At 35.4% G+C, this 230,686-nt stretch carries 219 protein-coding genes and 7 pseudogenes (1 of these 226 cut by a window edge); 167 read left to right on the top strand and 59 right to left on the bottom strand.

Annotated features, from left to right (window positions below; all coding sequences use genetic code 11):
• From NSQ08_RS16690 to NSQ08_RS16665, 6 genes are all read left to right on the top strand, one after another.
• Positions 1-437, top strand: partial view of a lasso peptide biosynthesis B2 protein gene (locus tag NSQ08_RS16690; RefSeq protein WP_061689952.1) — the 3' portion only. 37 nt of this gene lie to the left of the window's left edge; the window shows 437 of its 474 coding nt (coding positions 38-474); its start codon lies off the left edge, out of view; the stop codon is at positions 435-437.
• Position 438: 1 nt separating this feature from the next.
• The gene (locus NSQ08_RS16685) at positions 439-1,626 is read left to right on the top strand and encodes a nucleotidyltransferase domain-containing protein (RefSeq protein ID WP_340777075.1); all 1,188 of its coding nucleotides are present in this window, start codon (positions 439-441) and stop codon (positions 1,624-1,626) included.
• 11 nt (positions 1,627-1,637) lie between these two features.
• On the top strand, positions 1,638-3,437 hold the full coding sequence (locus NSQ08_RS16680; protein ID WP_012261436.1) for an ABC transporter ATP-binding protein: 1,800 nt from the start codon (positions 1,638-1,640) through the stop codon (positions 3,435-3,437).
• Positions 3,438-3,664: 227 nt separating this feature from the next.
• Complete coding sequence (locus NSQ08_RS16675; RefSeq protein ID WP_002185126.1) at positions 3,665-3,988, top strand: PadR family transcriptional regulator; 324 nt, start codon at positions 3,665-3,667, stop codon at positions 3,986-3,988.
• A complete protein-coding gene (locus NSQ08_RS16670) occupies positions 3,981-4,523 on the top strand; it encodes a DUF1700 domain-containing protein (RefSeq protein ID WP_012261435.1) in 543 nt (180 codons plus the stop codon). Before NSQ08_RS16675 ends, NSQ08_RS16670 begins: the two co-directional genes overlap by 8 nt.
• On the top strand, positions 4,524-5,327 hold the full coding sequence (locus NSQ08_RS16665) for a DUF4097 family beta strand repeat-containing protein (protein ID WP_002014437.1): 804 nt from the start codon (positions 4,524-4,526) through the stop codon (positions 5,325-5,327).
• Positions 5,328-5,430: 103 nt separating this feature from the next.
• Here the strand turns inward: NSQ08_RS16665 and lexA are convergent, their stop codons facing one another.
• Positions 5,431-6,045, bottom strand: a complete 615-nt coding sequence (gene lexA / locus NSQ08_RS16660; RefSeq protein ID WP_340777064.1) for a transcriptional repressor LexA — start codon at positions 6,043-6,045, stop codon at positions 5,431-5,433.
• A 141-nt stretch (positions 6,046-6,186) separates the two neighbouring features.
• Here lexA and NSQ08_RS16655 point away from each other — a divergent pair, with 141 nt between their 5' ends.
• Entirely contained in the window at positions 6,187-6,843 is a 657-nt protein-coding gene (locus NSQ08_RS16655; RefSeq protein WP_340777061.1) for a YneB family resolvase-like protein, read from the top strand.
• A gap of 45 nt (positions 6,844-6,888) precedes the next feature.
• A complete protein-coding gene (locus NSQ08_RS16650; RefSeq protein WP_002014431.1) occupies positions 6,889-7,128 on the top strand; it encodes a DUF896 domain-containing protein in 240 nt (79 codons plus the stop codon).
• A gap of 40 nt (positions 7,129-7,168) precedes the next feature.
• Here NSQ08_RS16650 and NSQ08_RS16645 read toward each other — a convergent pair whose 3' ends face one another.
• Entirely contained in the window at positions 7,169-8,752 is a 1,584-nt protein-coding gene (locus NSQ08_RS16645) for a bifunctional metallophosphatase/5'-nucleotidase (RefSeq protein ID WP_012261434.1), read from the bottom strand.
• Between the two features lie 185 nt (positions 8,753-8,937).
• On the opposite strand from NSQ08_RS16645, the gene NSQ08_RS16640 reads away from it, so the two are divergent.
• The 15 genes from NSQ08_RS16640 (at position 8,938) to NSQ08_RS16570 (ending at position 25,356) form a co-directional block, all read left to right on the top strand.
• Complete coding sequence (locus tag NSQ08_RS16640) at positions 8,938-9,876, top strand: phosphate/phosphite/phosphonate ABC transporter substrate-binding protein (protein WP_340777054.1); 939 nt, start codon at positions 8,938-8,940, stop codon at positions 9,874-9,876.
• A gap of 95 nt (positions 9,877-9,971) precedes the next feature.
• Complete coding sequence (gene phnC, locus NSQ08_RS16635) at positions 9,972-10,745, top strand: phosphonate ABC transporter ATP-binding protein (protein ID WP_002033479.1); 774 nt, start codon at positions 9,972-9,974, stop codon at positions 10,743-10,745.
• Complete coding sequence (phnE, locus tag NSQ08_RS16630) at positions 10,742-11,536, top strand: phosphonate ABC transporter, permease protein PhnE (protein ID WP_002087885.1); 795 nt, start codon at positions 10,742-10,744, stop codon at positions 11,534-11,536. The genes phnC and phnE (NSQ08_RS16630) overlap by 4 nt, the downstream gene beginning before the upstream one ends.
• On the top strand, positions 11,536-12,339 hold the full coding sequence (phnE, locus tag NSQ08_RS16625) for a phosphonate ABC transporter, permease protein PhnE (RefSeq protein ID WP_002066554.1): 804 nt from the start codon (positions 11,536-11,538) through the stop codon (positions 12,337-12,339). Before phnE (NSQ08_RS16630) ends, phnE (NSQ08_RS16625) begins: the two co-directional genes overlap by 1 nt.
• 301 nt (positions 12,340-12,640) lie before the next feature.
• Entirely contained in the window at positions 12,641-14,641 is a 2,001-nt protein-coding gene (gene tkt, locus NSQ08_RS16620) for a transketolase (protein WP_002033482.1), read from the top strand.
• 156 nt (positions 14,642-14,797) lie between these two features.
• Complete coding sequence (gene sirA, locus NSQ08_RS16615) at positions 14,798-15,238, top strand: sporulation inhibitor of replication protein SirA (RefSeq protein WP_002014415.1); 441 nt, start codon at positions 14,798-14,800, stop codon at positions 15,236-15,238.
• A gap of 78 nt (positions 15,239-15,316) precedes the next feature.
• Entirely contained in the window at positions 15,317-15,538 is a 222-nt protein-coding gene (locus tag NSQ08_RS16610) for a YneF family protein (RefSeq protein ID WP_001132292.1), read from the top strand.
• 124 nt (positions 15,539-15,662) lie between these two features.
• The gene (locus NSQ08_RS16605) at positions 15,663-17,414 is read left to right on the top strand and encodes an ABC transporter transmembrane domain-containing protein (protein WP_002033485.1); all 1,752 of its coding nucleotides are present in this window, start codon (positions 15,663-15,665) and stop codon (positions 17,412-17,414) included.
• Complete coding sequence (locus tag NSQ08_RS16600) at positions 17,414-19,177, top strand: ABC transporter ATP-binding protein (RefSeq protein ID WP_340777026.1); 1,764 nt, start codon at positions 17,414-17,416, stop codon at positions 19,175-19,177. The genes NSQ08_RS16605 and NSQ08_RS16600 overlap by 1 nt, the downstream gene beginning before the upstream one ends.
• A 139-nt stretch (positions 19,178-19,316) precedes the next feature.
• Positions 19,317-20,363: a GH25 family lysozyme gene (locus NSQ08_RS16595; protein ID WP_061674201.1), complete on the top strand. Its 1,047-nt coding sequence runs from the start codon at positions 19,317-19,319 to the stop codon at positions 20,361-20,363.
• A 139-nt stretch (positions 20,364-20,502) separates the two neighbouring features.
• Positions 20,503-21,537 carry a nuclease-related domain-containing protein gene (locus NSQ08_RS16590; protein ID WP_340777021.1) on the top strand — a complete coding sequence of 345 codons (1,035 nt, stop codon included), beginning with the start codon at positions 20,503-20,505 and terminating at the stop codon, positions 21,535-21,537.
• A gap of 124 nt (positions 21,538-21,661) precedes the next feature.
• Entirely contained in the window at positions 21,662-22,231 is a 570-nt protein-coding gene (locus NSQ08_RS16585) for a hypothetical protein (RefSeq protein WP_113769570.1), read from the top strand.
• 220 nt (positions 22,232-22,451) lie between these two features.
• The gene (locus tag NSQ08_RS16580) at positions 22,452-24,179 is read left to right on the top strand and encodes an S-layer homology domain-containing protein (protein WP_340777018.1); all 1,728 of its coding nucleotides are present in this window, start codon (positions 22,452-22,454) and stop codon (positions 24,177-24,179) included.
• Between the two features lie 166 nt (positions 24,180-24,345).
• The gene (locus NSQ08_RS16575) at positions 24,346-24,492 is read left to right on the top strand and encodes a BC1881 family protein (RefSeq protein WP_002014405.1); all 147 of its coding nucleotides are present in this window, start codon (positions 24,346-24,348) and stop codon (positions 24,490-24,492) included.
• A gap of 108 nt (positions 24,493-24,600) precedes the next feature.
• Complete coding sequence (locus tag NSQ08_RS16570; protein ID WP_340777013.1) at positions 24,601-25,356, top strand: sulfite exporter TauE/SafE family protein; 756 nt, start codon at positions 24,601-24,603, stop codon at positions 25,354-25,356.
• A 320-nt stretch (positions 25,357-25,676) separates the two neighbouring features.
• On the opposite strand, the gene NSQ08_RS16565 is transcribed toward NSQ08_RS16570, so the two are convergent.
• Positions 25,677-25,877, bottom strand: coding sequence for a DUF3903 domain-containing protein (locus NSQ08_RS16565; protein ID WP_002137765.1), 201 nt, complete (start codon positions 25,875-25,877; stop codon positions 25,677-25,679).
• A 142-nt stretch (positions 25,878-26,019) separates the two neighbouring features.
• Between NSQ08_RS16565 and NSQ08_RS16560 the strand changes: the two genes are divergently transcribed.
• On the top strand, positions 26,020-26,433 hold the full coding sequence (locus NSQ08_RS16560; protein ID WP_002137764.1) for an NUDIX hydrolase: 414 nt from the start codon (positions 26,020-26,022) through the stop codon (positions 26,431-26,433).
• Between the two features lie 11 nt (positions 26,434-26,444).
• On the opposite strand, the gene NSQ08_RS16555 is transcribed toward NSQ08_RS16560, so the two are convergent.
• Positions 26,445-27,122 (bottom strand): LrgB family protein, encoded by a 678-nt coding sequence (locus tag NSQ08_RS16555; RefSeq protein WP_340777008.1) that lies wholly within the window; start codon positions 27,120-27,122, stop codon positions 26,445-26,447.
• The gene (locus NSQ08_RS16550; protein WP_000872360.1) at positions 27,119-27,484 is read right to left on the bottom strand and encodes a CidA/LrgA family holin-like protein; all 366 of its coding nucleotides are present in this window, start codon (positions 27,482-27,484) and stop codon (positions 27,119-27,121) included. Before NSQ08_RS16550 ends, NSQ08_RS16555 begins: the two co-directional genes overlap by 4 nt.
• A gap of 151 nt (positions 27,485-27,635) precedes the next feature.
• Between NSQ08_RS16550 and alsR the strand changes: the two genes are divergently transcribed.
• The 4 genes from alsR to NSQ08_RS16530 all read left to right on the top strand — a co-directional run bounded on the left by alsR (position 27,636) and on the right by NSQ08_RS16530 (position 31,320).
• Positions 27,636-28,544 carry an acetoin biosynthesis transcriptional regulator AlsR gene (gene alsR / locus NSQ08_RS16545; protein WP_002014396.1) on the top strand — a complete coding sequence of 303 codons (909 nt, stop codon included), beginning with the start codon at positions 27,636-27,638 and terminating at the stop codon, positions 28,542-28,544.
• Positions 28,545-28,798: 254 nt separating this feature from the next.
• Positions 28,799-29,374: an FtsX-like permease family protein gene (locus NSQ08_RS16540; RefSeq protein ID WP_340777002.1), complete on the top strand. Its 576-nt coding sequence runs from the start codon at positions 28,799-28,801 to the stop codon at positions 29,372-29,374.
• A 94-nt stretch (positions 29,375-29,468) separates the two neighbouring features.
• The gene (locus NSQ08_RS16535; RefSeq protein ID WP_002014392.1) at positions 29,469-30,380 is read left to right on the top strand and encodes an ABC transporter ATP-binding protein; all 912 of its coding nucleotides are present in this window, start codon (positions 29,469-29,471) and stop codon (positions 30,378-30,380) included.
• On the top strand, positions 30,373-31,320 hold the full coding sequence (locus tag NSQ08_RS16530; RefSeq protein ID WP_002128553.1) for an ABC transporter permease: 948 nt from the start codon (positions 30,373-30,375) through the stop codon (positions 31,318-31,320). Before NSQ08_RS16535 ends, NSQ08_RS16530 begins: the two co-directional genes overlap by 8 nt.
• Positions 31,321-31,341: 21 nt before the next feature.
• Here NSQ08_RS16530 and NSQ08_RS16525 read toward each other — a convergent pair whose 3' ends face one another.
• Together NSQ08_RS16525 and NSQ08_RS16520 are read right to left on the bottom strand one after the other, a co-directional pair.
• A complete protein-coding gene (locus tag NSQ08_RS16525) occupies positions 31,342-32,502 on the bottom strand; it encodes a M20 peptidase aminoacylase family protein (RefSeq protein WP_340776994.1) in 1,161 nt (386 codons plus the stop codon).
• 88 nt (positions 32,503-32,590) lie between these two features.
• Positions 32,591-33,499 (bottom strand): EamA family transporter, encoded by a 909-nt coding sequence (locus NSQ08_RS16520; protein ID WP_002137757.1) that lies wholly within the window; start codon positions 33,497-33,499, stop codon positions 32,591-32,593.
• Positions 33,500-33,986: 487 nt separating this feature from the next.
• Between NSQ08_RS16520 and ccdA the strand changes: the two genes are divergently transcribed.
• Together ccdA and NSQ08_RS16510 are read left to right on the top strand one after the other, a co-directional pair.
• Positions 33,987-34,694, top strand: a complete 708-nt coding sequence (gene ccdA, locus NSQ08_RS16515) for a cytochrome c-type biogenesis protein CcdA (protein WP_001152684.1) — start codon at positions 33,987-33,989, stop codon at positions 34,692-34,694.
• A 90-nt stretch (positions 34,695-34,784) separates the two neighbouring features.
• Entirely contained in the window at positions 34,785-35,291 is a 507-nt protein-coding gene (locus tag NSQ08_RS16510) for a CcdC family protein (RefSeq protein WP_002014224.1), read from the top strand.
• 134 nt (positions 35,292-35,425) lie between these two features.
• Here the strand turns inward: NSQ08_RS16510 and NSQ08_RS16505 are convergent, their stop codons facing one another.
• Positions 35,426-35,857 carry a DUF2621 domain-containing protein gene (locus tag NSQ08_RS16505; protein ID WP_016100821.1) on the bottom strand — a complete coding sequence of 144 codons (432 nt, stop codon included), beginning with the start codon at positions 35,855-35,857 and terminating at the stop codon, positions 35,426-35,428.
• Between the two features lie 109 nt (positions 35,858-35,966).
• A complete protein-coding gene (locus tag NSQ08_RS16500; RefSeq protein ID WP_002033506.1) occupies positions 35,967-36,263 on the bottom strand; it encodes a hypothetical protein in 297 nt (98 codons plus the stop codon).
• Positions 36,264-36,516: 253 nt separating this feature from the next.
• Between NSQ08_RS16500 and NSQ08_RS16495 the strand changes: the two genes are divergently transcribed.
• On the top strand, positions 36,517-37,095 hold the full coding sequence (locus tag NSQ08_RS16495; protein WP_002128548.1) for an AAA family ATPase: 579 nt from the start codon (positions 36,517-36,519) through the stop codon (positions 37,093-37,095).
• A 4-nt stretch (positions 37,096-37,099) separates the two neighbouring features.
• On the top strand, positions 37,100-37,663 hold the full coding sequence (locus tag NSQ08_RS16490) for a DJ-1/PfpI family protein (protein WP_033715015.1): 564 nt from the start codon (positions 37,100-37,102) through the stop codon (positions 37,661-37,663).
• A gap of 13 nt (positions 37,664-37,676) precedes the next feature.
• Here NSQ08_RS16490 and NSQ08_RS16485 read toward each other — a convergent pair whose 3' ends face one another.
• Positions 37,677-38,645 (bottom strand): class I SAM-dependent methyltransferase, encoded by a 969-nt coding sequence (locus tag NSQ08_RS16485; protein ID WP_085960791.1) that lies wholly within the window; start codon positions 38,643-38,645, stop codon positions 37,677-37,679.
• Positions 38,646-38,826: 181 nt separating this feature from the next.
• On the opposite strand from NSQ08_RS16485, the gene hutP reads away from it, so the two are divergent.
• The 6 genes from hutP (at position 38,827) to NSQ08_RS16455 (ending at position 45,556) form a co-directional block, all read left to right on the top strand.
• The gene (gene hutP, locus NSQ08_RS16480; RefSeq protein ID WP_000926519.1) at positions 38,827-39,267 is read left to right on the top strand and encodes a hut operon transcriptional regulator HutP; all 441 of its coding nucleotides are present in this window, start codon (positions 38,827-38,829) and stop codon (positions 39,265-39,267) included.
• A gap of 102 nt (positions 39,268-39,369) precedes the next feature.
• Positions 39,370-40,887, top strand: coding sequence for a histidine ammonia-lyase (hutH, locus tag NSQ08_RS16475; protein ID WP_340776976.1), 1,518 nt, complete (start codon positions 39,370-39,372; stop codon positions 40,885-40,887).
• A gap of 23 nt (positions 40,888-40,910) precedes the next feature.
• On the top strand, positions 40,911-42,569 hold the full coding sequence (gene hutU, locus NSQ08_RS16470; RefSeq protein ID WP_061689961.1) for a urocanate hydratase: 1,659 nt from the start codon (positions 40,911-40,913) through the stop codon (positions 42,567-42,569).
• Positions 42,570-42,581: 12 nt separating this feature from the next.
• Positions 42,582-43,853, top strand: coding sequence for an imidazolonepropionase (gene hutI / locus NSQ08_RS16465; protein WP_016100824.1), 1,272 nt, complete (start codon positions 42,582-42,584; stop codon positions 43,851-43,853).
• Positions 43,832-44,803, top strand: coding sequence for a formimidoylglutamase (gene hutG, locus NSQ08_RS16460; RefSeq protein WP_033709347.1), 972 nt, complete (start codon positions 43,832-43,834; stop codon positions 44,801-44,803). The genes hutI and hutG overlap by 22 nt, the downstream gene beginning before the upstream one ends.
• 291 nt (positions 44,804-45,094) lie before the next feature.
• Entirely contained in the window at positions 45,095-45,556 is a 462-nt protein-coding gene (locus tag NSQ08_RS16455; protein WP_170935206.1) for a CarD family transcriptional regulator, read from the top strand.
• A gap of 538 nt (positions 45,557-46,094) precedes the next feature.
• Here the strand turns inward: NSQ08_RS16455 and NSQ08_RS16450 are convergent.
• Positions 46,095-47,189, bottom strand: coding sequence for an NAD(P)-dependent alcohol dehydrogenase (locus NSQ08_RS16450; protein WP_016100826.1), 1,095 nt, complete (start codon positions 47,187-47,189; stop codon positions 46,095-46,097).
• 432 nt (positions 47,190-47,621) lie between these two features.
• Here NSQ08_RS16450 and NSQ08_RS16445 point away from each other — a divergent pair, with 432 nt between their 5' ends.
• The 6 genes from NSQ08_RS16445 to NSQ08_RS16420 all read left to right on the top strand — a co-directional run bounded on the left by NSQ08_RS16445 (position 47,622) and on the right by NSQ08_RS16420 (position 55,049).
• The gene (locus tag NSQ08_RS16445; protein WP_340776963.1) at positions 47,622-48,749 is read left to right on the top strand and encodes an alkene reductase; all 1,128 of its coding nucleotides are present in this window, start codon (positions 47,622-47,624) and stop codon (positions 48,747-48,749) included.
• Positions 48,750-48,816: 67 nt separating this feature from the next.
• Complete coding sequence (locus NSQ08_RS16440; RefSeq protein ID WP_340776961.1) at positions 48,817-50,385, top strand: FMN-binding glutamate synthase family protein; 1,569 nt, start codon at positions 48,817-48,819, stop codon at positions 50,383-50,385.
• Positions 50,386-50,710: 325 nt separating this feature from the next.
• Complete coding sequence (gene putP, locus NSQ08_RS16435; RefSeq protein WP_140152287.1) at positions 50,711-52,189, top strand: sodium/proline symporter PutP; 1,479 nt, start codon at positions 50,711-50,713, stop codon at positions 52,187-52,189.
• Between the two features lie 341 nt (positions 52,190-52,530).
• Positions 52,531-53,469 (top strand): ring-cleaving dioxygenase, encoded by a 939-nt coding sequence (locus tag NSQ08_RS16430; RefSeq protein WP_088031073.1) that lies wholly within the window; start codon positions 52,531-52,533, stop codon positions 53,467-53,469.
• Positions 53,470-53,496: 27 nt separating this feature from the next.
• Positions 53,497-54,111 carry an alpha/beta hydrolase gene (locus NSQ08_RS16425; protein ID WP_002087830.1) on the top strand — a complete coding sequence of 205 codons (615 nt, stop codon included), beginning with the start codon at positions 53,497-53,499 and terminating at the stop codon, positions 54,109-54,111.
• 137 nt (positions 54,112-54,248) lie between these two features.
• Positions 54,249-55,049, top strand: a complete 801-nt coding sequence (locus NSQ08_RS16420) for a phosphotransferase (RefSeq protein WP_340776950.1) — start codon at positions 54,249-54,251, stop codon at positions 55,047-55,049.
• Between the two features lie 136 nt (positions 55,050-55,185).
• On the opposite strand, the gene NSQ08_RS16415 is transcribed toward NSQ08_RS16420, so the two are convergent.
• Complete coding sequence (locus NSQ08_RS16415) at positions 55,186-56,718, bottom strand: BA3702 family sensor histidine kinase (RefSeq protein WP_340776947.1); 1,533 nt, start codon at positions 56,716-56,718, stop codon at positions 55,186-55,188.
• A gap of 236 nt (positions 56,719-56,954) precedes the next feature.
• On the opposite strand from NSQ08_RS16415, the gene NSQ08_RS16410 reads away from it, so the two are divergent.
• Positions 56,955-57,326 (top strand): VOC family protein, encoded by a 372-nt coding sequence (locus NSQ08_RS16410; protein WP_002033526.1) that lies wholly within the window; start codon positions 56,955-56,957, stop codon positions 57,324-57,326.
• Between the two features lie 20 nt (positions 57,327-57,346).
• Here NSQ08_RS16410 and NSQ08_RS16405 read toward each other — a convergent pair whose 3' ends face one another.
• On the bottom strand, positions 57,347-58,156 hold the full coding sequence (locus NSQ08_RS16405; protein WP_000251329.1) for a YitT family protein: 810 nt from the start codon (positions 58,154-58,156) through the stop codon (positions 57,347-57,349).
• Positions 58,157-58,299: 143 nt separating this feature from the next.
• On the opposite strand from NSQ08_RS16405, the gene NSQ08_RS16400 reads away from it, so the two are divergent.
• The 3 genes from NSQ08_RS16400 to NSQ08_RS16390 are packed head-to-tail and all read left to right on the top strand — an operon-like array spanning position 58,300 to position 59,840.
• Positions 58,300-59,103 carry a protein phosphatase 2C domain-containing protein gene (locus tag NSQ08_RS16400; RefSeq protein WP_340776942.1) on the top strand — a complete coding sequence of 268 codons (804 nt, stop codon included), beginning with the start codon at positions 58,300-58,302 and terminating at the stop codon, positions 59,101-59,103.
• Positions 59,104-59,118: 15 nt separating this feature from the next.
• A complete protein-coding gene (locus tag NSQ08_RS16395) occupies positions 59,119-59,571 on the top strand; it encodes a peptidoglycan recognition protein family protein (RefSeq protein WP_002033528.1) in 453 nt (150 codons plus the stop codon).
• A 17-nt stretch (positions 59,572-59,588) separates the two neighbouring features.
• A complete protein-coding gene (locus tag NSQ08_RS16390; protein ID WP_002087817.1) occupies positions 59,589-59,840 on the top strand; it encodes a DUF2164 domain-containing protein in 252 nt (83 codons plus the stop codon).
• 22 nt (positions 59,841-59,862) lie between these two features.
• Here the strand turns inward: NSQ08_RS16390 and NSQ08_RS16385 are convergent, their stop codons facing one another.
• Together NSQ08_RS16385 and NSQ08_RS16380 are read right to left on the bottom strand one after the other, a co-directional pair.
• A complete protein-coding gene (locus NSQ08_RS16385; protein ID WP_000160409.1) occupies positions 59,863-60,075 on the bottom strand; it encodes a CsbD family protein in 213 nt (70 codons plus the stop codon).
• 171 nt (positions 60,076-60,246) lie between these two features.
• Entirely contained in the window at positions 60,247-61,059 is an 813-nt protein-coding gene (locus tag NSQ08_RS16380) for a GNAT family N-acetyltransferase (protein WP_340776934.1), read from the bottom strand.
• Between the two features lie 152 nt (positions 61,060-61,211).
• Between NSQ08_RS16380 and NSQ08_RS16375 the strand changes: the two genes are divergently transcribed.
• The 6 genes from NSQ08_RS16375 (at position 61,212) to NSQ08_RS16350 (ending at position 67,762) form a co-directional block, all read left to right on the top strand.
• On the top strand, positions 61,212-61,415 hold the full coding sequence (locus NSQ08_RS16375) for a hypothetical protein (protein ID WP_012261408.1): 204 nt from the start codon (positions 61,212-61,214) through the stop codon (positions 61,413-61,415).
• A 456-nt stretch (positions 61,416-61,871) separates the two neighbouring features.
• Positions 61,872-62,660 (top strand): helix-turn-helix domain-containing protein, encoded by a 789-nt coding sequence (locus NSQ08_RS16370; protein ID WP_033709350.1) that lies wholly within the window; start codon positions 61,872-61,874, stop codon positions 62,658-62,660.
• 170 nt (positions 62,661-62,830) lie between these two features.
• On the top strand, positions 62,831-64,444 hold the full coding sequence (locus NSQ08_RS16365) for a long-chain fatty acid--CoA ligase (RefSeq protein WP_340776929.1): 1,614 nt from the start codon (positions 62,831-62,833) through the stop codon (positions 64,442-64,444).
• A 123-nt stretch (positions 64,445-64,567) separates the two neighbouring features.
• Entirely contained in the window at positions 64,568-65,143 is a 576-nt protein-coding gene (locus tag NSQ08_RS16360) for a biotin transporter BioY (RefSeq protein WP_002014265.1), read from the top strand.
• A gap of 65 nt (positions 65,144-65,208) precedes the next feature.
• Positions 65,209-66,672, top strand: coding sequence for an acyl-CoA synthetase (locus NSQ08_RS16355; RefSeq protein WP_340776926.1), 1,464 nt, complete (start codon positions 65,209-65,211; stop codon positions 66,670-66,672).
• Positions 66,665-67,762, top strand: a complete 1,098-nt coding sequence (locus NSQ08_RS16350) for an acetyl-CoA C-acyltransferase (RefSeq protein WP_340776923.1) — start codon at positions 66,665-66,667, stop codon at positions 67,760-67,762. The genes NSQ08_RS16355 and NSQ08_RS16350 overlap by 8 nt, the downstream gene beginning before the upstream one ends.
• Before the next feature lie 8 nt (positions 67,763-67,770).
• Here NSQ08_RS16350 and NSQ08_RS16345 read toward each other — a convergent pair whose 3' ends face one another.
• Positions 67,771-68,352, bottom strand: a complete 582-nt coding sequence (locus NSQ08_RS16345; RefSeq protein WP_340776921.1) for a DUF6434 domain-containing protein — start codon at positions 68,350-68,352, stop codon at positions 67,771-67,773.
• Positions 68,353-68,456: 104 nt separating this feature from the next.
• Here NSQ08_RS16345 and NSQ08_RS16340 point away from each other — a divergent pair, with 104 nt between their 5' ends.
• Positions 68,457-68,900 (top strand): NUDIX hydrolase, encoded by a 444-nt coding sequence (locus NSQ08_RS16340; RefSeq protein ID WP_340776918.1) that lies wholly within the window; start codon positions 68,457-68,459, stop codon positions 68,898-68,900.
• Positions 68,901-69,093: 193 nt separating this feature from the next.
• On the opposite strand, the gene NSQ08_RS16335 is transcribed toward NSQ08_RS16340, so the two are convergent.
• On the bottom strand, positions 69,094-70,296 hold the full coding sequence (locus NSQ08_RS16335) for an alanyl-tRNA editing protein (protein ID WP_340776915.1): 1,203 nt from the start codon (positions 70,294-70,296) through the stop codon (positions 69,094-69,096).
• A 133-nt stretch (positions 70,297-70,429) separates the two neighbouring features.
• Between NSQ08_RS16335 and NSQ08_RS16330 the strand changes: the two genes are divergently transcribed.
• Positions 70,430-70,822 carry a hypothetical protein gene (locus NSQ08_RS16330; protein WP_002137716.1) on the top strand — a complete coding sequence of 131 codons (393 nt, stop codon included), beginning with the start codon at positions 70,430-70,432 and terminating at the stop codon, positions 70,820-70,822.
• 84 nt (positions 70,823-70,906) lie between these two features.
• Positions 70,907-72,145, top strand: coding sequence for an MDR family MFS transporter (locus NSQ08_RS16325; protein ID WP_061676016.1), 1,239 nt, complete (start codon positions 70,907-70,909; stop codon positions 72,143-72,145).
• A 45-nt stretch (positions 72,146-72,190) separates the two neighbouring features.
• Here NSQ08_RS16325 and NSQ08_RS16320 read toward each other — a convergent pair whose 3' ends face one another.
• Complete coding sequence (locus NSQ08_RS16320) at positions 72,191-72,577, bottom strand: Hsp20/alpha crystallin family protein (RefSeq protein WP_002033545.1); 387 nt, start codon at positions 72,575-72,577, stop codon at positions 72,191-72,193.
• Between the two features lie 125 nt (positions 72,578-72,702).
• Entirely contained in the window at positions 72,703-72,846 is a 144-nt protein-coding gene (locus NSQ08_RS16315) for a small acid-soluble spore protein P (protein WP_002014281.1), read from the bottom strand.
• 121 nt (positions 72,847-72,967) lie between these two features.
• On the opposite strand from NSQ08_RS16315, the gene NSQ08_RS16310 reads away from it, so the two are divergent.
• Complete coding sequence (locus NSQ08_RS16310) at positions 72,968-73,231, top strand: hypothetical protein (RefSeq protein ID WP_002014282.1); 264 nt, start codon at positions 72,968-72,970, stop codon at positions 73,229-73,231.
• Positions 73,232-73,277: 46 nt separating this feature from the next.
• On the top strand, positions 73,278-74,003 hold the full coding sequence (gene pdaB / locus NSQ08_RS16305; RefSeq protein ID WP_012261402.1) for a polysaccharide deacetylase family sporulation protein PdaB: 726 nt from the start codon (positions 73,278-73,280) through the stop codon (positions 74,001-74,003).
• 37 nt (positions 74,004-74,040) lie between these two features.
• On the opposite strand, the gene sspO is transcribed toward pdaB, so the two are convergent.
• Positions 74,041-74,190, bottom strand: coding sequence for a small acid-soluble spore protein O (gene sspO / locus NSQ08_RS16300; protein WP_002033549.1), 150 nt, complete (start codon positions 74,188-74,190; stop codon positions 74,041-74,043).
• A 288-nt stretch (positions 74,191-74,478) separates the two neighbouring features.
• Here sspO and acnA point away from each other — a divergent pair, with 288 nt between their 5' ends.
• Together acnA and NSQ08_RS16290 are read left to right on the top strand one after the other, a co-directional pair.
• Positions 74,479-77,202, top strand: coding sequence for an aconitate hydratase AcnA (gene acnA / locus NSQ08_RS16295; protein ID WP_340776903.1), 2,724 nt, complete (start codon positions 74,479-74,481; stop codon positions 77,200-77,202).
• A 69-nt stretch (positions 77,203-77,271) separates the two neighbouring features.
• On the top strand, positions 77,272-78,987 hold the full coding sequence (locus NSQ08_RS16290; RefSeq protein WP_340776900.1) for an ABC transporter ATP-binding protein: 1,716 nt from the start codon (positions 77,272-77,274) through the stop codon (positions 78,985-78,987).
• Between the two features lie 22 nt (positions 78,988-79,009).
• On the opposite strand, the gene NSQ08_RS16285 is transcribed toward NSQ08_RS16290, so the two are convergent.
• Both NSQ08_RS16285 and NSQ08_RS16280 read right to left on the bottom strand, forming a co-directional pair.
• Positions 79,010-79,342 carry a YmzC family protein gene (locus NSQ08_RS16285; RefSeq protein ID WP_340776897.1) on the bottom strand — a complete coding sequence of 111 codons (333 nt, stop codon included), beginning with the start codon at positions 79,340-79,342 and terminating at the stop codon, positions 79,010-79,012.
• Between the two features lie 11 nt (positions 79,343-79,353).
• Complete coding sequence (locus NSQ08_RS16280; RefSeq protein WP_002033553.1) at positions 79,354-79,566, bottom strand: hypothetical protein; 213 nt, start codon at positions 79,564-79,566, stop codon at positions 79,354-79,356.
• Positions 79,567-80,047: 481 nt separating this feature from the next.
• Between NSQ08_RS16280 and NSQ08_RS16275 the strand changes: the two genes are divergently transcribed.
• The 4 genes from NSQ08_RS16275 to sspN all read left to right on the top strand — a co-directional run bounded on the left by NSQ08_RS16275 (position 80,048) and on the right by sspN (position 82,139).
• On the top strand, positions 80,048-80,623 hold the full coding sequence (locus NSQ08_RS16275; protein WP_002128499.1) for a TlpA family protein disulfide reductase: 576 nt from the start codon (positions 80,048-80,050) through the stop codon (positions 80,621-80,623).
• Between the two features lie 115 nt (positions 80,624-80,738).
• The gene (locus NSQ08_RS16270; RefSeq protein ID WP_340776889.1) at positions 80,739-81,686 is read left to right on the top strand and encodes a 3'-5' exonuclease; all 948 of its coding nucleotides are present in this window, start codon (positions 80,739-80,741) and stop codon (positions 81,684-81,686) included.
• 131 nt (positions 81,687-81,817) lie between these two features.
• Positions 81,818-81,961 carry an FbpB family small basic protein gene (locus tag NSQ08_RS16265; protein ID WP_002014298.1) on the top strand — a complete coding sequence of 48 codons (144 nt, stop codon included), beginning with the start codon at positions 81,818-81,820 and terminating at the stop codon, positions 81,959-81,961.
• A gap of 43 nt (positions 81,962-82,004) precedes the next feature.
• On the top strand, positions 82,005-82,139 hold the full coding sequence (sspN, locus tag NSQ08_RS16260) for an acid-soluble spore protein SspN (RefSeq protein WP_000527988.1): 135 nt from the start codon (positions 82,005-82,007) through the stop codon (positions 82,137-82,139).
• A 76-nt stretch (positions 82,140-82,215) separates the two neighbouring features.
• Here sspN and NSQ08_RS16255 read toward each other — a convergent pair whose 3' ends face one another.
• Positions 82,216-83,508, bottom strand: a complete 1,293-nt coding sequence (locus NSQ08_RS16255) for a glycosyl hydrolase family 18 protein (protein ID WP_002066644.1) — start codon at positions 83,506-83,508, stop codon at positions 82,216-82,218.
• Between the two features lie 109 nt (positions 83,509-83,617).
• Here NSQ08_RS16255 and NSQ08_RS16250 point away from each other — a divergent pair, with 109 nt between their 5' ends.
• Complete coding sequence (locus NSQ08_RS16250) at positions 83,618-84,037, top strand: acyl-CoA thioesterase (protein WP_002142699.1); 420 nt, start codon at positions 83,618-83,620, stop codon at positions 84,035-84,037.
• A gap of 77 nt (positions 84,038-84,114) precedes the next feature.
• On the opposite strand, the gene NSQ08_RS16245 is transcribed toward NSQ08_RS16250, so the two are convergent.
• Together NSQ08_RS16245 and plsY are read right to left on the bottom strand one after the other, a co-directional pair.
• Complete coding sequence (locus NSQ08_RS16245; RefSeq protein WP_002033558.1) at positions 84,115-84,405, bottom strand: HesB/YadR/YfhF family protein; 291 nt, start codon at positions 84,403-84,405, stop codon at positions 84,115-84,117.
• A 109-nt stretch (positions 84,406-84,514) separates the two neighbouring features.
• Positions 84,515-85,111, bottom strand: a complete 597-nt coding sequence (plsY, locus tag NSQ08_RS16240) for a glycerol-3-phosphate 1-O-acyltransferase PlsY (RefSeq protein ID WP_002014306.1) — start codon at positions 85,109-85,111, stop codon at positions 84,515-84,517.
• Positions 85,112-85,336: 225 nt separating this feature from the next.
• Here plsY and NSQ08_RS16235 point away from each other — a divergent pair, with 225 nt between their 5' ends.
• From NSQ08_RS16235 to NSQ08_RS16200, 8 genes are all read left to right on the top strand, one after another.
• Complete coding sequence (locus tag NSQ08_RS16235) at positions 85,337-87,193, top strand: anaerobic ribonucleoside triphosphate reductase (RefSeq protein ID WP_340776879.1); 1,857 nt, start codon at positions 85,337-85,339, stop codon at positions 87,191-87,193.
• Positions 87,190-87,642: an anaerobic ribonucleoside-triphosphate reductase activating protein gene (gene nrdG / locus NSQ08_RS16230; protein WP_002137702.1), complete on the top strand. Its 453-nt coding sequence runs from the start codon at positions 87,190-87,192 to the stop codon at positions 87,640-87,642. The genes NSQ08_RS16235 and nrdG overlap by 4 nt, the downstream gene beginning before the upstream one ends.
• Before the next feature lie 18 nt (positions 87,643-87,660).
• Positions 87,661-88,338 (top strand): response regulator transcription factor, encoded by a 678-nt coding sequence (locus NSQ08_RS16225; protein WP_012261396.1) that lies wholly within the window; start codon positions 87,661-87,663, stop codon positions 88,336-88,338.
• A 203-nt stretch (positions 88,339-88,541) separates the two neighbouring features.
• Complete coding sequence (locus tag NSQ08_RS16220) at positions 88,542-89,783, top strand: S1C family serine protease (RefSeq protein ID WP_012261395.1); 1,242 nt, start codon at positions 88,542-88,544, stop codon at positions 89,781-89,783.
• A 79-nt stretch (positions 89,784-89,862) separates the two neighbouring features.
• Positions 89,863-90,276 carry a CoA-binding protein gene (locus NSQ08_RS16215; protein ID WP_002014313.1) on the top strand — a complete coding sequence of 138 codons (414 nt, stop codon included), beginning with the start codon at positions 89,863-89,865 and terminating at the stop codon, positions 90,274-90,276.
• A gap of 378 nt (positions 90,277-90,654) precedes the next feature.
• Positions 90,655-92,619 carry a DNA topoisomerase IV subunit B gene (parE, locus tag NSQ08_RS16210; RefSeq protein ID WP_002087772.1) on the top strand — a complete coding sequence of 655 codons (1,965 nt, stop codon included), beginning with the start codon at positions 90,655-90,657 and terminating at the stop codon, positions 92,617-92,619.
• A 1-nt stretch (position 92,620) separates the two neighbouring features.
• Entirely contained in the window at positions 92,621-95,044 is a 2,424-nt protein-coding gene (gene parC / locus NSQ08_RS16205; RefSeq protein ID WP_340776869.1) for a DNA topoisomerase IV subunit A, read from the top strand.
• Positions 95,045-95,468: 424 nt separating this feature from the next.
• Complete coding sequence (locus NSQ08_RS16200) at positions 95,469-96,500, top strand: oxidoreductase (protein ID WP_340776867.1); 1,032 nt, start codon at positions 95,469-95,471, stop codon at positions 96,498-96,500.
• A gap of 58 nt (positions 96,501-96,558) precedes the next feature.
• On the opposite strand, the gene NSQ08_RS16195 is transcribed toward NSQ08_RS16200, so the two are convergent.
• On the bottom strand, positions 96,559-97,002 hold the full coding sequence (locus NSQ08_RS16195) for a VOC family protein (RefSeq protein WP_002014318.1): 444 nt from the start codon (positions 97,000-97,002) through the stop codon (positions 96,559-96,561).
• A 59-nt stretch (positions 97,003-97,061) separates the two neighbouring features.
• Here NSQ08_RS16195 and NSQ08_RS16190 point away from each other — a divergent pair, with 59 nt between their 5' ends.
• Positions 97,062-98,030 (top strand): helix-turn-helix transcriptional regulator, encoded by a 969-nt coding sequence (locus NSQ08_RS16190; protein WP_002014319.1) that lies wholly within the window; start codon positions 97,062-97,064, stop codon positions 98,028-98,030.
• A gap of 95 nt (positions 98,031-98,125) precedes the next feature.
• Here the strand turns inward: NSQ08_RS16190 and NSQ08_RS16185 are convergent, their stop codons facing one another.
• Entirely contained in the window at positions 98,126-98,746 is a 621-nt protein-coding gene (locus NSQ08_RS16185; RefSeq protein WP_080118282.1) for a TetR/AcrR family transcriptional regulator, read from the bottom strand.
• 137 nt (positions 98,747-98,883) lie between these two features.
• Here NSQ08_RS16185 and NSQ08_RS16180 point away from each other — a divergent pair, with 137 nt between their 5' ends.
• From NSQ08_RS16180 to NSQ08_RS16155, 6 genes are all read left to right on the top strand, one after another.
• Positions 98,884-99,777, top strand: coding sequence for an ABC transporter ATP-binding protein (locus NSQ08_RS16180; protein WP_340776857.1), 894 nt, complete (start codon positions 98,884-98,886; stop codon positions 99,775-99,777).
• Positions 99,770-100,576 (top strand): ABC transporter permease subunit, encoded by an 807-nt coding sequence (locus tag NSQ08_RS16175; RefSeq protein WP_002142696.1) that lies wholly within the window; start codon positions 99,770-99,772, stop codon positions 100,574-100,576. Before NSQ08_RS16180 ends, NSQ08_RS16175 begins: the two co-directional genes overlap by 8 nt.
• Before the next feature lie 356 nt (positions 100,577-100,932).
• Positions 100,933-102,636, top strand: a complete 1,704-nt coding sequence (locus tag NSQ08_RS16170; RefSeq protein ID WP_002142690.1) for a peptide ABC transporter substrate-binding protein — start codon at positions 100,933-100,935, stop codon at positions 102,634-102,636.
• A 281-nt stretch (positions 102,637-102,917) separates the two neighbouring features.
• Positions 102,918-104,633 carry a peptide ABC transporter substrate-binding protein gene (locus NSQ08_RS16165; protein WP_012261386.1) on the top strand — a complete coding sequence of 572 codons (1,716 nt, stop codon included), beginning with the start codon at positions 102,918-102,920 and terminating at the stop codon, positions 104,631-104,633.
• Positions 104,634-105,033: 400 nt separating this feature from the next.
• Positions 105,034-106,737 carry a peptide ABC transporter substrate-binding protein gene (locus NSQ08_RS16160; protein WP_002192731.1) on the top strand — a complete coding sequence of 568 codons (1,704 nt, stop codon included), beginning with the start codon at positions 105,034-105,036 and terminating at the stop codon, positions 106,735-106,737.
• A 111-nt stretch (positions 106,738-106,848) separates the two neighbouring features.
• The gene (locus tag NSQ08_RS16155; RefSeq protein ID WP_240380900.1) at positions 106,849-107,568 is read left to right on the top strand and encodes a class I SAM-dependent methyltransferase; all 720 of its coding nucleotides are present in this window, start codon (positions 106,849-106,851) and stop codon (positions 107,566-107,568) included.
• Between the two features lie 38 nt (positions 107,569-107,606).
• On the opposite strand, the gene NSQ08_RS16150 is transcribed toward NSQ08_RS16155, so the two are convergent.
• Positions 107,607-108,005, bottom strand: coding sequence for a hypothetical protein (locus NSQ08_RS16150; RefSeq protein WP_340776843.1), 399 nt, complete (start codon positions 108,003-108,005; stop codon positions 107,607-107,609).
• A 137-nt stretch (positions 108,006-108,142) separates the two neighbouring features.
• Here NSQ08_RS16150 and NSQ08_RS16145 point away from each other — a divergent pair, with 137 nt between their 5' ends.
• The 8 genes from NSQ08_RS16145 to NSQ08_RS16110 all read left to right on the top strand — a co-directional run bounded on the left by NSQ08_RS16145 (position 108,143) and on the right by NSQ08_RS16110 (position 118,318).
• A complete protein-coding gene (locus NSQ08_RS16145) occupies positions 108,143-108,478 on the top strand; it encodes a hypothetical protein (protein ID WP_002033583.1) in 336 nt (111 codons plus the stop codon).
• Positions 108,479-108,752: 274 nt separating this feature from the next.
• Positions 108,753-110,849 carry a vWA domain-containing protein gene (locus NSQ08_RS16140; protein ID WP_340776840.1) on the top strand — a complete coding sequence of 699 codons (2,097 nt, stop codon included), beginning with the start codon at positions 108,753-108,755 and terminating at the stop codon, positions 110,847-110,849.
• Positions 110,850-110,932: 83 nt separating this feature from the next.
• Positions 110,933-114,295 (top strand): tubulin-like doman-containing protein, encoded by a 3,363-nt coding sequence (locus NSQ08_RS16135; RefSeq protein WP_016120612.1) that lies wholly within the window; start codon positions 110,933-110,935, stop codon positions 114,293-114,295.
• A 57-nt stretch (positions 114,296-114,352) separates the two neighbouring features.
• Positions 114,353-114,487, top strand: coding sequence for a hypothetical protein (locus NSQ08_RS16130; protein ID WP_002014348.1), 135 nt, complete (start codon positions 114,353-114,355; stop codon positions 114,485-114,487).
• A 73-nt stretch (positions 114,488-114,560) separates the two neighbouring features.
• Positions 114,561-114,809: a DUF1294 domain-containing protein gene (locus NSQ08_RS16125; RefSeq protein WP_016092058.1), complete on the top strand. Its 249-nt coding sequence runs from the start codon at positions 114,561-114,563 to the stop codon at positions 114,807-114,809.
• Between the two features lie 105 nt (positions 114,810-114,914).
• Positions 114,915-115,856 (top strand): EamA family transporter RarD, encoded by a 942-nt coding sequence (gene rarD, locus NSQ08_RS16120; protein WP_002014350.1) that lies wholly within the window; start codon positions 114,915-114,917, stop codon positions 115,854-115,856.
• 80 nt (positions 115,857-115,936) lie between these two features.
• The gene (locus NSQ08_RS16115; protein ID WP_000447809.1) at positions 115,937-116,362 is read left to right on the top strand and encodes a divergent PAP2 family protein; all 426 of its coding nucleotides are present in this window, start codon (positions 115,937-115,939) and stop codon (positions 116,360-116,362) included.
• A 102-nt stretch (positions 116,363-116,464) separates the two neighbouring features.
• Positions 116,465-118,318, top strand: a complete 1,854-nt coding sequence (locus NSQ08_RS16110; protein ID WP_340776832.1) for a terpene cyclase/mutase family protein — start codon at positions 116,465-116,467, stop codon at positions 118,316-118,318.
• Positions 118,319-118,392: 74 nt separating this feature from the next.
• Here NSQ08_RS16110 and NSQ08_RS16105 read toward each other — a convergent pair whose 3' ends face one another.
• Entirely contained in the window at positions 118,393-118,542 is a 150-nt protein-coding gene (locus NSQ08_RS16105; protein ID WP_002066466.1) for a YfhD family protein, read from the bottom strand.
• A gap of 133 nt (positions 118,543-118,675) precedes the next feature.
• Here NSQ08_RS16105 and fabG point away from each other — a divergent pair, with 133 nt between their 5' ends.
• Positions 118,676-119,416 carry a 3-oxoacyl-ACP reductase FabG gene (fabG, locus tag NSQ08_RS16100; protein ID WP_002014354.1) on the top strand — a complete coding sequence of 247 codons (741 nt, stop codon included), beginning with the start codon at positions 118,676-118,678 and terminating at the stop codon, positions 119,414-119,416.
• A gap of 50 nt (positions 119,417-119,466) precedes the next feature.
• On the opposite strand, the gene dhaS is transcribed toward fabG, so the two are convergent.
• The gene (gene dhaS, locus NSQ08_RS16095) at positions 119,467-120,951 is read right to left on the bottom strand and encodes an aldehyde dehydrogenase DhaS (RefSeq protein ID WP_002087742.1); all 1,485 of its coding nucleotides are present in this window, start codon (positions 120,949-120,951) and stop codon (positions 119,467-119,469) included.
• Between the two features lie 272 nt (positions 120,952-121,223).
• Here dhaS and NSQ08_RS16090 point away from each other — a divergent pair, with 272 nt between their 5' ends.
• From NSQ08_RS16090 to NSQ08_RS16065, 6 genes are all read left to right on the top strand, one after another.
• Entirely contained in the window at positions 121,224-121,502 is a 279-nt protein-coding gene (locus tag NSQ08_RS16090; protein WP_002014357.1) for a YhdT family protein, read from the top strand.
• Positions 121,503-121,505: 3 nt separating this feature from the next.
• On the top strand, positions 121,506-122,939 hold the full coding sequence (gene panF, locus NSQ08_RS16085; protein ID WP_002087740.1) for a sodium/pantothenate symporter: 1,434 nt from the start codon (positions 121,506-121,508) through the stop codon (positions 122,937-122,939).
• A gap of 134 nt (positions 122,940-123,073) precedes the next feature.
• Complete coding sequence (locus NSQ08_RS16080) at positions 123,074-124,006, top strand: nucleoside hydrolase (protein ID WP_002033591.1); 933 nt, start codon at positions 123,074-123,076, stop codon at positions 124,004-124,006.
• Between the two features lie 117 nt (positions 124,007-124,123).
• Positions 124,124-125,233, top strand: a complete 1,110-nt coding sequence (locus tag NSQ08_RS16075; RefSeq protein WP_340776821.1) for a serine hydrolase — start codon at positions 124,124-124,126, stop codon at positions 125,231-125,233.
• Positions 125,234-125,334: 101 nt separating this feature from the next.
• Positions 125,335-126,864, top strand: a complete 1,530-nt coding sequence (gene argH / locus NSQ08_RS16070) for an argininosuccinate lyase (protein ID WP_340776818.1) — start codon at positions 125,335-125,337, stop codon at positions 126,862-126,864.
• A gap of 45 nt (positions 126,865-126,909) precedes the next feature.
• Entirely contained in the window at positions 126,910-127,743 is an 834-nt protein-coding gene (locus NSQ08_RS16065; protein ID WP_002014365.1) for a GNAT family N-acetyltransferase, read from the top strand.
• 35 nt (positions 127,744-127,778) lie between these two features.
• On the opposite strand, the gene NSQ08_RS16060 is transcribed toward NSQ08_RS16065, so the two are convergent.
• The gene (locus NSQ08_RS16060) at positions 127,779-128,528 is read right to left on the bottom strand and encodes a (S)-benzoin forming benzil reductase (RefSeq protein WP_002033594.1); all 750 of its coding nucleotides are present in this window, start codon (positions 128,526-128,528) and stop codon (positions 127,779-127,781) included.
• Between the two features lie 117 nt (positions 128,529-128,645).
• Between NSQ08_RS16060 and NSQ08_RS16055 the strand changes: the two genes are divergently transcribed.
• Positions 128,646-136,118, top strand: coding sequence for a DUF7507 domain-containing protein (locus NSQ08_RS16055; protein WP_340776813.1), 7,473 nt, complete (start codon positions 128,646-128,648; stop codon positions 136,116-136,118).
• 47 nt (positions 136,119-136,165) lie between these two features.
• Here the strand turns inward: NSQ08_RS16055 and NSQ08_RS16050 are convergent, their stop codons facing one another.
• Positions 136,166-136,723, bottom strand: a complete 558-nt coding sequence (locus NSQ08_RS16050; RefSeq protein ID WP_340776810.1) for a CatB-related O-acetyltransferase — start codon at positions 136,721-136,723, stop codon at positions 136,166-136,168.
• Between the two features lie 139 nt (positions 136,724-136,862).
• On the opposite strand from NSQ08_RS16050, the gene NSQ08_RS16045 reads away from it, so the two are divergent.
• The 8 genes from NSQ08_RS16045 to NSQ08_RS16010 all read left to right on the top strand — a co-directional run bounded on the left by NSQ08_RS16045 (position 136,863) and on the right by NSQ08_RS16010 (position 141,947).
• Positions 136,863-137,204 carry an ASCH domain-containing protein gene (locus NSQ08_RS16045; protein ID WP_012261378.1) on the top strand — a complete coding sequence of 114 codons (342 nt, stop codon included), beginning with the start codon at positions 136,863-136,865 and terminating at the stop codon, positions 137,202-137,204.
• Entirely contained in the window at positions 137,201-137,596 is a 396-nt protein-coding gene (locus NSQ08_RS16040; protein WP_340776806.1) for an NUDIX hydrolase, read from the top strand. The genes NSQ08_RS16045 and NSQ08_RS16040 overlap by 4 nt, the downstream gene beginning before the upstream one ends.
• Before the next feature lie 86 nt (positions 137,597-137,682).
• Positions 137,683-138,303 carry an acetate uptake transporter gene (locus NSQ08_RS16035; RefSeq protein ID WP_000070943.1) on the top strand — a complete coding sequence of 207 codons (621 nt, stop codon included), beginning with the start codon at positions 137,683-137,685 and terminating at the stop codon, positions 138,301-138,303.
• A gap of 142 nt (positions 138,304-138,445) precedes the next feature.
• The gene (locus tag NSQ08_RS16030; protein ID WP_340776803.1) at positions 138,446-138,889 is read left to right on the top strand and encodes a flavodoxin; all 444 of its coding nucleotides are present in this window, start codon (positions 138,446-138,448) and stop codon (positions 138,887-138,889) included.
• Between the two features lie 16 nt (positions 138,890-138,905).
• Positions 138,906-139,805 (top strand): WD40/YVTN/BNR-like repeat-containing protein, encoded by a 900-nt coding sequence (locus NSQ08_RS16025; protein ID WP_002087724.1) that lies wholly within the window; start codon positions 138,906-138,908, stop codon positions 139,803-139,805.
• Between the two features lie 218 nt (positions 139,806-140,023).
• Positions 140,024-140,224 (top strand): cold shock-like protein CspB, encoded by a 201-nt coding sequence (gene cspB / locus NSQ08_RS16020; protein WP_001179147.1) that lies wholly within the window; start codon positions 140,024-140,026, stop codon positions 140,222-140,224.
• A gap of 189 nt (positions 140,225-140,413) precedes the next feature.
• Entirely contained in the window at positions 140,414-141,259 is an 846-nt protein-coding gene (locus NSQ08_RS16015; RefSeq protein ID WP_340776798.1) for an exonuclease, read from the top strand.
• 340 nt (positions 141,260-141,599) lie between these two features.
• Positions 141,600-141,947, top strand: coding sequence for a hypothetical protein (locus NSQ08_RS16010; protein ID WP_340776794.1), 348 nt, complete (start codon positions 141,600-141,602; stop codon positions 141,945-141,947).
• 313 nt (positions 141,948-142,260) lie between these two features.
• Here the strand turns inward: NSQ08_RS16010 and NSQ08_RS16005 are convergent, their stop codons facing one another.
• Complete coding sequence (locus tag NSQ08_RS16005) at positions 142,261-143,352, bottom strand: DUF3900 domain-containing protein (RefSeq protein ID WP_002014380.1); 1,092 nt, start codon at positions 143,350-143,352, stop codon at positions 142,261-142,263.
• A gap of 115 nt (positions 143,353-143,467) precedes the next feature.
• Positions 143,468-143,794, bottom strand: coding sequence for a hypothetical protein (locus tag NSQ08_RS16000; RefSeq protein WP_002087720.1), 327 nt, complete (start codon positions 143,792-143,794; stop codon positions 143,468-143,470).
• A 464-nt stretch (positions 143,795-144,258) separates the two neighbouring features.
• Here NSQ08_RS16000 and NSQ08_RS15995 point away from each other — a divergent pair, with 464 nt between their 5' ends.
• Together NSQ08_RS15995 and NSQ08_RS15990 are read left to right on the top strand one after the other, a co-directional pair.
• Complete coding sequence (locus tag NSQ08_RS15995) at positions 144,259-145,170, top strand: VanW family protein (protein ID WP_061676035.1); 912 nt, start codon at positions 144,259-144,261, stop codon at positions 145,168-145,170.
• Between the two features lie 222 nt (positions 145,171-145,392).
• On the top strand, positions 145,393-146,301 hold the full coding sequence (locus tag NSQ08_RS15990) for a VOC family protein (RefSeq protein WP_098636326.1): 909 nt from the start codon (positions 145,393-145,395) through the stop codon (positions 146,299-146,301).
• A gap of 54 nt (positions 146,302-146,355) precedes the next feature.
• Here NSQ08_RS15990 and NSQ08_RS15985 read toward each other — a convergent pair whose 3' ends face one another.
• Positions 146,356-146,874, bottom strand: coding sequence for a GNAT family N-acetyltransferase (locus NSQ08_RS15985; RefSeq protein WP_012261369.1), 519 nt, complete (start codon positions 146,872-146,874; stop codon positions 146,356-146,358).
• Positions 146,875-147,186: 312 nt separating this feature from the next.
• Here NSQ08_RS15985 and NSQ08_RS15980 point away from each other — a divergent pair, with 312 nt between their 5' ends.
• Together NSQ08_RS15980 and colA are read left to right on the top strand one after the other, a co-directional pair.
• A complete protein-coding gene (locus tag NSQ08_RS15980) occupies positions 147,187-147,864 on the top strand; it encodes an MgtC/SapB family protein (protein WP_002066498.1) in 678 nt (225 codons plus the stop codon).
• Between the two features lie 204 nt (positions 147,865-148,068).
• The gene (gene colA, locus NSQ08_RS15975; protein WP_340776776.1) at positions 148,069-150,984 is read left to right on the top strand and encodes a collagenase ColA; all 2,916 of its coding nucleotides are present in this window, start codon (positions 148,069-148,071) and stop codon (positions 150,982-150,984) included.
• 35 nt (positions 150,985-151,019) lie between these two features.
• On the opposite strand, the gene NSQ08_RS15970 is transcribed toward colA, so the two are convergent.
• Positions 151,020-151,523 (bottom strand): GNAT family N-acetyltransferase, encoded by a 504-nt coding sequence (locus NSQ08_RS15970; RefSeq protein WP_002033615.1) that lies wholly within the window; start codon positions 151,521-151,523, stop codon positions 151,020-151,022.
• Between the two features lie 254 nt (positions 151,524-151,777).
• On the opposite strand from NSQ08_RS15970, the gene NSQ08_RS15965 reads away from it, so the two are divergent.
• The 5 genes from NSQ08_RS15965 (at position 151,778) to NSQ08_RS15945 (ending at position 155,411) form a co-directional block, all read left to right on the top strand.
• Positions 151,778-152,176, top strand: coding sequence for a DUF2871 family protein (locus NSQ08_RS15965; RefSeq protein WP_002033617.1), 399 nt, complete (start codon positions 151,778-151,780; stop codon positions 152,174-152,176).
• A gap of 135 nt (positions 152,177-152,311) precedes the next feature.
• Entirely contained in the window at positions 152,312-153,703 is a 1,392-nt protein-coding gene (locus NSQ08_RS15960; protein ID WP_002033622.1) for an FAD-binding oxidoreductase, read from the top strand.
• Positions 153,704-153,709: 6 nt separating this feature from the next.
• Positions 153,710-154,057, top strand: a complete 348-nt coding sequence (locus NSQ08_RS15955; RefSeq protein ID WP_012261366.1) for a DUF4260 domain-containing protein — start codon at positions 153,710-153,712, stop codon at positions 154,055-154,057.
• A gap of 24 nt (positions 154,058-154,081) precedes the next feature.
• The gene (locus tag NSQ08_RS15950; RefSeq protein WP_240380487.1) at positions 154,082-154,618 is read left to right on the top strand and encodes a GrpB family protein; all 537 of its coding nucleotides are present in this window, start codon (positions 154,082-154,084) and stop codon (positions 154,616-154,618) included.
• 187 nt (positions 154,619-154,805) lie between these two features.
• A complete protein-coding gene (locus tag NSQ08_RS15945) occupies positions 154,806-155,411 on the top strand; it encodes an FMN-binding negative transcriptional regulator (RefSeq protein WP_340776766.1) in 606 nt (201 codons plus the stop codon).
• A gap of 442 nt (positions 155,412-155,853) precedes the next feature.
• On the opposite strand, the gene NSQ08_RS15940 is transcribed toward NSQ08_RS15945, so the two are convergent.
• The 5 genes from NSQ08_RS15940 to NSQ08_RS15920 all read right to left on the bottom strand — a co-directional run bounded on the left by NSQ08_RS15940 (position 155,854) and on the right by NSQ08_RS15920 (position 160,414).
• The gene (locus NSQ08_RS15940; RefSeq protein WP_016091949.1) at positions 155,854-156,042 is read right to left on the bottom strand and encodes a Phr family secreted Rap phosphatase inhibitor; all 189 of its coding nucleotides are present in this window, start codon (positions 156,040-156,042) and stop codon (positions 155,854-155,856) included.
• The gene (locus NSQ08_RS15935; RefSeq protein ID WP_001102705.1) at positions 156,039-157,133 is read right to left on the bottom strand and encodes a response regulator aspartate phosphatase; all 1,095 of its coding nucleotides are present in this window, start codon (positions 157,131-157,133) and stop codon (positions 156,039-156,041) included. Before NSQ08_RS15935 ends, NSQ08_RS15940 begins: the two co-directional genes overlap by 4 nt.
• Before the next feature lie 275 nt (positions 157,134-157,408).
• Positions 157,409-158,875: a protein adenylyltransferase SelO gene (locus NSQ08_RS15930; protein WP_340776757.1), complete on the bottom strand. Its 1,467-nt coding sequence runs from the start codon at positions 158,873-158,875 to the stop codon at positions 157,409-157,411.
• Positions 158,876-159,052: 177 nt separating this feature from the next.
• Complete coding sequence (locus NSQ08_RS15925; RefSeq protein WP_340776755.1) at positions 159,053-160,051, bottom strand: NADP-dependent oxidoreductase; 999 nt, start codon at positions 160,049-160,051, stop codon at positions 159,053-159,055.
• Between the two features lie 18 nt (positions 160,052-160,069).
• A complete protein-coding gene (locus NSQ08_RS15920) occupies positions 160,070-160,414 on the bottom strand; it encodes an ArsR/SmtB family transcription factor (RefSeq protein WP_340776753.1) in 345 nt (114 codons plus the stop codon).
• Between the two features lie 527 nt (positions 160,415-160,941).
• Here NSQ08_RS15920 and NSQ08_RS15915 point away from each other — a divergent pair.
• From NSQ08_RS15915 to NSQ08_RS15880, 8 genes and pseudogenes are all read left to right on the top strand, one after another.
• The gene (locus NSQ08_RS15915) at positions 160,942-162,561 is read left to right on the top strand and encodes an FAD-dependent oxidoreductase (protein ID WP_340776750.1); all 1,620 of its coding nucleotides are present in this window, start codon (positions 160,942-160,944) and stop codon (positions 162,559-162,561) included.
• Between the two features lie 245 nt (positions 162,562-162,806).
• On the top strand, positions 162,807-163,610 hold the full coding sequence (locus tag NSQ08_RS15910; RefSeq protein WP_215590028.1) for a hypothetical protein: 804 nt from the start codon (positions 162,807-162,809) through the stop codon (positions 163,608-163,610).
• Positions 163,607-164,602 carry a WXG100 family type VII secretion target gene (locus NSQ08_RS15905; RefSeq protein ID WP_340776744.1) on the top strand — a complete coding sequence of 332 codons (996 nt, stop codon included), beginning with the start codon at positions 163,607-163,609 and terminating at the stop codon, positions 164,600-164,602. Before NSQ08_RS15910 ends, NSQ08_RS15905 begins: the two co-directional genes overlap by 4 nt.
• A 16-nt stretch (positions 164,603-164,618) precedes the next feature.
• Positions 164,619-165,269, top strand: a complete 651-nt coding sequence (locus tag NSQ08_RS15900; protein WP_215590026.1) for a hypothetical protein — start codon at positions 164,619-164,621, stop codon at positions 165,267-165,269.
• A gap of 31 nt (positions 165,270-165,300) precedes the next feature.
• Positions 165,301-165,564 (top strand): DUF4176 domain-containing protein, encoded by a 264-nt coding sequence (locus tag NSQ08_RS15895; RefSeq protein ID WP_001088077.1) that lies wholly within the window; start codon positions 165,301-165,303, stop codon positions 165,562-165,564.
• Positions 165,565-165,684: 120 nt separating this feature from the next.
• Positions 165,685-165,804: pseudogene (locus tag NSQ08_RS15890) on the top strand (type VII secretion protein); the annotation flags it as partial.
• Between the two features lie 18 nt (positions 165,805-165,822).
• The gene (locus NSQ08_RS15885; protein WP_340776737.1) at positions 165,823-166,599 is read left to right on the top strand and encodes a hypothetical protein; all 777 of its coding nucleotides are present in this window, start codon (positions 165,823-165,825) and stop codon (positions 166,597-166,599) included.
• A complete protein-coding gene (locus NSQ08_RS15880; RefSeq protein ID WP_001088077.1) occupies positions 166,596-166,859 on the top strand; it encodes a DUF4176 domain-containing protein in 264 nt (87 codons plus the stop codon). Before NSQ08_RS15885 ends, NSQ08_RS15880 begins: the two co-directional genes overlap by 4 nt.
• A 57-nt stretch (positions 166,860-166,916) precedes the next feature.
• Here NSQ08_RS15880 and NSQ08_RS15875 read toward each other — a convergent pair.
• From NSQ08_RS15875 to NSQ08_RS15865, 3 genes and pseudogenes are all read right to left on the bottom strand, one after another.
• Positions 166,917-167,156: pseudogene (locus tag NSQ08_RS15875) on the bottom strand (hypothetical protein); the annotation flags it as partial.
• Between the two features lie 93 nt (positions 167,157-167,249).
• Positions 167,250-167,762, bottom strand: a complete 513-nt coding sequence (locus NSQ08_RS15870) for a DUF3916 domain-containing protein (protein ID WP_002142635.1) — start codon at positions 167,760-167,762, stop codon at positions 167,250-167,252.
• Positions 167,755-168,606, bottom strand: coding sequence for a LysR family transcriptional regulator (locus NSQ08_RS15865; protein WP_002033425.1), 852 nt, complete (start codon positions 168,604-168,606; stop codon positions 167,755-167,757). Before NSQ08_RS15865 ends, NSQ08_RS15870 begins: the two co-directional genes overlap by 8 nt.
• Before the next feature lie 112 nt (positions 168,607-168,718).
• Between NSQ08_RS15865 and NSQ08_RS15860 the strand changes: the two genes are divergently transcribed.
• On the top strand, positions 168,719-169,945 hold the full coding sequence (locus tag NSQ08_RS15860; protein ID WP_340776732.1) for an MFS transporter: 1,227 nt from the start codon (positions 168,719-168,721) through the stop codon (positions 169,943-169,945).
• Positions 169,946-170,039: 94 nt separating this feature from the next.
• Here the strand turns inward: NSQ08_RS15860 and NSQ08_RS15855 are convergent.
• Positions 170,040-170,267 (bottom strand): annotated as a pseudogene (locus NSQ08_RS15855) (hypothetical protein).
• 261 nt (positions 170,268-170,528) lie between these two features.
• Here NSQ08_RS15855 and NSQ08_RS15850 point away from each other — a divergent pair.
• The 8 genes and pseudogenes from NSQ08_RS15850 to NSQ08_RS15815 all read left to right on the top strand — a co-directional run bounded on the left by NSQ08_RS15850 (position 170,529) and on the right by NSQ08_RS15815 (position 179,852).
• A complete protein-coding gene (locus NSQ08_RS15850; RefSeq protein ID WP_002014186.1) occupies positions 170,529-171,656 on the top strand; it encodes a serine hydrolase domain-containing protein in 1,128 nt (375 codons plus the stop codon).
• Positions 171,657-171,941: 285 nt separating this feature from the next.
• Positions 171,942-173,105 carry an agmatine deiminase family protein gene (locus NSQ08_RS15845; protein WP_002033430.1) on the top strand — a complete coding sequence of 388 codons (1,164 nt, stop codon included), beginning with the start codon at positions 171,942-171,944 and terminating at the stop codon, positions 173,103-173,105.
• A gap of 176 nt (positions 173,106-173,281) precedes the next feature.
• Positions 173,282-173,701 (top strand): annotated as a pseudogene (gene psiE / locus NSQ08_RS15840) (phosphate-starvation-inducible protein PsiE).
• A gap of 178 nt (positions 173,702-173,879) precedes the next feature.
• Positions 173,880-174,812: a bestrophin family protein gene (locus tag NSQ08_RS15835; RefSeq protein WP_002033432.1), complete on the top strand. Its 933-nt coding sequence runs from the start codon at positions 173,880-173,882 to the stop codon at positions 174,810-174,812.
• Positions 174,813-175,041: 229 nt separating this feature from the next.
• Positions 175,042-176,019, top strand: coding sequence for an agmatine deiminase family protein (locus NSQ08_RS15830; RefSeq protein WP_016100897.1), 978 nt, complete (start codon positions 175,042-175,044; stop codon positions 176,017-176,019).
• Positions 176,020-176,063: 44 nt separating this feature from the next.
• Entirely contained in the window at positions 176,064-176,885 is an 822-nt protein-coding gene (locus NSQ08_RS15825; protein ID WP_033709334.1) for a MerR family transcriptional regulator, read from the top strand.
• Between the two features lie 81 nt (positions 176,886-176,966).
• Entirely contained in the window at positions 176,967-178,709 is a 1,743-nt protein-coding gene (locus NSQ08_RS15820; protein WP_256491645.1) for an amidohydrolase, read from the top strand.
• A gap of 96 nt (positions 178,710-178,805) precedes the next feature.
• Entirely contained in the window at positions 178,806-179,852 is a 1,047-nt protein-coding gene (locus NSQ08_RS15815) for an agmatine deiminase family protein (protein ID WP_340776722.1), read from the top strand.
• 51 nt (positions 179,853-179,903) lie between these two features.
• Here the strand turns inward: NSQ08_RS15815 and pepF are convergent, their stop codons facing one another.
• Both pepF and NSQ08_RS15805 read right to left on the bottom strand, forming a co-directional pair.
• On the bottom strand, positions 179,904-181,691 hold the full coding sequence (pepF, locus tag NSQ08_RS15810) for an oligoendopeptidase F (RefSeq protein ID WP_012261345.1): 1,788 nt from the start codon (positions 181,689-181,691) through the stop codon (positions 179,904-179,906).
• Positions 181,692-181,809: 118 nt separating this feature from the next.
• Positions 181,810-182,601, bottom strand: coding sequence for an arylamine N-acetyltransferase family protein (locus tag NSQ08_RS15805; protein ID WP_340776717.1), 792 nt, complete (start codon positions 182,599-182,601; stop codon positions 181,810-181,812).
• 216 nt (positions 182,602-182,817) lie between these two features.
• Between NSQ08_RS15805 and amyS the strand changes: the two genes are divergently transcribed.
• Positions 182,818-184,359 carry an alpha-amylase gene (gene amyS / locus NSQ08_RS15800; RefSeq protein WP_012261344.1) on the top strand — a complete coding sequence of 514 codons (1,542 nt, stop codon included), beginning with the start codon at positions 182,818-182,820 and terminating at the stop codon, positions 184,357-184,359.
• 92 nt (positions 184,360-184,451) lie between these two features.
• Here amyS and NSQ08_RS15795 read toward each other — a convergent pair.
• Positions 184,452-185,155 (bottom strand): annotated as a pseudogene (locus NSQ08_RS15795) (exosporium leader peptide-containing protein).
• 449 nt (positions 185,156-185,604) lie between these two features.
• Between NSQ08_RS15795 and NSQ08_RS15790 the strand changes: the two are divergent.
• From NSQ08_RS15790 to NSQ08_RS15775, 4 genes are all read left to right on the top strand, one after another.
• On the top strand, positions 185,605-186,321 hold the full coding sequence (locus NSQ08_RS15790; protein ID WP_002142611.1) for a hypothetical protein: 717 nt from the start codon (positions 185,605-185,607) through the stop codon (positions 186,319-186,321).
• Positions 186,322-186,826: 505 nt separating this feature from the next.
• A complete protein-coding gene (locus NSQ08_RS15785) occupies positions 186,827-188,728 on the top strand; it encodes an endonuclease MutS2 (RefSeq protein ID WP_002033444.1) in 1,902 nt (633 codons plus the stop codon).
• A gap of 6 nt (positions 188,729-188,734) precedes the next feature.
• Positions 188,735-189,259 carry a GNAT family N-acetyltransferase gene (locus NSQ08_RS15780; RefSeq protein WP_002142610.1) on the top strand — a complete coding sequence of 175 codons (525 nt, stop codon included), beginning with the start codon at positions 188,735-188,737 and terminating at the stop codon, positions 189,257-189,259.
• Between the two features lie 160 nt (positions 189,260-189,419).
• Complete coding sequence (locus NSQ08_RS15775; RefSeq protein ID WP_340776707.1) at positions 189,420-190,130, top strand: histidine phosphatase family protein; 711 nt, start codon at positions 189,420-189,422, stop codon at positions 190,128-190,130.
• 66 nt (positions 190,131-190,196) lie between these two features.
• On the opposite strand, the gene NSQ08_RS15770 is transcribed toward NSQ08_RS15775, so the two are convergent.
• Positions 190,197-191,162, bottom strand: a complete 966-nt coding sequence (locus NSQ08_RS15770; RefSeq protein ID WP_002142609.1) for a quinone oxidoreductase family protein — start codon at positions 191,160-191,162, stop codon at positions 190,197-190,199.
• A gap of 123 nt (positions 191,163-191,285) precedes the next feature.
• Here NSQ08_RS15770 and NSQ08_RS15765 point away from each other — a divergent pair, with 123 nt between their 5' ends.
• Positions 191,286-192,173 carry a LysR family transcriptional regulator gene (locus NSQ08_RS15765; RefSeq protein ID WP_002033449.1) on the top strand — a complete coding sequence of 296 codons (888 nt, stop codon included), beginning with the start codon at positions 191,286-191,288 and terminating at the stop codon, positions 192,171-192,173.
• A gap of 290 nt (positions 192,174-192,463) precedes the next feature.
• Here NSQ08_RS15765 and NSQ08_RS15760 read toward each other — a convergent pair whose 3' ends face one another.
• Entirely contained in the window at positions 192,464-192,952 is a 489-nt protein-coding gene (locus tag NSQ08_RS15760) for a DinB family protein (RefSeq protein WP_002142608.1), read from the bottom strand.
• Between the two features lie 204 nt (positions 192,953-193,156).
• Here NSQ08_RS15760 and NSQ08_RS15755 point away from each other — a divergent pair, with 204 nt between their 5' ends.
• Together NSQ08_RS15755 and NSQ08_RS15750 are read left to right on the top strand one after the other, a co-directional pair.
• Entirely contained in the window at positions 193,157-193,612 is a 456-nt protein-coding gene (locus tag NSQ08_RS15755; RefSeq protein ID WP_002033453.1) for a DinB family protein, read from the top strand.
• A 291-nt stretch (positions 193,613-193,903) separates the two neighbouring features.
• Positions 193,904-194,940, top strand: a pseudogene (locus NSQ08_RS15750) (DUF4003 domain-containing protein).
• A 122-nt stretch (positions 194,941-195,062) separates the two neighbouring features.
• On the opposite strand, the gene NSQ08_RS15745 reads toward NSQ08_RS15750, so the two are convergent.
• On the bottom strand, positions 195,063-195,827 hold the full coding sequence (locus tag NSQ08_RS15745; RefSeq protein ID WP_002142605.1) for a DUF817 domain-containing protein: 765 nt from the start codon (positions 195,825-195,827) through the stop codon (positions 195,063-195,065).
• A gap of 276 nt (positions 195,828-196,103) precedes the next feature.
• Here NSQ08_RS15745 and NSQ08_RS15740 point away from each other — a divergent pair, with 276 nt between their 5' ends.
• The 6 genes from NSQ08_RS15740 to NSQ08_RS15715 all read left to right on the top strand — a co-directional run bounded on the left by NSQ08_RS15740 (position 196,104) and on the right by NSQ08_RS15715 (position 200,916).
• The gene (locus tag NSQ08_RS15740; protein WP_002142603.1) at positions 196,104-197,138 is read left to right on the top strand and encodes a FecCD family ABC transporter permease; all 1,035 of its coding nucleotides are present in this window, start codon (positions 196,104-196,106) and stop codon (positions 197,136-197,138) included.
• On the top strand, positions 197,139-198,155 hold the full coding sequence (locus NSQ08_RS15735) for a FecCD family ABC transporter permease (RefSeq protein ID WP_002142602.1): 1,017 nt from the start codon (positions 197,139-197,141) through the stop codon (positions 198,153-198,155).
• 21 nt (positions 198,156-198,176) lie between these two features.
• On the top strand, positions 198,177-199,085 hold the full coding sequence (locus NSQ08_RS15730) for an iron-hydroxamate ABC transporter substrate-binding protein (protein ID WP_016120578.1): 909 nt from the start codon (positions 198,177-198,179) through the stop codon (positions 199,083-199,085).
• A 378-nt stretch (positions 199,086-199,463) separates the two neighbouring features.
• Positions 199,464-200,015 carry a GNAT family N-acetyltransferase gene (locus NSQ08_RS15725; RefSeq protein ID WP_340776694.1) on the top strand — a complete coding sequence of 184 codons (552 nt, stop codon included), beginning with the start codon at positions 199,464-199,466 and terminating at the stop codon, positions 200,013-200,015.
• A 79-nt stretch (positions 200,016-200,094) separates the two neighbouring features.
• The gene (locus tag NSQ08_RS15720; RefSeq protein ID WP_149190791.1) at positions 200,095-200,454 is read left to right on the top strand and encodes a nuclear transport factor 2 family protein; all 360 of its coding nucleotides are present in this window, start codon (positions 200,095-200,097) and stop codon (positions 200,452-200,454) included.
• Positions 200,455-200,688: 234 nt separating this feature from the next.
• Complete coding sequence (locus tag NSQ08_RS15715) at positions 200,689-200,916, top strand: hypothetical protein (protein ID WP_002111012.1); 228 nt, start codon at positions 200,689-200,691, stop codon at positions 200,914-200,916.
• A 71-nt stretch (positions 200,917-200,987) separates the two neighbouring features.
• Here the strand turns inward: NSQ08_RS15715 and NSQ08_RS15710 are convergent, their stop codons facing one another.
• Complete coding sequence (locus tag NSQ08_RS15710) at positions 200,988-202,313, bottom strand: ArsB/NhaD family transporter (RefSeq protein WP_002014220.1); 1,326 nt, start codon at positions 202,311-202,313, stop codon at positions 200,988-200,990.
• Between the two features lie 416 nt (positions 202,314-202,729).
• Between NSQ08_RS15710 and NSQ08_RS15705 the strand changes: the two genes are divergently transcribed.
• Both NSQ08_RS15705 and bshB2 read left to right on the top strand, forming a co-directional pair.
• Positions 202,730-203,080 carry a YojF family protein gene (locus NSQ08_RS15705; RefSeq protein WP_000407039.1) on the top strand — a complete coding sequence of 117 codons (351 nt, stop codon included), beginning with the start codon at positions 202,730-202,732 and terminating at the stop codon, positions 203,078-203,080.
• A 15-nt stretch (positions 203,081-203,095) separates the two neighbouring features.
• A complete protein-coding gene (bshB2, locus tag NSQ08_RS15700) occupies positions 203,096-203,758 on the top strand; it encodes a bacillithiol biosynthesis deacetylase BshB2 (protein WP_000439465.1) in 663 nt (220 codons plus the stop codon).
• A gap of 69 nt (positions 203,759-203,827) precedes the next feature.
• Here bshB2 and NSQ08_RS15695 read toward each other — a convergent pair whose 3' ends face one another.
• On the bottom strand, positions 203,828-205,060 hold the full coding sequence (locus tag NSQ08_RS15695; RefSeq protein WP_340776682.1) for a MerR family transcriptional regulator: 1,233 nt from the start codon (positions 205,058-205,060) through the stop codon (positions 203,828-203,830).
• 186 nt (positions 205,061-205,246) lie between these two features.
• Here NSQ08_RS15695 and NSQ08_RS15690 point away from each other — a divergent pair, with 186 nt between their 5' ends.
• The 10 genes from NSQ08_RS15690 to NSQ08_RS15645 all read left to right on the top strand — a co-directional run bounded on the left by NSQ08_RS15690 (position 205,247) and on the right by NSQ08_RS15645 (position 218,852).
• Complete coding sequence (locus tag NSQ08_RS15690; RefSeq protein WP_002033464.1) at positions 205,247-206,533, top strand: NAD(P)/FAD-dependent oxidoreductase; 1,287 nt, start codon at positions 205,247-205,249, stop codon at positions 206,531-206,533.
• 13 nt (positions 206,534-206,546) lie between these two features.
• The gene (locus NSQ08_RS15685; RefSeq protein ID WP_016100914.1) at positions 206,547-208,019 is read left to right on the top strand and encodes an aldehyde dehydrogenase family protein; all 1,473 of its coding nucleotides are present in this window, start codon (positions 206,547-206,549) and stop codon (positions 208,017-208,019) included.
• A gap of 45 nt (positions 208,020-208,064) precedes the next feature.
• Positions 208,065-209,483 (top strand): MATE family efflux transporter, encoded by a 1,419-nt coding sequence (locus tag NSQ08_RS15680; protein ID WP_002142589.1) that lies wholly within the window; start codon positions 208,065-208,067, stop codon positions 209,481-209,483.
• Positions 209,484-209,533: 50 nt separating this feature from the next.
• Positions 209,534-209,815 (top strand): cupin domain-containing protein, encoded by a 282-nt coding sequence (locus tag NSQ08_RS15675; protein ID WP_016100916.1) that lies wholly within the window; start codon positions 209,534-209,536, stop codon positions 209,813-209,815.
• A gap of 175 nt (positions 209,816-209,990) precedes the next feature.
• On the top strand, positions 209,991-211,451 hold the full coding sequence (locus NSQ08_RS15670) for a CoA-acylating methylmalonate-semialdehyde dehydrogenase (protein WP_060749118.1): 1,461 nt from the start codon (positions 209,991-209,993) through the stop codon (positions 211,449-211,451).
• 30 nt (positions 211,452-211,481) lie between these two features.
• A complete protein-coding gene (locus NSQ08_RS15665) occupies positions 211,482-212,846 on the top strand; it encodes an aspartate aminotransferase family protein (RefSeq protein ID WP_215588380.1) in 1,365 nt (454 codons plus the stop codon).
• A 254-nt stretch (positions 212,847-213,100) separates the two neighbouring features.
• Complete coding sequence (locus tag NSQ08_RS15660) at positions 213,101-214,720, top strand: amidohydrolase (protein ID WP_326997394.1); 1,620 nt, start codon at positions 213,101-213,103, stop codon at positions 214,718-214,720.
• Positions 214,721-215,039: 319 nt separating this feature from the next.
• Complete coding sequence (locus NSQ08_RS15655; RefSeq protein ID WP_002142585.1) at positions 215,040-216,239, top strand: multidrug effflux MFS transporter; 1,200 nt, start codon at positions 215,040-215,042, stop codon at positions 216,237-216,239.
• 137 nt (positions 216,240-216,376) lie between these two features.
• On the top strand, positions 216,377-216,925 hold the full coding sequence (locus NSQ08_RS15650; protein WP_340776654.1) for a hypothetical protein: 549 nt from the start codon (positions 216,377-216,379) through the stop codon (positions 216,923-216,925).
• A gap of 535 nt (positions 216,926-217,460) precedes the next feature.
• Positions 217,461-218,852 carry an amino acid permease gene (locus NSQ08_RS15645; RefSeq protein ID WP_340776651.1) on the top strand — a complete coding sequence of 464 codons (1,392 nt, stop codon included), beginning with the start codon at positions 217,461-217,463 and terminating at the stop codon, positions 218,850-218,852.
• 48 nt (positions 218,853-218,900) lie between these two features.
• Here NSQ08_RS15645 and NSQ08_RS15640 read toward each other — a convergent pair whose 3' ends face one another.
• Positions 218,901-219,920, bottom strand: a complete 1,020-nt coding sequence (locus NSQ08_RS15640) for a zinc-binding alcohol dehydrogenase family protein (protein WP_340776648.1) — start codon at positions 219,918-219,920, stop codon at positions 218,901-218,903.
• A gap of 166 nt (positions 219,921-220,086) precedes the next feature.
• Here NSQ08_RS15640 and NSQ08_RS15635 point away from each other — a divergent pair, with 166 nt between their 5' ends.
• Positions 220,087-220,293, top strand: coding sequence for a hypothetical protein (locus NSQ08_RS15635; RefSeq protein WP_002033407.1), 207 nt, complete (start codon positions 220,087-220,089; stop codon positions 220,291-220,293).
• 143 nt (positions 220,294-220,436) lie between these two features.
• Positions 220,437-221,189 carry a quorum-quenching N-acyl homoserine lactonase AiiA gene (gene aiiA, locus NSQ08_RS15630; RefSeq protein WP_002033406.1) on the top strand — a complete coding sequence of 251 codons (753 nt, stop codon included), beginning with the start codon at positions 220,437-220,439 and terminating at the stop codon, positions 221,187-221,189.
• A gap of 41 nt (positions 221,190-221,230) precedes the next feature.
• Here aiiA and NSQ08_RS15625 read toward each other — a convergent pair whose 3' ends face one another.
• The 3 genes from NSQ08_RS15625 to NSQ08_RS15615 form a co-directional block, all read right to left on the bottom strand.
• Positions 221,231-221,710 (bottom strand): hypothetical protein, encoded by a 480-nt coding sequence (locus NSQ08_RS15625; RefSeq protein ID WP_002033404.1) that lies wholly within the window; start codon positions 221,708-221,710, stop codon positions 221,231-221,233.
• 104 nt (positions 221,711-221,814) lie between these two features.
• The gene (locus NSQ08_RS15620; RefSeq protein ID WP_012261337.1) at positions 221,815-222,279 is read right to left on the bottom strand and encodes a DMT family transporter; all 465 of its coding nucleotides are present in this window, start codon (positions 222,277-222,279) and stop codon (positions 221,815-221,817) included.
• A gap of 13 nt (positions 222,280-222,292) precedes the next feature.
• Positions 222,293-222,715, bottom strand: a complete 423-nt coding sequence (locus NSQ08_RS15615) for a DMT family transporter (RefSeq protein WP_002033402.1) — start codon at positions 222,713-222,715, stop codon at positions 222,293-222,295.
• 134 nt (positions 222,716-222,849) lie between these two features.
• Here NSQ08_RS15615 and yeiL point away from each other — a divergent pair, with 134 nt between their 5' ends.
• The 5 genes and pseudogenes from yeiL (at position 222,850) to NSQ08_RS15590 (ending at position 225,840) form a co-directional block, all read left to right on the top strand.
• Positions 222,850-223,542 carry a transcriptional regulator YeiL gene (gene yeiL / locus NSQ08_RS15610; protein WP_012261335.1) on the top strand — a complete coding sequence of 231 codons (693 nt, stop codon included), beginning with the start codon at positions 222,850-222,852 and terminating at the stop codon, positions 223,540-223,542.
• A 13-nt stretch (positions 223,543-223,555) separates the two neighbouring features.
• Positions 223,556-223,909 (top strand): glyoxalase superfamily protein, encoded by a 354-nt coding sequence (locus NSQ08_RS15605; protein ID WP_002087610.1) that lies wholly within the window; start codon positions 223,556-223,558, stop codon positions 223,907-223,909.
• Positions 223,910-223,951: 42 nt separating this feature from the next.
• A pseudogene (locus tag NSQ08_RS15600) lies at positions 223,952-224,129 on the top strand (metallophosphoesterase family protein); the annotation flags it as partial.
• Between the two features lie 131 nt (positions 224,130-224,260).
• Positions 224,261-225,295: a flavin-containing monooxygenase gene (locus NSQ08_RS15595; protein ID WP_078176687.1), complete on the top strand. Its 1,035-nt coding sequence runs from the start codon at positions 224,261-224,263 to the stop codon at positions 225,293-225,295.
• A 296-nt stretch (positions 225,296-225,591) separates the two neighbouring features.
• Complete coding sequence (locus NSQ08_RS15590; protein ID WP_002087603.1) at positions 225,592-225,840, top strand: hypothetical protein; 249 nt, start codon at positions 225,592-225,594, stop codon at positions 225,838-225,840.
• A gap of 48 nt (positions 225,841-225,888) precedes the next feature.
• On the opposite strand, the gene NSQ08_RS15585 is transcribed toward NSQ08_RS15590, so the two are convergent.
• Together NSQ08_RS15585 and NSQ08_RS15580 are read right to left on the bottom strand one after the other, a co-directional pair.
• The gene (locus NSQ08_RS15585; protein ID WP_012261333.1) at positions 225,889-226,926 is read right to left on the bottom strand and encodes a serine hydrolase domain-containing protein; all 1,038 of its coding nucleotides are present in this window, start codon (positions 226,924-226,926) and stop codon (positions 225,889-225,891) included.
• The gene (locus NSQ08_RS15580; protein ID WP_002142579.1) at positions 226,910-227,089 is read right to left on the bottom strand and encodes a hypothetical protein; all 180 of its coding nucleotides are present in this window, start codon (positions 227,087-227,089) and stop codon (positions 226,910-226,912) included. Before NSQ08_RS15580 ends, NSQ08_RS15585 begins: the two co-directional genes overlap by 17 nt.
• A gap of 124 nt (positions 227,090-227,213) precedes the next feature.
• On the opposite strand from NSQ08_RS15580, the gene NSQ08_RS15575 reads away from it, so the two are divergent.
• From NSQ08_RS15575 to hcp, 3 genes are all read left to right on the top strand, one after another.
• Positions 227,214-227,495, top strand: a complete 282-nt coding sequence (locus NSQ08_RS15575) for a MazG nucleotide pyrophosphohydrolase domain-containing protein (protein WP_002142578.1) — start codon at positions 227,214-227,216, stop codon at positions 227,493-227,495.
• Between the two features lie 143 nt (positions 227,496-227,638).
• Complete coding sequence (gene bla2 / locus NSQ08_RS15570; protein ID WP_002142577.1) at positions 227,639-228,412, top strand: BcII family subclass B1 metallo-beta-lactamase; 774 nt, start codon at positions 227,639-227,641, stop codon at positions 228,410-228,412.
• A 691-nt stretch (positions 228,413-229,103) separates the two neighbouring features.
• Positions 229,104-230,390 carry a hydroxylamine reductase gene (gene hcp / locus NSQ08_RS15565; RefSeq protein ID WP_002137545.1) on the top strand — a complete coding sequence of 429 codons (1,287 nt, stop codon included), beginning with the start codon at positions 229,104-229,106 and terminating at the stop codon, positions 230,388-230,390.
• Positions 230,391-230,686 lie beyond the last annotated feature (296 nt).

The raw sequence follows: 230,686 nt of genomic DNA, 5'->3' as shown, positions 1-230,686 counted from the left end.
TGAACATGGAAACAAAGCTTTTATTTTTAGAGGCTTTTATTTTTTTAGGATGGGCGCGTGTACTGAAAAGTATTACCTTTTCCAAAGTTGCACCTTCTTTAGGGGATTACATGAACGAAACATCAGTTGCTCAAATTCAGCCACACGGGGATACACTAAAGAAGGTGTCTGAAGCTATTTCTATTATGAGTCGTTATACTTTTTGGGAAAGTCAATGCCTTGTTAAAGCTATAGCTGGGATGAAAATGCTCGAAAAACGTCACATTGAGAGTACTCTTTATTTAGGAACTGCTAAGGATAGTCATGGTGAATTAATTGCGCATGCATGGTTACGGAGCGGTTCTTTTTATGTTACTGGATCGGAAGGAATGGAGAAATTCACTGTCGTTGGGTCATTTGCAAAGAGGCTAAGTGAGAACACTATTAAAGGAGAGTAAAATGGAGAAAGATTTTGGTCTTAATGTAGAGTTCATGTCTAAGGAATTGAAACTTCTTTTTGCAATTTTGAAGTTACAAGATGACGAAACAATGCAAACTTACAGTAATGAATGGTTTTCGGATATTGATTGGGAAGTATTTCTTGAGCAAGCCGTGCATCATCGCGTTTATCCGGTGATATATCAAAAACTTAAACAGGTGGACAAGGAGCTGATTCCTTTACATATTGTACAAACCTTGACTAGAAAATATAAAAGAAATACATTTCAAATGCTTTATTTAAGTGCTGAAATGGAAAGAATAAATAAATTATGTAATGAAAATGAGATTCGTACGATTTTTCTAAAAGGGCCTGTACTATCTCAGGACTTATATGGAGATCTTTCTTTACGAACATCCTGTGATTTGGACGTTCTCATCCCTATTCAAAATTTAGAAAAAGCAGAAAAACTACTTTTAGAGCAAGGGTATGTGAAAGATGATTATATTCAAACGATATTAAGTGATTGGAAATGGAGGCATCACCATATAACATTTTTCCACCCAACAAGGCGGATCAAACTTGAAATTCATTGGAGATTAAATCCCGGACCGGGTAAGGAACCTGGGTTTGAAGAGCTTTGGAAGCGAAAGAGAAAAAGTGCACATACAAGTAATTCGGTATATATGTTAGGGAAGGAAGACTTATTTTTATTTCTTGTATCTCATGGTGCCAGACATGGTTGGTCCAGGCTACGTTGGTTAGTAGACATAAAAAAAATTGTCGATCAAGATCTTAATTGGAGTGAGATTCATAAATTAATGAGAAAATATCAAATGCTTCATTTAGGAGGACAAGCGTTAATTTTGGCATCTCAATTGCTAGGTGTACGACTAGATGAAAGAATGATGGAATTAGTAACTAAAAAACATTCAAAGCAGTTAGCGCAAGAAGCGCTGTTTTATTTCAAGCAAATGATAAACTTGCATACCGATCCTGTTCCTGAAGAAGTACTTGCTTATCATAGTAGGCATTTATTTTCACTGATGTCTAATCAGCAAAAAATTTTATTTATTATGAGCCAACTCTATCCTTATCCGATTGATGCAAAAACATTGCCGTTACCTAAATTCCTTCATTTTTTATATTTTCCTTTACGTCCGTTTCTATGTCTTTGGAGGAAAACAAAGAAGCTTGCTTTGTCATAGGGGGAACATCGATGAATCATATTATATATTTTATGAAGAAATTATATTCTTCTGCAGGGAAAATTCTGTATGTGAATTTGTTTGGTATGGTTTTAATAAGTTTACTTGAAGGGATAGGTATTATTTTATTAATTCCTATGATAAGTATGGCTGGAATAATTAATATAGGCGAGGAGGCTGCTTTTATTGCACCTGTTTATAGATTTTTGCAGGATTTCCCTAAAACAACAAGCCTAATTTCTATTTTAGGTATATATATACTAATAGTGTTAGGGCAAAATCTATTACAACGAAACATAACGCTAAGGGATGCGAGAACGCAACAAGCTTTTGTACGAGAATTAAGAATAGAAACATATAATATGATTCTAAAAGCGAAGTGGAGTTTTTTTTTAGAGAAAAGGAAAACAAATCTAATAAATATATTAACTACAGAATTAGCTCGCGTAAGTTATGGGGTTAATTTAATTTTACAATTGTTAGCTGTTATTCTGTTTACATTCATACAGGTGGGGCTTGCGTTTTTATTATCTCCCCAAATAACTATATTTGTTTTGGTCTTTGGCTTATTATTCTTAGTAGCTTCTCGTGCTTTTATAAAAAAAGCACGAATACTAGGCGGTAAGACCTCGAAATTAGCACAAGACTATCTTTCTGGTATAACAGATCATTTTAATGGAATTAAAGATATAAAGAGTAATACTTTGGAAGCATCACGTTTAGATTGGTTACAATCTATAACAGAAAAGATGAGTAATGAACAAATGGAGTATATGAGAATAAGGTCGAACTCTCAATTGTTTTATAAAGTTTCAATGGCTATTTTAATTGCATTTTTTATATTATTATCAGTAAGTATATTTAAAGCTCAACCTACCCAATTACTATTAATCATACTCATCTTTTCGAGACTATGGCCACGATTTATGACAATTCAGTCAAATTTAGAACAGCTTGCTGCAAGCATTCCTGCTTTTAAGTCATTATGGGACTTACAAGGGGAATGTAATGAAGCAATTGAAATGCAGGATATACATCAGCAAAAACATATAAAGCCGATTTGTATAGAGCAGGGTATTGAATGTAAGGGTATTTATTTTCGATATAATAAGAAGGAGCATTTGTATGCACTTCAAAATATTAATGTGAAAATACCAATCAATAGTATGACGGCTATTGTGGGACATTCGGGAGCTGGGAAGAGCACATTAATCGATGTTTTAATGGGATTGATTCAGCCAGAGAAAGGTCAAGTATTAATAGATGGAACTCCTCTTACAAGTGAAAATTTATTGTCATTGAGACGGGCTATTAGTTATGTGCCACAAGATCCTTTTTTATTTAATGCAAGCATAAGAGAAAATTTATTGATGATTGAGCCGAATGCGAGTGAAGAACAAATTTGGACTGCATTAGATTTTGCGGCGGCAGCTGAATTTGTACGAATGCTTCCAAAAGGGCTTGATACTCTCATTGGAGATCGTGGAGTGAGACTTTCAGGCGGTGAACGTCAACGACTTGTACTAGCTCGAGCTATTTTAAGACAACCATCCATTTTAGTATTAGATGAAGCTACGAGTGCATTAGATACTGAAAATGAAGTAAAAATTCAATCAGCAATAGAAAGGTTGAAAGGAACGATGACTATTGTTGTTATTGCGCATCGGTTATCTACGATCCGCAATGCAGATCAAGTTATTGTTTTAGGAAAAGGTGAGATTGTTCAAAAAGGTGAATTTAATCAATTGGCTAAAGAGAGAAAAGGTGTATTTCGAAATTTATTAGGGTCACAAATGGAAGTGGGTTCATAGAGGAGAAAGATTGAATGAAATCTTGTATTATTGTAATTCGAGTTGAATGATAGCCCGGATAATGGTCAGTTACAAAAGGTCTTATTCGGGCTTTTATATTTGTGTTTTCTAAATTTAGGGAATAAATATAATTCAGTACCTTGCAATAAACAATACTAAGTGGTATATTATGGATAAAACAGCTACCGTTTATTGAACAGTACTAAAATGAGAAAGGGGGATTGTCCTTGAACGTTCAGTTTAAAAAAGGTGTGTTAGAACTATGTGTTTTGGCACTAGTGAAACGTAAAGATAGTTACGGTTATGAACTTGTTCAGCAAATCTCTAATAAATTTTTAATATCGGAAGGTTCTGTATATCCGTTATTACGTCGTTTAACGAAAGAGGGATATTTTCAAACGTATTTAAAAGAATCGACGGAAGGACCGCCCCGTAAATATTATCAACTAACAGAGCAAGGGGAGATGCAACTTACGTTATTAGTAACAGAGTGGCGTGATTTTGCTAAAGGTGTTCAAGAAATTATTGAAGGGGTGGAATGGGATGAGTAAAGAGCAGTTTCTTAAAGAATTATCAAGTCATCTTAGAAAGTTACCAGAAGAAGAGAGACAAGATATTTTATTCGATTATGAAGAGCACTTTCAGTTTGGGGTAGAAGAAGGGAAAACTGAATCAGAAATAATAAAGGGTCTTGGCTCTCCGAAAGTAATTGCGAAAGACTTACTTGCGATGTATCGATTTGATGAAATGAAAAAAGATCCGTCGACTTCAAATGTGACAAGAGCTGTCATGGCAGCGGTTGGACTTAGTTTGTTTAATTTTATTATCGTGTTAGGCCCGTTAGTTGCAATTATAGCTTTTATATTTTCCTTTTGGGTCGGTGGTATTGCTAGTGTAGTGACACCATTTTTCGTTATTGTAAAAGTATTTATGGGCACTTTTATATGGTTGGATCTTTTCGTTAGTATAACGTTTGTCGGAGTAGGTTTGTTGTTATGTATTGTAGCTTATTATAGTACGAAGTGGTTTAAAAGATTATGTGTACGCTATGTAGTCTGGAACTTCAAAATGATAAAAGGGGAGTAGATGATGAAAAAGATATTATTAGTAGCTATCGCTTGTATCATTATTGGAGTAATAGGGATTTCACAAACATATGAAAAAGCAGTACAAACTGCAGAAAAAGGAGATAAAGAGGACGTAATTAAAAACGAAACGCTAAAAAATGTAGAAGTTAAGTTAGATGCTGGAGATATTGTTGTCCAAAAATCTCCTGATTCCTCTTTTTATGTAAAGCAAAAAGGAGACGTAAGTAAACAGGAGATTCGTATTGCTGAAGATGGTGATACATTAAAAATCATAGGGGAAATAGAAAAAGGTGTTTCATTTGATTTTTCATTTTACAATTTCGGATTTCAAACGCCTACATTGACTATATTAGTACCTGAACGTTCTTATCAAGAGATAAAAGTAAATTCATCCGCTGGACAAATAGAAATAAGTAATGTGAAAAGTGACCGCGTAAGTGTTGAAACACTCGCCGGAGAAGTGGATTTGAAACATGTAACAGCAAAGAGTGTGGAGGGGTCTACAAAAGCTGGTGAGGTGAATTTTAAAAAAGTAATAGGGAAAGTAACAGCAAAAACGGCTAGTGGGGATATAGATATTATTGATCATGATTCTAAATATGATTTAGAGGTAAGTTCAACTGCTGGAGATGTAGATATTACTTTATTGGAAAAACCACAAGATGCAGTTATAACTGGGCAAACTGCTGCTGGAGACGTGACAATTTTTAATGAAGACAATAAAAATATAACGATTGGTAATGGTAGTAAAAAGATTAGCGGTAAAACCGCTGCTGGAGATGTTACTATTGAAACGCGTTAATAATTAATGAAACGCATTCTTTTGAATGAACGGAAATCTATCAAAATATAAAAAGAAGATAATTACCTATATAAATAAGGGAATTATCTTCTTTTTATTATTTTTAATGTAAATCACGATATACGCCAATTACTTTTCCAATAACTGACACTTGTTTTAAAATAATAGGTTCTAGTGAAGAGTTTTCCGGTTGTAGACGGAAATGATCTTTTTCTTTATAGAAACGTTTAACAGTTGCTTCGTTATCTTCTGTTAAAGCAACTACAATTTCACCGTTGTATGCAGACTGTTGTTGGCGAACAACAACTAAATCACCATCAAAGATACCGGCTTCAATCATGCTATCTCCAGAAATGCGTAACATAAACACTTGATCTGCTCCAGAAACGATACTAGCTGGAAGTGGGAAGTGATCTTCTACACTTTCGACTGCTGTAATCGGTAAACCGGCAGTAACTTTTCCGATGATTGGAACTTGAATAACAGATTGTGTTTCCGTTCGGTTGTCACCTAAAATTTCAATTGCGCGTGGTTTTGTTGGATCGCGTCGAATATATCCCTTTTCTTCTAGTCGTGATAAATGTCCGTGCACTGTAGAACTAGAAGCAAGGCCGACTGCTTGACCGATTTCACGTACGGAAGGTGGATATCCTTTTTCTTGTACTTTTAGCTTAATAAAGTCGAGAATGTCTTGCTGGCGTTTCGTTAACTTTTCCATGTTTTCTAACACCTCGTTTTCTTTCATTTTTCTTATTATTAAGTATAACATGCGAAAAAACATTCTACAAACATAAGTTCGAACGAAAGGCAAATTTATGATACACTATAAGGAAAATATAGTGAGAAAGAAGGGTTCAAAATGAATGCAATTATTTATGCACGTGTGAGCACAACAAAAGAAGAACAGGAAACATCATTATTGCGTCAAAAAGATGAATTATTGCATTTAGCTGAGCGCTATCAAATGGATGTTACAATGGTAATTGAGGAGCAGGCTAGCGGTTATACAATTGAACGTGATGGCATATTGGAAGTGCTAGATACAATTCGAGATGAACAAGTTGATGTACTACTTATACAAGATGAAACGCGTCTTGGTAGAGGAAATGCAAAGATTGCATTAATGCATTGTTTACATAAAGAGGGGATAAAAGTTTATACGCACACGCATAGTGGTGAATTACAGCTTTCAGATTCTGATTCGATGGTGCTAAATATAATTGGGATCGTTGAAGAGTATCAAAGAAAGATCCACAATTTAAAAATTAAACGTGGCATGCAAAGAGCAGTGGAGAAAGGATTTCGTCCAGAAAATAATTTGAAAAATCGTCATTTAAGCGTAGGACGTGAGAAAAAAGAAGTGCCAATTGAGGAAATTGTACGTTTGCGCCGGAATGAATTAACTTTTGAAGAAATTGCAGCAACACTTCGTGGTTTTGGTCATGATGTTTCAAAAGCAACTGTACATCGAAGGTATGTAGAATATACAAAGCAATTGCTTGATAAAGAGGAATAACTATTGTATGATAATAATCAGTTTTGAGTAGAAGGGGGATTCGAGATGCCAAGTCAAGAACTCATTGAACGCATTAACTTCTTAGCGAAAAAAGCAAAAGCTGAAGGCTTAACTGAAGAAGAACAACGTGAGCGCCAATCGCTTCGTGAACAATATTTAAAAGGATTTCGTCAAAATATGTTAAACGAATTAAAAGGAATTAAAGTCGTTAACGAAGAAGGCACGGACGTTACACCGGCGAAATTAAAAGCTTTAAAAAAGCAGGATAATGCAAAATTAAATTAAAAGATGGGCATAGCCCATCTTTTTTTATTTGTTAAAATTGTTATTTAATAACTTTCCAGTTTTCATTTTTCGTTGCTTCTATCCTTTTATGCTTCAATATATAGTTAGCGATAAGTTCAGACATATCTGTTGGTATGTCTTTTACTACTGGTTTATTTTGAAACATAAAGAAGTTCCCGCCACCGCTTGCACGATAATTATTCATAACAACGTCATATTCTTCATTCATATTAAGGGGAGTGCCTTTATACTGCAAAGACTCTACTCTCTCTCCAATTGGTTTTGAAATGTTTAATACATACGAAATCCCTTCCCACATATCGTAATTATAGTGTTGTGGTTTTGGTTCTATATAGGTAGGGTTTACGATGATGGTTCCATCTGCTTTTAATGTGAAATAAGAAGCAGAGAGTTCGAGAGCATCTTTTATATCCGCTCCAGTTATTCTAATTACTTTTAATGTATTTGGATAAATATAATTAGAAACGATGTCACGCATTGTTACATGTTTCGGGAAACCTGGAGATGTATTATGAAACAAACTTGTACAAGAAATTGAAACATTAGCTATATCCATCTGTATTTTATTTATGAATTCAATAAAAGGATGGTCTTGCAAACGTGTTTGCATAGCATCGGAAATTTGCATATCCCCATAAATTATTCCAATAGGTTTATCAAGCCAATTTTGTGTTTTCTCTTCATAATTGGCAACCAAGGAAAGAACATCTTGGTCTGCCGCAATTCCTTGTACGGGCAATAACTCTGAATAACTCTCTTTTTTCACCCATTTTTGTTCTGCTTTTTCGAATGTTACTGTTACTTTTCCAACTGAGTGTCCATTGCATCCGGTCTGTAAAATTGTTACACCATTAATCACGGTGTGAGCGATTTCTCGGTGTTGGTGGCCTGTTAGTAAAATATCTATGCCTTCAATTTCATGGCACATTGCATATCCTTGGTTTTCACCTGTTAAAACTTCAGTCGGTACTCCGGTTTGTAAATCACGTTCAAATCCCCCATGATAGGCTACGACTAGTAAATCTGGTTTTTCATGTTTACGGATGTAAGAAACCCATTTTTTTGTTGTTTCAAATGCATCTTCAAATTGTAAATCTTTAATATGATGTGCTTGTTCCCAATGGGGGATGTAATGCGTTGTCACCCCTAAAATAGCAATTTTTATATTTGATTCAATATGTTTTATTATATATGGTTTCCCGAAATAAGGTTCTTTTCTGTTTTTATCTAAAATGTTTGCTGATAGATAAGGGGAATTTGCAGTAGCCACAGCATTATTTAATATATCCATTCCGTAATTAAATTCATGATTTCCGATAATTGCAATGTCATACTCTAAGTAGTTGGCTAATAAGGACATTGGGTTTTCCATATCTTTTTCGTATGTAGCGTAATGATAAGTAAATGGTGTTCCTTGAATGAAGTCCCCGTTATCAATCAGAAGAACGTTTGCATTTTGAGAACGTTCTTTTTTTATGAGAGTAGAAATTTTAGCTAAACCAATTTCTGCTTTGGAGTTATCTTGGTAGTGAATTGGATACACAGTACCATGTACATCGCTTGTTAATAAAATATTTAAAGTTACAATTTGATTTTGATTCAACGCCATTCACCTTTTCTATAGTTATCTTTCAATTAATCATATCAAATATATGAAAAGAATTTTAATGTGAATGTATAGAATGTGTAAAGATTCTGTAAATAAGCAATTATTTGTAAAAATATGTGATATATTTCTTCATGTTTATGGAAGGTTATTTTATAACAACGAAAAATGGAGGCATTAACATGTTGAAAAAAGTTTTTGCAATGAACACAACAGTTGTACTAGCAGCGGGATTATTAAGTGGATGTGGAACGAAGGAATCAAGTGCAAGTAAAAATGAAGATACGAAAAAAGGTTATGTACCGAAGACACTAAATGTTCAATTTGTTCCTTCTCAAAATGCAGATACGTTAGAGGCGAAGGCAAAACCATTGGAAAAGCTATTAAGTGATAAATTAAACATTCCGGTAAAAGTTAGTATTTCAACGAATTACAATACAATTGTAGAAGCGATGGCATCTAAGCAAGTAGATGTAGGCTTTTTACCTCCAACAGCGTATGTGTTAGCGCATGAGAAAAAGGCTGCAAACGTAATTTTACAGGCGCAACGTTTTGGGGTAGATGATGAAACTGGAGCTCCGACAAAGGATTTAGTAGATGTTTATAAATCAGAGTTTGTTGTTAAGAAAGATTCTAATATTAATAGTGTAAAAGATTTAAAAGGTAAAAAAATTGGCTATCAAGATGTAACATCATCAGCGGGTTATGTATGGCCTGCGGCTGTATTGTTAAAAGAGGGAATCGATCCGCTAAAGGATGTGAAACCTGTTACATTAAAAGGTCATGATCAGTCACTTATTGCTCTTTTAAATGGTGATGTAGATGCAGCTGTTGTATTCCAAGATGCTCGCAATATTGTAAAAAAAGATTATCCGAATATATTCGATCAAACGAAAATAGTAAAATTTACGGAGAAAATTCCAAACGATACGATTTCTGTACGTTCTGATTTAGATGCAGAGTGGAGCAAGAAATTACAGGATGCTTTCATTGAAATAGGAAAGAATGAGGAAGGGCACAAAATCATTAAAGAAGTATACTCACATGAAGGATACGTTAAATCTGATGATAGTAAATTTGATATCGTTCGTGAATATGGAAAGAAAGTGAAAACGCAATAATACATATGGAAATGGCGACTAACTGGAAAGTGTGTGATTTCAGTTAGTTTGCCGTTTTTCAGTTATTGATAATACATAGAAGGTAGGTAAGATGTGTGATAGAGTTTCGAAATGTTTCCAAAGTGTATCCGAATGGTACAAAAGGATTGAATAATATAAACTTGAAAATTCAAAAAGGTGAGTTTGTTGTAATGGTTGGGCTATCCGGGGCTGGAAAATCTACACTTCTCAGATCGGTAAATCGCCTTCATGAGATTACAGAAGGAGAAATCATTATTGAAGGGGAGTCTATTACTGCTGCAAAAGGAAAAGGATTACGACGCATGCGCCGAGATATTGGTATGATTTTTCAAAGCTTTAACCTTGTGAAGCGATCAACGGTACTGAAGAATGTATTAGCTGGGCGGGTTGGATATCATTCTACATTGCGTACAACGTTAGGTCTGTTTCCGAAAGAGGACGTGGAGCTTGCATTCCAGGCGCTGAATAGAGTGAATATCTCAGAAAAAGCATATGCACGAGCTGATGAATTATCAGGGGGACAACAGCAACGTGTATCAATTGCTAGAGCATTGGCACAAGAAGCGAAAATCATATTGGCAGATGAGCCTGTTGCTTCGTTAGATCCTCTGACAACAAAGCAAGTAATGGATGATTTGAAGAAAATTAATGAAGATTTTGGAATTACGACAATTGTAAACTTACATTCTATTGATTTAGCGAGGCAATATGCTACTCGTATTATTGGATTACATGCTGGTGAAATTGTTTTTGATGGATTAGTAGAAGAGGCAACGGATGAAAAATTCGCTGAAATTTATGGGGACGTAGCTCAGAAAAGCGCATTATTAGAGGTGGCAGCTAAATGAATGAAGTGACGATATATTCGAAATCGATACCGAAGCCGCCGAGTAAATTGAAACATATGTTAACGGTTATTTTAGTTATTTTACTGTTGTGGGGTAGTAGTGTACAGGTCGACGCATCATTTTCAAAACTAGTAGTTGGTTTTCCAAATATGATGGATTTATTGAAGGAAATGGTGCCACCAGATTGGAGTTATTTTCAAATTATTACAACAGCAATGTTAGATACAATACGTATGGCGATTATTGGAACGACTTTAGGGGCGATTTTAGCCATTCCACTTGCACTATTTGCGGCAAGTAATGTATTTACTAGTGTATTTTTGTACAGTCCAGCTCGATTGATTTTAAATTTTATACGAACAATACCAGATTTATTATTAGCGGCTATTTTTGTAGCGATTTTTGGAATAGGACCACTTCCAGGTATTTTGGCTCTTACTTGTTTCTCCGTTGGACTCGTAGCGAAATTATTGTATGAGTCAATTGAATCAATTGATCCAGGTCCATTAGAAGCGATGACAGCTGTAGGAGCGAATAAGGTGCAATGGATAGTTTATGGGGTCATTCCGCAAGTGAAAGCGCACTTCGTCTCCTATGTACTTTATACATTTGAGGTGAATGTACGTGCAGCAGCTGTTCTAGGTTTAGTAGGAGCAGGTGGGATTGGATTATATTATGATCGCACACTTGGATTTTTACAATATCAACAAACTGCTTCTATTATTATTTATACCCTTGTTGTTGTATTGCTAATTGATTATATAAGTACAGTGTTGCGGGGGAAATTATAATGAGTAAAACGACAATAATCGTACCAAAACCGAAGAAACCGAGTATATATCGCTGGATTATTTTTATAGCACTTACAGTTATATATGTATGGGCCTTTTCAGGAGTCCCGCTAGAGGGAATAAAGAATACGGCGGGAGAAATTACAAAAGCAATTATGACAGGCGTATTGAACCCAGATTGGTCGTATGTATCTTTGCCAGATGGTGAAGATTTATTACACGGTTTAATTGATACGTTGGCAATTGCGATATTAGGTACATTTATTTCTGCTTTTTTATCTGTTCCATTTGCTTTTTGGGCGGCAACGAATATGAGTAGTGGAAAATTAACTTCAGGAACTGGGAAATTTGTACTTAGTTTTGTTCGTACATTTCCTGAATTAGTTATGGCTCTTTTATTTATAAAAGCTGTTGGTCCAGGCTCTTTTGCCGGAGTTCTAGCTTTAGGGTTACACTCTATCGGAATGTTAGGGAAACTATATTCGGAAGGAATTGAAAATATAGATAAGGGACCGACGGAAGCGTTAATAGCAACGGGTGCAAATCGGTTTCAAATACTTTGGTATGCCGTATTACCACAAGTGTTACCGGATTTTCTATCGTATACGTTATACAGGTTTGAAATTAATGTACGATCCGCTGCGATTTTAGGTGTTATTGGAGCAGGTGGTATTGGTACGCCATTAATTTTTGCACTTAGTTCACGTAATTGGTCTCGTGTGGGAATTATTTTATTAGGTATCATTTTAATGGTAATTATAATTGATTTTATTTCAAGTTCTATTCGTAAGCGGATTATTTAATTTGTTTTAAAAGCATCTAATTCAGATGCTTTTTTGTATTTTTAAAGGTTATCAAAAAGGAGATATATCAGAAATTAGTATATTTGTATAAATATACAGATAATTATATTTATTTTTAAAATAAAAACAATTAAAAAGTATGTCATATTGAATGCCCATACATTCCCTAGATCACTGTGTTTTTTATGAAAAATCAAAAAAACATCAACATATTTGTCGATACATGTTGTATAATCTTGCGTGGGAAGCTATCATATAAATGTATAAAACGTTTACTAACATACGCGAAGGGAAGAATAGCATGTCACATTCAATCGAACAACTTTCTATCAACACGATTCGCACATTATCCATTGATGCGATTGAAAAAGCAAACTCTGGTCACCCAGGAATGCCAATGGGTGCAGCACCAATGGCTTATACATTATGGACTCAATTTATGAAACACAATCCAAATAACCCAACGTGGTTTAACCGCGATCGTTTCGTATTATCTGCAGGTCATGGCTCAATGTTACTATACAGTCTACTTCATCTATCTGGTTATGACTTAACAATGGATGATTTAAAGAACTTCCGTCAATGGGGAAGCAAAACTCCAGGACATCCTGAGTATGGTCACACAGCAGGTGTAGACTCAACAACTGGTCCACTTGGACAAGGTATTGCAACTGCTGTAGGTATGGCAATGGCTGAAAGACATTTAGCGGCTAAATACAACCGTGATGCGTATAATGTAGTAGATCATCATACATACGCTATTTGTGGTGATGGAGATTTAATGGAAGGCGTTTCTGCTGAAGCATCTTCATTAGCTGCTCATTTACAATTAGGTCGTCTTGTTGTACTTTACGATTCAAACGATATTTCATTAGATGGCGATTTAAATCGTTCATTCTCTGAAAGTGTAGAAGATCGTTACAAAGCATACGGATGGCAAGTAATCCGTGTTGAGGATGGAAATGATATTGAAGCAATCGCAAAAGCAATTGAAGAAGCGAAAGCTGACGAAAAACGCCCAACGCTAATTGAAGTAAGAACGACAATTGGTTTCGGTTCTCCAAACAAATCAGGAAAATCAGCTTCACATGGTTCTCCACTTGGTGTAGACGAAACAAAATTAACGAAAGAAGCATACGCTTGGACTGCTGAACAAGACTTCCATGTAGCAGAAGAAGTATATGACAACTTCCGTAAAACAGTACAAGATGTTGGTGAAACGACGCAAGCTGCGTGGAACACGATGCTCGGTGAATATGCACAAGCATATCCAGAATTAGCAAACGAACTGCAAGCAGCAATGAACGGTCTTCTTCCAGAAGGTTGGGAACAAAGCTTACCAACTTATGAATTAGGATCAAAAGCAGCAACACGTAATTCTTCAGGTGCTGTAATTAATGCAATTGCAGAGTCTGTACCATCATTCTTCGGTGGATCTGCTGACCTTGCTGGTTCTAACAAAACATACATGAATAACGAAAAAGACTTTACAAGAGCTGATTACAGCGGAAAAAACATTTGGTACGGTGTACGTGAGTTCGCAATGGGTGCAGCAATGAACGGTATCGCACTTCATGGCGGTTTAAAAACTTACGGTGGTACGTTCTTCGTATTCTCTGACTACTTACGTCCAGCAATTCGTCTTGCAGCATTAATGCAATTGCCTGTAACGTATGTATTCACACATGATAGTATCGCTGTTGGTGAAGATGGTCCAACACATGAGCCGGTTGAACAATTAGCAGCACTTCGTGCAATGCCAAACGTTTCTGTTATTCGTCCAGCAGACGGTAACGAATCAGTTGCAGCTTGGAGACTAGCTCTAGAATCAACAAAAACACCAACTGCATTAGTGTTAACTCGTCAAGATCTTCCAACATTAGAAGGTGCAAAAGACGATACTTATGAAAAAGTAGCAAAAGGTGCATATGTAGTTTCTGCAAGCAAGAAAGAAACTGCTGATGTAATCTTAATTGCAACTGGATCTGAAGTAAGCTTAGCAATCGAAGCGCAAAAAGCTCTAGCAGCAGACGGCGTTGATGCAGCTGTTGTTAGCATGCCATCTATGGATCGCTTCGAAGCTCAAACTGCTGAGTACAAAGAATCTGTACTACCAAAAGCAGTAACGAAACGTTTCGCAATTGAAATGGGTGCTACATTCGGATGGCACCGTTACGTAGGCCTTGATGGAGATGTACTAGGTATCGACACATTCGGTGCTTCTGCTCCTGGTGAGAAGATTATGGAAGAGTATGGATTTACTGTAGAGAACGTTGTTCGTAAAGTAAAAGAAATGCTTTAATGATTTTAGAAAAATCTCTCCAGCATGGGGAGATTTTTCTATGTAATTGAGTTTTTTCGACAGGAAAAGTTTTTTCTCTCTCCGTAGTCAGACAATCATTGCAAATCTTCTCTTATATAATGTAGGGAAAAGGTTGTCCAGATCGGGAGGGGAAAAATGAAAACGTATGAATTGTATTTAATTCAAGAGGATATTGCGAAAGCTTACTTTGGTCGTGAATATTTGTTTTTTGATTTATTTGCTCGATTTTCAGAATCTGGGTTCCTTTCGGAGAAGAAAGTATTATATAAACAAATGACGTATATTACGATGCCGTTACAAGTAATGAAAATTCATCATAAATTAGAACAAGCTTTGCGTGTTCTTGGTAAATATGAAAGAACAAATCATACTCATACGCTTTATACAGGAGCCGAATACGGAGAAATAATGGTGAAACCACAATATATTCGAATAAATACTTCTGGAAATGTATCCATGGAAACAACTTTCTTTGAGGTGCTTAGAAAGTGTGAGTTAACATTTTTAGCGATGGATTATGAAAATAAAAAGTACGGTTGGTTAAATCCTCTCAAACAAGTACGAACATATGTGTAAAAAATGTCGAATAGTATCTTGTCTTATTGAAAAGGTTTTAGTACACTGTAAGGTAGACAACATGAAGGAGGAAAAGATATGCCAATGTGGTTAGGTATTCTAGTGGGCGTAGTAGCACTAGTAGCAGGCGTGGCGTTAGGATTTTTCATTGCCCGCAAATACATGATGAATTACTTACAAAAAAATCCACCAATTAACGAACAAATGTTAAAAATGATGATGATGCAAATGGGACAAAAACCTTCCCAAAAGAAAATCAATCAAATGATGAGCGCGATGAACAAGCAACAAACAAAATAAGCGCAAAAGGGCACTCTTACCGAGTGCCCTTTTCTTTTGGTTATAAAACACATTTAAAACTTTTAAATATTCTGTATTTTTGTTACACTGAAAACATCGCTCATTTTAAGGGAGGAGGATAAATATGAAAGTGTTTTTTAATTTAGCTTGGTTTTTTAAGCAAGAAAAACGAGCGTACATAATCGGAATTATTATGTTATTTGGTGTCGCACTTCTTGAACTTGTAGCGCCAAGAGTACTAGGGATTGTAGTAGATGAAATTAATAGTGGAACATTAACGTCTGAAAAATTGTTGAACTGGGTTATTCTATTAGTAGTTGTAGGAATTATGATGTATATATTACGTTACTTATGGCGTATTATGATTTTTGGATCTTCTTTAAAACTAGCTCGTCAACTGCGAAAGAATCTATATGAACATTTTACTAAGATGAGCCCATCTTTTTATCAATCACGTCGCACAGGCGATTTGATGGCACATGCGACAAATGATATTCAGGCGATTCAGCAAACTGCGGGGGCAGGTGTTTTAACACTCGTTGATTCATTAGCTGTTGGAGGATGTGTACTCGTAGCGATGGGATTTACAATTAGTTGGAAGTTAACGTTATTAAGTTTAATTCCGATGCCAATTGTAGCTATTTCTACAAATTATTATGGAACTTTATTGCATAGAAGATTTCATAAGGCACAGCAATCGTTTTCTGAAATCAATGATAAAGTGCAAGAAAGTATGAGTGGGATGAAGGTAATTCGCTCACTTGGACAAGAGAAAGAGGATTTACAAGCGTTTCGGAAAAAATCTGAAGATGTCGTACATAAAAATATGCTAGTTGCACGTATTGACTCGTTATTCGATCCAACGATTTCCCTAATTGTCGGATTTTCATTTTTGATCGCAATTTGTTACGGATCATTATTAGTCGTACGAGGTGAATTAACTGTAGGGGAATTAGTAACATTTACAACGTACTTAGGGACACTTGTATGGCCAATGTTAGCTTTTGGATGGCTATTTAATATTATGGAGCGTGGACGTGCTTCGTATGATCGTGTGGAGAAAATATTTTCACAAACTTCAGATGTAGTGAATAAGGAAAATGCTATACATGCTATAGCAAGTGGTGATGTTTCGTTTGCTGTTGATTCGTTTTCTTATAAAAAGAATGAACTATTAAACTTAAAAGATATTTACTTTAACTTAAGAAAAGGTGAAACGTTAGGAGTTGTAGGGCGTACCGGTGCAGGGAAGACGACGTTATTAAAATGTTTAATTCGAGAGTATGATCATTTTAATGGTGAATTAAAAGTTGGGGAGCGGGATATTCGAGATTTAACACTTCACGGTGTGCGTTCTGCAATTTCATATGTACCGCAAGATCACTTTTTATTTTCAGCGAGTATTGGGGAGAACATTGCTTTTGGAAAGGCCGATGCTACATATAAAGAAATTAGCCGAGCTGCTGATATTGCTTGTATTCATAATGATATATTTCAATTTCCAGAAGGGTATGACACTGTAGTAGGTGAAAGGGGCGTTTCACTATCAGGAGGTCAAAAACAGAGAATCTCTATTGCGCGTGCATTATTAACAAATGCTGAAATTTTAATATTAGATGATTGTTTATCAGCCGTAGATGCAAAAACAGAAGAAACTATTTTAACTGCATTGAAACGAGAAAGGGCAGAGAAAACGACGATTATTACTGCCCATCGTTTAAGTGCTATTCAGCATGCAAATCTTATTCTTGTTATTGATGAAGGTAGGGTTATGCAGCGAGGGACACATGAGCAATTAATGAAAGAAAATGGTTGGTATAAAGAAATGTACGAAAGCCAGCAGTTAGAGGCATTAGTAGAGAAAGGAGGCGTATGATGGCTGAGAAAAAACGGAGTGATTTAAGAAGGTTGCTTTCTTATATGAGGCCCTATAAAGGGTTATTGGCGTTAGCATTTTTATTTCTAGTTGGTGCAACTGTAACTGAAATGATGGGTCCTTTTTTAATTAAACAATTTCTTGATGAACACTTAGTGCCAGGTAACTTTGAACAATCAGCACTTGTAACCCTATTTGTAGTGTATATTATTGCTCATTTATTAAAAGTATTATTTACTTATTTAGACTTATTGTACTTTCAAAATATCGCTTTTAAGATTGTCCAAGATATGCGAGTTGAAGTGTATGAACATGTTCAAAAATTGTCATTAAGCTTCTTTGATCGTACGCCGATTGGTACGCTCGTATCTCGCATAACGAATGATACAGAAGCGATTAAGGATTTTTATGTTAGTGTACTATCAACATTCGTGAAAAATGTAGTCTTTTTAGTAGGGATTTTAGTAGCGATGTTTTTATTAGATGTAAAATTAGCGCTATTCTCGCTCATATTAATTCCGGTAATGTTTGCAATTATGGTGTTGTATCAACGGAAAAGTGCAGCTTTTTATTTAGAGGTACGTAATCAGCTGAGTATATTAAATGCAAAGTTAAATGAGTCCATTCAAGGTATGAATATTGTTCAGGTGTTCCGGCAAGAAAAGCGGATGAGAAAAGAATTTGAAGAAGTGAACAATAAACATTTTAGTGCTGGACGTCGTACATTGAAATTAGATGCATTACTTTTACGTCCAGCAACAGATCTTGTTCATATTGTAGCAATTGCGTTAGTACTTGGTTTATTCGGAATCGATGCTTTAAAGAGTCCTGTTGAAGTAGGCGTTTTATATGCTTTCGTTAACTATATTCATCGTTTCTTCCAGCCGGTAAATGAGATGATGATGAAACTATCTTTCTTCCAGCAAGCGCTTGTTTCATCATCGCGTGTATTTCATTTAATGGATGATAAAGATTTAGCTCCTGTTCAAATGGGGAGTGAACAGCCACGAGTAGCTAACGGGGAAATTCAGTTTAAAGATGTTACTTTTTCATATGATGGAAAGCGTGACGTTTTAAAAAATGTATCTTTTCACGTAAAGCCAGGGCAAACGGTTGCTTTCGTAGGGCATACTGGTAGCGGAAAGAGTACGATCATGAATTTATTAATGAGATTTTACAATATTAAATCAGGAAATATTGTAATAGACGGAGTAGATTTAGAGAAGTTCGAAGAACAAGAAATTCGAAAGAAAATTGGTCTTGTGCTGCAAGATGCATTTTTATTTGCTGGAAATGTAAAGCAAAATATTCGTATGTATAATGAAGAGATTACGGATGAAAAGATAGAGGAAGCGGCAAAGTTTGTGCAAGCGAATACGTTTATTGAAAAATTACCAGAGCAGTATGATACAGAAGTTGTCGAAAGAGGAGCTGCATTTTCTAGTGGTCAAAGGCAATTAATTGCTTTTGCTAGAACGATAGCAACCAATCCGAAAGTATTAGTGTTAGATGAAGCGACGGCAAATATTGATACAGAAACAGAAGAGGCTATCCAAACGGCATTGCAGCAAATGCGAAAAGGTAGAACAACGATAGCGATAGCGCACAGATTGTCTACAATCCAAGATGCGGATCAAATATTTGTTATGCATGAAGGGGAAATTGTAGAAAGCGGAACACATCAAGAGTTACTTAGTAAACAAGGACTTTACTATAATATGTACTTGCTACAAAATAAAGGGAGTTTGCAACAGGCCTTGTAGAATTACAAGGTCTTTTTTCTATTCTCTCAGATATTAAAATGTAATAAAATCTTCGAAATATGTGAGAGGTTTGTCGTGTCCTTTAACTAGAGTTGTACATATTGTATATAGAATAACAAAATTTGATAGGAGCTTTTATATGCAAAATAGATCCAGTTCAAATATTACGTTTATTGATGTGTCTCATTGGGAAGGAAACATTAATTGGAATGCTGTGAAGTCATCTGGCATTCCAGCGGCGTACGCAAAAGCGACGGAAGGTGTGAACTATATTGACCCGACTTTCGTTCAAAATGTACAAGCTGCGAGAAATGCGAATGTATTAATTGGTGCATATCATTTTGCTCATCCAGAACAAAATGATGCAATTTCAGAAGCGAAATATTTTGTGAGTATATTACAGAGTAATCAGACGGACTTAATTCCTGTTTTAGATTTAGAATCGCCAACGGATACTAGCAATAGTAGTTTAACGGGTGCGACTATATCGAATTGGGCAAGAAGTTTCGTGAATTATGTGAAACAAGCTACTGGGAAAGATGTAATGTTATATACAGGAATTTGGTATATTAATGAATTTGGAATTAGCGGGTTAAGTGACATTCCACTTTGGATTTCCAAATATTCTAGTATACCGCCTGCTGATGCTGGTGGATGGACAGAGTGGACAGCATGGCAGTACACAGATTCTGGGCAAATTTCAGGTGTAGGAAATTGTGACGTATCAGCAGCTGTTTCATTAGAAGCTTTACAAGGAAATGGAGCAAGTGGTGGAGGGAATGTTTCCACGCCTAATAATGCGACTCCAGTATACGGAGTTGCTGTAATTAATGGAGATAATGTGAATTTACGAAGTGGACCATCTTTACAGTCTAGTGTAATTCGCCAATTGAATCGTGGCGAATCATATGAAGTTTGGGGAGAACAAAATGGATGGCTCTGCTTAGGGACAAATCAGTGGGTATATAATGATTCAAATTATATTCAGTATAAACATTATGTAGCAACTATTACTGGCGATAATGTGAATCTGCGAGATGCTCCATCATTAAACGGGAATGTTATAAGACAGTTACATCATGGTGAATCATATCGAGTATGGAGTAAGCAAGATGGATGGCTTTGCTTAGGGACAAATCAATGGGTATACTATGATTCAAGTTATATTCAGTATGGTGTACAATAAAGTGAATCTAAAAGGTATCTCGACTGAGGTGCCTTTTATGAAAAATATATAATTTTTACAAAGTATATATTGATAACATAGTATAATGTAATTGATATATGTTTAAAAATAATCGGAAATGAAATAAAGGAGTAATAATATGGAGTATGTGCTAATAGGTGGGATTTTAATATTATTAGCTGTAGTGTTTGTACTGTTTTATAAAAATAAACAGTTAGAATCAGAGAGTCAGCAAGTAGAGTTTGAAAAGAAACAAGCGATTGAAACGTATGAAAATGAGATTGCAGCTACGATTACAGGGCATAAAGAACAACAGGATACTTTAAAGAATATGGAACAGAAAAAATATAATGATTTACAAGTGAATACAGCTAGAGAACTTGAAAATATGCGTATGATGAAAAATCAATTGGCTGTTCAACATAGTAAAGAACGTAGTGAAATGCAAGATAAGCATAGTAGTGAAATACATATGTTTCAAAATTTAATTGCGGATTTACGAGAATATACCAAAAATGGTGCTGAAGTGAATGCGCATGAAATATTACATTATATGAAGCGAGGTTTCGTTGAGAAAGGAATAATACTAGAAGAAGAGTTTCATGTTATACCGAACGTTTTTATGATACGCAATAAATATAGAGATAAACGTGACATAAATGATAATCGAATTCATCACCTTATCTTATGTAAAACAGGTATTTATCTACTTGAGACGAAAGAATGGACAGGGAAATTAATCCATGGCTTAACGAAAGAAAATGCGGGTATATATTCATTTATGATTGAGGAAATTGGTAAGTATCAACATGAAATTGAAAAAGAAGAGACATTTGAATTTATTACGGATGGAACTTCATTAACTTTGCAAGTAAGAAATGAAGGGAATCCAGCGTATAAAGCGAAAATGCTATCTCAAATTTTATATAATTGTTTGGAAGAAATGCAAGTAGATATTGTAAAGGGAAAAGTAAAACCAATTGTATATTTTGAAAATGAGAGTGGAAAAGAAGTTATTGATCTTTCTAATGAAGAATTGCCGAGATTTAAAGATAGAGAGGAAATTGTAACGTTTTTCAGAAATGAAGTTTTAACAAGTAAAGTAATATATACAGCACGAGAACTACAAAAGATTAGAGATATGATTGGCAAGATGAATTATGTTGCGAAGTGAAAAATAAAGTAAAACTTTAATTAGTGGGGGTTTATGGGCAACCCGACTTCTACCCTTTACAGCCGAATTTTGAGGTGGGAGTCTAACTGCCCGCAAATAGCGGGATAAAGTAGGTGTTATTTGGGTGGAGAAAGGTAAAAGCTCTATATTGTGGGGAATGTTGTACATTTATATTTGTTTGCATATATTAATGTACATTGCGTTTATTTTCGTTATTGATATGGTTCATGTGTCATTGAGTGTAATGAGTATTTTGGTGGTAGTAATGCCTTTTATTTTATTAGTTATTATTCAAAAGTCTATCTTACATGTTTCGGCAAGACGTGATAAAGGTAAGAAACAACTGTTCACTATAATGATGGTAGGTCTCATTCCATTGCTAGTATGCACCGTACAATTAAGTATAAATAAATACACTTCAAATTTTAATCAGGATCGGTGGTTAAATTATGAAGAAAAACGAGTACATATGGTAGATGACCTATTACAGGAGCATAAATTGATAGGGAAATCAAACGAGGAAATTACAAAATTGTTAGGGGCCCCTACGAAAACAAGCAGTTTGGAAACGGGAATTACTACACTATACTATCTTGGGAATGAACGTGGTTTCATTCCTATAGATAGTGAATGTCTTGTTTTGCAATTTGATAAAGATGGTAGAGTTATAGAGTATAAGGTACAACGAGATTGAAATAGTGAGAGGAGAAGCTATATCTTTTATAGCTTCTTTTCTATATTCCAATATAGAAAAAGTAGGCAAATAGTAGTCATTCCTATCTATACGAATGAGATAGAGTTTGTAATATTGTAAAGGGTTATTTAGTTTAGAAGTCTGCTAGATAGCCTTAAATATTTTAGATTAGGGAGGGAAGTTAACACGAATTAAGATATAAACGTGTTAAATAATTAGTATGAAAAAAGAATTTTATAATGTTTTAGCTGCATCAATTGTATTTAGTATGGTAACGATTCCAAGTTTTTCCTATGCAGACACAGTAGAAAAGACCGTAACAATTTCAACAGACGAGCAAGCATTAAAAAGTATTGAAAGCCATATGAAAGATGAAGATGGACGTGGAGAGAGCAAAGGAATAACAAATGAAGTACAAGGAGATTTTTTTGTACATATAATAGGTTCAGCATCTTTATTTGATTCTGCTGAGTTACAAAAAGCGACAGGTGTTCAGCTTTCTAATCAAGTAGTGAAAGCCGAAAAACAAAAAGGAAACGCTTACTATATACAAACAGAATCTGGAGCTGGGTGGATACAAAGTAGTGAAGGAAATGTAGAGGTTAAGGAAGTTTATCACTTGGCAAACGAAAAGTTAGTAATTAATGAAGAGATAGCTACATATTCCGCACCATTTAATTCATATAAAGACGAGAAAGTGTTACAACCGCAAACAATTATTGCAATTGGACAAGTTGGAGAGTGGTTCCAAGTCCAAATAGATAATGAGGTGAAATGGATTTATTCACCTTCAGCAAAATTTGAGGGTACAAAAGCATCTCTTATTCAAAGCACAACTCCAACTCGTACGAAACGTGCAGCGGTTATGTATACTGCACCAATAGAAGAGAAAACAGCGGATATTTACGTTGTACCATTAAAGGAAATGATTGTACCAACAGGTAATGAAAATATTCGTCCAGGTTATGCGATGAAACCAAAATACATTACAATTCATGAGACAGATAATTATAGTGTTGGAGCAAATGCTAGAAACCATGCACAATATTTATACAGTCAAGCAACAGGAACGACTGACCGTTCAGCATCTTGGCATTTTACAGTAGATGATAAAGAAATTTATCAACATCTACCATTAAATGAAAATGGTTGGCATGCTGGAGATGGATCAGAAGGAACCGGTAACAGAGAATCAATTGCAATTGAAATTGCTGTCAATCAAGATGGTGATTATAATAAAGCTGTGGAAAATGCTCGCAAACTAGCAGCCTATTTAATGGGGGAATTAAATATTCCTTTAGAAAATGTGAAAAAACATCAATTTTGGAGCGGAAAGAATTGTCCGGCCATTATGATAAGGAATAATGCGTGGGAGCCATTTTTACAGGGAACGAAAGCTTATTATGATGCGAATCATAAAGATGATATAACTGGCGGTTGGTATGAAGCAGATATTCGTGAATTAGATAAAAGAGGTATTATGGTTGGAGACGGTAAGGGTTCTTACTGGCCAGAACGTCTTGTAACACGTGGTGAATTTGCGAATTTAGTTTCAAGATCATTGCAATTACCAGAGGGGAAATCGAATTTCAAAGATTTAAGCACAGCTCATCCATCGCTAGTAGATGGTATTAATCGTGCAGCTAGTGCTGGGATTATAAGTGGACGAGGAAATGATATATTTGCTCCGAATGATACGATTAAACGTGATGAAGCTGTCATTATGATTGATCGTGCATTGCAATTCAAAAATATTAAAGGTAATTTAGTTCCATTACCATTTACGGATCAAAATTTAGCGTATGATAAACAGGCGGTTCAACGTGTTTATGGGCTAGGTATCGTAAAAGGGAATGAGAATAATGAGTTTATGCCAAAAGGTTCTGCAACACGTGGGGAATCGGCAGCATTTATTAATAGAATGTTAAAAGTAATAGAGAGTAAATAATGGAAAGGCATTCGCTTTGGCGAGTGCTTTTTTATTTTTCAATATGTTATAGAAAGGTGATGTGAATTTTGACTGGAATAAGGAATGAAAGCGGAGGTGATGCATATATTTAGATGCATTGGGTAGTTTTTTGTAATTTTGTATAAAATGAAAAGGAGGTAGGACGGTGAAATCAATACCGACTGAAGTCCTGAGTAAGGAATTGATGGAAAGAGAAGGGGTTATATCTATTACAGTGATGGAATTTGAAAAGATAGAAGTGGCCGGAGTAGTTGTTTCTGGTCCAGCTGTTATTTTAATTAATCAAGATTAAGTACATATTATCAATAAAGAAAAGTAGTCAGAGCATCCGCTTAGGGTGCTTTTTGTTTGTATGGAAGTGTGTATATGATAGATAATTGGGATATTGGAGGGGAATTATGTGGCAATTATTATAACAATGTTATTAATGGGAGTTTTATTAGGATTTGTCGGAGCAGGGGGAGCAGGATTTATCATCGCGATACTCACTCTAGTATTCCATATCCCTATTCATGTTGCTCTTGCAACATCTTTAACTGCGATGGCATTTACGACATTATCTGGAGTAGTAAGTCATTACCGAGAAGGGAATGTTGTGCTTGTAATAGGCGGAGTTGTTGGGGGATTTGGCGCGATTGGTTCCTTTATTGGTTCAAAGTTTGGTTCGTTAATACCAGCACATCTGTTGCATTGGTTTACAGCTGGTATGTTATTTTTATCGGCAATTTTTATGTTTATTCGGTTGATTATGTTTCAAAAAAGATCACAGTTGTCTTTAAAAGGGCATAAAGAACTTTCGAAAGATAACGTGATTAAATGTATATTCCTCGGATTGGTGACTGGAATTTTAGCAGGTGCATTTGGTATTGGCTCAGCACCTTTTATCCAACTCGGATTAATGGTTCTATTAGGTTTAACAATCCGTCAATCTGTAGGGACGACAATGCTCGTTATATTACCAATCGCAATTGGAGGTGGGTTTGGATATAGTTCGGAAGGGTATTTAGATTATGTATTATTAGTACAAGTTTTAATCGGGACAATGTTAGGAGCATATATAGGAGCTAAGTTTACAAATTATGCACCTCGCATGCTTCTAAGATTTTCGATGATTATGACACCAATATTAGCTGGATGTATGTTGTTAGTAGATTAAAGAGAATATATAGAAATCTATTAATATATTTTACGAATGAATTATGTAAGTAATTCATATTTCTCATATAAAAGGATTTGCTTTAATATAATGAGTATAAAGTTCGAGTATTCGAAGTATTACTTGAATTATATCCCTATCCCTTTTCTAAAAATGCGAACAAGTTTTGCCCTATTCTATTCAATAGTTTATTGTATAGAAATATATTGTTCGATGACCATTATGGAACGCACATAATGGGTAAATCCCGATCCTTAAAGAGGATGCCCCTAATCTTCATGTGAAAATATGATCGGATAAGAAAGCTGGCCAATTTATGGTCAGCTTTCTTTTTGTTCAATGAGTAAGTCTTCTTTAATTTCTGTTTGCAATAATAAAGTTTTTCCGAAGCGACGTTTACATTCAGCTCGTACTTTTTGAATGGCTAGTAGCTGAGAAGTAGCAGGCACTGTGACAATGGCTTGCCGAGGTTTTCGGTTTTCTTCACAAAAAACACATTCCACAACATATTTAGAAATCATAATTTCATCCTTCCGGTTTGAATTTCTAAGAAGGGACTGCTCATGAAGTTGATGTAAACTTTCGGCATCTTTTTACTTATTTCCTCTTTTTTTCAAAGGGGAAATAAAAAAGAAGGTGAATTTTAGTAGGGGAGGGATGTATATGGAGAGATGGATAGGTACGGCAGCTATTTGTATGAATGAAAGAAATGAAATTTTAATGGTATTGCAAGGAAAAGAAGGGGAAGAAAAAAGGTGGTCTGTCCCAAGTGGAGGACTTGAAAAGGGAGAAACACTAGAAGAATGTTGTATCAGGGAAGTTTGGGAGGAAACAGGCTACAATGTGGAGGTTGTAAATAAAATATACGAAAAAGAAGGTATTACATACGGGATTCCGGTGTATGTTCATTATTACTTTGTTAAAAAAATAGGCGGTAATATGAAAATCCAAGATCCGGATGAGTTAATACATGAGATTGATTGGAAAGGGATACATGAAGTTGGAAAATTATCATTAGCTTTTCCAGAGGATTACGAGCTAATATACCGATATGTAAATAAAAAAGCAAGTGTGTAAATACTTGCTTTTTAGTGTATCCAAGATAAGAAAAGTGGAACGATAACTAAACTAGCTCCAGCTGTTAAAAGCATTGATAAACTTGCAATTGTACCTTCTACAGGACCGATTTCAAATGCTTTTGATGTTCCGGTCCCATTCGAGCTAGTACCTAGCATTATACCTTTTGCGAGCGCTGTTTTAATACGGCATATGCGTATGAGTGTAGGACCGAATAACGCTCCAGTTAAGGCAGTTAATACAACGAAAACTGCTGTTAATTGTGACATGCCGCCAATCATTTCTGAAATAGCCATTGCAATAGGTGTTGTTACAATGTGCGGTGCTAAACTTTGTTCTATTGTAGAGTCAATTTGAAAAAAATTAGCTAGTAGTGCGGAAGTAATAACAGATAGAAAAGAACCGACAATGACATTAATTAAAATAGCAGTGCCGTGTTTTTTTAATAGATCAAAATGTTTATAGATTGGCCATGCGAAAGCAACTGTTGCAGGTTTTAATAATTCTGTTAGCCAATGACTACCAGATTCGTAGGTTTCGTATGGTGTATCTAATCCAAGTAATAAAGCTATTAAAATGATTGGGCATACAAGAAGGGGAGAAAGCAGACTCCAATTCCAGCGTTGATACATTTTTTTAGATACCCAATATGTGAATAGTGTTAATAGTAAACAAAGAAAGCCGATCATTGTGTTGATCCTTTCCGCTTTAATAGCAATTCTGTTAAAAGTCCTGTTACGAGAGTAACACAAAGTGTACTAATCACGATAATTAAAATGAGATCGATTCCATATTGTGATAATGTATCTTTGTAACGAATGACAGCGACTGCAGAAGGGATGAAAAATAAAATAAGTTCTTTTAATAAAAAGTCTGCACCGTCTTGTATCCATTCTTTTTTCACTATATTAAATTTTAATGAGATTAACAATAAAAAAATACCGATTATACTTCCTGGAACTGGGAGGTGTGCCTGTTTTGCAATCCATTCACCTGTCCAAGCGAAACAAAATAATAATAAAATTTGTCCGCTTAACTTCCACCATTTCATACAGTAACCACCTCTTTGTTTTTTACATAAAAATTGTAAAAAAGAATTAACAATTTCTACTATACGTTCATTCGAAATATTTGTCTAATATATAAATTATATGTTATTAATATATTAGATGTATTAATCGAAAGTGAAAAGGGTGTCCAAAATGGAATTACGGCATTTGCAATATTTTGTTGTAGTGGCAGAGGAATTACACTTTGGACGAGCAGCTGCTCGTTTACAAATGACACAACCACCGCTTAGTCAACAAATTCAGCAATTAGAAAAAGAAATGGGAGTTATGTTATTTTCAAGAACGAAGAGAAAGGTTGAATTAACAGAAGCAGGAGAAATGTTTTTAAAAGAAGTAAAAAAAGCGTTTGAACAAATTGAAAAAGCAGTAGAAGTTGCACAAAGTGCTCAAAGGGGAGAAGTTGGATCACTTTCAATTGGTTTTGTAGGTGCGGCGATATATGATATTTTACCGTCAATCGTCAGAGAGTATAGAAAGAAATTTCCGAGAGTGTCTGTAGCATTACATGAATTGTCCACACCGGATCAGGTGCATGCACTTCATGATAATCGAATTGATATTGGATTTTTACGTCCGCCAATTCCAACGCAATTACTTGAGTTAGAACCAATTCAAAAACTTTCATGTACGTTATGTTTACCGAAGGCACATCCTCTTGCTGAAAAGGACGAAATACATATCGAAGATTTAAGGGATGAACCGTTCGTATTTATTACGAGACCAGTATGGCCAGCGTTATATGATACAATTTTATCGCTTTGCCGTGATGTAGGTTTTAGTCCGCACATTGTACAAGAAGCAACGGAGTATCAAACTGTTATGGGGCTTGTAGCGGCAGGTATTGGAATTACGGTAATACCTGTATCCGCAAATAAATTGTATAGAACAGAAGTTGTATATAAAGAGTTATGTGATTCTAATTTTGTTGCAGAAATGTCAGTGGCTTATAAAAAAATGAATAACAATCCAGAGTTGTTAGAGTTTTTGAAAATTGCAAGAGAGAAAAAAAGGATTGAAGTGGAAGATGCGAAGGTTGAATAGTTGATGAAGTTACAAGGCAGTCATGATAATTAAGTTATATAAATATTCACCTCGTTAAACAAAAAACGGAAATGTAACTAAAGTGCATTTCCGTTTTTTGTTTTTTTGTTCAATGCTAAAGAGGTAAATATGCTTGGTTTCTAGGACTAAAGGCTTAGTAAAGATTCCGATTGAAGTGCGATGTTTAAAATGTCATATTCTTATACACTAGTAGTATAGAATGCGTATGTTATGAAGTAAGGTAGGGGGAAATTATGTCTTTATTTCGGTTAGCGAGAAAAAATATACAAATATTTGCTACCAAAAGGTTAAAACAATTTATGTGGATTGCTATGAATACAATGATTTGTTTTTTTATGATATCATTCCGATTTAATGAAGCTGTAATAAGTAAAGCGGAATATACACCTATGTTTGTAAAGTGGTTTTATGCTATGTTTCTATTTATAGTTTTTGTGTGTATTTTCGTTACATATAAAATGACAACCTCTCTTTTACAGGTAAGAAAAGAGGAGTTTAAATCGTATGAAGTAGTGAAGATGACAAGAAAAGAAATGTTATGTTTATTATGTCAGGAGCAATTATTAACTTACGGAGGAGCTTTTGTTTTCGGATTAATTCATGGTATGTTATTTTTGAAATTATTTATTATTATTTTTATGAAAGCAGTAGGAATCCAAGGGATAACCAATGCACCGATTACGATGTATGCGGTAGTGATAACAGCAGTTGTTATGATAACCGTCATTATAATATCAATGTGGCAATGTTGTAGGTTTACACAAAGGTTAAAGGGTGAAAAGTCATATGAAACGAGGAGAAAGGCATGAGAAATCATGGCTTTTTCTTCATTTTACACATGTTATTAATCATGATACAGTGGGAAGAACTGAAAAAAAGAGTTAAGAAGAAAGGTTGTATGGAATGATAAATGAGCAAGCGATCGTAAAAGTTGATCGATTAACAAAGCGAATTGGTTCAAAGACGTTAGTAGAAAATATTAGTTTTGAAGTGAAAAAAGGTGAAGTAGTTGGCTTATTAGGACCAAATGGTGCTGGAAAAACGACATTAATGCGAATGATGGTCGGAATGATCCGTATGACAGAAGGGGAAGTATGGATTGATGGTCAATCTGTAAAACAGCAATTTGAAAAAACTGCTGCGAAAATTGGTGCTGTAATTGAGACACCAGAATTTTATCCTTTCTTAAGCGGCTATGAAAATTTAACATATTTCGGACGAATGAATGGGAATGTGACTGAAGAGCGTATCGATGAAGTAGTGCAATTGTTAGGAATGGGACAAGTAATTGACCGTAAAGTAAAAGCATATTCACTCGGTATGAGACAGCGTTTAGGAATTGCTCAGGCACTTATACATAATCCAGATGTATTAATACTAGACGAACCGACGAACGGATTAGATCCTAGTGGTATACATGAAATGCGGATGTACATAAAGAAAATTGCGCATGAACAAGGAAAAGCTGTCCTTGTTTCTAGTCACTTACTCTCAGAAGTTGAATTAATGTGTGACAGGGTTATTATTATTCAGCATGGAGAATATGTCGCAACACAAAATATTCAAAGTGATAAAAAGGAAGAAACAGAAGAAATACATATACGTGTAGATGATGCGAATAAAGCGGCAGAGGTTTTAGAATACGATGTTTTAGTAAAAGAAAACGAATTAATTATAAACGTGAAAGATGAAGAAGTTCCAAATATTCTTCGTACATTGATGGAGAAAAACATTCAAGTTTATCGTGTATATGAAGAAAGAAAAACGCTAGAAGAGCAGTTTTTAGAATTAACAGGAGGAAAAGATATTGTTTAATTTAGTTTATAACGAGCTGTATAAAATATTTAAGCGAAAGCGAACGATTATTCCTTTTGCAGTTATTGCGGTATTAATTATTGGATTAGGATGGGTTACGGTAAAATATTTAGAGCCAGAAACAAAAGGGTGGAAAGCGGATTATACAGAACGCACTGTAGAAATTGAGAAAAAGCTCGGCATGAAAAAAGAAGATATTTTAACAGAAAAGTCAGGAGACGAGCTTGTAAAGGAATACCAGCTTAAAATGAAGCATTTAGATACGAATACAGCGCCAGCAAGTAGTTCTCCGCTTTCATTTATGAGAGATACAGGTTTTATCGTATTTCCAATTTTACTTCCGTTTATTCTCGTATATGCGAGTACGATTTTTGCGAATGAATATAGCTGGGGAACATATAAATTTTTAACAATTCGTCCAGCGAGCCGATTTAAAATTTTAACATCTAAGTTTTTGGCAATCGTTATATTTGCGGCATTATTATTTATATTTAATATGATTTTTTCCGTATTATGCGGGTTGATTATTTATAAATTCCAACAACCAGCTTGGGCTGAATTTGTCGTTCAAAATGGAAATATAATAAAACAAAATATTTTCGTAGAAGCAAGTAAATATTATATTTTATCTTGGTTACCAACTCTTGTGTATGCTGCATTTGCCTTTATGATTTCCGTTTTAACGAGATCGAGCGGAGGTGCAATCGGGATTTCTTTATTTCTTGCATTATCAGGGGGAATAGCGCTAATTCCGGCAGCAAGATATGAATGGGCGAAATATTTATTACCAGCGAATACAGATTTATATGGGCTTTTAAAGGGTGGAAGCTTTATTGATGGAGTAACATTCCCATTTGCTTCTTGTATGCTTCTTCTATACTTAGCTGTATTTTTAGGGGTTTCCTATACTGTATTTATAAAACGAGATTTAACAGCATAAGCAAAAGCCGTTAAGGGTAACTTAACGGCTTTTTGTTTGTAATAATTGATGAATAGCTTCTTCGGCTAATAGGGCGAAATACTCTGCGCTAATAGGCAATGCTTTTTCATCTACTGTAAAAGCTGGATGATGCCATTCATGTGTACCACTTGTTCCCATAAAGACGAATGAACCTGGTATTTCTTGTTGGTAAAAAGAAAAGTCTTCTCCTGCCATTGATGGTATAGGAGAGATAACGTTTAGATTCATTTTCTCTGCAATATGAATAGAAAAATCAGTGAGTACTTTATCGTTTTGAACAGCAGGAGGACCTGGGTAAAATCGAAATTCTGTTTTTACACCTAGTGCATCAGAAACACCTTTAATGATACGTTTCATTAATGCCGGAATCTTTTCACGTGTTTCAGCTTGGAATGTACGGACAGTTCCTTCTAATATTGCTTTTTCGGGAATAACGTTCCACGTATTCCCTGAATGAATGTTTGTTACACTTACGACAGCGTTATGAGAAGAACTAATATTTCGGCTTACAATCGTTTGAAGTGCCATAACGATTTGAGATGATGCAACGATAGGATCGACACCGGCATCAGGCACAGCTGCATGTGTACCAACACCATGGATTTCAATTTCAAATCGATCAACTCCGGCCATTAGTGGCCCATCTTTAATGCCGATTGTACCTACTGGTAAATCAGGTTTATTATGCATACCGAAAATAGCTTGCACGCCACGTAAATGCCCAGCTTCAATAACTTTGCAAGCGCCATTACTACTTTCTTCAGCTGGCTGGAATATAAGGCGGACAGTTCCGTTAAGAGAAGATTCTTTTTCCTTTAATAAATAGGCTGCACCAATAATAGTAGCTGTATGAAAATCATGCCCACAAGCATGCATTTTACCTTGTATTTTTGAAGTGTATGGAAGGTCTGTTTCTTCCTGGATAGGAAGGGCATCGATATCAGCACGAAGCGCTACAACCGGTCCTCTTTTATTACCAGAAATTTCAGCGATAACTCCTGTTTCTAAATTGGAATCAATAATAGTGATATTGGCCTCGTCTAACCAATTTTTTATCGCTTTTGTCGTTTCAAATTCTTCGTATGATAGTTCTGGATTTTCATGTAAATGCCGACGAATGGAAATAAGTTTTTCTGTTAATTGATCAGGAATAGATGCCACTTATTATGCCCTCTTTCTTAAGTGAAGTATTTGTATTAATTATACAATAATAAAAGAGAGGATTCTCAAATGAAAATCCTCTCTCGTTTTATGCGGCAACTTTTTTATGAGTATGCTGTTTTTTATAACGTCCACGCATTGCGTATGCAATTTGCGGAATTGCGATACCGATTAAAATAAGTGATACACCGATCCATTGTGAAGATAGTACAGCTTCTTTTAAAACGAATACAGACATAATTGTTGTAACTGGCAGTTCTGCTGCACCAAGAATAGTTGCTAATCCAGAACCGATTTTTGGAATGCCAATTGTAAAGGCAATAGATGGAATAACGATACTAAATATTCCTAATCCTAAGCCGTATTTCCAAAGGCCTTGAGAGATCGCCCCATTAAAAATAAATGTTGGCGGGAATACGATCATGACTAAAGTTAAAGCGCCAGCCATTAAAAGGACACCACGTGGTAAAGAAGGTACTTCAACGGCAACTTTCCCGCTTACGAAAATGTATGTTGCAAATGTAACAGCAGATAATAAGCCTAAAATGATTCCAGTCGTATCGAAATCACCAGCTGATGTTTCTAATAACCCACTTGATAAAAATGTACCTGCAAGTAAGAAGATTACTGAAATAACTTTTTCTCTTGAAGGTAATGTTTTTGTTGCGACTGCTTCAATGATAATCCCAACCCAAACGAACTGGAATAAAAGTATAATTGCAATAGAAGCTGGTACAGTTTTTAAAGAAGCGTAATAAAAAATTCCAGTAAAACTTGCAGACGTTCCTGCGACGAATAAAATTAACATTTGTTTTAGTGGAACACGATGTCTAGAAAATAGAAGTGTAATAGCAAGTAAAATAATCCAACCGAACAAATACTGGCTACCAATTACCTCTCCAAGTGAAAACCCTTCTGCATATGCAAGTTTAACAAAAATAGCTAAAACCCCATAACTACACGCTCCTAATAAAACTAAAAGAGAATAACGAAGCATGAAAAATTCCTCCCATCTATATGAAATTGTTCCGTAACGGACATATATAACTAGAGGGAAGTATACAAAATTAAAAATGAAGGGTCAAATGAAAGAAAAGTGCAAAATTTTATAGAATAATAATAAAAGTATGATATTTATGCATAATCTTGAAATTAATAATAATTAAAGTATTGTAAAATCAGCTTTATGTTGTATAAAGACAGCATTTGAAAAAAAAATTTAAGGCCAATAGGTGTGAAGTCAATTATAATGTGCTAATCATTTGAGAAACTGTGGAACCTTTGTTATGTTAGTAACAATTAGAAAGAGTTTCATAATTCAATTGAGATTTTTCTATATAATAGAAGGGAATGAAAACGTTTTATTAGAAAATGTGTGAAAGGGTAGTTTTTCTTATTGTCATGTTGGAAAAGTGAATTCATGAAATGTCCATAGTATTTTCAATTGTTTTTGCTACAATATTGAAGAGGAGAGGAGTGGAATAATGCAAGATATTAGTATTTTTTTAGCGTTTGGAGCTGGGTTCTTATCATTTATATCCCCATGTTGCTTACCGCTTTATCCGGCATTTTTATCATACATAACAGGTATGTCGGTTTCTGAATTGAAAGAAGAAAATGCAATGCTTCGCAAAAGAAGTATGATACATACAGCGTTTTTCTTACTTGGTTTTTCAATTATTTTTATTGCAATTGGATTTGGTACAAGTTTTATTGGAGGCATCTTTACAAATTATAAAGATTTAATTAGACAGTTAGGCGGTATATTTATCATCGTGTTTGGTCTTATTATTGTCGGTGTGTTTAAACCGAAGTTTTTAATGCAAGACCGTAAATTTACGTTTAAAAATCGTCCGAGTGGTTATTTTGGTTCAGTTTTAATTGGATTGGCTTTTGCTGCTGGATGGACACCTTGTACTGGACCTATATTAGTGTCTGTAATTGGATTAGCTGCAACAAATCCAGAATCGGCAATGATTTATATGATTGCTTACATACTTGGATTTGCTATCCCGTTTTTCGTACTTTCATTCTTTATTACGAAAATGTCTTGGATTAAAAGAAATAGTATGAAATTCATGAAGATTGGAGGATACGTTATGATTGTCATGGGTATCTTCCTATATTTTAACTGGATGACGAAAATTATCGTATATTTCTCAAGTTTATTTGGTGGTTTTACCGGTTTTTAGTATTATTCTGTGAAAATGTTGGAAATACTAACGGAAAAGCATATAATAAAATTATATTTTGCATATAGCCACAAAAAAGGATGAGAAAATATGAACATAGTTCTGTTATCAAGTATCGTTGCTGTTTGTATGGCTGTCGGTGCGATGTTTATTCGTTTAAAAGCAGCTAAGAAACCTGCAACATTGAAAAAAATTATACTTCCCCCATTCTTTATGAGCACGGGAGCGTTGATGTTTGTTTTTCCTGAATTTCGATTAACTCCAGCAGAAATGTTAGAAGCAATTGGCGTCGGTTTGTTTTTCTCTATTTTTCTTATTAAAACATCTAAATTTGAAATTAGAGGACAAGAGATTTATTTGAAGCGTTCAAAAGCATTTGTTTTTATACTAATTGGATTACTTGTCGTGCGGATTGTATTTAAAACATACTTAAGCCAATCTCTTGATTTAGGACAACTTAGTGGTATGTTCTTCTTACTTGCGTTTGCAATGATCGTTTCATGGAGAATTGCAATGTACCGTTCCTTTACGAAATTACAAAAGGAAATGGAAAAAGAAGACGGTTTTTATAACGAAAAAGATATGAAATTAACGTGAAAATTGTACATGTATAAAATAAAAAATACAGCGTCTTTGACGCTGTATTTTTTATTGGTATTGTTAGCACCTTCTGTCCCAACCACGACGTATAAAATGTAACTTGTCGAAAATAGGAAAATAAAAAATGAAGATTATTTTGCAAGTAAAGATTTGTAATTTGAATAATCAATCTTTTTTTCTTGTAGTTTTTTAACTAAAAATTTATGATCACGCTTTGGTGTGGCGATGATATATCCTTTAATAATTAAATCTTGTGTAATTTTAGAGGCATTTTCTTGTAATGCTAGTTCTCCGATTTTGCCAGCAATTTTTGACTTAGCAACATCGCGAAATAATTCCGGAACGGGACTTACTAGTTCTTCTAACAATTGTTTTTGTTCGTCAGCCCATAAGTGTCTTGTTTTATTAATATAGTGATCTTCCCAATCCAAAATGGACATACCGTCTTCTTTTGGTAACCGTTTTAGGAATTTTCTGAACATGAAATATCCACCAATGGACATAAGCCCTAATAATACAACAGTCCAAACGACTATAAACCAACTAAACCATCCTTCAAGCAATTGTATGCCCTCCTTTAACGAAAGCAATATTTTGTATTTTATTTATATTATAAGCAATGAGATTCATAGAAAGCAAGAACGCTTGATCATTTTGACCAAGCGTTGTGATTTAAACGAAGTATAGTTGTTCAACACATAAAATATCATTGTCATTTTCTACATATTCAATGATGAGTGTGCCAACTTTACGATCTTTATCTTCAGTTGTGAAAATAGAGTAAGAAGTAAAACGTGTTGTTGATAGGCCGCTTATATGTGTAGGTAAAGGAATGTAGTCGTTATCGCGGAAGAATTCCATCAGTTCAATATCTTCAAATTCTTTTCGGTCAACTTGTTTGTTTGTATAGCGGCGTTGAAGTTGTTTTAAAGATGCATTCCAAGAAATTGCTTTTGTGTCGTATACCATTGTTCTATCTCCTTACTGTATGTAATTATTAAGAACATACGTTCTAATCTAGTATACTCTTTTTATAAGAAAAGGGAAAGCAAAAAATAATGTAAGCTTGGATTTCCAAGCTTACATTATTTTGCGTCCGTCATAATCTCTATTTTTTATTATAAGTTAGATAAGAATAAGAAACAAGATGATATATATCTTGTTGATAGTTTTCAAAATTCTGTTTATTATTTATGTAATACAGTACAAGGGAATGAGAGGGATGACATACGTAATTTCACTCCAAGGACCGATGGCAAGTGGGAAAACAACATTGGCAAAAAGGTTAGAGCAATATGAGCTTTCAATTATATACGAAAATCCATATCCAATTGTAGAAAAAAGAAAAGAATTACATTTAGATATGAACTCAAAAGAGGGGTTTATTACAAATCAAAAAATGTTTATTGAAGCAAAAATAAAAGAGTTTCAAAATGTGAAAAGCTCAGTCGTGATTTTTGATCGTGGACCAGAAGATATTGAATTTTATACACTCTTTTATCCGAAGATGATAGGGAAAGAGTGGGGTATAGAAACAGAATTAAAAGATGAATTGTATAAATTAAGAGAATGCCGTTCGGATGCAATTTTTTATTTAGATGTTTCGAAAGAGAGTTTGTATGATAGGAGAAATAATGATAGGACAAGAAATCGAAGTACATTTGAGGAACAATTTAAATTAGTAGAAGTTGAAAAAGAATGGTATAAACAATTTCCCGTAACTTATGTGGACACTAATATATTATCAGTGGACGAATTAGAGGCATATTTTATAGGGTGGCTAAGGGAGAAAAGGCTATGAAAAAATATTATTATTCGTATATCCGACATTTGCAGAGTTTGAAATAACGGTAGCAACAGCATTGCTGAAAAAGAAATATGAAATCATTACAGCGGGTTTAACAAAAGAAATGATTATAAGTGAAACAGGCTTACAAGTACAGCCGCATATAGAATTAAGTGAAGTGCGTGTAGAAGAATATGAGGGGATTATCATTCCGGGCGGAGATGAAATACATATGAAAGAGGCGAAACTGCTTTTTTCAGTTATTCGTCAATTTTCTGAGCAAGGAAAATTAGTGGCAGCGATTTGTGCTGGACCGTATGCGTTAGCAAGGGCAGGTTTACTAAAAGAAATCTCTTATACAGTGACTATAGATTATCAAAAATTAGATTGTTTTCCAGTAGAAAATTTTGTGTATACAGAAGTTGTACAGCACGCAAATATTATTACAGCACAAGGACATGCATTTGTGCCATTTGGACTAGCGATTGCCTCCTATTTTGGAGTAGTGAATGAACATAATACAAATTTTTATAGTGGAAATGGCAATATAATGATGGAGAATCTTTTACCGGAAAACGTGTAAAAGCTAGCGAATGCTAGCTCTTTTCTTTTTTACATCGATAAATCACTAACGTTTTCGGATCGCGCCATATACCGTTATGAAATGATAAATCATTTTCTATTTCTTCTTTTAGCCATTCCTTCATTTCGGTGTGAAGGGACATATTATCAGGTATATTCAGCGACGGGAACATGCTAGAAATATAGTTAACGATTGGAGTGGCATGATGAAAAACAAGGGCATTATGAATAATTGTTTCTTCAACAGTTGAAAAAACAGAGTGTAATAGATCTTTACCATTTTCTAAACAAAATGGAGCTACTGACGGTGATGTTTTCGGTAAATCAAATGTGACTAACATTTTGTTACACATTTCATCTATACGAGGTAATGAAACTTTAGAATTTGTTGTAGCTAAAAGGGCGCCGCCAGGACGAATTATCTTATGGAATCCTTGAATAGTTTTTTCGACATCTTTCATGTGGTATAACATATGCCTTGCGATTAGCAGGTCATAACAATTAGCTTCGAAAGGAAGTTTACTAGCGTCACCGAGTTTCCATTCAATCATATTATTCGTTATAGCAGCTTCAGAAAGCATAGTTTCGGATTGATCAAAACCAGTTAGATGACCTTTATGACCATTAGTTTGCAAAAGGGAAAGAAATTTTCCGTTAGCACACCCGACCTCTAATATTTTTTCTTCACCTTGGAGTTGTAAATGTTCAATGACGACTTCATCTACATTCACTTGTTTTTCTTCGTAATGTTTATGCGTATCGATACGTGTTTGTAAATGGTTACTTACGTTGTATTGGCGTTTTACATCATTCATTTTTTCACATTCCACCTTTATGCAAAATTGCTGAATCGCATGTGTTAATACATCTGTTTTATTTAAACCTTCGTAATGGAGTGCGTCTTCAAACCTTGTAAGTAATTTTTCTTCAATTCGAAAATGAATATCTTTTCGCTTCGCCACTGAAATTTCGCCCCTTTGCATCTGTTAGTGAGACTATAGCACGTCTGAAAAAAATCTGTAAATAAATTGTGTACACAAGTACAAGTATGAGAGGGATAAAAAATTGCTTGAATAATATTTTAAACTATTGACGATTTAACCGTTTTCATATATTCTTAAATTAAGTAATATTCAAATAATTCAAAAGAAATGAGAGAGTCACATGCTTCTTCAAGGAACACATCGAATTGGTCGTATGGCCATGCTGTTGGCACTTGCGGATGAGAATGAAAGTCCCGTATTATCTATTCCGAAAGGTTGGAAATATTGTACTGGGAAAGTTGGTTCTATGAATTCGCAAAAAGTAGTAGCAGCAATGGAAACAGCGGCTAAGAGCAACCGAGTTATTGAAACAGATGTTTACAGAGAAACACATGCACTTTATCATGCAATTATGGAAGCTTTGTACGGAGTGACGAGAGGTCAAATTCAGTTAGCAGACGTTCTTCGTACAGTAGGACTTCGCTTTGCGATTGTGCGCGGTACACCATACGACGGAAAAAAAGAAGGCGAATGGGTTGCTGTTGCACTTTATGGAACGATTGGTGCACCTGTAAAAGGATCTGAGCATGAGGCGATTGGTTTAGGAATTAATCACATATGATTTGCCCATAGTCTATTAGTTAGAAGGGGGCCTTATTTTTTAGGACAGAAGTCTGTCTTAAAAAGATAAGGTCCCCTTTTGCCTTTATAAGGAGGAAAAAGAATGATTACGTTAACAGGACACATATTGACAGTTGAAGAAATGAAGAGGTTGTTACTTGAAGGTGAAGGTGTAACAGCTTGCCCAACTAGTATGCAAAAAGTGGCAGAGTGCCGCGAAGTTGTCGAGAAAATTGTAGAGGACGGAAAAGTCGTTTACGGTATTACAACTGGATTTGGAAAGTTTAGTGATGTACTTATTCAAAAAGATGATGTAAAAGCACTTCAACACAACTTAATTCAGTCACATGCGTGCGGAATAGGCGATCCATTCCCTGAAGAAGTATCACGCGGTATGTTAATTTTACGAGCTAATACGATGTTAAAAGGAGTATCGGGTGTTAGACCACTTGTTGTAAACATGCTTCTTGAGTTTGTAAATCGTAAAATTCATCCAGTCGTTCCGCAACAAGGATCACTAGGAGCGAGCGGTGATTTAGCACCTTTATCTCATCTTGCTCTCGTTTTATTAGGTGAAGGTGAAGTGTTCTACAAAGGAAAACGAGTTCATGCGATGGTTGCTCTTACAGAAGAAGGACTTGAACCTATTGAACTTGAAGCAAAAGAAGGTCTTGCGTTAATCAATGGTACGCAGGCAATGACAGCGCAAGGGGTTCTTTCTTATATAGAAGCTGAAGCAAGTGCTTATCAATCAGAATTAATTGCATCGATGACAATGGAAGGATTACGCGGCATTATTGATGCATTCGATGAAAATGTTCATAAAGCGCGTGGTTATAAAGAGCAAGTCGAAGTGGCAAGCAGAATTCGTGATATTCTTCATGATAGTAAACTTGTGACAAAACAAGGAGAACTTCGTGTACAAGATGCATATTCACTTCGTTGTATCCCGCAAGTTCACGGTGCTTCTTGGCAAGTTTTAAATTATGTGAAAGAAAAATTAGAAATTGAAATGAATGCAGCAACAGATAATCCACTTATTTTTGATGGCGGTGAAAAAGTAATCTCTGGTGGTAATTTCCACGGACAACCAATTGCATTTGCAATGGACTTCTTAAAAGTAGGGATGGCGGAGCTTGCAAATATTTCAGAGCGCCGTATTGAACGCCTAGTAAATCCGCAATTAAATGACTTACCACCATTTTTAAGTCCAGAACCAGGACTTCAATCAGGTGCCATGATTATGCAATATGCAGCGGCTTCACTCGTTTCAGAAAATAAAACGTTAGCTCATCCAGCGAGTGTAGATTCAATTCCGTCTTCAGCTAACCAAGAAGATCACGTAAGTATGGGAACAATCGCTTCACGTCATGCGCATCAAATTATTCAAAATGCAAGACGTGTTCTTGCAATTGAGATGATCTGTGCGATGCAAGCAGCAGAATATCGCGGAATTGAAAACATGAGTACAGTTACAAAAACGTTCTATCATCAAGGTCGTCAGCAAGTGCCTTCTATTACAAATGACCGTATATTCTCAACGGATATTGAAAATATCGCGCATTGGTTAAAAACGAATTATTCAATAAAGGAAAGATTGGATGTAAATGCAGCACTATAAAACGAGAAAAGGGAGAGATTGAAATGGAAAAAGTACAACAAACAATTCGTGCGACAAGAGGTACTGAGTTACAAACGAAAGGATGGGTTCAAGAAGCTGCACTTCGAATGTTAATGAACAATTTAGACCCTGAAGTAGCTGAAAAACCAGAAGAATTAGTTGTATACGGCGGAATTGGCCGTGCAGCTCGTAACTGGGAAAGCTACCATGCAATTGTTGATTCATTAAAAACGTTAGAAAGCGATGAAACGTTACTTGTTCAATCAGGAAAACCAGTTGCAATTTTTAAATCACATGAAGATGCGCCTCGCGTTCTTTTAGCGAACTCAAACTTAGTACCGAAGTGGGCGAACTGGGATCACTTCCGTGAACTAGAGAAAAAAGGTCTTATGATGTACGGACAAATGACAGCGGGTAGCTGGATTTACATTGGGACACAAGGGATTTTACAAGGAACATATGAAACATTTGGTGAAGCGGCACGTCAACATTTCGATGGTTCATTAAAAGGTACTGTAACGGTTACTGCTGGTTTAGGTGGCATGGGTGGCGCACAACCGCTTGCTGTAACGATGAACGGCGGTGTTGTAATTGCTATTGATGTAGATAAGCGTAGTATCGATCGTCGTATTGAAAAGAGATATTGTGATAAGTATACAGAATCATTAGAAGAAGCATTGGCTATTGCAAACGAATATAAAGAGAAGAAAGAGCCTATTTCAATTGGATTATTAGGTAATGCAGCAGAAATTTTACCTGAGTTAGTAAACCGTAATATTATCCCTGACTTAGTTACGGATCAAACTTCTGCCCATGATCCATTAAACGGTTATATTCCAGTAGGTTACACAGTAGAAGAAGCAGCGAAGCTTCGTGAAGAAGATCCAGAACGTTACGTACAATTATCAAAAGAAAGTATGAAAAAACATGTAGAAGCAATGCTTGCAATGCAAGAAAAAGGCGCGATTACATTTGATTACGGAAATAACATTCGCCAAGTTGCTTTCGATGAAGGATTAAAAAATGCTTTCGATTTCCCGGGATTCGTTCCAGCATTTATCCGTCCATTATTCTGTGAAGGAAAAGGACCATTCCGCTGGGTAGCACTTTCTGGTGATCCAGAAGATATTTATAAAACAGACGAAGTTATTTTACGCGAGTTCGCGGATAATGAGCATTTATGTAATTGGATTCGTATGGCACGTCAGCAAGTTGAGTTCCAAGGTCTTCCATCACGTATTTGTTGGCTTGGTTATGGCGAGCGTGCGAAATTTGGCCGCATTATTAATGAAATGGTGGCTAATGGTGAATTATCAGCACCGATCGTTATCGGCCGTGACCATTTGGATTGTGGATCAGTAGCATCTCCAAACCGTGAAACAGAATCTATGAAAGACGGTAGTGATGCAGTAGCAGACTGGCCAATTTTAAATGCATTAATTAACAGTGTAAACGGTGCAAGCTGGGTGTCTGTTCATCACGGTGGTGGCGTTGGTATGGGTTATTCACTTCATGCTGGAATGGTTATCGTTGCAGATGGAACAGAAGCAGCAGCAAAACGTATTGAACGCGTATTAACTTCTGACCCTGGTATGGGTGTTGTTCGTCACGTTGATGCTGGCTATGACTTAGCGGTTCAAACTGCGAAAGAAAAAGGCGTTAACATCCCAATGATGAAATAAGGAGGAAGAAACATGCTGGACACTTTACTAATAAATATCGGTCAATTACTAACAATGGATCAAGAAGATGGCTTGTTAAGACGGGAAGCGATGAATACGCTTCCTGTTATTGAAAACGGTGCGGTTGGAATTGAAAATGGTGTAATTACTTTTGTTGGAACAGCGGAAGAAGCTAAAGGATTACAAGCGAAAGAGGTTATTGATTGCGGCGGGAAAATGGTGTCTCCTGGTCTTGTTGATCCGCATACTCATCTTGTATTTGGTGGATCTCGTGAAAATGAAGTCGCGCTAAAACTACAAGGAGTTCCGTACTTGGAAATTTTAGAACAAGGTGGAGGTATTCTTTCAACTGTAAATGCAACGAAACAAGCGTCGAAAGAAGAACTTGTTCAAAAAGCTAAATTCCATTTAGACCGTATGCTATCTTTCGGAGTTACAACTGTAGAAGCGAAGAGTGGTTACGGATTGGATGATGAGACAGAATGGAAACAATTAGAGGCAACTGCACAATTACAAAAAGAGCATCCAATTGATTTAGTTTCAACATTTTTAGGTGCTCATGCAGTTCCGAAAGAATATAAAGGAAGATCGAAAGAATTTTTACAATGGATGCTAGATCTATTACCAGAAATGAAAGAGAAGCAATTAGCTGAGTTCGTTGATATTTTCTGTGAAACAGGTGTGTTCTCTGTAGAAGAATCAAAAGAATTTTTATTAAAAGCGAAAGAGCTTGGCTTTGATGTGAAAATTCATGCAGATGAAATCGACCCTCTTGGTGGTGCGGAAGCAGCGGCTGAAATTGGTGCAGCATCAGCGGACCATTTAGTTGGCGCTTCTGATAAAGGAATTGAAATGCTTGCAAACTCTAATACAGTAGCGACTTTATTACCAGGAACAACTTTCTATTTAAATAAAGAAAGTTTCGCACGCGGCCGCAAAATGATTGATGAAGGTGTTGCAGTTGCTTTAGCTACAGACTTTAACCCAGGTAGCTGTCCAACTGAAAACATTCAGCTTATTATGAGCATTGCGATGCTGAAACTGAAAATGACACCAGAAGAAGTTTGGAATGCGGTAACAGTGAACTCATCTTATGCCATTAATCGAGGCGATGTAGCTGGGAAAATTAGAGTTGGTCGTAAGGCGGATTTAGTTTTATGGGATGCTTATAATTACGCTTACGTACCGTACCATTACGGCGTAAGTCATGTAAATACAGTATGGAAGAATGGGAATATCGCATATACAAGAGGTGAACAATCGTGGAGCACGGCCACTATTTAAAGAAAAATGCAAAGTTTATCGATCGGGAAGTGACGAAATGGAGCGAAATGATTAAAGATTGGGAGGAAGGCGTAGAAATATTCGGTGCTGCCTTAATTGGAGCACCCCTTTCTAAACCATCTATTAGTCATTCCGGAGCATGTTTTGCACCAAAAACAATTCGTTCAATGTTGGATGCATATAGCACGTACGCAATTACAGAAGAACACGATATGAAAGAAAGTGTTCTTCATGATTGTGGTGATATTACGATGCATGTGACAGATATAAAAGAGAGTCATAACCGAATTGCGAAAACAGTTGGTCACTTGACGAAAGTAAATCCGAAAATGATACCAATCGTTCTTGGTGGTGACCACTCGATTAGTTTTCCGAGTATAACTGGTTTTGCAAATAGTAAAGGGAAGGTCGGTATTATTCAATTTGATGCCCATCATGATTTACGTAATTTAGATGATGGTGGTCCATCAAATGGTACACCGTTCCGTAGTTTGCTAGAAAATGATGTGATTACAGGAAAACAGCTCGTTCAAATTGGGATTCGTAATTTTTCAAATGCACGAGCGTACCATGAATATGCAAAAGAGCATGGCGTGACAGTGTATACAATGAAAGATGTAAGAGAGCGAAAAATAAAAGATCTTATTTCAGAAAGTATTGAAGTATTAAGAAAACAAGATGTGACTTCTATTTATATTTCTCTTGATATGGACGTACTAGACCAAGCGTTTGCGCCGGGCTGTCCAGCAATTGGCCCTGGTGGGATGGATAGTACAACTTTACTTGATGCAATTGAATTCCTTGGTAAAGAGCCACTCGTTCAAGGGATGGATATAGTAGAAATTGATCCAACTCTTGATTTTAGGGATATGACGAGTAGAGTAGCTGCGCAAGTGATTATGAGTTTTCTTTTAGCGCGAGAAACGATTAGTAAACAGGTTAGTATATAAGCGAAGGATCGTGTGTGAAGTTTTGAAGCAACCGTTTTTGTCATTATATAAAAATACATCGCTACTTATATGTAGTGATGTGTTTTTTTGTTTTACAAGGTATATAAAATTGGAGAAAATGGGTGTGGAAATGTAACAAAATCGCGGGTTTTTTAGTGTTTCTGTACAGCTTGAATTTTTATGTGTAAATAAATTGACATAGAAAATAATTTTGTGATATTATAAAAATTTTGCTAAAAAAATAAATGTGTGTTAAGATTGAGAAGGTTACCATATATGGAGGTGGATTATTTGTTTCAAATTGGCGATAACATCGTTTATCCAATGCACGGAGCAGGTATAATTAAAGCCATAGAAGAAAAGGAAATCTCAGGAGAAAAAAGACAGTATTATGTTATAAAAATGTCGGCTAGTAATATGGAAGTAATGATTCCTATGGGGAAAATATTGAGTTCAAATATACGACCAGTTACAGATATAAAGGCATTAACAAACATAATAGATATTTTTCAGCATGGGGAATCAGATAGATTACTTACGTGGAAACAAAGGTATAAATTGAACACTGATAAAATAAAAACGGGTAAAATACAAGAAGGTGCTGAAGTTGTACGTGATTTATTACGTATGCAGAAAGAAAAAGCACTTAATGCAAGCGAAAAGAAAATGTTAGATAACGCACATGAATTTTTGATTAGTGAGCTGGGATTAATTGAAGGTATCACAGAAAATCAAATAAAAAGCTTTTGTTAAGATTCATTGTAGATAATGTATTACATCCCAAAAAAGATCTTGAATTTTTTGGGAATATAATTATAGAAAATCAATCATTTCAAAGACATTCAACTCTTTCAAACCACTTTTAGAGCATTAACCTCTTTTGTTATTACTACAATTTAATCCATTTTTATTTTTTAATTTCTTTTACGAATGTTCGAAGTTTAATTAAATAACTCGATAAAATAGTTACTTGATTTTTGCAATCCTGATTCACACTGGCACGGACGAGGAGCCGTAAGGATGAAAGAGAGGTAGGGCTTTCATTGTTTTAGGTATATAAGTTATTATTTTTAGAAGAATACTGAACCACTCCCACTTCTATTGTTAAGAGATTTTCCATATGTGAGGAGATAATAATTGTTTATTTTCTTTATTTAAAAGAGATAAACGAATTGTTAGCCTTATATGGTCAACTAAAAAAGGTTTCCTACTTAGGAAACCTTTTTAATTTTATTTATTCCATTTCAGGATATTTTTGTTTTGTTAGTTATCGGGAAAAAGTAAACAAATGTTACTCCATTACGATAATAGGTTTAATCGTTTTTCCTGTTTTAGAATCTTCAAATGCTTGAGCAATTTCTTCAAAAGAATAGAATTGTACAAACTTATCGAATGGAAATAGTCCTTTTTGATAGAAATTAATTAATTTTGGAATGAATAGTTGCGGTACTGCATCACCTTCAACTACCCCTTTAATTGTAATAGCTTTTACGACAATTTCATTTGTTACGTTTAAAGTTAAATCCTTTTTACCAACAGCAACAGTTGCCATTGTACCTTTTACTCGTAAGCATTGAATGGATTGCAGTGTAACAGTATTTACGCCAGTTGTTTCAAAGGAGTAATTAGCTCCACCGTTTGTAATTTCTTTAATTTTGGCAACTGGATCTTCGTTTAAGCTATTAATCGTGTGTGTAGCCCCTAATTCCTTCGCTAATTCTAAACGACTATCATGAATATCAATGGCAATGATTGTAGTACATCCAGCAATTTTAGCTGCCATTAAGCCACTAAGGCCAACAGCACCGGTTCCAAATACAACTAGGCTACTACCTGGTTTTGGCTGTAATGAATTTAGGATCGTACCGCTACCAGTCATAATTCCACAACCAAGTGGTCCTAACAAACGTATATCAACATCTTTTGGTACTTTTACAGTATTATTCTCATTAACAACGGCATGGTATGCGAATGAAGATTGGCCGAAGAATTGAGAAATGTCATTATTGTTAAGATCGTGTATAGGTGTTACATGGCGTTTGTTTTTTCCAGAGAAGTTTAATTCAATCATGTTTTCGCAAGCAGCAGCATTACCATCTAAGCAATTTTCACAATGACCACAGTAAGAAAATCCAAGTACAACATGGTCACCAGGTTTAACCGATGTTACATTACTTCCCACTTTTTCCACGATACCAGAACCTTCATGTCCTAAAACAACTGGTTTTGGTGTTGGCATTGTACCGTCTAAAACTGTTGCATCTGTATGACATATACCCGAAGCGATAATTTTTACTAATACTTCATCGTCTTTAATATCGTTTAAGTATACTTCTTGCATATTAAAATCTTTTTCAGGTGTAGAAACGATAGCTTTTGTTTTCATTGTTATCCTTCTTTCTAAAAATTAAATAAGAAAAAATACTTTCAACTATCTAGGAGTCTTTTATTAGTTCCTAAAATTTCGTTGGTATAATTAAAAAACAAATGAATTATTGAAACCTCGTTAGTGTAAGTTTGAACATAGTACATTGGAAACAGGTTCTTTTTGGTTAGTAAATAGTTAAATAATTAATTACCGATATATTCTATATTAATAAAACTAGAAAAAAAGAAAACATCCACTTAATAAGTATTTTCCTCATCCACTTACTGGACATTAGAATAAACAGTAGATTCCTGAATTTCAGAATCCTTAAAGTTAAAAACGGTTAGTTATATTATACGAATATTCATACGTAAGAGCGTATAAATTGACGTTACTATCTAAAAGTAAGTATGATGCGATTATAGTTAGATTTTTTTAGGGGGAAGAAAAATGACAAGTTCAAATAATAAAGCGGCAAGTATTTATGAAGGAACAAATATAAACGCTTGGGGGTCTTTTGAAAATATTGAAGAAACGAAGTTATTTCATCCGATTCAAATTGGATCTTGGTCTCTTCGTAATCGCATAGCGATGGCGCCGATGACGAGATGTTTTGCGGATCATGAAACGGGAGTCGTTGGTACTGATGTGGTAGAGTATTATAGAAAACGTGTAGCTGATGGAGTTGGCTTAATTATTACAGAGGGAATCGTCATTAGCCCAAGGGCAAAAGGTAATCCAGGAGTACCAGGTATTTATACACAAGAACAAATCGATTCGTGGAAGCCTGTTACAGAGGCAGTACATAAAGAAGGTGGAACGATTATTGCCCAAATATGGCATGTTGGCCGTATGAGTCATCACGAGATAATTGGTGGTCAAATGCCGCAAGCACCGTCTGCTATTGCCGCGGAGGGTAATGTTCCGCGTTTTCGTAAACCGTTTGATACACCAGAAGCAATGACAATAGAAGAAATAAAAGAAGTTGTCGATCAATATGCACAGGCTGCAAAAAACGCAATCGAAGCTGGATTTGATGGTGTAGAAATTCACGGTGCACACGGATATTTAATTGACCAATTTACTTATGAATTTGCGAATAAACGTACTGATAAATACGGCGGTGACTTAAAACAAAGGTTAACGTTTATGAAAGAAGTTGTTCAGGCTGTAATTGAAGCAGTTGGAGCTGATAAAACGCTTCTTCGCTTCTCTGCCTTTAAAGGTGATAATCCTACTTATATGTGGGAACATCCTGAACTTGCAATTGAAACGTTTGTAAATATGTTTAAAGAAGTTGGATTAACGATGATTCACCCTTCAACGATGAATTATACGGCAGTTATTGCTGACGGTAAGAATTTTCATCAATTAGTAAGAAAGTATTGGGATAGTACTATCGTAGGAGTAGGTAATTTGAATCCGAAAGAGGCAGAAGAAGCACTGCAAGAAGGAACAATTGATGTAGCGGCGTTCGGAAGACCATTAATCGCTAATCCAGATTTTGTTCAGCGAATTAAAAATCTTGAAAGTTTGGTTGAATATGACGCGAAAGAGCATCTTGCTACATTAATTTGAATAAAGATAAAAGGAGAACACATCAGGTGTTCTCCTTTTATTATGGATTTTCATAGGAGGAAGCGGGATGAGTGAAACGCTACTCGTTATTATTAGTATATTGCTCTTATTGATGTTACTATTAATCATTTTTTTTATTATTACATTTTTTATTAAAAAACGGACGCATCATTCTATATTAAAGTTACATCCATACTTAGGAAGGATGCGTTATTTACTTGAAAAGATAGGACCGGAATTTAGGCAATATTGGTTTGATCATGATACGGATGGAAAGCCCTTTTCACGTTATGATTTTCAAAGTGTAATGTTTCTAGCAAAATACCGTTCAGAAATACTCGGTTTTGGATCAAAACGAGATTTTGATGCATCTGGATATTATATCGCTAATACATTATTTCCGAAATTAACAGATGAATTAAGTGTGAATGTAACGAAAGAACGTGAAGGGAAAAAGTATGTGATTCATAAAGAAGGGTTATTTTCACGAAGAGAAAAATTGACAGCGGATACAACGAATCTTTGGTTATATGAAGAAGACGATGCAATTATCGTCGGTGAAAACCGCAAATATCCGTGGAAACTGTATGGTATGTTTGGCGCATCAGCAACTTCTTACGGTGCGATTGGCGAAAATTATATTTTGGCAAGTGGATTTGGCGCGAAGATGGCTGGCGGTTCATGGATTAATACGGGGGAAGGTGGTGTAATACCGGAACATTTACATACGGGTGCAAATATCGTTGCCCAAATTGGTCCGGGATTATTTGGATACCGTGACGAGGACGGGAATTTTTCGATGAAGGAATTTATGGAGAAGGCGAAAGAAAGTAATATTAAAGCGTTTGAATTGAAATTTGGGCAAGGTGCGAAAATACGTGGTGGTCATTTAGAAGGACAGAAGGTAAATGAGAAAATCGCTTCCGTTCGGAAAGTACGAGAAGGAGAAACGATTAATTCGCCAAATCGTTTTTCATTTATTAGTAGTGCCGCAGAGGCTTTATATTTTATTCAAGATTTACAAGAAAACGGTGGTAAACCAGTGGGCATGAAAATTGTAATTGGTCAACAGAAGCCTTTGGAAGATTTATTAAAAGCAATGAAAGAATTAAACATCTATCCAGATTTTATTACAATCGACGGTTCAGAAGGTGGATCAGGGGCAACATATAAATCGATGGCAGATAGTATGGGGCTTCCGCTTATACCGGCATTACTTACATTTATTGATACAGCAAATCATTACGGTGTCAGGGATAAATTAAAGGTGCTTGCCTCCGGGAAATTAATCACGCCAGATAAAGTGGCGATTGCTTTAGCTATCGGTGCAGATGCCGTAAATTCAGCACGCGGATTTATGATGGCAAGCGGTTGTATTATGGCACTTCAATGTAATTCAGGGCAATGCCCATCTGGGGTTGCAACTACGAATCCACACTACCAAAAAGCATTAGATCCGTATGAGAAAAAATGGCGAGTAATGAACTATGTTATTAGTATGAGATATAGTTTGTTTTCATTAGCGGCAGCAGCAGGGGTAAAGAGCCCGCGCCATTTAACGAGAGAGCATATTGTGTTTAAAGATGAGGTGGGGCGGATAGTTCCTCTTTCAGAATTGTTTCCTACTAGTAAATAGAAGATAAGCTATGTTTAATAAATTAAAAGTCATACATTCGTATGGCTTTTTTCTTTTAAAATTCAACTAATAAACGAATGAAAATAAGGTGTGAAAAAACGCCATTTTGTTTTCTGAATATTTTTACTTTAATTTATTTTAAAAACCGGGTAATCCACTGGGATAAAGGCGTTTATAAAGGTTTTCACATGTAGTGAAAAGGGCTTGTTCACTTGAAAGAACAAAAAATGTTTGTTAAGGTAGGGAACCATAAGCGAAAACAAGAAAATAGAAAAAGTCATTTTTCGAAATTTTGAATGGCTTATATAACTAAGGGAGAGATTTGGTGAAGATTGAGATTATGGTTTCGCTTGCTATTTATATGGCAGGTATGTTGTATATCGGTTATTGGTCTTATAAGAAGACATCCGATTTATCAGATTATATGTTAGGCGGAAGGGGACTCGGTCCAGCAGTTACAGCTTTATCAGCTGGTGCTTCTGACATGAGTGGTTGGATGCTAATGGGATTACCTGGTGCGATGTATGCAACAGGATTATCAAGTGTATGGATTGCGATAGGTTTATTAATAGGTGCTTATGCAAACTATTTAATTCTTGCCCCGCGTTTGCGAACGTATACAGAAATGGCAAATGATTCAATTACGATTCCAGATTTTTTAGAAAATCGGTTTAAAGATCGTACGAAAATACTTCGTTTTGTCTCCGCTATCGTCATTTTAGTGTTTTTCACATTTTATGCGTCAGCTGGTTTAGTTTCAGGTGGACGTTTGTTTGAGAATTCTTTCAATCTTGATTATAAAATTGGTTTATTTGTAACTGTCGGTGTCGTTGTTGCTTATACATTATTCGGTGGCTTTTTAGCAGTAAGTTGGACCGACTTTGTGCAAGGTTGTATTATGTTTATTGCTCTTGTGTTAGTGCCAATTGTAGCTTTTACAGATGTCGGTGGTGTAACAGAAACATTCAATACGATTAAGCAAGTTGATGCATCGCATTTAGATATGTTTAAAGGTACTACAATTCTTGGTATTATTTCATTTTTAGCATGGGGTCTTGGGTATTTTGGTCAACCGCATATTATTGTTCGCTTTATGGCAATTACCTCTGTTAAAGATTTAAAAACTTCTCGTAGAATCGGTATCGGTTGGATGACGATTTCAATTATAGGTGCAATGCTTACTGGTCTAATTGGTATTGCTTATTACGCTAAAAATAATGAGAAATTACAAGACCCAGAAATGGTCTTTGTAACATTCTCAAACATTTTATTCCATCCGTATATTACTGGATTTTTATTGTCAGCTATTTTGGCTTCGATTATGAGTAGTATTTCCTCGCAATTACTCGTTATTTCAAGTGCTGTAACGGAAGATTTCTATAAAACATTTTTCCGTCGTAACGCAAGTGATAAAGAACTTGTATTTATCGGTAGACTGTCAGTATTAGTAGTAGCTATGATCGCAGTTGTTTTAGCGTATCATCCAAGTGATACAATTTTAACACTTGTCGGTTATGCTTGGGCAGGATTTGGTTCAGCATTCGGACCCGCCATTTTATTAAGTTTATATTGGAAGAGAACGAACAAATGGGGCGTTCTTGCTGGGATGATTGTAGGTGCAGTAGTAGTAATTACTTGGGTACAAATTCCAAGTTTAAAAGCGACAATGTATGAAATGGTACCTGGATTCTTCTGTAGCTTATTAGCTGTTATTGTTGTAAGTTTATTAACGAAAGAACCAGTTAAAGCAATTCATCGTGAATTTAATGAGATGGAAGCAGTGCTGGAAGAGGAAATGAAATAATTAGCGAAGAGAGTAAATGATAACTAGCATTTACTCTCTTTTGATTTAAAATGAAAATAAGTAACTTGTTGACAACTAAAAGTAAGTAACTTATAATAAATATTAAGTTCAAGATAATTTATTTCCGAATAAAGATTTCAGATGGAGTAAATATTTTTTGGGGATTATCTCGAATTCGAGATGAATTCAGTGATATAGAAGATAATGCGTAATTTCACAGCTTATATCTCGAATTAAAGATAAAATTATAATGATGGATTTTACTTTGCAGTATGGACAAAATGAATAATGAATTTTAATGTATACAAGTTTTTAAAATGAAATAAAAAGGGGCGGAGAAAATGGAAAAGAAAACGATGGGAATTCATCACATTACAGCAATCGTAGGACACCCACAAGAAAATGTAGATTTTTATGCTGGTGTGTTAGGTTTACGTTTAGTGAAACAAACAGTGAATTTTGATGATCCAGGCACGTACCATCTTTATTTTGGTAATGAAGGAGGAAAGCCTGGAACAATTATTACGTTTTTCCCATGGGCAGGTGCTCGTCAAGGAATTATTGGTGACGGTCAAGTAGGCATTACGTCTTATGTCGTACCAAAAGGCGCAATGGAGTTTTGGGAAAATAGATTAGAAAAATTCGATATTTCGTATACAAAAATGACTCGATTTGGAGAGCAGTATTTAGAATTTGATGATCCACATGGTTTGCATATAGAATTAGTAGAAAGAGAAGAAGGCGAATTAAATAATTGGACTTTTGGGGAAGTTACGCCAGAAGTAGCAATTAAAGGATTTGGCGGTGCTGTTCTTTTATCTGCACAACCTCAAAAAACAGCTGAATTGTTAGAGCATGTTATGGGTCTTGAGAAAATTGGAGAAGAAGGTGAATTCGTTCGATTCCGTTCTTCTGCTGATATTGGGAATATTATCGACTTGAGGCTATCGACAATCGGGCGTGGCCAAATGGGTGTTGGTACAGTTCATCATATTGCTTGGAGAGCGAGTGATGATGCTGATCAATTAGACTGGAAAGAGCATGTGTCTCGCTTTGGATATGGTGTAACCCCTGTACAAGACCGAAACTATTTTAACGCAATTTATTTTAGAGAACACGGCGAAATCTTATTTGAAATTGCAACAGACCCTCCTGGTTTTGCCCATGACGAATCTTTAGAGACGATGGGTGAGGAGTTAAAATTACCGGATCGATATGAACAACATAGAAAACAAATTGAACAGACACTCTTACCATTTGAAGTGAGAAATCTAGATTAAAGTGATTGAAAGGGGAAAAGGAATATGATGAAACATGTTTTTCAAAAAGGAAAAGATACGTCAAAACCAGTGTTGTTATTGCTTCATGGTACAGGAGGAAATGAATTAGATTTATTACCGCTTGCAGAAAGAATTGATCGGGAGGCTTCTGTATTAAGTGTTCGTGGAAATGTATTAGAAAATGGGATGCCTCGTTTCTTCCGCCGATTAGCAGAAGGTATTTTTGATGAAGAGGATCTTGTTTTCCGTACGAAGGAATTAAATGAATTTTTAAATGAAGCAGCAAAAACATATGAATTTGATAGAGATAATATCGTAGCTGTTGGGTATTCAAATGGAGCAAATATTGCGGCGAGCTTATTATTCCATTACGAAAATGCATTAAAAGGTGCAGTCCTTCATCACCCAATGGTGCCTAGAAGAGGAATAGAATTACCTAATTTAGCAGAGAAATTCGTATTTATCGCTGCTGGAACAAATGATCCAATTTGTTCACCTTCTGAGTCAGAGGAATTGAAGATGCTATTAGAAAATGTAGATGCTAATGTAACAATGCATTGGGAAAATAGAGGACATCAATTAACGATGAATGAAGTAGAGAAGGCAACAGAATGGTATGAAAAAATATTTTCACATGCATAAATAGTAGACTAAATCGAGTGTAAAATCATAAAGATTTTATACTCGATTTTTTTGTTGTAATTTAAGGGGTTAAAAGAGAATAGGAAAGTTATGTTAAAATATAAAGAAAATGTAGAATAATGGAGGGGGACTATTAGATGTCAAACTACGAAAATGAAGAAATGCTAACGGGAGGGAATGTCTCAAACGTATATCGTTCGGAAGATACTGTTCGACGAGAATTAAAGAAAGGCAGTACCCGAATTCATAAGCTATTAAACCATTTGGAAAACAAAGGTTTTAGTTATGCACCAAAGTTTTTAGGTATTGATGATAAAGATAGAGAGATATTATCATTTATTGAAGGAGAAGCTGGTAATTACCCTTTAAAAGAGTACATGTGGTCTAATGATGTTTTAAAAGAAATAGCGAAGATGCTCCGTCTTTATCATGATGCTGTGAGTGATTTCCCGTTATCAGATGATTGGAAACCGATGGATAATACTCCAAATAAAATAGAGGTTGTATGCCACAATGATTTTGCAATATACAACATTATTTTTAATAACGAAAAACCAGTAGGTATTATTGATTTTGATGTTGATGTTGCTGGTCCTGGACCAAGACTTTGGGACATAGCCTATACTCTTTACACTTGTGTCCCATTAAGTAGAGTTTATTATAAGGAAACAGGTGCGGCGGTTTATTATAATTCATTACAGCATGCAGACCGCATAAAGCAAAGAGTTAAATTGTTTTTTGAGTCCTATAAAAGTGATGGCATCGCCGAGGATTATTTGGAGATGGTACTTCTACGATTAGAAGGATTATGTAAATACATGAAAAGAAAAGCACTAGAAGGCGATATGAACTTCCAAAAGATGATAGATGAAGGGCATCTTGAACATTATGAAAATGATATTCAGTTTATTCGTAAACATGGAAAAGAGTGGGTTTAATAAAATAAATCGTATACAAAAATAAAGCTCAGAGTCATATAGGGACTTTGAGCTTTTTAACGTATTAGTGTAGATGTTTTCCACAATAACCCGACTACTTATAACAGATGTCTTTTACTATATTAATGTAGCATAGTTATGAGTTTGTTACAGGCTGAGCTGTAGCAATCGGTAATTGGATATCGACAGTTGTTCCTATGTTTAATTCACTGGAAATGAATAATTTTCCGTGATGCTCTTGAATGATTTTATAGCACATCATTAAGCCAAGGCCAGTTCCTTTTTCTTTCAAGCTATAAAAAGGTTCGCCAAGACGAGCCATGCGCTCTTCAGGAATCCCACAGCCTTCATCCATAATGCGTATTGAAACAAAATCATTTTCTAACGAAGCTGTTTGAATGAATATGTTACCACCATCAGGCATCGCCTCGATTGCATTTTTTAATATGTTAATCAAAACTTGTTTTAATTGATTACTGTCACATTGAATGTCAGAAATATAATCGAAATGATCCATGATGATATGAACGCTATGCATAATTGCTGTTGGTAAAATAAAAGTTACAACTTCTTCAATTAATGTTTGTACGTTGCATGTATGAATGGATAACACTTGTGGTTTAGACATCGCCATAAATTGGCTTGTTATAGATTCCATTTGTGAAATTTCACTCAACATAACGTCCACATACCATTTATTTTCCTCATTTATTTCTGGATGTAATAACGTTAAAAATCCTTTTAATGAAGTGAGCGGGTTTCTAATTTCATGGGCAATTCCAGCTGTCAGTTGTCCTACTACTGCAAGTTTTTCGGATTTCCGTAATAACTTTTCAGTTTCTTTTAGTTCGGTAACGTCTCTTCCCATCACTATAAGACCTTTGCGTGAGCCATCAGGATGGAAGAGTGGGACTTTTGAAATGCTTAAAACTAGGTCGAAATCATTTCTATGTATAATAAATTCCTCTCCGTGAAGAATTTGTCCTTTTTGCCATGTTAGTTCATCGACTTCTTCACAATGCAAAAAAGATTCGCGGTATGCTTCGTTATATTGAATGAGTTCATTATCTCTTTTTCCATGATAAGGAACGTTATGGAAATTGAAACAAGAAAGCGCATAGTCATTCGCTTCAAGCCAGCGTCCTTCATGATCCTTAAAAATAACAAATGCAGGCATTGAATTCATTAATGTGCGTAATCGTTTCTCACTCTCTTGTAATACTTTCTCAATTCTTTCTGATTTTTCAAGGGGTTTCATAATGGCGTATACACCTGTTAAACGGTTTTTAACAAAAATAGGAACTAATTTTGTTACGGCATCTAGTAAATATCCGTCTTTATGATAAATAGAGACGATATACTCTTTTTGATTGTCAGCTGCAGCATTTTTTATGTATTGTAGCACTTGATCAGAAATATGTGCTTCTAAAATAGAAGTGATTGTTTTTCGCTCTAATTCGTTAGAAGTATAACCTAATATTCTTTCCGCAGAGGGGTTAATATGTAAAATAACTCCTTCTAAATTCAATGAAATAATACTATCAGGGTTATGTTCAAAAAGAGATGCATACATTTCTGCTAAAGAACGATTTTGTATATGGTTTCGCAAGCGCTCCGATACGTTTGGGTGACGCTTTTTTTGAGTAGATGAATGTTTTTTACGACTCATAATATTTCCTCCGTACAACTAGCATCTAAAAAAGATGAATCTAGTACTAACTATAATATAGGTGCAATGTGTATTTCTATAAAAAATGGAAATTATATAATAAATTTTCTTTTTTATTTTTAGTGGAAGGTAAAAAAGGGTAGTAATAAGAGAATCTTATATTGCTTTATTAATATTTTCTAAGTTACATGAATGTATTTTCGTTATAACATTAGAATAGAAGAGGGGGAAGGAATATGAAAAATTATATTCAAGGAATTGATCATGTACAAGTAGCGGCGCCAGTAGGATGTGAAGAAGAAGCGCGAGAATTTTATGGTAATAAAATTGGTATGGAGGAAATCCCAAAGCCAGAGGAATTAAAGAAGCGTGGTGGGTGTTGGTTTAAGTGTGGAAATCAAGAGATTCATATCGGAGTTGAGCAAAATTTTAATCCAGCTAAAAAAGCGCATCCAGCTTTTTATGTTTTGAAAATTAATGAATTTAAACAAAGGTTAATAAAGCAAGGTATTGAAGTAATAGATGATCATGCGCGACCAGATGTAATCAGATTTTACGTGTCAGATCCGTTTGGAAATCGAATTGAATTTATGGAAAATAAAAACTAGGTGAAGGTCCACCTAGTTTTTTACACTTTTCTAAACAATCCTAATACTTCAACAGTCTCCGTAATATTAACGAATGCATGAGGATCAATTTCCGAAATCGTTAGTTTCATACTTGCTAATTCTTCACGTGAAACGACTGTCATAAGTACACGTTTTTTTTCGTTTGAATAAGCACCTTCACCATCAAGTAACGTAATTCCACGTACTACAGTTGAAAGAAGCTTTTTTTTCATTTCTTCTGCTTGATTTGTTACAATCATAAGTGTAACTTTACGATGTTTCGTATGAACGGCATCAATTACTTTACCAGTTACATAAATTGAAAGTAAGCTTGTAAGGGCAACATCCCAAGTGAAGAAAAATCCTGCAATGACAACAACAACAGTATTTAATGCAATAAGGAATCCACCAAGTTTAATATCTCGCTTACGAGATAACAACATACCGATAATATCAAATCCACCAGTTGAACCATGGCAGTTAAAGACAAGACCAATACCAGCTCCGGCGATGACACCGCCAAATACAGATGATAAAAGTGGATCTGTTGCTACGACTTTTACTGGAACATAGTATAATGCAACAGATAATACAATTACAGAAACAACCGTGTTAAAAATTACTTTTTTTCCAAGACCTATGTATCCTAAAATAAGGATAGGTAAGTTCAATACAAAGTTAATAATACCTGTGTTTACAGGGGTTACAATCCCTAAAATAATAGCAATTCCGCCAATTCCACTACTTAAAATTTTATGGGGGATAAGGAAAAGATTAAAGGCAATTGCGATAATAATAGAACCAAAAATAACACCAAGAAATCTGACCATCTCTTTCCCGTCCTTCACTAAATAATCATATTATTTCAAGATTATATATGAAATTGAAAGTTTTTTGGGAAAACAGTTTATTTCGGAAAATTAGATTAATCTAAATAGTTCGATTGTTTGATAAATTGGGAGGGGATACAGATATGAAGATAACAACATATCAACAGAAAAGTCCTTTAAAACAAGAGTGTGAGGATTCATTTTTTTGTAATGAAGATAAAATGATTTACGGTGTATGTGATGGAGCAACTCCGCTCGTCCCGTTTTGTGATGAAAAAGGACATAATGGAGCATACATCGCTTCGCATTTATTTGCAAGTCATTTTACTTCGTTACGGGAGATTAATAGTTTACAAGGTGAAGTTGCAAAGGCGAATGAATTATTGCAAAACAAGATGCTAGAGTACAAGGTTGATACGAGAAAAAAAGACCATCTGTGGTGTACATGTATTGCAGCAGTTCAAATAGAAGGCGAAAAACTTGAATATGCACAGTTAGGTGATTGTATGATCGTTGCAATACTTCAAAATGGGGCGATGAGAGTATTAACGAAAGATACGGTTCAAGGAATTAGTAAACGTGCAAAAAAGAAGAGAGAGGAAGATAGAGAAAAGGGATTACCTGTACCTGAGGAACACGTTTTTCAAGATGTTCGGGAGCAGTTAAAATACAATCGCTATCTTGCAAATATGCCAAACGGCTACTCAGTTGCAAATGGGATGAAAGAAGCTATGGATTATTTACAATATGGTGAATTACAGGTAGCTGAAGTAAGTGGGATTTTTATTTGTTCAGACGGATTGTTTCACCCCGAGTGGTCGTTAGAGCAAACTGTAGCATATATAAGAAAAAATAGTATAAAAGAATATGTAGCAATCATTGAAAGGTTAGAAGGAGAAAATAGAATAAGACCAGATGATAAAACAGTTATTATGATCGATTTGTAAGAGGAGGATGTTCATATGGAAATTAAATGTGCAAATTTAACATTTCAAAATGAGTTAGTTCCTTTAGAAAAAGTAAATAAACTGATCATCCACCATACGTCAGAAGATGGCTGGGATGTGTATAAAACTCACGAATTTCATCAAAAGGTAAGAGGATGGAGCGGGATTGGTTACAATTATTTTATTGAAGAAGATGGAACTGTAGTCGAAGGGCGAGGTTTACATATTGGAGCACATGCGAAAGATAATAATAGTGACACAATTGGAATATGTATGACGGGAAATTTTGATAAATATGATCCAAATACTGCACAAATGAATTCATTATATTCTTTATGTAAAATGTTTATGAAGCAGTTTGCCATAGAGAAAGGAAATATACTCGGCCATAGGGAGTTAGAAGGGGTTACAAAAACTTGTCCAGGAAATCGCTTTTCTATGGTAGAGTTAAGAAAAGTATTATCTTAAATATAGAGGAGTAACGAATGATGATGAACATAAAAATACCGACTGATAAAAAAGAAGAGCTTGTAGCACAAATTCAGCAATTTTTCGTTGAAGAAGATTTAGATGAAATTGGACGTTTCCAAGCAGAACGTTTAATAGAGGAAATGATTAAATTAGTTGGACCATTTGCATACAATCAAGCAATTGGAGATGCAAGAAAGCTTGTAAGTGAGAAATTAACGAATATTGAAGAAGATTTGTATGTGTTAGAGAAGAATGAGGGTAAATAAAAAGAGCCAGATGGCTCTTTTTTTATTTGTTTTCTTTATGTTCTTTATATTCATGTACTTTTTCTTTTACATTACCGACAGTATCTTTAGCAGTGCCTTTCACCTTATCCCATTTTCCCTCGGCTTGTAATTTTTTATTGTCAGTTACTTTCCCGACAACTTCCTTTACTTCACCCTTTACCTTATCAATAGCACCTTCTACTTTTTCTTTTAAACCATGATCATGTTTAGTCATACATTTCTCCTCCTTGTAGTTTGAGTAGAATTCTCTTTTCATATTGCAAGTTGAATGATGTATCTAGTAATAGCGTAACAAATTTAGTTTGAATATTCAAATGAGTAACAGGATAGAAAGGTAATTGTCATAAAATGTATACATTCGTAATGGAAAGAAAAAGAAAGTTAATTATATGTCTTTCGCAGTCCATATTGATTTTGTATAAGCAATTTTCATATGGGCACGTTCCATATTATTTTGACTGCCGCTACCGAATCTTGCTTGTCCAACTATTAAATTACAATTGGATTCAAGAGCGGTCTCAATTCGTTTTTGAATTAATACGGTATGACAACCTTTACGTTGAAATTCTGGCAAAGTAGCAGAAGCAGCTAATGAAGCAACACCTTTATTTATATAAAGTACCCCTATACTAGCAGGAGTGTTTTGAACTTCGGCTATGAAAAAATGCCAGCCGGATTTATTGTAGAGAATTTCGTTATTTTGGTGCACACCATATTTTGTAAAGGATGGCATGTTAAATCCACGTACATATATGTCTGCAAAAATATCAAATTCATTTTCTTTTAGTTGGCGTACTGAAATGTTAGAAGGCAGCAGCGATGAGTCTTCTCTTGGTAAACTATATAAAGCGGTATGGAAGTTAGATTGATAAAAATCTTTTTGAGATAAGTATTGAAATAATTCAGTTGCACCTTGCGCTGGTGTAATTTCAAAACGGCAAGGGATTTGTAGTGATTGATAATAAGCGATGATTTCATCTATCTCATCTGTATTTGTAAAGGTAACGCCTTTTACTGTGTTAAAAGCAGGACCAGCAATTATTTTTGATGAAAAGGCAGTGGCACTCCCGAACTTTTTCGTTTGTACTTGCATTGGGTTGCCGCTTATTGTTTGTAGTGCCTCTAATCTAGAAGAAAGCATATGTATTTCTGCGTTTTCAATTTCTTGTGCTGTATTGACTGTCATAATTGTACTCATACGATTCCTCCGTCAATTAATATAGTTCATAGTACATATACGATTTTTCTTCTGAGATTCCTATTGAAATGTAAGAGAATAAGAGGTTTTTTGGAAGGGAAATGGAAGCGAACTGTCGAAGGGAGTGGAAACAGATTAAAGGTGGTGCTCTCATGAAACAGAAAGACGTGCAGACATGCTCTCATTGCGGTTCTCAAAACATAGGAGAAGGTGAGTTTATCGGTTATGCACAAATACGGAAAAAGGAAACGATGTTCACATCTTCACCAGTGGATGCTTATATTTGTACAGATTGCGGGAATATCCTTTCATTAAAGGTACGGAATTATGAAAAGTTTAAGCAGAAGCCGTTATGATTGTTAAGAAGTGGTAATATAAAACGTCGTATACGAAAGATCTTACATTAAGTTAATTTAATAAAAGTGACATTTTACATATATATGAGTACGGCTTAAAAAAAGAGATAAAAACATATACTGTATGAGATGCTCATCATTCATTACATGAAGCAGAAAAATATATAGAAGAAAAAGTAGTCATCTTAGAATGGTTCATAACGAAAACTCCTTTAAATGAATAAAGGAGTTTTTTTATTTTTTACAACAATAATTCCCTTTAATTGTTATAATTGGTCATTAAGAGTAATTATTTTATTAACGCCATAATTATAGAAGAAAAACAGCTAAATCGTATTTAAAACCGCTATATAACACAATCGCAACCGTAAGTTGACAAAGTGCAACCGCAGGAAGATAGAGATAAGGGCAATGTTTACATACAATTTAGGTAAGAAAACAAAGGGGGACACACATATGGGATTTGGTGAAAAGCTTTTTAAATTAAGAAAGGAAAAGGGCCTTTCTCAAGAAGCGTTAGCTGAAAAATTAAACACAACAAGGCAAGCAGTTAGTAAATGGGAAAACGGTCAAGGATTTCCTGAAACTGAAAAGTTAATAATGATTGGAAATGTATTTGAAGTATCACTCGACTATTTATTAAAAGAAACTGCTGAGCAAAGTAATGAAAATGTGGATGGCTATTACGTAAGTCAGGAAATGGCAGAAGGGTATATAGTGTATGGGCAAAAAATTTCTAAATATATTGCGTTAGGATTTAGCTTGCTTATTTTATCTACAATACCGTATTTATTATTTAAAGAAAATGCAACAATGTCTACATTCCTTGTCATTATCATTGCTGTCCTTGGAATTGGAGCAATGATGGTACCTGTAACTATAGAAGAGAGTCGATACAATGTATTAAAAAAAGAAGAATTACTATTTGATCCAAACTTTTTAAAAGAATTGACAAAAAGATATGCGACTATTAAAAAGAAGTATGCTGCAGTAGTAATTGTTGGACTTTGTTTCATAGCAGCAGGAGCGATACCATTTTTATTTGAGAAAAAACGAATTACTTCAGGAGAGCTCGTGCAGTATTATCCTTATTGTGTTGTACTTATTGCTATCGGGTTTTATCTTTTTGTTCGTGTTTTAGGAGTGTTAGAGACGTATCGGATTTTAGTAGAAAATAAAGAATATAGTAATCGTGTCATTTTTAAATTAAAAAAGAAAGTAAGAAAAAAGGTAGATAGTTTTTAAATAGGAGAGAACCATGTTTTGTATCGTATGTATTCAAAACATGGTTTTTATTTATTAGAATTATTTCCAAAGAAATAATTCAGAAAATACAGAAAAATATCGTAATTATTTGTGGAAGTCTGTTATAATATACAGAAATGAAAACGCTTTAAAGGGAGGCTATAAACAATATGATGATGAATGTACCGCTAACAATTAGTTCTATGATGGAAAGAGCAGAGAAACTGTTTTCGAAGAAAGAAATTGTTTCACGGACACATGATACAGTTACGACGTTAACGTATAAGCAGTTAGGTGAAAGGACGAGAAGACTTTCAAGTGAGCTAAAAAAATTAGGAATTAAAGAAGGCGAGCGTATAGGAACGTTAGCGTGGAATCATCATCGACATGTGGAGGCGTATTTTGCTATTCCAGGTATTGCTTCCGTTTTACACACAATTAATATTCGTTTATCTCCTCAACATATTTCATACATTATTCAGCACGCAGAAGATCGCATTTTACTCATTGATGAAGATCTCGTACCACTTGTTGAAAATATTCAATCACAATTATCAACTGTACAAGCCTACATTATTATGACTGATAAAGACGAACTTCCAAAAACTACACTGGAGCCTGTATATCATTATGAAAAGCTATTAGAAGAAGGAGATCCCAATTTCCAATTTGTAAAAGATATTGATGAAAATACACCTGCTGGTATGTGTTATACGTCAGCGACTACAGGGAATCCAAAAGGTGTTGTTTATACGCATCGTAGTACGGTTTTGCATTGTATGGCACTCGGTTTAGCCGATACAGCTGCTTTATCGGAAAGTGATGCGGCTATGGCAATTGTACCGATGTTCCATGTGAATGCTTGGGGGCTTCCTTTTGCAGCTACTTGGTTTGGAACTAAACAAGTTCTGCCAGGACCAATGTTTACTCCAAAAATTTTATTAGAGATGATTCAAGCTGAAAAAGTAACGATAGCAGCAGGTGTGCCGACAATTTGGCTCGGTGTATTACAAGAGTTAGAAAATAATAGTTACGATTTATCTAGTATAACGAGAATATTATGCGGTGGTGCTGCTGCACCGAAAAGCGTTATTAAAGCATTTGAGCAAAAATATAATGTTCCTTTCGTACATGCATATGGTATGACTGAAACAAGCCCGCTCGTAACACTTGCACGTTTAAAAAGTTATGAAACAGAATTATCATATGAAGAGCAATTAGAAATCCGCTCAAAACAAGGATATCTTGTCCCTGGTGTAGAGATGAAAGTAGTCGGTACAAACGGTGAAGTGAAGTGGGATGGTACTGAGATGGGAGAGTTATGTTTACGAGCACCTTGGATCGCTGAAAGCTATTATAACGATGATCGTACTGTCGAAGGTTTTCGTGATGGTTGGTTATATACAGGAGATGTCGTTACGGTTGATGAGGAAGGCTGCGTGAAAATTGTTGATCGTACGAAAGATGTTATTAAAAGCGGAGGAGAATGGATTTCTTCAGTGGATCTTGAAAATGCTTTAATGGCACATGATGCTATATTTGAAGCGGCTGTCGTTGCAATTCCTCATCCGCAGTGGCAAGAACGCCCAGTCGCCTGCGTTGTTCAAAAGAAAAATAGTACGGTTACAAAAGAAGAAATATATGAGTTTTTAAAACCGCAGTTTGCTAAATGGTGGTTACCGGACGATATTGTATTTATGGAGGAAATTCCGAAAACATCTGTTGGGAAGTTTTTAAAGCAGGCGCTTCGGAAAGAACTTGAGCATTTGCATAAAGAGAAATAATTGAATTTACATTTGTAAACTTATGTGGAAATAAGGTTGACAAAGAGTGGATAGAAAGATAATATAACTCCTATAATATGTTATCTAAAATCTAATTTAAGTTTACAAATAGGAGAAGCAAACATGAATACAAAAAACTTAGTTTTCGTCGCTTTATTTAGTTCTATTATGGGAGTGTTAGGGTTAATACCTCCAATTGCTCTTGCTATTACACCAGTTCCAATTACATTACAATCACTCGGTGTTATGCTTGCTGGTGGGTTGTTAGGCTCACGTCTTGGTGCGTTAAGTCAGCTTATTTTTTTACTTATAGTTGGAGTTGGAGCACCATTACTTGCTGGTGGGCGCGGGGGACCAGGTGTATTTGTTGGGCCAAGTGCAGGATACTTACTTGGTTATATCGTTGGAGCGTTTGTCATTGGATATTTAATTGAGCGTTTACGTGAAGTTTCTATTATAAAAGTACTATGCATTAATATAATTGGTGGTATTTTCGTAGTTTATGTATTTGGTATCATTGTCCAAGCTTTCGTAATGGATATTTCCGTATGGGAAACGATGAAAGTAAGTGTCGCATTTTTACCAGGTGATTGCATAAAGGCGACTATAGCAGCGATTCTTGTGACAAGATTACATCGCTCATTGAAACATATTATTACGCCTGCTTTGAAGAATAAAAAAATTACAAATGCAGGGTAAGAAAAAGGAGAAACACGTTACTTGCGTGTTTCTTTTTATTATTTTGTAAAGAAAGGAAGTCTCATATGGGGATTACAAAAGAATATAAAAAGTATGCCTCTTTACAACCAAATAAAATAGCGATTAAAGAAAACGATAGAGTATTAACATATAAAGAATGGTTTGAGTCAGTGTGTAAAGTAGCAAAATGGTTGAATGAAAAAGAATCGCAGAATAAAACGATAGCAATTTTATTAGAGAATAGTATGGAATTTTTACAAATATTTGCGGGTTCCGCTATGGCTGGATGGGTTTGTGTGCCGCTAGATATAAAATGGAAACGAGATGAGCTTAAAGACAGACTAGTGATTAGTAAACCAGATGTTATTGTGGCGGAGCAGTATAGGCTTAGTGATATATCGTGCGAAGAAGGAAGGATTATTGAGATTGAAGAATGGAAAGAAATGATTGAGAACTATCTTCCTACATACTATTCTGTAGAAAATGTACAAAACGCTCCTTTTTATATGGGATTTACATCGGGATCAACAGGAAAGGCAAAAGCATTTTTACGTGCACAACAGTCGTGGGTTCATAGTTTTGATTGTAATGTACATGACTTTCATATGAAAAAGGAAGATTCTATTTTAATAGCAGGGACACTTGTTCATTCTCTTTTCTTATACGGGGCAATAAGTGCATTGTTTTTAGGGCAAACGGTACACATAATGAGAAAGTTTGTACCAGTTCAAGTGCTATCTAGTATAAGGATAGAGAATATTTCTGTAATGTATACAGTTCCTACAATGCTTGAGTCTTTGTATAAAGAAAATAAAGTAATTGAAAGTGAAATGAAAATTATTTCGTCAGGAGCGAAATGGGAAGCTGAAGCAAAAGAGAAGATGAAGAATGTGTTTCCTTATGCAAAAAGATATGAGTTTTATGGTGCGTCTGAGCTAAGCTTTGTAACGGCATTGGTTGATGAAGAGAGTGAAAGAAAACCGAATTCAGTAGGGAAACCTTGTCATAATGTACAAGTTCGAATATGTAATGAAGCAGGAGAAGAAGTACAGACAGGTGAGATAGGAACTGTGTATGTGAAAAGTGATCAATTTTTTATGGGCTATGTATCGGATGGAGCTATAATCCCGCAATTGTCCGAAGGTGGCTGGATGACAGTGCAGGATGTGGGCTACCAAGATGAGGAAGGCTTTATATATATTGTTGGTAGAGAGAAGAATATGATTTTATTTGGAGGAATCAATATTTTCCCAGAAGAAATAGAAAGGGTATTACAGACACATCCAGCTGTTGAAGAAATAGTTGTGGTTGGTGTAGAAGATAGTTACTGGGGTGAAAAGCCTGTCGCTATCGTAAAAGGAAGTGCTACAAAGCAACAATTAAAGAGTTTTTGCTTACAACGATTATCATCTTTTAAAATACCGAAAGAATGGTACTTTGTTGATGAAATACCTTATACAAATAGCGGGAAAATAGCTCGCAATGCAGCAAAAAGTATGATTGAAAACCGGGAGAAGATACATGAATAGGGCGGTTATTGTAGAAGCGAAAAGAACACCTATTGGTAAAAAAAACGGGATGTTGAAAGATTATGAAGTTCAGCAATTAGCAGCACCACTTCTTACGTTTTTAAGTAAAGGAATTGAGAGAGAAATAGACGATGTTATATTAGGGAATGTTGTTGGACCGGGAGGTAATGTTGCAAGACTATCTACTTTAGAAGCGGAACTTGGTTATCATATTCCTGGTGTAACGATTGACCGGCAATGCGGCGCTGGATTGGAAGCAATTCGTACTGCGTGTCATTTTATTCAAGGGGATGCAGGTAATTGTTATATTGCTGGGGGCGTAGAGAGTACAAGTACGTCACCTTTTCAAAATAGAGCGCGGTTTTCACCTGAAACAATTGGGGATCCAGATATGGGATTAGCGGCTGAGTATGTTGCAGAGCAATATAACATAACAAAAGAGATGCAAGATGAATATGCTTGTCTTAGTTATAAAAGAACGCTGCAAGCATTAGAAAAAGGATATATACAAGAAGAGATATTACCTCATTATTTTAATGGATTATTAGATGAATCTATAAAGCGAGAAATGAATTATGAAAGAATGATTAAGAGAACGAAACCTGTATTTTTACAAAATGGAACGGTAACAGCAGGGAATTCGTGTGGTGTAAATGACGGGGCATGTGCTGTTCTTGTAATGGAAGAGGGGCAAGCTCGGAAATTAGGGTACAAGCCAGTTCTTCGTTTCGTTCATAGTGCTGTAGTTGGAGTTGACCCAAATCTTCCAGGAACTGGTCCGATATTTGCCGTACAAAAACTACTTAGAGAAATGAATTTAGTAATAGAAGATATTGATTGTATTGAGATGAATGAAGCGTTCGCCGCTAAAGTTGTTGCATGTGCGCAAACGTTACAAATTCCGTATGAAAAGTTAAATGTAAATGGTGGTGCGATTGCGCTTGGTCATCCGTACGGTGCATCTGGAGCTATGCTTGTAACACGTTTGTTTTATCAGGCTAAAAGAGAGCATATGAAATATGGAATTGCGACATTAGGAATTGGTGGGGGAATTGGGCTTGCTCTTTTATTTGAAAAAATAGAAGACTAGCAAGTTAACTAGTTTTCTACTTTTTGAGGAACATAAACATTGCTACCAGGTTTTGCTTTTATTTCATTCCAAGCAGCGATAGCATCAGCTTTTGATTTTTCTTTGTTATTTGGATCTTCGAAAAAGTCGCGAGTAAAGCGATTGTATTCAAACTGTGTACCGATAGTTGTTTTATAGGATGGTTCTTTTTTACGTTCGTTTTCTTCGTACCAAAACGTTATCGCGTCTTCATATATTTTTCCAATATTCTCTTTAAAAAACTTTTGAAGAGCTACTGTAAAGCGAAAGTTTGCTCCAATTTTTTCTTTGAAAAAAGCACGCACATCTTCACTACAGCGGTGATTTTCAGTAATAATTGTTTGAAGAGAAAGATCTTTATAAGAGAGGGAAGCTTTACTCACTTTTTGATGAGAACTGTTTTTTAATACTTTACCCGTAGTTAAATAATGTGAGATACGCCCGCTTATTTCAATCTTAGAGCCACTAGCTGGTAAATCATGCTCACGACAAAATGTTTGCAGTTCTGTTTTTAACCAATAATAGTTTTGGAAATCTTCAAGAGATATAGACTTTGTTAAAGGTGGGCGCATGCATATAACAACTTATTTCTTCCATAATTTTCTTTAATTATAAAACATACGTTCTTTTTGTGGAAGGATTAATTTATAAATTTAATGGGAAGAGGAGATTACATATGGAAAATGTAATGCAAGTTCGTGTTACTGGAATTTTAATTGAAGATGAAAAAGTATTGTTAGTAAAACAAAGAGTCGCTAATCGGAATTGGTCTTTACCTGGAGGAAGAGTAGAGAACGGTGAAACGTTAGAAGAAGCGATGATTCGAGAAATGAGAGAAGAAACCGGATTAGAAGTTAAGATTAAGAGACTACTCTATGTTTGTAATAAACCAGATGCTATCCCATCTTTATTGCATATTACATTTCTGCTTGAAAGGATTGCAGGTGAAATCAAGCTTCCGTCTAATGAATTTGATCTTAATCCAATTCATGATGTACAAATGGTAGCGATAGAAGAATTGAGTAGATATGGTTTTTCTGAGAAGTTCATTAAACTTGCATCTGAAAAGTTCTTGAACGCAGGAAGTTATCAAGGGTTAAAACAAAATATTGGTTTGTAAACATAAGAGGAGGCTGTTATTTTAGAACAGCCTCCTCTTACTCTATAAGTTGTGTTTATTGTCGTATTTTGTTGAAAAATCGATATTTCTTATAGAATCGTTCATATAATTTCATTTACTGTACTACTGTGCACAAAGCAGAAAAGAGAAGTGGATGTCACACAGTTCAATGACATCCCATTCATAAAATAATCTACACTGCTGACTGTAAAGAAGAAACAAGTTGATTTAAAAACTCATCCCCACTCATAATTGCTTTTCCACCGCCGCGAGCATTCTTTTTATTTCCGCCACCTTTTCCTTCAATAGAAGGGAGGGCATCTTTTAAAAGTGTATTCATATCGAGTGTCACTGCTTTACCACAAGCGAGAATACATTGTAATTTGTCCTCATTTTCAATAACGAAATATGTAATTGCGTGTTCTTGTTGTTCCGTAATAATAGCAGCTAGTTTTGCGACTTCTTGCATAGAGCGATTTGTAAATGCTCGAGAGATAAGTGTTCCAGCGTATATTTCTGCAGGTTGTTGTAATAGTTCATTTGCTTCTACAAATAATAGTTTTTCATTCATTGCTTGTACTGCCTTTTCGTTTTCTTTTTGAGAGGTAAGAAGTTGTGCTACTTTTGCTGGAATATCAGTGTCGCTACTGTTCAATTGTTTAGAAACATCTTTCATAATTTGTTGCTGTTGTCCCATTAATTTAAGAGAGCGCCAACCAGCGATAAATGTTAAGCGTATACCACCTTTATTGCGCTCCCATCCTAGTACTTGAATAGGGCCTACTTCACCTGTATGTTTCGGGTGTGTTCCACCACAACCGTTGTAGTCATAGTTTTCGATGATAACAACCCGTATATTTTCTGTCATAGTTGGTTCTTTGCGAAGGGGTAATGCTTTGGCCTCTTCTAAGTTCATCCATTTAATACGAATAGGGTGGTTTTCAAAAACAATTTGATTAGCAATTTGTGCGGCCTTCTCAACAGTTTCTGTAGAAAGATTGGCAGTTTCTAAATCAATGGTTATAGTTTCTTTTCCAAGATGGAACCCGATTGTCGGTATGTTAAAGTGATCCCAAAAAGCAGCGGATAAAATGTGCTGAGCTGTATGTTGTTGCATATGGTCAAAACGGCGCTCCCAATCTATTTTACCCTCTACTTCTTCTGTATGTAATTGTTCTATTATGAAATGACGAATTTCTCCATTTACTTCTTCAACGTTACTTACCGGAATACCATTTAAAGTTCCAGTGTCATGTGGTTGTCCGCCGCCTGTTGGATAAAATGCAGTTTCATTTAAGACAACATATAAGTTTCCTTCTGTATCATGCTCTTGTTTTATAACTTTAGTAGTAAAGTCTTTCTTATAAGCGTCGATGTAATATAATTTTTTCTCCAATTTTCTTTCCCCTTTCGTGTTAGCTAGTTTCATTGTAAAGCAATTGAAATTAGTTTCCTAATATTTCAGAAGAAAGAAACTTTTTTTAGAATTTTCTTGCTATAATAAGAAGAAAATGCGGGGGGGAATGAAAATGCCATATGAAAACGGCGTAGATAAGTTGCTTAGTTTAAGCAGAAATATTTCCGAATTATATCGAGAATTAAATGAGATGACCCGGATTTTAACGGATTGTAATCGAGAAAGTGTGAAATTTGATAGGTTATATGTAAAGGAGTTACTTTGGAAAAAAGAAGATGTCATAGAGAAGTATGAACAATTACTCGTCCAGCTTTGTATTAATGAATGCTTTGATTTAAAAAGTGTAATTACTGGCGAATATAAGTATACATATGAAGAAGTAGAAAGCATTGTTTTAGAATTTAATGAAAAGTATAATGTAGCTATTTTAATTAAAGATGTTTGTAAAGAACTACAGTTTACATACGGAATTGATATGGAAATAACGAGAACAGCTCGGGTATAAACATCTCAAGTGTAGAAAAAGGAAAAAGAAAGCAGATCCTTTGCTTTCTTTTTTTATGTAAGAAAAGGGAGAGTAGGTTTAAAGATGAAGGGGAAGTTACAAAATATTCATCCACTTGGAATGAGTATCATTATAGGGACATTATTTGCTAGGTTTGCAACTTCAATGAGCATTCCTTTTTTAGCGATTTATTTAACGACTGTTAAAGACGTATCGGCTGGAATGACCGGTGCTATCATTGGAACGAGTGCGCTTGTTGGAGTGTTTGCTAGTTTTATTGGAGGCAATTTATCGGATCGATTTGGTCGAAAGATGATTATAATATGGTCCATGATTGTTTGGGTGTTTGTATTTATAGGATTTTCAGTTGCAGATCATGTTTTGAGTTTCTTTCTATTAAACGCTTTGAATGGATTATGTCGTTCTTTTTTTGAACCGACATCAAGAGCTTTATTATCAGATTTAACGAAACCAGAGTATCGTTTACTCGTATATAATTTGCGTTACGGTGCAATAAATGTTGGAGTAGCGATGGGTCCACTTGTTGGATTACAGATTGGAAGTGCAAAATCAACGATTCCTTTTTTAGTAGCCGCTGGAGTGTACATTTTATATACAGTTATATTAGCGTTTCAATTTAAGAAATATCCACTTGATAAAAAGAAAGTAACTACAGAAAATCCGGTCACAATGTTAAGTGCGGTTCGGATTTTGCGAAAAGACATAGTATTTTTAGTTGCTTTAGTCGGGATTATTTTGAGTAATAGTGGTTTTTCACATTTAACGACGACACTATCTCAATATTTTGCAAACGCACATATATTTCAAGATGGAGTAAAGTTGTTCTCATATATGCTAACTTTAAATGCGGTTACAGTAGTAGTTATTCAATACCCTGTTATTCAAATGTGTAAAAAGTATACGCCGTTAGCATCTATTATGGTTGGAACGTTATTTGTGAGCGGGGGATTGTTTGGATTTGGACTAGTAGAATCTATGTTAGGGGCTGCTATATGTACAATTATTTTTACATTCGGAGAAGTATTAATGTTTTCAATGACAGATGTATTTATTGATGAGATAGCTGTTTCACATTTGAAAGGGACATATTTTGGAGCTATGGGCTTTTCAGGAATTGGAGTAGTAATTGGTCCTTGGTTTGGCGGGATACTTCTCGATCATTATGGATATCAAAATGGCTTTATAGTATTTTTAACATTAGCTATATTTTCAAGCATAGCGTTCCCAGTTCTTTTAGTGACAAAAGGTTTAATGAAAAAAAGATATATTAGAAATTCTAAAATAGAAATACATGCGAAATAACATGAGCCCGAGCAAACTAAAATGTTGCTCGGGCTTATATTTATATCAATCGTTAATTCGAAAAAAGACTTTCTCTTCATGCTTATTGGCAACTTCGTTTTTGGAAATATGAATGGCTAAATATCCATTCTCTAAACAGGCTAGCATCTTGTTATAAATGATATTAGTAGGTAAAGGAACAATCCGCTGTAAAGAAGTGTTTTTATAAAGTATACAAATGTTTAGGCCTGTCTCCATCTTTTTAATGAGTACATTTTGTGCAGTTGCATTTGGTACATCTGTTTCCAAAATGTATTCTTGCTCTGTTTCACAAAGGTCAATATGAATTTGATTTGGAAAACTAAAGTTACTACAAGAATCAGAACAAAATTGATCCATCCATTCTTCGAAACCATCAACATGAAAAAGACAATCCTTCTTTTTCTTGCCCATGAAAGACACCCTCCGTAAAATCTCAATTCATACTATGTTATGCATGAATGAAATAGAGGTGAAGAACAAATAGAAAAATATAAACATTTTATGTGAAAGATACAGTGTGTGTGAATACTTTTGCTTTACATATCATGATGTGCATGATTTTTTTGACGTGAATGATTACGATTTTTAACTTTGTGAGATCCACTTAAAGGTTCGGGCTGTCCAGAAGATTGCCCTTTTTTCTCGTTTTGACGATTAGATTGATTATTGTTTTTACCCATTGTATTTTACACCTCCTCTCCCTATTTAGAATGAGAGAAGTTTGCGAATTTATACGAGAATGTTTTTTGAGAAACGGGTAAAGATAAGTAGGACTAACTCATATAGGAAGGGGAAAGTGTTATGCCATATCATAAAGATAAGCAACAGGCTTTTCAGGCTGCGCAGCAAGGGGTTGTTCAAGCGGAAAATATATTCAATAATATTGTGAAAAATGACCCGAATTACGGCCATGATTTAAAAGAGTTACGCCAAGAAGTGCAAGAGGCGTACGAACAGATTCAAAATGCACTTGAAGTAGCATCAGAAACGCAGCGTCCACAACTTGAGCAATATGAAAGTAATCTCCAAAATATTATGCGAAATGTAGATCAAATAGAAAAGTGAAAAAGGTTGTTGTGAATTCAACAACCTCATTACTTTTAGTGCTACTATGCTGAAACGAAAAATTATTCTATCAATTTTTTCTTTAATTTGTGCAGTACATATATTTCAAGTGGACAAAGTGGAAGCTAAAATGTTGTTAAGAAAAGAGCTAGAGCCAACTGGCTATGTAACATGGGAAGTGCCAAATAATGAAAAAATTATCGCAATTACATTTGATGATGGACCGGACCCAACTTATACACCGCAAGTATTAGAGTTATTACGTCAATATAAAGCGGAAGCGACTTTTTTTATGATTGGCTTTCGAGTTCAACGTAATCCGTACTTAGTAAAGCAAGTGTTGAAAGAAGGGCATGAAATTGGAAATCATACGATGAATCATTTGTATGCGAGTAATTCATCAGATGAAAAATTAGAACATGATATTTTAAATGGAAAGAAATATTTTGAAAAATGGGTGAAAGAACCTTTATTGTTCCGTCCACCAGGTGGATATATTAATGATGCTGTATTTACTACGGCAAAAAGAGCTGGGTATCAAATTGTTCTATGGTCATGGCATCAAGACCCTCGTGATTGGGCGAATCCAGGTACAGAATCCATAGTAAATCATGTTGTGAAAAATGCTAAAAGTGGAGATATTGTACTGTTGCACGATGGAGGAAGTGATCGTAGTCAAACAGTGGCGGCATTAGCAAAAATTTTACCTGAGCTGAAAAAGCAGGGTTATCGATTTGTAACAGTTTCGGATTTGTTACGTTATAAACATTAGAGAAAATCCCAAAAGGTATACCTTTTGGGATTTTTCGTTACTGATTCTTTTTTCGTTTTTTATTATTTTGTCGCTCTGCCGGAGTTAAAGGTTCATTTGCGAACTCTTCATTATAGCCAGTTCCTTGCCCTTGGGCGGATGCAGCATTCATTCCTGAAATAATATGATTGGCTTTTCGTTTACCCATTTTCTCACCTCTATAATGTTTTTTATAGACGAACCATGAGTCGTTCATAGCATATATGAACGTAAAGTAAAACGCTGAAAGAGTGCTTTACTTTATAGTAATAGTATTAATAAAGAGCATGGACACTATTCAAATTTAGAAAGATAAAGAAAACTTATGATAATCCATAAGTTTCTTATTATTTACTTATTTAGAAAGTTGTAATAAGATATTATCGTAAGGTATTGAAAAGTTTGTCTACATTTTATATTCAGACAAATTAGTCACGTTTAACAGGGGGGAAACATAATGGTCAAACATAATCCATTTCAATCACGTGCAACTTTTGAACTAGATGGAAAGACGTATCATTATTATCAATTGAAAGCGCTTGAAAACGCAGGGGTTGGCAACGTATCTCAATTACCATATTCCGTGAAAGTTTTACTTGAATCTGTACTTCGTCAAGTAGACGGACGCGTAATTACAGAAGAACACGTTACAAATTTAGCGAAATGGGGAACGAAAGATGTTCAAGATATCGATGTTCCGTTTAAACCATCTCGCGTAATCTTACAAGACTTCACAGGTGTTCCAGCTGTTGTAGATTTGGCTTCGCTTCGTAAAGCAATGGCAGATATGGGCGGAGATCCTGATAAAATTAATCCAGAAATTACTGTAGACCTTGTAATTGACCACTCTGTACAGGTTGATAGAGCGGGTACAGCGGACTCGCTTGCATTCAACATGGACTTAGAGTTTAAACGTAATGAAGAACGTTATAAATTTTTAAGCTGGGCACAGAAATCATTTGATAACTACCGTGCAGTTCCACCAGCAACAGGTATTGTACACCAAGTAAATCTTGAATATTTGGCACCGGTTGTTCATGCGGTGAAAAATGCTGAAGGTGACTTAGTTGCATACCCAGATTCATTAGTTGGAACTGACTCACATACAACAATGATTAATGGTATTGGTGTTCTTGGATGGGGCGTTGGTGGTATTGAAGCAGAAGCAGGAATGCTTGGACAGCCTTCATATTTCCCAGTACCTGAAGTAATCGGTGTGAAATTAACTGGTACACTTCCAAGTGGTACAACAGCAACTGATGTTGCATTAAAAGTAACACAAGTGTTACGTCAAAAAGGTGTAGTTGGTAAATTTGTTGAGTTCTTCGGTAGTGGACTAAAGAGCATGCCTTTAGCTGACCGTGCAACAATTTCAAATATGGCACCAGAATACGGTGCAACTTGTGGATTCTTCCCAATCGACGATATTTCATTAGAATACTTACGTTTAACAGGTAGAGATGAAGAGCAAATTCGCGTTGTTGAAGAATATTGTAAAGCAAACGGTTTATTCTATACAGCAGATAGTAAAGATCCAATCTATACTGATCTTGTTGAAATTGATTTAAATACAATCGAATCTAACCTTTCTGGACCGAAACGTCCGCAAGATTTAATCCCGCTTTCAGATATGAAAGAGGAGTTCCATAAAGCTGTTGTAGCACCAGTTGGAACACAAGGACTTGGATTCAATGAGCAAGAGTTTGATAAAGAAGTGAAAGTTACATTGAAAGATCAAGAAGTAACGATGAAAACAGGTGGAATTGCAATCGCTGCAATTACAAGCTGTACAAATACGTCAAATCCGTACGTGTTAATTGGAGCAGGGTTAGTTGCGAAGAAAGCAATTGAAAAAGGACTTAAAGTACCTGGTTACGTAAAAACATCGTTAGCACCAGGATCTAAAGTTGTTACAGAGTACTTAGATAAGTCTGGCTTAACAACGTATTTAGATCAATTAGGTTTCCAAACAGTTGGTTACGGCTGTACGACTTGTATCGGTAACTCTGGTCCATTAGCAGAGGAATTAGAAGAAGCAATCGCAGCAAATGATTTATTAGTAACATCTGTTTTATCTGGTAACCGTAACTTTGAAGGTCGTATTCATCCACTTGTAAAAGCAAACTACTTAGCATCACCACCACTTGTTGTGGCATATGCACTTGCAGGTACTGTTGATATTGACCTGAAAAATGATGAAATCGGTAAAGATGTAAATGGTAATGCTGTTTACTTTAATGATATTTGGCCAGCAGCTAAAGAAATTGAAGATGTAGTTCAAAGTGTTGTTACATCTGAATTGTTCAAAAAAGAATATGCGCAAGTATTTAACAGCAATGAGCGCTGGAATGAAATCCAAACTTCAAATGAAGCTTTATATACTTGGGATAATGATTCAACATACATTCAAAACCCACCGTTCTTCGAAGGATTATCTAAAGAGCCGGGTGAAGTTGAAACGTTATCAGGTTTACGCATAGTTGGTAAATTTGGTGATTCTGTAACGACAGACCACATTTCACCAGCAGGTTCAATTGGTAAGCACACGCCAGCTGGACGTTATTTACTAGAAAACGGCGTACAACCAGTCGACTTTAACTCTTACGGTTCTCGTCGTGGTAACCATGAAGTTATGATGCGTGGTACATTTGCAAACATCCGTATTAAAAACCAAATCGCACCAGGAACAGAAGGCGGATATACAACATATTGGCCAACTGGTGAAGTAACATCTATCTATGATGCTGCTATGAAGTATAAAGAAGATGGCACAGGCCTTCTAGTTGTTGCTGGTAAAGACTACGGTATGGGAAGTTCTCGTGACTGGGCTGCGAAAGGTACAAACTTATTAGGTATTAAAGCAGTAATCGCAGAAAGCTTCGAGCGTATTCACCGCAGTAACTTAGTGTTAATGGGCGTATTACCATTACAATTTAAAGATGGCGACAGTGCTGAAACATTAGGTCTTGTTGGTGACGAGTCATTTGAAATTCAAATTGACAAAACGGTTAGACCACGCGATCTTGTAAAAGTAGTTGCAATCGATGCAGAAGGAAAAGAGAAGCAATTTGAAGTAGTAGCTCGTTTCGATAGTGAAGTTGAAATTGACTACTACCGTCACGGTGGTATCTTGCAAATGGTTCTTCGTTCGAAAATCGAAGAGTCAAAAATATCAAACTAAATAATTGAAATGAATGATAAGGAAGCTAACATTTGTTAGCTTCCTTATTTTATGTACAGAGGGAAAGGGATGAAACCACTTGGTTTCATCCCTTTCCTTTTATTATGCAAAATTGGGGGAATGACAATGAATGAGTATAGAAGAATAATGTTGCCGCTGTTGCAAGAAAAGCTATTGCTAATTAGTGCGATTTGTAGCGGAATAGTAGCTGCCATTTTAAATTTATCCCGTCCGCTATTTATGGGGCTAATTGTAGATAACCTTATTCAGCGGGAGTTAAAAGGTACGTATGTATATATTGCTTTGTTTGCGGGGAGCCGCTTTTTGATGTGGGTGAACAATCTGTTATTTGATTATGTAAGCTCAAAAGTAAGTCAGCGAATATTACGAGAGAAGCGTATAGATGTATTACGTCATTTTTTCTTATTACCATTTGAAGAAAGTGAGAAGGTAAAACAAGGGGAGTTAGAAACATTAGTCGTTTCTGATATTCCGAATTGGATAAGGTTATATGGATCTATATTAATAGAATACATCCACGCCATTGCACAATTTATTGGTGCGCTCATAGCACTACAACATATAGATATACAGTTCATATGGTGGGTAGCGCCGTTTTTATTTTTCAGTGTAATTGTTCCAATGCTTATGGGGGGAAAAGTAAGAAATATTGCAAGTATTGCTCAAAAAAATCAATCAAGTGTTGTAGAGATGATGTCACAGTTTGTAAAAGGTATACAAGATTTACGTAGTTTACAAAAAGAAAAATGGGCAATTCATTTGTTTAAAGGAGTGACGGCACAATCTTATAAAACAGAAGTAAGGAAGACGATGATACAACATTGTATTGGGATAGTTGGAACGGTAATAGAAACAGGAGCATATATAGTTGTTCTTATTATAGGAGCAAAAAAAATAATAAAAGGGGATATGGAAGTCGGTTCGCTTGTGGCGGTATTAGCTACAATTGAGATGTTATTTTTCCCTGTTCGTTATGCGAGTGATTTATTGATGATGACACAAGTTGCTATTGCTTCGGCAAATCGAGTTTTTGGCTTTTTAGATATACCGGCTGAATACAGAAATGTAGAAAGAGCGATGGGAATGAAATTAACAAACGTTTCATTTCAAGAGAATGGTGAAGAGAGATGTAGAATTAAAAATATACATTTGCAAATTAATCCTGGCGAACTCGTTATTATCGTGGGGGAAAGTGGTGCAGGAAAAACGACGCTTTTAAAATTAATAACGGGTGTGTATAAACCATCTAACGGTAGCATTGTTTATTATGGTAATGGGGCTCGTATGACTACAGTGTGGCAAGAACCTCGTTTCTTTCGGACGACAGTAAAAGAGAATATGTATTTCGGGGAAGAGTATTTAGAAAACCAGTTAGCAAAAAATATTGAACTTGTAAATGCGAAGTCAATTATTAGGAGTTTATCTAAAGGGATTCAGACTGTACTACATAAAAGCGGTGAAGAGTTTTCGGGAGGAGAGAGAAAGCGTCTTGCGTTATTGCGAGCGATTGTATCAAATCCGAACCTCATTATTCTAGATGAACCGACTGCGGGATTAGATCTGAGCAATCAAGAAGTGGTTTGGAATATGCTTAAAGGGCTAGGGGGGGATGTAACGAGAATTGTGACGACACATGATGTTGAGAGGGCGATGATAGCGGATCGAGTTGTGGTCATGAAGAATGGAATTGTTGTGGAATGCGGGGATCCTAGAGAATTATTAACGTGTAAGTCATTGTTTAAAGAGATGCTAATAAAAAGATAAGAGCTATATAGCGCTCTTATCTTTATTCACTCTTATTAAGTTGATACGTATAAGACTCAGTATCGTTAGTGCTAAACTCTTTGACTAGAGTAAGTTGATTTGTATCCGGATTATATTTGAAAATTTTGACCGTACGTTCGCTACTTAGTGATGGATTATATTCTTGAATAGCAAATGTATTTTCAGCAATCTGTGTCATATTACTGGTTGAAACGTTTTCTACGGCATCATGATTTGTAGAAATTTCAACAACTCTTTCACCGTTGAAAAATAAAAGAACGATTACTAAAACAACTAAACATATTCGTATATAGCGAAGTTCTTTACTCATAGGATGTTCTCCCAAAATAATCATCCTTTCTATAACTATTGTATAGTAGTGGTAGTCATCGTGAAGAAACTAAGAATACCGAGACCGGCTAAAAGGATAAATGAGATTAAAGCGATAAAGAGACAAATTCGCCCAACTTGCTTTTTTTCAGGATCTTTACTGAAGAGCGAGATGATCCAAGTGATAATCCCGATTGGGGAAAATATAAAACTAAGAATATATAATAGTATTTTTTCAAATAGATTCATAAAAATCCCCCTTTTTGAAAGTTCTACATGTGCAGTTTTCTTCGTATTAGCGCTGGCGTTATGTAGGAAAGTACAGAATAAACAGCACTATAAACAATCCAAGCGTCTAAGTTTTGTAAAACTAGGTGTATATCAAATCCCGAGACGATAATGAAAAATATAAGTGGAACAGTAAAAGAAATAATAATTACAGCCCATTTGAATTTGTATAGTAAGGTGCTAAAAAAAATACATAATAATGGTAAAGTGAAGAAAACAAAAGTAAAAGGGTTGATAAGTAATTGTAAAATACATATCACCTCGCAAGTTTTGTATGTATTTCTAATTATATGATAAAAAGGGAAATATTTCATCTGGACTATAAAAATTCTAACTATTTCGACTGTGAATATTTCCAAGCTTGTCCGTATAAGCTAAAATAAGGTATATAGTATTTTGGTGATTATGTAATAAGAAGATAAACACGTAAGGGTGATATAATATGTGGCGGAAGCTTACCATTATTGTAGTGTTACTTTGTTTAGCGGGATATGCAGCTTATGAACAGTTTGGTAAAGAGGATCAAGTAATGCAAGAAAAGCCTGCCAAAAGTGAAGCTGCTATGAAAGAGATTTTCGCAAGGAACGGTATTGAAATTGGAAAGAGCGCACCAGATTTTGAATTAGCAAAGATAGATGGAACGAATGTAAAGTTATCCAATTTAAAAGGAAAGAAAGTTATTTTAAACTTTTGGGCAACGTGGTGTGGGCCTTGTCAGCAAGAAATGCCTGATATGGAGGCCTTTTATAAAGAACATAAAGAAAACGTAGAAATTTTAGCTATAAACTATACTCCTTCAGAAAAAGGAGGGGGAGAAGAAAAGGTAAGGAACTTCGCTAAAGAAAAAGGAATTACTTTTCCTATTTTATTGGACAAGAACATTGATGTGACAACAGCGTATAAAGTAATTACCATTCCAACTTCTTATTTTATTGATACAGAAGGTGTCATTCAAGATAAGTTCATTGGACCGATGACGCAAAAAGAGATGGAGAAACGGATTGCTAAATTAAAATAACGGTGAAAAGGTAGAGGTGGAAAGTTACCATTTCTGCCTTTTCTTTTTCACGTAGTGATAGCAGCATGTTATGATAAAAGAAATATAAACGTTTAGAGGTAAAGGAGTGTTTGGAGTGGGGAATATATCCTTACCGTTAGATTATGTTGTAATTGATTTTGAAACAACAGGATTTAACCCTTATAATGATAAAATTATTCAAGTCGCAGCAGTGAAATATCATAATCATGAACTAGTAGATCAATTTGTTTCCTATGTGAATCCAGAGCGTTCAATTCCGGACCGAATAACAAGTTTAACAGGTATTACAAATTATCGTGTTTCAGATGCACCGACGATTGAAGAAGTATTACCTTTATTTTTAGCATTTTTACATACAAATGTTATTGTCGCTCATAATGCATCTTTTGATATGCGTTTTTTAAAAAGTAATGTAAATATGCTTGGACTACCTGAGCCTAAAAATAACGTTATTGATACTGTGTTTTTAGCGAAAAAATATATGAAGCATGCGACTAATCATAAACTTGAAACGTTAAAACGAATGCTTGGAATTCGATTAAGTTCTCATAATGCATTTGACGACTGTATTACGTGTGCGGCTGTTTATCAAAAATGTGCAGCGGTTGAAGAAGAAGGAAAAAGAAAAGCGAATAAGGAAGTACTTGATGAAACAGCGGTATTTGAAGCAGTAAAAGAAATGCTTGTACGAAATAAACGTGATATTGAGTGGGTTCGTTGTATGAATGTTGGGAGTTATTTAGATATAAAAGCCTTTTACCCAATTATAAGGTTAAAGGTCAAAGGGCGAAAGAAATATGTGTTAACAGAAAAAATGGAAGACGATGTAAGAGAAATTTGTACGAGCTTAACATACGAGGCAGCATTGAAAAGTGAGATTGGCAACACGAGAATTATGATTGACAGTGTAGAGGACATTTTGAAGCTAGAGAGCTACATTGTAGCAGAATACGATTCTGTATTACGAGCGCTGGATGAATATAGAGCAAATAAAGTAAATGCGGATGAAGAAATTAAAAAATATTTAAATACGATGGTGTAAAAAATCCCATGTGCAATATATGCGCATGGGATTTTTTATCAAAACATAAAATTTTCTTACAAATCTGATTAAAGAGTTTTTCATTTGCTCATACTATGTAATAAGAAAGCGTAGAAGAAAGGGTGAGCAACATGAGAAGAAGTCGCCGTAGATCGTTTGAAGAACTTGTAAATGAAAATAAACAACAATTATTAAGCGATCGTGATGCAATGGATCGAATTGAAAAACGAATTGAAAAACGTTATGAAATGAAACTTTTTAAGCAGGCTGAATAATTCTTAACACTAGTACGATACTAGTGTTAAGGAGGCGATAGTAATGGGTAATCCGAAAAAGAATTCAAAAGACTTTGCACCAAATCAAATTGGAACACAATCGAAAAAAGCTGGTGGCAATAAAGGAAAGCAAATGCAAGACCAAACTGGCAAACAACCAATTGTTGATAACGGTTAAAAAAAGGAGAATGTCATCATTCTCCTTTTTGTGTGTTTGGATAATATTATAAAAATATTTAAAAAGCTGACTCTCGTCAGCCTTTTTTCGTAATTGTAAAGTTTTCAACGAGTAAACGCCAATTTTGTGGGAATGGTAGACCAATCTTCCAGTAACTAATACCGCCAATGCCTTGTTCTTTCATTAAATTGAATTTACTTTGAATAGACCTCGAATCTTCAAACCAAACCTCGTGTTGTACGCCGTTTTCATCAAAGTAATTAAAATGTGGAGCTTGGGCTGTGAAATCATAGCGGATAGGAACATTGTATTTACGAGCAAGTGCAACAGCTGCGACAGAGCTAACTGCTTTTGCGGGTGGATTCCCTTGTTTGAAAGGAAGTTTCCAATCAAATCCATATAAATTTTGCCCCATCATAATTTTTTGTGGGGGCATTTGAGATTTTGCATATTGAAGTACTTCTTTTACAGGACCAATAGGGGAAATCGCCATCGGTGGTCCACCTTGCCAACCCCAGTCGTATGTCATAATGACGACGAAATCAACAATTTGTCCTTGTGCTTTATAATCGTGAGCCTCAAAAAATTTCCCTTTTTGATTTGAGCTCGTTTTCGGTACAAGTGTTGTACTTAATGTGTATCCGCTAGGTAAGCGTGTTTTCACATTTCGTAAAAAACGATTATACGCTTCGCGATCTTCAGGTGCCACACTCTCGAAATCGAAATGAATGTCTCGCATGCCATATTTTTCAGCTGTTTGCAAAATGTTAGTAATAAACTTGTTTTGAATTGTTGCATCGCGTAAAATAACCGAGGTCAGATCGGCACTGAAATTTCCATTTTCAATATTTGTAATAACGAGCATAGGGATGGTGTTACCTTGCGTTGCAATATTAGCGATTTTCGCTGTTTCCGTCGGTTCTTTTAAAGTGCCGTCTCTTTTTGCTTCAAAGCTGAAGTAGGCTAAATATGTTAAAAATGGATTAATAGCACGTGTAGCATTTACTAAACTTTCTTTTATCGGTATTGTTGAAGGCTGTAAATAAGCAATGGATTCTACTGCTCGTTTTGTTCCTTTCGGTATATATAATTGCTGTCCGACATGGAGAATAGATTTTAATGAAAGGTTATTAACTTTAGCTAAACTGGCGAGAGGGACGTTATACGTTTGAGAAATTCGATAAAGGCTGTCACCTGGCTGTACATAATAATTATTGCCTTTTGTATTAACGATAAGTGCCTGACCAACAACGAGTGTTTCAGCTGGATTTAGTCCATTGTCTTTTACAATTTCTTCAGGTGTAGATCCGTACTTTGATGCTAAACCATAAACACTATCACCGCTACGAACAGTTACAATTTGGATCATGTGCTTGCCCCTTTCGGTAAAAGATTCACTGTTTTTATTTTATTTTTGATTCCACTGTATTATGATTAAATGTATGCAAGGTAGCAGAAGTGAAAGAAGGCGAATAGAAATGTTTGTAGCAGAACATGAAGTTGAAATCCGCTATGCGGAAACAGACCAGATGGGTGTTGTTTACCATTCAAACTATTTAGTGTGGCTGGAACTTGGGCGCACTAAACTTATACAAGAATTAGGATTTTCATATGTTGAAATGGAGAAAGAGGGAATTATTTCTCCTGTATTAGACTTGCAAATTTCATATCGTAAAGCGATGCGTTACGGCGAAAAAGCTATTGTGAAAACGTGGGTTGATACTGTGAGCCCGCTCCGCGTTGTATATGGATATGAAATTTATAATAGTGATGGCGAACTTTGTATTACTGCAAGCACGACGAATATTTGTGCGAAAAAAGAAGGTTTCCGCCCTGTATCATTTAAAAAATTATATCCTGAGTGGTATGCGAAATATGAGGAAATTAAAAAGAAATAAAGTGAAACTTTAATCAGTGGGGGTCTTACTACCCGCAAATAGCGGGATAAAAAAAGCGTGGCAGAAGCCACGCTTTTTTATTTTTCATAATTAAATTGAGGGAAATCATCACCGTCGTTAAGTGTAACTAATAAATTATGTCCATCGAAGAACCACTCATCATCGCCTTCAATAAAGAAGTTAATACCTTCTTCTTGAGTTTGAACAGCAGGGTGCGCAGGGTCATCTTTACGAATACCTAAAGAAAGTCCTTTTTGCACAGTACTGCAACCGCCGTATTGTACGAAAAGGCGTATTGTTTCACCCGATTGTAAGTTTAATTCGTTTTTATACCATTGTGCTGCTTCTTTTGTTACGGAAAGATTCATGTATAGTTCCTCCAAATTATGTTGCTTTTTCTTTTAGTATAAAAAATAACGCAAAAAGACGCTATTAATATGCTTCACGTTTTCTTTTTGCGTTATGTGGGTTACGATCTTATTTTTGCTTTTTTGAAAAGTTTGCTTTTGGTTCAGTTTTATTTATAATTCGTCCGATATTTGCACGGTGTTTATAAATAACCATACCTGCTAATAAACACATCGCAATAATGAAGATTTTATCCCCGCTAACAATGGATGCAATAACAGCAACGACAGCTGTTATCATAGAAGAAAGTGATACGTATCTTGTTGTAAATAAAAGGCTGAAAAAGACAACAGCTAATATTGCAAAAACAACTGGTGAATAGCATAATAGCACCCCAGCAGAAGTTGCAACTGCTTTCCCCCCGCGGAATTTTGCGAAGATCGGATAGACATGTCCAAGAACAGCGGCTAACCCAAACCATAGTGGGTGAATATCTGACCCGAAAATAATCGGTAGACCTGTTGCTAATGTACCTTTTAAAATGTCAGCAATTGTTACGATAAAACCTGCTTTTTTCCCTAATGTACGGAATGTATTTGTTCCGCCTAGATTACCGCTTCCATGCTCACGAATGTCGATTCCATAACCAATTTTTCCAACGACTAATGCAAATGGAATCGAACCGAGTAGATAGGCAACGATAAATAAAAGATATGTAATAACCATGAGTTCAGTCTCCTTTATACAAATGTGTTGATAAAGGGTAAAAAGAGTTTTTCCCATTTATTGTACCATACATTTGTAAAGAGCACATTTCTTTTTTATAAATGAAAAAGTCATTAATTTTTAAAAAAACTTTCACAGGAATGTTACATTTTTCACAGGAACAGAAGAACTATATGTTGTATGATTTTAATCAAAAGACAACAACATGTTGGTGGAGGGTTATGAATGTTGAAACAAAATGTACGTGGAGAAGAATTAATGCAAGTATTTGAGACAATTATCCACGGTAATGAACAAGATTTAATGCAGGAAAATGCAAATGTAGATGGTCGATCTCCAATGGGAGTAATGGGAACGTTCGCATCTGAGAGCGCAAAGTATTATGCAGTAGAAAAATTATTATCAGATCAAGTGAAAAAAGCGATAGATCAAAATATATTATATCCACATGATTTAGATTTTTATGCAACAGGAACGACGACTTGTTCGCAAATTCCGTTAGCGCAAATGCTAGCTAACGGTTTTCATACTGGACACGGACATATGAGACAACCGCAAGACATTAAAAGTGCGTTGGCGCTTTCTTCAATTATTTTTCAGGCGAATCAAAATATGCAGCACGGTGGTCAATCGTTTGCACTCTTTGATATTGATTTAGCTCCATATGTGAGAAAAACAGTAAAGAGACATAAAAAACGACTACAGTCATATCCGCTTACGAAAGAACAAATAGAGGAATTTGCATGGAAAGAGACAGAAAATGATACGTATCAGGCGTGTGAGGCTTTCGTTCATAATTCAAATAGTATGCATAGTAGGGGCGGGGGACAAGTACCATTTATTTCTATTAACTACGGAACAGACACATCGAAAGAGGGAAGACTTTTAATTAAGCAACTTTTAAAAGCGACGCAAGCTGGACTTGGTAAAGGGGAAACACCGATTTTTCCTATTCAAATTTTCAAAATGAAAAAAGGCGTGAACTTTGAAGAGTGTGATCCGAACTATGATTTATTTGAATTAGCGTTAGAAACGACCGCTGAGCGATTATTCCCTAACTTTTCGTTTTTAGATGCTCCGTTTAATGCTGTGCATTATGATGGTCGACCTGAAAGTGAAGTATGTTATATGGGGTGCCGTACTCGTGTTATGTCTAATATACATGGGGAAGAAACAGCAATTGGAAGAGGGAATTTATCGTTTACTTCTATTAATTTAGTGAAATTAGCGCTAATTAGTGGATCGAAAGAAGCGTTTTTTGAAGCGCTAAGTTATTATTTAGATTTAGGCGTTAAGCAATTATTAGAGAGATTTGCTTATCAATGTACAAAGAGAGCAAGAGATTTTCAGTTCTTATATTCACAAGGTGTATGGCGTGGTGGAGAGACGTTACAACCTGAAGATGCTGTGGCACCGATTTTAAAACAAGGGACGTTAAGTCTTGGTTTTATCGGTCTTGCAGAATGTTTAGTAGCGTTAACTGGAAAGCATCATGGAGAAAATGAAGAATCGTGGAAGCTTGGATATGAAATTATTTCCTTTATGAGAGAGAGCATGGATAAGGCGATGGAAGAACATCAACTCAATTTCTCTGTAATTGCAACGCCTGCAGAAGGTTTATCAGGTAAGTTTGTGAAAAAAGATAGAGAAGAATTTGGTGAGATTAGCGGTATAACGAACCATAATTACTATACGAATTCATTCCATATTCCAGTTTATTATAACATTCAAGCGATAAATAAAATTCGTTTAGAAGGACCTTTCCATGCCCTATGTAACGGGGGACATATTACGTATATTGAACTAGACGGAGCAGCTATGCATAACAAAAAGGCATTAAAGCAAATTGTGCAAGCGATGGCAGAGAATGGCGTTGGGTACGGTTCAATAAATCATCCTGTTGATCGTTGTAAGTGCTGTAGTTATCACGGAGTTATTGGGAATGAATGTCCAAACTGTGGAAATGAAGATGAGGCTAATATAGAAAGAATTCGCCGTATAACGGGCTATCTTGTAGGAGATATGTCGAAGTGGAATAGTGCGAAACGTAGTGAAGAGATGGATCGGGTGAAGCATAAATGAAAGTTATGAATATCATTCATGATAGTGTAGTAGATGGAGAAGGGTTGCGGACAGTCGTGTTTTTTGCGGGCTGTCCGCATCGTTGTTTCGGGTGCCATAACCCGAAATCTTGGAATGTTTGCAATGGAACTGAAATGACGGTAGAAGAAATTGTGAAAGAGATTGAAAGTAATTCATTAACAGATGTAACATTTTCAGGTGGAGATCCATTCTTCCAAGCTGCTGAAGTGAAAAAAGTAGCAAAAGCTGTGAAAGATTTGAAAAAAAATCTATGGATGTATACAGGTTATACGTTAGAAGAGATACAGAGTTCTCGAAATAATGATATGATAGAGTTGTTACAGTATGGGGATGTTTTAGTCGATGGAAGATTTGAAATCGAGAAAAAAGATTTAACACTTCCATTTCGCGGAAGCTCCAATCAACGTATTATTCGATTGAAAGAGTAAAAAGGCGGGATAGATTATATGAATAAAACAGTATTACTTGTTGAAGATGAAAGAAGATTACGTGAAATTGTTAGTGATTATTTTCGTAATGAAGGCTTTGAAGTAATCGAAGCAGAAGACGGGAAAAAAGCGTTAGAATTATTTGCAGAGCATGAAATTGATTTAATTATGTTAGATATTATGTTACCAGAAATAGATGGATGGTCTGTTTGTAGACGAATTAGAAAAGAATCAGCAGTACCAATTATTATGCTAACAGCACGTTCGGATGAGGATGATACATTACTAGGCTTTGAACTAGGTGCAGATGAGTATGTAACGAAACCATTTAGCCCGAAAGTGTTAGTAGCTCGCGCGAAGACGTTATTGAAACGTGCGGATGGAGCGGTAGGAGTATCAGAAGAAAATACTATGTCTTTAGCTGGAATAGAAGTGAATCGACTATCTAGAACGGTTTTAGTAGATGGTGAAGAAATTATATTGACACATAAGGAGTTCGAACTTCTTGTTTATTTAATGGAGAACAAAGGAATTGTGTTGTCACGTCAACATTTATTAGATCAGTTATGGGGATATGATTACTACGGTGATGACCGAACGGTTGATACACATATTAAAAAACTGCGAAATAAGCTAGGAGATAAGGCGAGGCATATCGGCACTGTTATTCGAGTAGGTTACAAATTCGAAGAATAACCTTTAAGTTACTATGCATCCCGGCTTTGGGATATAGCAAATTTACACTCTCCTTTGTAGGTGGAATGTACAAAAAATACTTTTCTTGTCTACAATGGTAGATAGGAGTATTTTTTTAATTGGATTTCACGATGAGTTCACAAGAAGGACACAAAATGTGACTATACTGAAAGTACGAATTCACCAGGGAGGGGAAATAAAACATGGGATATTACGACGGACCGAATTTGAATGAAGAGCATAGTGAAACGAGAGAAGTGAAAAAATCAGGTAGTAAAAAAGGATATTTTTTCACAGGTTTAGTTGGAGCTGTAGTCGGGGCGGTTTCGATTAGTTTTGCAGCACCGTACATGCCATGGGTGCAAAATAATGATGCAGCTGTTTCGTCATTCAATTCTAATAAACAAGTAGAAGGAACTGTAGTTCCAGTTGTAAATAAAGCGAAAAATGAAACTGATTTACCGGGAATGATCGAAGGCGCGAAGGATGTTGTTGTAGGTGTTATTAATATGCAACAAAGTGTTGATCCATTTGCAATGCAACCGACAGGCCAAGAGCAACAAGCTGGCTCAGGATCAGGTGTTATTTATAAAAAAGCAGGAAATAAAGCGTATATTGTAACGAACAACCATGTAGTAGATGGAGCAAATAAACTTGCTGTAAAACTAAGTGATGGTAAAAAGGTAGATGCAAAGCTTGTAGGGAAAGACCCTTGGTTAGATTTAGCGGTTGTAGAAATTGATGGATCTAATGTAAATAAAGTTGCCACTTTAGGTGATTCAAGTAAACTTCGTGCGGGTGAAAAAGCGATTGCAATCGGTAACCCACTAGGGTTTGATGGAAGTGTAACAGAAGGTATTATTAGTAGCAAAGAACGTGAAATTCCAGTAGATATTGATGGCGATAAGCGTGCAGATTGGAATGCTCAAGTTATTCAAACAGATGCAGCGATTAACCCAGGTAATAGTGGTGGTGCGTTATTTAATCAAAACGGTGAAATAATTGGGATTAATTCAAGTAAAATTGCACAACAAGAAGTTGAAGGAATTGGATTTGCTATTCCAATTAATATTGCAAAGCCAGTTATTGAATCCCTTGAAAAAGAAGGAGTGGTGAAACGTCCAGCACTAGGAGTAGGTGTCGTTTCATTAGAAGATGTGCAAGCTTATGCAGTAAATCAATTGAAAGTACCGAAAGAAGTAACAAACGGCGTTGTATTAGGTAAAATTTATCCAATATCACCTGCAGAAAAAGCTGGTTTAGAGCAATATGATATAGTAGTAGCGTTAGATGATCAAAAAGTAGAGAATTCACTTCAATTCCGTAAATATTTATATGAAAAGAAAAAAGTAGGCGAGAAAGTAGAAGTTACATTCTATCGCAATGGCCAAAAAATGACGAAAACAGCTACATTAGCAGATAATTCAGCTACAAAGAATCAATAATCGGAATAAAAGAAAGTCTCTTTCATGTTGAAAGAGACTTTCTTTATCGGATATACTAAAGGAATAGGAGGGATAAATTATGATAATTGAAAACCCAACTCGTACGGAAATTGGTGAAGTATTAAAGAAAAGTAAAACGATTGCAGTTGTTGGATTATCAGATAAGCCAGAACGCACATCGTATATGGTTTCAAAAGCAATGCAAGATGCTGGGTACCGCATTATTCCAGTAAATCCAACAGTAGATGAAGTACTCGGAGAAAAGGCGGTTTCTTCACTGACGGATATTAAAGAACATGTTGATATTGTAAATGTGTTTCGTCGCTCAGAATTTTTAAAGGATGTTGCGAAAGAGTTTGTAGAGATTGATGCAGATGTTTTCTGGGCACAATTAGGAGTACAAGATGAAGATACATATAAACTTTTACAAGAAAAAGGGTACACAGTAATAATGGATCGTTGCATTAAAGTAGAGCATGTAATGACAAAATAGTATAGATTTTAAAGATAGAAAGATTGATTCAGCCCTCGCTTTTTACATAAGTAGGGCGGATGAACGAGGTGTTCATCATGAGATTTTTTAAAGGCTGTTTTTGGGGATTGTTACTTGTTATCCCATTTTGGATATTGATCATTTGGATCATGATAAAGGTTTGGAATGTATAATGTTGGAATACATATCCATTTCTCGTTGACAAACGATTATTTTTCTGAAATAGTAGCCTAGAGGAATCCTTGTGAAAAAAAACAAGGATTTTTCTATTGAAAATAGTATATAAAAGAGATAAGATAACTTGCCAAAACTATAGTCGAGGCGTTATTCTATAATAGAAACATATGTTCTGATTTGATTAGGAAAGGGGCAAGGAGTTTGGCGAAGCATCAGTTCCAATATAATGAAGATGCAATTCAAGTGTTAGAAGGACTTGAAGCCGTTCGAAAACGCCCGGGTATGTATATCGGGAGTACGGATAGCCGTGGATTGCATCATTTAGTATATGAAATAGTAGATAACTCCGTTGATGAAGCATTAGCGGGATTTGGCGACGAAATTTCTGTCGTAATACATAAAGATAATAGTATTAGCGTAATTGATAAAGGGCGAGGAATGCCTACGGGAATGCATAAGCTTGGAAAGCCGACACCTGAAGTTATTTTAACAGTACTTCATGCTGGTGGTAAGTTTGGCCAAGGAGGCTATAAAACGAGTGGTGGTTTACACGGTGTTGGGGCATCAGTTGTAAACGCCTTATCAGAATGGCTAGTAGTAACGATTAAGCGAGATGGTAGCATTTATGAACAACGCTTTGAAAATGGTGGTACTCCTGCAACGACGTTAGAGAAAATCGGGAAAACGAAAGAGTCTGGTACAACGATGCACTTCAAACCAGATACAACTATTTTCAGCACAACAAATTATAATTATGAAACATTATGTGAGAGATTACGTGAATCTGCATTCTTATTAAAAGGAATGAAAATCTCGATAAAAGATGAACGTAATGATTTAGAAGATGTGTTTCATTATGAAACAGGAATTGAGGCTTTCGTTTCATACTTAAACGAAGAGAAAGATTCGATTCATCCAGTTGTATATTTCTCGGGTGAGCAAAATGGAATTGAAGCAGAGTTAGCCTTTCAGTTTAATGATGGTTACTCAGAAAACATTCTTTCGTTTGTAAATAATGTACGTACAAAAGACGGTGGTACACACGAAGCTGGATTTAAAACAGCAATGACACGTGTGTTCAATGAGTATGCTCGTAAAGTTTCTTTATTAAAAGAAAAAGACAAAAATTTAGAGGGTACAGATATTCGAGAAGGATTAGCTTCGATTGTTTCTGTACGTGTACCAGAAGATGTACTCCAGTTTGAAGGGCAAACGAAAGGGAAACTAGGTACAAGTGAAGCTCGTTCTTCAATTGATGCAATTGTATCTGAGCATTTAGCTTACTTTTTAGAAGAAAACCCGGATGTAGCTACACTTCTTGTGAGAAAGGCAATTAAAGCAGCACAAGCACGTGAGGCTGCTCGTAAAGCGAGAGAAGAAGCGCGTACTGGTAAGAAGAAGAAAAAATCAGAAGGTACTTTAAGCGGGAAGTTAACACCTGCACAATCACGTAATCCTCAGAAAAACGAATTGTATTTAGTAGAGGGTGACTCGGCTGGTGGTTCAGCAAAGCAAGGGCGAGATCGTCGTTTCCAAGCGGTGCTACCATTACGTGGTAAAGTAATTAACACGGAAAAAGCAAAGCTTGCTGATATTTTTAAGAATGAAGAGATCAATACGATTATTTACGCAATTGGCGGCGGCGTAGGGAATGAGTTCGCTGTTGAAGATATTAACTACGATAAAGTTGTTATTATGACCGATGCAGATACGGATGGAGCACATATTCAAGTGTTACTACTGACGTTCTTCTACCGTTATATGAAACCACTTATTGAAGCTGGTAAAGTATTTATCGCACTTCCACCTTTATATAAAGTAAGTAAAGGAAAAGGGAAAAGTGAAGTAATTGAGTATGCATGGTCTGATGAAGAATTAGGTGGTGTAACGAAAAAGGTCGGTAAAGGCTACATGTTGCAGCGCTATAAAGGACTTGGCGAAATGAATGCCGATCAATTATGGGAAACAACGATGAACCCTGAAACACGTACGTTAATCCGTGTGAAAATTGACGATGCATCAAGAGCTGAGCGCCGAGTTACGACATTGATGGGGGATAAAGTAGAACCTCGCCGTAAATGGATTGAGCGTAATGTACAATTTGGTATGCAAGAAGAAGGAAATATTTTAGAAAATGAAATGATTATGGAGACGGAGGTGGAATAACATGCAGGCAGAGAAGTTTCATGACCTCCCGCTTGAAGACGTGTTAGGTGACCGCTTTGCACGTTATAGTAAATATATTATTCAAGACCGCGCGCTTCCAGATGCGCGTGACGGTTTAAAACCGGTACAAAGACGTATTTTATATTCTATGTATGTAGAAGGAAACGTACATGATAAAGCGTTTCGTAAATCAGCTAAAACAGTAGGTAATGTTATCGGTAATTATCATCCACATGGTGATTCCTCTGTATATGAGGCGATGGTCCGTTTAAGTCAAACTTGGAAAGTACGTAATGTTTTAGTTGAAATGCACGGAAATAACGGTAGTGTTGATGGGGATCCAGCAGCGGCAATGCGTTATACGGAAGCACGTTTATCACCAATCGCATCTGAGTTATTACGTGATCTTGATAAAGAAACAGTAGAATTCGTGTCAAACTTTGATGATACGAGTGAAGAACCTATTGTATTACCGGCAATGTTCCCAAACTTATTAGTGAACGGATCTACAGGGATTTCCGCTGGTTATGCAACAGAAATTCCACCGCATCATCTTGGAGAAGTAATTGATGCTACAATTATGCGTATCGATCAACCGAATAGTTCTGTGGAGGACTTGTTAACAGTTATTAAAGGACCAGATTTCCCTACAGGTGGTATTATACAAGGGATAGATGGCATTAAAAAAGCGTATGAAACAGGTAAAGGTAAAATTATTATTCGCGGAAAAGCAGAGGTTGAAACGATTCGTGGCGGGAAGCAACAAATCGTTATTACAGAAATTCCGTACGAAGTAAATAAAGCGAATCTTGTTAAGAAAATGGATGAATTACGTATAGATAAAAAGCTAGATGGAATTGCTGAAGTACGTGATGAGACAGATCGTACAGGTCTTCGTATCGTTGTAGAATTAAAAAAAGAAGCGAATGCTGAAGGTATTTTAAATTACTTATATAAAAATACAGATTTGCAAATTCCATACAACTTTAATATGGTAGCGATAAATAATCGTCGTCCGACACTTATGACATTACCTAAAATTTTGGATGCATATATTGGACATCAGAAAGAAGTTGTTACAAGACGCTCACAATATGAATTAAGAAAAGCAGAAAATCGTCAGCATATTGTAGAAGGTTTAAAGAAAGCATTATCAATTTTAGATGAAGTGATTGAAACAATCCGTGGGTCTAAAGATAAGCGTAATGCGAAAGATAATTTAAGTGCGAAATTTGGATTTACAGAGGCGCAGTCAGAAGCAATTGTTTCACTGCAATTATATCGTTTAACAAATACAGATATTACAGCGCTAGAGCAAGAAGCAGCGGAACTTAGTAAGAAAATTATAGAGTTACAGTCAATTTTACAAAGTGAAAAAAGACTTTTTCAAGTTATTAAAACAGATTTGAAGAGAGTAAAGAAAACATATAGTGATAATCGCCGTGCGATAATTGAAGAGGAAATTGAAGAAATTAAAATCGATGTGGAAGTTATGATTCCGCAAGAAGATGTCATCGTTACTGTAACGAAAGAAGGCTATGTGAAACGAACAGGTTGGCGTTCGCATAATGCATCGAACGGGAAATACTTCGGTATGAAAGAGGGTGACATCTTACTTGAGCGTTTCGATACAAACACGACAGAAACCGTTCTTTTATTTACGAACAAAGGAAATTATATTTATCTTCCTGTGTATGAAATGCCAGAAATTCGTTGGAAAGATTTAGGTCAACACGTTGCGAATCTTGTTTCACTCGAGCGAGATGAATCGTTAATTTGGGCAACAGTCGTACCGAATTTTGAAGAAGAAAAACGATTTATCGTATTTGTTACACGAAACGGTATGATTAAGAAAACAGAATTAAACCAATATAAAGTGCAGCGTTATTCACGGGCATTCGTTGCTGTAAACTTGAAAAAAGATGATGAAGTTGTTGATATATTTGCGACAGATGGGACAAGTGATATTGTTCTTGCAACACATGGTGCATATGCACTTGTATTCAATGAAGAAGAAGTAAGTCCAGTTGGTGTCAGAGCAGCTGGTGTGAAAGCAATTAATTTAAAAGAAGATGACTATGTTGCTTCTGGTAAACCGTTAAATAGTGAAAAAGATCAACTTATTCTCGTTACGCAGCGAGGTGCTGTGAAACGTATAAAGGCATCGGAAATTGAGAAATCAACGAGGGCGAAGCGAGGACTTGTAATTTTTAAAGAGTTAAAACGTAATCCGTACCGCATTGTCGGTATTGAAATTGTTCGAGATGATGAATTAGTTTACATGAAGACAGAGAAACACATTGTAGAAGAAATTGATCCGAAAGCGTTTCGAAATAAAGACCGGTATAGTAATGGTAGTTTAGTACTAGATGTTAATGATACTGGTGAAGTAATTGAAACGTGGACAAAGAAAAGAACGGAATAAAGTGAAACTTTAATTAGTGGGGTTTTTTTCCATCCCCCACTGATTATTAGCCTTCACCAATCGGGCTTTTACGGGCAGTTGGTCTCCCGCCTAACTTCCCTCGCATTCGCCTTATTTTGAGGTGGGAGTCTTACGGCGCGTTAATGCGGGATAAAGGGAGCATCTTGCTATGAATGATAGCAAGATGCTTTTTTCTAAGCAAATCATTATGTATATAAAATTAATCTTGTTATAATGATGAAATGAAATCGTTCTCATAAAGTGAAACTTTAATCAGTGGGGATTTTCTTTATCCCCACTGATTATTAGTTGAACCAATCGGGCTTTTACGAGCAGTTGATTCCTCACCTAATTTCTTTGCTTTCGCTGAATTTTGAGTTAGGAATCTTACTGCCCGTTAAAGCGGGACAAATGGAGGGGCAACATGAAAAAAATAGGTGTAGGGATTGTAGGATTTGGATTTTCTAGTACAACATTTCACATCCCGTTATTACAAACGATAGAAGAATACGATATTCGTGCTATTTTATCATCAAAAGAAGAAGTAGTGAAACAAGCATTACCAAATGCTGAAGTTGTTGGTACAATTGATGAATTAGTAAATCGAGCTGATATTGACTTAGTGGTCATTACTTCGCCGAATACAACCCATTTTCCATATGTAAAAGAAGCAATTGTACACGGTAAGCATGTTGTTGTGGAAAAACCATTCGTTGTTTCAATTGAAGAAGGAGAAGAACTTATTTCATTAGCGAACCGACATAATGTCGTTTTAAGTGTGTATCATAATCGCCGTTTGGATAATGATTTCTTAACGATAAAGAAATTATTACAAGAAAAAAGAATAGGGAATGTATACGCATATGAAGCGCATTTCGATCGTTTCCGCCCACATGTACGCGATCGCTGGAGAGAAAAGAACTTACCAGGATCAGGTATATTATATGATTTAGGATCGCATTTAATTGACCAAGCATTATCATTATTTGGGAAACCAGATGCGATAAGCGCAGATGTAATAAAACAACGACCAGGTGCAGAAGTGGATGATTACTTCCATGTTGTACTTCACTATGGAGTGAAGCGCGTTATTTTACATAGTAGCAGTTACGTAAAGCAAGCTGGACCACATTTTACACTGCATGGAGATAAAGGTTCTATCGTGAAGTATGGTATGGATTCACAGGAAGAACAATTAAAGACTGGAATGAAGCCAGGGGATAATGGTTATGGATCAGACTCTGAAGAGAATTTTGCTACTTTAGAAACAGAAGAAAGCTTAGAGCGTATTCCAACAGAAGTCGGCTGCTATGACATGTATTATAAAGGCGTGCGAGATAGCATATTAAATGGTGAAAAACTACCTGTAACTGCTCAAGAAGGTTTAGACGTTATTAAATTGATTCAATTGGCGACTGAAAGTAGTGAAGCGGGTAGAGTCATTGCGGTAAAATAAAAAAAGACACGAATTTCGTGTCTTTTTTTATTAGGAATATGCGAATATGACTCATTATTTATTTTAGTCGTTTGTCATACATTAATTGGATTTGTATGCCGTAAGGATCTTCAATAATACCATATGCTTCACTAAATATATTTTTTTCTAGTGGAGAGATTATTTTCACATGCTTATCGGAAATTAAATTATTATAAAATCTTTGTATTTCTTCTAAATTAGCACTTTGAATGCAAAGTGACATGTTATTTCCAACGCTATAACGTTCAGTAGGGTTCATTGTATCTTCGGCTATCATTAGCTTTGTATTCCCAATTTGTAAAACAGAGTGGGCAATATGATCTTTATTTTCACTTGTAATTTCAAAAGAACTATCTCTTTTGGCCAGTTCTTCATACGTAACAATCATTAACTTCTTGGCCTCTAAATTACGTGTATAAAAATTAATTGCCTCCTTTGCTTGCCCATTCATTGAAAGAAAAATAGCTATTTCTAATGTCATAAATATATAACTCCTTTATTAGTTAATAATTATAATATAGACTAAAAAGGTTTCAATACATGACACCTTTTATGGAGGGAAATATGAAAAAAACTGAACGAATAAATGATATGCTTATTTTCTTAAATAATAAAAGATATTTTAATTTAAAAGATTTAATGGTTAGATATGATATTTCTAAAAGTACCGCTCTACGAGATATTCAATCATTAGAAGAAATAGGTGTACCAATATATTCTGAACTAGGTAGAAATGGGAGTTATAAAATTATAGAAAATAGTGTGTTATCACCAATATATTTTAGTGTGGATGAAATGTATGCGTTATACTTTTCGATGCTTACATTAAATGGATACAAAACAAAGCCATTTAATATAGAAAGTATTGCGCTTGAAAATAAATTTAAACATGTATTACCTGATAATGTGAGTAAAAATATTTCAATCATGGAACGAACGCTTTCCTTTGAAGTAACAAATCATAGTAACTTTAGTCCGTTCTTAAAAGAACTTTTACAGGGGATTTTTGCTGAGCGAGTTTATCATTTAACATATTTAAAAAAAGATGAGGAGAAAGTATTGGTCGCCCAATTTATTCGAATAGAATCTAAATTTGGCCAGTGGTATGCTAAAATCTTTAATTTTGAGACAAATCATGTTCAAATAATTAGATGTGATAAAATTCTTTCTATTGTGGAAACAAGCAATACTAATTCAAAAAATCTTGAAGAATTGTTAAGTTATCTTACTAATTTTCATAGAAGGCCTGATGCAACTGATTTTATTGTCGTTGTTAATCAAAAAGGAAAAGACATTTTTGATAAAGAGAATTATCCCTCCATGAAGATACAAAAAGAAAACGAAAATTACATTATAACAGGCTATTTTAACAAGAAAGAAGTTGATTTTGTTTCAAGTTATTTTCTGAATTTCGGTGAAACGATTATCTCAATTCAGCCTGTTATGCTAAAAGAGTTAATTTATAATAAGGTATTATCTATAAAGCAGCATTTAACTTCGTTAAGATAAAGTTAGTATTAATAATTTTTTTAACACCAAAAAGCCCTTGAAATCTAAATATCCAAAGGGCCTTTTGGTGATTTTATTTGTTCTTTAGAAAAAAATTATTTTTCTGGGACGGACAGTCCATAAAAGAACATCGTAACGATATCTTGTATATGTTTTTCGCGATCTCCTTCAAGAAGCTGTGCCCCGAAATCATCACCTAATTTAGTGAACATTTGAATGTATAGCAACATCATTTCTTTAGTAAGGTGAGGGTTAATTTCATTTTTTTGCTGTGCTTGTTCTAGTATTTCTAAATACCAAGGCAGGATTTTTTCGTTTTGATAACTATAAATAAACTCTCGGAGCTCTTCATCTCTTTGCATCATTTGTAGCAACATATCAGGTTGGAATAACCCGCCAGTATTCATTTTTCTAATGATCATCTTTTGCATCATCTCATGAAAAGGTAATTTTTCTTCTGCAAGTTTTTTATAATATTGAAATTCAGATATTATAAATTCTTGTATAAGCTCCCTAAATAACGCATCTTTACTTCCGAAATGATTATAAATTGTCACTTGAGAAACGTTTGCTTTTTTTGCAATATGTTCTATTTTCACTTCATTAAATCCACGTTCTGAAAATAATGTAAAGGCCGCATCTTTAATGGCACGTTTTTTCTTTTCTTTCACTTTTTCAAAGCCGTTCAATACAATCACCTCAATTAAAATATACAAGAAAAAATAATTGAAAACAATATTTTTGAAATATGGACATATAAATATTTCAAAAAGTTGTTGCGAATATGAAAGATGAGGAGTGCAATAATTTTGAAATATCACATGTTAAATATTTCAAAAAATGAGGTGGGTTTATGATTTCAGTTCAAAATGTTACAAAACAGTTTTCAAATGGAAAAGGCTTGTTTGATATTACATTTGAAGTGAAAGAAGGAGAAGTTTTTGGCTACTTAGGACCAAATGGTGCTGGGAAATCAACAACGATTCGTAATTTAATGGGATTTATAAAACCGACGGCTGGTAAAGCGACAATTTTCGGATTAGATTGTTGGGAAGATGCTGCGAAAATTCAAAGAGAAGTTGGCTATTTACCAGGAGAAATTTCTTTTATTGAAGGAATGAATGGATTAGAATTTTTAAATTTGATGCAAGGAATGCGTGGGTTAAAAAATATAAAAAGACGAGATGAATTGATAGAACGTTTGCAGTTCGATGTGAAAACACCAATTCGAAAAATGTCTAAAGGAATGAAACAAAAAGTAGGTATAGTTGCGGCATTTATGCATGATCCAGAAGTGTTAATTTTAGATGAACCGACATCAGGACTCGATCCACTTATGCAACAAGTATTTATAGATTTAATATTAGAGGAAAAGCAAAGAGGAAAAACAAACCTTATGTCATCACATATTTTCACTGAAATTGAGAGAACTTGTGACAGAGTAGCTATTATTAAAGATGGTTGTCTTGTAACCGTTGAAAACATTCATGATTTACAAGGCATGAGAAGACAGGTGATAGATGTAACAGTATCATCTCAAGAAGAAATCGAATCTCTTAAACAATGTGATTTGCAATTTGAAGGAATGAAAGGTAGAGAGGCGTCAATTATTGTGCAAGGAAACTATCAAACTGTTTTACAAATACTTTCAAACTATAATGTAACTGCACTTCAAACGAGAGCGACGGATTTAGAACATTTATTTATGCATTATTACGAGAAGAAAGAAGGGGTAAAGCATGAATAAACAACTATTTTTAGCTAGTTTGAAAGAAACGAAAAAAAGTATATTCAGCTATGCTACTGGTGCAGCTCTTTATTTATGGTTATTAATTTGGATATTCCCATCGATGGTTTCAGCCAAAGGTTTAAATGAATTAATAAGTGCCATGCCTGATAGTGTGAAAAAAATTGTTGGAATGGAAAGTCCGATTCAAAATGTAATGGATTTTTTAGCTGGTGAATATTATAGTCTATTGTTTATTATCATTTTAACAATTTTTTGTGTCACGGTTGCAACGCATCTAATTGCTCGTCATGTAGATAAAGGGGCGATGGCATATTTATTAGCAACACCTGTATCCAGGGTGCAAATTGCAATTACACAAGCTACTGTTCTCATATTGGGGCTACTAATAATTGTAATTGTCACTTATGTAGCTGGTATATTAGGTGCAGATTGGTTTTTAAAAGATAATAACTTAAATAAAGAATTATTTTTGAAAATAAATGTAGTTGGAGGGCTTATATTTTTAGTAGTTAGTGCCTATTCATTTTTCTTTTCTTGTATATGTAATGATGAAAGAAAGGCACTTAGCTACTCAGCCAGTTTAACAATCTTATTTTTCGTATTAGATATGGTAGGGAAATTAAGTGATAAGTTAGAGTGGATGAGAAATATATCTTTATTTACATTGTTTCGTCCGAAAGAAATTGCTGAAGGAACATATAATATATGGCCAGTAAGTATAGGCTTAACTGCTGGAGCACTTTGTATCTTCATAGTAGCAATTGTAGTGTTTAGGAAGAGGGATTTACCGTTGTAAATTAGAAAGTCCACTGAGAAAGTGGGCTTTTTTTGTTTTTGTAGGAAAGAGATCTCTAGAATATACATTATTTATTAACGACAATCTACAGTCTATTTATTGGAAAGTATCATTAACACTATTAAATTAGTGTATATGTAACGATAATAAATGATGTTAAAAAACTATATGGAATTTTTATGAATATTACTGTAAGAAAATAATTTTTTAATAATTTTCAATAATAACACTTTACAAATTTTAAAAAATTAGTAGAATAAGAAGTAGTAAGAATCGTCTGATAAATATATAAAGAAAAACAGAATTATCAGAAAATTCTTAAATAGCTATCGTTTAGAATTAGGGAGGGTACAAAAATGAAAAAGAAAAAAATGAAAAAACTAACAGCAGTTGTAGTACCGGTTTTAGCAATGAGCATGGCATTAACAGCATGTTCTACATCAGGCGGAGATAAAAAGACAAGCACAAATTCTAGCTCTAGTGGAGATAGTAAGTCAGGGGAAAAATTAGCGGCAAAACAAGTTTTAAATCGAACAGTAACACAAGAGATTCCAACGATGGATTCTTCTAAATCAACAGATACAGTATCTTCACAAATGCTAGGGAATACGATGGAAGGGTTATATCGTCTTGATAAAGATAATAAGCCGATGCCAGCTGCGGCAGAATCTAGTACGAAAAGTGAAGATGGTAAAAAATATACATTTAAACTACGTAAAGATGCAAAATGGTCAAATGGTGATCCAGTAACTGCGAAAGATTTCGTATATGCTTGGCAACGTCTATTAGATCCAAAAACAGCTGCTGAGTATGCGTTTATCGCATTCCCAATTAAAAATGCAGAAGTGGTTAATAAAGGAGAAAAACCTGTCGCTGAATTAGGAGTGAAAGCGGTAGATGATCTTACGCTTGAAGTTGAATTAGAGCAAGCAGTACCGTACTTCTTAAACTTAGTAGCATTCCCATCGTACTACCCATTAAATGAAAAATACGTAAAAGAAAAAGGGGAGAAGTTTGGCTTAGAGTCTGATACAACAGTTTATAACGGACCGTTCGTTCTTAAAGATTGGAAGCATGAACAAGGATGGCAATTAAAGAAAAATGATCAATATTGGGATAAAAAGACTGTAAAACTTGAAGAAGTTAACTTCAGTGTTGTAAAAGAGGCAGCAACGCTAATTAACTTATATGATAGCGGTCAAGTTGACTTTGCTTTATTAAATGGAGAGTTCGTAGATAAATACAGAAATAAGAAAGATGAATTCGGAACATTCTCACAAGTGAGCACGTACTTCATTCGTATGAACCAAAAACGTGATGGACAAGATACACCATTAAAGAGCAAAAAATTGCGTGAAGCAATTGCACTTTCTATCGATAAGAAAAATCTAGCAAATGTAATTTTAAATGATGGATCAAAAGAAGCTGACTTCTTAGTGCCAAAAGGATTAGCGACTGGACCGGACGGTAAAGACTTCCAAGAAACGTTTAAAAATGGTTTGAAACCAGATGCTAAAAAAGCTGCTGCATCATGGGAAGAAGCGAAAAAAGAGCTTGGTAAAGATCAAGTTACAATTGAATTCTTAAACTACGATACTGGTAATGCGAAAAAAGTTGGAGAATATATTAAGGACCAAATTGAGAAAAACTTAAAAGGTGTAACAGTTAACATTAAACTTCAACCATTTAAGCAAAAACTAAAATTAGAATCTGAGCAACAATATGATATTTCATACGGTGGTTGGAATCCAGATTATGCAGATCCAATGACATTCTTAGATATGTTTGAGTCTAAGCATTCTCATAACCAAATGAGCTTCTCAGATCCTAAATATGACGGCATGGTGAAAAAAGCTGGAACGGAATTAATGAGCGATGCGAAGAAACGTTGGGAAGAGTTAGGAAAAGCTGAAAAAACATTACTTGAAGAAGATGTAGCGATTGTACCTTTATATCAACGTGGGGATTCTTATGTTTTACAACCAAATGTAAAAGGTGTAGTAAAACATAATATCAGTCCAGAATTTAGCTTTAAGTGGGCATACGTGACTGAAAAATAATAGAGTTAAAAAAGCATTTCAAAGTAGCTTAGCTACTTTGAAATGCTTTTTTTTAGCTCAGTTAAATAGAGAAGAATAAGGCGTATAGTACGTACATATAGTAGATGGGGGATAAATCATACTAATTTATGAAGATAAAAATCAGAATATTTAAAATAAAACTATTTACAAATATGAAAAATAGAGTAGAATAATATTAGTTATAATTTTCAGAAAATTAATCGTTAGCAAGGGGTCTCTCAAGGGTTGGTAATGTACATATAATTAGGGAGGGTACAAAAATGAAGAGAAAAAAGATGAAAAAGTTAACAGCGGTTGTAGTACCAGTTTTAGCAATGAGTGTTGCATTGACAGCGTGCTCTGGATCAGGTGGGGAGAAGAAAACGACTACTACATCTAATAGTGGGGAAGAAAAAAAAGCTGATATTAAATATGCAGCGAAGCAAGTATTAAATCGTACGGAAAATCAAGAAATTCCGACGATGGACACTTCTAAATCTACTGATACGTTAGGGGCACAAATTTTAGGAAACACAATGGAAGGATTATATCGTCTTGATAAAGATAATAAGCCTATTCCGGCTGCTGCAGAATCAAGTACGAAAAGCGAAGATGGTAAAAAATATACGTTTAAACTGCGTAAAGATGCAAAATGGTCAAATGGAGAGCCTGTAACAGCGAAAGATTTCGTATATGGATGGCAGCGCTTACTTGATAAAAACACAGCGGCAGAATATGCGTTTATTGCCTACTATATTAAAAATGCAGAGGCAATTAATAAAGGTGAAAAACCTGCAACGGAATTAGGTGCAAAAGCGGTAGATGATTATACACTTGAAGTAGAATTAGACAAACCAGTACCATATTTCTTAAACTTATTAGCATTCCCGTCATATTATCCTTTAAATGAAAAGTTCGTAAAAGAAAAAGGAGAGAAATTCGGTTTAGAAGCAGATACAACATTGTATAACGGGCCATTTGTAATGGCATCGTGGAAACATGAACAAGGTTGGCAGTTGAAGAAAAATGATAAATATTGGGATAATAAGACTGTGAAATTAGAAGAAATTAATTATAGTGTAGTAAAAGAAGTTGCTACAAAAGTAAATTTATATGATACAGGATCAATTGATTTCACACTACTATCAGGAGAATTCGTAGATAAATATAAATCGAACAAAGATGAATATGGTGAGTATTCAGAAGCAAGTACGTACTTCTTACGTTTAAATCAAAAGCGTAACGGACAAGATACACCGTTAAAGAGTAAAAAGCTTCGTGAAGCAATCGCATTATCCATTGATAAAAAAGGTTTGGCAAACGTTATATTAAATAATGGGTCAAAAGCAACTGATCAATTGGTTCCAAAAGGGCTTGCGACGGGACCGGATGGTAAAGATTATCAAGATACATTTAAAAATGGTCTGAAATATGATGTGAAAAAAGGCGCAGCAGCTTGGGAAGAGGCGAAAAAGGAACTCGGAAAAGATCAAGTTACAATTGAATTACTAAGCTATGATGATGGAACTGCGAAAAAGATTGCCGATTATTTTAAAGATCAAATTGAGAAAAACTTAAAAGGTGTAACAGTTAACACGAAAATTCAGCCATTTAAACAAAAATTAAAATTAGAGTCAGCGCAAGATTATGAAGTTTCGTTTGCAGGTTGGAGCCCAGATTATTCGGATCCAATGACATTTATTGATATGTTTGAATCGAAGAGTCCATATAACCAAATGAGTTATTCAAATCCGAAATACGATGAAATGGTACAAAAAGCAGGTAATGAATTATTGTCTGATCCGAAGAAGCGCTGGGAAACATTAGGGAAAGCAGAAAAAATATTCCTTGAAGAAGATGCAGGATTAGTTCCTTTATATCAAACAGGAAGATCATATGTAATGAAACCGAATGTAAAAGGAATTGTGAAACACAACATTAGTCCAGAATATAGCTTTAAGTGGGCGTATGTAACTGAGGATGGCGGAAAGAAATAACATGAAAGCATTTCAAAAGTGGCTAATATGCTTTTGAAATGCTTTTTTTGTATGAATAGGAGAATAAGGCACATGGAAATTAGAAAGGAGTTCAACAATTGGATAGATAAATGATAGCAGAGATTTCATATTGATGAGAAAAATATAGAACATAGCAATAGAGAAGAATAAGAGGGGATATGTTTACATATAGTAGACGGGGGATGATTCATATAGTAGTAATAGTAAAATAGCAAGTTATTATCATAAAAAAATAAATATTTAGAAAATTTACAAAAATACTTTACAAAACCAGAAAAAACAGTAGAATATTAATTAATAAGAATTTTCTGATAACGAAAGTTAATAGAGAATCTCTAACTGTTAATATCGTACATATAATTGGGGAGGGTACAAAGAAATGAAGAGAAAAAAGATGACAAAATTAACAGCGGTTGTAGCACCAGTTCTAGCAATGAGTATGGCATTAACAGCTTGCTCGGGATCAGGTGGAGAGAAGAAAACAACTACAACGTCTAATGGTGGGGAAGAGAAAAAATCCGATATTAAATATGCAGCAAAACAAGTATTAAATCGAACAGAAACGAATGAAATTCCGACGATGGATACTTCGAAAAGTACGGATACACTTGGTTCACAAATTTTAGGAAACACGATGGAAGGATTATATCGTCTTGATAAAGATAATAAGCCAATCCCAGCTGCAGCAGAATCTAGCACAAAAAGCGAGGATGGTAAAAAATATACATTCAAGCTACGTAAAGATGCAAAATGGTCAAATGGTGATCCAGTAACTGCAAAAGATTTCGTATTTGCATGGCAACGTCTATTAGATCCAAAAACAGCTGCTGAGTATGCATTTATTACTTACTATATTAAAAATGCAGAAGCGATTAATAAAGGAGAAAAACCTGTAACTGAATTAGGAGTAAAAGCAACCGATGATTATACGCTTGAAGTAGAATTAGAGCAAGCGGTACCATACTTCTTAAACTTAGTGGCATTCCCATCATACTATCCATTAAATGAGAAGTTCGTAAAAGAAAAAGGAGAGAAGTTCGGTTTAGAATCTGATACGACAGTCTATAATGGACCGTTTGTACTTACTGATTGGAAACATGAGCAAGGCTGGAAATTGAAGAAAAATGACCAATATTGGGATAAAAAGACTGTAAAACTAGATGAAATTAATTACAGTGTAGTAAAAGAAGTAGCTACAAGGGTAAATTTATATGATACAGGTGCAATTGATTTCGCGCTTTTATCAGGAGAATTCGTTGATAAGTATAGAAATAAAAAAGATGAGTTTGGAACATATTCAGAACCAAGTACATTCTATTTACGTTTAAATCAAAAGCGTGCTGGTCAAGATACACCACTAAAAAGCAAGAAATTACGTGAAGCAATTGCATTATCGATAGATAAAAAGAATTTAGCAAATGTCATCTTAAATGATGGTTCAAAAGGAGCCGATTATTTAGTTCCGAAGGGTTTAGCAGCTGGACCTGATGGTAAAGATTTCCAAGAAACATTTAAAAATGGTTTGAAACAAGATACTAAAAAGGCTGCGGCTGCATGGGACGAAGCGAAAAAAGAACTTGGAAAAGATCAGGTGACAATTGAATTCTTAAACTACGATACTGGTAATGCGAAAAAAGTTGGAGAGTATGTAAAGGATCAGATTGAGAAAAACTTAAAAGGTGTAACAGTAAATATTAAACTTCAGCCGTTTAAGCAAAAATTAAAATTAGAATCAGAGCAAGAATATGATATCGCATATGGTGGTTGGAGCCCAGATTATGCAGATCCGATGACATACTTAGATATGTTTGAAACAACGAATTCTCAGAATCAAATGAGTTACTCAAATTCAAAATATGATGAGAGTATTAAAAAGAGTAAAACAGAATTAATGTCTGATGCAAAGAAACGTTGGGAAGAGTTAGGGAAGGCAGAAAAAGTGTTACTTGAAGATGATGTAGCACTTGTACCTTTATATCAAAATGCTAGATCATATGTTATGCAACCAAATGTAAAGGGAATTGTGAAACATAATATTAGTCCGGAATATAGTTTCAAATGGGCGTATGTAGAAGAGAAATAATAACAAATAAAAGCATTTCTAAGGTGTAGTAAAGCACTTTGGAAATGTTTTTTTTTGCACCACTTTTTTATGAATGAATATAAGTATTATAGAAAAATGAAGGAGAATCCCATGAAAAGAAATTCGTACATTGATTTTTTAGCTTATTACGGAATAGGGAGTGCTCATCCTGGTGGTTTTACGTTAACGAAGCAATTACTATCTCAATTGCCGCTTAGACACGGAGCAAATGTTCTTGAGATAGGTTGCGGCACGGGGAAAACAGCGGCGTATATGACAAAAGAATTGGGTTATAAAGTGACAGCGGTTGAAAAGAATGAAATTATGATTCAAAAAGCGAAAGATAGATGGTTGTTTGATGGTTTAAATATACAATTGATTCAAGGAGATGTAGAAAGGTTACCGTGTTTAAATGATTCTTTTGAGCTTGTACTTGGAGAATCTATACTCGCTTTTACAAATAAAGAAAAGGTTATTTCGGAATGTTATCGTGTATTACAAAAGGATGGGAGGCTTGTTGTCATTGAAATGATTACCGAAAAACATATTGAGAAGAAAGAGGAGGAAAAGATTGGACAGTTATACGGTATGAAAGAATTATTAACTGAGAATGAGTGGATTCATTTATTTCAAGCAGCAAATTTTAAAAGAATTACAATTGCCGGTGGAGGAACTATTGCAGAAACAGTTGCAGGACATGTGGAAGAGCCAGAGTGGAATGTATCACCGTTTATTCCAGAAGAATTGTATGAGGCGTGGGTGAAACACGAACAAGTACTGCTTCTGTATCAACATATTTTAGGGCATCGGATTTTTATATGTGAAAAATAGAAAAAGAGTTGGCTAAAGATAGTCAACTCTTTACTATGTTAGATGAAAAATAATGCAGCCAAAGTAATTCCAAAAATAAAGCCAAATCCGAGTTCAAGGCCCCAGCCACCGCCGTCACAACCACCGCAACCACGACCGCCGCATCCACAGCCACTAAATCCACCACCGAATCCACCACCGAATCCACCACCGAATCCAAATCCACAGTTATCACATCTGCTAATACCACCGCAAATATCACATCCGCCGTTTGAATATGCGTTATAGTACCCGAATCCTGTATCAAAAGATGAGCGCTGTTGCATTGGTTCAATCCAAACAGAATCGTTTGTTACATCGATTATTTTGCCTAAGTGAATGCGACCATCCCGATCTTCAATTCGAACAACTTTACCGAAATAACGTTGGCATGTATCATAACATCTTTTTCTATGCATGTTCTTTCCTCCTTCCGTATTACCGTAATACGATATGTAAGCAGGACAAGTGCGGCTTGTACGAATGACCTATCTATCATAATTGTTATACGAAAGGGGAAATATACGAACAGGATACATAACGAGGAGGAAGAGAAATGAAATCTACAGACCAATTTCAGACGTACGAAGTTCCTTGGGAGGAATTAATAGAAGCACTGCGAGGTGAAATGAAGAAACAAGTAGGAGCGGATATTATTGATACGGTCGTATGTAATTTGAAAGATGGTTTTGAAGTGTATACATATGTGCAGGGTGATTTGGATTTCGAGTATACAGAAGCTCTTGAACGAAAATATGGGAGTGACGGGAAAATCCCTAATTTGTTAACAGTTATGCTGGTAGCTAGCATTTATAATACGGGTGAAGAGAATATACGTTTACATGCAGATCAAAAGGAAAATCCGATTGTTGAAGTATATGTGAAGAAGTAAAGAGTGCGCTAATTATAGCGTGCTTTTTATTTCTTGTATTGAAAAGAAAATCAAACTTTAATGGTGGAATTTATAGCGGGAAAAGTATGAAATCTATGTGTTATTTCAGATATATAATAAGGAAAAAATTCGAAATAAAATATGGGAGTAGTTCATTTTTGTTTACATAATGTAATTGCTGTGAACTGTTGTCCTAAAATACAAGTCATATATCTTGTTTCCTCTCATAAATTTAAACATAGGAATTTGTCTACAAAGGTGGCGAAGCCTCATCATGAAAATTCGAATTTGTGCCACGTTCATGCTGTTTCTATTTATATGTTTACCTTTTTCAGTTTTTGCAAAAGGAGAGGAGGCAAAGGAAAGGGTCGTTTCACTTGTATATGATGATTCGGGCAGCATGAGAAATAACGATCGCTGGAAGTATGCCAATTACGCCTTGCAAAGTTTAGTTGCGCTATTAGATGAGAAAGATAAATTTTCTTACGTTCCAATGAGTAAGCCGGATGCTCCATTAAACATTTCATTAACAAAGGATCAAAGGCAAACAGAAATTGAGGGGATTGGGGCGTGGAAAACATATTTAAATACTCCATTTAGCGCAGTAGAAACGGCGATGCAATCTATAAAAAAGGAAGCAGATATAGATGGGAAACGTGAATTTTGGCTTATTGTATTAACTGACGGGGCATTTAATGATTTGGAGAAAGATAAGATTGGCGGAAAAGAACAAATTACACAGAAGTTAGCGCAGTTTAAGAAAGAAATGGATTCGAAAAAGATCTCTTTACATCCAGTCTTAATCACGATGGAAGAGGATTTAGGGCAGCAAGAGAAGCTGCAGTTAAATACGTTTAAAGAGATTTGGAAAAAAGAAATGAATGGAGTTGTCATGCCGTCTAGCGGTGAGGATGGTATTGTACAAAGTGTGAATCAAGTGGCAGCATTAGTTGCAAATCGTGATCCATTTTCTTCTGTTGAATCGATTGTCAAAACGAAAATAGTAGGGAAAAAAGTAGAGATTACAACACCGTTTCCATTAAAGCGTATGACGCTTGTACGACAATCACCTTCTTTGTCTAATTATAAAGTTATGCAACTTTCCAAACCGTTACAATTGCAGTCTTCTTTTTCTATACATGCACCAGGAGAAGCTAAATTATTCGGAAATATAGTGCATGTAAGTACAGCGAACCAGGAAGTGATTAAGCCAGGGACATATACGATAGAAGTGGATCAGGACATTGAGAAAGAGGGATTACAAGTACTTGTTGAACCAGCGCTTAATTATACTGTTTCTACGTACGACAAAGATGATAAAGATAGAAAAAATGTTGAGAAAATGTATGAAGGTGTGACAGCTGTTATTGAAGCGAAACCTACTGAATTACCAATTCAAACTTCTTATTTCGAAGCAGAAGTAGAAATAGACGGAAAGCAGTATCCGATGAAGTGGGATGATAAAAGACATGTGTTTTATTACGAGACAAAGGTTGGTAAAGAGTTAGTACGCGGGAAAGTCCATATGAATATAAAGGGATTTTATAGACAGACGAAAGAATTCAAGATTGAACCAGCTGAAAAACCAAAATTAACACTTCAAGCTGTTACGAAAGATTATGAAGAAAAGGTAACAAATTTAGAAAATAGTAAACCATTTATTTTACAGCCCCAGTTAAATGGTAAACCGATGACAGAAGAGGCTGTAAAGAAACTATTAAAATCTACTGGTGTCACATCGAATCAATCGATCAACTATGAATTAAAACAGCATGGTAGTCAAGTTTATGTTTATCCTCGACCTTATTACTCCGACACATTCAATTTTACAGATACCGGCACCGTAGAGGCTACCATCACGATCAATGATCCAAAATTACAAGAAGTAAAGGAAAAGATTGTACTGCACATTGAAAATGCGCCGTTTTTTGAGAAGTATGCGCTCGTTTTTAAATTTGTAATTCCTATTACTTTATTACTTTTAATAGTAGGAATTATTATTTTAGGATGGATTGTTCGTCCGAGATTTCATCGGAAAGCATTACTATATTACGAATGGGATCAAGAAGTAGCGAAAGATTGGCTTTATCAATCTGAACCAGAGTTACTTAAAAATAAATGGTGGAAGCACTATTTTGGCATTCCATTTCGAGCAGAAAGAAAGGCGGTGCAATCTGTAACATTAATAGCGAAAAAAGGATCGAAATCTATATTTGTAGCAAAAGAATCGCAAGTGGTTGGGATGATTATTGATGGGATGTTTATAACAGAGGAAGAGGTAGGAATGGAGCATAAGACGTTGTATCCCAATGAACTTTTAGTAATTGATAGAGGATATGGTAAGGAGATTTACCGGTACGAATGTGAATAGTAGATAGGGTGTAAGAGGGGCGGAGGAGGCCCGGCTCTCTTTATTCTTCTTTTCAAACAAGCAAGAATAGGAAGGTGGTTCACATGACATTACAAGTTCCAACAATTTTAATTGGCTTAGGTGGAATCGGTAGTACTGTCACACATCAAATATATGAAAGATTACCTGAGGAGCGTCGTAAAAAGGTAGCGATGCATGTATTTGATACAGATGTGAATACATTGAGTAAATTTGATCATATTCGGAAGTTTAAGACGCAAACGAGCTCGAGTAAAACACCGAGAGAGTATATTGCGGGAGATCCAACGATTCCAGAGTGGTTTCCGATGGATCCGACTATACTTGATAAACCGTTAACAGAAGGGGCTGGACAGTTACGCGTCATTTCACGGTTAGCGTTACGTGCTGCGATGAAAGAAGATAAACTCACATCGTTTTGGCAAGAAATCGAGAAGATTTTTCCAGTTACAAGTGATCAGACCGAATATGGTGTACGTGTCATTATTGTAACATCACTAGCCGGCGGAACAGGTTCAGGGATGTTTTTACAAATCGCATTATATTTGCGTGAGATGCTCCGGAAGAAATTGCAGCATCATAACATTTTAATTCGCGGTGCTTTTTTAATGCCGGATGTTTTAGTTAAGACGAGAACGGTTAGTGCGAAAGAGTTTGAAACTGTGCAAGCGAATGGTTATGCATCGTTAAAAGAGTTGCACGCTATTACGCTTGGGTCGACTGGTGAATTATCAAAACGAGGCGGCGTAACGATTGAATTAGAATATCGTCCTGATCAAGTGGATGAAGATGGAAGAACAAACCATACGATAAAGCAGCATCATTTACCGTACAATTATTGTTTCTTATATGATTATGAAAATTTACATGGGCACCATTTGCACAATTTATCGGATTATATGGAGCAAATGGCAAATACGATTTATTTACAGTTATTTAGTCCAATGTCTGCAAATCATTTTGCCCAAGAAGATAATCAAATTCAGCAATTGGCAGAATCGAGTGGGAAAGGGAGATATTGCGGAGCAGGAACGGCAAAACTTATTTATCCGTATGAGCACGTTTTGAAATACTGTGCTTTAAAATGGGCGGTGCAAGGTTTAGATGAATCTTGGCTTCATTTAGATCAACTATTTCAAGAGAAGAGGCAAAGATACGATCAAGATGTAAAACGCGGTATGCAGCGTGAAAAGCCAGAGCGCGGGAAAAGTTATTTAGAAGACTTAGAGCATCTTGCTACTCGGCCAGAACAAGCTCATATTTTTTATAGACAAATGTACCATGAAACACGTGAAGGGGCAGAGGGTGGTAAGCTCGGTGTTGCAAAATCAAAATTGTTTTTAGATGCTGTAGAGAGTTACGTACACCGTACAGTGCAAAAAGATGAGGAATTAAACCGCCTGCAGCATGAGTGCAAAATATCGGCTGCGAAGCTTAAAATGATGGAACAAATGAAGGGGGAAGTAGCGAGAGTTGATCATGCGGTTCGTTTATATGCTTATGCCATTCCGAGCCGTGTACATGAGCATGTTACTACCCTTTTATATGACATGATCGAATCAGACCGCTTTACACCGAGTGGCTCAGAAGGACAGTCTTACCAATTAAATACATGGTTTTTAAAGAAAACGGATCCAGTTCATCCAGTTGCAGCACGTTTTATGCTGTATGAAATTCGTAAGCAGTTAGTAGAGAAGATGAATCGACTACATGAAAATAATGAACAAAAGCGTAATTTAATTCAAAACTACGATAAGAAATTTAATGTGAGTAATATTGATGGAACTGTAACGGCTGTTCGCCGCGTTGAAATTGCGCAGCAACAAGGCTGGTTTGGAAAAATGATTAATAATCAGCAGCGTTTGTTTAAAAAAGAATTTGAAGATATTGTAACGCAGTACGTACACAAATTAAGTGAGTATCGTAAAGAAATGTTGTTAGAACTCGTGTATCAATCGCTATACCAAGCAGTTGATAAAATGATTCAATATTGGGAAAGATTCTTTGATAATTTATACGAAACACGTGAAAATTTATTGTTTGAAATCCAAAAGCGAAGCAAGGAATTTGAGGGGAAAACGAACCCGACGAATGTATACGTATTAGCTGAAGAGAAATTGCAAGAAAAGATTTGGCAAGATATGCAGCAACATTTAAATTTAGGTGTATTACCGAAAGATATATCGTCCGAAATTTATATGAGCTTGTACGGGGAATATTGTCGTGATGCGAAAGCCGAAGAAATTCAGTCGAAAAAGGTGGAAGACTTCTATCGTGAACATATATTGAGTTATTGTTATGACGAACTTCAAGTGCGCTATCGTGACAAATTAGAGCTTAATATCGTTGAAGCATTGCGAAAAGAAGCAGATTTCAAGAAGCGTGATCGTGATGAATACGTTCGTGAAAAAATTGAAGATCTTTTCCATTTAGCAAGTCCGTTCGTTCCGAAAGTTTCTCATCATAGAGAATTACAATATTGGGGCGTACATCCATCTTTAAAACAAGAATTGCAAGAAGAGTTATTGCAAGAAATGTTTAAAGAAAAAGATACGGTAAACGAGGCGTTTTCACCATTTGAAGTGATTTGTTATCGTGCTCATTACGGATTATCGCTACAAGATTTTCCTAAGCTTTCATCTGGACATATTGCGAATGGTTTTATGAACGATAAAGGTGATTATTTTCAATCGTATTATCGCCGCGTGAACAAATTAAATAGTAAAAAATCTAGTTTGACGCCGCATTTAGATAAATATTGGCACTTACCAGCCTTTATGCCAGACTTGAATGCAACGCAAACGAAGTTAGATTACGACAAATGTAATCGTGCTCTTCTATACGCGTATATGTATCGCTGGATTAGCTTAGTTGCTGTTGATGGACAATTCGTGTATCAATATAATGGTGTCGGCCGTAGCTTTTTAATCCAGTCGATGGGGAAAAATATTTCAAGTGAAAGTTATAAGTTGCACAGAGCATTGCTTCATAATCCGTTTATTTATGAAAACATCTTGTCACGATTTGAAGAAGAACAAGAAAAGGCAATGATACAAGGTGGACATTTATATACACATGCATTTGTATTAGGCGCTCAAGATATAAGATGGCTCCGTAAAGAGCATGTTCATAATATTTTAGATATGATTTTAATGTATGACCGTGAGGCAAAATATGACCCGACGTTAGAAGAAACATCTGACGATTTGTTAAGGTTATTCCTTGATGAAATTGAGCTGTATTTCCAAAACTATTACGGAACAGGTGCAGATATGGTTGCAAAGAAAGAGAAAGAGATGTTTATGAAACAATTGTGGGATCGTTCGTATGCGAAAGGGTATGTGGATCCAAATAGTGCGCCTTATAAAAAATGGCAAAATATATTACATGTTCCCGATGAAGAAGAAGTGCCAAAAACGAATGTATAATGAGTGAAAAGGGAATCCTTAAGAATGACAATACAACTTTAGAAATGAGGGATTCCGATGCCGTTTTTAGGTAGTGTATATCAAATATTTGGATTATATCCAGAAATTTATTATGGAATGATTTCAGCGGAAATCGCTGAACAACAAATGGAAGAACAGAAAGAACAAGAAAATCAAGAGACTGAATTATAAAACCATGCAGGCTACTCGCCTGCGTGGTTTTTTCGTGTTACAATAAAGCGAATTTTTTAAGGGAGAGAATAAGATGAAATGGATATACTTTATTATTATTAACGTTATAGCATTTAGTATGATGGGGCTTGATAAGCGAAAAGCAAAGAAAAAACAGTGGAGAACGCCAGAAAGTACGTTGTTTTTATCAGCTGTAGCTGGAGGAGCGGTTGGAGCTTGGATTGGTATGTATATGTTTCATCATAAGACACATAAAAGTAAATTTGTCTTCGGTATTCCAGTGCTCGTTATTATAACAGTAGGAGTGTTTTTATACATATAAAGGATTTGCAAGAGGAATGTCGAAAGAAATGCAGATTGAATATTGGTAAAGTAAGCATGTGAGACTTTATAATGAAGAAAAAAAGAGAAGAGGAGAAAAAGGAAGATGGGGAGTCAAACAGCAGAGCAAAAGCAGGGGATTATATATGCAGCAGGTGCGTATACGATGTGGGGAGTCCTTCCGATTTATTGGAAATGGGTGGAGGAAGTACCGGCAGATGAAATATTAGCGCATCGCATCGTTTGGGCATTTGTTTTTATGTTGTTAGTTTTAGGAGTAACGAAGAGGTTTCGTCAGTTTGGTGGGGAGTTAGTGGCCCTTTTTAAACGACCTAAATTATTAATGTCATTAACAATTGCTTCGGTACTTATTAGTGGAAACTGGTTTGTATACATATGGGCCGTAAATCATAACCATGTAATCGAAGCAAGTCTTGGGTATTATATTAATCCACTTATAAGTATTTTACTTGGTACAGTTGTTTTAAAAGAGAAGCTTAATTTTTGGCAATATGTTGCGGTTGGTTTAGCTGGATTGGGCGTTGTTATTTTAACGATACGTTTCGGATCAATTCCATGGGTTTCTCTTTCACTTGCTTTTTCATTTGGATTATATGGATTAACGAAAAAATTATTAAATTATGATGCAACAATTGGGCTTACGATGGAAACGATGTTAGTGACGCCATTTGCACTTATATATTTGTTTATGACAGGAGTTCATGGCTTTGGTTCGTTCGGTTCTATTTCGGCAATATCAACGTTTCTTTTAATAGGGGCAGGTATTGTTACAGCGTTACCACTCTTTTATTTTGCTAAAGGAGCACAACTTATTCCGCTCTATATGATAGGATTTTTACAATACATCGCGCCGACTATTAGTTTAATTTTAGGTGTGTTCGTTTTTGGTGAACATTTTACATCTACTCATATGATTGCGTTTTTCTGTATATGGATTGCTTTATTTGTCTTTTCAATGGCGAAAACAAAGTTTCTACTACAGAAGCAACCAAAATTTATTAAAAATAAATCAGCAAAAGTATCATAATGCGTAGTATTTTCTACGCATTTTTCTTTATACTTATATTATATAGAAATTCCATTATAGTCAGTGAGGAGCTGAAAAACATGGAAACAATTTTACATAATGATCCACTTATAGCAGCTATAATTTCTTGGTTTTTAGCACAGTTAACGAAAGTCGTTTTTAAATTAATAAAAACAGGCGAGTTTGATTTTGCTAAGTTCTTTGCTTCAGGTGGAATGCCAAGTTCGCATGCTTCGACTGTTACTGCACTTGCTACAGGTGTCGGGGTGGTGGAAGGTGTGGAGAGTCCAATATTTGCGGTTGCCGCTATTTTTGCCATTATTGTTATGTACGATGCTTCAGGAGTAAGGCTTGCGGTAAGTAAGCAAGCGAAAATATTGAATGATTTTTTTCATGGTAGACAAACAGAATATAAAAAGTTAAATGAGCTCGTTGGACATACACCGTATCAAGTTGTTGTTGGTGCACTATTAGGAATTGTTGTCGGGGTTGGGTATTGTTTGTAAGCAGAATGTGTGTAATGCACGTTCTGCTTTTCTTTGCTTTCATACATATTTAGATGAGTTTTCGAATATCGTATACGGACTTAGAAAGGGTGGGTGAGCGGTGTGCTACTATATGACAAAGTGCATGAGGAGATAGAGCGGAGAACGACTGCACTTCAAACGATGCAAAGGCAAGACGGAACGTGGCAATTTTGTTTTGAAGGAGCTTTGCTAACGGATTGTCACATGATTTTTTTACTCAAATTATTAGGGCGAAATGACGAAATAGAACCGTTTGTGAAAAGGTTAGTATCTCTTCAAACAAATGAAGGGACTTGGAAATTATACGAAGATGAAAAGGGAGGGAATTTATCCGCGACGATTCAAGTATATGCTGCTTTACTTGCTTCGGAAAAATATTCGAAAGAAGATATGAATATGAGGCGAGCTGAAATGTTTATTAAGGAACACGGGGGAGTTTCTCGTGCCCATTTTATGACGAAATTTTTATTAGCGATTCATGGAGAATATGAATTTCCTGCGCTTTTTCACTTTCCAACACCAATATTATTTTTACAAGATGACTCCCCCCTCAGTATATTTGGGTTAAGCAGCTCAGCGCGTATACATTTAATTCCGATGATGATTTGTATGAATAAGAGATTCCGTGTAGAGAAAAAGTTATTGCCAAATTTAAATCATATTGCAGGCGGGGGTGGGCAATGGTTTCGAGAGGAGCGGTCTCCGCTGATTCAATCGTTTTTAGGTGATGTGAAAAAGGTAATATCGTATCCATTATCGTTACATCATAAAGGATACGAAGAAGTAGAGCGCTTTATGAAGGAGCGTATAGATGAAAATGGAACATTATATAGTTACGCCAGTGCTACGTTTTATATGATTTATGCTTTGCTTGCATTAGGGCACTCTATTCAGTCTCCAATTATTGAGAAAGCTGTGACAGGATTAAAATCTTATATATGGAAGATGGACAGAGGAAGTCATTTGCAAAATTCTCCTTCTACCGTATGGGATACCGCTTTACTTAGCTATTCATTGCAAGAAGCTAAAGTTACAAATGAAAATAAGATGATTCAAAGAGCGACGGAGTATTTATTGCAAAAACAACAAACTAAAAAGGTAGATTGGAGCGTACATGCATCATCACTTGTAGCTGGCGGTTGGGGATTTTCAGATGTTAATACGACGATCCCTGATATAGACGATACTACAGCTGCCCTTAGAGCGTTAGCGCGAAGTAGAGGGAATGATAGAGTAGATGATGCGTGGGGAAGAGGCGTGGAATGGGTGAAAGGATTGCAAAACAATGATGGAGGCTGGGGAGCTTTTGAACGAGGGGTAACGAGCAAGTTACTATCGAATTTGCCGATTGAAAATGCGAGTGATATGATAACCGATCCGTCCACACCAGATATTACAGGTAGGGTGTTAGAATTATTCGGAACGTATGCACCGAATGAGTTGCTTGAAGAGCAAAAAAAGAAAGCTATCAAATGGTTAATGGATGTACAGGAACAGAATGGATCATGGTATGGAAAATGGGGGATATGTTATATATATGGGACATGGGCAACGATGACAGGCTTACGTGCATTAGGAGTGCCTTCTACTCATCCATCGTTGAAAAAAGCAGCTTCATGGCTCGAACATTTGCAGCATGAAGACGGAGGGTGGGGAGAATCCTGTCAAAGTAGTGTAGAGAAAAAATTTATTTCTTTACCTTTTAGTACGCCGTCACAAACAGCGTGGGCACTTGATGCACTCATTTCTTACTACGATCAAGAAACACCGATTATTCGAAAAGGAATTACATATTTGCTCGCGCAGTCTACTATGAATGAAAAATATCCTACTGGCACAGGGTTACCGGGGGGCTTTTATATTCGCTATCATAGTTATGGGCATATATATCCGTTACTTGCTTTAGCGCACTACGTAAAGAAATATAGAAAATAAACCGAGAGATACTCTCGGTTTATTTTGATGGGTAGTAGGTCCCTGTTGAAAAGAATAAGGAACGTTGTAGTTCCTTATTTTTCTGTTGATTGGCGTTTTTGACGTGCATCAGCGGCATTTGCACGTGCGTTTGCTTCTAAGTCATTGTGGTCAGCGAGTTCGCGAGCGAACTCAACATCAATGCCATCGGCAGCTTTGTTTCGATTTACATTCTTTTTTTTCATTCGACACAATCTCCTTGTGTTTTATGCGGCGTTGCAAAGTTAGTTTGACACAAATAGACTTTTTTATACAAAGAGGATTTGGAAAGCATAGAGCCGAAATATACAATATAACTAATAGAAATGGGGGATAGGGATGGAATTGTTGAATGGGAAAACAGCTGTTGTAACGGGTGCTGCGCAGGGGATTGGAAAAGAAATCGCACGAGTTTTTGCAAAACTAGGGGCCAAAGTATTAATTAGTGATGTAAATGAAGAGAAGCTACAAGAAACGACACGTGAATTATCAGATGAAGGGTATGATGTGAGTTTATATCGATGTGATGTGAGTAATCAAAATGAAGCGAAGTCGTTAATTGAATATGCGGTGCAAAAATTTGGTACATTACATATTTTAGTGAATAACGCTGGGATTACAAAAGATGCAATGTTACATAAGATGGAGAAGTCTGCTTGGGAACAAGTATTACAAGTGAACTTAACTGGCGTTTTTTATTGTATGCAGCCAGCACTTCTTTATATGAGACAACAACAGTATGGACGGATTATTAATATTTCTTCTATTAGTAGGGAAGGAAACATTGGACAAGCAAATTATGCGGCTACAAAAGCAGGGGTTGTAGGCTTAACAAAAACAGCAGCGAAAGAGGTTGGAAGTTTTGGTATTACGTGTAATGCGATTTGTCCAGGGTTTATGGATACTGATATGACAAAAACAATACCGGATAAAGTAAAAGAGAAAATGGTTGGAGCGATTCCAGTTGGAAGAATCGGAACGCCGGAAGATATTGCAAACGCAGCTGCCTTTTTAGCATCAGAGTATGCGTCTTACATTACAGGAGAGGTATTAAATGTGAGCGGTGGGTTGCAAGTGTAAATGAATACATAATGAAAAGAACCTGACCGAGTAGGTCAGGTTCTTTCTCGTTAATTTAAGTTAATCCAAACGCTCTTCACTTCTGTATAGTTGTTCAGCGCGTAAGATCCCATTTCGCGGCCAAGACCGGATTGTTTAAATCCTCCAAATGGAGATGCTGCATCAAAGACGTTATAACAGTTTACCCATACAGTACCAGCACGTACTTTACTTGCAACATAGTGTGCTGTTTTAACATTTTCTGTCCACACACCAGCCGCTAAGCCGAATTGTGATTTATTTGCACGTTCAATTACTTCATCAATATCGTTAAAAGGTATAGCAGAAATAACTGGACCGAAAATTTCTTCTTTTGCGATCGTCATTTCGTCATTTACGTCAGCGAATACTGTAGGAGAAACGAAGTAGCCTTGATCGAATGGATTACTTCCTCCGCAAAGTACTTCAGCGCCTTCTTCAATCCCTTTTTCAATGTAGCTCATTACACGTTTTTGTTGTTCTTCGGAAACGAGAGGACCGATTGTTGTTTCAGGGTTAAGACCGACACCTTGATTTAGTTTTTTAGAATAGAGGACGAGATCAGCCATGACATTATCATACATTTTCTTTGGAATAAATAAGCGTGATCCAGCAGAGCATACTTGTCCTTGGTTAAACATAACACCAGAAAGTGCACCAGGAATCGCGCGAGATAAGTCGGCGTCTGGTAAAATAATGTTCGGTGATTTACCGCCAAGCTCTAAAGTAACACGTTTCAATGATTCAGATGCTTGTCGCATAATTTGTTTACCGACTGGAGTAGAACCAGTAAATGCAATTTTATCAACGAGTGGATGATTAACAAGTGCTTGTCCAGCTGATTCACCGAATCCAGGAACGATATTAATAACACCTTTCGGGAATCCAGCTTCTTCAATTAATTCAGCTAAGTATAGAGCGGATAGTGGAGTTTGTTCTGCAGGTTTTAAAACGATTGTACATCCTGTAGCAAGCGCAGCTCCCATTTTCCACATTGCCATAAGAAGTGGGAAGTTCCAAGGGATAATTTGACCGACGACACCAACAGCCTCATGGCGTGTATAGTTAAAGTAATCACCGGAAACAGGAATTGTTTGACCAACAATTTTCGTCGCCCAGCCAGCATAATAGCGCATATGCTCAATTGCAAGTGGTATGTCTGCCGCCATTGTTTCACGGATTGGCTTTCCGTTATCTAACGTTTCGAGTTGTGCGAGCTCTTCTTTATGCTCTTCCATTAAATCAGCGAGCTTGTACATAAGACGGCTGCGTTCAGCAGTGCTCATGCGTGACCAAGGACCTTCATCGAAAGCCATTCGAGCAGCTACCACAGCTTTATGAATGTCTTCGCGACCAGCTTCAGCAACGATAGCGAGTGTTTCACCAGTTGCTGGGTTAGGCGTTTTAAATGTTTTTCCGGAAGCGCTTTCAATGAACGCTCCGTTCACATATAGTTTCTTTGTGCCTTGAAGAAATTTCTCTACCTTTTCATGAAGATTTACAGCTAGTTGACTCATTGTATAACCCCCTTGAAAATATAATTTAAACGCAGTACGAGACGGCGTTTATTCCGAAATCAAGGATGTGGGAACTAGATGAAAAGCCTCTACTTAAAATCATAAATAAAAAATGCTGAAAATTCAAATTTCATTTTCGTTACAATTGTAAAAAATATGTAATGAAACATTGTATTCTATATAATTACAAAAAATCCTGCGCGTTTTTGTTTTCTAGTAGGAAAAACTAGAAAAACAGTGGTACAATTATACATCGTGAGAGGAGGGGGAAAATGAAGAATTATCATGATGATCCGCGCTTTCGAGTTGCCCATAGAGAAGCGTTAATTGGTCTTGGATTAGCTATTATTAATTTTATAATATGGTATGGATTTGCCTATGGGCTTGGAAGTAAGGATCCGAGTGAATATACATATGTATTAGGTTTTCCAGCATGGTTTTTTTATAGCTGTATCGTTGGATTTATCGTAATGGTTATTTTGCTTATTTTAGTTGTTCGTTTTTTATTTCAAGATATTTCACTCGATGAGGAAGAAAAAAGTGAGGAATGATAGATGAATTGGTATGTAATAATCCCAATGATAATTTCTTTTATCGTTGTGTTTTTAATTGGTGTATATGCATCAAGACGTGTACAAGCAACCGCTAATAATAAATTTTTACAAGAATATTTTCTTGGTGGGCGTGAACTTGGTGGCTTATTATTAGCTATGACGATGATTGCTACGTACGGTAGTGCAAGTAGCTTTATCGGCGGGCCTGGTATTGCTTACAATATGGGTCTTGGATGGGTGCTGTTATCAGCGATTCAAGTTGTAACAGGATATATCGTTTTAACGGTTATTGGTAAAAAGTTTGCAATTATCGCTAGAAAGATGGAAGCAATTACGCTTATTGATTATTTAAAGGGCAGATACAATAATAAAGCGGTAGTTGTTCTTTCTGCGTTATGTATTATAATCTTTTTGTTCTCAGCAACAGTAGCCCAGTGGGTTGGCGGCGGACGATTAATTGAGTCGCTAACAGGACTTTCCTACACAACGGCACTATTTTTATTTACATTTTCTGTACTTGTGTATGTGTTAATTGGTGGATTTCGTGCAGTCGCTTTATCAGATACGTTATTAGGAATCATTATGTTAGTCGGAACAACAATCATTTTAATTGCTACTGTCATTGCTGGTGGCGGAGTTGAAAAGATTATGCAGGAACTTATTCAAATTAATCCGAATCTAATAACACCGTTCGGAGCGGATGGAAGTTTAACGAAATCATATGTCACATCATTTTGGATTTTAATTGGGATTGGTGTCGTTGGATTACCGCAAATTAGTGTGCGTGCTATGTCTTATAAAAATTCAAAAGCTATGCACCAAGCATTAATCATTGGAACGGTTGTCGTCGGTACAATTATGATTGGTATGCATTTAACAGGTGTGTTTGCAAGAGTAGTCCTTCCAGGCATAACGGTACCAGATAAAGTAATGCCGCTACTCGCGATGGAAGTGTTGCCACCTTGGTTAGCTGGAGTTTTCTTAGCTGCACCAATGGCAGCGATAATGTCTACTGTGAACTCATTATTATTACTTGTAAGTTCGTCAATTATTAAAGATATATATGTGAACTACATAAATAAAGATGCCGCGGATAGTACGATAAAGAAAGGTAGCCTATTGATTACTGGTATCGTAGGATTACTCGTATATGCTGCCGCTATTAAGCCACCAGACTTTTTAATTTGGTTAAATTTATTTTCTTTCGGTGGTTTAGAAGCAGCGTTCATTTGGCCGATTGTGTTAGGTTTATATTGGAAAAAAGGAAATGCAACTGGAGCTCTCGCATCTATTTTAGTTGGAGTAGGTTCCTATATGTTTATTCACCTTTGCTACCCTAATCCATTCGGTATACATACAGTTGTTTTCCCGATTTGCTTTGCATTTATTTCTTATATAATTGGTAGTATGGTTACGATGAAAAAAGTAGCATGAAAATATAGAAAAACGTAGGAACTTCTAATATGAAGTTCCTACGTTTTTTGTTTATACAAAATTTATCTTTTTCATTCTGTATTCCGTCATGTATTCATAAAGTAATAACAATTGATGGGATGGAGTTGAGGTCTATGAAAAAAATATTATTTTTAGGAGACCCAGGAATTGATGACTCTTTAGCAATTATGTATGGATTATTGCATCCTGATATTGATATTGTTGGAGTAGTAACAGGATATGGGAATGTAACACAGGAAAAGGCGACGAGTAATGCGGCGTATTTATTGCAAATGGCGGGCCGGGAAGATATACCTGTTATTAATGGAGCGAAAATTCCTTTATCTGGGGATTTTGTAACATATTATCCGGAAATTCATGGGGTAGACGGTTTGGGACCTATTAAGCCTCCTAAAACTTTTTCTCCCAATATTAAACCTTTTTGTGCATTTTTCGATATCATTGAAAAATATAAAGGAGAACTAATCATTGTTGATGCCGGCAGATCAACAACATTAGCGACGGCATTTATTTTAGAAAAACCAATGATGAAGTATGTGAAAGAATATTATATAATGGGCGGAGCTTTTTTAATGCCCGGAAATGTTACACCAGTCGCGGAAGCCAATTTTCATGGTGACCCAATTGCATCACAATTAGTTATGCAAAATGCAAAAAATGTGACATTAATACCGCTTAACGTTACATCAGAAGCGATTATTACACCGGAGATGGTGAAATACATTACGAAACATTCTAAAACGAATTTCAAGAAATTAATAGAACCGATTTTCAATTATTATTATAAAGCTTATAAAAATCTGAATCCTAAAATAACAGGGAGCCCAGTGCATGATGTAGTAACGATGATGGTAGCGGCAAATCCATCTATTTTAGATTACGTGTATCGTCGTGTTGATGTAGATACGGTTGGAGTTGCGAAAGGGGAAAGTATCGCTGATTTTCGCCCGCAACCTGAAGCAAAAGCGTTGAAAAATTGGGTTAAAATTGGCTGGTCTTTACATTATAAAAAGTTTCTAGAGGATTTTGTGAAAATTATGACGTAGACATAATAGTAGCATACAAGTTAAAATAATGGAGATGATTATTTAAACAATCATCTCCATTATTTTGTTTTTAAGAGATAAATAGAGAAGAGTTACACAATAGGAGAGGAATTTTACTTGAAAAAAACTATAGTATGCGCAGTGATTGTGGGTATTTTTGTTTTGCTGATATCAGGTAACTTTTTAGTGAAAAAAGTGTGGAGTTCAAATAATGATGATGCGCAGTACATAGCATCCTTTATTGAAGAACATAAAGATGAAAAGAATAGTGCACTTTTAATAAAAAGAAATGATAAAGTCGTGTATTCTGTAAATCCGGATGTTGTATTGCCAGTTGCTAGTACGATGAAGTTAATTGTGGCGCTTGAATATACGAAACAAGTTACAGAGGGGAAAATCGATCCGTCTAGTTTCGCTTCAATTAATGATGTGAATCGTTATTATGTGCCGGGTACAGATGGTGGTGCACAAGATAGATGGCAAAATTATTTGCAAAAAAAAGAAAAGATAACTGAAGGAGCGGTTTCTTTAGAAGAAGTTGCAAAAGGAATGGTTAAGTTTAGTTCTAATGCAAATACTGAATATTTAATGGAGGTATTAGGATTAGACAATATTAATCGGAATTTACAAAGTTTAGCACTTCCTGCACATCAACCGCTATTTCCGATTGTTTCATCTTTATACATTCCGGGATATTTGCATAAAGAATTACATGTTCCAAAATATAAAATAGAGAAAAAGTTAAAAGAAATGTCTCAAGAGCAATATCGTGAATATGCTATGATTATTCATGAACGCTTAAAAAAGAAGGGACCATTATTACAGAAGGAAATTCCTCTGTATTTAGAGGAACGTTACGACAAAATTTGGTCGGATAGATTGCCGGCTGCTTCCGCTAACGATTATATGGTACTGCTTCAAAAGGCAAATCATCAAGGTGGTCTTACAGAAGCGGAAGAAAAAGTGTGGGCGAATATCGTTGAAACAGATATGAGCGCAAAGAAATATCGTAAAACATTCAGGCATGCTGGACAAAAGAATGGTTATACACCATGGACGGTAACAAAAGCAGTTTATGCAATGGATAAACGCGGAAACTGTACAGAAATTGTTTTCTTGGCAAATAATTTAAATGAAGATGACAGTGCTGAAATACGTAAACATTTAGCAAATCTACACTTTCAAGTGTTGCAAAGTGATAAGTATGATGCGACTTTTATTAAATAAACTCGGTGCTATGAGCGCCGAGTTTATTTTTATGTACAAGCACTTTTTCACCATCCTTGGGTATGATGGGTAGTAACACTTAGGCGAAAGGGGAAAAGGTGATGAAACAGAGTAAAGAAGAGTTTATTAAGAATGAAGGCGCTGATTTCCCTGGGAAAACATATGTAGATTGTGTATTACAGCACGTATTTAATTTTCAGCGTAATTATTTATTAAAAGATATGTTTCAAGTGCATAGGGCACATATTGCTATGTTAACTGAAGAGAAGTTAATGAAAAGAGAAGAAGCGAAAGTTATATTAATCGCACTTAAAAAAGTAGAGGGGATTCCAAAGGAGAAGTTGCTATATTCAGAGCAACATGAAGATCTTTTTTTCTTAGTTGAACATTTGCTTTCTCAAGAAGCAAAGTGTGAATTTGTAAGTAATATGCATATCGGTAGAAGTAGAAATGATATGGGTGTAACGATGTATCGCATGAGTTTACGGCAATTTGTATTGAGGTTAATGGAACATCATTTATTGCTGCAAGAAAGTATGCTGGAGCTCGCCGGTGAACATATGGAAACAATTATGCCCGCGTATACACATACACAACCGGCGCAGCCGACAACATTTGGTCATTATATTTTGGCAATTTATGATACGATGCAACGAGATTTAGAAAGAATGAAAAAAGCGTATCATCTTTTAAATCATTCTCCAATGGGGGCAGCTGCCCTTTCTACAACAAGCTTCCCAATTAAGAGAAAACGAGTGGCACAGTTACTTGGGTTTACAAATGTAATTGAGAACTCATATGATGCTGTTGCTGGAGCAGATTATTTATTAGAAGTTAGCTCGTTACTAATGGTTATTATGACGAATACGAGTAGATGGATTCATGATTTTTTACTATTAGCGACGAAAGAATATGATGGGATTACTGTAGCGAAGCCATATGTGCAAATAAGTAGTATTATGCCGCAAAAACGAAATCCTGTTTCAATAGAACATGCCCGTGCTATTACGAGTAGTGCTTTAGGGGAAGCATTTACTGTATTTCAAATGATTCATAATACACCATTTGGCGATATTGTCGATACGGAGGATGACTTGCAGCCGTATTTATATAAAGGAATCGAAAAGGCGATTCGTGTTTTTTGTATGATGAACGCAGTTATTCGAACGATGAAAGTAGAAAAGGAAACGTTAAAAAGTCGTTCATATAAACACGCGATTACGATTACAGATTTCGCAGATGTTTTAACAAAAAACTATGAAATACCATTTCGGCATGCACATCATGCAGCAAGTGCGATTGCGAATATGTCTATGCAGCAGAAGAAAGAATTACATGAATTAAATTTCAAAGACATAAATGTATACTTACAAGAAAATTTGAAAGTAAATTTATTAGAAGAAGAGTGGAAAGAAATTATATCACCAGAAGCTTTTATTCAAAAAAGAAATGTATATGGTGGACCGAGTAAAAAAGAGATGGAGCGTATGATTAATAAACGTAAAGAATCGTTTCGAAAAGAAGAAGAGCTATTTGAGAAGGAAAAGAAGAGAGTGTTACATGCTGAAAATGATTTGAACACATTAGTTTCAAATATTATTAAATCGCAAAAGAAGGATTTAATGAATTAATCGCCAATACTTAATGAAACTATAAATAGAGAGAAGAGATTGTCGATGATTCAATTACATGTATATGAAGAGATTCTTAATTTTACAGAAGAGGTTACACCATTTTTAGAGAAGAATGAGCAGGAAAATAATCTCATATTAGGTGTATTACAAATGGTCCAAGAACCGATATTTATAGGAGTAGCAAAACAAGAGGAAGAAATTGCAGCTGTATTTCTTCAAACAGAAGAAAAGAAACAAATAATTGTTGCTACGTCTGAGATTTCGGCAGTAGCTATTAAGGAACTTGCAAAAGAGTTAACGAAAGTATATCCAAATATTCCTGGATTGATTGGTAATAAAAAAATCGTACAGAAATTAGCGGAAGAGATTGCAGTGTTAGAGAATAAGAAAACTAATGTTGCAATGGAGCAAGGTATATATGAATTAAAACAAGTAAAGAAAAAGTGGAACGGAGATGGAATCTTTCGAGAAGTAAGTAGTGATGAGCTAACATTAATAGAGCAGTGGATATATCAATTTTGCGAAGATGTGAAGCTTCCTACTACGAAAGAAGAAGCGAAACAAACTGCTCATACATTAATTACTAATCATCGTCTATTTGGTTTAGAAGTAGACGGGAAGATTGTTTCTGTAGCTGCAAAAACGAGACCGACTACAAACAATATAACAGTTAATTTCGTATATACACCGAAAGAAGCTCGGAAAAAAGGGTACGCATCTAGTTGTGTCGCTGCACTTAGTCAACGTATGTTAGATGAAGGTTACAAAACAACGACATTATATACAGACCTGGCAAATCCAACATCAAATAAAATTTATCAAGAGATTGGTTATGAGAAGATGATGGAGTCTGTACTCATATTTTTAGAGAAATAGAATGAAAAGGCACGCTATTATAGTGTGCCTCTTTGTTATTCATCAATTCGAATTACTTCACCCTGCGGGAAATTCTCAGTTTCTAGTAAGTTACGAATAGCTTTCGCAACATATTCAGGTGACAGTAGCTTTCCTTCTTCTTTTAATGCGGTGAATCGATCTAAGTTAATAAAGTCTTCCTTATTTGTTTCACGAATTTGTGCTTGCATATTTGTATCAACAACACCGGGTGCGAAAGCGACAGTTTTTACAGGATATTCTTTCTCCACTTCTTCAGTAGCTACGCACTGTGTAAACATATTTACACCGGCTTTCGTTGTACAATAAGCTCCCCATCCGAAATAAGGATTTTTTCCTGCTCCAGATGAAATATTTATAATGCGTTTTTCTACTTTCCAGTCTTTCGTATGTTTCATGAAAGTGGAAGTAAGGATCATTGGTGCGATTAAATTAATGTGAACGTTCGTAATGAATTGTTCACTTTCTGACTTTTCAATAGGTTTCATTGGTGCAAGTGTTCCTGCATTATTAATTAAATGAATCGATGAGACATTGTCTTTTTGAATAGATGAAAAGACTTCGTTAAAATGAGTTTCTAAATTATGTACATCTTGAAGATCTATGGAATGGAAAATACAATTGCTGTCGTTTTGCTCTGCGAGTTTTGCAAGCTGTTTATTTTCTCTCCTAGAAATAGAGATAACGGTTGTATTTTCTTCTAACAATTGCACGGCGATTGCCTCACCTAAACCTTGTGAAGTTCCTGTTACGATAACGTAGCGCATAGTATAGTAAACTCCTCTCCATATATGTGGAATTTTGTTGGACAACGTACATTATATAGTTTGTCTACATTTTATAGTATAGAGCACTTTTTACTATAAATGAAATGAGATGATTGTGTGCCTTTTATGAATCGTTTTACAACAACAGTAACTGGTGCCGTCACGTTCACTGGGAATACGTTGGGACTTAGTCCTACATCGCCTGCGCCAGGTAATATTTTTGGTACACTTGCTGTATTTACGACAGTAAATACGTCGTTACAAGTACCAGGATTCCCAGCAGGAACAACGGATGACTGGCAATTGAATTCTTCAAGTGCAATTTTAAACCTTCCGGCAGGGAGTAGTATTTTGTATGCAGAGTTGGTTTGGGCTGGTACTTTCCGGACTGATACGGAAGATGTATTACCATTTTTAAATGATAATATTACATTTACAACACCAGCAGGAACATTTTCAGTTACGCCAGACCCTGCTACCGCGCAGCAAGGTTCGGTAGGAAACCAGTTTTATTATGCTCGCTCTGCTAATGTAACGAATCTTGTAAGTACAGGTGGGGCAGGCACATATACAACAGGTGCCGTGCCAGCTGCAAGAACTTCAGCTGATCCAACAATCAGTCGTTCAGCTGGCTGGACGCTTGAGGTAGTTTATCAAAATGCAAGTTTACCACTTCGGAATTTGTCAGTATATGCAGGTCAAGAAATTATCGATGCTTCATCCCCGCCAGTTGATGCTACTATTTCAGGATTTGCTACTCCAGCAACAGGAGCTGTTACAGGAAGAGTGCTCGTAACTGCTCAAGAAGGTGATTCTAACATTGTTGGAGATCAGCTTCGCTTTGGACCGAATGCAAATGCTACAGTCGCATTATTCGGACCGAGAAACCCCGCGAATAATTTCTTTCAATCACAAATTTGTAATGATAGTGGCAATCTAGATACGAGCGGCACATTTGGAGATTTGAATCAGCCGTTAGGAATCGCTTTAGCAGTCCGAAGACAAGGGTGGGATATTACGAATGTAGACGCCTCATCTTCTTTAGTAAACAATCAGACGTCAGCAACTGTTCGCTTTGTCACAAATGGAGATGGATACGCTGCAGCTGGTTTTGGTGTTCAAATTGATGCGACAGGTCCAATCATTAATCCTGTTAAATCGGTTAATAGAACAGTTGCAGGGGTAGGGGATACTCTCACCTATACGATTACGGTCCCGAACACAGGAACAGGAAGTGCAGAAAACGTTGTATTACAAGATAGTATTCCGAACGGAACGACATTTGTAGCAGGTAGTGTAACGGTAGGTGGAGTAACACAACCGAGTGCGAATCCAGCGAATGGAATTAATTTAGGTACAATCCCAAATAACACGCAAAGAATTGTTACATTTCAAGTTCGAATAACATCGTTCCCGAACCCAAACCCTATTCCAAATCGTGCAATGGTGTCATATCAATTCCGTCCTTTTGTCGGTAGTCCCCCTATTACAAGTACGTCTTCTTCAAATACAGTACAAACGACAGTGAATCAAGCAACTATAAGTATGCAAAAATCTGTAGACCTACAGACGGCAACGCTTAATGACGTATTAACGTACACAGTTAATGTCACGAATAATGGGAATGTTGCTGCAAACAATGTTATTTTTGTTGATAGTATCCCTGCAGGAACAACATTTGTCGCAAATAGTGTTACGGTAAATGGAGTAGCACGTCCAGGAGCGAATCCATCAAGTAGTATTAATCTTGGAAGTATTAATGCTTCACAAACGACTGTAGTGCGCTTTCAAGTTCGAGTAACATCTAATCCTCTTGTAAATCCAATTCCGAACCGTGCAAGTGTAACATTTAACTTTACTCCAGTGCCTGGCCAACAACCAATTTCAGGTCAAGCGACAAGTAATACTGTATTTACTACTATTAATATAGCTGATATAAGAACGAGAAAAACAGTGGATAGAGCTTTTGCGACAGTTAATGACGTTCTTACGTACACCGTTACAATTGAAAATACAGGAAATGTACTGGCGACGAACGTTATTTTTCAAGATCCAACCCCAATTGGAACGACTTTTATACCAAATAGTGTAACTGTTGATGGAGTTTCGCAACCTGGGGCAAATCCAGCGACTGGGTTTACGGTAGCGAATATATCTCCAGGTGGAAGTAGAACGGTGACTTTTCAAGTGCGAGTTACATCTACCCCATCAGGAGGCACGATTGCGAATCGGGGTAATGTAGCTGCTAATTTCGTCGTTATTCCGAATCAACCGCCAGTAACGATTAATAGGCAAACGAATACCGTTGTAACACAAGTTAATACAGGTGGTTTAAATGTAATAAAAGAAGTAAATACAGCTCAAGCGGCAGTAGGTGATACTTTAACATACACGATTGCCGTCCAAAATACAGGTAACGTTCCGTTAACAAATGTATTTTTCCAAGACACTACTTCTTCAGCGGTTTCTTTCGTTGCAAACTCTGTAACAATTAATGGAACACCACAAAGTGGACTAAATCCAAATTCAGGATTTTCTCTTCCGAATATCCCTGCGGCTCAGACAGTTGTAGTTACATTTGAAGTATTAATTGAGCAGGATCCGCCAAATGAAGATATTTTAAATCAAGCAAATGTAACAGCAAGTTTTCAAGTGAATCCGAGCGAACCACCAGTAACAATTAATGTTCCTAGTAACATTGTTAACACAACTGTACAATCGGGGGATTTTGAAGTTGTGAAATCAGTCAATACGGATGTTGCAACGGTAGGGGATGTTTTAGTATATACAATCGAAATTATAAATGCAGGTAGTGTACCAGCGACGAATGTATTTTTCCAAGATTCAATTCCGCAAGGGACATTATTTATTGAAAACAGTGTATTAGTTAATGGTGTTTTACAAGAAGGAGCAGATCCAGAACTTGGATTCCCACTAAATAATTTGCCTACTGGCGTAAGTGTAATTGTTTCGTTTGAAGTATTAATTGATGAAATTCCCCAAGGAAATAATGTCGTAAATAATGCGAATGTAACTGGAGATTTCCTTGTAAATCCAACAGAGCCACCGATTACTGTAACAGTACCAAGTAATACTGTTATGACAGTGGTGAATTCTTCAGGTTTAAATGTAATGAAGAGCGTAAGCGCTACTGAAGCAGGAGTAGGAGATACGTTAACGTATACAGTTCGTATACAAAATAGTGGAACGGTAGCAGCGACAAATGTGTCATTCCTTGATCCAATTCCATCTGGAACAACGTTTGTTGCGAATAGTGTAACAATAAACGGGATATCTCAACCTGGTTTAGATCCGACAACTGGATTTCCGCTTGCTAATATTCCAGTAGGAGGGATGGTAACAGTTACTTTTCAAGTGACGATCACGAGTGTACCACCAAATAGAGTTCTTCCGAATAATGCGAATGTAACTGCGGATTTCCAAGTAAGTCCTCTCCAACCACCAATTACAATTGTAACGATTAGTAATATTGTTGTGACGCGAGTGAATGTAGGATCAATTAATGTAATAAAGAGTGTAAACACACCTCAAGCAGGAGTAGGAGATACGTTAACGTATACGATTCTTATTCAAAATACAGGAACTGTTCCTGCAACAAATATTATTTTTCAAGATCCAATTCCGTCTGGTACTGCGTTTGTAGCAAATAGTGTGACAATAAACGGAGTCGTACAGCAAGGCGCGGATCCTATGGCAGGTTTCCCAGTACCAAATATTCCGGTCGGGCAAACGGCTACGATTACGTTTCAAGTTACAGTGACAAGCGTTCCGAGCGGTGGAAATATAAGAAACCAATCGAACGTTACTGCAAGTTTTCTTATAAATCCGGCAGGACCTCCTATAACGACTGTTACGAATAGTAATTTTGTAGTGACACAGGTAAATACGGCACAGTTAAATATACAAAAATCTTCATCTGTACAACAAGCTGCACTTGGAGAAATTTACACGTATTCTGTTGTCATTAGAAATAATGGAACGGTAACAGCAACGAATGTCTCTTTCATTGATCCAATTGCTCCAGAAACAACATTTGTAGCAAATAGTGTAACGATAAATGGAACTCCTCAACCTGGATTTGATCCAAATATAGGTTTTACGCTTCCTAATATAGCTGCTGGCACATCATTGACTGTAGCGTTCCAAGTAACAGTAGTTGCGCCATCCACGCGTGGAGCCGTACTAAACACGGCAGCTGCTACGGCCACTTTTTTATTAAATCCTTTACAGCCCCCTGTAACAACGACAAATTCAAGTAATACGACAGTAGTTACGATACCGTTACCTCCTCCTGGTGAAGTAACAGCAACCAAAACAGTTGACGTTGCAACTGGAGCGGTTGGGGATGTATTAACGTATACCGTGCTAATTTCAAACGTAGGAATTATACCTGTTACAGATGTGTTCTTCCAAGATGTCATACCAGAAGGAACGACATTTTTAGAAGATAGTGTAACGATAGGTGGGGTGCAGCAACTTGGTTTAAATCCAGAAATAGGATTTACAGTTACTCCATTATTAATTAATGGTGGAAGTATTGAGGTAACGTTCCGAGTGACGATTACAGAAATTCCAGATAATGAAGTCATATTAAATGATGCAGACGTTACATTTACTTCACAACCAAATCCGCAGGAACCACCGATTACGGAAACGATATTAACAAATTTAGTCGTTACGACAATTAATATAGCGTTTATTTTTCCGTTAAAACTAGTAGATAAAGAAGTAGCGACTGTAGGAGAAATTTTAACGTATGATGTATTGGTTTTTAATTTTGGAACAGTGGCAGCGACGAATGTTCAATTTATAGATACTACTTCCGCGGGTGTAGCATTTGTACCAGGAAGTGTGAGCATAAACGGGGTACCAGCACCAGGATTAGATCCTTTTATCGGTTTTACAGTTCCAGATATACCTGTAGATGATTTTGTACTTGTCACATATCAAGAGATGGTAACGAGCATACCAGAAGGTGGAACAGTTGTTAACTTTGTAGATGTTACGGCTACATTTGCTGTAAGTGAAACAGAGCCGCCTATTACTGAAACAACGACAAGTAACACGACATTAACCGAAATAAATGAACCTGGTTTGAATGTTTTAAAATCAGTAAGTGAGCCAATTGTTGCAGTAGGCGATACAATCACATATACGACAGTAGTTCAAAATACAGGGACAGTGACAGCGACGAATATTCAATATAGTGATGTATTACCTTCCTCTATAGCATTCGTGCCGAATAGTGTAACGATAGGTGGTGTGATACAACCTGGGTTCAATCCTAATAATGGATTCCCACTTCCAGATATAAATTCAGGGGGAAGTGTAGAAGTCACGTTCCAAGTAACCGTTGTTAGTGTTCCATCAAACGGAACAATTGCCAATACGGCAAATGTTACTGGAAGCTTTATATTAGTACCAGGAGAACCACCAGTTATAGTAAATCAGCCAAGTAACACAACGCTCACAACTGTAAATAGAGGAAGCTTTAATGTTATTAAACAAGTCAATAGAGCTGCTACCTTAGTTGGAGATGTATTAACGTATACAGTGCAAATAACGAATACAGGAACAGTAACAGCTAACGATGTTCAGTTTATTGATACGATTTCAGCAGGAGCGTCATTTGTACCAAATAGTGTAACGGTAAATGGAACTCCGCAACCTGGTTTGAATCCGATTACTGGGTTTGGAATTGGCGATATACTTGTTGGCAATACGACTATAGTGACGTTCCAAGCGATAGTGACAAATATTCCATCTTCAGGAACGATAACGAATGTTGCAAATATAACAGGAAGTTTTACTTTAGTACCAGGAGAACCACCAGTTGTAGTAACAGAGCCGAGTAATACGACAATAACAAGGGTAAATAGAGGGCGATTCAATGTTATAAAAACTGTCAACAAACAGGCGACACGATTAGGAGATACGTTAACGTATAGTGTGCAAGTTACAAATACAGGAACGGTAACAGCGACAAATGTGCAATTTATTGACGTTCCATCACCTAGTTTAGAATTCGTTCCAGGGAGTGTACAGATAAATGGGATTCCACAAGTAGGTTTAGATCCTTTTGTAGGCTTTTCATTACCGGATCTTGCAGTAGGAGATAGCATACTAATCACATTTGAAGTAAATGTAATCGTAATTCCGCCTTCTAGTAGCATTATGAATACAGCGAGAGTAACTGGTGATTTCGAATTGATTCCAGGAGAACCACCGTTTACAATTACGAATTCAAGTAATACGACAGTCACACCAGTAAATAGAGGCAGTTTAGATATGCTGAAAGAAGTAGATCATTCAATTGTTGGAGTAGGAGAAACGGTAACGTACCGTGTTCGCATATTAAATACTGGTACGGCTGATGCAATGAATGTTCAATTTATTGATGTGTTATCTCCGGAAGCGGCTTTTGTACCAAATAGTGTAACGGTAAATGGAGTAGCACGTCCAGGAGTAAATCCGCAGGTTGGATTTACGATTTTAGACATTCCAGTCGGTGAGACGGCGATTGTAACATATGAAGCTACAATTACAAGTTTTCCAGATGGTGGTACAGTGGTGAACGTTGCTGGGGTATCGGCAGAATATATTTTAGTACCAGGGGAACCGCCAGTTACAGTGATGGACACGAGTAATACAGTTATTGTAACGGTAAATACTGCAATCTTATTTGTTGCAAAAGGAGCAAACTTTGAAGTAGCAATGGTAGGAGATGTTGTCACTTACGGAATTGCTGTTATAAATGATAGTACAGTTCCTGTGACGAATATTATTTTAACAGACATCATTGACCCAAATACGTTATTTATAAATGGCACGGTAACGGTAAATGATGTACCTTTTCCATTTGCCAATCCGAATACCGGTATCCTTTTAGGTGATTTTCAGCCGAATGATGCAGCAATTATTAATTTCCAAGTTGTAATAACAGGAGGGCAAATAAATAACTTATTAACAAATACAGCTACAGCGAATGGGCTTGCAACTGTAAATCCTAATGAGCCGCCAGTAGTAGTTGAAGGCGATAGTAATACAGTTGTTATCCCGTTTATTCCTCAAAATGTTTCAACAACAGTCGTAAAAACGGCAGATCTTCAATCAGCAACGATAGGCGATGTTATTACGTTTACGACAGTTATTACGAATACGGGGGATACAGCGATACAAAATATTCGTTTTCAAGATATGTTAGATAGTAGTTTTCGATTTGTTCCTGGAAGTGTAACTGTTGATAATACGCCAGTGCCAAATGTAAGCCCAGTATCAGGGTTTCTTATAGGAAGTTTAAATCCAGGTGAAGCACGGACAGTTTCGTTCCAAGTAACAGTTCAGAGTGCACCAAGTGGTTCAGGAAATTATATTAATCAAGCGAGTATTCGCTTCGAACATCAAGTAGGCACAGTATTGCCACCTGTTACACAAATAATAGATAGTAACATAGTTGTCATTCCATTTGTTCCAACGATAGAACAAATTTGTGAAACAAACTTTAATTGTTTAGACAAAATTCCATTTCACTGTTCTCCGTGTAATCAGTTGCGAATAAATAAAAAATAAACACAAAAAGAGCATCCTGAAAGAATAGGATGCTCTTTTTGTTTAGATCAAGTAGTTTCTTCTTCGGGAGAAGTGAAAAATTCGTTGACTTTGTTGGAGAGTAGAAATGGAATAGCTCCTTTTATAACGGAAATGTCCCAGTCCCACCATGCAAGGTTTTCTAGTTTTTCAATGATTTCTTGCGGGAAACGATATCGAACTAGTTTGGCAGGATTACCAGCGACGATTGCATATGGAGGTACGTCTTTTGTAACAACACTCTTGGCCCCGATAATGGCCCCGTTACCAATTGTAACACCAGATAAAATGCAGGATTGATAACCAATCCATACATCATTGCCGACTACGATATCACCTTTTGAAGAAGGATGACCAGTAATGTGTGCTCCTTCTTCGAAGAGGACATTAAATGGATAAGTTGTTATCCAATCAGCACGATGTTCACCGCCAAGTACGAAAACGACTTCTTCTCCTAATGAACAAAACTTACCTATTTTTAATTTTGTTTCATCATTCCAAGAAAAAATAATAGGGCCTACTTTACTGTAAGTATAATCACCGATATCATATTTATTATATTCAGGTTTTTGATTTAAATATAACATACCAATTTTAGCATCCTCTCTAAAGAAAGTAATGGATATGGAACATTATATGCAAGGTGAAGTAAGGCGAACTATGTTGTATGAAATGGTAATGTGCAAAAATGTTAGTAGGTAAGATGAATAAAAGGGAGTGAAATGTATGAGATACGAAATGGGATTATATAATAAACCTTTTCAGTCGATTCAATTAGGAAAAAAAGTATATGAAGTACGCTTATACGATAGAAAACGTCAACTTATAAAACAAGACGATGAAATTGTATTTACGAACCTTACGACAGCAGAAACGATGGCTGTAAAAGTAACGGAGATAAAACGATACGAAAGCTTTAAAGCAATGTACGAACAAATTGATAAAAAATTATTTGATTGTGAAGAACTTAGTATAAAAGAAATGTTAGAAAGTACATACGGAATATATACGAAAGAACAAGAAAAAGAATGGGGAACAGTTGCGATTGGTGTTGAGGTAATAAAGTGAGAAGAAATCGCGGTGCAGCTATAATTATACAAGGTGGTAAAATCGCTCTTATAAAACGTGTTCGAGAAGGTGAGCTGTATTTTGTTTTTCCAGGCGGGGGAATTGAAGAAGGAGAAACGCCTGAAGAAGCAACGAAGCGAGAGGTTTATGAAGAATTAGGGGTACATATACAAGTGGAGCATCGGATTGCAAAGGTGGAGTATAAAGGTACGGAGTATTATTATAATGCCCATATTATAGGTGGAGTTTTCGGAAGTGGTAAAGGCGAGGAGTTCGAGCTGAAAGATAGAGGGAGTTATATTCCTTTATGGATACCGGTAAATGAGTTGCCAAATTTAAATGTAAAACCTTATGATGTGGCCAAATGTGTATTTGATTATTATGGAATATAAGGTCTGACAACATACAAAAAAAACCATTGACATAGCCTTCTGATTTAAGTATTGTATTCGAGTATGTTTATAATCAGGAGGTTTATATGAGCAATCAAACTACTACACATCATGTGAAAATGACAACAGCAGATCCATCTGGAATCGGTCTATTTGGATTAGCGATGGTAACACTTGTAGCATCATCTCAAAAGTTAGGCTTAACAGATGGCGTTTCACTTGTATTACCATGGGCAATCTTTTTAGGAGGATTTGCACAAATCTTTGCATGCATTCACGATGCAAAGCACAACAATACGTTCGGTACAACAGCATTTGGTGCGTACGGCCTATTTTGGTTAGGTGTTGGAATGACTTGGTTAATTCAACTTGGAGTATTTGGTGAAAAATTAGCCCAAACTGCAGATTCAAAACAGCTCGGTGTAGCCTTTATCGGATACTTGATTTTCACGATCTTTATGACAATTGGTGCAATGGAAACACATAAAGTATTATTTATGATTTTCGTCCTTATTGATTTCTTATTTATCGGTCTTTCATTAAGTACTTTAGGTGTTATGCCGCACGCAATGCATAATTTAGCAGCGTATTCTGAACTATGTATTTCATTATTATCTTTCTATGGTTCAGCAGCAGCTGTGTTAAATACACACTTCGGAAAAGTTGTATTACCAGTTGGAAAACCCTTTGGTATTTTTAAAAAGTAATAAAAAAGAACAGATGATTGTATAGTCATCTGTTCTTTTTTTTATGGAATAAAATAAAATAGCAAAAAATATAATTGAAATTGATTCTCATTATTAAAATAATGAGAATGAGAATCATTTATTGTAAGAGGGGGATGCCAAAGTGGCGAAAATTTTAATAGCGTATGCAAGTATGTCAGGGAATACAGAGAGTATTGCTGATTTAATTAAAGTAAGTTTAGATGCCTTTGATCATGAAGTAGTATTACAAGAGATGGAAGGTATGGATGCTGAAGAATTATTAGCTTATGATGGAATCATTTTAGGATCTTATACGTGGGGTGATGGTGAATTACCATTTGAAGCGGAAGATTTCCATGATGAGTTAGAAAATATAGATTTGACGGGTAAAAAAGTGGCTGTTTTTGGATCAGGTGATACGGCGTATGAACTGTTTTGTGAAGCGGTAACGATATTTGAAGAACGTCTTGTAAAATGTGGGGCAGAACTTGTACAAGAAGGATTGAAAATTGAATTAGCTCCAGAATATAAAGAAGACGTTGAAAAATGCAGTGATTTTGCAATTGCTTTTGCCGAGAAGTTCTAGGAACGGGAGTGTCAACGTGGAAACAATGTTAAGTGCAACTGCTATTACAAAGTTAAGAGATGGAAAGCTTTTGTTAGCTACTACATATAATGGTTTATTCATTGAAAAAGATGGAGAATGGAAACAGGCTTTAACTGGTTTCCAAAAACGAATTCGAGATTTACATAGTGAAGGTAACGTAGTTTACGGAGTAGGAGACGAAGGAGTTTTTATTCGTAGTATGAATGGTGGAGAAACGTGGACGATCCAGCGCTTTCCAACGAAAGCAACGAGCTGGAATGTATGTAGTAATGAGAATGGAACAGTAATTGCTCATGGAGATAAAACACTGTATCATTCTAATAATTTTGGTTCCACATGGGAGACTATTCAGCCATTTCTTAATTACGGTAGTGAGGCACCATCTATTCGATCATTATTTTTATATAAACATTACTTATTTATCGGTACGAAAATACATACTAAATATGGTGGTGTTTGGCTTTTTGATTTAGAGACACGTAAATTAAAAAGGATTAAAATAGCGATGAATCAGATGATTTCTGCGTTGACTATACATAATTCCTATTTAGTAGCGGCAAGTGGATCGTGCAAGGGGATTAGCGGAAATATTTCTTTTTGCAGAATAAATGAGAGTATCGAAAGTGATAAAATAGGTTGGCATACATGTCAAAGTGAACAAAAAGCGAGTAGTTATTTAGATTTAAGTGTGGATCAACATGTGTTATATACAACGTCAACGCAAAATAAGGCGGGAATTAGCACTGTTTGCCGTGTGCTTCTTGAAGAAGGAATTGTTACAGTATGTGATTCGGTTAAAGGGCATGGTTGGCGCATTGTTAATGAAAAAGAAGGCTATGTTGTAGCTGGATCAGGTGAATTAAAAACGATGCAGTGGAAAAAAAAAGCTGTATAACTTTAAAAAAACTTTACTTTTATTATATTGGTATGATATAGTTACTTTAAACCATTTTACTTTTAATAATATAGAGATTTAAATGAGCTGTAACTTCCGAGGAGGATAGCAATGTTAAATCTCCTCTGGGGTTGCAGTTTTTTAATATATGATGTATTATTGTAAAGTGGTTGAAAATGAATATGTACATATAGGTACATTGTAGGAGGATTTTTTAAATGCAAAACGGTAAAGTAAAATGGTTTAACGCAGAAAAAGGTTTCGGTTTCATCGAGGTTGAAGGCGGAGAAGACGTATTCGTTCATTTCTCAGCTATCCAAGGCGACGGCTTCAAATCTTTAGAAGAAGGTCAAGAAGTTACTTTCGAAGTAGAACAAGGTAACCGTGGACCTCAAGCTACAAACGTAAACAAGAAGTAATTATGAAAAAAAGAAGGGCTTGCCCTTCTTTTTTTTTGCGTTTTTATTGAATATCCTCCTATGTACATGTAATAATAAGACTGAATTTTTGATTTTTATGCGAAGTTTTTCATGCATAAAGTGCATTAATAAATAAATACTGAAAATAAAGTATGTGTGTGAAAAGGAATTTAGAAAGAGGTAAATAAATTGAAAAACGCTACACACTTCATTGTGTTTGATATTGAAAGGAATTTTAGGCCGTATAAATCAGAAGATCCGTCAGAAATAGTTGATATTGGAGCTGTAAAAATAGATGTGAGTACAATGAAGGTTATTGGAGAATTTTCAGAGTTAGTAAAACCAAGTGCCCCATTAACTCGTCATACAACAAAATTAACTGGAATTACAAAGAAAGATTTAATAGGTGTAGGGAATTTCCCTCAAATTATAGAGAAATTTATTCAGTTCATCGGAGAAGATTCAATATTTGTTTCATGGGGAAAAGAAGATTACCGTTTTCTATCTCAAGATTGTACATTATACGGTGTAGAATGCCCATGTATGGAAAAAGAGAGTAGATTTGATGTGCAAAAATTTGTTTTTCAGGCGTATGAAGAATTATTTGAGCATACACCAAGTTTACAATTAGCAGTGGATCAGCTCGGCTTAATGTGGGAAGGGAAGCAGCACCGGGCTTTAGCAGATGCTGAGAATACAGCAAATATCTTTCTGAAAGTATATGGCGAGAGAGATATTAACAAGCGATACAAGAGACATGGTGAGCTTGAACTTGTAAAGAACGGAAAACTAACAGAAAAAGCGAAAAAAAGGATGCGGAAATGGGTGTTTAAAGAACTGAGAAAAAATACAGAGCGTCCTTTTGTATGGAGTGCATTTGAAAGTAGTGACACATGGGAAAGTATAACGGAAAGATATTATATAAGTGAATCAGCAGTAGAACTTCTGAAAAAACACTTTCCTACTGCGGTGAGAAAAGCGGAGCGGCAGCTTAGGTATTTGGCTGAGATGGAGAAAGTAGTAGAAGAAAGTTAGTAATAAAATTTATTTTATTCATATGTACAACTAGACTTCAGGATTAAGTTGCTGAAGTTTAGTTGGAGAATTCACGGCTTGTCCTGTATTGTTAATGGAATATTTTGTTGTTTTTAGTACGGATATACATAGAAAAGAGTGTAGTTTAATGGGAGTAATCTTTAACATTTTAACCGTTTTAGTTTTTTGATAATATTTACCACACTATTTGCACTAATTACACTTCCTTTCATAGCAAAGAAGAAGAATTGGAAAAAGCTTAATATATCTTTAGCTCGTGGTGTATTAAAGATTAAAATCGAAGAGTAAGGTAAGAGTCTTATACAAGGGAGGTGTGATAGTGATAGACTTGGAAATCAAAGATGTCACCGTACAGATGGAATTAAATGGTGTCTTTTGGAATGAGGATGGAATTGCTGAAATGATGGTGACTACAAAAGCGGAGCATTCTCTTATTCTTCGTCTAGTAGTTGACTTAGAAAGTAAAACGATTCGTGCGATGAATGCCGAGATAGTGGGTGGGTCCTGTCCTCTATGTAAACAGAAAAGGAACGAATGTAGTGAACTTAATGACGTGCAAAATAAAATGGATATTTTAGAAGAAGCCTACGATTGGGTGAGAGAGCATCCGGAATATCGTTTTCAATTATCTTTTTACGAGTACAATAAATTTGAGGTAGTAAAGTGAAATTTTCATTTTAACAACATACATAATGACTAAAAGGAAAAACACCAAAAACTTATAGAAGGACTTGGTCAAATAGGAATATTGAAGTAGATGTCTCTCATGGAAATACGCTTGTACAACAAGGAAGGAATCTGCTTGATTCTACAAGAAATGTCATCTTGGAGCAAAAATATTTTTTAAAAATAAGCATATTTGTTATAAAGAAGAAAAACCGATTCTTAGTAGAATCGGTTTTTAGTATAAATGTCAACTATGTCCCAAATAAAAGAGCGCTTGTTAATAGAGCTCAGTAAAAATAGGTATATGGAAGCATTTATTCGATCCCATTCGGATCATAAGAATACTGCTGTTTATTCTCAATCCGCTCAATTACGTCTTGTAATTCATCCGGCTTCAAAAACTCAATGGGAGAGAAGCCTTTCTCAAACGTAAGTGTATCAGCCTCAATCATTAATACATATCGGTCGTTTACCTTTGCAATATGTATTAGGTCTCCGAAATCAGCAAGCAAAGCCTTCACAGAGATATGATCTGCTTTTAGCTTTAATTCCACTTCAGGGGCGTGCTCGACGATTTGAGCGGTAGCTTCCATTACTTCTTCTGTTGAAAATTGTTCCATAATTTCGCGTTTCGGACTGGCAGCCCATACTTCCATCGCTTGGTCGAACTGTTCACGTTCTTCAGTACCTTCTTCAAATACATCTTCAATTTGGTCGTATACCATGTCCATTACTTGTGTTTTCATAATTTCAGGCATAGAGCGTTCGTATTCGACGAATTTTAAGAAGTCTTCAAAGTAGCGGGCGTGTGATGCTTGGTGTATTTTTAGTTCGCCAGGCTCCACCATACCTTCTTCAGGCATGTATGGATATTGGATAGATTTCATATTCTTTGTTGTGATGGCCATTTCAACGTTACGAATAAGTGTTGATTCATCAGAAATGGAAGCAACCTTTGGTTCGAAGTCACATTTCATTACGAATACGAATGGATCATCAAAGTATTTGCGTAGTTTTGCTTGAGCGATTAAAAATACACCACCACGTACAGCGCTTGTGTCAAGGTATGTATAAACGAGAGGTTCGCTCATATCTTTGAAGTTTTCTTTTGTTTCTGCAAAACGAATACGATTAAATAAGTTGTAATGAGGGTTTGAATCGAGTTCATGACCTTCTTCTACAATAAAGCGACCGATCTTTGTTGGGGCTTGTTCTGTTTTTGCGTGACGTTCTACTTTTCGCTTTGAAATTTTTAATAATTCACCATTCAAAAATTCTTTTAAAGAGCTATCTTCATACTCTTCAGCGTCTAATGTTTGAAAATGTTTATAGCGTTTATCAACTGCTTCACCTTTTCCTTCTACTTGTACTACATAAAAGGAAAGAAAATTTATTTCAAAATCCATATTTATCACCTTGTTTCATTTCATTAACTCTTATCAGTATAGAGATGGAAAAAACTTTCGTCAATTTATATAAGGAAGGGGGAGCCCCTTCCTTATATATTTGTTATTTTCGAAATTAAAATCCGTCTTCTAATGCTGAAAATGGAATATTTAGCCTATTTTCTACTGTACGTAAACGCTGATTTAAGCGGTTTAATCTACGCGTATGACGCTCAACTGTGTTTTCTAGTTGACGTACTCTTTGCTCAAGCTCATTTACTCGTCTTTCTAATTGACGGTTTCCAGTACCAGGGAAAGAGATTGGAAGTTGAAATTGTCGATTTTGATCATATGGATTAACTTGTTCTGTTTGATCTATATATTGTTGGTATTGTGCCTGTAAATCATACTGAGGTTGGTAACCATATTGGTTATATGGATCATAAGGATTGTAGGGATACATAAAAACATCCTCCATTTCTTTATAATAGGTTAAATTCATCATAATGTATGTGCAAAAGCGGAGTAGTGGCACGGCAAATACCTATATACCTGAAGTGAATGATTGTTTTTACCGATAAAAGCTCGGTTTAAGTTGTTAATAATGATCACATATGAGAAAGGGGTATTACGGTTTCTGAAGCATGCAGGTGAATAGAGAGGTGAAATGAAAGGGTTTTACATTTGTATTTCATCTGTTGAATGGTATATACTGGATAGAGATAGGTTACATAAAAGTTACAATCTTATCAAACTCGAAAATTTATATAAATATGTATAGACATTTACAAAAGAAAAGAGTAATTTTAATAGAGTAAAAAATAACTTGTAACATTTTCTAAATATATTGTAAAATGATTGTAACAAAACATACATAAAAATGAAATATTACATAAGAAATAATGTTGGGGAAAAGGAGAGAGTATATTGTTCCGAAAAATAAAGGGTATATTAGTAGGGGTGCTATGTGTAGCTGTAGTAAGTGGTTGTGGCACAAAAGTAAGTGATGTGGCATTAGTAAGTGATTTTGGTGGGAACGTTGTAGAGGCTAAGGCTGATGTACAGGATTCAATTAGCTTAGTGGATGGGCGTACTGGTACTGAAGTGAAAAAAATAGACTTATCGAGCTTAGGTTATTTTGAAGATGAGGCGAAATTCAAAAAATCGGTAACGAAGGTTGCAGGTGAAGTTGGGAAAAGCGTTGACAAAAAGATGGTTCCTTCACGTATAGCTGCTGATGGATCATGGCAAGAAGGAAAGCCTTCTTTTGAATTAATGGAAAAAGAATTAGTAGATAAATTATTAAACGTTGGTATGTGGGATTCTTCATATCAGTTACCTATCGTTGAGAAAAAGCCTACCGCAACATTAAGTGATGCGCAAGGAAGTGGCACGGTAATTGGTAGATATGAAACGAATTTAGGTGGATCAGCAGGTGGCCGTATTGAGAATATTCGTTTGTCGGCAGCGAGCATAAATGGAGTTGTATTAGCAAAAGGAGACAGTTTCTCTTTTAATGCATTAATTGGTGATACAACGCCAGATAAAGGATATCAATTAGGTAAAGAAATTGTAGATGGTAAATTAGTAGATGGTTATGGTGGTGGCGTTTGTCAAACATCATCAACGCTATACAATGCAGCAGATCAAGCTGGTTTGAAAATGGTAGAGAGAACTACACATTCTAAAACAGTAGGTTATGTCCCTCAGGGAAGAGATGCTACAATTGCTTATCCATATTTAGACTTAGTATTTGAAAATACGAATGATGCTCCTGTTAAGCTTTATATGGGCATTCAAGGCGGAAAGTTAGTTGCTGAAGTACATAAGATGAAATAAATATGTAGTTAAAGGATAAGAAAGTAAAATATTTATAGTTTCTATAATTGAAGCCATCTCTTCTGAATTTCAGAGGAGATGGCTTTTTGTCATTAATGGCCTTCTTAAAAAACTATGAATTCTGATTTTTCTTATTTACATAGTGTGTTTTTAGTTGTATCCTTCATAGTAACGGCGATGTTAGTTTGTTTTGAAATAAAGGATTAGGAGAGGAAGTTATTCATGGTACAAATTCATCCGAAAACACGTATTGGTCATGTCGAATTTAAAGTAAAAGATTTAGAGCGTCAAATTGCTTTTTATGAGAATGTAGTAGGGTTAGAGGTAAGTAAGGAAGAGGGGAATAAAGCATATTTAACAGGAAAAGGTGGTAAGAATACGTTACTTGTTCTTGAGCAGTTGGAAGATGCAGCGCTACAAGAACCGCGTACGACGGGTATATATCACGTTGCCTTTTTAGTTCCGACTCGTGAAGCTTTTGCTTCGGCACTATTTGGTGTTATTCGCAATAAAAAGGTAATTGATAGTCCGGCTGAGCAAGAAGGACGTTATACATATTCAAATGAAATTTTGCCAATTTCAAGATTTAATAGTGCAAGTGATCATACGTATAGTGAGGCGTTTTATTTACAAGATTTAGAGGGGAATGGTATCGAGATTTATGCAGATCGCCCTCGAGGTCAGTGGGGAGAAGGGCCAGGAGGAAGTACGCCACTTGATTTAAAAGAACTGGCAGTGCTCGTTGATTATGAGTTTGATGGCTTACCAGCCGAAACGGTGGTTGGACACGTCCATTTACGAATAGCTGATGTAGAAAAGTCACATGAGTTTTATGTAGAAACAGTAGGCTTTGAAGTGCAGCAGCGTGAAGATGATTGCTTATTTATTTCGGCAGGAGGGTATCATCACCATATCGGTGCAAATACGTGGAATGGAGTAAATAATCCGTATCCACCAGCACATGCAACTGGACTAAAAGTGTATACGATAGTACTACCGCATAAAGAAGCGTTAGATGAAGTGAAAGAAAGATTAATAGAAAAACAACATGAAATAAATGAAACTTCAAATGGATTTAATGTAGTAGACCCAAGTGGTATTACAGTGCAGTTTGAAATAGAAGCAGTATAAAAGGAAAAAGGAGCCAGAAAGTGTTTAATCACTTTCTGGCTTGTTTTTGATTACTTAGAGCTCAATCCAATACCTTCTCACAACATTCCCATCTTCTTCAGTGAAATCATCATCACGGAGACCGCCGTTATGTAAAATCGTTTTCTCTGAAGCAGTATTCACTTCGTCGCAAACGACAAGTGCTTTCGTGATGTTTAATTCTTTCGTTTTTTCTAATGATAACTCTAGTAACTTTGTAGCATAACCTTTTCTTCTTTCAGAAGGGCGAATACCATAACCGATATGGCCTCCAGCATTAAATAAATGCTCCGTCAAACTATGACGAATATTAACAACTCCTACAATTTTATTTTCATTTGTAACAAGCCAATAAGTAGAATCTGGTACCCAAGTTTCAGGAATATTTATTCCGTTATGTGCGTCGTGTAATTCTTGAATCATTGCCGTGAAATTAGAAGGATTTTTTGAAATAACCCATGGAATCATCGTTTCACCGCTATCTTTCCATTCGTTATAAAAATCTAAGTATTCTTCTTGTAAATCAGTAGTAGGTGTAAGTAAAGAGATGTTCATTGTTAGTAAGCTCCTTTTATTTATGTTTATTTCACAAAAATTATGATATAAAATGAAAGCGCTTCCTGACTTTCTCAACCTCATTTCACGCAACTCATATGCCATTTTTAACTGAAAATAAGTTAGACGTTGAACTTTAAAGTTTTTTTGTATGAGAAGTAGGTTGTTTTATTTATGTTAATATTTAAAATATTAACATAAAATCACTGGGATATTAAATGTATTTTAATAAAATGCTTTTATATCGATGGGTAGATGCATGTGATAATTTTTGTTTTATCTCTCTATAATGAATAAAAGGGGGAAGTGCTCGTGAGCTTACATATTGATTTTATTATACGAATCGGTGTTGCTGGTTTGTTAGGGGCGATAATCGGTATTGAAAGGGAAATTCGCTCAAAAGAAGCTGGATTAAAAACACATTTCCTAGTAGCCGTAGGGAGTGCTTTAATAATGGTCGTTTCGAAATATGCTTTTTCGGATATTGTGTTTGAAGAACATATGGCTCTTGATCCGAGCCGGATTGCAGCGCAAGTTGTTAGTGGAGTTGGATTTTTAGGTGCAGGTACAATCATTATTCAAAAGCAGGCAGTGAAAGGATTAACGACAGCGGCTGGTTTATGGGCTACAGCAGGAATAGGGCTAGCAATTGGAGCAGGTATGTATGTTGTAGGGATTGGAGCGATGATTCTCGTTTTGATTGGTTTAGAGATTGTAAGTCGTATTTTTAAGGTGCAATTTTTATTTCCGCAAAATATAACGGTGCAAATGTGTATAAATAAACACGAAGCGGTACAACAAATAGTAGAGACGCTACGAGTGAAAGGTATTCCAATACTTTCATATGAAGTTGAAGCTTTACAGCAAGATACAGAAATAGTTTATAAGGTAGGAATGCAATTGAAAAATATATCGTCAGAAGAAAAGAATGCATTTATTCAGCATATGCAAACATTGCCGGAAATTACGTTTATAAAGTTAAAATCATAGTGTTGAAATAGAGGATAGATGTAGCAGGAATTTCGCTATTATCTATCCTTTTTTTGACATGAATCAAATGTGAAGTCAAGTGTTAATTTCGCTTTGAATGGATACATGTGTGAACGTTCCCTTATTTTTTCTCAATACAGAATAAATAGTCAGAATAGTAAAATAATGGAGCGGGACACTAAAAAATGTAAGGTAGGGGAGAGCATGAAAGGCTATTCAAAAAAAGTTTTAGTAGGGGTAAGTTTTGCTAGTTTAATGTTAGGGAGTTTTCAAGGAAGCATATTGGCGGAAGATACTAAGGGAGAGCAAGTTTCATATCGAAATGTGCTAAAAATGGAGCCGGTTGGTGTACAACTGCCCGTGGAAGAATTAGCTCATTCATCGAAAGTATTAGAAAGCAAGTCTTTTGAGAAAAGGCTACAATTTGCTGATTTATCGCAAAGACCGCCTGAAGTAAAAAAGGAAAGTAAGCAATTAGCTGTAGCGAAAACTTATACAATTGCTGAATTAAATCAATTAAGCAATCAACAATTAGTAGATTTACTTGTAACAATCGATTGGGAGCAAATTACGGGGCTATTTCAGTTTAATAAGGACAGTCTTGCATTCTATCAAAATGATAGTAGGATGCAGGCAATTATTGATAAATTGAAGCAGCAAGGACAGGCTTATACGCAAGACGATTCAAAAGGGATTGAGACATTAGTGGAAGTTTTACGATCAGGGTTTTATTTAGGATTTTATAATACAGAATTAAGTAAACTAAATGAACGTAGCTATCATGACAAGTGCTTACCTGCATTAAAAACGATTGCGAACAATCCAAATTTCAAACTCGGTACGTTAGAACAAAATAAAGTTGTATCATCATATGGGAAATTAATAGGAAATGCTTCGAGTGATGTGGAAACGATAACATCGGCTGCAAAGATTTTTAAGCAATATAATGATAATTTTTCTACATTGGTAGATAATCTTTCAGCTGGAAATGCGATTTACGATATTATGCAAGGTGTTGATTACGATATTCAATCGTATTTGTACGATACGAGAAAAGCACCGAAAGATACAGTATGGTACCAAAAAATAGATAGCTATATTAATGAATTAAGTAGATTCGCGTTAATGGGAACGATTACAGAGAAAAACGGATGGCTTATTAATAATGGAATTTATTATACAGGTAGACTCGGCACATTCCATAGTACAGGGACAAAAGGATTACAAGTTGTAACAGATGCGATGAAAATCTATCCTTATTTAGGTGAGCAATATTTCGTAGCAGCTGAGCAAATTACGACGAATTATGGCGGGAAAGATGCAAACGGTAACGTTGTTAATTTAGATCAAATACGAGAAGATGGGAAGAAAAAGTATTTGCCGAAAACGTATACGTTTGATGATGGTGCAATTGTTTTAAAAGCGGGAGATAAAGTGACTGAGGAGAAAGTTAAACGTTTATATTGGGCAGCAAAAGAAGTGAAGGCACAATTCCATCGTACGGTTGAAAGTGACCAACCGTTAGAAAAAGGAAATCCAGATGATGTATTAACGATGGTTATTTATAATAGCCCGGCTGAATATCAATTTAATCGTCAATTGTACGGGTATGAAACGAATAACGGCGGTCTTTATATAGAAGGAACAGGTACGTTCTTTACTTATGAACGTACGCCAGAAGAAAGTATTTATAGTTTAGAAGAATTGTTCCGACATGAATTCACGCATTATTTACAAGGTAGATATGAAGTGCCAGGACTTTGGGGACAAGGTAAGATGTATGAGAATGAGAGATTATCTTGGTTTGAAGAAGGGAATGCTGAGTTTTTTGCAGGTGCAACGAGAACGGACAACGTCGTTCTAAGAAAGAGTATTATAGGAGGACTATCTTCGAATCCAGCAGAACGTTATACCGCAGAGCGAACGTTAAATGCAAAGTATGGAACGTGGGATTTCTATAATTATTCCTTTGCTTTACAATCGTATATGTACAATAAGAGATACGATATGTTTGATAAAGTTCATGATCTTATTAGGAAAAATGATGTAACAGCATATGATGCATATCGCTCTGCTTTAAGTAAAGATGCGAATTTAAATAAAGAGTATCAAGACTATATGCAAATGTTAGTAGACAACCGTGAGAAATATAATGTTCCGTTAGTGTCAGATGATTATTTAGCAACTCATGCACCGAAACCAGTTTCAGATATTGCCGCAGAAATTACAGCGGAAGCAAAATTAAGTAATGTATCAGTAAAGAAAAATAAATCACAATTCTTTAATACATTTACACTGCAAGGAACGTATACAGGTACTGCTGCAAAAGGAGAAAATGAAGACTGGAAAACAATTACGCAAAACGTTAATGATACGTTAAAACGTTTAAGTGCAAAAGAATGGACAGGCTATAAAACTGTAACAGCATACTTTGTGAATTATCGTGTGAATGCATCAGGGCAATTTGAATATGATGTTGTGTTCCACGGTATTAATACAGAAGAAGGTGCAGTGAATAAAGCGCCGGTCGCGGTTATAAATGGTCCGTATAGCGGACATACGAATGAAGCGATCTCGTTTAAAAGCGATGGATCAAAAGATGAAGATGGGAAAATTATTTCTTATAAATGGGAGCTTGGTGATGGTACTGTAAGTAATGAACAAAATCCAACTCACGTTTATACAAAAGAAGGGACGTATACAGCGAAATTAACAGTAACAGACGATAAAGGGTTAACTAATACTGCTACAACAAGTGTAACGGTTCAAAAGAAAGAAGATAACAGTGTAGAAAAAGAGCCAAATAATTCATTCCAAACGGCAAATAAACTGCAGTTAAATCAAGTTTTACGTGCTAGTTTAGGAAACGGTGATACGAGTGATTACTTTGAAATAAATGTAGAAACTGCGAAAAACCTTCAAATTAATGTAACGAAGGAAAATAATATCGGAGTAAACTGGGTTCTTTATTCAGAAGCAGATTTAAATAATTATGTTACGTATGCACAGCAACAAGGAAATAAATTAGTAGGTAGTTACTATACGTATCCAGGGAAGTACTATTTACATGTATACCAGTATGGTGGTGGAACAGGGAATTATACGGTAGAAGTGAAGTGAAAAAAAGGGTCGCCATGAATGGCGACCCTTTTTTGTTATGCGTTATACCCGAATAATTTTAGATTTTCTCCTGAGTCTGAAATTATTTTTTCGAATCGCAATCCTGCTTTTTCTAACAGCGTGCCTGAAGCAACATTATCTATAGAAGTAATTGCTACAATTCGTTTCAGTCCGAGCTTTTGTACACCGTATTCGATTACTGCAGCAGCTGATTCATAGCCGTACCCTTTTGAACGGAATTTTTCTAAAAAAGCAAAGCCGATATCAACATCTTCTAATGAATCTCTTTTAATAAGGCCGCACATACCAAGTGGAGTGAGATCTTCTTTTCGTTCAACTAAGTAAAGACCAAAGCCCATTTTATTGTACATATCGACGGGTCCGTTTAAGATGTATTTTTTTGCATCTTCTAAGTTTTTAATGCCTTTATCACCAATAAATTGAATCCATGCAGGATCATTTACTAATTCAAGAATAAACGGAGCATCTTTTACATCGAGCCAGCGAAGAGTGAGTCTTTCAGTTTCAAGAACTATCAATCTATTGCACCACCTTTAAAAGTTATAACAATTAGTATGGATTGTGCGAAATAAAAGTGCAAGTTATTTTAATTGAGAGTTACTGTTCACATAAAGTTCGATTGTTTTGTATAAAAGGATATTTTATAATTAGGATTAATTGTAAAGAGTGAGATACTTATACAATGACTCCTAGGAAACTAGGAGTTTTTACTATATAACTATCATTATTACTAAATATGACACACTACACATTCTACTCAAGGAGGTACATAATGAAGAAATTATATAATGCATCGTTTACTTATTTGATTATCGGTTTATTGTCAGGAATATTTGCTAGGGAGTATGGGAAATATAAAGGGATTTTAGGCTCTACTTTATTAAATCTTTTGCATACGCATACGTTAGTACTTGGCTTTTTCTTCTTTTTAATTGCTTTAGGATTAGCGAAAGTATTCGCGTTTCATGAAGTGAAAGGATTTAATAACTGGTTTATTTTACATAATATCGCATTAACTTTAATGTTAGGTTCGCTAGCAGCGAGAGGACTTCTTCAACTAAATGGAGCGGACTTTAAAGGGTTAACTTATATTGTAGGGTTCTCTCATTCTATGATGGCATTTACTTTAGTTTGGTTTATGATTTTATTGAAAAAATCGTCTAAAATATAGTTTTAAAAAAGAACTTGTAGGGAATACTGCAAGTTCTTTTTTTATATAAAACCTCAGGAATCTAACTATTCTGATTATTATGTATAAAAATGGTATAATTAATGTAGAGTAAATAATATAAAAGGAGAGTATGTAATGGAAATAACAATTGAGCGTTTAGTAAATGAATTAAAGGATGTACTTCCTGAAGATCAAGTAGTGGTTAATAAGACAGTAAGAGAGTTACATAGTAAAGATGAATCTTACCATAATAGTAGTTTACCTGATGTAGTTGTTTTTCCGAAAACGATGGAAGAGGTTAGAGCAATAATGAAAATAGCGAGTGAGCATAAAAAACCTGTCATTCCATTTGGAGTAGGTTCTAGTTTAGAAGGTCATATAATTCCTTATGAAAAGGGGATTACAGTTGATTTTTCATTAATGAACAAAATACTTGAAATAAGAGAGAAAGATTTTCTTGTGAAAGTACAACCAGGAGTGACTCGTTCTCAGCTCAATAAAGAATTGAAAAAGTACGGTTTGTTTTTTAGTGTAGATCCAGGTGCAGATGCAACGTTAGGAGGCATGGCTGCTACGAATGCGAGCGGAACGACAGCGGTTAAGTATGGCGTAATGCGTGATCAAGTTCGTGATTTAGAAGTGGTGCTTGCTGATGGGCAAGTGATACATACTGGCAATTTAGCGGCGAAGTCATCATCAGGTTATCATTTAAATGGTATTTTCGTAGGATCAGAGGGTACGCTTGGATGCTTTACAGAGCTAACATTAAAAGTATACGGCATACCAGAACATGTTATGGCTGCGAGAGCATCGTTTCCAACTATAAATGATGCAGTAGAAGCTGTTATTAATATACTGCAAGCGGGCATTCCAATTGCGAGAATAGAACTTGTTGATGAATTATCTATGAAACAAGTAAATCATTACAATGAAACAAATTACAGAGAAGAACCAACACTGTTTTTAGAGTTTCACGGAAATGAAGCAGGGCTAACGCAAGACATTGAATTTACGAAGGAAATTGTTTTTGATAATAAATGTAAAGAAGTTGCTTTTGAAACTGAAACTGCGGCAAGAAATAAATTATGGGATGCAAGACATAACTTAGCTTATTCTTACGTTCATAGTTACCCTGGCAAAAAGCTAATGAGTACAGATGTATGTGTGCCAATTTCAGAGTTAGCTGGCGCGATTCAAAATGCGAAAGAGACGTTAGATAAGGTGGGCCTTGTTGGTGGTATTCTTGGCCATGTAGGAGACGGGAATTTTCACGTGCTCTTAATGATTGATCCAAATGATAAAGATGAAGTGAAAAAAGCGGATGAAATAAATGAAAGTATTGTACTGTATGCTCTTAAGCGTGGCGGAACTTGTACAGGAGAGCATGGCGTTGGAATAGGAAAGCAGAAGTATCAAGAAGAAGAACATGGTGCGGCATTATTGGTAATGGAGAAAATAAAGAAAGCTCTTGATCCGCAAAATATTTTAAATCCGAATAAAATTTTCAAGCTAACAGATAAGGAATGATGAAGTTTGGAGAAACGAATTATACACTTTGAAGGATTGGTGGTCTTATTAGCTGCAATTTATATATATGGATTATGTGGATTTAGTTGGTTATTATTTATTGTATTACTTTTTGCACCTGATTTAGCAATGGTGGCGTACGCTATTAACAAACGTATCGGTGCACAAATTTATAATCTATTTCACACATATATCATATCAATATTACTTGTTTTAATAGGGGTCTATTTAAAGATGGATACGATTTTAATGATTGGTTTAATATGGACAGCACATATTGGAATGGATCGAATGCTTGGGTATGGATTGAAGTATGAAACTGATTTTAAGGATACGCATATTCAGAGGTTATAAAAGTGATTTGAGAAGGGTGGTCAATTGAAACAATTTATTACTGTTGAGAAATATAATACACAATGGGAAAGTGAATTTTGTAAATTACAGACGTTGATTAATAACGTAATGGGAGAACTCATTTTTTCTATAGAGCACGTTGGGAGTACATCTGTTAAAGGCCTTGCTTCTAAACCGATATTAGATGTCGATGTTGTAATAGAAGATTATGATGTTTTTCCAAAAGTAATAAAGAGACTTGAACAGGTAGGTTATTTTCATCAAGAAGAGTGGAGTTTTAAGGGGAGAGAGGCTTTTGGGAGAAAGGGTCAATATGTTCCGAGGGACGGGAAGAATAAAATTTGGATGGAACATCATTTATATGTATGCGATAAGAATAGTGAAGAGTTAAGAAGACATGTAGCGTTTCGTGAGTATCTTCGTGGAAATCCAAACGTTGTTATTGAATATGGAAAGCTAAAGAAAGAATTAGCAGAAACGGCGGAAAATCGCTTAAATTATAGCTTAGGTAAAACGGAATTTATTGAATATGTATTAGAAAAAGCTATGAAGGATCGTTGAATAAGGGAGTTTGTATAAATAAAAAAATTGACTAAGGTGGCAGAAATCATATAATGCCACCTATTATTTTTGAAACAAAGGTTTTACTATATGCACTGACCTTATAAAACAATTATCATCTGTCCCTGCCCAATAATAAATCTCGTAAATATAATGGGAAATAAGAAGATAAGAAAAGAGGGAGCTTATGTACATACCAAAATATTTCACTATACAAGATGAAGAGACGAAGTACGAAATGATTGAACAAAATAGCTTTGCAACTTTATTTTCTCAACATAACGGAGCACCGTACGCAACGCATTTACCGTTATTGTTAAATAGGGAAACACTTACTTTATCTGGGCATTTTGCACGTCCAAATGAGCAGTGGAAAGATAGTGGAAATCAACAAGTGTTAGCTATTTTTCAAGGGCCACATAGTTACATCTCTCCGTCATGGTATGAAACAAATAAAGCAGTAGCAACATGGAACTATGTTGCGGTCCATGTATATGGAGAGTTAGAAATTGTTGAAGATGAACAGGAATTAATAGATTCTCTTCAAGATTTAGTACATAAATATGAAAATCCAAAGAGCACGTACTCACTGAATGATGTAGATCCGAATTATATGGAAGGATTAAGTAGGGGAATAGTTGGGTTCAAAATAAAGATAAATAATATAGAAGGAAAAGCGAAGTTAAGTCAAAATCATTCTGTGGAGAGAAGAGAATTAGTTATAGAAGGACTTGAGAAAGTTGGAAGTGAAGGGAGCAGGGGGATTGCTGATTTGATGAAAGGAATAGATTAAGGGATTTCATGTGAAGCAAAGGGATGTTTCTATTTTTGTAGAAATATATTTTACTTGAAAGAAAAACTGCCTCCGTAGCTCTAGAAGGGAAGAGCGCCGGAAAACAGTGTAGAACCGGGTCGCAAGGCGAAGGTTTCAGAAGCACCGAAAAGCAAATGAGCTGAGACAGGTGAAACTCCTGTCGGTGAAATTCCGTAGGGAAGCGTGTTCCCCTTAGCCTATGCTTACGAAAGGAGTGCGGGTTCGAATCCCGCCGGAGGCATAGCTTATTAGAGGAATGGGATATCAATTCGGAATTGTATTACTTTATTAAGTGTTGTAATAATAGGTGGTTTAGTATCTCTTGCGCTACCATTTGTTTATTAAAAAGTACTCGATACATCAACAAAATAAGCGCATTTAAAACGACCTTCTTAATCGAAGGTCGTTCATTTCTTTGGTATTAAAATGTTTTTTCAGCAGTTGTTGGATTGTAGTCTTTACTAACGTCAACTGATTGAACAAAATCAGGTCGTTGTGGTGCAGGAAGATCGGCATGACTTGCTTGATATGTAAATGAACTATTTATTCCAATAGACACAATACCAATAACAGATAATCCTAAAACGAGAGAACTAATTTTTTTAATCATTTTAGAGCTCCTTTCTCAAACGTTTTTTCTTTTGCTTGTAACGCTTTATGAAAATATTCACTCGCCTTTATATGATTATTTTCATCATAAAATTTAACAGCTAGTTTCTCTGAATACTCTTGAGTGTAGTTATATAAAGATTCTTTGTCGAAATAAGTAATTCCTTCAAGAATAATTTTTTCTAGATCTTCAGTTGACTCATTATTGTTAAATGAATTTAAATTTTTAAAATGAAGTATATATTCTTCATTATTTAGTTCTGTACAAACTTTTAATCCTTTTTTAATAAGTTCTTCAGCAATATTTATTTCACCAAGTTTAGAATGTTCTCTAGCTTGTAAAAAGGTCGCTTTAAAATGTGTAGGTATTTTTGTTGTAACTTCTGATAAATGTCGAATTGCTAGAGGAGAAAGGTTTTGACTTGCATAGAGCCAACCTAGATTATTGCGAACACTTAAAACTAAAGCATTTTCGTTGAATTTTTGTAAAATAGAAAGAGCAGAATTGAATTTTTCCTCTGCTTGTTCATATTGTTTTAAAAATACACATGAAGAACCAATTATGTTGTCACAAAGGGCTAATTTTATTTCAAATCCTTTTTCAGTAATGAAAATTTCTCTGGCTTTTGTTGCTTGCTGAATTGCTTCAATAGGTTTATAAAAATGTTGATTAAAGATAGCGAATCGATAATTGAATTCTGCTTCCTCTAATTTATCTGAAATATTGACTAATAGTTTCTCTGCCTTTTCATAATGTTTACTCGCTAAGTTATAATTTGTTGTTAAAGTAGCATAAATCGCTTTAAACAAATTATAGTAATAAGAAAGTGGATGATTAGATGAGATAGTATAAGAATCTATCTTATCAAAACTATCTTTTGTAATACTTAAACTAGCTGTTAAAATTTTATAGCGAAAATCTAGTAAGGAATAGTATAATGCTAAATTTTCGTCTTCTTTAAAATGTAGTTCCTTTTCCTCAATTTCATGCTTTAAATTCGTCGCCTGTGAAACATCTTGCTTTAGCATAGCTAAATACCAATCATTAAATAGTTTTGTAATTTGTTCATTACCTTGTAGTTGAACGTTCATGAAATCCCCTCACTTTTTGAATATTCTTATAAAACATATTATCAAAAATAACAATATTTAGAAATGGGGTTTTATATTTCTCAATATTTGTTTAGTGGATTTATTATTAAACAAATTGGAATAAAGTTAGTTTTGTTCTTTAGTTTAAGGGAGGGGAGTGTGGAATATAGTAAGGATAACTATAAGATGCTTCAATCTGTCTTTTTAAAAGGGAAGTGTATAAAAAAGGTGTGTTCATACAATTTGTATGAACACACCTTTTTTATGTTAAATAATCACGTCCCGCAAAAAGTCCTATAAGGGCGATTCGACGGCGCTGGAGGCATGCAGTAATCCGCTTGTTCTTGAGAATATTCATAAGGATTTGCTAAAGCTTGAAGAAGTTTCTCCATTACGCTATAGTCTCCATCTTTAACAGCTGCTTCTAGTGCTTCTTCTACTCGGTGGTTTCGAGGGATGATTACTGGGTTGTTATTTTTCATTAATTTGTATGCATCATCTTTCGATTCTTTTTGTCTTTCTAACCGAGATTGCCATAGCTCGTACCATTCTTTAAATTCAGGACTTTCAAATAAAGGTGTATTTTCTAATGTAGTGTCAGTTAATGCACGGAATGTATTTGTATAATCTGCTTTATATTTTTCCATTGCTTTTAAAAGTTTCTCAATAAGGGATTGATCATGCTCTTCATTGCTAAATAGTCCTAATTTCTTCTTTATTCCGAGGAACCAATTGTTTTCGTACTGCACGCTAAACTTTGAAATTTCATCTTGTGCAATTTTTAGTGCTTCTTCTTCATCTTCATGTAGTATCGGTATTAAAGATTCAGCTAAACGTGCGAGATCCCATGCAGCCATATATGGTTGATTTCCGTATGCATAACGGCCTTGTGTGTCAATAGAGCTAAATACTGTTCCTTGATTATAACTATCCATAAAGGCACATGGACCGTAATCAATCGTTTCACCGCTAATCGTTATATTGTCAGTGTTCATTACGCCGTGAATGAAGCCAACGAGTTGCCATTTTGCGATAAGGCTTGCTTGTCTCTTAATGACTTCTTGTAGTAGTGCGACATATGGATTTTCAGTAGATTCAACTTCTGGATAATGTCTTTTTATCGTATAATCAGCTAAAGCTTTGAGATCTTCGATTGAGCCTCGAGCTGCGGCGTATTGGAATGTTCCAACGCGTATATGACTGCTTGCAACTCTAGTTAAAATAGCTCCAGGTAACTTCGTTTCGCGATAGATTGGTTCGCCAGTTGAGACTACTGCTAAACTGCGAGTAGTTGGAATATCAAGCGCGTACATCGCTTCACTAATAATATACTCACGTAGCATTGGACCGAGTGCAGCACGACCATCACCGCGGCGTGAATATGGAGTTGGACCGGAACCTTTCAATTGAATATCAAACCGTTCGCCTGAAGGAGTAATATGTTCTCCAATTAAAAGGGCACGACCATCTCCTAACATGTTGAAATGACCAAATTGGTGCCCAGCATACGCTTGAGCTAGTGGATGAGCTCCTTCTGGAATAGTATTACCAGCTAAAATGGCGATTTCAGCGTCCTTTTTTAGTTCCTCAGGATTAAAGCCAAGAGATATTGCTAAAGAATTATTTAGTTTAATTAACTCCGGTGAGTGTACAGGAGTTGGGGGGATTTCTGTATAAAATGATTGTGGTAAAGTCGTATAACTATTATCTAAATTCCAACCTGCTTCATTATTTTTAGTCATTTTATCTCCTCCTTGTTTATTTTTTTATTATGTATTTGTACGTATGTATTCTTTGTAAAATTAGCTAAAAGTATAATATGATATTTCCCCTTGAAATCTATTGTAAGGACTTCATTGCACTATGTCTATTTAACAGCAAATAATAAAACTCCATTTTAAAAAAATGGAGTTTTATTATTATTTGATTTTTACAATTATCTTTCCTTTTGCTCTTCCAGACTCTGAATATTCCATTGCTTTTTGAGTATCTTCAAAAGGAAAAATGCGATCGATTATAGGTTTGATTTGTCCAGATTCAATATACTTTGCAATTATACGTAATTGATCTCCGCTTGGTTTCATAAACAAAAACGAATATTGAGCATTATGCTTTTTTTCAAGTGCAGTAAGTTTTTTGCTTGCTAATGAAAATAAGAGTGTTTTGAAAAATCCTGAACCAAATTCTTTACCGAAGCGAGCATTCGGCATTCCTGAAACGGAAACAATGTTCCCTTCGCTTTTTATAATATCGAATGATTTTTCAAGTGTTGTACCGCCAAGTGTATCAAATACCGCATCATAATTTTTCAGTATATCTTCAAACTTTTCTTTTTTGTAATTAATAATTTCATCTGCGCCAAGAGACTTTACTAAATTTTCACCAGCTTCACTAGCAGTTGTTGCAACAGTGGAACCCATTATTTTTGCTAACTGAATTGCGAAAGTACCAACACCGCCGGATCCAGCGTGAATCAAAATCTTTTGTCCTTTTTGTAATTGCATGATGTCATGTAATGCTTGATATGATGTTAAGCCAACGAGTGGAATCGACGCCGCTTCCTCAAAAGTTAAATTTTTCGGTTTTAAGGCTATATCATCTTCATGAATGGCTATATATTCCGCAAAAGTACCGATCTTATCTTTTCTTGGACGTGCATATATTTCATCACCAACTTTAAATTGAGTCACCTTTGTTCCGGCTTTTACAATGACACCAGAAAAGTCATTACCAAGAATAAGGGGCATTTTATATTTAAGTAACAACTTCACTTTTCCATCGCGTATTTTAAAATCAATTGGGTTAATGCTAGCTGCATGAATTTCTGCGAGCACCTCATACTCATTTATTTCAGGGGTGGGCATCTCAGTCATACGCATTGGAACTTTCCCGTACTTATCAATCACCATTGCTCTCATTTCTTATACCTCCAAAGTTCAATAAAAGTTTTGCAGTAGCTTCTCAATATCTAATACAAGGTTTTTTAATAATCCTAATTTTGTACGTATGTCAATATAATAAAAGTTCTTTGTACCTTCTTTACGCATTAAAATAATACCAGCTTCTCGTAAAATCTTAAGGTGATGTGATACTGCTGGTCGAGAAAGGTGTGTTTGTTTCGTGATTTCTCCTACACGTAATCCGGTTTGACATTCCGTTTCCATGAGAACTAACAAAATAGCTTGACGAATTTCATCGCCAATTGCTAATAATACTTTTTGAGAATCAATAAAACCTTTTTTTATAACATTTAATTGCTCTTGTTTATTCATTTCAATCACTTTACCTCCAATAAGTAGTCGAAAGGTTTAAGATGATGAACCATTACATCGATACGGTAATGCTACATGAATGTTGTATGAGCTGCAATATTGAGAAAGAAAATCGAGACGAATCTATTTTTACGTATTGAAAATTATGGAGTAGTTATTATAGGGAATAGAAAATAATGGAGTTGAAAGGTAGAAAATGATTTAACAATACGATGTCTGCCGAGGATAAAGGGTAGCCATTTAACAATAAAATAAGCGGTCGTAACCTTGTATAATTTACAAGGTTACGACCGCTTATAATGTTTTTATTATTTTTGATGTCTATATCAGAGAATAGTTCAAAGTAAAGCCTTCTTTTTTATCCTTTCATACACACACAAATTAAGTGACTTGTAGATGTATGAAAGGATAAAAGTAATTTGGGGCGTAATCTATCTATATGATAATTTAAAATGAAATATAAGTCTATATCTTTGTTGTTTTTTTGATTATATTTATGTCACTGAGCTCAGAACAATGATGTGGAGGGGAAATATATGAAATCGAATTATATACCAGTTTTAATTGTTGGAGGAGGATTATCAGGATTAGCATCTGCTTTATTCCTTGCAAAACATAAAATTGATTATTTACTGATTGAAAGGCACCCGACTACTGCAATTCATCCAAAAGCAGGTGGAATCACTTTTCGTACGATGGAGTTATTTCGAGAATTAGGTTTAGAACAAAGAATTAAATCAGCGGGTAAAGCATTAGAAAATTGCCGAGGAAGACTAGCAGTTAATACAATAGCTGAGGTGGAAAAGGAAGAATTGGCAAAAATGAGGACCGCTCAGTATGGAAACGATGAAAAGTTACTTCAAAAAATAGAAGAGATTAGTCCATCAAAACAAACGGCTTGTTATCAAATTATTTTAGAAGAGATGATGTTACTAGAAGCGAAAACATTAGGTGGGCAACTATCTTATTATCATGAATTAGTTTCATTTGAACAAAAGGAAAACGGAGTAATAGCAACGATTCGAGATCGTGACACGGAAAAAGAGAGCGTTGTTCATTGTGACTATGTAATCGCAGCAGATGGAGCGAAAAGTAAAATACGTGAGCAGCTAGGGATAAGTACCGAGGGGCGAGGTACAATCGGTGGCTATTATATGAATATTTATTTTGAAGCTGATTTAAGTGAGTTTATACAAGGAGATGCATTTGGTTTTTCTATGGTACTTCATCCGGAGGTTCTTGGTGCGCTCATTCCAGTCGATAACGTAAGAAAATGGATTTATCATGTAGCTTATGATCCAATAAAAGGGGAACGATTAGAGGATTTCTCTATAGAACGCTGTAAACAAATTATTCAAACAGCAATTGGAAGTACAAATGTTGAACCAGAAATATTAAGTGTTTTACCGTGGGAAGCGAGTGAAAGTACAGCGGTAAAATTTCAAGATAATCGCACTTTTTTAGTTGGTGATTCTGCACATATTATGCCGCCAACAGGGGGATTTGGTTCAAATACAGGAATACAAGATGCGCATAATTTAGCTTGGAAATTAGCTGCTGTTATAAAAGGGAAAGCAAAGCCAAAATTGCTAGAAACATATCATGAAGAGAGATATCCAGTTGCAAAATTAACCACGGATTATGCGAGTAGTTTATTATTTCGTGCTGCGAATAGAGAGGTAGGCAGTTTGAATAATATGGACGGTTTAGCTGTAACTGCTGGGTATCAGTATTGTTCACAAGCGATTATAGATAAATGCACTATTCCACATAGAATGGATATCGTAGAGTTTAACGGAAGACCTGGCACGCGAGCACCACACTTTTGGGGAACGTATGATGGAAAAGAAGTTTCGATACTTGATTTATTAGGTAACGATTTTGTGTTATTTACTGGAGTAGAAAATAGTGCTTGGGCCAAAGGTGTACATGATGTTTCATCTAAGCTAAGAGTAAATATAAAAGTGTATCGCGTTGGTTTAAGTGGAGACTTTATTACTCAAGAAGATGTTTTTAATGAAATATATGGGATGGAGAATGGAGGAGCTGTATTAATTAGACCAGATGGCTTTATAGGATGGCGTTCGGAAAAAGAGGTAGTAAATCCAGATGTAGTGCTTGGAGAGGTAATGGATAATTTATTAGGTGACTTTTAAGTAACTACGGAAGTATTGTCCTATATGGGACAATACTTCTATTTTTTTAGCTTACAAAATAAAAATTATGTAGTGAAGAGACATTATTATTATAAAAATATATTTGAATTAATCCCCTTTCTTTTTGTTTTTATTAGAATTTTTTTAGTTTTTAGTTTTAAGTGTTGACTATTACTAGATTGGACCATTTTTTTATTGTATTATATTTCTTAGGGATTACATATTACGCTAGGGAGTGGGACTATTTGACTATTGAACCTCTTATTTTATCAATTAAAGAAGTATATGTATTAACTGGTATGTTTGACCGTGAAACTATGATTGGAATTGAGAACCCCTTTGAAAATTGGTCAGATGAAGAAATAGACAAAGAATTAGATGTAATGCACGAGAATTGGACAAACGAAGAACTGCTCATAATAAAAGAAGATGAAACATTATGCAACAAACAACTTTTAGAATATTTTCGCATTTGTTTAACTACAGGATTTGTTATTGAAGTACAGATAAGTAAAAACAACGCTTTAGAAAAAAACATTTTCTATTTTAGTGAAAAAAAAGTTATACAAAATGTAATAACAGATGATAACGGTGATAAACAATGTACATTTAAAGAATGCGGGACACCAGATGTAGCTTGGCAATTTATATATCAAGCATTACAGCCTAAAAATACTTTCTCTCGTCCAAATTATACATTTAAAATCCCTTCTTCTGCATATAAAGAAAACATTTTAAATCAATCAAACAAGCAATTAGTAGATTACTTGAAATTTTACTTAGATGATGAAGCTTCCTTAGAGTTAGCAAACATTATACATAATCGTGAAGAGTTAAATACTGTTCAAGTTCATTATTATATAAAGGACTCATGGTCTACAGACTGTATTCAGTTTTTATATAGTCAAAACCAATATTGGCTAATCCAAAAAGTTTTAGATAATGAGCAAACACAAACGAATTTTATTTGCCTTGATACCTTTACAATTACTGAAGAGATAAAGAAAATGGTACTTTATCTTAAATCATTAGGCGGTAAAACAAGGTGAGCGGTGAAATTAAGGTTACTCCTGACCAGTTAAGGAAACTGGCTTCTAATATAGAACAAACAGCTCATGAGCTATCTGAAACATATCAACGTATCAATCAGCAGTTATTTGATCTACCTTTCCAAATATCTGGAAGAGATGCTGTGTTAAATCAATCCCAATACGCAGGATCCATGTTAGCTACTATAACGACCGTTTTAAAAGAACATAGTGATTCATTAAGAAAAGCTGCTGATCGTTTTGAGAAGGCTGATCAACAAGAAGTTTCATTTGGAGAAGAAGCAATTGAGATAAATTGGTTTGCACCGTTTGGTGGCGATATTGGTGATTGGAAAGATAACCCTGCAGGGTCTTCATTTACTTTACTGGGTACCGTAACGGAAGGTGCAGCTGCCTACAAATTGGCATCTTTACATAATAAAGGCTTGCGTGTAACACCCTACACAGATAGAAAAGGAAAAGAAATGGTAAGATTTCAAAATCGCACCGTACTAAAGGATAAAAATGGACTTAATGTGATAAGGCGTACAAAATTACCTTTAGCCGAAGTAAAGCAAATAGACGATGTAAAAAGACATGTTTTATCACCAAAAGAAATTCTTAAAGATTCATTGAAATTAAAAACAAATGTTTTAGGCTATGCAGCTGTAGGATGGGATGTAATTAATGATACAAAGGAAAATATTGAAAATAAAGCGTCAAAAACTAAGATAGCTGGTGATATTATTGGTGATGCAGCAATCGGGGTTGGTACAACTGCTGTAAGTGCCTTTGCGGGAGCCAAAGCAGGTGCATTGGTTGGAACTTTTTTGGGAGGTCCAATCGGAACTGTTGCTGGAGCTTGTATTGGCTTTGGGGTTTCTATAGGAGCTAGTATAATAACAGATGGAATTAAGTTTAACAAAGGTGATTGGAATCATGATGGTAAACAGGATTCGATAAAAGATAGAGTTAAATCTGGAATCGGAGCAGCTTTAGATAAAATTTTTTAGTTTTTGGGAGATTAATATGGAAAAATACCACGGAAAAAGCACAGAACAAATTATTCGGAAATTGATGCCTGACAGTGTAAGGTCGAGTGTCGTTATGGTGTGGGTAGTTATTAATTTTATGATTTTAACCCCATTTTTATTTCCTCCAACCTTTACTATATACTTATATATAATTTTACCTTTTCTTTTGTCTGCTAATATATGGGGGGTATGGGTATTTTTTTGTAAACCAAATGAGCCAAGGTTGGTACACATTTTATATAATGGATTTATGGGAATAACTTTTTCTTTTGGAAGCTTTATAGTGATTCAAAAGCTTGCATATACTTTTATTAAAATTGAAACACCTCTGTTTTTTATTGTTACTTTTGTGCTTTACATTTTTACAATTTATAAATTGACTTCTATTGGAATGAAAAGTTTTTTAAAGCGATTAAACAATGAAGAAAATGGAAATATCAAAATTTCTCCAATTGTTTATTTTTCAGGATTGGGATATATTATTGGACAGATATGTATAGGTTCATTATCACAAAATGCTTTAGCGACGGTCTTAATTTTAGTCTTTTCTTTATTTGCTGTTGTGTTTAGTATATCCGGAGCGTATATATGTGTATATATCGATTTAAAGAAGCGGAAAGCCAAGCTAGGTTCCTTAAATTCTTAGTGAAAAACAATTAATAAGGAGGGGCCATGCAATGAATTCGCAACTTTTTCCTATAGGCTCTATTGTAATTTTAAAAGAAGGTACAAAGAAACTCATGATTTTCGGGCGGAAACAACAAGTAGAAACGGATGAGGTAAGGAAGTTCGATTATATGGGGTGTCCTTATCCAGAAGGCTATATGAATCCAGATTTCACATATTTATTTAACCATGATGATATTCAAGAAGTTGTTTCAACCGGATATGAAGATCAAGAAGAACGTACTTTTCAAGAAAATGTATTGTCTAAAATATAATAAGAAATAATGTAAAAAAACTGTTTAAATAAGCAGTTTTTTTATATTATTTCTTATTAGTGATGCAGCAAATGGAACCTTTATTGGAGTGGAATAAGCTTGGATGTTTTTATGGAAATTAGTATGTTCACTGATGGAATCAAATTTAACAAAGGTGATTGGAATCATGATGGCAAACAGGATTCGGTAAAAGATAGAGTTAAATCTGGAATCGGAACTGTATTAGATAAAATCTTTTAATTTTTGATGAGGTGCGTAATGGACAAATATAATGGCAACAACATAGATGATTGTATACGAATATTAATACCATTTAATATAAGGAATATTGTAGGCTTTGTATGGTTATTTATGAATTTTATGCTACTTATCATTCTATTCATATTTCTGCCGTACAATATATACTCTTACGCAGCTTTTCCATTTTATGTGATATGTAATCTATGGGGAATTTGGGTTTCTATTCATAAGCCTCGGCAGCCTCAATTGCAACATTTACTATATTCTGGATTTGTTGCTTTAAGTATTTCATTTTGTAGCTTCATAGCTGTGCAAAAGTTAGCTTACGAATTCGTAGAAATAGAGTCACCTTTATTTTTTACTCTATCGCTTATTGCATATAGTTTAATTGTTTATAAATCTGAATTATTCTGGATTAAATATTTTACAGCCCGCTTAAGGGGGACAACTGATCAAGATGTGAAAATTCCTAAAATTGTATATTTTTCGGGTTTAGGTTATATGATTGGTCAAGTTATTATTGGGATTTTGAGCCAAAAAGCTATGGCGATTGTGATAATCGTTATTTTTTCATTTATTTCAGTTGTTTTCCTAGCGCTAAGTACACATTTGTATTTTTACTTTGATTTCAAAAAACAATGTATTGCTTCAGGACATTTAAAAAAATTACATTCTCAAAAGAAGCCTAGATTGTCAAGGAAGGAAAGGAGACAATCCACGGCTGCTTCGGGACATGTAAATATACCCTATTCTCAAAAGAAACCTAAACTTACAAGAAAGGAGAAAAGACAATGAATTCGCAACTTTTTCCTATAGGTTCTATTGTAATTTTAAAAGAAGGTACAAAGAAACTCATGATTTTTGGGAGGAAACAACAAGTAGAAACGGATGAGGTAAGGAAGTTCGATTATATGGGGTGTCCTTATCCAGAAGGCTATATGAATCCAGATTTCACATATTTATTTAACCATGATGATATTCAAGAAGTTGTTTCAACAGGATATGAAGATCAAGAAGAACGTACTTTCCAAGAAAATGTATTGTCTAAAATATAATAAGAAATAATGTGAAAAAACTGTTTAAATAAGCAGTTTTTTTTACATTATTCCTTAATTCCAGTTTGGATGTTTCATTCCATGTAAACTAGTACCACCTGTGACGATAATTTGTGCACCTAAACCTTGTTGATAAGCATGTAAAGGAGTTTGCCAATTACCAGGATGGGAACCACCGAAAACGAAAATTGCATCACACTGTTGTGGTGTTGATTCTTTTAGGAAAGCGATTTCGGTTATTTCTTCAATTTGTTTTTTCGTAAGATGTGGGACTTCAGGATATTTAGGGATTACCATATGAAAACCTCCTATATAGTGAAATGTTAAATTCATCATATAGCGATGTTGTTTAGTGGAAAAAGGGAAGTTTTTCATTTGACAGTTCCCCTTTTATGATAACTCTCCTATAAACAAAAGTTCTCCTTCATCATAAAATCCATCTTCATCATGGATTATCTCTTGGAAATGCAATGTTTGGACACTGTTAGAAATTGATATTTTCCATTCATGCCCGAAGTCGGAAGCATTGGAGAGGGGAATCCATTTTTGAAATTCGTTATCTCTATTGAAAAAATTTTGAAAGTAGTCATCGTTTTTAAATATGATGATTTGTGAGTTCCATAAGCTTGCTATTTTGATCATAACAACGACTCGATATGTATTTGTATCGTTCGGTTTCATTGTCATTAATTGATTCGCTTGATTTAACAGGGTTTGAATGCACAATCGCTTTACTTTCCTAGGTGTTGTACTAGAATCGATAAAAGCTTGAGAGCCTGGTAAAGACATATGCCAGTATTCATCGTTATAGAAAGTAGACGGAAATGCTTTAGTAGAGTCTTCAATTCTTTTTATAAGAGTTTTTGTTTTTCGTTTCATTCCGCGTATTTTTTTTTCACGCATTGTTGATCATCTCCATAAATTTTTGCAAGGCAGCTGAGTGGAAAATATCTTTTCGAATAATAAAAGTAGTAGGAACCTTTCTAAAGTGATTTGGTAATGTATTTAAAGATAAACCATGTTCGTAATCTGGAATAATAGATTTCAGCATAATAGCCGTACCCATACCTGATTTTACACATGCAAGTATTGCTTCAATTGTTCCGAACTCTAGTATTCTTTTAGGTGAAATCCCTTCTTCTTGAAGCCAGTTTTCTAATAGTTTTCTGTAATAACAACCTTGACTAAAAGCGAGTAAATTCAGTTCTTCTATTGTTTTAAAGGAAGATAGAGGAGTCTTGCTAATGAGAACGAGTTCTTCTTCTCGAAATGAAAGTGTATGAAGTTCAGTATGCTGAATATTTCCAGCGATAAGAGCCCCGTCTAGTTTTCGCTCTAAAACGAGCTGAGTTAATTGGTCTGTCGTATTTGTTTCTAGAATCAATTCAACTTCTGGATACTTTTCATAATAGGTCGTTAATATAGGCGGGAGACGAACGGCTGTTGTCGATTCTGTACACCCGATTTTTAACGTGCCTTTTGGCTCGGTTCCGTTACTTTGGACAGCTTGAATGGATTGATCGATTAGATGGATGATTTGTTTTGCATATGTTAATAAAATTTCTCCGTTAGAAGTTAAAGTAACGCCTTTTCCATTTCGATAAAATAAAGGCACACCTAACTCAATTTCTAGTTGTTTTATACGCATCGTTACACCTGATTGTACATAGTTTAAGTTTTTAGCAGCATGAGATATATTTCCTACTGTCGCAACTTCGTAAAAAACCGTTAAATCTTTTATGTCCATTTATTATCACCCCGAAAAAGGTATCAATTTTTTTGATGGATTCTATTATTAACACTTATTTTACATGATATCAGAACCTTCATACAATGAAAGGGATATGGGGGAGATAACGTTGATAAGTGAAGAAAAAATTGAAAAGTACAGTAGTTCTAATAAATGGAGCATGTTAACTTTGGCAACGGTAGCACAGGCAAGTGCAACACTTATAACATATGGAGTAGGGGTACTCGCTTTATTTTGGAAACAGAAATATGTACTTTCGAATATGCAGGTTGGGTTGTTAATAAGTTCGGTAAATATTGGTCCGCTGTTTTGTATGCTTTTTGCCGGAAGGTTACTTGATCGATATAACGAAAGAATATTAATTGGAGCGAGCACTGTATTACTTGGCGGGGCGCTTTTACTTGCTCATATGGCAAGGGGCTTTATGGGGCTATTATTTGTCCTTCTTTTAATAGGAACTTTTTATAGCGTATCTCAGCCAGGGGGAAGTAAAGTAATCTTGAAATGGTTTCCGAAAGAAATGCGCGGATTAGCTATGGGAATACGGCAAGCTGGTATACCTATTGGCGGGGCATTAGCAGGAGTAACGATCCCTTTGCTTACAATTAAATTTAGTTTATCTTATACGATAAATGTTATTGCAACTATATGTATAATAGGCGGGTTATTGTTTTTCATATTTTATAAGGAATCGTACGTACGAGAACACACGAGCAAAGAAAATGTAAGTATTTCTTTGTGGATGCAGTTAAAAAAGGTAATATGTAAAAAAGAGCTGTATCCAATTTTTATTACAGGTATTTGCATGATTTCTTTACAAATGATATTAGTCGGACATTTTATAAAATTTTTAGTCATTGAAAAATCGATAACACCTATTGTAGCAGGGAAAGTATTTTCAGTTATGCTAGTTGCAGGAATGATTGGGCGAATTATATTAGCTACAATAAGTGATACATATTACAAAGGTGATCGTCGTACACCTTTATTAATAACTGTATGTATATCTTTTTGCTTAATTTTAGTTGTTGTAATGAGTATAAACACAATGACACTTGAGGCATTGTTTGTGATGAGCGGACTGCTAGGGTTCTTTGCGATCGGTTGGTTTAGTCTTTTTATGGTTGAAGTTGCTGAGTCTGCAAGTGAGGAATTGGTAGGCCTAACAGTGAGTTTTGCGCTTACACTTAATCAAATTGCTATTATCTTTGCACCTGCTTTGTTTGGTTATATAGTAGATGGAAAAGGCTACACATATGCATGGATGGGGATAGCTGCATTACTAAGCGTTTCAGCAGTGAGTTTATGTAAAAGTAAACGAATATTAAAAATGTAAATCTTTTATGAAGAAAATCTAAAGAAATGTCGTGGGAGTGACATTTCTTTTTTAATATGTTGTATAATCAAGTTATAAATGAGATTCGTTTTCATTAACGCTCATTTCCTCTTTTGAAATTACCTGTAATTTTAGCCATAATAAGCTGTTTTTCTTTTTCGTTACTTGCCCGATTTATTTTGTTTAAAAATTTTTCAGCATCATTTCCTTTTAAAATCATAATCTGTTTTCCGTAATATTAAATTAAATCTATATTGTTTTTTGTTACTCGATAATGAAACATCATATCATCTAAACGATTGCGCTTATCGGTCTTTTTCAAATTAACGCCTCCATTCTTGTTAATGTGTAACGAATGTTACATAAAAAATTAAAATTAAAGTTGGATGTATCCGATTGTAAGGTGGAAATTTTGTAAAAAAGAACTACAATAGAGAGTAGTTAAAATTTGAACGTTAGAAAAAGGAATCTAGTTTACTATGAGGAATAATAGAGTAGATAGATTATAAGATATTTAAAAACTAAAAGATATAGAATAGAATGGAAAAGTATAAAGTGAAACTAGATAAAAGAGGGTTCCCATATGTTTAAGAAATGGTTAATCGCTTTCTTTGTTTTTGCTATTTTTTGTGGGAGTGTCGCTGCACTCATACATGCAAATAAAGAAAAGAAATACAGTTTGAAGGCATTTTCAAATTTTGAGGATAAAGTTGGAAATGTTCAACCGAAAGTTGATGCGAATCAGCAAAAACGTTATGATATTGCAGCAACGAAACTCGATCAATATTTAAAAGATAAAGGATTTAACGGGACGGTTCTCGTAACGGATAAAAATAATGTGGTTTTACGAAAAGGCTACGGGTATGCGAATGTAAAAGATAAAGTTTTAACAACGCCAAGAACAAAATATCGCATCGGTTCCATAACGAAAACAGTAGTTGCAATATCTATATTACAGCTAAGAGAAAAAGGGAAATTGAATATTGAAGACAATGTAAATAAGTATATTCCATCGTTTCCAGCAGATAAAAACATTACGTTACGAAATTTGTTAACACATACGTCCGGGTTACCAGATCAGGGACAAGGTAGTGTTGATGCGGCATCACGTTTAAAGTTAGTAACGTGGATTGGAGCGCAAAAGTTGCAATTTCCTGCAGGGACAGGATGGAAATATACAGATTATAATTATATGGTGCTTGCGTATATTGTAGAAAAGATATCGAATAAACCGCTTGCTGAATATGTGAAAGAAAACATTTTTACTCCTGTTGAAATGAATGAATCTGGTATGGGTGCAACTCTCCCTGAAGATATTTTCTTAGCAGAAGGTTACACGAAAAAAGATAATGAGTTAATAGCTGCACCCCGCTTAAAAATGAACTGGCTGTATGGTTGTGGTGAAATGTATACGACCGTTGAAGATATGAAAAGATTAGATGAGGCTATTATGGATGGAAAGCTGATTTCTAAACAAAGCTTATCAGATATGTTTACAGTATCACCTGCGAGAAAATATGGATTTAGCTTCTATATTTACCCAGATTATTATCATAACCACGGTGTATTAGCTGGCTGGAACACTTTTAATAATTTTAACTGGGATAAAAGAACGTTTGTAATATTATTCTCTAACGTACAAAATGGTATGAATGATACATTTAATCAAGAGTTTAGGAAATTAGCGAATGATTTAATAGAAGGAAAATAATTATTTAAAAATCGGTATTGATATAAAATTATCAATACCGATTTTTTTATTTAGTGAACAAGCATGTATGAGAGGGGATTAGTATTAGAATAAATTTATGAAGGAAGTTAAATGATATGGATGTTAAATATAGGAAGTGTATTTTGTGAATGTCATCTATTTGTATTGAAATTATGTGATTATCATGCGGAAGAATAATTGGTAATTTTTACATTGATGAAAAAGCTTGAGCTTCACACTATGTTAAGCCTTACAGTATTGTAGACATGAACAGGAGGTTGAAAAATGAAAAAAATAGTAAAGTTTTGTTTAATAGCTACATTATCTACAACGATTATTAGTGGATGTTCTTTTGAAGGGAATAATGAAAATGCCAAAGGGAAAGAGAAAGAGGATAAAAAAGTAGAGGTACAGAAAAACGCTGGAAAATATACGATGCCGGATGAAAAAGATAAACATGAAGGTACATGGCTACAATGGCCTCATGAATACACATATGGTCAAGAGTATAAACAAGAAGTTGAACCTATTTGGATTAAGATGGCAAGTGCTTTAACTGAGGGTGAAAAAGTCCACATTGTTGCATATGATGAGGAAGAGAAAGAGCGAATCAATAAGCTTTTAATAGATAAAGGGCTGAATATGGATAAAGTTGATTTCTTTATCGCTCCTACTGATGATGTGTGGGCAAGAGATAGTGGACCGATTTTTGTTTATGACAATAATAAAAATCTGAAAATATTAGATCCAGCATTTAATGGTTGGGGAAAGAAAACGCCATATAAAAATGATGCCCGTATACGTGAGAATGTTAGTAAACAATTAGGGGTTGAAAGAATTGATTGGGGGAAGTTTGTCCTTGAAGGTGGCGCAATTGAATTAGACAGCAATGGGACTGCTTTATTAACTCGAAGCGCAGTAACGAATAAAAATAGAAATCCTGATTTATCAGAAGCGGAAATTGAAAAATATATAAGTGACCTTGGGGTGACAAACTTTATTTGGTTAGATGGAGTGCCTAATTTAGATATTACTGATTTTCATATTGATGGATTTGCTAAATTCCATGATCAATCTACAATCGTAACGATGGCAGAAGATGACTTGGCTGAATGGGGCTTGTCAAACAAAGATATGGATAAATTGTTAGATGCAAAAAATGCTTCAGGACAGAAATATAAGTACGAATACTTACCGCTTAGTAAAGATAAAGTTACTTTAGAAGGTGGAAAAACTCTAGATTATAAGGGGTCATATATCAATTATTATGTTGGGAATACAGTTATATTGGTGCCTAACTATAATGATCCAAATGACAAAATCGCAAACGATACGATTCAGAAATTATACCCGGATCGTAAAGTAGTGGGAATTGATGTGAGAGAGCTTTATAAAAATGGCGGAATGATCCATTGTGTGACACAGCAACAACCGATTCAATTGAAGTAATCGATTATAGTTTCGTTATGTTGCTTTATAGACAAAATAGGTGAAATGCTATCTTTACTTATTTTGTCTTGTTTTAACATCTGTAACAAGATAGTAATGTATAATTTTAATGTAACGATAATTAAATAAAAGTATATTGTCATTATTGTTTTATATGGAAAAGGAGAAAAATGTTTGTGTTAAAGAATTTTAAAAGAGTATTTTCGTTTTTCCCTATCGTTCTACAGTACATTATAAATGTAGCTTTGATCTGTTTGGGAATTGTTTTAAGTGTGTTTCTTATGAAAGAAGTCATTCAATTTATACAAGAACTTAAATTAAATAGTGAGGAATCTAGTTAACATTAAATTGATAGCATTGTCGTATTTTTTTTATATTTTGAATTCATCGTAATGATTATAAAGTATTTTCAAATGAACTTTCATTTTCCATTACGTTATTTTATATATATAGGTATTACGGCTATCGTTCGTCTAATTATTATAGACCATGATAGTCCAATGGATTCATTGATATATGCTTGCGCGATTCTTGTATTAATTAGTGCTTTATTCATTGCAAATTCTAAAATAATGCGTCGTGATTTAGAAGAGTGAACGTTTGTTGTTTAAATCAAAAAAGATGTTTTATCTTTTGGTAAAAAGGAGTAACAGTATTGAAAGAAATAATCTTAACCAGTTTTATAATAATAGGGTTTATGATTCTACTATTTAATTGTATACTTTCATAATTTAAAAGAATAAAAGGTTAATAAGGAAAGAGGTTTTTGTAAATATGGTTCATTACAATAATCAAAATAGTTTACATCAAATATTTACATTAAAGGGAACAGTGGTAAGAGATATTTTCCCGCAAATTTTATTATATATATGTATTTCAACGATAGTAACTGTGATTAATTATTATTATGTAGAAATAAAAATTAATCAAACTCCTTGGGTAATTGTTGGAGGGGCTTTAGGTCTACTGTTAGTTTTTCGTACTAACACTGCCTATGATAGGTATTGGGAAGGTAGAAAGTTATTTGGCACGGTTGGTGCTTGTACTAGAAATTTGGCAGTTAGTTTTTTATGTTATTGGGAGTCTGAAGGGAAAAAGACGGATCAGGAAAAATTAAAATTTTTACATTTGTTAATTGCTTTTCCAAAGATAGCGAAAGGACATTTGAGAGACGAAAAAGATTTATCCGAAATAAAAGCATTGTTTGATATTTGTTCTGAGAAGGAAAAAGAAATGTTGGCTGAGTCTATTCATTTACCGATTAGTATAGTTTTTATGTTAAAAACTATACTATCAAAAGGTTTGAAAACGGGTCAAATTCACCCAAATGCAATAATTAATATGGAAGCTGATTTGAATACTCTGCTTACGGCTGTGGGTGGATGTGATCGGATCAAAACAACGCCTATTCCTTTTGCATATTTTGCTCATATTAAAATTTTACTGCTCATATTTTGCGGGACTTTATCGATTGGTCTTGTTGATAGTCTTGGATGGTTTACAGTACTTGCAACTACGTTCATAAGTTTTGCATTTATAGGGATTGAAGCAATAGGGGTTGAAATTGAGGATCCATTTGGTCAGGATCCAAACGATCTTCCGCTAGAAGGGATTTGCATAGGGGTAGAAACACATTTAGTGAATTTATATAATCAAAACGCTCTATTAGAAGTAACGGATTTGAATCTTGATAAAAAAATCATCTAATCCGTCATTGTGTACGGCGATTAAAATTTAAAAATCTTGTCAAGAGTCAGTTTATGGCTTAACGACGGCTTTATATTTTTTATATAAATATATAATATTTCTCCGTGCTATAATCCATTCATGAAATGTGCACGTTTCAAAAATTGTAATGAAAAGAGAAATGAATTGGGGAATAGTTGACTTATTGAAAACAGTTATTCAATCATTATTAAAAAGCGAGGTAAGTAATATGGAACAAAAACATAGTGGCATTATTTTTACTGCAATACCAGATGAATCGAATGAATATTATCGACCATTTTATGAAGACATTATTTATTTTAATGAATACTTAAATGAAAATAAAGCATTTACCGATCAACTTATATCTTTATCTGTTGAAGAGCAAGACTTTCATACAAACTTTTTTGAGTATGATGATATTTGGCTAAGAGATGTTGCACCAGTTGTAACAAATCATCTAGTTAAATTCAAATATCAACCAAATTACTTACCGAAAGATCAAGGACGATATTTAGATCAACAATTTAATAAATGGTTGAAAAAGAACGACTTTGAATATGTGACATCTCCATTGATATTAGACGGTGGAAATCTTATTTGGAATAAAAAAGATACCGTTATATTAACGGAACGCATATTTGATGATAATTATGATTGGACGGAAGAAGAAATTATAGAGCAACTGGAATGGGATTTAGATGTGAGTCGGGTTATTATTATTCCTACTGAAGAGGGAGATGTACTTGCACACGCAGACGGGATGGTTAAATTTATTGATGAACATACAATGTTTATTAGTGATTTTTTAGGGGATCATGAATTTAGATATAAGGTTCAAGAGATTATTCAAGAGCAAATGCCAGAGGCTGAATTTATAGTTGTTCCTTCGTCATATACAGAGAAGGGTCAATACGATGAAGAGATAGCGTCAGCAAAAGGTTTATATATAAATATGTTAGAAACATGTGATACGCTTTACGTTCCTAAGTTTGGATTAGCTAAAGATGAGGAAGTTTTACGATATATTCAACAGCATACTGAGAAACAAGTTATTCAAAGTCATGTAGGAGAAATATCGACAATGGGAGGCGCCATGAATTGTTTAACGTGGTATTGTCCTAGTCATTTGTTACCTTCAAAAATGAAAAGGCTGAACGATCAGAATGAAGGTTCTTCAATCAGAAAAATATTTGATTGGTTTTAATAAATAAGCTTATATATAAGAAAATGTATTCAAGGGGTATTTATATGTATACAATTACTGAATTTTCACGGATTTGTAAAATGAGTACACGAATGTTAAGGCATTATGATAAAGAGGAAATATTGAAACCAGCATATGTGAATCCGGTAAATGGATATAGATATTATGAGCAAGGACAGCTTGAAATAGGGTTGAAAATTAAAAAGCTAAGGGAGTACAAGTTCCCTTTACCGAAAATTAAAATAATTCTTCAATCATCAGATCAAGATTCATTTATTAAACATATGCAATCACAAATTATAGAGTTGTCTCATGAGGTGAAACAAAATTTACAGGTTATTTCAGAAATGAATGAAATGGTAAATATGAATCATGCTTTAAATACTGCTTGTCATAGAAATTACGATATATTTATTGGAATGAGAAATGAAATAACAGTAATTGCTCAAAGACTGCAAATAAATATAGATGATATGGATGATTATTTTTATGACTTATATGAAAAAGTACAAAAGCATAACTTACAAATGGTTGGTTCGCCCTCTACGGTCTTTTATGATGAAGAGTATATTCCAAATGAAAGTGATGTTGAATTAAGGATTCCGGTCATGCATGGGAACAATAAAGATGTAGTACAAGAATATGAAATAAAAAAATTAAATCCACATCAAATCGTTACTACTATGCATTATGGAAGTTATGACTATATAGGCTACGCTTATATTGCGTTAGAAAAATGGATTGAAAGAAATGGTTATGTAATAGATGGTTCACCATATGAGGTCTACATAAAGGGACCTGAATGTGATTGTTTAGTAGAGGAGTATGTGACACAAATTTGTTTTTTAGTTATGAAAATAGACTGAGAATAAGGATTGACATTAACATTATGTCAATCCTTATTCTATTTATGTAAGTAATTCATCATAATAAAAAGGAGAAAGAATATGAAAAGAACAATCATGATTATTTGTCTGATTCTAAGTATGACATGGGTTTCAGCGTGTACTCCTGGAGTAGGAGAAGGGGAGAATGGTAGCTTCGTTCTACCAAATCAGTTGCCAAAAAATGTAGTGTTTAAAAATGGTACAATCTATACTTCAAATGACAAGCAAGACATTGTAGAGGCTGTAGCCGTTAAAGAAGGGAAAATTACATTTGTTGGTTCAAACAAAGATGTAGAAGGATTTATAAATGAAGATACGAAAGTGGTGGATTTACAAGGGCGTTTTATTCTTCCTGGTTTTGTGGACAATCACAATCATATATTTGAGGCGAAATCACCAGCAGCAGGGAATTGTAGTGTCTCGCCGGATGCTGCGCTGCAAGAACAACGCTCGTATTTAAAGGCTTGTAAAAAAGATGTGAAAGATGGCGAATGGATAAGCGGAACAGGATTTAGTTTGGAAGAGCTGTTAAAAGATATGGACGAAAAATCAGAACAACAAACTCCATTACAAGTTCTTGATGAGTTATTTCCTAATAACCCTGTATTAATTATGGAAAGAACTTCTCATTCTGTATGGGTTAACTCAAAAGCATTGGAAGTAGCGGGAATAAATAAAGAGACGAAAGATCCGCAAGGCGGAAGAATCATCCGGGATCCAGAAACAGGAGAACCTTTCGGGCTGCTGTATGATACAGCAGGGGATATCGTGATGGAAAAAGCATGGAATTCCCAGCCCAATCTCTTTGAAAAAAATTATGAAGGTTTGTTAGACGGTTTAGATGAGGTTGCGCAGAATGGTATTACTACAGTCGGCGATGGACGTCTTTATTGGAAACGAGGCTGGTTAGATGTTTGGAATAAAGTTAATGATGAGAAAAAGTTAACGTCGCGAGTAGTACTTCGTCCGTGGGTATATCCGAACTTAAATGAAGCAGAGCAAATGGAGTATTTCAAAAAAATTAAGCGTGATGATGTATCATCTCGAATGCTTATTAATCAAGTGAAGATGTATAGTGATGGAATTAGCATTAACAGCACAGCTAAAATACTAGAAAAATATAAATTTGAGTGGTTTAAAGGAACACCGTACGGTTTGAACTATATTCCAGAAGAAAAAATGAAGTGGTGGTTGAGTGAACTCAATAAAATTGGTTACGGTGCACTCATCCACACAATTGGAGATGGCGGAGTAAGAGAAAGTTTAAATGCAATTGAAGCAGCGAAAAAAGAAGGTGCAAATCAGCCTTATACGCTCACACATGTTGAGATGGTAGAAGATAGTGATATAAATCGTTTTGCTAAGTTAGGTATTAGCGCTGATTTCCAAGTAGGTCATGATTTTGCAGAAGATCCTAAACAAAGCTGGGCAAGTGCGTATTTTACAAATCAACAGATGAAACGAATTATGCCGTTAGGACGCATTTGGAAAACAGGAGCAAACGTATCACTTAGTAGTGATTGGGATGTAAATGAACTAAATCCACTTGTGACGATTTCGAATGCACTAAGTATTGATGAAAAGGGCTTGTCTGATGTATACGCAGCTATTGATGCATATACAATTAAGCCCGCCAAAGCATTAGGCCTTGATAATATTACTGGTTCAATTGAAGTAGGTAAATCAGCCGATATGGTATTGCTAAATGAAGATATTACTAAAATGAGTGTCGATAAGATTCCGAATGCGAAAGTTTTAGTGACGGTTTTACAAGGAGAAGTAGTGTATCACAAGGGAAAATAAAGAATCAGTTTATGAAGTAGTTAATATATTTCTGTTGACCTTAACACGATGTCAAAGTTTAGACTGAACTTACATTCGAAGAAGGGGTGAACATGTATGAGAAATATGGAAAATAGTTTGTTTTATATGCCAGCTGAGTGGGAAAAGCATGAGGGGACATGGCTCCAGTGGCCTCATGATAAAGCTCATAGAGGTGAAGGTTACAGAGCTAAGTTAGATGATATTTGGGTAACGATGGCAAAGGAGCTTCATTACGGAGAAATTGTGCATATTGTTATATATGATGAAGAAGAAAAAGTACATGTCCAATCGAAGTTAATTGAAGCGAAAGTGGATATGGATAAAATTGATTTCTTAGTTCAAGAGACGGATGATGTATGGATAAGAGATAACGGACCGATCTTTGTAAAAGATAAGGAAGGCAAGCTCTGCTTAACACAATGGATTTTTAATGGGTGGGGTGAGAAATATCCGTATGAAAATGATGCTGTTATTCCGGAAAAAATAAGTGAAATGTATAACATTCCAAAAGTTAATTCTAGTGTCTGTATAGAAGGTGGAGGAATAGAGATAAATGGAAATGGCACCTTAATGGCGGCAAAAACTTCTATTATAAATGAAAATCGAAATCCTACACTAAATCAGGAAGAGATTGAAATAGAGTTAACGAAGTATTTGGGAGTAACGAATTTTATATGGATAACTGGTATTCGCGGAGAGGATAATTATGATGAAGATACAGATTACCATATTGATGGGGCAGCGCGTTTTGTAAATGAAAATACAATTCTTTATGAATATGATCCTTTTGGGGAGAGTGAATCCTACCTTTTGGAGGCGTACGAAAAGCATTATCAAGAATTGAGACAAGCGAGAAATATAGATGGAAATCCATTTCAGCTCATCCCAGTACCGGTGACAAGAAAAGTGGTAAAAGAAGCAGACTGTAAGGGCTCGTATTTGAACTTTTATATTGGAAATGAAGTTGTATTAGTTCCTATATATGGTGATGAACATGATAAGTTAGGACTTCAAATCATTGAAGGGCAGTTTTCAGGAAGAAGAATTGTCGGTGTTTATGTAAATGAACTGTTTGCGTATGGTGGTATGATTCACTGTGTGACACAGCAACATTTAGCATAAAGTAACCGAAATGAAAAAAGCATGCAGATTCTATAATCTGCATGCTTTTTTCTATAATGCTGAAAACTCTTCAACAAGTTGGGTGAATCGATTTAATGCACTTTCAATCGGTTCTGGTGTAGTTAAATCAACGCCAGCTTTTTTCAGTAGGTTTAATGGATAGTCAGAACTTCCGCCTTTAAGGAATTCAATATAGTTTTTCTGAGCATTTGGATCACCGCTTAATAATTTATCGGCGATTTGAATGGCAGAAGCGAATCCAGTTGCGTATTTGTATACGTAAAATGGACGGTAGAAATGAGGGATTCTAGACCAGCCATATTTTACTTCTTCGTCAAATACGAGGGAGTCGCCATTATATTCTCTAAATAAGTTTTCGTAAATTTCACTAAAGACTTTGGCATTTAATGGTTTACCTTGTTCGGCCATTTCATGTGTGATTTTTTCAAATTCTGCAAACATGATTTGTGTAAAGAAAGTACCTTTAAAGCTATCGATAAAGTAGTTAATTAAATGATTACGTACGTTCGTTTCTTTTGCTTCTTTTAATAAATAATGAATTAATAGCACTTCATTTACTGTAGAAGCGACTTCTGCAACAAAGATAGTATAGTGTGCAGAAATTCTTGGTTGGTATCCGTGTGAGTAATGTGTATGCATGCCGTGTCCACATTCATGAGTAAGAGTGAAAAGGCTATTTAAATCATCATGATGATTTAAAAGAATGAAAGGATGAACACCGTATACACCAAAGTTATAAGCGCCAGAACGTTTTCCTGGTGTTTCTCTCACGTCTATATAGCGTTTATCTTTAAAGTTTTTTAATGTTTCGATATATTCTTTACCTAAAGGAGCTAGTGACGCGATCATTATATCAAACGCTTCGTCGTATGGAATGTCTTGTTTTACACCTTTTACTAAATCAACACTCAAGTCGTATTGTCGTAGTTCATCTACATTTAATTTTTCTTTTCTAAGTTCATTATACGTATGTAATGATTGAATGTTTTTTTTCGTTGTCTCAATTAAATTTTCATATACTTCTTTCGGAACCATGTCGCCAAATAATGATTTTTCTAAAGCTGATGGATATTTTCGTAGCTTTGAGACAGTAACATTGTTTTTAATAGCTGCGGACAAAGTAGAAGCGATAGAATTCTTTAATTGAACGTATGGTTTGTAATAAGCTTTATAGGCTTCTTCACGTTTCTCACGATTCTCATCTTCTATTAGCTTTGAATACATTCCACGTGTTAAGTTTACTTTTTCTCCATCATCAGTAGTCACTTCACCAAAAATTATATCTGCATTATTTAACATGCCAAATGTATGCTGCGGGGAGGAGAGTGCTTCACCCATTTGTGATAAAATCTCTTCTTGGTCTTTATTCAAAACGTGTTTTTTATAACGGTATAGCTCAAATAAGTCTTCTTTATAATAGTGTAAGCCTTCTATTTCTTCTATGTAAGAATGTAATGTGTTTTCATCTACACTAAGTAAGAATGGGGAAAAGAAAGATTTAGCCGCACTTACTTTCACGTGTAATTGTGATACTTTATCGACAAGGGATTGAGCGTCAGTATCGCGTGTATCAAGATCGGATTGTAATCGTGCATAAGCGAACATTAAAGATATTATGCTAGATATTTCTTCACTCTTTGTTAAATAAGCTAATAAACTATTGCCATCGTGAATATTTCCATTAAACTTGTGTAATTCATTCGTTAATACTTCAATTTTATGAAAATCGCTTTCCCAATCTTCAATTGTATGATAAATATCCGTTAAATCCCATTTTTCTTTATCAGCTACTTGTAGTCGATCTTTAAGTTCAGTCATAATCATTTCCTTTCTAAATATGTAGTTATATTCCTATATAACTATGAAATACAACAAATTGCAAAAAATCCCTGCTGGAAAATAAAAAGCCTTGCCGAGAATGGCGAGGCTTTAAAAGTTATAATGTAATGCCGAACGTTGAATGAAGGAGGTTTGTATATTGCTCTTTTGTAATTGTTTCTTTTGTTTTATTTCTATTTTTCGTTACTGTAAGGTTATCTTTTGTTAATGATGCGTGCCCGTCATGAGTAAGTTTTACAACAAGAGGTACTTTGTTAAATGGTGAACCTTCATGTTCAACAATAATTTTTTGTGCTGCATTTGCTTTCGTTTCATCCACTTCTTCCAAGTAAAATGCATAACCTACTGTCCAATCATCAGTAGAAGATTGATCTAGAAACTCATTGCTTTTACGCATTTCTAAAATATAATTACCTTTTTCAGTCGTTTCTTTACGAATACGATAGTCGCCTGTTACAGAATGAACGATCTCACCTGAGAAAGGAACAGGGGAAAGGGGTAAATATGATCCGAAACCTACTTCAATTAAGTAAAGTTCATTATGATGTTGTAAAACAGTTGCGATATGCCCTGAATCTACAGCCCATATAGAATTTGCAGCGTTATAAACTGTTCCTGAAACGAGATGGACATCGAATTTAGAGTCTTTAAGGAAGTAATACATAGCCGGATTCAATTCATAACAAAGGCCGCCACGGTTGTTTATTAAAATTTTTTCTTTTAGATTTTCTTTTGATATTTCTTTAAAGTTGTTTTCGAGAATATTTAAGTTTTCAAAAGGGACAGTTTGTGCCATTGCGTACATAATGTTAGGTAAATCTTCAAATGAAACTTTGTGTTTTTCTTCTATATTTAATCTTGCGAAAAATTGTTTTTGAAAGTCGGTCATAGAAATCCCTCCGGTATGCTTTTATAGATAAATTGTAAACAATTTTGAATCCGATGTGAATTTTAAACTATATGGGGTACTTGTGGAATAGTTGAATTCATATTTTGAAAAATAATGTGAGAGATTAAAAGATTGTTACTTTACTAACTGTAGAACGAATATTATAATAACTTTAACAAATTATGCAAACGTTTTCTTGAAGGGGATGGTGTAAATATGTTGAAAAGGATTACGGTAGTCTGTTTATTGTTTACTTTACTTTTTCCTAATATATATGAGGGAAATAAGGCGGAAGCAGCAACAGTGAACAATGGAACATTAATGCAGTATTTTGAGTGGTACGCTCCGAATGATGGGAATCATTGGAATCGTTTGCGCTCCGATGCTGAAAGTTTAGCTCATAAAGGAATCACATCTGTATGGATACCACCTGCATATAAGGGGACTTCGCAAAATGATGTAGGGTATGGGGCCTATGATTTATATGATTTAGGGGAGTTCAATCAAAAAGGAACGGTGCGGACGAAATATGGGACGAAAGCACAGTTGAAATCTGCAATTGACGCATTACATAAGCAAAACATCGACGTATACGGTGATGTAGTTATGAATCATAAAGGTGGGGCTGATTATACTGAAACCGTAACAGCTGTTGAGGTAGACCGTAACAATCGAAATATTGAAGTATCAGGTGATTATCAAATTAGTGCATGGACGGGGTTTAATTTTCCAGGTCGCGGAGATGCTTATTCTAATTTCAAATGGAAATGGTATCATTTTGACGGAACGGATTGGGATGAAGGAAGGAAATTAAATCGAATTTATAAATTTAGGGGTGTAGATAAAGCGTGGGATTGGGAAGTGTCTAGCGAAAATGGAAATTATGATTATTTGATGTATGCAGATCTTGATTTTGATCATCCTGATGTTGCGAATGAGATGAAAAATTGGGGAACATGGTATGCGAATGAATTAAATTTAGATGGCTTTCGTTTGGACGCTGTTAAACATATTGATCATGAATATTTACGCGATTGGGTAAATCATGCCAGACAGCAAACGGGGAAAGAAATGTTTACAGTAGCTGAATATTGGCAAAATGATGTTCAGGCTTTAAACAATTATTTAGCGAAAGTCAATTATAATCAATCTGTGTTTGATGCACCGCTTCATTACAATTTTCATTATGCTTCAACAGGAAATGGGAATTATGATATGAGAAATATTTTAAATGGAACAGTAATGAAAAATCACCCTGCACTCGCAGTTACTCTCGTTGAGAATCATGATTCTCAGCCTGGGCAGTCATTGGAATCTGTAGTAAGTCCGTGGTTTAAGCCGCTGGCATATGCATTTATTTTAACTCGTGCAGAGGGCTATCCTTCAGTTTTCTATGGTGATTACTATGGGACAAGCGGAAATAGTAGTTATGAAATTCCAGCGTTAAAAGGTAAAATTGATCCAATTTTGACGGCACGAAAAAACTTTGCATATGGTACGCAGCGTGATTATTTAGACCATCCAGATGTGATTGGCTGGACAAGAGAAGGCGATGGTGTACATGCTAATTCTGGTTTAGCGACATTACTCTCGGACGGACCAGGAGGATCAAAGTGGATGGATGTTGGAAAGAATAACGCTGGGGAAGTATGGTACGATATTACGGGTAATCAAACAAATACTGTAACAATTAATAAGGACGGATGGGGGCAGTTCTATGTAAGTGGAGGCTCAGTTTCCATATATGTTCAGCAGTAAATTGGTGATGAAAAGAAGAGGTAGACTGAAATATAAGTTTCCTCTTCTTTTTACATTGTTATCATTCCTAAATCTTTATTTTAATAAATGAACTAGTCGACTTTTGAAACAACAAGAGATGCATTGGAATAAATAATGTCACCCGTGGCTTCTCTTATTCGTACTCGAAGGACATCTCCTTGGTTTAAAGGTAATAGATCAGTTCTAGCGGATGTAGTTCTTACCCCAGAACCACCACCAACTCGTGTTTCAATGGCGAATTGAATGGAATCATTTATTGTAAGGTTTAATATACTAGACGAAATAGCTTGTATCACAAATACAATTGAAAAAGATACAGAGTACACACCAGTGGTATCAATTGTAATGGAGTTGTCTACTGGGGTTAGAGTAGTTCCACTAACAGGTCCTGGAATTGTCAAATTAACATTTGTATTAACTACTGCTGAAAAACCGATACCTACTTCAGAAGTTATTGTTCCAAATACCGGGAGAATTCCTAAACCGGTCGCTCCAGTGGGACCGGTTATTCCAATTCCAGTAGCGCCGGTAGGACCAGTTATTCCGATTCCAGTAATTCCTGTAACACCAGTAGGACCAGTTATTCCAATTCCAGTAGGTCCTATAATCCCAGTGGGACCAGTTATTCCAATTCCAGTAAAACCTGTCGCACCGGTAGGTCCTGTGATTCCAGTAGGTCGGTTGGGAATGTAAATGGTGGAATTGGTGGGAGTGTGGGGCCAATTAAATTTGGTTCAAGAGCAGGTCCATGTAAAATAATATTTTCTTTGCTCATATAGTAACCTCCTATGATTGCTTGTCATAATTATTAAATGTATTAGGGAAAGTAAATGACATTCGCAATAGCGGAGGCGCTTATTTAATTATTCTACAACGAAATTAAAGTTGCTACTTTAAAATTGGATACGATAAAAACCGTACTGTGATTGCTATAGAACTAAATATTAGTATGTTTTTAACGTGATTTTAATAGATGTTATATTTGCTTTACGATAAAATGATTATAGTGTAAAGATACACTATAAGTGTAAAGTGATAACAAATGGGTGTTTTTACACTTGTGGTTATTAGTTTTTTCTAAAGCAAGATGATGAGTTTTTATTATTCAAGTCAGCGAAGACAATTTGATGTAGCGGTTATTAGAGGAAGTTCTTTATATAAATCGTAATTTAAAATTTTTAAGGGTATTTCTGTATAGGAAGTAGTAGCAAAAGGAGAGGCGATATGAAAAAAACAAAAATGAAATATAGCATAGTTTTTAGTTTATTACTATTAACATCATGTGATATATCGGATGAAGAAATTGAACAAAAAGCACAAAATTATACAAAAGCGGAATATGGTATGTCTGTTAAATTAAACGGAGTTGAAACACTGGATAACGGAAAGGATTTCCTTGGTCCAAAGGGGCGGATAGCTTCTGTGCAGCAAGTCGATGAACCGCATTTGCAATTTCAACTTTATTTTGATGGACAAATCTCTCCAGAAGTAAATAATGACAATTATAAAATGAAAAAGAAAACATATGATTTACAAAAGAAATTTAATACATACTATGGAGAAAAAGAGAATAACACTATACTTACTTTTGATCAAATGCAGACTGGGGATAATGTTTCCGATAAGAATGCTGAGAAAGAAATAGCGAAGAAAAATTTACAGCAGTATTATACGGTAGTTTTTAGAAGTAATACTGTTTTAGATGTAAATAATCCTGTACATATGGAAACATTAGCGGAGGTTGCAAGAAGTATTCAGGAATTTAATAAAACGATTGAAAATAGTAAAAGTAGTGTAGAAGATATAACGATTCAGCTGCCAAATACTAATAAAGATGTATTACAAAATATTGCTGTAGATTATATAGTAACGGCTGAAGATGCGAAAAAGACCCTTGAGAAAAAGGTTGATTATATGAAAGTTTTACAGTCTACAAAGTGAAAAAAGCATTATCCGAAAAAATTGTCCTTCCTCAGGTGTGAAGGGCAAAAGTCTGACATCTTTACTTATTACAAAACATATAGTATGATGATTTCAATAAATTAGATTTCAATGAACATAAAATATAAATTAATGAGAGGTGCTTTTTGTGAGTGCGGTAGGTACTAAATAGGAAAAATTTAATGAAATAAATCGGATAAGACCAGGGGATTTTTATGTATATCATACCCCTAATTTTGTCATGCATTTATTTCGAAACCTATGAAGATACCTACAATACTTTATAAAGCGTGTAATAAGGGGATTGCCATTTGTTTTTATGGCTTATTTTCTCATATGTTATTACACATGCCTTGTAAATGTAAAAGCTGCGGTATCCCCGCAGCTTTTTTGTATATGTTTTTAATGTATAAAAATGATAATTGAATAATGTAGAACTCATTGGAATCTAATGAGTAGGTATCTTCATTGATGATAAAAACCAATCATAGTGAGGAGAAACAAAATGAATACGATGACTTTTGAAAAGTTACAATATAACGAATTAAAGGATATAGTGAAATCTTATTGTGTAAGTGGATTAGGTAAAGAACTATTAAATAAATTAGAGCCGAGTACGAGTATAAAAGTAGTGAGGAATCGCTTGAATGAAACGACAGAAGCACGAGCTATAGTAGATGCAGAAGGGCATGTGCCTTTCTTCGGAATTTCTAATATCGCTAGTACAATTCAAAAATTAGAAAAAGGGATGATTTTAGATCCAGCAGAGTTAGTAAGTGTTTCAGACTTTTTACGTGGCTGTAGAAAGATTAAAAATTTTATGTTAGATAAAGAATTTTTTGCGCCAGTATTAGCTTCTTATGCGAATTCAATGACTGAATATAAAAGTATTGAAGAGGAAATTAACTTTTCAATTAAAGGAAATAGCATTGATGCAGCTGCGAGTAAAGAGTTAAAACGAATTCGAAATAACATTGATTCTGTAGACGGAAAAATAAAAGAACGTTTAACGAAGTTTTTAAATAGTAGTGCAAATAAGAAATATATTCAGGAATTCTTTATTAGTAAGAAGGACGATAGGTATACGATTCCAATTAAATCTTCTTATAAAAATCAAGTTGCGGGAAGTATAGTTGAAGCTTCCGCTAAAGGTTCAACTGTATTTATAGAACCGCATACGGTTACAAAGTTAAATACGGAACTCGCAAGTTGGAAAGCAGAAGAAGCGATGGAAGAGTATCAAATTTTAGCGACTTTATCAGGAATGGTATTAGAAAATATTTATCATATAAAAATTAATATGGAACTAATTAGCCAATATGATATGGTATTTGCGAAAGCGAAGTTTAGTAAATCAATCGATGGAATAGAGCCGAAATTAAACGATCATGGCTACATTCATTTAATGAATTGTAAGCATCCGCTTTTAAGTGGAAAAGTAGTACCATTAAACTTTGAAATCGGTCAAGAATACCGTAGTTTAATTATTACTGGGCCGAATGCAGGCGGGAAAACAATTGTGCTAAAAACAATTGGATTGTTAACATTAGCGACAATGTCAGGCCTTCACATCGCTGGAGATAAAGAAACGGAAATTGCTATTTTCGAAAATGTATTTGTAGACATTGGTGATAACCAAAGTATCGAAAATGCACTAAGTACATTTTCATCTCATATGAAAAATCTTTCTGAAATTATGAGGATGTCAAATAATAATACGTTACTGTTATTTGACGAAATAGGAAGCGGTACAGAACCGAATGAAGGTGCGGCGCTTGCGATATCTATTTTAGAAGAATTTTATCTTGCGGGATGTATTACAATTGCGAGTACGCATTACGGTGAAATTAAACGCTTTTCAGAAATGCACGATGATTTTATGAACGCAGCAATGCAATTTAATAGTGAAACACTAGAGCCACTTTATAAATTAGTGATCGGTAAATCAGGTGAAAGTAATGCGCTTTGGATTGCGAATAAAATGAATGTGAGAGAACATGTACTGCAAAGAGCGAAAGAGTATATGGGAAATAAAGAATACGCTATAGAAAAAGTGAATGAAAGTAAGATTAGAAAACCGAAAATGGTGCAAGAAAAAAGAGAAAATGACTATGAATATAAAATCGGCGACCGTGTGAATTTGTTAGATCATAACGATTTCGGGATTGTATATAAGGAAAAAGATAATTTCTATAATGTCGTTGTATATTATAACGGTGAATTCGTTGAAGTGAATGTGAAACGTATTACTTTAGAGGTAGCGGCGAAAGAATTATACCCAGAAGGATATGATTTAAATACACTATTTGTTGATTATAAAGAAAGAAAAATGCAACACGATATTGAGCGCGGATCGAAAAAAGCGCTTCGTAAAATTGAAAAAGAAATAAGAAAGAATAGAGGATAATATAGAATGGTAACGATTAGACAAGAACAAAAAAATGATTATAGAAAGACAGAAGAAGTTGTAAAAGAGGCATTTTTAAATGAAGAATTTAGTGATAAAAAGGAACATGAACTTGTAAAACGTATTAGAGAATGTGACGCGTTTATTCCTGAATTATCAATCGTTGCAGTAGATGAGGAAATAGTCGGGCATATTATGTTATCGAAAATTACAATAGAACAAGATGGGACTACTGTAGATTCATTAGCACTTGCACCAGTTTCAGTAGCACCAAGCCATCAGAAGAAAGGAATTGGTGGAAAGCTTATTGGAGCTGCGTTAGAAAAAGCGAAAGAACTTGGATACGGGTCAGTTGTAGTATTAGGACATCCAGAGTACTATCCGAAATTCGGATTTAAAAAAGCAAGTGAGTGGAATATAAAAGCACCATTTGAAGTGCCTGAAGAAGTGTTTATGGTAATGGAATTAACAGAAAATGCTCTTGAAGGTGTAGAAGGGGTTGTACAGTATTCGAGTGCTTTTGCTGAGTAGGAGAATCGATTAAGAAATGTAATCATAAAAGATGCTATCTTTTTGTAGGGATATACAGAAAGATAGCTTTTTTTATTAAGCAGATCTACTTACGTATATTTTGCTCAATGAATAATTGAGATGGTAAAATTGATATAGAAATGTAAAGGGAGAGAATATGATGAAGAATCGAGAAACAGATAGCAATGAGAATGTAGTTACGTTATATGTTACAAGACACGGTAAAACAATATTAAATGCGAATCATCGCGCGCAAGGTTGGGCAGACTCTCCGTTAGTAGAAAAAGGTGTGGAAGTTGCCTCTAATTTAGGAACGGGATTAAAAGATGTTCATTTTGCGAATGCGTATAGTAGTGATAGCGGTCGAGCGATTGAAACTGCTAATTTAGTATTAAAATATAGTGAGCAATCAAAATTGAAACTTGAGAAAAGAAAAGATTTACGAGAATTAAATTTTGGTATTTTTGAAGGTGAAAAACTTGAAAATATGTGGGATGTGGTTAGAAAAGCTGCGGGCGTTGCATCTCCAGAAGAACTCATGAAGTTTTCTATTCAAGAAGTGATTAATCTTATTAGAGCAGCAGACCCTACGAAACAGGCGGAAGATTGGGAATTATTTTCTACTCGCATAAAAACAGAGATTGATAAAATTAGTGAAGAAGCTGCTAAAAATGGAGGTGGCAACGTTCTAGTTGTCGTTCATGGGCTTTTGATTACTGCCTTAATAGAAATGTTAGACAGTAGTAAAACAAAACTTGGAGTGGAAAATGCTAGTGTGACGAAGATTGTATATCAAGATGGAACATACACAGTCGAGTCTGTTGGAGATATGAGTTATGTTGCAAAAGGGAAAGAAAGTGTGGAAATATAATTATATCTCAAATAGAAATAAGAAAGGGAAGCTAGAAAATCTAGCTTCCCTTTCTTATTTTGTAAATTATGGGGTTAATAAAATCTTCCCAGTACTTTTTCGGCTCTCTAATAATTCATGTGCAAGAGCACCATCTTGTAAAGAGAATGTAGTAGGACTTGCAATGTTTAGTTTTCCAGTTGTAATCCATTCGAATAATTGAGAGGAACGCTCTTTTCGCTCTTCGTGAGTCGTAAGCACATTCCAGAGATCTCCGCCGGTTAAAGTCTTTGAAGTATCCATAAGCATACGTGGATCTACAGGCGTTGGATTACCGCCAGCCATTCCGTAAAATACGACAGTACCACCAACTTTAGTCGCTTTAAAGCTTTCTTCTAATGTAGAACCTACGGATTCATACACAACATTTACTCCGGCACCATTAGTTAATTCAAGTACTTTCGTATGCCATGCTTCAGTATATAAAAATACGTGATCAGCACCAGCTAACGTGGCTACTTGTGCTTTTTCTTTTGATGATGTAAGACCGATTACTTTTCCGCCCTGTAGTTTAATCATTTGAACGAGAAGTTGACCAACGCCACCAGCTGCAGCGTGTACTAAAACTATATCGCCTTGTTTTATTTGATAGCTATCTTTCGTTAAATAATGTGCTGTTAGACCTTGCAATAAGACAGAAGCGGCTGTTTCAAAAGAAATAGAGTCTGGAAGTGTAATTGCTTTTTCAGATGGAACGGCAACTAATTCTGCATTTGAGAATGGAACGTCAGCAAATGCAATGTGGTCTCCGGGATTGATAGTAGTAACGTTAGCTCCTACTTTTTCAACAATACCAGCGCCTTCATAACCTAATATATAAGGCGGGTTACCAGCGAGATGATAATCGCCGCGGCGTCTATAAATATCAGCGAAATTTAAACCGATTGCTTGCATGCGAACAAGAACTTCATTTGGATTTATGATTGGATCATGTATTTCTTTATATTGTAGTACATCAGCGTCTCCGAATGCTTCGAAACAAAGTGCTTTCATATGGAATACCTCCATTTATATTGTTTGTCGATGTTCTTTATCATACAATACAAATATCAATAGGCAAAGAGGATTATTTCGATAAAATCAATCGGAAATATCGATTGAAAAGAGGGATGATAAATGGAGATAAAACAATTAATTACATTTAAAATAGCTGCAGAGACTTTGAACTTTACACAAACTGCGAAGAAATTAAACTTTGCACAATCGAGCGTAACGGCGCAAATTAAAACGTTAGAGGCTGAGCTCGGTACGCCATTATTTGAAAGATTAGGAAAACGTCTTTTCTTAACTGAAGCAGGCAGGAAGTTTCAACTATATGCTGATAAGATGATTGCACTCAGTAACGAAGCGAAAATGGCTGTGAAAGATGATGAGGAAATAGCGGGTACGTTAATAATCGGTGCACAAGAAAGTCAATGTACATATAGGCTTCCATCTATATTAAAGAAATTTAAAGCACAATTTCCCCAAATAAAGCTTATATTTAAACCTGCACATTCCAATAAAGATGCGAAGGAACAATTGATGGAGGGGAAAGTAGATCTTGTATTTATTTTGGACGAATGTAAAACAGAGGATGTTTTACATGTGGAGCCACTTATGAAAGAAGAATTAAAAGTAGTAGCTGCTCCTACGCATCGTTTACTTGAACAACCTTCCGTTTCTACAAAAGATTTAGAAAGCGAAACACTTTTACTAACAGAACTAGGTTGCTCGTATCGGACTTTATTTGAAGAGTTATTCCGTGCGGAAGATGTATACCCAGCAAATAAGATTGAATTTGTTAGTGTCGAGGCAATTAAACAATGCGTTATTGCAGATTTAGGTATAGCAGTTTTGCCAGCAATAGTAGTAGAAAAAGATATACGAGAGGGAACGATAAAGGAATTAGTCTTAAAGAATACAATCACTCCGATCTATACGCAAATTGCTTGGCATAAAGATAAATGGATGACAGCGCCACTGCAGCAATTTATTGAGGTGACGAGGGAGTCTTTTAATTAACGGGTGTTATAAGTGAGGAATTAATATAATAAACGATTAACTTATTTACGGAAAGAAAGAGCATGTTTTGAAATAGATTAATCAAAACGTACTCTTTCTTTTTTGTGTTTATCCCGCTATTTGTGGGCAGTAAGACTCCCACCTTAAAATTTGGCTGGAGCAAAGAAGTTAGGTGGGAGATCAACTGCCCGTAAACGCCCGATTGGTGAAGGCTAATAATCAGTGGAGGACGAACAAAGCCCCCACTGATTATTAGCCTTCACTTTATTAAGTTCAGTTGCAGTAATTAATTAACTAAGGTCTGTGTCAGGAGGAGTGTATCCGAGGTGACGAGCCATGGATACAATTTGACCTTTATGATGAAATTCATGTGTTTCCGCATGAGTTAAAAGCCATAACGGAGTTGTGCTCCAAGGTTCTTTTTTCCATTTTACTTCATTTGCTATATTTTCGAGCCAACGGTCATTGTATTCATCTAAAAAACGCATTACAACCTCATCGACTAACTTAAATCTAGCACGAACTTTCTCGACATCTGCATGCTCAATTTCATAATCACTAGCGAATGAAAAATCTGCTCGTTTTTGCTTGAATGCGAATGATCCAAGCCAGTATCGGTAGCAATCAGCTACATGAATATGGGTTTTTAAAATGCTGCCACTTCCGAAATTAGGAACTGTGCTGTGCAATTTTTCTCGTGGAATTTCTTCCAAAAATGTAAATAGATGTTCCCTTGTAGAACTAATAAGATTATATTGTTGTTTTAAAACATGTAACATGTAATTACACTCCTCTTTTGTTTACTGTAATATTTGTGCAGTAAGTATTTCTATATTTATGAGGAGTGGTCCTTTTTTATTGTTTTCAGTAAGCATATTAGATGTATTTTTTAATTGTTTCTGATAGATTAAACAAGGTGAAACTTTAATAAGTTTAACATCCTTAGTTCATAATAAATTGTACATAAAAAAGGAGACGATAAAATGAATAGAATAATTGGTTTAAAACAATTTGAAATAACGCGTGGGGCATTACTTCAATTTATGGAAACGTTAGATGACAAAACTGCGGATACGCAGCCGGAGGGCTTTAACAATACAATTCGCTGGCATATCGGTCACGTGTTAACGGCGGCAGAAGTTTTCATGTTTGGAAAAGAATTCAAACAATTACCAACTGAATATCCAGGTATGTTTGGATATGGTTCAAGACCATCTAAATGGAAAACAGAAGGGCCATCATTAGAAGTGTTAACGGTTCAATTAAAAGAACAAGCGAAGCGCATTCAAGAAATTCCAGCAGAAGCATTTGAAAATAAACTTCCAGAGCCATTCCTAGGATTGGAAACAGTAGGAGAGCTATACGGTATGATGCTTTATCATGAAGCAGACCATATTGGGCAAATGAAGGCGATGGAACGTATTATTAAGGCTCTTTAGTTTTGGGTAAAGTTAAATAATATATAGACAAAAAAGGGTAGATAATTTATTATCTATCCTTTTTTGTTGTTGAACTTCTTGAAGGATTAAGGATTATGAACGCTAATCATCGTGATGCTGATGAAGAAGGAAAGAAAACCAACCAACCAACCAACCAATTAGGATAAAGAAACATCCTAAATTTTATGGTAGTTATTATTTTTTTTGTATTACTTAATAGAAAAATATTGAAAATAATACAGAAGAAAGTATAAGGTTGCAAAATCTGTATGAAATAGGGTATTCCTAAATATGGAATATACGTATAATAAAAGAGAGGAACTAGAAAATGGGGGAATACTATGATTACATTGGAACAAAAGTTGGAGCAATACACACATACATATGCACAGTTAAAGGGAGAACTAAAATGGAAAACGAGTGATTCTCGAACAGGTATGATGATTGCTGCTATGTATGCAGGTAGTGATAAACTGTTTGATCTCGGACGTTTTTTAGAAATTAGTAGTTATATTAAGAATCAGGTAGGGATGTTTTCATACTTAAAGTCTTATCATCGCTTTGTGGTGTCCGCAACATTAGATATTCACTTTACAGATTACAAGGAAGCTTTTCAGAGGTTTTTAGATTTATATGAACAATTGGTCGCTGGTGGCTTTAGCCGGAGTATATTTACTTATCTCGCAGCAGCTGTGCTTTTAACAGAAGAAAATGAACAGCATGGCACGCACATTCAGCGTTCGATGCAAGTATATAAACGGATGAAAGAGGATCATCTTTTTCTTACAGGTACAAATGATTATCCACTCGCGGTTTTACTAGCAGGACAATCAGAGAATGTAGAAACACTTATGGACCGAGTAGAACGTCTTTATCAGAAACTAGCGAAAGCTGGTTTGCGTAAAGGGAATGATCTTCAGTTTTTAAGTCATATCCTCTCACTAAAGAAGGATGTCCGTGAAGAAATGTTAGTTGCAAAATGCACAAACATATGGAAGTTGTTAAAACAAGAAAAGGTAAAAGTGAAACAGATGCATTATCCAGCTATCGGGCTACTAGCGTTACTTGAGGATGGAGAAAAAGAGATTCATTCTATTAAAGCGTTGATTGAAAAATTGCAGGGGGAGAAATTATTCCGTTGGCATACAGATACGAATATTCTTATTGCTATTCAACTGTTCGTAAGTCAGAAAGGTGAGGAGAGTAAAGCTACCAACACAGGTTTACAAACTATGATAGAAGTCCTAATACAAGCACAACAGGCAGCTATGATGGCAACGATTGCCGCTTCATCTGCAGCAACCTCTTCTGCTAGTACTAGTTCATAATGTGCAACTGCTTATGCTCTCGTAAATTATGATGAACCTATAATGCCTTTGATGAGGATGGTTTAAAAAAGGCCCATCACTCTCTAATGAGTGATGGGCTAACTGTTTTTACATAATCAGCATTATCTTTTCGACTGCTTCAAATGTTTGAGTTGTGTAACAATCATAATGCTAATAACAACGAGTAAAAACCATGAGCTAATTTTGCTTAAGTGAACGAGGCTCCATGTTTCCCGTTGATTTGGATATTGCCATGCTCCGAAGAAGGTAGCGATGTTTTCTGCAATCCAAATAAAGAATCCGATAAGGAAAAATGAGAGTACGAGCGGCATTTTATATGTAACGCCTCGTAATGAAAATTCCACAAATGTGCGAAAGAAAACAATGAATAAAATTAAAGTTAATACCCATCTAAAGTCATATAGAAAATGATGTGTAAAAAAATTAAAGTAAATCATTGCTCCTAGAGGTATTGCAAAAATAGCTTTCGGCCAATGATGCATTTGTAAATGCAATCTTCTCCACGCTTGGCATATGTAACTTGCGACACTCGCATACATAAAACCGCTGTAAAGCGGAACTCCGAAAACTTTTGAATACGCCTCTTCAGGATAACTCCATGAACCGAAATGTACTTTATATATTTCTAGTAAAAGGCCGATGAGGTGGAAGACAGTAATTACTTTTAGTTCATCTTTTGTTTCAAGACCTGTTTTGTACATAATCCACTGCATAAGAAGACATACGATGAGTATGAAATCATATCGGTACAGCCCTGGAATCGAAATGATTTTTGAAAGAGCAAGTGTTAAAAAAATAACGACAGGGAACAAACAGGATAATGCTTGTTCATAAGTAAAATAGAGTAGTTGTTTTACATAAAACATGTTTTCACCTTCAGGATTATTATTTGAAAAATCAAAATAATAACTTAGTATACTACAAATTTGAAAATAAAACAGTACATCATTTTGCATGTATTTGGAAGTTTTAGAAGGGAATTGTAATAAGTATTTTGATAGTTTAACAAAGTAAAAAAATAGTTTGCTATTTAAAAAAAGTGGGGATATAATATCTAAATGAAAATGATAATTATTATCAATAATGATTATAAATAAAAAATAATTATAAAAAAGAACTGAATATAAAGGATGAAATGAAACATGTTACATAAGTCTACTGTACATGCTGGCAATAATCGCTGGATACATATTAAGTTCATATGTTTCATGAGCTTAACAATTATATGTTTAATTGGAGCTATATTTTTAGCCGTTGCATTTGGTGCAAAGGATATCCATTTGCAAACTGTGTGGGCAGCGGTTTTTGATTATAATCCGAAATTAACACAGCATCAAATTATTTATGAATTAAGGCTCCCAAGGGTAATTGGCGCAGCAGTTGTAGGAGCTGCTTTTGCAGTCGCTGGAGCTGTTATGCAAGGGGTAACACGAAATCCTTTAGCTGATGCAGGTGTACTTGGAATAAATGCAGGTGCGATGTTTGTAGTAGCACTTAGCTTTGCTTTTTTCCCGCATATGCCGTATTCCTATTTAATGATTGTCTCCTTTATTGGAGCAGTTTTAAGTACAGTACTCATTTTTATTATTGGATCAGCAACATCAGGCGGGCTAACGCCGATGAGGTTAACGATTGCAGGGGCAGTTATGGCCGCGCTTTTACATTCGTTAAGTTCAGGTGTCGCGATTTATTATGACTTAAGCCAAGATTTAGCGTTTTGGTATGCTGGTGGTGTTGCGGGAGTTAAGTGGGAACACTTGAAATTTTTAGTGCCTATTATTCTCATAACAATTGTTTTTGCGACAGCGCTAGGGCGATCTATTTCACTCATATCCATGGGGGATGATGTCGCTACAAATTTAGGTGTAAAAACGAACCGAACGAGAATACTCGGGATGATTATGGTAGTGATTCTAGCAGGTGTTTCTGTTTCAGCTGTTGGTTCCATTGGATTTGTAGGATTGGTCATCCCGCACATTGCTAGAAAATTAGTAGGTGTTAATTATCAACTTATTATTCCTATGTCAGCATTATTAGGAGCTATTTTATTAGTTTTAGCTGATTTAGGAGCAAGAACAGTAAATCCTCCTAAAGAACTTGCGATAGGAATTATGGTAGCTCTTGTTGGAGTTCCGTTCTTCCTCTATATAGCACGTAAAGTTGGGAGTGAGCTATAAGTGAAGAATCTTTTTAGCACGGATAAAAAGAAAGCTATTACTGTAACTACAATTTTCGGATGTATAAGTATTGCTATAGTTTTGATTAGCTTAAATACGGGAACGCTGAGCATCGCACCGCTCAAAGTAATTCAAACGCTTTTTGGCTATGGTGATTTTGAGAGTGCAACCGTGCTATACGATTATCGTATGCCAAGAATTATAATCACAATGTTAGCTGGTATTGGCCTTGGAGTTTCCGGTGCGATTTTGCAAGGATTATCTCGGAATGCTCTCGCAGATCCTGGTATTCTCGGATTACACTCGGGTGCATCTTTCGGGCTTATTGTATTTGTTACTTTCTTTCATTCTATTAACGAGAGTGCATCGATTTTAATACCGTTATTTACATTTGGCGGAGGAGTGTTAGCTGCATTTCTTATTGTTTTGCTTGCGAGTGATCGGTCGAAAGGTTTACTTCCCATTAGACTTATTCTTGTTGGTATTGCAGTTTCAGCTGGTTTTAGTGCACTTTCGTTATTTTTCTCGCTCAAGTTAAATGATGAGACGTATACATTCGCTTCTAGGTGGTTAGTTGGTAACGTGTGGGGAAGAGATTGGATTCATGTCCTAGCATTATTACCTTGGATTTTGATACTAACTCCGTACGCATGGCTGAAATCCAAAACGTTAAATGCACTTTCACTAGGTGATAGTGTAGCAGCAGGACTTGGTGTATCTGTTCAAAAAGAACGGTTACTGCTTTTAGCTACAGCGGTAGGATTGTCTTGTGCAAGTGTATCAATGGCAGGGGGAATTGGCTTTATCGGCTTAGTTTCTCCGCATATCGCAAGAAAGTTAGTAGGTAGTACATATCAACATTTCCTTCCGTTAGCTGGCATAATTGGAATGATTATTTTAGTACTCGCGGATACGATAGGGCGATCTTTATTTGAGCCAAACTCTATTCCAGCTGGCGTAGTAGTAGCGGCTTTAGGTGCGCCATATTTTCTTTATTTACTTACAAAAACAAAATAAATACTTCAAAGAGGAGAACATATGAAAAAGAAACTTACTATTTTATTTAGCATTATGTTTATTTTAGTATTATCAGCATGTGGTCAAACGAAATCTAGTGAAGAGGCAACTAAAAAAACTGAAAAAAGTAATGATCCAAAAATTGCTTCTATGTCTATTCATTTAACGAATAACTTACTTGCATTAGGAATTACACCGGTAGGTTCTGTAATTGGTGGAGATTTAAAAGATTTCTTACCTCACGTGAAAGAACAGTTGAAAGATACGAAGAAACTTGGCGTTGTAACAGATCCGAATATGGAAGCGTTACTTCAATTAAAGCCATCTGAAATTTATGTTGATGAAAAATATGCTGGTAAAGATTTAGCGAAATACGAAAAAATTGCAAAAACACATACTTTTAATTTAGATGAAGGTACGTGGAGAGATCATTTAAAAGAAGTAGGTAAACTTGTAAACCGTGAGAAAGAAGCAGATAAATATATTCAAGACTATGAAGAACAATCAAAACGAGTAAAAAGTTTAATAGATAAAGAGTTAGGTACTAACGAAAAAGTAATGGCAATTCGCGTTACTGCAAAAGAATTACGTGTATTTAGTACGAAAAGACCGATGGGACCAATTTTATTCCAAGACTTAGGATTACAACCTGCAAATGGTGTAGAGAAAATTGATGGAAACCGTCCTTTCGAAGTAATTTCACAAGAAGTATTACCTGACTTTGACGCAGATGCTATTTTCGTTGTTGTAAATAGAGATGATAAAGCGAAAGCAGCATTTAAACAACTGCAAGAAACACCAATTTGGAAAGACTTAAAAGCTGTTAAAGGTAAGCACGTATACATTATTAATGATCAACCATGGCTTGACTATTCTGCTTTAGGTAACAAAATGGCAATGGATGAAGCAGAGAAAATGTTTACGAAATAATACAATTTTGCTATTAGGAAAGGCCCTCTAAATTTGGAGGGTCTTTTTATCGTTGTTATTGTTAGAATAAATGAAAAATTATACAATGAAGTTAATTCAATGCAAGGGAGATGTGCCAATGTCAGCGCTTATTGTAAGTATCCCGTTAAAAAAACAGTTTATGGAACAAGGGGATAAAGTGAAACTTTAATCAGTGGGGGTTTTGTTCATCCCCCACTGATTATTAGCCTTCACCAATCGGGCGTTTACGGGCAGTTGATCTCCCACCTAACTTCTTCGCTCCAGCTGAATTTTGAGGTGGGAGTCTTACTGCCCGTTAATGCGGGATAAATAGGCTAGAATTATTGTCCCCGCTATTTAAAAAAGGGGGAGTTTTAGATGACGATGAATCTTTTTCAAAATAAAACTATTAAATTATCAGCTATTAGAGAAGCAGATGCTGAAGTAATGGCTATGTGGCAAGAGGATAGTGAGTACTTAAGAAATGTAGATACAGACTTGGCATTCCCGCAATCGTTACATGAAATAGCGAGTGATGGGCTATTAAAGGGACGGAGATCGAATAGTGTTTCTTTCATGTTAAGAACAGTTCAAGATGATCGCTTAATTGGTTTTGTTGCAATTCACGGCATAGAGTGGAATAACAGAACAGGTCTATTAGCAATTGGTATAGGAGAGGCAAATGATAGAGGAAAAGGGTTTGGGAGAGAAGCAGTGCATCTTATTTTAAAGTATGCGTTCTATGAAATGAATCTACACCGCGTCGGTCTCGATGTTATTTCTTATAATAAAGCAGCCATTGCGTTGTATAAAAAGATGGGTTTTCAGATGGAAGGGTGTATGAGAGAAGCAGTTCAGCGAGACGGAAAGTGTTTTGATCGTATGATTATGGGGATATTGCGGGATGAATGGATAGAGCTGCAGAACTAGCAAAAACATACAGAATAATTGTGTAGTGTAGAGTGAAAAGTTGTAATATTTGGGTAATGATGAGCGGAGGAGTGTACTAATGGAAGGTTTATCTTCATTAAGAGAGTGTTTATATCAGCTAGAGGAACAATTACTTAAACCAGGGGTTCGCACATCTCAAAAGGAGCTTAAAAAGATACTTGCCGCTGATTTTTTTGAGTTTGGGAGTTCTGGTAAAGTTTTATATAAAAATGAGGATATCGATAAAAATGGAATTGGTGTGGTAAAAATGACTTTGAGTGATTTTGAAGTACATCCATTATCCAAAGATGTAGCATTAACTACTTATCAAATATTCAATGAAATGAATAATCAACACTCGTTACGTAGTTCGATATGGAAATTTAGAGAAGGAAGATGGCAAATGTATTTTCATCAAGGTACACCTGCTAAATTTTAGTGAAGCTTTTTGTATGAAAAAGAAACTATAAAGAATAGAATTGTTGAATATATTAGTCCTTTATATATATAAAGAACTAATGAAAGTTGTCTTTCTAAAATATCTAAATTTGTTCTTAAAAGGGTCTTGTTAATAAAGGTACATTCCATATTATATATGTAGTATGCAGGAGATATAACGATAATTGGCGAAATTTTACAGTGAACTGATTGAATTTATAAGGAGTTATGCGAGATGAACTTAGAAAAAAGTAAGCCAGTAAATGAAGAGGTCGCTGAATTAAAAGAACTAATTAAAGAATTACATGGAAGTGTACATCAACTTCAAAGTGAAGTGCAGCAACTAAGGCACGAAAGGCCGGTTGTTGAAGTGAGGAAAGGTGTTCAATTATCACCAGCAATCATCGGACAAATTGGTGGTATGATTTTAGGTGGATTAGCAATTATAGGTATATTTTGGTGATGAAAAAAGGTTTGTAGCATAGTGCTGCAAACCTTTTTTATTTGACGACATAATTTCATGCAATACAACTTCTACATTAAATAACGTAAATAAATGTAAGCATGTGATAACAATAGCGCAATGATCGTTAAGGGGAAACCGATTTTTAAGAAGTCCATATAAGAGAACCCATGTCCTTCACGTTTTGCAATACCAGCAACGACTACGTTTGCTGATGCTCCAATTAATGTTCCGTTGCCTCCTAGGCAAGCTCCAAGTGATAACGCCCACCATAGTACTTCAATTTGCGGAGAATCGACAGATAGTCCGAGTCCTGTAGCTAAATCTTGAATAAGTGGAATCATCGTTGCGACAAATGGGATGTTATCAATTGTCGCAGATGCGATGCCAGATACCCATAAGATAAGTATAGCAGCGAAACCGATATCGCCATTTGTTACGTCGAGTACTTCTTTTGCGAGTGAAGAAATAAGTCCGATATCAATTAATCCGCCAACGAGAACGAATAGTCCGGCGAAGAAGAAAATTGTTACCCATTCAACGTGGGCAAATACATCTTCAATATCATGTTCTTTCACACCGATTAACATAAGAAGTGTAGCACCTGTCATCGCAATAACGGCAGCGTCTACATGAATAATAGAATGAAGTACAAAGCCTAAAATAGTTAGTCCTAAAATCGTAATGGATTTTAAAAGGAGGCTCTGATCTTTAATATAATCTTTTTCATTTAATGCCATTAGCTTTTCGATTTGCTCAGGTGTTGTTTTTAGTTTGTTGCGATACATGAAGTAAATAATGCCAAGTGTAACGATAGAAATAATGATTACGATTGGAGCTAAGTTTAGTAAAAAGGCATTAAAGTCTAAATGTTTATTAGCTGATCCAATCATAATGTTCGGCGGGTCACCAATTAATGTTGCTGTTCCGCCTATATTTGAAAATAGTACTTCTGAAATTAAATAAGGAACAGGATTTACTTTTAAAATACGTGTAATGGATAGTGTAACAGGTACGATTAATAATACGGTTGTTACGTTGTCCAAAAATGCAGAACCGACAGCAGTTAATAGGGATAGTAATAATAAAATGCGGATTGGTTTTCCGCCAGCTGCTTTTGCTGCTTTTATGGCTACAAATTCAAATACGCCTGATTGACTCGTAATATGTACGAGAATCATCATCCCAATTAAAAGGGTAATCGTTTCCCATTGAATATGCGATGTGAAAGCAGTATGTAAATCTACAATTCCAAAAATAATCATAATAGCAGCACCGAATAGTGCGATTACAGCACGATTCAATTTCTCAGAAATAATAAAACCGTACGTGACTAAAAATACGGCAATTGTAAAATAATATTGCCAATTTGCTACTTCATGTGCTGATTGTTCCAATCATATCACCTTCTTTAAAGTATGTATTCAATTGTCGAAATGTATCTCGCTGTATTAATACGGGATAAAATATATTGTAGCAAATTCAAAAAAGAAAGAAAACTATTTAACAAAGTGAAGGAAAAAATGTGATTTTTACATATCATATAAAGTGAAACTTTAATCAGTGGGGGTTTTTGTTCATCCCCCACTGATTATTAGCCCTCACCAATCGGGCATTTACGGATAGTTGATTTCCCACCTAGCTGACGTGTGTTCGCTGGATTTTGGGGTGGGAATCTTACTATCCGTTAATGCGGGATAAAAAATATAAAAAACACAGTGCAAATTATTAGGAAAAGTGGGCGTTGTCCTCTAATATAGAGATAGCAATTTACATTATTTTTGCGTAAAATGGTTTAAAGAGGTGAATTCCGATGGAAATAGTAAAAGATAGTTCTCTTATTCAAAATGAAATTGAACGTTTTGTAAATAAAGATGTATATATTCATTTAGAAACGACGAATGGAGCGTATGCGTCACACTTTAATGAAAAGATGATGACAGTAGGAGCATTCATTCGAAATGCAATTATTCGCTTTGAGCGTGGGAAAATAACTGGAACAAACCCATACCGAGTTGGTTTGAAAATGGATCATGGCTGGGTATATGCAGAAGGCATTACGCACTGGGAAGTAGACGATAAAGAGCGTTTATTACTAGCAGGGCATGATAACCAAGGCCGCTTAGCGGTAGCGCTTGAGCTAAGCTTAACGCCATTTAAGTAAGAAGGAGGGAAACTTATGGAGAGACATGTACTTGTTGTATTTCCGCATCCAGATGATGAAGCATTTGCTGCGGGAGGAACAATTCGCTTATTAACAGATCAAGGAGTACCTGTAACGTACGCATGTGGTACTCTTGGACAAATGGGACGTAACATGGGGAAAAACGTATTCGCTAACCGTGAAACGATTCCAAATATACGTGAAAAAGAATTAAAAGATGCATGTGAAGCGATGGGGATTCAAGATTTAAGAATGCTCGGTTTCCATGATAAAACGTTAGAATTTGAAGATGTTGATTTTGTTGCCGATAAAATCGAAGCGATTATTCAAGAAGTAAATCCATCTCGAATTATTACATTTTATCCAGAACACGGCGTACATCCGGATCATGATGCATTTGGCCGCGCTGTAGTTCGCGCTGTATCACGTATGCCAAAAGAAGAACGTCCAGCCATTCATGCGGTTGCGATTACAAGAAATCGCGAAGCAGTACTCGGTGAACCGGATGTTGTAAATAATATTAGTGAAGTATTTGAACATAAATTAGCTGCACTAGGCGCGCATCGTTCACAAACGGAAGCGATGCTAGAAGAAACGCATGCAAAAATAAAAAACAAAGACGCAGCAACATTAAAATGGCTGCAACTTGAACAGTTTTGGACTTATAAATGGGAGTAGGCTAGAAGGGTACCTTCTAGTAGCTCTTACATAGAAAAAGCGCCGTCACTTGTGATGGCGCTTTTTGTGCTATTGTTTCGTATTAGCCAAATACATGAGCATGTGGAATTTTTCGTCTCTTACATGATAATCGAAATAAGGTCCTGGATCTGTACAGTAACCGATATTTTCATTTTGCATGATTTGAAATCCGTTAACTGATAAATTTTCTTCTAAGTATTTTGGATGTAAAATATGCTCATGGGAATTTGGATATAAGGCTGAAATATTTTTCAAGGATTTGGCCGAGTTATCATAATACGAGTATCCACCGACAATTGTTGAACTGTTATGTAAATAGTTTTTTAGAACATGACTTGGGAACTCTGGGTTGAGCAGTGAAAAATCAGTTATTGTAAAACTATCCACAAAAACATCGATGCTAAGCGGTTTCAATGGTAGATTTAAATCTGAATTCAAAATATAAAGGACGCGTGGCTTCGGATTCATACGCTCAATTCTATTTCTCACCTTCTTGAGCATTGCAAGCGAATAGCCACTGAATACATAGTTTGCGCTTGGTTCAAGAACATCGATATATTTGGGTAGTGATACAAAAGCATCAACGTTTGTTTCCACAATTAATTTGTTTTTCAAATCTATATTTTGTAGAATTTTTTGAAATCGAAAATTACTTTTTTCAAATAAGTTAATCATTTTGGGATTGATCTCTTTAATCGTTTCTTTATCGTAAAAATAAGATGGATAAGGAGACGTCTCGTACAAGTTCGCGGTAATGATAATACCCTCCTCGATAGCTGCTTCGTATCCACAGCTACAAGTTAAACTCCCCGTGTGAATGTAGACTTTTTTAATCGTTACATCTTTCATTTCAAGTGGAATGCGGCATTTTGGACAATAGAGAAAATTTACAAAGTCAAGCGGGATTCCTGTAATACTTTCTTCTTTGGATGAAGGCGAGCTAGTTTGAACCGCTTTTTCAATCAATTGGATAGCTTTTGATATGTCTTCTTTTTTCTTGGTTAGCTCTTCCTTTTTATCAATGAGCGAGTTGTTGTAGTAGTCGATATCCTCATGGTCCGAGAAGTTTGTGACACGCCGATATGATAAAATTCGTTGGATTTCTATCAATGAAAAATGAAATTTTTTCAGCTCAGTAATAAAAGTCATGTCGTCGAAACACAATTGGTTCATTTGATACTGAGTGTTTTTTTTGTCTGGTATTAATAATCCTAGTTCAATGTAATAACGAACGGTATCAGTCGTAACATGAAAAAGCTTCGCAAATGTACCAATTTTCATAGATGTACCCCCAATGAAAAAAGTGGAGTTACTCCACTTTTTTCGCAAAATGAATTCAAAAAACTCTCAAATAGCTATTGACTTGGAGGAAACTCCAAGTCATATTATTAACTCAATAAGTTTGAATATTAAGAATATTTTTGACTGTATTGTAACATACATGTCACGAAAGGAGAAGGATTAGCTATGGATAAGATGGATCATATGGATACACTCTCACTATGGACAGCGACTGCAAACAGATATGACAAAGGAAAACCTCTTGAAGGAAATGAAGAGGCGGATGTTGTCATTATTGGCGCAGGTTTCACAGGTCTTTCTTCTGCATATCATTTGCAAAAGTTAGGGAAGAGTGTCATTGTCCTTGAGCAGGAAACAATCGGATATGGCGCAAGCGGTCGCAACGGCGGGATGGTATTGCCAGGCTATAAGTCAACGATGCAGGAGCTTGCCAAGAAGTATGGTGCTGAAGAGGCGAGGCAGCTTAACGATCTTTCTCTGCTTAGTGTTGAATTAGTTAAAAACATTATTGACGAGCATCAAATCAACTGTAATTTCAGAAAGACAGGTCACATTGTGGCGGCTTACAAAGCCAAGCATTTTGAAGGATTGAAACTTGAAAGTGAATACTTAAACAAAAATTTTGGATATGAATGTAGCGTGCTTAATCGAAGTCAGTTGCATCAAGAAATTGATTCCCCGCAATATTATGGTTGCTTAGTCGACGACTCGAGTTACTCGTTCCAACCACTGAACTATGCAATTGGTTTGGGAGAAGCAGCTAAATCGATCGGTGCAAAAATCTTTGAGCATTCGAAAGCACTATCTATTGAGTACGGCCGAAATAGTGTGAAAGTTATTACAGAAAAAGGTACTGTTACAGCGAAAGACATTATTGTTGCTACAGATGGTTACTCCGGAAAAATTATGGCTGAATTGAATAAAGGCGTACTGCCAATTTCGGCACGTATTATTGGTACTGAACAGCTGCCAGAATCACTAGTGAATAGCGTCATTCCTAAAGATCGCATGGTTTTTGATACAAGCAGTTTCCTTTACTATTTCAGGCGTACACCAGATAATCGGATCATATTTGGCGGTGGCGATATTCGTCCAAACTTAGGTGATGCTGTTTATCAAAATGTTTACGATGCCATGGTTAAAATAATGCCAAAACTAGAAGGAAGCAAGATTGATTACAGGTGGGGTGGATTTATCGGGGTTACAATTGATACGTTCCCTGTTATCGGTAGATCCAAAGAAGGCGCATATTTTGCAACGGGTTATACGGGACATGGCGCGTCTCTCTCGACATTGTTTGGTAAGTTATTGGCACAATGGATCGTTACGGGGAGTGCAGGTGGATATCGATTTGAAAAAGAACGCCTTAAATCATTCCCATTTTATAATCAGAAAACGATGCTGGTCAATATAGCACATATTGGTTTCAAACTCGTAGATATTATCGCGTAAAGGAGAGGTGTTTATGAAAATTAACATGTTCATTGACGGGAAATGGGTAGAAGCATTATCGGGTGCTAGACGAAACATTATCAATCCTGCAACCGGAGAGGTTATTGCAACGTCTGCTCATGGATCAGCAGATGATGCGAAGATAGCAATTAAGGCGGCTCGTAAAGCGTTTGATAGCGGGATCTGGTCGGGTTTATCGGCTGATGAAAGAGCTGACTATCTATATAAGATTGCAGACCGTCTTGAAGAGAATACAGCTGAAATTGCCCGTTTGGAAACTGCAAATAACGGTAAGGTTATCCGTGCAACAACCTATGTAGATATTCCTGTATCGATTCAATGCTTCCGCTATTATGCTGACTTGATTAAAGGTATGAAAAAGGAATCTTACACTCGTGATGATGCTTCAGAAACGATTATTATTCATGAACCGATTGGTGTTTGTGGACTTATTGTACCTTGGAATTTCCCGCTTATGTTAGCTGTTTGGCAAATTGCTCCTGCACTTGCCGCAGGGAATACAATTGTAATTAAGCCTGCTGACGTCACTCCTGTAAGCGTATTCAAGTTATTTGAAATTATCGAAGAGGTTGGACTTCCGGATGGAGTAGCAAACTTAGTATTGGGACCTGGTTCAAAGGTTGGGAATGAGCTTGCAGAGAGCCATGATGTCGACAAAATTGCCTTTACTGGTGGAACAAAAACAGGTCAAAGTATTATGCGCGCAGCTGCAGGCAATATGAAAAAAATCACACTTGAACTAGGTGGTAAATCTCCACTTATTGTGTTCGACGATGTGGATTTTGAAACCGCAGTCGATAATGCGATGTTTGGTATTTTCCACAACGCTGGGCAAGTTTGTTCAGCTGCATCTCGTTTACTTGTACAAGAGACTATTTATGATAAGTTTGTTGAAAGATTGGCCGAGCGTGCGAACAAAATTGTAGTTGGCAACGGGGAAAGTGAGAATATTGAAATGGGAGCGCTCACAAACGAGTCTCATATGAATGAAGTTTTACATTATATTCAGAGAGGAATCGAAGAAGGTGCAAAATTAGTTTGTGGTGGTAAGCGCTTAACAGAAAATGGGCTTGATCGAGGGTTTTTCATTGCACCAACAATCTTTGCTGATGTAAATGAGAATATGTGTATTGTGAAGGAAGAGATTTTTGGCCCAGTCCTTGTTGTACAGAAATTTAAAGATGAGGAAGATGCCATCCAAAAAGCGAATGATTCTATTTATGGATTAGCCGGTGCTGTATTTACGGAAGATATGGACCTGGCAAAACGTGTCATTAGTAAATTGCGTGCGGGAATTACTTGGATTAATAGTTATCATCTCGCTTATGTGGAAGGTCCTTGGGGAGGGTATAAGCAAAGTGGCATCGGCAGAGCGTTAGGTGTTGCCGGACTGGAGCACTTTATGGAAACGAAGCAAATCAATATCCACCAGCATGCAAATCCGGTAGGGTGGTATGCGAATTAATTGAGCAAAACGTGCTATATAAATTATTTATAAGGGGATATGCTCATGAAAATAGTGGACAACGGTCCGTCATCAAAAATAGAGCAACCAGAAGTAATGAATAAGCCGGTGGATGATTCAGTGCTAGGAACCAAAAGTATTCCGTTACTATATTTACGGTTTGCTTTGGCGGGAATTATGGCTAACGTAATTTTAGGAGTTGTATCGGTTGTTGATGGCTATTTCGTCAGTGGCTTTCAGGAGCTGGAAGTCGAAGGGATCGGAATTGGATTTACGGTCATGGTTATTACCCGTATGATTGGTGTTCTTTTAGGTGTGGGTGCCGGAGCGGTCATTTCACTTCGACTGGGGAAAGGGAAAATCGAAGAAGCTAGAAGTATTATGGGACAAACTTTATGGTTTACTCTTTTCCTGTCTTCTTTGTTAGCTATACTTGGGTTGGTCTTTGAAAATGATATTATGATTTTATTCGGAGCAAGTGATGAAGCACTTCCGTATGCGGTGCAATATAGCCGACTGCTATGGATTTCGTTGCCATTAACGATATTGGCCGTTGTATTAAGTATTTTAGCTAATATCGATGAAAAGCCTATATTATCAATGAACAGTTGGTTAGTCGCAGCGGTTGTTGCTGGGACTATGGAATGGATTATGGTAGTGAAGTATGACATGGGGATGATGGGTTCTTCATGGGCTAATACGATTTCGCAATCGATTCCTGTTCTCCTAATCTTTTATTTCTGGTTTGGTAAAACAAAACTTAAGCCAAAAATGAAAGATATGATGATTAATCTCAAGAAGATTGGTGAAGTGGTTTGGACGGGCTTTGCATCTTTCTCGAGTCAGTTCATGATGTTTATTGCAATTATTTTCACCAACAACTTACTGCAAAGCTACGGTGGTGGTCTACACGTTGCAGCTTTCACGATTCAAAACGGTTATATTACAAATCTCCTCGCCTTAGCAGCGCTTGGTGGGATGACAGGGCTTCAACCGATTATTAGTTATAATTACGGTGCGGGCAACCTTGATCGTGTGAAACAAGCAATTAAGATGGGACTCATTTTTACAGTTTCCTTCTTTGTAATCGTGACAGCCATACTAGTCATTTTTGCAGATCCAATTGTGTCATTTTTTTCCGGTGGTAATCCTGAATTGCAAAAACTGGGCATTTGGACGACAGTTGTATTCAATTGTTTGTTTACGCTTAGTGCAGTTAGCCTGCTTATCTCCGGTTATTTCGAATCGCAAGAGAGAAACTGGTCCGCAACGTTTATTAGTGTAAGCAAAATATTGTTGTTCATGTTACCGTTTCTATTTATTTTCCCGAAATACTGGGGTGTAGAAGGTGTATGGTACGCTGCTCCTGCTGCAGAAATTCCAGGTGTTCTCATTGCCATATACTTTATGAAAAAAGAGTTTAAACGTTTAAAAAATACAAATGTTAAGACAGTAGATTTATAGACTTATTCCTTCAAAATTACCAATAAGAAAGAGAAAGAGAGAGGATTGTCATGTTTTTTGCGAAAAAACTTACAGTAGAAGAAGCAGAGCAACTAGGTGCCAACGCATGGGAACCGTGGGTAGGCGAACCGAATAAAGGAACGTGGCATGTAGAAGAGCAGGAAGTTTTCTATGTGACAGATGGTGAAGTGTTTATTACTGTTGATGGGGAAAAGTATCATATTACAAAGGACTGGATCGTTTCCTTGGCTAAGGACCTTGTTTGTGAATGGGATTGCCCAGTATTTTTGAAAAAGAATTATAAGATGAACCATGAGATCCATCTGAAATAATGTGAACTGGGGAGTGGACAAATGCTAAGCAGATGACTGCTCCTGCGTATTCAATGAATAAGATTAATAATGTTGAAGAAATGTATGTAAATAAGTTTACATACCGTCAAATGAATGCGCTTTCTTTTTAGGGGTGATAACATAGGACGGTTATCTTAAAATAGGAGGCTTCACCATGGTAGTAATGAAAAATGTACAAACGTTGAAAAATTATATTGGCGGACAATGGATAGAATCCACAAGTAAGCAAGTTGAAGATGTACCAAATCCAGCAACAGGAGAGATTATTGCTCGTGTGCCTCTTTCGACTAAAGAAGATTTAGATAGAGCTGTAGCAACTGCGAAAGAAGCATTCAAAACATGGAGAAAGGTCGCTGTGCCTCGGCGTGCTCGGATTCTATTTCGCTATCAACAGCTATTGATTGAAAACTGGGAAGAGTTAGCTAAACTCGTAACCTTGGAAAACGGAAAAAGTTATAAGGAAGCATACGGTGAAGTGCAGCGGGGGATTGAATGTGTTGAATTTGCCGCAGGCGCACCCACTTTAATGATGGGAGAGCAACTTCCCGATATTGCTACTGGTGTTGAATCAGGGATGTATCGTTATCCGATCGGAGTAATCGCAGGAATAACGCCATTTAACTTTCCGATGATGGTGCCATGCTGGATGTTTCCACTCGCGATTGCATGCGGGAATACATTTGTATTAAAACCATCTGAAAGAACACCGCTATTGGCTAATCGCATAGCTGAACTGTTTAAAGAAGCAGGTCTTCCAGATGGAGTACTAAATATTGTGCATGGTGCACATGACGTCGTTAACGGCATTCTTGACAATGAGGATGTGAAAGCTGTATCTTTCGTTGGTTCTCAACCTGTGGCTGAGTATATATATAAAACAGCAGCAGCTAACGGTAAACGTGTACAAGCTCTTGCAGGGGCAAAAAATCATTCGATCGTATTAAAAGATGCGGACCTTAGTTCTACAGTGAAAGAAATTACAAGTGCTGCCTTCGGTTCAGCTGGTGAACGATGCATGGCAGCGGCTGTTGTTGTCGTGGAAGAAGACGTTGCAGATGAGCTCGTTAATAGACTGCTTCAAGAGGCTAATGCAATTACGATTGGTAATGGTCTGGAAGAAGGTGTTTTCCTTGGTCCTGTTATTCGTGAAGGACATAAAGAGCGGACACTCGGATACATTCAATCCGGTGTAGAGCAGGGAGCGACACTTATTCGTGACGGACGTGAAGACGATGTAGCAAACAGCCAAGGTTATTTTGTTGGCCCAACGATTTTTGACAATGTGACACAGGAAATGAAAATCTGGCAAGATGAAATTTTCGCACCGGTTCTTTCTATTGTACGCGTAAAAGACTTGATGGAAGCGATTCATGTTGCTAATGCATCGCCATTCGCAAATGGTGCATGTCTGTACACAAATAGCGCGAAAGCTATTCGTGAATTCCGTGAAGAAATTGATGCAGGTATGCTTGGGGTTAATCTTGGAGTTCCTGCTCCAATGGCATTCTTCCCGTTCTCAGGTTATAAGAAATCTTTCTATGGTGATCTCCATGCAAATGGAAAAGATGGCGTAGAATTCTATACTCGCAAGAAAATGCTTACGGCTCGTTATTGAAAGCGTGATGTAAAACCATAAAAAGATAGAATGGAGCTGGTGATTGTGCAAGCGACGGAGCAAACACAAAGTTTGAAAAAAACAGATGAAAAGTACCTTTGGCATGCGATGAGAGGAGCAGCCCCTAGTCCAACGAATTTAATTATCACAAAAGCAGAAGGGGCATGGGTGACGGATATTGATGGAAACCGTTATTTAGACGGTATGTCCGGTCTTTGGTGCGTGAATGTTGGGTATGGTCGAAAAGAGCTTGCAAGAGCGGCGTTTGAGCAGCTTGAAGAAATGCCGTATTTCCCTCTGACTCAAAGTCATGTTCCTGCTATTAAATTAGCAGAAAAATTGAATGAATGGCTTGATGATGAATACGTCATTTTCTTTTCTAACAGTGGATCGGAAGCGAATGAAACAGCATTTAAAATTGCTCGTCAATATCATCAACAAAAAGGTGATCATGGACGCTATAAGTTTATTTCACGCTATCGTGCTTACCACGGTAACACAATGGGGGCTCTTGCAGCAACAGGTCAAGCACAGCGAAAGTATAAATATGAACCACTCGGGCAAGGTTTCCTGCATGTAGCACCGCCGGATACGTATCGAAATCCAGATGATGTTCATACACTGGCAAGTGCTAATGAAATCGATCGTGTCATGACATGGGAGTTAAGCCAGACAGTAGCCGGTGTGATTATGGAGCCAATTATTACCGGGGGCGGAATTTTAATGCCTCCTGATGGATATATGGAAAAAGTAAAAGAAATTTGCGAGAAGCACGGTGCGTTGCTCATTTGTGATGAAGTTATATGTGGATTTGGCCGGACAGGGAAGCCATTTGGATTTATGAATTATGGCGTCAAACCAGATATCATTACAATGGCAAAAGGTATTACAAGTGCGTATCTTCCTTTGTCAGCAACAGCAGTTAGACGAGAGGTTTATGAGGCATTCGTAGGTAGTGATGATTATGATCGCTTCCGCCATGTAAATACGTTCGGAGGGAATCCTGCTGCTTGCGCTTTAGCTTTGAAGAATTTAGAAATTATGGAGAATGAGAAACTCATTGAACGTTCCAAAGAATTGGGTGAACGACTGTTATATGAGCTAGAGGATGTAAAAGAGCATCCAAACGTAGGGGATGTTCGCGGAAAGGGCCTTCTTTTAGGCATTGAACTAGTGGAAGATAAGCAAACAAAAGAACCGGCTTCCATTGAAAAGATGAACAAAGTCATCAATGCTTGTAAAGAAAAAGGTCTAATTATTGGTAAAAATGGTGACACTGTCGCAGGTTACAATAATATTTTGCAGCTTGCACCTCCATTAAGCATCACAGAGGAAGACTTTACTTTTATCGTTAAAACAATGAAAGAATGTTTATCCCGCATTAACGGGCAGTAAAACTCCCACCTCAAAATGCGGCTGGAGCAAAGAAGTTAGGTGGGAGATCAACTGCCCGTAAAAGCCCGATTGGTGAGGGCTAATAATCAGTGGGGGATGAACAAAAACCCCCCCACTGATTAAAGTTTCACTTTAGCTCAACTTTAATTAATTATTGATAAATCTTGTTAAAAAGCGGATGAGCCTATTAGGAGATGTAACTTTAAATACTGAATGAATTACTCGAAAAGAGTAATTCCGAAAGGGTTGAGTTTATGAAAGCTGATGTTGTATTGATAAATGGAGAAGTTATTACAGTAGACCAAAAGAATACAGTAGTCGAAGCTGTAGCAATAAAAGATAATCATATCGTAGTTGTTGGCTCAAATCAGGAGGTTAAGAGTTTTATAGGAGAAAATACGGATGTAATTGACCTGCAAGGGAAAACGATTCTTCCTGGATTCATTGATTCCCATCTTCACATCATTTCTCATGGACTAAATCAGTTGGCTGTCAGTTGTAAAGCTGAACATATTGATTCTATCGATGCTTTATTAGATGATCTGAAAAAGAAGGCCTTAGAAACGCCAAAAGGTGAATGGATACGTGCTTGGGGCTTTAATGAAACCGCTGTGAAGGAAAAGCGTTATCCAACAATTACTGAGTTGGATGGAATTTCAGTTGAACACCCTATTATTATAACTCGTACTTGTCACCACATAAGCGTGGTGAACAGTAAAGCATTAGAAATTGCGCAAATTAACGAGAACACACCGGATACGAATGGGGGAGTTATTGAAAAGAATCAGGCAGGAAGGCTTACAGGAAAGTTAATTGAAGCAGCAAATATGAGTATGAGCGAGGTTGCAAGTTATACAGAAAGTGAAATGATGAAGGCTGTGAAAATTGCATCAGATCATTTCGTTGCAGCTGGCATAACAAGTATACATGACGCAGGTGGAGATGGACCGGAGAGTTTTCGTTTACTACAACGAGCTGTGAAGAGTAGGGATATTCGTGTCCGAATATATGCAATGATATGTCAAATAAATAACTCTCATGAATTTGTTAATAAAATGGTCGAGGCTGGTGTGGTAACTGGTACCGGGGATGAAAGATTCAAAGTCGGACCAGCTAAATTGTTTACAGATGGAAGTAGCACGGGGCCTACAATTGCAACCCGTAAGTCATATTCAAGTGACCCTAACAATTACGGCATTCTTTATTATAGTGAGGAAGAAATCTATAAGGTTTTAGGTGAAGCGCATAAAAAAGGCTATCAAATCACTGTACATGCACAAGGTGATAAAGCTATTGAAATGTATTTGAATTGTGTAGAAAGGGCGCTAGAGGAATCACCAAGAAAAAATCACCGTCATCGAATCGAGCATGCGGGAATTTCTTCACCAGATTTACAAGAGAGAATGAAAAAACTCGAGATGGTTCCAATTCCAAATCCTCCATTTCCATATGAATTCGGAGAGATATATGTAGAGCACTATGGTGATCGTGTTAATCACATGTACGCTGCTCGTGATTTTATTGATCGTGGCATCATTGCAGCAGGTAGTTCGGATGCACCAGTTACTGACTATAATCCTTTATTAGGAATTCATGTTGCTGTCAATAGAAAAACTAAGTCCGGAATAGAGGTTGGTGCTAATCAATCTATAAGCGTAATGGAAGCTATTAAACTGTACACATGGAATGGTGCTTATGCGAGTTTTGAAGAAGAGATAAAAGGAAGCATAGAGGCCGGAAAGTTGGCGGATTTAGTTATATTAAATGACAGCATTTTAAGTGTCAATCCAAACCAAATTAAAGATTTAAAAGTAGAAACAACAATTATTGATGGTGAAATTATCTATCAAAAAGAACAATCAGTGAAAATGTAGCAATAAAAAAACGCCCCTTCAATTGTTTAGTTGCGACTTTCAAATCGTATTAATTTTCCAAGAGAATTGAAAGGACGTTCGTCTACTAACAAATATTCAGATTATGAACACTAGAAAACGAACACAACCTATCATATAATTGAAAGACTATATTTTAAAATCAATGTTAATATTACCCTCCTATAAGTATTAACATGCGTAATTGAGGTGTTTTCTTTGTTGTTTTATGATCGAATTTCTATAATGGCCCCTCCTGTTCCATAGCTAAGGAAAGTCTATTCATTTCTGAGATTTTCAAAGTTATAGGAGGGTATTAAAAGTGAAAAAAGTCTCAGTACCATCACTTTGGTTAATGATTATTCTTGTGGCATTTCCGCAAATTAGTGAAACGATTTACACACCGTCTTTACCTGACATTTCAAAGGCGTTGCACGTAAGTAATAATGAGGTACAGTTAACACTTAGTGTTTATTTTGCTGGATTTGCTTTAGGTGTATTTTTTATTGGATGGTTATCAGATATAATTGGTCGTCGCCCAGCAATGTTATTTGGAATTGTAGTATATGGCGCTGGAAGTTTCTTATGCTATATTGCAAATTCAATTGAATTTTTATTGTTTAGTCGTTTTATTCAAGCATTTGGAGCAAGTGCTGGTTCAGTTGTGACACAAACGATTCTTCGTGAAAGTGTAGAGGGGCATAAACGTCATGTTATGTTTGCTCAAATTTCGGCAGTCATTGCTTTTACACCAGCGATAGGTCCACTAATTGGGGGCTTTCTTGATCAAATGTTTGGATTTAAAATAGTATTTTTAAGTTTAGTTGTTATGAGTGTTGGGATTTTGTTATATACGTTTGTTTCGCTTCCGGAAACAAAAACGGACGCAATAACGGGTAAAATAAATGTATTTTCTGTATTAAAACGGTTGATTACAAATCCGAAAGTAGTAACGTATGGATTATTAATTGGAGGAGCGAATGGTGTTTTATTTAGCTACTATGCAGAAGCGCCGTTTATCTTTATTGAATACTTTCAGTTATCGCCTAGTATGTACGGATTTCTAGGAATTGTTGTTGCTTCCGCTTCTATTATTGGAGCGAAAGTTTCAAAGCGGTTACTTGCTACTTATAAACCAGAGAAAATTATATATATCGGTTGTCTTGTAATGATAGGGGGAGCTATCTTCTTAACTGTTATTAATTCATTTGGATCAAATCCAAACATAATATATATGATTGGATTTTTAGTAGCGATGTTTATATTGCTATTAGGAATTGGGGTAGCATTGCCTAACTGTTTAAGTTTAGCATTAGTAGATTTTCAAGATGTCATTGGTACAGCTGGAGCATTGTTTAGCTTAGGCTACTATGTAATTGTAACGATGACAATTTGGGGAATGAGTCAGCTTCATACGGGCTCGTTAATGGTGATGCCGCTTTATTTTCTGGCTATAGTAGTTATCATGATGGTATTTACTAAAGTGTTTATTTTAGGTAAACAAACTTCAAAAATGATTTAAATATGAAATTGTAAAAGAGTCTCATTTTTTAATGAGACTCTTTTATATTTTATGAAAATAACTATAGGTATGAATATGTAATTAATGTTAAAATACAACAAAATTGTATAGTTATAGTTTTTAGGGAGGGTAAAAATATGTTAATGAATTTAGCATGCGCTCTACTAATCATTTCCGGACTTACAATAGTTATACGAAAAACTTTCATTGTAAACCACTATCTTTGTAATTTAATGGCATTCTTTTGCGCTTATATGACAACATCTTCCTACGTATTAGAGCAACTTTCGTTAACAAAAACCATATTGATACTATGTTTGTTGCTGATAACTTTTATTCTTATATACTCATATTTCGAGATTAGAGGGCTCGCTTTTAACGATTATACGGTATTTAATCTACCTTCTAGCCGAGTGAATATATTAGTGAAAGACGGGTTAACCGAAGCGAGCATAGAATTTACATTGGATAAAAATAATATATATTTATCAGGATCTCCTGTTAAAATTCGAATATTGAATAGACCATTACATACAACTAATATTTTATTTAGAAAACGCCCAGAGGATATAAAGACAAAAATTAAAGGTATTATTAAGGAAAAGATAAAAGCTGAGGAGAAGAGTTTTCCTCTTTCCGGTGTATTGTTGATTGTTTTAAGTGCGGTTATATTTTTCTTAAAGTAGGAGATGGGAAAGAGAATTTTCAGCTGTGATAATGGGGTAATTAAGAGAAGTAGAAGTTAGTGACTTTGTAGTTCTACTAATATATTAAATTTCTGCGTGATACGTTAATCGCATGTGTAAGCAATTACAGTACAAACTATAAATAGTGAAGTATATACAGTATGAAACCGAGGTAGATAGGATCTCCTCGGTTATTTATATTGTAATAATATTTATACCGGAATCATATTGAATAGATGTATTTTATTGTTAATTTAGTTAAAAATTAATCAAACTAATATATAATAATTTACTGAAAAAATAATTGAACTTTTCAGATAAATGAATTAATATGAAGTGAGCAATTTTAAATTTTATAGAAAATAGGAAGATGAGGGGTTTTGGAAATTTTATAAGAGGCAAAATGAGATTTTAGGATAGCTTTAAAGTTAGTCTAAAATGACGTTTGTTTCATCATCTTCAGGGCCAAACAGGAATTAGGGTACACCATCTTACTTTAAATGCGGCTATGAATCATCTAAGAGGGGGAAATGAAGTGGCAAACAAAGAATTGAAACGAGGTTTAGAAGCACGTCATATTCAAATGATTGCTTTAGGCGGAACAATTGGTGTTGGTTTGTTTATGGGGTCAGCCAGCACGATTAAATGGACAGGTCCGTCAGTAATGCTTGCATATGCAATCGCAGGTGTTTTCATCTTCTTCATTATGCGTGCCATGGGAGAAATGTTGTATATGGAGCCAAGCACAGGTTCATTTGCGACATTTGGTCACAAATATATTCATCCGTTAGCTGGTTATATGACAGCGTGGAGTAACTGGTTCCAGTGGGTTATTGTTGGGATGTCAGAGATTATCGCAGTTGGAGCGTATATGAAATATTGGTTCCCGGATTTACCCGCTTGGATACCTGGTATTATCGCGATGGTTATTCTTGGTGCGGCTAACTTAATTTCGGTTAAGTCATTTGGTGAATTTGAATTTTGGTTTGCGATGATTAAAATCGTTACGATTTTATTAATGATTATTGCCGGATTTGGCCTCATTTTCTTCGGAATTGGGAATGGAGGAGAAGCAATCGGCATATCTAATCTTTGGGCAAACGGCGGTTTCTTCACAGGTGGTTTTTCAGGATTTTTCTTTGCATTATCACTTGTAGTTGGGGCGTATCAAGGTGTGGAATTAATCGGGATTACTGCTGGTGAAGCGAAAGATCCGAAGAAGACACTTACTAGAGCAATTCAAAGTACAATTTGGCGTATTTTAATTTTCTATATTGGTGCTATTTTCGTTATTGTAACTGTTTATCCTTGGGATCAATTAAGTTCAATTGGTAGTCCGTTCGTAGCAACTTTTGCGAAAGTTGGTATTACGGCAGCTGCGGGACTTATTAACTTCGTTGTTATTACAGCCGCAATGTCTGGTTGTAACAGTGGTATTTATAGTGCTGGACGTATGCTTTATACACTAGGTGTAAATGGACAAGCACCGAAATACTTTACGAAGATCTCGAATAACGGTGTACCTTTATTCGGTACAGTTGGTGTAATTGTCGGTTTAGCGGTTGGTGTTGTTTTAAGTTATATTGCACCAAAAAACTTATTCGTATATGTATATAGTGCGAGTGTACTTCCAGGTATGGTGCCATGGTTTGTCATTTTAATTAGTCAAATTCGTTTTAGAAAAGAAAAGGGAGCAGAGATGAAAAATCATCCATTCAAAATGCCATTTGCTCCTGTTACAAACTATTTGACAATTGCCTTTTTAATTATGGTATTAATCGGAATGTGGTTTAACGATGATACGCGTATTTCATTAGTTGTAGGTATTGTTTTCTTAGCTATCGTCACAATTAGTTTCTATGCTTTCGGAATAGGGAAACGACCTCCGTTAGACGTTCAAAATGATCAAGAGATTTCAAGTAAATAAAGTTAGTAAAAAGTCCGATTTCTCGTTTAGAAATCGGACTTTTTATTATTAAAATTTCTCTACAACAATCTTTCCAATTGTACGCCCACTTTCAAGTTGTGCATGTGCTTTCTTTATGTTTTCAGCGTTAATTGGTGTGAATGTTTCATTTAATGTAGTCTTTAAAATGCCTTCATCTAATAGCTCACTTACTTTATTTAATAGTTCGTGCTGCGTACTCATATCACCAGTTTCATACATCGCTTTTGTAAACATAAACTCCCAAACGAATGTGGCACTTTTATTTTTTAAAATCCCCATCTCAAGAGGGTGCTCATTTTCTACGATAGAGCAAATTTTTCCTTGTGGTTTAATTATGTCACCCATCGCATGCCAATGCTGATCAGTATTGTTTAAGCAGAAGATATAATCTACATCTTTTAGCCCAAATTCTAATATTTGATCTTTTAAAGGTTGGTGATGATTAACTATATAATCGGCACTGAATTTTTCCACCCAGTGTATAGTTTCGTTGCGGGATGCGGTTGCGATTACGTTTAGTCCAGCCCATTTAGCTAACTGAATAGCAATCGAGCCAACACCACCAGCTCCGCCGATAATTAAAATGTTTTTAAATGAATTTTCATCTTTCTTATTATAATCAATCCCTAAACGTTCAAACAAACCTTCCCATGCGGTAATGGCTGTTAAAGGAAGTGCTGCAGATTCAGCATCACTTAACGTTTTTGGTTTTTTACCAACAATTCTTTCATCAACTAAATGGTATTCACTGTATGTACCTTGCCTTGTAATGCTTCCAGCGTAAAACACTTCATCGCCTTCTTTAAATAACGTACAACCATCACCAGCTTGTATAACAACACCACTAGCATCCCAGCCAAGTATTTTTGCTATATCTTCTTTTTTATCTTTCGGAGATCGAACTTTTGTATCAACTGGATTAACGGAAATAGCGTTAATCTTTACAAGTATATCTCTTCCTGTGGCAACAGGTCTTTCAACTTCAATATCAATTAAACTGTTTTCTTCTTCAATAGGTAAGTATTCATGTAAACCAATTGCTTTCATTTTTATTCCCTCCATTAAAGTAAGAGTCTTTTTCTCTTTTATTATAGATGCAGAAAGGTTGTTATGTAAAAAAGTACACTCATTTTTAGACTGTCATTTGATTGGTTTTAAAATTCTGACAAAAAATATATAATTAGTATAGAAAATAATGCGAGGTGAATGACTAATGACCGCAAAAATAAGAAAAAGTGATTATGTAATCGTAATGGCAATTATTATAATGTATTCGTTAATTGGTCACGTATTAAATTTAGATATCTTAAAAGTGATGGCTATTCAACAAAATGGAGTTAGTATTAGTTTTGTAGGTATTGCTATATGTTATATCACAGCTAGGTTATTGTTTTTTTGCTATTCGGAAATGAAAAAATGATAAGTAATGCTGTAATGAAGAAATTGTGAACAACCTAAAAATAATAGTTGAAACAATGGAAGAAGAGAAGGAGTTTATTTCTAGTAGGAAGAATTTTTTACTGTATTGTTTTATTCAAAACTAAATGTAAAGGTGGATACATAATGACGGTAAAGAAGCTTTATTTCGTACCAGCTGGTCGTTGTATGTTAGATCATTCCTCTGTTAATAGTACGCTCACACCGGGGGATTTATTGAACTTACCTGTATGGTGCTATTTGTTGGAGACAGAAGAGGGGCCTATTTTAGTAGATACAGGTATGCCAGAAAGTGCGGTTAATAACGAAGATCTTTTTAACGGTACATTTGTTGAAGGACATATTTTACCGAAAATGACTGAAGAAGATAGAATCATAAATATTTTAAAACGCGTTGGATATGAACCGGAAGACCTTCTTTATATTATTAGTTCCCACTTGCATTTTGATCATGCAGGAGGAAATGGTGCTTTTACAAATACACCGATTATTGTGCAGCGTGCTGAATATGAGGCGGCACAATATAGTGAAGAATATATGAAAGAATGTATATTGCCGAATTTGAAATACAAGATCATTGAAGGGGATTATGAAGTTGTACCAGGAGTTCAATTATTGTATACACCAGGACATACTCCGGGGCATCAATCGCTATTAATTGAGACAGAAAAATCCGGTCCTGTGTTATTAACGATTGATGCATCTTATACGAAAGAAAATTTTGAAGATGAAGTGCCGTTCGCTGGATTTGATTCGGAATTAGCTTTATCTTCAATTAAACGCTTAAAAGAAGTTGTTAGGAAAGAGAACCCAATTGTTTTCTTTGGACATGATATAGAGCAGGAAAAGAGTTGTAAAGTGTTCCCTGAATATATATAAATAGAAAAAGTCATGGGCCTAGTAGCTCATGACTTTTTCTATTAAATAACCTTTTTAAATAAGTTATATACTTTTTTTGAATTACCTTCATTTAATTGATAATAAGTAAGGTCTACGTCATCAGGAGTGTTTTGATGGGCAATCATAACTTCACTACTGTTGTTATCTACTATCCAAATTAAATATTGTTTATAAGTTCCATCTTGGAAAGTAATCCACATGTTACAATCTACTAAATCAGAACCTTCTTCATCTAGCGTTAAATCGCCTTTTTTTGCTGTATCCATACTGTTAATGAATGTTTTTAATTCATCTGTTTTTGTAAGGAAGATAGATTTTTTTGTCTTAAGCGACTCTACATGTATATCTTTTATTTCCTGTTTTCCTAAAAAAACAGGAGGTGCATTTGGGTCTCTTTGAGTTGAAATAATAGTAGCTTTCTTCTTTGGTTTACTTGCTGTATAGAGATCTTGAATAGATTTTCCAGAGTTTAAAAACCATACGGTTCCAAAAATGATCAATGCGCTACCTAGCAGTAAAATGATTTTCTTAATAGAATATTCTCCTCTCTATTACTTCATGTGAAGAGCTTTTCTACTAATATATGATAGGTAAGCGTAAAGTATTATAGTTGAACGTGATTATGCTTCACGGTTTTTATAGGGCGATCAATGAGTAAATTGTAAGTGAGCCCTGTTAATACGAGAATTCCACCGATAATTTTTCCGGTTGATAGTTCGTGTGACAGGAAGAAATCGATGATAGTCCCCGTAAACAATTGTCCGATAAAGATGAGTAACGTTAAATAAAATGCTGATATTTTAGGAGTAATATAGTTTGATAATGAGATGACGATAACGCCTACTAATCCGCCTAAGTATACAGCGATAGGTATGGATTGTAACGTATGACTAGAAATATACAACGAATCTGAACTGAAAATTAAAAATAACATGGAGAAAAATAATCCAGTAATATAATTGAAAAATGTGCCTTCCCAATTTCCAATTTCCTTTGCTAAATTCGCGTTAATAATTCTAGCAACAACGATAGAAACACCAGCTAAAATAGCGATACAAATATATAACATTTTCTTACCTCCATTAGTAAATTGTCATGACTATAATTCCAGAAGAGATGAATGCTAATCCAATTAATTTTTTCTTATCAAACTTCGAAACTTTCATTCCTAATAAACCGAAATGATCAATAACTATGGAAGCGATGGATTGACCAAGTAAGCTTAATGCAATCGTAATAGAGGCACCAAGAGCAGAGAAACTTATGTTATTAAAAAGAACAGTGAATACTCCAATTGCTCCAGCGCTATATAAAAAAAGTGGAATACCTTTATCGAAATGGATTTTATTTTTGTTAAGGATTAAAACGAAAATAACTGCTATTAAACCGACAAGATGAATGACAACGCTTGCTGTATACTTGCCAATTAACTCAGATAATATCCCATTCAATGGGAGCATAATGGCAATAAGCACACCAATAAAGACAGAAAGAAAGTTATACAATGTAATATCCCCTTTTTATATTTCATATTTGTAATGACTGTATCATGCTGAAATTGTGTATTACTATGACATATGTCATAGTGAAAGAAGAAAATTTTGTTTACAATTGGGATGAGTTGTAAAGGTGGGGGACTATGAAGAAAGTATGTAATTCTAATAAATTAGCAGAGTATATGAAACAAAATAATATTGATTCATTTTTTAGTAGTGATATGAAACCATATATGGAACTTATATTTTTTAAAAAGAATGAGTTCATTTGCAGAGAAAACGAAGAGATAGATTATTTATATTTCTTTGTTGAAGGAAAAGCGAAAGCGTTTAACACATTAAGTAACGGGAAATCTGTATTATTATGTTTTTATGACAGTTTGCAGTTGCTAGGAGATGTAGAGTTAATTCACTCTCAAAGAATCAATTCAAACGTACAAGTTATGGCAGACTCATATTGTGTTGGGCTACCTTTAGGGAAAGTGAGAAACCAATTATTTCATGATGCGAAATTTTTGAGATGTATTTGCGGTTCTTTAGCCCATAAATTAAATCGACTTTCAAAAAATAGTACAATTAATTTACTGTATCCACTTGAAAATCGACTTGCGAGTTACATGTTAGCAGCAGGGGAACGGGCGGTTCAGCACGGAAATAGAATTGTGTTTAGTGGGAATTTAACGGAAATAGCTGAATTGTTAGGGACGAGTTATCGGCATTTATTACGTACATTAAATGTTTTTTGTGATAAAGAAATTATAAAGAAAAGCAATGGTTGTTTTGAAGTGATGAATGTAGATGTTTTGCGGGAATTGGCGGCGGATGTTTATAAATAGGAGGGGATTATAAATGATTACACCTATATTTAGAATTTTTGATATTGAAAAGGCTCAGTTATTTTACTTTAATTTTTTAGGATTTAAACTGGATTGGGAACATCGGTATGAGGAGAATATGCCATTATATATGCAAATTTCGTTAAATGATACTGTAATACATCTATCTGAACATCATGGGGATGCTTCACCAGGCGGTGCAATTCGTGTGAAAATAGAGGATTTAAAAAGTTATTATGCTATTTTATCAAGTAAAGATTATGCGTATTCAAAACCTGATATAGAGAGAACACCTTGGGATACAATTGAATTAACTGTGATTGATCCATTTTTAAATAGAATAACATTTTATGAGGAACGGGTTTAGAAATTGAGGTGTTATAAATAATTTATCAAAGTAGGGGTTACAATGAAGAGAAAAATAGCGATGATTTCAGATGTTCATGGGAATAGTCACGCTTTAAAGGCGGTATTAAAAGATATTCGAAATGATAATAAATTTAGGTGATAGTGTGTATGGGCCGTTAGATCCTTTGGGGACAATTGAAATATTAATGAGTAACGAGATGATACATATTAAGGGGAGTTTACTTTATAGTGAACTGCTCTTTTTTATTTTGGATAGATATTGAATTATAAAAAAATAAAATGTTATGATTATGGAAACGCATGAACATGTGAACATGTATTCATGTGTTTGTGAGAAGGAGGAATTGGAGTGAAAGATATAATTATCGTTGGAGCTGGTCAAGCTGGATTAACAATGGGATACTACTTGAAGCAGGAAGGATATAGTTTCTTATTACTTGAGGCGGGAAACCGAATTGGCGATTCTTGGAGAGACCGCTATGATTCTTTGCAGCTCTTCACACCAAGGGAATATAGTAGTTTACCAGGTATGATATTAAAAGGAGAAGGGAGTGGATTTCCATGTAAAGATGAAATTGCAATTTATTTAGAAGAATATGCAAGGTATTTTCAATTGCCGGTACAATTACAGAATCAAGTTTTAAAAATAAGAAAAGAGAAAGAAATATTTGAATTACACACTCCTACAGAAATTTTACAATCGAAAAAAGTTATTATCGCATCAGGTGGTTTTCAGCAACCATTCATCCCCTCATTTTCACAACATCTTTCATCACATATTTTTCAAATACATTCATCCCAATATAAATCACCATTACAAATTCCAAAGGGAAAAGTACTTGTAGTAGGTGGTGGGAATTCAGGCATGCAAATAGCAGTAGAACTTGCAAAAACTCATGAAGTTACAATGTCTATAAGTCATCCGTTAACCTTTTTACCGTTATATCTTTTTAGAAAAAGCATTTTTAATTGGTTAGAAAAAATGGGTTTATTGTATGCCGAAATACATACAAAGAGAGGAAGGTGGTTTCAAAAGCGAAAGGATCCCATTTTTGGTTTTGAAGGTAAGGAACTTATTCGTAGTGGAGCAATAAAACTACAGGGAAAAGTGGTAAGTGCATCAGGAAATAATATTATGTTTCAGAATGGTGGCACGTATAGTGCACAAAGTATTATATGGTCAACTGGTTTTGTTCAAGATTATAAATGGATTGAAATAGAAAAGGCAGTGAGTATGAATGGATTTCCTAATCATACAAAGGGAATGAGTCCAGTAAGAGGATTGTATTATATTGGACTGCCGTGGCAATCTCAAAGGGGTTCTGCGCTTATTTGTGGTGTAGGAAAGGATGCGGTGTATTTGCTTTCTGAAATCAAAAAATAGATCAGTAGCAACAGCTACTGATCATCCATATGTACATGAATTAGGAGAGGTCAAACATTTCAAACGTTTATTAGCTTTAGTATAATAGATTTTCATGAAATAAAAAACTGAAAATTGTAATTTTTTGTTGAGAAAGTTTTTTGTATCGAAATATATAAAAAAACGGGGATTTCTATTGAAAGAAAATATGATATTTATATTTTAGTAAATTATGATATAGTCTATATAAGATTATTTTCCTTAAATTAGGTTTTTTGTATAGTAATTACATTCGCAGTTGGAAAGGGGAAAAAATTGTGAAGTTTGATGATCAACGTCTACTAGGAATACGATTAGGTTCTGTACTCATAACAGAAGAAAATCAATATTTAGTAATTAAGAAGAAAGATCATTATGCACTATTAAACATACATAATTTAGAATGCACACATGTCGAAGTGCAGCTAGAGCATATTGAAGAACTGCTGCATGAAGATTTCCAAGAAAGTATAACTGAAATTATCGCACCAGAACATATTAAAATTGTGGTGAAAAATGTTATATAAAGAAAGAAGCTGGGAGAATCAGCTTCTTTCTTTGTTTTACTTCGTTAATTATAAGGATAACATTTTTAAAATCACACCAATAATCCCATCCTTTTGATGAACACCTAAATCCGAGTTCGTCATAATAACAGCGCCATTACCTCGGTATGGATTACATACCATCATACATTGAAATCCAACACCCCATCCAAGTGAATGAATTTGTAAGTCTTCATTAGAATACTCTAGAAAAACACCTAATCCAGTCCATTTGGTGCATCCTTGAGGAGAAATCATATCTTGTACTGTTTTTTGAGAAAGTTTTAGTTTGCTATTTCCCTGTAAGGAATGAATGAGTCCGAGTATTAAAGTTGATAAGTCAGTTGGTGTTGTCCAAATGCCTGAAGCAGCTGCGAATGGATAAAATGGATACTTCTCATTTGTAACGGTGCCATCTTTATTATGTCCACAAGCAAATGTATCTAATTTATTTATATCTTCAGTAGGGAATACCGTACTATTCTTCAGTTGAAGTGGTTGAAAGATATATTCTTCAAGTAAAAGGTTGAACGATTTTCCAGTAATATCTTCAAGTAGTTGTTCGATAATACAAAAATTTGCGTCAGAGTAGTGGAATTGGCTTTCTGGTGCATAAGTTACTTCTATAGGTACTGGGCAATATAATGTTTTACCAGCAAGAAGTTCAGGGATTTTAGGTATTCCTTGTGCAAGTGTATAATGTTCAAAACTATTGGGAGGATCAATGATTCCAGATTGGTGACTTAATAAGTTTCGCAGCGTGACTTTTTTCTGTGAAGTAAATAGATTGGTAGGGATGTTCCAAGATGTGAGTCTATCATTTACGTCTTCATCTAAATGTACGATTCCTTGATCTGATAACGTTAGTACAAGCATTGAAGTGATGAATTTGCTAATAGAACAAGAATTGAATATGGAATTCGTAGTGACAGTTCTAGTTGTTCCAGATTCAAGTGTTCCGAAAGCAGTAGCTTCATCAAGTTTACCGTCACGTATAACGGCAAAGCTTAACCCTGCAACAGAATATTGGTTCATTTTCTCATATATATTGTTACTTTTTAAGTTCATAGTGACTCCTTTCTTTTAAAGATAGAATATTAACTTTATCAGGCACACGGCGTTCATTGAATCCTGATAAGAGCCAAGTGTATTGTTTTACTCCGATGAAATAAGCTAATGCAAATGAAATGATTGCTAGTATGAATAATGATGGGGAAGCGAAGAGAGTCATTAAAAGCACCTCCGTTAAAGGGCTATAAATAAATTATAGTATGAATGTTATAATTTAACAAAATACATTTTTGATTTTAAGTGTAATAGAAAAATGGAGTATTTGTGATGAGGGGAGATTAAGTATGAATATTGTGGAATTCCAGAGATATGTATTAAATTTCAGTAAAGAAAAAGGATTTCAAGATACAACAATTGAAGAGCGTACGATGTATGTGATGGCGGAATTAGGTGAATTAGCGGAAGGTATATTAAAGCGTGATAAAATACAAGATTCGAAAAGAGAGATTGGTTTAGAAATGTTTGATGTAATTTGGAACATATGTGATTTAGCAAACAAGTTAGAAATTGATTTAGAGAAGGCGTTTGAAGAAAAAATGATGATTAATAAAAAACGTGAATGGTAAAAGGAAGGTTAAAAAGCGCACAAAATTTTGTGCGCTTTTTATTAATGGTATGAAAAATATGTAAAAAAAGATGGAACAAACATTTGAGACGAATTGTCTAATATAGGAAATAACTATTTAGTTTGAAAGAAAGGGTGGAGAAAATGAAAAAGAATATATTATTAAAAGTAGGGGTATGTGTTAGTTTACTAGGAACAATTCAATTTGTTAGCACAATTTCTTCTGTGAAAGCGGAACAAAAGCTAGAGCAAAAAGTAATAAAGAATGAGACAGGAACTATTTCAATTTCTCAGTTAAACAAAAATGTATGGGTTCATACTGAGTTAGGTTATTTTAATGGAGTAGCAGTTCCTTCGAACGGTCTAGTTCTTACTACTTCTAAAGGGTTAGTGCTTGTCGATTCTTCTTGGGATGATAAGTTAACGAAGGAATTAATAGAGATGGTAGAAAAGAAATTTAAGAAGCGCGTAACGGATGTTATTATTACACATGCGCATGCTGATCGAATTGGCGGAATTAAAACGTTGAAAGAAAGAGGCATTAAAGCGCATAGTACAGTACTAACTGCGGAACTAGCAAAGAAAAATGGATATGAAGAGCCACTTGGAGACTTACAAACAATTACGAATATGAAGTTTGGAAATATAAAAGTAGAAACGTTCTATCCAGGGAAAGGGCATACAGAAGATAATATTGTCGTATGGTTACCGCAATACAACATTTTAGCTGGAGGCTGTTTAGTGAAATCTGCGGAAGCTAAAGATTTAGGGAATGTTGCTGATGCATATGTAAATGAATGGTCGATATCGATTGAGAATGTGTTGAACCGATATGGAAATATGAACTTAGTAGTGCCTGGTCATGGAGAAGTAGGGGACAGAGGATTACTTTTACATACATTGGATTTGTTGAAATAAGAAACTGTGGGAATATAAAAGCGAGGAGAAACAATTTTCTCCTCGCTTTCTTCTAACTATATTTAAATGCGAAGCTATCAATTATGCCTGCATATGTTACTGAGATTTTAATTCTAAATATACAAATACTAGTACCGTCATAATTGCTATAATAACGTAAGTAACATCAAGCATTATAAGTGTCTTTAATGTTTCAGTCATCCTAATTCACCCCTGTTATAAAAATATAACATGACCTCTTATCAATTAAATAAGAGATCATAAAGATAACAATGTACATGAAATTTCTTAAGTAGTTTCTATATAAATATATCATATAAATAATGTAAAAAATGTTAAGATGGTGTAAATGTATTGTAAATAAAGAGGTTTCCTATAAAATCTTTAATCAAAAAATTGATAGTTCTTCAAAATGAAAAAACGCTATTCTTTCTGTTGAATGATAGAAAGAATAGTGTTGTTGTATGCTTATTAGTTGCTAATAGTTCTCTAAATCAATTATCTAGCTATTTGAAGGCATCAACAAAGGTGTCCATTTTTCTGTATGTTTTTTAGTGTCAGTAAAAATATTATGTCAACAATATGAACTGTCACAAATTTATATATATTATTGTGATTGATATCACATCCTTTTTTCCTAATGGGTATTATGCTTAATTTGTAATGAATGATTGGGAGAGGGTGGGATGATATGTTTTGTTATCAATGTGAACAAACGCCAACAGGCGGATGTAAAGTGATGGGTGTTTGTGGTAAGAATGAAACAATTGCAAGTTTACAAGATACGATTGTGTTTGGATTAAAAGGAATAGCGGCTTATCGTACGCATGCTGCGCAGCTAGGGTATACAGATGCATTTGTAGATGCTACAACTCAAGAAGCGCTATATATGACATTAACAAATTCTAACTTTAATGAACAAGAACATATTGATATGGCTATGAAAGTAGGGAAATCGGCTTTACGAGTAATGGAGTTATTAGATGAGGCACATACGAATCACTTTGGTGTTCCGGAGCCTGTTCAAATTACGCAGAACCATGTAGAAGGTAAGGCAATTGTAGTTACTGGTCATAATTTATTTGCATTAGAAGAGTTATTAAAGCAAACAGAAGGAAAAGAAATTAATATTTATACGCATTCTGAAATGCTACCAGCACACGGATATCCACAACTGAAAAAATATAAACATTTAAAAGGAAACATCGGTAAGGCATGGTATGATCAACGACGCCTTTTCGAAAAATTTACAGGTGCCATATTAGCTACAACGAACTGTGTTATGCCAATTAAAGGATCATACTCTGATCGATTCTTTTCATATGATATTGCAGGTTTAGAGGGTGTACAAAAAATTGAAAATGATGATTTTGCACCATTGATTCAAAAAGCGCTTGAACTTCCAGAAGTACATATGGAGTCGGATGAGCAGTTAGTAACAGGGTTTCATCATAATACAGTATTATCATTAGCTCCGGAAATTATTAATGCAGTAAAAGAAGGAAAGATTAAGCGTTTCTTTGTCATCGCAGGTTGTGATGCTCCGGGAAAAGGCGGAGAATATTATCGTGAATTAGCAACGTCACTTCCGCCAGAAACGGTTATTTTAACAACTTCTTGCGGGAAATTCCGTTTTAATGATGTGAGTTATGGTGTTGTGCCCGGTACGGAGATTCCACGTTACATTGACTTAGGACAATGTAATAATTCAATTTCTACAGTGAAAATAGCGGCCGCTTTAGCAGATGCTTTCCAATGTGAAGTGAATGAATTGCCAGTGAGTATTGTTCTATCATGGTTTGAACAAAAAGCGGTTGCCATTTTACTTGGGCTATTTAGTCTTGGTATTCAAGATATTCGCATTGGTCCAAAGGCACCTGAATTTATTTCACCTGGTGTGCTTGATGTATTACAAGAGACATTCGGTTTAAAACTAATTACAACCGCAGCAGAAGATATGAATATGATGTTATCGTAACAAAAAGGATGTCCTATATGTAGAGTTGACTTTATAAAGAGTTTGTATGTATTCGCAAGCTCATGTATTAGATGCACAGGTGCATTAGTAGAAGAACAAAAAAATGATCCGTCTTTTTAATAAGGAGAGCTATCCACATTCATTAACTTCGGAATATTATAACGCCCAAAATAAAAATGCGGAATTTTTGTTTTGGGTATTTCCTTTTCTTAGCTGGATAGGTATGTGGTGAGATTTCTTAAGAAGAAAATAGGCAGTATCCAATAGATAATAGCGGATTTAAGAAAAAATTTAAA

Source organism: Bacillus sp. FSL E2-8887 (assembly GCF_038007205.1).
Taxonomy (GTDB): Bacteria; Bacillota; Bacilli; order Bacillales; family Bacillaceae_G; genus Bacillus_A; species Bacillus_A mycoides.
The sequence above is the reverse complement of the archived record's forward strand: the minus strand, read 5'-3'. Positions and strand labels throughout refer to the sequence as shown.

What these genes read in the sequence shown, in the direction of transcription:
- NSQ08_RS15680 (WP_002142589.1), top strand. Translation starts at nt 208,065, where the DNA reads ATGAAAATAGTGGACAACGGTCCGTCATCAAAAATAGAGCAACCAGAA.
- cspB (WP_001179147.1), top strand. Translation starts at nt 140,024, where the DNA reads ATGCAAAACGGTAAAGTAAAATGGTTTAACGCAGAAAAAGGTTTCGGT.
- NSQ08_RS16535 (WP_002014392.1), top strand. Translation starts at nt 29,469, where the DNA reads ATGATAAATGAGCAAGCGATCGTAAAAGTTGATCGATTAACAAAGCGA.
- NSQ08_RS16280 (WP_002033553.1), bottom strand. Translation starts at nt 79,566, where the DNA reads ATGAATCTATTTGAAAAAATACTATTATATATTCTTAGTTTTATATTT.
- NSQ08_RS16395 (WP_002033528.1), top strand. Translation starts at nt 59,119, where the DNA reads ATGGAAATTAAATGTGCAAATTTAACATTTCAAAATGAGTTAGTTCCT.
- NSQ08_RS15985 (WP_012261369.1), bottom strand. Translation starts at nt 146,874, where the DNA reads ATGAACATCTCTTTACTTACACCTACTACTGATTTACAAGAAGAATAC.
- NSQ08_RS16145 (WP_002033583.1), top strand. Translation starts at nt 108,143, where the DNA reads ATGAAATCTACAGACCAATTTCAGACGTACGAAGTTCCTTGGGAGGAA.
- NSQ08_RS15960 (WP_002033622.1), top strand. Translation starts at nt 152,312, where the DNA reads ATGGAAATAACAATTGAGCGTTTAGTAAATGAATTAAAGGATGTACTT.
- fabG (WP_002014354.1), top strand. Translation starts at nt 118,676, where the DNA reads ATGGAATTGTTGAATGGGAAAACAGCTGTTGTAACGGGTGCTGCGCAG.
- NSQ08_RS15925 (WP_340776755.1), bottom strand. Translation starts at nt 160,051, where the DNA reads ATGAGAGCAATGGTGATTGATAAGTACGGGAAAGTTCCAATGCGTATG.
- NSQ08_RS16330 (WP_002137716.1), top strand. Translation starts at nt 70,430, where the DNA reads ATGCCATATGAAAACGGCGTAGATAAGTTGCTTAGTTTAAGCAGAAAT.
- NSQ08_RS16650 (WP_002014431.1), top strand. Translation starts at nt 6,889, where the DNA reads ATGCCAAGTCAAGAACTCATTGAACGCATTAACTTCTTAGCGAAAAAA.
- panF (WP_002087740.1), top strand. Translation starts at nt 121,506, where the DNA reads ATGAATTGGTATGTAATAATCCCAATGATAATTTCTTTTATCGTTGTG.
- NSQ08_RS16400 (WP_340776942.1), top strand. Translation starts at nt 58,300, where the DNA reads ATGAAGATAACAACATATCAACAGAAAAGTCCTTTAAAACAAGAGTGT.
- NSQ08_RS15720 (WP_149190791.1), top strand. Translation starts at nt 200,095, where the DNA reads ATGGAAGGTTTATCTTCATTAAGAGAGTGTTTATATCAGCTAGAGGAA.
- NSQ08_RS15760 (WP_002142608.1), bottom strand. Translation starts at nt 192,952, where the DNA reads ATGTTACATGTTTTAAAACAACAATATAATCTTATTAGTTCTACAAGG.
- NSQ08_RS16485 (WP_085960791.1), bottom strand. Translation starts at nt 38,645, where the DNA reads ATGCAAAGGGGCGAAATTTCAGTGGCGAAGCGAAAAGATATTCATTTT.
- NSQ08_RS15935 (WP_001102705.1), bottom strand. Translation starts at nt 157,133, where the DNA reads ATGAACGTTCAACTACAAGGTAATGAACAAATTACAAAACTATTTAAT.
- NSQ08_RS16080 (WP_002033591.1), top strand. Translation starts at nt 123,074, where the DNA reads ATGAAAAAAATATTATTTTTAGGAGACCCAGGAATTGATGACTCTTTA.
- NSQ08_RS16375 (WP_012261408.1), top strand. Translation starts at nt 61,212, where the DNA reads ATGAAACAGAAAGACGTGCAGACATGCTCTCATTGCGGTTCTCAAAAC.
- dhaS (WP_002087742.1), bottom strand. Translation starts at nt 120,951, where the DNA reads ATGAGTCAACTAGCTGTAAATCTTCATGAAAAGGTAGAGAAATTTCTT.
- NSQ08_RS16685 (WP_340777075.1), top strand. Translation starts at nt 439, where the DNA reads ATGGAGAAAGATTTTGGTCTTAATGTAGAGTTCATGTCTAAGGAATTG.
- NSQ08_RS15990 (WP_098636326.1), top strand. Translation starts at nt 145,393, where the DNA reads ATGGTACAAATTCATCCGAAAACACGTATTGGTCATGTCGAATTTAAA.
- NSQ08_RS16315 (WP_002014281.1), bottom strand. Translation starts at nt 72,846, where the DNA reads ATGGGTAAAAACAATAATCAATCTAATCGTCAAAACGAGAAAAAAGGG.
- NSQ08_RS16005 (WP_002014380.1), bottom strand. Translation starts at nt 143,352, where the DNA reads ATGGATTTTGAAATAAATTTTCTTTCCTTTTATGTAGTACAAGTAGAA.
- acnA (WP_340776903.1), top strand. Translation starts at nt 74,479, where the DNA reads ATGGTCAAACATAATCCATTTCAATCACGTGCAACTTTTGAACTAGAT.
- NSQ08_RS15835 (WP_002033432.1), top strand. Translation starts at nt 173,880, where the DNA reads ATGGTTCATTACAATAATCAAAATAGTTTACATCAAATATTTACATTA.
- NSQ08_RS15825 (WP_033709334.1), top strand. Translation starts at nt 176,064, where the DNA reads ATGTATACAATTACTGAATTTTCACGGATTTGTAAAATGAGTACACGA.
- NSQ08_RS16140 (WP_340776840.1), top strand. Translation starts at nt 108,753, where the DNA reads ATGAAAATTCGAATTTGTGCCACGTTCATGCTGTTTCTATTTATATGT.
- NSQ08_RS16255 (WP_002066644.1), bottom strand. Translation starts at nt 83,508, where the DNA reads ATGATCCAAATTGTAACTGTTCGTAGCGGTGATAGTGTTTATGGTTTA.
- NSQ08_RS15780 (WP_002142610.1), top strand. Translation starts at nt 188,735, where the DNA reads ATGGTAACGATTAGACAAGAACAAAAAAATGATTATAGAAAGACAGAA.
- NSQ08_RS15940 (WP_016091949.1), bottom strand. Translation starts at nt 156,042, where the DNA reads ATGATTAAAAAAATTAGTTCTCTCGTTTTAGGATTATCTGTTATTGGT.
- lexA (WP_340777064.1), bottom strand. Translation starts at nt 6,045, where the DNA reads ATGGAAAAGTTAACGAAACGCCAGCAAGACATTCTCGACTTTATTAAG.
- NSQ08_RS16220 (WP_012261395.1), top strand. Translation starts at nt 88,542, where the DNA reads ATGGGATATTACGACGGACCGAATTTGAATGAAGAGCATAGTGAAACG.
- argH (WP_340776818.1), top strand. Translation starts at nt 125,335, where the DNA reads ATGAAACAGAGTAAAGAAGAGTTTATTAAGAATGAAGGCGCTGATTTC.
- NSQ08_RS16555 (WP_340777008.1), bottom strand. Translation starts at nt 27,122, where the DNA reads ATGATCGGCTTTCTTTGTTTACTATTAACACTATTCACATATTGGGTA.
- NSQ08_RS15865 (WP_002033425.1), bottom strand. Translation starts at nt 168,606, where the DNA reads ATGGACATAAAAGATTTAACGGTTTTTTACGAAGTTGCGACAGTAGGA.
- NSQ08_RS16445 (WP_340776963.1), top strand. Translation starts at nt 47,622, where the DNA reads ATGACAAGTTCAAATAATAAAGCGGCAAGTATTTATGAAGGAACAAAT.
- NSQ08_RS16320 (WP_002033545.1), bottom strand. Translation starts at nt 72,577, where the DNA reads ATGGGCAAGAAAAAGAAGGATTGTCTTTTTCATGTTGATGGTTTCGAA.
- NSQ08_RS16265 (WP_002014298.1), top strand. Translation starts at nt 81,818, where the DNA reads ATGAGAAGAAGTCGCCGTAGATCGTTTGAAGAACTTGTAAATGAAAAT.
- NSQ08_RS15770 (WP_002142609.1), bottom strand. Translation starts at nt 191,162, where the DNA reads ATGAAAGCACTTTGTTTCGAAGCATTCGGAGACGCTGATGTACTACAA.
- NSQ08_RS15775 (WP_340776707.1), top strand. Translation starts at nt 189,420, where the DNA reads ATGAAGAATCGAGAAACAGATAGCAATGAGAATGTAGTTACGTTATAT.
- NSQ08_RS16125 (WP_016092058.1), top strand. Translation starts at nt 114,561, where the DNA reads ATGAAATGGATATACTTTATTATTATTAACGTTATAGCATTTAGTATG.
- NSQ08_RS16310 (WP_002014282.1), top strand. Translation starts at nt 72,968, where the DNA reads ATGCCATATCATAAAGATAAGCAACAGGCTTTTCAGGCTGCGCAGCAA.
- NSQ08_RS16500 (WP_002033506.1), bottom strand. Translation starts at nt 36,263, where the DNA reads ATGGTATACGACACAAAAGCAATTTCTTGGAATGCATCTTTAAAACAA.
- NSQ08_RS16410 (WP_002033526.1), top strand. Translation starts at nt 56,955, where the DNA reads ATGAAAAATTATATTCAAGGAATTGATCATGTACAAGTAGCGGCGCCA.
- NSQ08_RS16605 (WP_002033485.1), top strand. Translation starts at nt 15,663, where the DNA reads ATGAAAGTGTTTTTTAATTTAGCTTGGTTTTTTAAGCAAGAAAAACGA.
- NSQ08_RS16155 (WP_240380900.1), top strand. Translation starts at nt 106,849, where the DNA reads ATGAAAAGAAATTCGTACATTGATTTTTTAGCTTATTACGGAATAGGG.
- NSQ08_RS16390 (WP_002087817.1), top strand. Translation starts at nt 59,589, where the DNA reads ATGATGATGAACATAAAAATACCGACTGATAAAAAAGAAGAGCTTGTA.
- NSQ08_RS16665 (WP_002014437.1), top strand. Translation starts at nt 4,524, where the DNA reads ATGATGAAAAAGATATTATTAGTAGCTATCGCTTGTATCATTATTGGA.
- NSQ08_RS16050 (WP_340776810.1), bottom strand. Translation starts at nt 136,723, where the DNA reads ATGTTATATTTAAATCAAAAACCTGAATATAATAAATATGATATCGGT.
- NSQ08_RS15820 (WP_256491645.1), top strand. Translation starts at nt 176,967, where the DNA reads ATGAAAAGAACAATCATGATTATTTGTCTGATTCTAAGTATGACATGG.
- NSQ08_RS16170 (WP_002142690.1), top strand. Translation starts at nt 100,933, where the DNA reads ATGAAAAAGAAAAAAATGAAAAAACTAACAGCAGTTGTAGTACCGGTT.
- NSQ08_RS15830 (WP_016100897.1), top strand. Translation starts at nt 175,042, where the DNA reads ATGGAACAAAAACATAGTGGCATTATTTTTACTGCAATACCAGATGAA.
- NSQ08_RS15715 (WP_002111012.1), top strand. Translation starts at nt 200,689, where the DNA reads ATGAACTTAGAAAAAAGTAAGCCAGTAAATGAAGAGGTCGCTGAATTA.
- aiiA (WP_002033406.1), top strand. Translation starts at nt 220,437, where the DNA reads ATGACGGTAAAGAAGCTTTATTTCGTACCAGCTGGTCGTTGTATGTTA.
- NSQ08_RS15605 (WP_002087610.1), top strand. Translation starts at nt 223,556, where the DNA reads ATGATTACACCTATATTTAGAATTTTTGATATTGAAAAGGCTCAGTTA.
- NSQ08_RS16065 (WP_002014365.1), top strand. Translation starts at nt 126,910, where the DNA reads ATGATTCAATTACATGTATATGAAGAGATTCTTAATTTTACAGAAGAG.
- NSQ08_RS16000 (WP_002087720.1), bottom strand. Translation starts at nt 143,794, where the DNA reads ATGTATCCCTACAATCCTTATGATCCATATAACCAATATGGTTACCAA.
- NSQ08_RS16550 (WP_000872360.1), bottom strand. Translation starts at nt 27,484, where the DNA reads ATGAAATGGTGGAAGTTAAGCGGACAAATTTTATTATTATTTTGTTTC.
- NSQ08_RS16640 (WP_340777054.1), top strand. Translation starts at nt 8,938, where the DNA reads ATGTTGAAAAAAGTTTTTGCAATGAACACAACAGTTGTACTAGCAGCG.
- NSQ08_RS16195 (WP_002014318.1), bottom strand. Translation starts at nt 97,002, where the DNA reads ATGACATTAGAAATAGCTATTTTTCTTTCAATGAATGGGCAAGCAAAG.
- NSQ08_RS15730 (WP_016120578.1), top strand. Translation starts at nt 198,177, where the DNA reads ATGAAAAAGAAACTTACTATTTTATTTAGCATTATGTTTATTTTAGTA.
- NSQ08_RS16415 (WP_340776947.1), bottom strand. Translation starts at nt 56,718, where the DNA reads ATGAGTCGTAAAAAACATTCATCTACTCAAAAAAAGCGTCACCCAAAC.
- NSQ08_RS16510 (WP_002014224.1), top strand. Translation starts at nt 34,785, where the DNA reads ATGAACATAGTTCTGTTATCAAGTATCGTTGCTGTTTGTATGGCTGTC.
- NSQ08_RS16580 (WP_340777018.1), top strand. Translation starts at nt 22,452, where the DNA reads ATGAAAAAAGAATTTTATAATGTTTTAGCTGCATCAATTGTATTTAGT.
- NSQ08_RS15745 (WP_002142605.1), bottom strand. Translation starts at nt 195,827, where the DNA reads ATGTTTTATGTAAAACAACTACTCTATTTTACTTATGAACAAGCATTA.
- NSQ08_RS16325 (WP_061676016.1), top strand. Translation starts at nt 70,907, where the DNA reads ATGAAGGGGAAGTTACAAAATATTCATCCACTTGGAATGAGTATCATT.
- NSQ08_RS15650 (WP_340776654.1), top strand. Translation starts at nt 216,377, where the DNA reads ATGTTAATGAATTTAGCATGCGCTCTACTAATCATTTCCGGACTTACA.
- NSQ08_RS16565 (WP_002137765.1), bottom strand. Translation starts at nt 25,877, where the DNA reads ATGATTTCTAAATATGTTGTGGAATGTGTTTTTTGTGAAGAAAACCGA.
- hutP (WP_000926519.1), top strand. Translation starts at nt 38,827, where the DNA reads ATGCTTCTTCAAGGAACACATCGAATTGGTCGTATGGCCATGCTGTTG.
- NSQ08_RS16495 (WP_002128548.1), top strand. Translation starts at nt 36,517, where the DNA reads ATGACATACGTAATTTCACTCCAAGGACCGATGGCAAGTGGGAAAACA.
- hcp (WP_002137545.1), top strand. Translation starts at nt 229,104, where the DNA reads ATGTTTTGTTATCAATGTGAACAAACGCCAACAGGCGGATGTAAAGTG.
- amyS (WP_012261344.1), top strand. Translation starts at nt 182,818, where the DNA reads ATGTTGAAAAGGATTACGGTAGTCTGTTTATTGTTTACTTTACTTTTT.
- sspO (WP_002033549.1), bottom strand. Translation starts at nt 74,190, where the DNA reads ATGGGTAAACGAAAAGCCAATCATATTATTTCAGGAATGAATGCTGCA.
- NSQ08_RS16360 (WP_002014265.1), top strand. Translation starts at nt 64,568, where the DNA reads ATGAATACAAAAAACTTAGTTTTCGTCGCTTTATTTAGTTCTATTATG.
- NSQ08_RS15675 (WP_016100916.1), top strand. Translation starts at nt 209,534, where the DNA reads ATGTTTTTTGCGAAAAAACTTACAGTAGAAGAAGCAGAGCAACTAGGT.
- NSQ08_RS15850 (WP_002014186.1), top strand. Translation starts at nt 170,529, where the DNA reads ATGTTTAAGAAATGGTTAATCGCTTTCTTTGTTTTTGCTATTTTTTGT.
- NSQ08_RS15685 (WP_016100914.1), top strand. Translation starts at nt 206,547, where the DNA reads ATGAAAATTAACATGTTCATTGACGGGAAATGGGTAGAAGCATTATCG.
- phnE (WP_002087885.1), top strand. Translation starts at nt 10,742, where the DNA reads ATGAATGAAGTGACGATATATTCGAAATCGATACCGAAGCCGCCGAGT.
- NSQ08_RS16600 (WP_340777026.1), top strand. Translation starts at nt 17,414, where the DNA reads ATGGCTGAGAAAAAACGGAGTGATTTAAGAAGGTTGCTTTCTTATATG.
- NSQ08_RS16285 (WP_340776897.1), bottom strand. Translation starts at nt 79,342, where the DNA reads ATGATTATTTTGGGAGAACATCCTATGAGTAAAGAACTTCGCTATATA.
- NSQ08_RS16340 (WP_340776918.1), top strand. Translation starts at nt 68,457, where the DNA reads ATGGAAAATGTAATGCAAGTTCGTGTTACTGGAATTTTAATTGAAGAT.
- NSQ08_RS15785 (WP_002033444.1), top strand. Translation starts at nt 186,827, where the DNA reads ATGAATACGATGACTTTTGAAAAGTTACAATATAACGAATTAAAGGAT.
- bla2 (WP_002142577.1), top strand. Translation starts at nt 227,639, where the DNA reads ATGAAAAAGAATATATTATTAAAAGTAGGGGTATGTGTTAGTTTACTA.
- NSQ08_RS15805 (WP_340776717.1), bottom strand. Translation starts at nt 182,601, where the DNA reads ATGACCGACTTTCAAAAACAATTTTTCGCAAGATTAAATATAGAAGAA.
- NSQ08_RS16245 (WP_002033558.1), bottom strand. Translation starts at nt 84,405, where the DNA reads ATGAATCTTTCCGTAACAAAAGAAGCAGCACAATGGTATAAAAACGAA.
- NSQ08_RS15945 (WP_340776766.1), top strand. Translation starts at nt 154,806, where the DNA reads ATGTACATACCAAAATATTTCACTATACAAGATGAAGAGACGAAGTAC.
- NSQ08_RS15585 (WP_012261333.1), bottom strand. Translation starts at nt 226,926, where the DNA reads ATGAACTTAAAAAGTAACAATATATATGAGAAAATGAACCAATATTCT.
- NSQ08_RS16420 (WP_340776950.1), top strand. Translation starts at nt 54,249, where the DNA reads ATGTCAAACTACGAAAATGAAGAAATGCTAACGGGAGGGAATGTCTCA.
- pdaB (WP_012261402.1), top strand. Translation starts at nt 73,278, where the DNA reads ATGCTGAAACGAAAAATTATTCTATCAATTTTTTCTTTAATTTGTGCA.
- NSQ08_RS16560 (WP_002137764.1), top strand. Translation starts at nt 26,020, where the DNA reads ATGGAGAGATGGATAGGTACGGCAGCTATTTGTATGAATGAAAGAAAT.
- NSQ08_RS15575 (WP_002142578.1), top strand. Translation starts at nt 227,214, where the DNA reads ATGAATATTGTGGAATTCCAGAGATATGTATTAAATTTCAGTAAAGAA.
- NSQ08_RS16520 (WP_002137757.1), bottom strand. Translation starts at nt 33,499, where the DNA reads ATGCTTCGTTATTCTCTTTTAGTTTTATTAGGAGCGTGTAGTTATGGG.
- hutU (WP_061689961.1), top strand. Translation starts at nt 40,911, where the DNA reads ATGGAAAAAGTACAACAAACAATTCGTGCGACAAGAGGTACTGAGTTA.
- NSQ08_RS16345 (WP_340776921.1), bottom strand. Translation starts at nt 68,352, where the DNA reads ATGCGCCCACCTTTAACAAAGTCTATATCTCTTGAAGATTTCCAAAAC.
- NSQ08_RS16355 (WP_340776926.1), top strand. Translation starts at nt 65,209, where the DNA reads ATGGGGATTACAAAAGAATATAAAAAGTATGCCTCTTTACAACCAAAT.
- NSQ08_RS15900 (WP_215590026.1), top strand. Translation starts at nt 164,619, where the DNA reads ATGGAAAAATACCACGGAAAAAGCACAGAACAAATTATTCGGAAATTG.
- NSQ08_RS15640 (WP_340776648.1), bottom strand. Translation starts at nt 219,920, where the DNA reads ATGAAAGCAATTGGTTTACATGAATACTTACCTATTGAAGAAGAAAAC.
- NSQ08_RS16670 (WP_012261435.1), top strand. Translation starts at nt 3,981, where the DNA reads ATGAGTAAAGAGCAGTTTCTTAAAGAATTATCAAGTCATCTTAGAAAG.
- parC (WP_340776869.1), top strand. Translation starts at nt 92,621, where the DNA reads ATGCAGGCAGAGAAGTTTCATGACCTCCCGCTTGAAGACGTGTTAGGT.
- NSQ08_RS16450 (WP_016100826.1), bottom strand. Translation starts at nt 47,189, where the DNA reads ATGAAAACAAAAGCTATCGTTTCTACACCTGAAAAAGATTTTAATATG.
- NSQ08_RS16350 (WP_340776923.1), top strand. Translation starts at nt 66,665, where the DNA reads ATGAATAGGGCGGTTATTGTAGAAGCGAAAAGAACACCTATTGGTAAA.
- NSQ08_RS15755 (WP_002033453.1), top strand. Translation starts at nt 193,157, where the DNA reads ATGAATAGAATAATTGGTTTAAAACAATTTGAAATAACGCGTGGGGCA.
- alsR (WP_002014396.1), top strand. Translation starts at nt 27,636, where the DNA reads ATGGAATTACGGCATTTGCAATATTTTGTTGTAGTGGCAGAGGAATTA.
- NSQ08_RS16045 (WP_012261378.1), top strand. Translation starts at nt 136,863, where the DNA reads ATGAGATACGAAATGGGATTATATAATAAACCTTTTCAGTCGATTCAA.
- NSQ08_RS15580 (WP_002142579.1), bottom strand. Translation starts at nt 227,089, where the DNA reads ATGACTCTCTTCGCTTCCCCATCATTATTCATACTAGCAATCATTTCA.
- bshB2 (WP_000439465.1), top strand. Translation starts at nt 203,096, where the DNA reads ATGGAGAGACATGTACTTGTTGTATTTCCGCATCCAGATGATGAAGCA.
- NSQ08_RS15690 (WP_002033464.1), top strand. Translation starts at nt 205,247, where the DNA reads ATGGATAAGATGGATCATATGGATACACTCTCACTATGGACAGCGACT.
- rarD (WP_002014350.1), top strand. Translation starts at nt 114,915, where the DNA reads ATGGGGAGTCAAACAGCAGAGCAAAAGCAGGGGATTATATATGCAGCA.
- NSQ08_RS15765 (WP_002033449.1), top strand. Translation starts at nt 191,286, where the DNA reads ATGGAGATAAAACAATTAATTACATTTAAAATAGCTGCAGAGACTTTG.
- NSQ08_RS16190 (WP_002014319.1), top strand. Translation starts at nt 97,062, where the DNA reads ATGACACCTTTTATGGAGGGAAATATGAAAAAAACTGAACGAATAAAT.
- NSQ08_RS16430 (WP_088031073.1), top strand. Translation starts at nt 52,531, where the DNA reads ATGGAAAAGAAAACGATGGGAATTCATCACATTACAGCAATCGTAGGA.
- NSQ08_RS16275 (WP_002128499.1), top strand. Translation starts at nt 80,048, where the DNA reads ATGTGGCGGAAGCTTACCATTATTGTAGTGTTACTTTGTTTAGCGGGA.
- NSQ08_RS16655 (WP_340777061.1), top strand. Translation starts at nt 6,187, where the DNA reads ATGAATGCAATTATTTATGCACGTGTGAGCACAACAAAAGAAGAACAG.
- NSQ08_RS15965 (WP_002033617.1), top strand. Translation starts at nt 151,778, where the DNA reads ATGAAGAAATTATATAATGCATCGTTTACTTATTTGATTATCGGTTTA.
- NSQ08_RS15870 (WP_002142635.1), bottom strand. Translation starts at nt 167,762, where the DNA reads ATGCGTGAAAAAAAAATACGCGGAATGAAACGAAAAACAAAAACTCTT.
- NSQ08_RS16425 (WP_002087830.1), top strand. Translation starts at nt 53,497, where the DNA reads ATGAAACATGTTTTTCAAAAAGGAAAAGATACGTCAAAACCAGTGTTG.
- NSQ08_RS16680 (WP_012261436.1), top strand. Translation starts at nt 1,638, where the DNA reads ATGAATCATATTATATATTTTATGAAGAAATTATATTCTTCTGCAGGG.
- NSQ08_RS15725 (WP_340776694.1), top strand. Translation starts at nt 199,464, where the DNA reads ATGACGATGAATCTTTTTCAAAATAAAACTATTAAATTATCAGCTATT.
- phnE (WP_002066554.1), top strand. Translation starts at nt 11,536, where the DNA reads ATGAGTAAAACGACAATAATCGTACCAAAACCGAAGAAACCGAGTATA.
- NSQ08_RS16540 (WP_340777002.1), top strand. Translation starts at nt 28,799, where the DNA reads ATGTCTTTATTTCGGTTAGCGAGAAAAAATATACAAATATTTGCTACC.
- ccdA (WP_001152684.1), top strand. Translation starts at nt 33,987, where the DNA reads ATGCAAGATATTAGTATTTTTTTAGCGTTTGGAGCTGGGTTCTTATCA.
- NSQ08_RS15815 (WP_340776722.1), top strand. Translation starts at nt 178,806, where the DNA reads ATGAGAAATATGGAAAATAGTTTGTTTTATATGCCAGCTGAGTGGGAA.
- NSQ08_RS15740 (WP_002142603.1), top strand. Translation starts at nt 196,104, where the DNA reads ATGTTACATAAGTCTACTGTACATGCTGGCAATAATCGCTGGATACAT.
- NSQ08_RS16610 (WP_001132292.1), top strand. Translation starts at nt 15,317, where the DNA reads ATGCCAATGTGGTTAGGTATTCTAGTGGGCGTAGTAGCACTAGTAGCA.
- NSQ08_RS16595 (WP_061674201.1), top strand. Translation starts at nt 19,317, where the DNA reads ATGCAAAATAGATCCAGTTCAAATATTACGTTTATTGATGTGTCTCAT.
- NSQ08_RS16590 (WP_340777021.1), top strand. Translation starts at nt 20,503, where the DNA reads ATGGAGTATGTGCTAATAGGTGGGATTTTAATATTATTAGCTGTAGTG.
- NSQ08_RS15635 (WP_002033407.1), top strand. Translation starts at nt 220,087, where the DNA reads ATGACCGCAAAAATAAGAAAAAGTGATTATGTAATCGTAATGGCAATT.
- NSQ08_RS16365 (WP_340776929.1), top strand. Translation starts at nt 62,831, where the DNA reads ATGATGATGAATGTACCGCTAACAATTAGTTCTATGATGGAAAGAGCA.
- NSQ08_RS16235 (WP_340776879.1), top strand. Translation starts at nt 85,337, where the DNA reads ATGTTGAAACAAAATGTACGTGGAGAAGAATTAATGCAAGTATTTGAG.
- NSQ08_RS16160 (WP_002192731.1), top strand. Translation starts at nt 105,034, where the DNA reads ATGAAGAGAAAAAAGATGACAAAATTAACAGCGGTTGTAGCACCAGTT.
- NSQ08_RS16090 (WP_002014357.1), top strand. Translation starts at nt 121,224, where the DNA reads ATGAAGAATTATCATGATGATCCGCGCTTTCGAGTTGCCCATAGAGAA.
- NSQ08_RS16130 (WP_002014348.1), top strand. Translation starts at nt 114,353, where the DNA reads ATGCCGTTTTTAGGTAGTGTATATCAAATATTTGGATTATATCCAGAA.
- NSQ08_RS15660 (WP_326997394.1), top strand. Translation starts at nt 213,101, where the DNA reads ATGAAAGCTGATGTTGTATTGATAAATGGAGAAGTTATTACAGTAGAC.
- NSQ08_RS15705 (WP_000407039.1), top strand. Translation starts at nt 202,730, where the DNA reads ATGGAAATAGTAAAAGATAGTTCTCTTATTCAAAATGAAATTGAACGT.
- NSQ08_RS16180 (WP_340776857.1), top strand. Translation starts at nt 98,884, where the DNA reads ATGATTTCAGTTCAAAATGTTACAAAACAGTTTTCAAATGGAAAAGGC.
- NSQ08_RS15915 (WP_340776750.1), top strand. Translation starts at nt 160,942, where the DNA reads ATGAAATCGAATTATATACCAGTTTTAATTGTTGGAGGAGGATTATCA.
- NSQ08_RS15895 (WP_001088077.1), top strand. Translation starts at nt 165,301, where the DNA reads ATGAATTCGCAACTTTTTCCTATAGGCTCTATTGTAATTTTAAAAGAA.
- nrdG (WP_002137702.1), top strand. Translation starts at nt 87,190, where the DNA reads ATGAAAGTTATGAATATCATTCATGATAGTGTAGTAGATGGAGAAGGG.
- NSQ08_RS16385 (WP_000160409.1), bottom strand. Translation starts at nt 60,075, where the DNA reads ATGACTAAACATGATCATGGTTTAAAAGAAAAAGTAGAAGGTGCTATT.
- tkt (WP_002033482.1), top strand. Translation starts at nt 12,641, where the DNA reads ATGTCACATTCAATCGAACAACTTTCTATCAACACGATTCGCACATTA.
- NSQ08_RS16105 (WP_002066466.1), bottom strand. Translation starts at nt 118,542, where the DNA reads ATGAAAAAAAAGAATGTAAATCGAAACAAAGCTGCCGATGGCATTGAT.
- NSQ08_RS16370 (WP_033709350.1), top strand. Translation starts at nt 61,872, where the DNA reads ATGGGATTTGGTGAAAAGCTTTTTAAATTAAGAAAGGAAAAGGGCCTT.
- sirA (WP_002014415.1), top strand. Translation starts at nt 14,798, where the DNA reads ATGAAAACGTATGAATTGTATTTAATTCAAGAGGATATTGCGAAAGCT.
- NSQ08_RS16150 (WP_340776843.1), bottom strand. Translation starts at nt 108,005, where the DNA reads ATGCATAGAAAAAGATGTTATGATACATGCCAACGTTATTTCGGTAAA.
- hutH (WP_340776976.1), top strand. Translation starts at nt 39,370, where the DNA reads ATGATTACGTTAACAGGACACATATTGACAGTTGAAGAAATGAAGAGG.
- NSQ08_RS16135 (WP_016120612.1), top strand. Translation starts at nt 110,933, where the DNA reads ATGACATTACAAGTTCCAACAATTTTAATTGGCTTAGGTGGAATCGGT.
- pepF (WP_012261345.1), bottom strand. Translation starts at nt 181,691, where the DNA reads ATGACTGAACTTAAAGATCGACTACAAGTAGCTGATAAAGAAAAATGG.
- plsY (WP_002014306.1), bottom strand. Translation starts at nt 85,111, where the DNA reads ATGGTTATTACATATCTTTTATTTATCGTTGCCTATCTACTCGGTTCG.
- NSQ08_RS16060 (WP_002033594.1), bottom strand. Translation starts at nt 128,528, where the DNA reads ATGCGCTACGTTATCGTAACAGGAACTTCACAAGGTTTAGGTGAGGCA.
- NSQ08_RS15885 (WP_340776737.1), top strand. Translation starts at nt 165,823, where the DNA reads ATGGACAAATATAATGGCAACAACATAGATGATTGTATACGAATATTA.
- NSQ08_RS16290 (WP_340776900.1), top strand. Translation starts at nt 77,272, where the DNA reads ATGAAACCACTTGGTTTCATCCCTTTCCTTTTATTATGCAAAATTGGG.
- sspN (WP_000527988.1), top strand. Translation starts at nt 82,005, where the DNA reads ATGGGTAATCCGAAAAAGAATTCAAAAGACTTTGCACCAAATCAAATT.
- hutI (WP_016100824.1), top strand. Translation starts at nt 42,582, where the DNA reads ATGCTGGACACTTTACTAATAAATATCGGTCAATTACTAACAATGGAT.
- NSQ08_RS16380 (WP_340776934.1), bottom strand. Translation starts at nt 61,059, where the DNA reads ATGAGTACAATTATGACAGTCAATACAGCACAAGAAATTGAAAACGCA.
- NSQ08_RS16215 (WP_002014313.1), top strand. Translation starts at nt 89,863, where the DNA reads ATGATAATTGAAAACCCAACTCGTACGGAAATTGGTGAAGTATTAAAG.
- NSQ08_RS16035 (WP_000070943.1), top strand. Translation starts at nt 137,683, where the DNA reads ATGAGCAATCAAACTACTACACATCATGTGAAAATGACAACAGCAGAT.
- NSQ08_RS15665 (WP_215588380.1), top strand. Translation starts at nt 211,482, where the DNA reads ATGGAGCTGGTGATTGTGCAAGCGACGGAGCAAACACAAAGTTTGAAA.
- NSQ08_RS16225 (WP_012261396.1), top strand. Translation starts at nt 87,661, where the DNA reads ATGAATAAAACAGTATTACTTGTTGAAGATGAAAGAAGATTACGTGAA.
- NSQ08_RS15790 (WP_002142611.1), top strand. Translation starts at nt 185,605, where the DNA reads ATGAAAAAAACAAAAATGAAATATAGCATAGTTTTTAGTTTATTACTA.
- NSQ08_RS16115 (WP_000447809.1), top strand. Translation starts at nt 115,937, where the DNA reads ATGGAAACAATTTTACATAATGATCCACTTATAGCAGCTATAATTTCT.
- NSQ08_RS16250 (WP_002142699.1), top strand. Translation starts at nt 83,618, where the DNA reads ATGTTTGTAGCAGAACATGAAGTTGAAATCCGCTATGCGGAAACAGAC.
- colA (WP_340776776.1), top strand. Translation starts at nt 148,069, where the DNA reads ATGAAAGGCTATTCAAAAAAAGTTTTAGTAGGGGTAAGTTTTGCTAGT.
- NSQ08_RS15620 (WP_012261337.1), bottom strand. Translation starts at nt 222,279, where the DNA reads ATGTTATATATTTGTATCGCTATTTTAGCTGGTGTTTCTATCGTTGTT.
- NSQ08_RS16200 (WP_340776867.1), top strand. Translation starts at nt 95,469, where the DNA reads ATGAAAAAAATAGGTGTAGGGATTGTAGGATTTGGATTTTCTAGTACA.
- NSQ08_RS15845 (WP_002033430.1), top strand. Translation starts at nt 171,942, where the DNA reads ATGAAAAAAATAGTAAAGTTTTGTTTAATAGCTACATTATCTACAACG.
- NSQ08_RS16405 (WP_000251329.1), bottom strand. Translation starts at nt 58,156, where the DNA reads ATGGTCAGATTTCTTGGTGTTATTTTTGGTTCTATTATTATCGCAATT.
- NSQ08_RS15930 (WP_340776757.1), bottom strand. Translation starts at nt 158,875, where the DNA reads ATGACTAAAAATAATGAAGCAGGTTGGAATTTAGATAATAGTTATACG.
- NSQ08_RS15695 (WP_340776682.1), bottom strand. Translation starts at nt 205,060, where the DNA reads ATGAAAATTGGTACATTTGCGAAGCTTTTTCATGTTACGACTGATACC.
- NSQ08_RS16165 (WP_012261386.1), top strand. Translation starts at nt 102,918, where the DNA reads ATGAAGAGAAAAAAGATGAAAAAGTTAACAGCGGTTGTAGTACCAGTT.
- NSQ08_RS15880 (WP_001088077.1), top strand. Translation starts at nt 166,596, where the DNA reads ATGAATTCGCAACTTTTTCCTATAGGTTCTATTGTAATTTTAAAAGAA.
- NSQ08_RS15670 (WP_060749118.1), top strand. Translation starts at nt 209,991, where the DNA reads ATGGTAGTAATGAAAAATGTACAAACGTTGAAAAATTATATTGGCGGA.
- yeiL (WP_012261335.1), top strand. Translation starts at nt 222,850, where the DNA reads ATGAAGAAAGTATGTAATTCTAATAAATTAGCAGAGTATATGAAACAA.
- NSQ08_RS16175 (WP_002142696.1), top strand. Translation starts at nt 99,770, where the DNA reads ATGAATAAACAACTATTTTTAGCTAGTTTGAAAGAAACGAAAAAAAGT.
- NSQ08_RS16440 (WP_340776961.1), top strand. Translation starts at nt 48,817, where the DNA reads ATGAGTGAAACGCTACTCGTTATTATTAGTATATTGCTCTTATTGATG.